The sequence below is a fragment of the Kitasatospora sp. NPDC091207 genome, assembly GCF_044768625.1.
GTDB lineage: Bacteria > Actinomycetota > Actinomycetes > Streptomycetales > Streptomycetaceae > Kitasatospora.
The window spans coordinates 22,561-250,400 of record NZ_JBIVVS010000001.1; the positions used below are offsets into that span (position 1 = coordinate 22,561).

Here is a 227,840-nt window from a genome sequence, read left to right on the forward strand (position 1 = left end):
CCGGGCGCGAACGGCTCACCCGGTGCCAACGGCACGCCCGGCACGAACGGCACGCCCGGCGCGAACGGCTCACCCGGCGCCAACGGCACGCCCGGCGCGAACGGCTCACCCGGCGCCAACGGACTCCCGGGCGCGAACGGCTCACCCGGTGCCAACGGCACGCCCGGCACGAACGGCACGCCCGGCGCGAACGGCTCACCCGGCGCCAACGGCACGCCCGGCCCCGCAGGACCGGCAGGACCCGCAGGGCCGGCGGGCCCCGCAGGGCCGTCCCAGTCTCCAAGTGGCCACGGCGGTCACGGCGGCCCGGGGCACGGCGACCAGGGTCACGGTGGTCATGAGCAAGGTGATCACGGGAACGACCAGGGCCATCACGGCAACGTGCCGGGCGGCCCCGTGCAGGTCGGCAATGGTCAGGTCGGCAACGGTCAGGGCGGCCATGCCCAGGGCGGCAACGCACCGGGCGCTCCCGTACAGGGCGGTCCCGTGCAGCACCCGAATGAGTCGGGACCGGCACTCGCCGCCACCGGCTCGGGCGGATCGATCGGCCTCCTGGTCGGCTCGACGGCCGCCCTCACCCTGGGCGGTGCACTCGTCGTCCTGGTGAGGCGAAGCGGACGAGCCGCGGCCCGCCGACGGCACTGACCCCGACAAAACCCGGCAGGCCCCGCGGATCTCGCGGCGACGGCGGACGACCCGGCCGGCGCCGATCGTGACCACCCGGGACGTCCGACGACATCAAAAGAGCACCGGCCCGCGACTCCCCCCACGGGACGCGGGCCGGTGCAGTCGGTGGAGGGTCGGTCCGCGATCGGCAGGTAGACCCAGTTGCCCTGCTCCGCGAACTCCTCCGACTTGGCCTGCAGGCCGGCCGGCGCCTCGGCATCGTGACCGGAGGCCACGGCGGAGGAGCCCCCGCCGTGCGCCGCTCGAATCTGCTGGGAGATCTTCGGAGCCTCGGGGAGAAGGCGCAGGCGTTCGGCTGGCTGGTGGTCCATCGCTACACGGACAACGACAAGAGCGCGAGCAAGGAGAACGTCGTCCGCGACGACTTCGAGCAGTTGGTGGTGGACCTCTCCGCCGGACACACCCCCGAGGGCTACCCCATCCACGGCGTGATGGCGGACAACGACGACCGGCTGTACCGACGCCCCGGTGGCTGGGAGCGCTACCTGCGAGCGTTCACCGCTCACGAGCGACGGGTGTACTGGGACTCCAACGGCGTGCAGGACCTCTACGCCGAGGGTTTCGAGATCAAGGGACTCGTCGGTGTCGCGATGTCCCTCGCGGAGACGCGGAAGAAGCAGCGGCGTTCACGCAACAGCCACCGTTACCGATCTCCGCAGCGAACCGCGCTGGATGTGGTACCTCACCCCGCACAAGCTGCACGGAGAGACCGGGCACGCCCTCTACCTGCTCGCCACGGTCAAGGGAAGACCGGTGTCCGACCTTGTGTCCAGACTCCGCCGGGCCGTTGACTCCCAGACCTCCAACCGGGCCCGCTCGAAGGCGATCGACACCGTGCAACTGGCCACAGTGCTCTACCGCCAAGGGGCTCGGGACGAAGCCGAGCACTACGCCCGCACCGCAACCGACTTTCCACCGTGGTCCGCTCCGCACGACTGGATGCCGCACTGGCCGAGATGAGGAGAGCCCAAGCATGACCATCGAAGACGTGATCAAGGAGCCGCCGCCCGTGGCGTCACCGGCCTGCCGGAGCCGTCTCGCCTGACGCACGTCCGGGTGTGGCCGGGCGCGTCCAATGGGTCGGCGAGGTCGGCGAGCCACCCCACAACGAGATGGTGGGCGAAGGCATGTTCGACACGAAGGACGAGGCTCAGGAGGCCGCGTTGAAGGCCGTCGCCGATGGCCGGTCCCTCCTTCTCGCACTGCTGCCGGCCGACCTGGCAGCGACGGCCGAGGAGTGGGCGGAGCCGACTGTCAGCGCCTGGGACGCCTGAGGACACCCGAGCGCACCGGCCCGCGACTCCCCCCTTTGGGACGCGGGACGGTGCGCAGTCAATGGGGCTCAGTCCACCAGCGGCAGGTAGACCTTGTTGCCCTGGGCCGCGAACTCCTCGGACTTGGCCTGCATGCCGGCCAGCGCCTCGGCGTCGAACTCGGTGGCGACGGCGCTGGAGCCGTCACCGTGCTCGTCGCGGATCTTCTGCGAGATCTTCATCGAGCAGAACTTCGGGCCGCACATCGAGCAGAAGTGGGCCGTCTTGGCGGGCTCGGCGGGGAGCGTCTCGTCGTGGAACTCGCGGGCCGTCTCCGGGTCGAGGGCCAGGTTGAACTGGTCCTCCCAGCGGAACTCGAAGCGGGCGTCGGAGAGCGCGTCGTCCCAGGCCTGGGCACCGGGGTGGCCCTTGGCGAGGTCGGCGGCATGGGCGGCGATCTTGTAGGTGATGACGCCGGTCTTGACGTCGTCCCGGTTGGGCAGGCCCAGGTGCTCCTTGGGGGTGACGTAGCAGAGCATCGCCGTCCCCCACCAGGCGATCATCGCGGCGCCGATGCCCGAGGTGATGTGGTCGTAGCCGGGGGCGACGTCCGTGGTGAGCGGGCCGAGGGTGTAGAACGGCGCCTCGTCGCAGATCTCCTTCTGGAGATCCATGTTCTCCCGGATCTTGTTCATCGGGACGTGGCCCGGGCCCTCGATCATCACCTGGACGTCGCGTTCGCGCGCGATCCGGCCGAGCTCGCCCAGCGTCTGCAGCTCGGCGAACTGCGCCTCGTCGTTGGCGTCCGCGATCGAGCCGGGGCGCAGGCCGTCACCGAGCGAGAAGGTGACGTCGTAGCTCGCGAGGATCTCGCAGAGCTCCTCGAAGTTGGTGTAGAGGAAGTTCTCCTGATGGTGCGCCAGGCACCAGGCGGCCATGATCGAGCCGCCGCGCGAGACGATGCCGGTCTTGCGGCGGGCCGTCAGCGGCACGTACCGCAGCAGCACGCCGGCGTGCACGGTCATGTAGTCGACGCCCTGCTCGCACTGCTCGACGATCGTGTCGCGGTAGACGTCCCAGCTGAGTTCCTCGGCCCGGCCGTCGACCTTCTCCAGCGCCTGGTAGAGCGGCACCGTGCCGATCGGCACCGGGGAGTTGCGCAGGATCCACTCGCGGGTGGTGTGGATGTTGCGGCCGGTGGAGAGGTCCATGACGGTGTCGGCGCCCCAACGGGTGGCCCAGGTCATCTTCTCCACCTCCTCCTCGATCGAGGACGTGACGGCGGAGTTGCCGATGTTGGCGTTGATCTTCACCAGGAAGTTGGTGCCGATGATCGACGGCTCCACCTCGGGGTGGTTCACGTTGACCGGGATGACGGCGCGCCCGCGCGCCACCTCGGCGCGGACGTACTCCGGGGCCAGGCCCTCGCGCAGGGCCACGAACTCCATCTCCGGGGTCACCACGCCGCGCCTGGCGTAGGCGAGCTGGGTGACGGAGGCGCCGGACCGGCCGCGCAGCGGGCGGCGCGGCCGGCCGGGGAAGACGGCGTCGAGGTTGCGCAGGTTCCCGCCGCGCGGCGAGGTGTGCTTGATCCCGTCGTCCTCCGGGCGGGCCTCCCGGCCGTCGTACTCCTCGACGTCGCCGCGCTGGCGGATCCAGGAATCGCGCAACGGCGGCAGGCCGCGGCGCACGTCGGCCTCGTACGCGGGGTCGGTGTACTGGCCCGAGGTGTCGTAGAGCGGGACGGTCCGGCCGTTGGTGAGGACGACCTCGCGGTACGGGACGCGCAGGTCGGGGCGGGACCCTTCGCGGTAGGCCTTGCGCCAGGCCGGGGTCGGGTAGCCGGTACCCGTGCTCCCGGTGCCCGTGCTCCCGGCGTCCTGGTTCCGGGCAGACTGCGGCTGTGCATCGAACGTGGTCATCAGACCCTCTACTCCCTACGCCGGCATTACCCGGTCAGGTTCCTGCGGTCGACGCAGCGGTCGGCACGTCCAGCGACGTTCCGGTCAGCGCCCTCTCAGCCCGGTGCTCCGAGCTCCCGTGTCCGCAGGCGGTGTTGCCTGCGCATGACGTCCAACACCGTAGCGAGCGGATCGCCGCTGGTCCAGAGGGGGTCCGTCCCCCGGCACCCGACTCCGGCCCGAACGTTTGATCGTCGACGATACGATCTCCGCGCACGCGTTCGCGCACACGACCGGCACGTCGCCGGAACACCTGCGCCACCATCGGGGGGATCACCATGAGGACTTCGCGCCTCCTTGCCGCCTGTGCGGCCGTTACCGCGAGTCTCGGCCTGGGCCTGGGTGCGGCGTCCGCCGCCCCGCTCGCCGATCCGACCGCGACGCCCGCCGCCGCCGCCTCGAACCCGTCCGGAAGTGCCGCGCCGAGCACCGGACCGACCGGCGACCCCACCGACCCGGCACCGAACACGGCGCCCACCGCCGGCCCGACCACCGGCCCGACCGCGGCACCGACCGCCACGGGCACCACCACGCCGACCACCGCACCGACGGACACGCCGACCGCCACACCGTCGGCCACCCCGACCGGCACGCCGACCCCGACCGGCAGCCCGACGGAGCAGCCCTGCACCTTCGCCCACCGGCCCGTCGCCACCATCCCGGTCAGCTGGAACGACAGCGGCTACCCCGAGCTTTCGCTGGTGAAGGGCGGCCCGGCCGTCGAGTCCACCGTGACCGTCCGCAACACCACGGGCTACGACCTGCCCGAGTTCAGCTCCACGTTCACGGTGATCGGACACGGTGTCCGGAACCTCACCGCGGAGACGAGGTTCCCCGGCGGCGCCTGGAGCACCGGGACACCCGTCGAGGGCAGTGACAGCTGGCTCCAGGTGCCGCTCCAGACCTTCCGGCTCGCCAAGGACGAGTCGCTGACCTTCCGGCTCCGCCTGGCCGCCGGCCGGGACGCGGTCGCGGAGAAGGTGGGCTTCTCCCTGAACGCCCAGTCCTCCTTCACGTACGAGCAGCCCGGCCGGGACTACTGCCGGACCGTCGCGAACGCCTCCGGCGGCATCACCGTCACCGAGGCGACCGGCACGGGCACCACGCCGTCGACGCCCGACCCGACGACCACCCCGACCAGCCCGACCGTCCCCGCCACCGGCACCCCCAGCCCCTCGGCGAGCCCGGCGGCCGGTGGTGGCGGCACCGCCGCCACCGGCGGCCAGGGCACCCAACTGGCCCACACCGGAGCCGGTTCGACCACCCCGCTGGCCGCCGGCGCGGTCGGCGCGGTGGCCGTGGGCCTCGCCACCGTCCTCGTGGTGCGGCGCCGTCGCGAGCACGCCGGGTCCTGAGCCCAGGGCGTTCCCGGTGCCTGTCCGCCTGTCGACCGGCGGACGGGCACCGGCCTTTCGGCGCACCGGTCTTCCGGCCCACCGGGGTGGCACACTGGCCGACATGGTGGGACTGGCGGGGCGGGTCAGCGGGGCGGTCGGCGCGGGGCTGGTCGGCGAGGTGATGGTGCACGTTCCGGAACGCCGGGGCACGGAGGCGTTCCTCGCCTACCTCGCCGTGCCGGGCGACCGACTGCCGGTCGGGACACCGGTGGTGGTGATCGAGTACCAGCCTCCGCGCACGGTCTACGTGGCACCGGTCCTCCCGTGACAGGCTTGTGACGGGCCGTCACGTCCTTTCCCTTCTCTTCGGGTTGTACCGGGCGGACAATCCGAATCGGCGCATCTCATGTGCCGAGAGGGGGAGTTGAACCATGGTGTACGTCATCATCGGGGCAGCCGCCGCGGTGCTGCTGGTGGGAATCACGCTCTTCAAACTCATGTGGCGGGTGGCCGAGCCCAACGAGGCGCTGATCATCTCGGGCTCCCGGCACCGGACCGAGGGGGTCGGGGACGGCCTGGGCTTCCGGATCGTCACCGGTCGGGGGACTTTCGTCACGCCGGGCCTGCAAGGTGTCCGCCGGCTCTCGCTGGACCTCAACGAGGCCGAGCTGAACGTCGAGTGCGTCACCACCCAGGGCATCCCGGTCCGGGTCAAGGGCGTGGTGATCTTCAAGGTCGGCGACGACGACGTCTCGATCGCCAATGCCGCCCGACGCTTCCTGGACCAGCAGAAACTGATCAGCCAGCGGGTCCACAACGTCTTCGCCGGCCACCTGCGCTCGATCGTCGGCGGGCTCACCGTCGAGGACATGATCCGCGACCGCGAGCGGCTCACCGGGGAGACCAGGGCCGCCTCCGGGCTGGAGATGGAGAAGCTCGGGCTGATCATCGACACCCTGCAGATCCAGGAGATCATCGACCCGACCGGCTACATCAAGAACCTCGCCATCCCGCACGCCGCGGCCGTCCAGCGGGACGCCCGGATCGCCCAGGCCCAGGCCGACCGGATGGCCACCGAGGCGGAGCAGGAGGCCGCCGCCCGCAAGGCCGAGGCGACCCGCAACAGCGCCATCCAGCAGTCCGCGTACCAGGCCGAACGCGACACCGCCAACGCCCGGGCCGAGCAGGCCGGACCGCTCGCCGAGGCCGCCTCCCGGCAGGAGGTGGTCGTCCAGGAGACGAAGGTCGCCGAGCTGGAGGCGCGCCGCAAGGAACAGCAGCTGCAGATCGAGGTCCGCAAGCCCGCCGACGCCAAGGCGTACGAGACCCGCACCCGGGCCGACGCCGACCGCGACGCCCGGATCTCCGCCGCGCAGGCCAACGCCCAGGAGACTCAGCTGAAGGCCGCCGCCGAGGCCGGACAGGTCAGGGTCGCGGCCGAGGCGGCGGCGGACGCCACCAGGCTGCGCGCGCTGGCCGAGGCCGAGGCGACCAGGGCCACCGGACAGGCCGAGGCCGCGGCCGCCGAGGCCCGCGGGCTGGCGGAGGCGGAGGCGGCCAAGGCGATCGGGCTCGCCAAGGCCGCGGGCATCCAGGCCCGGGCCGCCGCCCTCGCGGAGAACCAGGACGCGGTAGTGGCCCAGGAGTTGGCGGAGAAGTGGCCGGACATCGTGCTGGCAGCCGCGCAGTCCTTCGGCAATGTCGAGCACATGGTGCTGCTCAACGGCGCCGAGGGGGTGGGCGAGCTGTTCGCCAAGGCGCTCACGATGGGCGGGACCGGCCTCGGTCTGGCCCGCCAGCTGCTCACCACCCTGCACGGGCCGGAGCAGTCGGGCCCGGCCGCGGACGCGGCGACGGCGGTGCCGGGCCCGACGGCGGTGCCGGGCCCGACGGCCGCCGTGGTGCCCGTCCAGCAGATCCCGGTCGAGGGGTGAGACCCTCCCCCGGCACGATTGGGTAGCCGCCCGCGCCCACCTGAGTACCCGTACTCAGGTGGGCGCGGTCCCGCCCGCCGGAGCATGGGGGCATGCACCCAGCAGCCACCGCCCGGATCGGCATCACCGCCGTCGGATCCCACCTCCCCGCCCGCCGGCTGACCTCCCGGCAGCTCCAGGACGAGGTCACCGCCGGCGGCCGGCTCCGGCTTCCGGAGCGGATGTTCGAGAAGGCGACCGGCATCGTCACCCGGCACTTCGCGGCCGAGGGCGAGTACGCCTCCACACTGGCCGTCGGAGCCGCCCGGCACGCCCTGGACGCCCGCGGTCTGGACCCGCGCGACATCGACCTGCTGCTGTACGCCTCCGCCACCCGGGACGTCTGCGAACCCGCGACCGCCCACCTCGTCCAGGCCGAACTCGGCTCCCGGGCCCACGCCCTGGACGTCAGCAACGCCTGCAACAGCTTCCTCAACGGGATCGACCTGGCCCGCGCGATGATCCTGGCCGGCCGGGCCCGGCGCGCCCTGGTGGTCACCGGCGAGACGCCGAGCCGGGCGATGCGCCGCGCACCGGACGGCCCGGCCGACTTCCGGGACGGCTTCGCCGGGTACACCTTCGGCGACGCCGGCGCGGCCGTGGTCGTCGAGGCGGTCGAGCGCGGCGGCATCCTCGACATCGAGACCGAGACCGCCTCCGAGCACTGGGCGGCCGGTGGCATCCCCGGCGGCGGCTCGCGCCACCCGCGCGGCGACGACTACAGCTACTTCCGGGGCGGCGGCAAGGAGTTGCGCGGTGTCTTCGAGGAGATCGGCGGCTCCATCCTGACCAGGGTGGCGGCCCGCACCGGCCTCGGCTGGGACGACTACGCCCGGGTGCTGGTGCACCAGGTGACCGTCCCCTACCTGGAGCGCTTCGTCGAGCTCACCGGGGTACCCGCCGAGAAGCTGGTGCTCACCGTGCCGGAGCTGGGAAATGTCGCCAGCGCCACACTGGGCATCCAACTCGACCGAATAAAGCCGGAACTGATCCCTGGCGACAAGGTGCTGCTGATCGGCCTCGGCGGCGGCGTGAGCCTGATGACCATGGTGTGGGAGGCCTAGTGAACACCGGGACGGACCTGTGGGTGGTCGTCCCGGCCTACCAGGAGGAGGCGCGGATCGAGGACACCCTGACCGCCCTGGCCGCCCAGCGGGACCGCGCGTTCACCCTGCTGGTCGCCGACAACGGCTCCACCGACGCCACCGTGGCGAAGGTCCGGGCCTTCGCCGCCCGGGCGCCGTTCCCGGTCGAGGTGCTGGTCGAACCGGAGAAGGGCGTCGGCTCGGCGATCGACACCGGCTTCCGGTACGCCATCGCGCACGGCGCCACCCTGCTCGCCCGCACCGACGCCGACTGCCTGCCGGAGCCCGGCTGGACGGCGGCCGCCCGGGCCGGGATGCGGGCCTGCGGCGGGCTGGTCTGCGGCCGGGTCACCGCCCGGCGGGACGAGCACGGACCGGCCGGGCGCGCGGTGTTCCTGGTCCTGGTCGCGCTCGGCGCGTTCTTCGGCCGGATCCGGCCCGCGCACCGCCGCCGGCACGGCTACCGCACGCCGTACCGGATGCACGCCGGCAACAACATGGCGATCACCGCCGAGCTGTACCGGGCCGTCGGCGGGATGCCGCGCCGGCCGTCGCCCACCGACCGGATGTTCATCAACCGGGTGCGCCGCCACACCACCGCGATCGTCCACCGCCGCGACATGGTGGTGCAGAACTCCACCCGGCGGATCCGCGCCTACGGCGTGCTCGGCACCGCCCGCTGGTACCTGGAACGCGGCGCGGGCCGGCGCTCGGTGGACGTCCGCTGAACCGGCGCGGGCCGACCCGGCCCACCGGGCTGCCCCGCCCCACCGACCGCAGCCCCACCGACCGACACCCCACCGACCGAAGCCCCGTTGAGGAGGGCCCCGTGCTCGACCGGCTCGCCCACAGCCTGCGCACCGTCCACCCCGACCGGCCCGCCGTCCTGGGCCGGGGCCGCACCGGCGCCACCCGGGTCCGGATCCGCCGCGGCGAACTCGCCGAGCTCGCCGACCGCTACGCCGCCGCCCTGCACGCCCGCGGCCTCGGCGGCGGGGCCACCCTCGGCGTCGCCGTCCGCCCCGGCCCCCGGGCCCTCGCCGTCCTGCTCGCCGCCCACCGGCTCGGCCTGCGCACCGCCGTCCTCGACCCGACCGCCGGGCCGGACGTCCTGGCCGCCCGGCTCGCCCTGGCCCGGCCGGACCTGGTGCTCGCCGACGCCGCCGCCCAGGCGGTGGCCGGCTGGGCCGGACCGCTGGCCCGCCGGGCCGACCTCGCCCTGCCCCGGCTGGCCGCGCTCGGCCCGGTCGCCACCCTCGGCCGCCGGCTGCCCGGCTGCGCGCCCCGGCTCGCGGCCGCCCGCACCCCCGCGCCCGCGCCGCGCACCGCCGGCCCGGACACCGATGCCGTGATCGTCTTCACCTCCGGCACCACCGCCCGCCCGCGCGCCGTCGTGCACACCCGTGACGGCCTGGCGGCCGGTCTGCGCACCGTCACGGAGCTGGTCGACCCCCAGCCGGGCAGCGTGGTGCTCGGCGGCACCTTCTTCGTCCTGGTACCCGCCCTCGCGGCCGGCGCCGCCGTGGCCCTCCCGGCCCGGAGCCCGCGGGCGCTGGCCGGCCAACTCGCCCGGCTGGCCCCGGCCCAGACCTACCTCACCCCGCCGGCGCTGCGCGCCGCCCTCGGCGCCGGCGCCCGCTTCCACGGCCGGGTCTGGACCGGCTCTGCGCCCGCCGACGCGGCCCTGCTGCGGCGGGTCAAGCAGGCCGGCGCCGACCAGGCCTGGGGCGTCTACGCGCTCACCGAGCTGTTCCCGGCCGCCGCCGTCGAGGAGGCCGAGAAGAGCGCCCACACCGGGCCCGGCGACCTGGTCGGCGCCCCGCTGCCCGGGGTGCGCACCGGCCTCACCCCGGAGGGCGAACTGCTGCTGGCCGGACCGGGCGCCCGGCACCGCTACCTCGGCGACGAACCCGACCCCTGGGTCCGCACCGGCGACCGGGCCACCCTCGGCCCGGACGGCCGGATCGTGCTCGCGGGACGGCTCAAGGACATGGTGCTGCGCCGCGCCGAGAACATCTACCCCGGCCTGTACGAACCCGCGCTGCACCTGCCGGACGTCGAACTCGCCGTCCTGGTCGGTGTTCCGGCCCCCGACGCACCGGGCGACGAGCGGCTGGTCGCCCTCGTCCAGCCGCGTCCCGGCGCCGACCCGCGGCGGCTGCGCGCCGCCCTGCGCGGCCCGCTCGACCGGATGGGAGGTGCCCGGCCGGACGCCGTGCTGTTCGGTGCCGTCCCGCTGGCCGGGCGCTCCCGCAAGCCCGACCGGGCGGCAGCCGCCGCGCACTGCGCCCGGGAGCTGGCCGGATGACCGCCGACCGCGACGCCGCGCCCGCCGTCAACGCACCCGCCGGACACGCACCCGCCGCCGACCGGGCCGCGCGCCGTCGCGACCGCCGGGTCTACCTGCGCAGCCACCCCGTCCTGTTCGCGCTGCTCTGCGCCACCCGCCGCCGCCCGGTCGTCCGGCTCGGCCGCACCGTCCTGGTGCACGACACCGCGGCCTACCGCGAGGCACTCACCCGTGTCCCGCTCGACCGCACCGCTCCCGGCACCACCGGCGGCGCCGCGGCCCGACTCACCGACGGCGGACTGCTGTTCGACCAGGACGGCGCCGAACACCGGGCGGCCCGCCGGGCGGTGGCGGCCGACCTGAACGCCGGCGCGCTCGACCGGATCCGCCCGCGCTGGCAGGCCGTACTCGCCGAACGCGTCCCGGCCCTGGCCGCCGGCTCACTCGAACTGGTCGCACTGGCACAGGAGTTGGCCGGCGTGACAGCCGCCGCGCTGACCGGCTCCGCCGCCTGCCCGCACACCCTGGCGCGGGCCTGCGCCGCCACCGCCGCGGCCGCCGCCCGGGACCACCTGCCCGGCCCGCGCCGGCCGGACGGACGGGCCGCCGCCGACCGGGCCGCCGCCCTCACCGCGCTGCTCCCGGACCCGCTCGACGCCATGCTCACCGTCGCCGCCGTCACCACCACCGTCGCGGCCCTGCCCCGGGCCGCCGCCTGGTGCGCCGACGCCGGCCTCTGGCCCGACGTCGACCCCGCCACCGCGCCCGGGCTCGCCGCCGAACTCCTCCGGCTGACCGCCCCCTCGCCCCTGCTCCCCCGGGTCGCCGCCGCCGACGCCACCCTGGCCGGCCGCCCGGTCCGGGCCGGCGACCGTCTGGTCCTGGTCGCCCGGCACGCCGCCCGGGCCCACCGGACCGGACCCGCCCCCGGCCCGGCCGCCACCCAGGCCGTCTTCGGCGCCGGCCCGCACGCCTGCCCGGGTGCCGGACTCGCCCGCGCCCTGCTCACCGACCTGCTGCTCACCCTGGCCCCCTACCGCCCGGTGGTCACCCGGGCCCGGGTCGACCGCCGGTCCGCCCTCCCCGGCTACAAGGAACTCACCCTCCGGCGCGCGGAGCCGCGCGCCGCCCGCCCGGGAACGCCCAACACCGGCCCGAGGAGTCCCGAGGAGTCCCGATGCGGATAGCCGTCACCGGCGCCGGCGGCTTCTGCGGCTCGCACGTCGCCCTCGCCGCCGCCGCGCTGGGCCTCGACGTGCGCTGCTACGGCCGCTCCCCGGGCCCGGTCGGTCGGCACGTCCACTGGGACGCCACCACCGGCGACCCCGACCTGACCGGCGTCGACCTGGTGGTGCACTGCGCCGCCGCCGTCGCCGACCTCCCCCCGGGCTCGGCCGGCGAGGCCCAGCAGTACGCCGTCAACGTCACCGGCACCGAACGGCTGCTGCGCGCCGCCGCCGGCCGCCCGGTGGTCTGGGTGAGCAGTGCCAGCGTCTACGACCCCCGGATCGACCGCGCCGGCGTCACGGAGCAGCACCCCACCGAGGGCGGCCACCTCAACGCCTACGGGCGCACCAAGGCGGCCGGTGAACGGCTCGCGCTGGCCGCGGGCGCCGTCGTGCTGCGCCCACGCGCCGTCTACGGGCCGGGCGATCCGCACCTCGCCCCGCAGGTGCTGGCGCGGGTCCGGCACGGGGTGCTGCTGCTCCCGGGCGGTGACGTCCGGATCAGCCTGACCGCCGTGCGGAACCTCGCCGACGCGTGCCTGGCCGCCCTGGGCCTGACCGGCCGCGCCTGGGCGCCCGGCGCGTACAACATCGCCGACGACCGGCCCTACCGGCGCGACGACGCGGTCCGCCGGGTGCTCGCCGCCCACGGGGTGCGGGCCCGGATCCGGCACGTGCCGGTGCCGCTCGCCCGGCTGGCCGCCCGCACCGGCCGCGTCCCCGGGCTGACCCCGTACGCGGTCGACCAGCTCGCCACCGGGATCACCCTCGACCTCACCCGGTCCCGGACCCAGCACTGGCGGCCGAGCTGGGACCTCGCCACGGTCCTGCCCCTCGACCGTGCCTCCAAGAGCTGAGCCGTCCGCCACGGCCGGCCCGTCCACCACCGACGACGCGTCCGCCTCCGCCGGCCCGTCCACCGACGACTGACGCCCGCACCCCCGAGGGGGTACGGGCGTCCGGGGCCGGCCGGCGGCTCAGCTCTTGGCGGCCTTCTTCACCAGGATCACCACGGCCGCGGCGATCCCGACCACCACCAGCAGCTTGAAGACCAGGCTCAGCAGCGCACCCACCACGCCGAAGACGAAGCCGATGATGTTCCAGGCCAGGATCAGCACCAGCACCGGAACGACGATGTTGCGCACCCACGAGGGCAGCGACTTCCAGAACTCAGCCATGTCCGTTCCTTCTCTCCCCTCGGGCCGGCTGCCGTCCGGTGCCGCATCCCGCTTGCTTTCGATACTTCGATCGTACGGCGACGCACGGGCCGGAACGAGAGCCAACGGCCCGGAGAGAACCCGGAGATCACCCCGACCCCGACCCCCGGGAAGACCCTGGGGGAGAGGCGCCCGAACACCCCGGGCCCGGGGCCGCGAGCACGGGCGCGGGCCCGGGATCCCGGGCCCGCCGGCAGGGCGCCGCCGCCCGGGGAATCACCGGGCCGGCGTCAGACCGGCCAGCGCTCGCCGCGCCAGGCGGCGTCCCAGAACATCCACTCGTACCGCGAGGTGGTGGTGAAGTGCTCCACCACCCGACGGCGTTCGGCCGGGGAGATCTCCTCGCCGAGCCGGTCGGTCAGGGCGAGGACGCGACGCACCACGGACTGGAACGCCTCGTCACCGTAGGTGGCGATCCACTTGGCGTACAGCGGGTCGGGCGAGCCCTCGGCGAGCAGCCGGTCGCCGACCCGGGCGTAGATCCAGTAGCAGGGCAGCACCGCGCCGACCGCCTCCGCGAAGGAGCCGCCGTACACGGTCGCCAGCAGGTAGCTGGTGTAGGCCCGGGTGGTGGGCAGGACCGGCTCGGCGGCGGCCTGTTCGGCGCCGGCGCCGAAGGCCGTCATGAACTCCGCGTGCATGCCCTGCTCGGCCGCCAACGCGCCGACCGCGTCGTCCGCGAAGGCCCGCACATCCTCCTCGGCGGGCGCCTTGGCGGCGCAGACGGCGAGTGCGCGGGCGTAGTCGCGCAGGTAGTGCGAGTCCTGGACGACGAAGTGGCGGAACGCCTCGCGCGGCAGGGTGCCGTCGGTGAGGCCGCCGATGAAGGGGTGGTCGAGGATCTCGGCGTAGACCGGCTCGATCGCCGCCCAGAGTTCTTCCGTCAGGCTCAGGCTCATGTCCCGACCCTAACCGGACCGCCCCGGGCCCCGGCCGGCGGTCCCGCGGCGGGCGCTCCCGCGGCCGGCCGCTCAGTCCTCCGGCGGGGAGAACACCACCAGGACCCGCAACTCCTCGGTGATGTGGTGGAACCGGTGCGGCACCCCGGCCGGGACGTAGACCACGGTGCCGCGGGCCACCGTGGTGGTCTCGCCCCCGACGGTCAACTCGGCCCGGCCGCTGACCACCTGGTAGATCTCGTCCTGGGCGTGCGCGGTCTGCGGGTCGGTGTCGCCGGGGGAGAGCGCGTAGAGGCCGGCGGACATCCGCGGCTCGCGCAGGAAGCGCAGATAGGCGCCGTCGTTGGCGGCACGTTCGGCGTCCAGTTCGTCCAGCCGGAACAGCTTCACCGGGCTCCCTCACTCGTCCTGGTCCGGGCACCGGGCGGGGCCCACCGGCATTCAACACCAACATGCCGCCGGGAGCTTCCGCCACCCCGTCCGGCCTGCGACGCTGGCCCCATGAAGGGTTTCGTCATCAAGACACTTATCAACGCGGCCGCCATCTGGGTGGCCGCCTGGATCGTCACCGGCATCACGCTGACGGGCAACGACTGGCAGCACAAGACGCTGACGGTGATCGCCGTGGCGCTGGTCTTCGGGGTGGTGAACTGGCTGATCAAGCCGGTGGTCCAGCTGTTCTCGCTGCCGCTGTTCATCCTCACCCTGGGCCTGATCACCTTCGTCATCAACGCCCTGATGCTCTGGCTGACCTCCTGGGCCTCGGACAAGCTGAACCTGGACTTCGCCGTCGACGGCTTCTGGTCGGCGCTGTTCGGCGCGCTGATCATCAGCCTGGTCTCCTGGGGGCTCAACCTGGCCCTCGGCGACGACGACTGAGCGGGTCCGACCCGCACGGCGGCCCGCGGCGCACCACGCCGACGGCCGCCCCGCCATCGGCGCGCACCACGCGCGCGAGGGGCCCGCACCCGGTTCCGCCCCGGGAGCGGGCCCCTTCTGCCGTGCCGGACCGGCGACCGGTCACCTCTCACAGCCGCCGAGGATGTCGGCGAGCTGGGCGTCGATCTCCCCGCCGGTGAGCTCCTGGCCCATCGGCACCAGCCGGTCGGTCCGCGCCAGGAAGGCGATCAGCGGCGGCGCGGAGGCGCGCAGCAGGGCGTCCCCGTCGGGGGAGTGCAGCACGACGCAGACCTCCGAGAGCTCCTCGCCGACCGGGTGGATGTGCACATCACCCTCGCCCGCCGGCCGGCTGATCCCGTCGAGCAGCAGCTCCCGGGCGAAGACCCAGGTGACCGGGGCGTCGCCGGGCAGGTGGAAGGTGAAGCGGACCGCGTACGGATCGGCGGGGTCGTACTCCAGGTCGACCACGATGCGGAAGGAGAGCTCGGTGGAGACCACGAGGTTCATCACCAGGTGGCCCTGGACTGTGCTGTGCTGCATGGCGCCAGTACCTCTCGTTCTGCCCGGCCGTGCGTGCTGTGGGTCCGCAGGTGGCCCGGACAATGCAGTTCGCTGACATGGGAGGGAGTTCGACTGTGTCGGCCGTGCGACCGATTGAGGCGGTTTTGTGCAACCAATCCCTGTTCGATCCTCATCGTCCATGTTTGGGGACGTAGTGGACAAGGTGTGCTTTTTCAAATGGTGAACGAGGGGGAATGGGCTTGTGCCCCTGGGGCACAAGGAGGGTCAGCGGACGAACGAGGCCGTCATCGCGCCGACGCTGCGCCGCAGTTGTGCGGCGGCGGCGACCAACCGGCCGGCCTGCTCGACCGGGAGGGAGATGGCCATCGTCGCGACCACCGAGCCGACGGTGATGGGGACGGCGGCGCAGACGGTGCCGAGCGCGTACTCCTGCTGCTCCAGCACCGGCACGGTCGGGCGCAGCGCGGCGAGCCGCCGCAGCACCGTCGACTCGTCGGAGAGCGTGGAGGGGGTGAGCCCGACCGGAGGGTGGCGGGCGAGGTGGTCGCGCCGTGCCTCGTCGGGCAGTTGGGCCAGCAGGCACTGGCCGATGGCGTGCGCGTGGGCGGTGGCGCGGAAGTCGGCCCACGGCTCGACGGCCGGCTGGCCGGCCCCGGCGGCGGTGTCCACCACCGTCACCTCGCCGTCCTGGTAGCGCGCGAAGTAGACCGCGGCGCCGAGTTCGTCTCTCAACTGTTCCATCCGGACCCGTAGGTCGTGCCGCTCGGACTGCCGGTCGTCGGCCCGGCCTATGCCGTCCACCGACTCCCCGTAGAAGAACCTGCCGTCGGCCCGCCGCAGATAGCCCTCGTGGGTCAGGGTGCGCAGCAGGTGGTAGGTGGTGCCGAGCGGCAGGCCCGCGGCGCGGGCGAGTTGCTTGGCGGTCGCGCCCTGCAGAAACCCTCCGACGGCCTCCAGCAGCCGCAGCGCCCGTTGGACGGAGGCGATCAGGGTAGGCTGCCGGTCCTTGCGCGTCGGTGTCGTGCGCTCCGCGATCTGATCCATGACCACACCCAGCCCCCAGCCCGAGTCGTTGCACAGGAGGGCATGCGGAGCGAAGTACTCCGATTTGCCCGATAGTCGCTCATTGCAGCACAGGCCCGGCGCCGCTGCAATCACTCTCTTACGATTCGATCGATAAATTCCTTCGAATTGAAGGCAAAAGAAGACTTACGTTCGATCATTTCAATCTCATTTCACGCCTCCTCTTTACTATCCAAGATCTATCCGCAGTGTGAGCGCTCCCCGAACGGACGCACCCGAGCGGGCACGAGTTTCGGCCCCGCCGGGCTGCGGGAGACTCCCGCACAACGCTCCAGCCCCGGAGGTGGCCATGCGCACCCCGCCCCGACCCGTCGTCAAACGGACCGCACGGGCGATCCTGCTGGAGCTGGACCAGGCCGATCCGCACGGACCGGCCTCCATCGTGCTGATCAAACGCACCCGGCCCGGCTCCCCGCACCCGTACTGGATCACCCCCGGCGGCGGGGTCGAGAGCGGCGACCGCACGGTGACGGACGCCCTGCACCGCGAGGTGGACGAGGAACTCGGCGGCAAGGTGGTGGACGTCGTCCCCGCCTTCGTCGACACCATCAGCCACACCCACCACGACGACGGCACCCTGCTCCACCCGCACGGGGTCAAGGTGCAGCACTTCTTCGTCTGCCGGCTCGCCTCGATGGACCTCGCCCGGCGGCACGGGCCCGAGGTGGACCGGCCCAACGGCGAGTACGAGGTGGTCCGGGTGCCCTTCACCCGGGAGGGCGTCACCGCGGTCAACGTCGTCCCGCCCAGCCTGCGGGCCTATCTGGCGGCCAACATCGAGGGCGTTCGCGCGCTGCTCGCGCCCGACCTGGGCTGACCCGGGCTGACCCGGGCTGACCGGGGCTGTGCCGGGCTCCCGGCGCAGCCCGCCGGCCGGCCAGTCCGCCGCCAGTCCGCCGGTCAGCCCGCCGCCAGGTCGCCGACCAGGTCGTGCCGGATCCGCTCCGGCGCCACCCCGGCCCGCAGCAGGACGCCGACCCCGCGCCGCACCATCGCGGCCGGCCCGCCGAGGTACGCCTCCCGGCCGGCCCACGACCCGAACCGGCCGACCACCTCCGGCAGTTCGCCGGTGAGCAGACCCCCGGTGAGCAGACCGCCGCCCACCACCGGGCCGCCGGAGTGCGGCCCCGGCCCGGACAGCACCGGGTGCACCGAGAGCCAGCGGTGCCGCTCGGCGAGCCCGCGCAGCGCCTCCAGTTCGTACAGCTCGGCGGCCCGCCGGGCACCGTAGAAGACCTCCACCGAGCGGCCCGCCGCGCCGTGGTCGGCCACCTCCTCCACCAGCGCCTTGATCGGCGCGATCCCGGTGCCGCCGCCGAGACAGAGCAGATCCGTACCGGCCGTGTGGTCGACGGTCATGGTGCCCGCCGCCGGGCCCAGCCGCAGCACGTCCCCCGGCACGGCCCGGTGCACCAGCGCGTTGCTCACCCAGCCCGCCTGGACGGCCTTGACGTGGAGGGTCAGCAGGCCGTCCGGCCGGGGCGCGGAGGCGAACGAGAAGTACCGCCAGACCCGCGGCCACCAGGGCGTCTCCAGACTGGTGTACTGCCCGGCCCGGAACGGATAGGCCTGGTCGGGGCGGAGCGTGAGCACCGCGACGTCCGGGGTGCGCAGCTCGTGCCCGACCACCTCGGCCTGCCACCAGGGCGGCGAGGTGCGGGCGTCCTCCTCGGCGGCCTCGATCATGATCGAGGAGACCAGCCGGTAGACGCGGCGCCAGGCCAGCTCGGTCTCGGCGTCCCAGCGACTGCCCGCATACCGGGCCAGCGCCGCCACCAGGCATTCCCCCACCGGGCCGTAGTGGCCGGTCAGGGTGCCGTACCGGCGGTGACCGCGACCGAGCGCGCTCAGGTAGGCGCGCAGTCCGTCCGGGTCTCCGGCGCTCCGGGCGGCCATCAGCAGCGCGCGGAAGAGCCGGTCGCGCTGGACGTCCATGGCCGCGGGGAAGAGTGCGCGGACCTCGGGGTGGTGCAGGAAGATCAGTGCGTAGAAGTGTGCGGTGGCCCGGTCGGCGACCGGCTCGACCACGGCCAGGCTGGTCCGGATCAGCTCGATGTCCCGGGCGGTGGGCGGCTGTTCGGCCTCGGCGGGCCCGGCGGACCCGGTCGCACCGACGGGCCCGGACCCGGCCGCCGGGTCGGACCACGGCGCGGACCGGAGCCCCGGTACCGGCTCGGCCGCGGGAGCCGTCCAGTTGAGGCCGGGGGCCCGGGTGAACAGCGGCTCGATCGTGGGTCCGGGCTGCCCGGTGGGCATCGACGGAGCCGGGATCACGGGCGGCACGGCGGGCGGTGCGGGGATCGCCGGCCACGGCGGCACGGCGGCGGCCGGCACGGCGGCGGCCGGCGCGAAGGGGGCCGGCGCCGGGGGCACGAGGGGGGCGGACACCGGCGGGAGGTCCGGCGGGTCCAGCGGCATCGGGGGGAGGTCCGCCGGGGTGTCCGTGCGCACCGCCCGAGCGGTGTCCGGCACCGTGTCCGGCGTGGTGTCCGGGCCGGCTTCCGGCGCGGCGTCCGGCAATCCCGGAACGGCCGCGGCTCGCGCGGAGCCGTGTCCGGTACGGACCAGGAGAGTTCTGCGGGACTTCACCGCAACGTTTCGAGTACTCAAGAGAATCGTTTCGCCTCCGGCCGGCCTGTGCCACCACCTGGCTTGTTCCTGCTGACGCCTAGGCAGCGTGGCACGCCCGAAGTACTCATCCGACAAATCGCGCGAAGCCCGGACACCCGCCCCCCGCACGCGCTACTCTCGCTCGTTCCGCGGTCGCCCTGGGTGTCCGGGCAGCCACCCAAGGCGACCACCCGGACCCTCCGGTCACAACTGCCGCAGCAGCATGCCCGGTTGCTCGACACAGTCCGCGACGAACCGCAGGAACCCGCCCGCGGTACCGCCGTCACAGACCCGATGATCGAAGGTGAAGGACAGCTGGGTCACCTCGCGCACCGCCAACTCGCCCTGGTGAACCCAGGGTTTGGCGACGATCCGGCCCACGCCGAGCATCGCCGCCTCGGGGTGGTTGAGGATCGGGGTCGAGCCGTCCACGCCGAACACGCCGTAGTTGTTCAGGGTGAACGTGCCACCCGTGAGGTCGGCCGGAGTGAGCGCCCCGGTCCGGGCCGACTCGGTCAACCGGCCCAGCTCCGAACCGACTTGCTCGGTGCTCAACCGCTGGGCGTCGCGCACGACCGGGACGACCAGACCGCGCTCACCCTGGGCGGCGAAGCCCAGGTGCACCGCGGAGTGCCGCAGGATTCCCGACCCGTCCTCCGTAACACTGGAGTTGAGCTCGGGGAAGCGGGCCAACGCCACCGTGCAGATCCGGGCGAGCAGCGCCAGCACGCTCACCTTCGGTCCGGGCGTGGCGTTCAACTGCCTGCGCAGCAGCATCAGTTCGGTGGCATCGGCATCGACCCAGCAGGTCGCCGCCGGGATCTCCCGGTGGCTGCGGGTGAGCTTCTCGGCGACCGCCCTGCGCAGACCGCGCAGCGGGACCACCTCGGCTCCGGCCGACGCGGATACCCCGCCCGACACCGGCGCCTGGGCCGGCGCGGCGCCCGTGGCCAGCGCCGCGACCGCCCGTTCGACGTCCGCACGCATGATCAGACCGTCCGGCCCGCTGCCGGTCAGCGCCGCCAGATCGATCCCGTGCTCCCGGGCCGACCGCCGGACCAGCGGCGAGATCACCGGCACCACCGCCGGAACACCCCCGGCGGCCACCGGAGCGACCGGCGCCGCCGGGGCCGCCGGGGCCGCCACCGCGGCCACCGGAGCGACCGGCGGAGCCACCGGGGCCACGGCGGCCGCGCCGCCCGGAGCCCCGACCCGGCGGCGCCGGCCGCCCCGGTCCGGCTCCGCGACCCCGTAGCCGACCAGCGGACGCTCCACCTCGGCGGCCGGGAACTCGGCCGGGAACGACACCCCCTCGGCGGGCGACACCGCGACCGTCACCAGCGCCGCGCCGACCGCCACCTCCTCGCCCGGCTCGCCGTACCGGGCGGTGACCACCCCGCCGTACGGGCAGGGCACCTCGACCACGGCCTTGGCGGTCTCCACCTCCACCACCGGCTGGTCGACGACGATCACCTCGCCGACCTCGACCATCCAGCGCACCACCTCCGCCCCGGTGAGCCCCTCACCGAGGTCGGGCAGGGTGAACTCGCGCACGACGGGCATCATCCTCAGGCCTCCCACTGCAGCCGGGCGACCGCGTCCAGGATCCGGTCCACCCCGGGCAGGTGGTGGTGCTCCAGCATCGGTGGCGGGTACGGGATGTCGAAGCCGGTGACCCGCAGCACCGGTGCGGCCAGGTGGTGGAAGCACCGCTCGGTGACCCGGGCGGCGATCTCCGCGCCGGTGCCGCCGAAGCCGGTCGCCTCGTGCACCACCACGGCCCGGCCGAGCGAGCGCACCACCCGGCAGACCGTCTCGTCGTCGAACGGCACCAGGGTGCGCAGGTCGAGCACCGCGAGGTCCCAGCCCTCGGCCTTCGCCGCCTCGGCCGCCTCCAGGCAGACCGGCAGCGAGGGCCCGTAGGTGATCAGCACCGCCGACGTCCCGGTCCGCCGCAGGACGGCCCGCCCGATCGGCTCGACCGGTACGGCCGGGTCGAACTCCGCCTTGCCCCAGTAGAGCCGCTTGGGCTCCAGGAACACCACCGGGTCGTCCGAGGCGATCGAGGCCCGCAGCAGCCCGTAGGCGTCGGCCACCGTGGCCGGGGTGACCACGTGCAGGCCGGGGGTGCTCGCGTAGTACGCCTCGGAGGCGTCGCTGTGGTGCTCGACGCCGCCGATGCCGCCGCCGTACGGGATGCGGACGGTGATCGGCAGCGGCAGCCGGCCGGCCGTGCGGTTGCGCATCTTGGCGACGTGCGAGAACAACTGCTCCAGCGCCGGGTAGGCGAAGGCGTCGAACTGCATCTCGACCACCGGGCGCAGCCCGTACATCGCCATGCCGATCGCGGTGCCGAGGATGCCGGCCTCGGCCAGCGGGGTGTCCAGGCAGCGGTCGGCACCGAACTCGGCGGTCAGGCCGTCGGTGACCCGGAAGACTCCGCCGAGCGCGCCGACGTCCTCGCCGAGCACGTGCACGGCCGGGTCCTCGCGCAGGGCGTCCCGCAGTGCGGAGTTGAGCGCCTGCGCCATACCGGCGGAACGCGGGCCGGCCGGGGACTGCCGGACGGCGGGCCGGCCGAGGGTGGCGGCGGGCGACGGATGGGCGGTGTTGCTCATGGGTGCTGCACCTCGGCCTCGGCGGCCAGCTCGGCGGACAACTGGGCGGCCTGCTCCCGGAGTTGCGGGGTGGGCTCGGCGTACACATGGGCGAACAGCGCCATCGGGTCCAGCTCGGCGTCGGCGTGGAACTCGGCCCGCATCCGGGCCGCCAGGGCCTCCGCCTCATCGGCCGACTCCTGCACCAGGGCGTCGTCCAGCAGGCCGAGCCGGCGCAGGTGGCGCTCCATCAGCAGGATCGGGTCGTGCTCGCGCCAGGCGGCCACCTCGGTGTCGTCCCGGTAGCGGGTGGCGTCGTCGGCGTTGGTGTGCGCCTCGACGCGGTAGGTGAGCGCCTCGACCAGGGTCGGGCCGCCACCGGTCCGGGCCCGCTCGACCGCCTCGGTCAGCACGCTGTGCACGGCGGGCGCGTCATTGCCGTCCACCAGCCGGCCCGGTATGCCGTAGCCGACCGCCTTGTGGGCGAGCGTCGGCGCGGCGGACTGCGCGGTGAGCGGGACGGAGATCGCGTACCCGTTGTTCTGGACCAGGAAGACCACCGGGGCGTTCAGCACGGCGGCGAAGTTCAGCGCCTCGTGGAAGTCGCCCTCACTGGTGCCGCCGTCGCCGAGCAGCGCCAGCGCGACCACCGGATCGCCGCTGAGCCGGGCGGCGTGCGCCAGTCCGACGGCGTGCGGGGCCTGGGTGGCCAGCGGGGTGCAGAGCGGCGCCGTCCGGGTGGCCACCGGGTCGTAGCCGGTGTGGGCGTTGCCGCGCAGCAGGGTCAGCGCCTCCAGCGGGTCGACGCCGCGGGAGACCACCGCGAGGGTGTCGCGGTAACTCGGGAACAACCAGTCGCGCTCGCCGAGCGCCAGCGCGGCGGCGACCTGGCAGGCCTCCTGGCCGGTGGACGCCGGGTAGACGGCCAGCCGGCCCTGCTTGGTGAGGGTGGTGGCCTGCTGGTTGTAGCGGCGGCCGACCACCAGGCGGCGGTACAGCTCGCGCAGCAGCGCGGGGTCGTACTTCTCCAGCTCGGGCGTGCCGAGCACGCGGACCGGTGAGGCGTCCGGAAGCAGCGGGGCCGGGTCGCTGCGCGGGGCGGTCGCCCCGGGCAGCCAACCGGGCACGGCCGTGTGGTGTCTGTGGTCGAGAACGGTCATCTCGGGCACCTCCAGGGGTGGCGGGGGCTCCCTACCGATTGTTCGGTCGTCTGTTCATCTTGACCAGAAGCGTGACAAGGTGGTGGACAATCGGCCCGGGTGGCGGTCGACTGGTGGCAGTACGTCCAATCCGTGGGGGTGGGGGGTCATGTCGGCTGAACAGACGTCCAGACTCGACCGTGTCGACCGGGCGATCCTGCGGCTGCTGCAGCAGGACGGTCGCGCCTCGATCCGCTCGGTGGCCGAGCGGGTGCACGTGTCCCGGGCGAATGCGTACGCCCGGATATCCAGGATGGTCGAGGACGGCGTCATTCGCGGCTTCACCGCCCGGGTCGACCACGAAAAGGCAGGTCAGGGCGCATCCGCCTACGTCACCCTGAAGATCGTGCAGAACTCCTGGCGCACCGTGCGAGAGCGCCTGCTGGAGCTGCCCGGGGTCGCGCACATCGCTCTGGTCGGTGGAGACTTCGACGTCCTGCTGCTGGTGCACACCGACGACAACCACGCCCTGCGCGAGCTGGTGCTGGGCAGCATCCAGTCCATCCCGCAGGTGCTCGGCACCCGCACCATGCTGGTCTTCGAGGAAACCGACCAGGTACCGCCGCTGTAATGTCGCCCGCTCGCCTCCGGGCTGTGTTGTCGCCCGCTCGCCTCCGGGCCGCTCTCGTCCGGTGCCGACGGTCGGCGCTCCGACGCCGCTCGTTCCTCGCGGCGTCCTCGCTTCTTCCTTTCGGCACCGGCGCGGCCCTTCGGCTCGGGGCGGATTCGGTCGGGGCCGGGGTCAGAGCCGGTGGCCGGGGTCCAGACGCCGGGGCCGGGGCTTCACGCCCGGGCAGCGCCGCTCCGGACGCGCCGTGCGAGGTCGGGGTCAGAACCGATGGCCGGGGTCAGAGCCGGTGGCTGGGGCCCAGACGCCGGGGTTGGGGTCCAGACGCCTGGGCTTGGGTCCAGACGCCACGGGCCGGGGCTCGGACGTCCTGGCCGGGGTCCGGGCGCCGGCGGCCGGGCCGGGAGTCGGGTCCGCTGCCCGGCTCGGGCGCCCGTCCCCGGCCTTGCCGCCCCGGTCCTACCGGGCCCGGAGGCCGTCGAAGGCCAGGTGGACCACCGCGTCCGCGACGCCGTCGGCCGCCTTGAGGCCCGGCCGGTACCACTCCACGATCGAGTTGATCATGCCGAAGAGCAGCCGGGTGGCCAGCCGGGGCTCGACGTCCGCCCGGAGCGAGCCGTCCGCGACGGCGGCCCGCAGCAGCTCGGCCACCTGGTGGTCGAAGTCGCGGCGGCGCTCCAGCGCCCACTGCTCGGTGACGGTGTTGCCGCGCACCCGCAGCAGCAGGGTGACGTAGGGCAGCTCGGTCAGCAGCACCTCGGCGGTGCGCCGCACCACGTGCTCCAGCCGCTCCACCGCCGGGCCCCCGACCGCCTCCGGTTCGGCGAGGATGCCGAACAGCCCGTCCAGGGCCCGCCCGACGGCCAGCCGGAGCAGCTCCTCCTTGCCCCGCACATGGTGGTAGATCGAGGACTTGGAGATCCCGGCGGCCCGGGACAGGTCCTCCATCGACGTGCCGTCGTAGCCACGCTCGTTGAAGACGTCGACGGTCACCGCGAGCAGCGACTCCACGGTGTACGCGGTACGCGTGGTGTGATCGGCCATTCTCCGAGTATCCCCGCCCCCGCTGCGCCGGATGCGCCCGGGTCCATTGGTCCGCACCACTGGCACGGCCGACCGCCTAGAATCTGCGGACCAGCGTCCACGGCCATGCAGGGTGGGGTCCAGTCTGATGAGCGCAATACCGGCAGTCGCCTCCGATGTGCCCGAGCAGCGCAACGAGGAGCCGGGAGCCACGGCGGGGGCCGGTCGGCGCGAGCGCGCCCGCGCCCTGGTCCTCCGGTTCGGGCCGGCCGTCTGGTGCTACGCGGTGCTCAAGCTGCTCGGCTTCACCGTCTTCATGAAGCTGCTCGCCTTCTCGGGCGAGTACCTGAAGAAGCACCCCCGGTTCGGCGGCGGCGCGAATCCCTGGGACGTGCCGGCCAGCTGGGACGGCTGGTGGTACCAGCAGATCGCCCAGTTCGGCTACCACCCGGCGCTGGTCCCGATCCCCGGCGGCGCCCCCGGCTTCACCATCGAGCAGAACTCGGCCGCCTTCTTCCCGCTCTACCCGGGCCTGATGCGCCTCGTCTCGGACGGCACCGGGCTCGGTCTGTACGGCGCCGGGATGCTGGTCTCGGTGCTGGCCTCGCTGTTCGCCGCCGCCGGGATCTACGCGGTGGTGGACCGGCTGGCCGGCCCGCGCGCGGGGGTGATCGCGGCCGGGCTCTGGGCGATCGCGCCGGGCTCCGGCGCCGAGTGGGCGCTCTACTCCGACTCGCTGTTCGTCGCGCTCGCCGCCTGGGCCTGCTACTGCGTGATGACCAAGCAGTGGATCGCCGCCGGCGTGATCACCCTGGTCGCCGGCCTCAACCGGCCGACCTCCGCCGCGCTGATCGGCGCCGTCGGCCTGGCCGCGCTGGTCGAGCTGTACCGGCGGGAGAGCGGCGTCGTCCGCCCGGTGGCCGCGATGCTGCTGGCCCCGCTCGGCCTGCTCGGCTACGTCGGCTGGGTGGGCTGGCGGACGGACGACTGGGGCGGCTACTTCAAGCTCCAGCACGACGCCTGGCTGCACTACTTCGACTTCGGCCAGGGCACCTTCAAGGCGATCCGCGGTGTCCTGCTGGGCCGGACGGACTACCCGTTCGCCTGGCCGGTGACCGACCTGCTGGCCACCCTGATCGTGCTGACGCTGCCGGTGCTGATCGTGCTGCTGATCCGGCTGCGGCCGCCGCTGGTGCTGACCGCCTACACGCTGGCCACCATCGTCTCGGTGCTGGGCAGCCTGGGCATCTTCGGCAACACCTCGCGCTACCTGCTCCCGGCCTTCCCGCTGCTGATCGCCCTGGCGGTGGCGATGCGCAAGCTGAGCTGGCCGGTGCTGGCGACGGTGCTCGGCACCGGCGCCGTCGCCTCCGGCTGGTACGGCGGGTACGTCATATTCGAGCTCGGCATCCCGTAGACCGGCACCCACCACAGCACCCGGCCCGACCTCGGGGGCGCGTCCACTCCGGACGCGCCCCCGCGCGTTTACCGGATCGGACCCGCACACCCTCTTGAGCCGACCGATCGTTCGGTTACTCTGTGACGTGTCCCGTCCTCCCCTCTGAGGAGCGCACACCATGTCCGCAGCGGTCACCCACCCCCTCGTCACCGAGTTGGTCGCACGCCACCAGGCCACCCTGGACGCCGCACTCGCCGCCGCCGCGTCGCGCGACTACTGGTCGCCCTACCCCGAGTTCCCGAAGGCCTACGGCGAGAGCGGCGCCGCGGACGGCAAGGCCGCCTTCGAGGCGCTGCTGAACCTGCCGTTCGCCCTCGACGGCCACCCGGCCGACGGCGACCTGATCGGCGGCGAGGCCTCCCCGTACGGCGTCGAGCTGGGCATCGGCTACCCGCACGCCGATCCGGACGCGTTGATCGCCGCGCTGCTCGCGGCCCGGCCCGGCTGGGCCGCTGCCACCCCGCTCACCCGGGCCGCCGTCTGCCTGGAGATCCTGGCCCGGATCAACGCCCGCTCGCACGAGTTCGCGCACGCGGTGATGCACACCACCGGCCAGGCCTACGGCATGGCCTTCCAGGCCGGCGGCCCGCACGCCCAGGACCGCGGCCTGGAGGCGGTCACCTACGCCTACGCCGAGCAGACCCGGCTGCCCAGCAGCGCCGGCTGGACCAAGCCGCAGGGCAAGCGCGACCCGCTGGTGATGACCAAGGACTTCACCGTCGTCCCGCGCGGCCTCGCGCTGCTGATCGGCTGCAACACCTTCCCCACCTGGAACGGCTACCCTGGTCTGTTCGCCTCGCTGGCCACCGGCAACCCGGTCCTGGTCAAGCCGCACCCGCGCGCCGTCCTGCCGCTCGCGCTGACCGTGCGGATCGCCCGCGAGGTGCTCGCCGAGACCGGCTTCGACCCCGACCTGGTCTGCCTGGCCGCCGAGCACGAGGGCGGCACCGTCGCCCAGGCGCTCGCCGTCCGCCCCGAGGTGAAGCTGATCGACTACACCGGCTCGACCGCCTTCGGCGACTGGCTGGAGGAGCACGCCCGGCAGGCCGAGGTCTACACCGAGAAGGCCGGCGTGAACACCGTGGTCGTCGACTCCACCGACGACTACAAGGGCATGCTGAACAACCTCGCCTTCTCGCTCTCGCTCTACAGCGGCCAGATGTGCACCACCCCGCAGAACCTGCTGATCCCGCGCACCGGCATCGACACCGACCAGGGCGCCAAGTCCTACGACGAGGTGGTGACCGACCTCGCCGGCGCCATCGAGGGCCTGCTCTCCGACGACGCCCGCGCCGCGGCCGTCCTCGGCGCGGTGGTCAACCCCGGGGTGCTGCAGCGCACGGTCGCCGCGGCCGGCGGCGAGTACGGCGAGCTCGCCCTCGCCCCGCGCGTGGTCACCTCGCCCGAGTTCCCCGCCGCCACCGTCCGCACCCCCGCGCTGGTCAAGCTGGACGCCGACAAGCCGGACGACCGGGCGGTCTTCCGCAGCGAGTGCTTCGGCCCGGTCTCCTTCGCCGTCGCGGTGGAGTCCACCGCCGCCGCGGTCGAGCTGCTGCGCGACACCGTCCGGACCCAGGGCGCGATGACCGCCGCCGGCTACACCACCTCGCCCGAGGTCGAGGCCGCCCTGGTCGGGGCCGCGCTCGACTCCGGCGTCTCGCTCTCGCTCAACCTCACCGGCGGCGTGTACGCCAACCAGACCGCCGCCTTCTCCGACCTGCACGGCACCGGCGCCAACCCGGCCGCCAACGCCGCCTACTGCGACGGCGCCTTCGTCGCCAACCGGTTCCGCACCGTGGAGATCCGCCGCCACAGCTGAGCCGATCCGGTTCCGGGCCCCGGCGATGCCACGCCGGGGCCCGGTTCCGTCCCACGGAGATTCCCAGCCCCGCCCGCGCCAGCGATGATGGAGACCGGAAGAACGCCCAGACCGGCGTCCAACCTCCGTCCGAACACCGGGAGCTGACACATGACCGCGAAGCAGACCGTCACCGACGTCCTGATCGTCGGGGCCGGACCGACCGGCCTGCTGCTGGCCGGGGACCTGGCCGCCGCCGGGGTCCGGGTCACCGTCCTGGAGAAGCGCGACACCGAGTCCAACCTCACCCGGGCCTTCGCGGTGCACGCCCGCAGCCTGGAGCTGCTGGACGCCCGCGGCCTGGCCGACGACCTGATCGCCACCGGCCGCCCGCTCACCTCGCTGCGGCTCTTCGACCGGCTCCGGGTCGACCTCGGCCAGCTGCCGAGCCGCTTCCCGTTCGTCCTGATCACTCCTCAGTACCACACCGAGCGGCTGCTCCAGGAGCGCGCGCTGAAGGCCGGCGCGACCATCCTGCGCGGTGCCGAGGTGGTCGGCCTGCGGCAGGACGCCGAGGGCGTCACCGTCGAGACCCTCCCCCGCGCCCGGGCCGGGGAGGCACCCGCGGACGGCGTCACCGACACCCACCGGGCGAGCTACGTGGTCGGCACCGACGGCGTCCACTCCACCGTCCGCGACCTGCTCGGCATCCCCTTCCCCGGCGAGTCGGTGGTCAACTCCGTCGTCCTGGCGGACGTCCGGCTGGACCGCGCGCCCGACGAGCTGATCACCGTCGGCGCCGCCGAGGGCGGCTTCGCCTTCCTCGCGCCGTTCGGCGACGGCTGGTTCCGGGTCATCGCCTGGGACCGCGCCGAGCAGCACCCGGACGGCACCGCGCCCTCGCTCGACCGGATCGCCGAACTGACCCGCGACGCCCTCGGCGAGGACTACGGGCTGCACGACGCCCGGTGGAGCTCCACCTTCCACAGCGACGAGCGGCAGGTGCCCACCTACCGTTCCGGCCGGGTCTTCCTGGCCGGCGACGCGGCCCACTGCCACTCCCCGGCCGGCGGCCAGGGCATGAACACCGGCCTCCAGGACGCCGCCAACCTCTCCTGGAAGCTCGCCGCCGCCGTCCGGGGCCGGGCCACCGACGCCCTGCTGGACACCTACCAGACCGAGCGCCACCCGGTCGGCAAGTCGGTGCTGCGCACCTCCGGCGCGCTGATCCGGCTCGCCCTCGCCCAGTCCGCGCCCACCCGGGCCCTGCGCGGCGCCCTCACCACCCTGGCCGACCACCTCGACGTGGTCGCCGAGCGCGGCGCCCGGACGATCTCCGGGATCGGCATCCGGTACCCCGCGCCCAAGGACGCCCACCCGCTGGCCGGCCGGCGCGTGCCCGACCTGCGGCTGACCGGTCTGGAGCAGACCCGGGAGGGCGAGCCGGGCGCACCCGAGCGGCTCTACGAGGCGCTGCGCGCGGGCACGTTCGTGCTGGTCAGCAATGACCAGCAGCCCGCCGCCGAGCCGTGGGCGGGCCGGCTGCTGACCGTCGCCCCGGCCGACCCGCACGGCAAGCTGCGCGACACCGTCCTGCTGGTCCGCCCCGACGGCTACGCCGCCTGGGCCGCCGTCGACCCGGGCCGGGGCGAGCTCCGCGCCGCGCTCACCCAGTGGCTCGGCGCGCCCGACGAGGACTGAGCGCCCGGCGGGGGCGCGGGGGAACGCACCGCCCCGCGCGCCCGCCGCCGCCCGGGTCCGCGCCGCTTTCCCGGGTCGGCGCCTCCGCGCGCGACGGCGCTAGGCGCGCGCCTTCTCGTAGTGCCGCGCCGCTTTCGCGCGGTTCCCGCAGACCGCCATCGAGCACCACCGCCGCCGCCCGTTCTGCGATGTGTCGAAGAAGTGCAGAATGCAGGCCTCGTGGGCACATTTCTTGATCCGGCCCGCGTCCCGGCCGATCAGGTCGAGAAAATCGGCCACCGCCAGCCAGGCGGCCAGCCACCGCGCCGCGTCCACCTCGACGTGCTCCGCCGGACCGGCCGGACCGAGCTCGCGCCGCAGTCGCCCGTGCCGCAGCACCGCGTTCAGCGCGGCCGTCGCCGACGCGCCCACCTCGCCGTGCCCGTCCAGATCGCGGACCGCCCCGGCCAGCGCCTCGCGGGCCTGCCGCACCGCCACCAAGCCGTCCGCACCCGCACCGCAGCGGTCCGCCAGCCCGGCGGAGGAGAGCCAGATCCCGAAGCCGTCCGGCTCGTCCAGCAGGTCGTTCACCGGGGTGCCCGCCCACCGCGTGTTCAGCAGGTCGAGCGCGAGCGGCTCGCCGATCAGCGGGCGGGGGTCGCGCGGGTCCGCCGTCCGGTCCGTCATCGGATACTCCCTCGCTCTCGCCCGTGACCCGATTCTACGTCGCTCCGCCGGACCCGAATCGGCTTGCCCCGGTTCATGAATTCCGGCCGTTAACTGTATGGAGCCGTCTCCATTCCGTTGTCCACAGTTGACTGTTTTTTAGCAACGAATTGCTTGACCATAAGCCAATTCCCGGAACCCCTCTGTCATGTTCTAGCCAGCGTTTCACCCCAGAGACGCCCTGGCCCCTGCCGGCCCCCACATGCCGGCCAGAGGAGGATTCCGTGCGCCCTCGCTCCCTCGCCCTCGCCGCGGCCCTTGCCGTCCTGCCGCTCTCCGCGGTCTCGCTCGGCGTGAGCACCGCCCAGGCCGCCCCGGCCCCCAACGCCGCCGCGCCCCGCGTCGCGCTGCCGGACACGGTGACCCCTGCGGTCGCCCGCTCCGAGAAGAAGGGCGACGTCCCCGCCGACCAGCAGCTCTCGGTCGCCGTCAGCCTGAAGCTGCGCGACACCGCCGAGTTGGACCGCTTCCTCACCGCGGTCGCCACCCCCGGCACCCCCGAGTTCGGCCGGCACCTGACGCCGCAGCAGTTCACCGAGCGGTTCGGCCCGACCGCGGCCGCCGTCGACCAGGTGCGCGGCTACCTGACCGCCCAGGGCCTGACCGTCTCCGGGGTCAGCGACAACCGCCAGGTGGTCGACGCGCACGGCACCGCCGAGCAGATCGCCAAGGCCTTCGGCACCCACGAGAGCGCCTACCTGGACCCGCAGCAGCAGCGCGCGTTCTTCGCGAACGACGCGGCCGCCTCCGTCCCGGCCGACCTCGCCGCCGTGGTGCAGGGCATATCCGGCCTGAACAACCACACCGTGCGCACCACCCGCAACGTCAAGCCGTCCACCCCCGCCGCCCCCGCCGCCGCCCTGGCCGCCCCCAGCGGCTTCGGCCCGAGCCAGTACGACGGCGCGTACAACCTCAACAAGACCGGCGCCGACGGCACCGGCGTCAGCGTCGCGCTCTGGGAGTTCGACGGCTACAGCGCCACCAACCTGAAGACCTACGACACCCAGTACGGGCTCACCGGCCCGGCCGTCTCCACCGTGTCGGTGGACGGCGCGAACTACGACTCCGCCCCCGGCGAGGGCCAGGGCGAGGTCGAGCTGGACAGCGAGATCGTGCGCGGCGTCGCCCCCAAGGCGACCCAGCTGGTCTACGAGGCCCCGAACAGCGACCAGGGCGAGATCGACATGGCCGCCAAGATCGTCGCGGACAACCGGGTCTCGGTCATCTCCATCTCCTGGGGCTCCTGCGAGCCGGACACCACCGCCTCCTCCATGACGGCGGTCGACAACTCCTTCAAGCAGGCCGCCGCGCAGGGCATCTCGATCTTCTCGGCCTCCGGCGACGACGGCTCCCGCGACTGCACCCGCTCCACCAGCGGCTCCACCGTCAAGGCGGTCGACTTCCCGGCGTCCAGCCCGCACCAGACCGGCGTCGGCGGCACCAACCTCAAGGTCTCCGGCAGCGCCTACTCCTCCGAGAGCGCCTGGAGCACCGCCGGCGGCGGCGTCTCCACCGTCTTCGCCAAGCCGAGCTGGCAGACCGGCACCGGGGTGAGCGGCACCATGCGCACCGTCCCGGACGTCTCCTCCAACGCCGACCCGGCCAGCGGTTTCGCCATCTACACCGCCGGCGGCTGGCAGGTCTACGGCGGCACCAGCGCGGCCGCCCCGCTCTGGTCCGGCTACGCGGCCCAGTTCAACCAGAAGGCCAAGGCGGCCGGGCAGCCCGTCCTCGGCGAGGCGAGCCCGCGGCTGTACGCGGTCGCCAACGGCACCGGCTACGGCGGCGCGTTCCACGACGTGACCACCGGCAAGAACCAGGACTTCTCCACCAAGGCCGGCTACGACCAGGTCACCGGCTGGGGCAGCCCGATCGCCGACGCCCTGAACACCGCGCTGCTCGGCGGCACCACCCCGCCCACCGGCGGCTGCACCCCGGCCCAGCTGATCGGCAACGGCGGCTTCGAGACCGGCACCGCCGCGCCGTGGACGGCGTCCAGCGGCGTCGTCGACAACGGCTCCGGCGAGGCCGCGCACGCCGGCTCCTGGAAGGCCTGGCTGGACGGCTACGGCAGCGCCCACTCCGACACCCTGGCGCAGACCGTCGCGATCCCGGCCGGCTGCAAGGCGACGCTCTCCTTCTGGGTGCACGTCGACACCGCCGAGTCCGGCACCACCGCGTACGACAAGCTGACCGTCCAGGCCGGCTCGACCACGCTGGCCACCCTGTCCAACGCCGACGCGGCCACCGGCTACGTCCAGAAGTCCTTCGACCTCTCGGCCTTCGCCGGCCAGACGGTCACGGTGAAGTTCACCGGCACCGAGGACTCCTCGCTCAAGACCAGCTTCGTGATCGACGACGCCGCGCTCAGCGTCTCCTGATCCCGCGCCGACGTCCCACCGCGACGGCCCGCGGTGACCCACGCCGTCGGGGCGGTCCGCACCGGACCGCCCCGACGGCGTGTTTCCGTTCTGTTTCAAGATCGATAACCCTGTGGTCGACTGCCCGTGACCACTGTCATACGCACGACTGATGACGTAGCCTCTCGACCGTGCATAGGGTTCCCCACAGCTCGGTGACACCGTTCGCGGCGCGCCTCGGCGCCGGACCGGCCGCGCCGAACCCGCTTGCTGGGGAAGGTAACCGCATGGGCTCACAACACCCCCAGGACGCCCGGCTCCGGCTGGTCGGACCGCGCCCCGGCGCGCCCGCACCCGCCTCCGTGCCCCCCACGACCACCACCGCCGCCACCGCCACCGCCTCGGGCACCGCCCGGCCCGCCCCGGCCGGGGGCTTCGCCGACACCCTGCACCTGGCGATCGAGGCCAGCGGCCTGAGCCTCGACCGGATCCGCGCCGCCCTGGCCCAACGCGGCGTCAGGGTCAGCGTCACGACGCTCAGTTACTGGCGGCGCGGCCGCAGCCAGCCCGAGCGGGCCAGCTCGCTGCGCGCCGTCCACCTGCTGGAGGAACTGCTCGGCCTGCCGCACTCCACCCTCTCCGCGCTGCTCGGCCCGCCGCGCCCGCGGGGCCGCTGGGCCGCCGCCGCCAACACCGCGCACCTGCGGCTGGAGGACGTCTGGCCGGGGGAGCAGGAGATCGCCGAGGTCTTCGCCGAGCTGGACGCCCCGCCGGTCGGCGAGCTGGAACGGCTGAGCATCCACGACTCCTACTACGTCGACGCCGAGCGCCGCGGCAACCTGCTGCGGATGCGTCAGGTGGTCCGCGCCACGGTCGGCGGCGTCGGCCGCTGCCTCGTCGTGCACAAGGCCGACGAGGAGGCCACCGGCTGCCCCGAGATCACCTCGGTCCGGCACGGCCGGCTCGGCCGGGTCCGCCGCAGGCCGAAGGCCGGCCTGGTGGTCGGCGAGCTGATGCTGGACCGCCCGCTCGGACTCGGGGACAGCACGGTCTTCGAGTACGAGGTGGAGATCCCGCCCGGCGGCCCGACCATGGAGTACAGCCGCCGCTTCGCCATCCCGGTGCGCGAGTACGTGCTCCAGGTGCACTTCGACCCGGCGGCCGTGCCGGTCCACTGCGAGCGCTACGACCGCGCCCCGGGCGAGGACGTCGACCGCCGGCGCGAGCAGCTGTGGATCGGCGCCTCCGCCAGCGCCCACGTGCTCGCCCCCGACCAGCAGCCGGGCCACGTCGGCATCCGCTGGGAGTGGGAGTAGCGGGTCGGGAGCACCGGCCGGCGCGGGCAGCGGCTCAGGCCGCCCGCGCCGCCGAGGTCCGCACCAGGGCGACCATCCCCGGGATCGGGAACAGCAGCAGGAACAGGTTCGGCAGCCACCAGCCCGGGGAGAAGTCCCCCCGCAGCGTCCAGAACGCCACCGCCTGGAGCCCCGCCGTGCTGGTCAGCGCGAGCGAGACCAGCATCAGCGGCTGCGCCCCCGCCGCCCCGCACCGACCGAGCCGCAGCGCCGAGAGGCCGGTGACGCTGGCCAGCACGTCCAGCAGGACGAACGAGTAGTTCCAGTCGCTGAGCACCGGGTTCTGGTAGTCCTTGTAGGCGTACTCGGCCGGGATCAGCGCGAGCAGCGTGGCCGCCCAGTAGGCCAGGAAGCCGACGTCGGTGACCACCATGGACGCCTTGGTGAAGCGCAGCACCCTGCTGGGGGCGGTGGCGGTGTCGCTCATGCTCTCTCCCGTGTCATCCGGTCACTCGTGGCTCAGCCCCCCGCCGAGGTACATCACCGCGACCCCGCCGACCACCAGCGCCGCCCCGATCAGCGAGGCCGGTTTGACCGGCTCGCCGAACACGACCGCGCCGCCGACCAGCGCCCCGACCGTGCCGAGCCCCGACCAGACGGCGTAGACCGGGCCCACGTTCAGCGACTTCAGCGCCTGGGCCAGCAGCACGAACGCGGCCACGTACCCCACCGCGACCACCACGCTGGGCGCCAGTTTGGTCAGTCCGTGCGAGGCCCGCAGGGCCAGTGTCGCCGTCACCTCGGCCGCGATGGCCGCTCCGACCAGCACGTACGCCGTCATGTCCGTCCCCCGTATCGTTTCGGATGACCTAGCTTCTGCCGCCGACGAGGTCGACCAGCAGCTTGCGCACCTCGCGGTGCAGCCCGTCGTGCGGCGGGCTGAGGTCGAGCAGTCGGGCCGACCACCAGCCGTCCACGGCCATCCGCACGAGCGTGGCCACCGCCGGGTCGAGACCGTCCTCGGTGAGCCGGCGCTGCCAGCGCTCGTAACGGGCCCGCAGCACGTCGAGCACTTCCGGGCCGCCGGCCGCGGCGAGCAGGGCCACCGGCACCTGATCCGCCCCGCTGGTGTCCCCGGCCGGTGACTCCTCGGGGATGCTCGCCTCCAACCAGGCGAGCGCGAAGGCACCGGGGGGCGCCTGCGGCCCGGGCAGTACGGCCTCGAACCGGTCCGCCAAGCGCTCGACGACGCCCTGGACGAGCGCCCGCTTGTTGGGGAAGTGGTGCAGCAGCCCACCCTTGCTGACGCCGGCCTCCAGGGCCACCGCGTCCAGCCGCACCGTGTCCAGACCACCCCGTACCAGCAGCCGCTCGACAGCGTCGAGCAGATGATCACGCACCGGTCGTACCTCTCTCCGTGTTACAGACCGTCCAGACGGTCGGCGCCCACCCTAGCAGAACCGGGGCGCTCCGCCCGAAAATCCAAGGTGCCCGAAAGGGAAGGGTGTTGACAGTTTCGAATGAGGCGTGCTTACGTTTCCTCGGCCGAAAACCGGTGAGGTCCTGGGGGATCGCCGACCGGCCACAGGATTCATGTGCACGATGATCGAAGAAGCGGCGCCGGGGCTTTTCACCGCGCCAGGGGGAACGCTGTTCGACATCCACGGGGGATCATGCGAGACATACGGATTCGACGATGTCCGCGCAGGCCGGCAGCCCAGAAGCGCTAACTGACAACTAGTCAACAACGCTTCCTTGTCGGGTGTTTGCGCCACGTCAACCACAACGTCGGCCCATCCGCCTCACCCGGTCGCAACTCCGACCAAGCCCGGGGCACGCTGCGCAACGGCGCGCACCGCCCCCGGCGGGCTTCCGCACGGCCCCGTCCGATTCGGCCGGCCCGGCCACGCCAACTGCGGCGGGTATTCCGTTCAAACCAGGGTCAAAATTCGCGTGAACCGATGCGTCGAATACGCCGATCATCGAATTCGAGGGAATCTGGTGGACATTTTCTCCAAGGTATCCGACTATCGCGCTGCCCGGGATGCCATGGCGGCGGGGATCTATCCCTACTTCCTCCCGCTCACCGGCCACGAAGGCACAACTGTCACCCTGGGTGACCGTGAGCTGGTCATGTGCGGCTCCAACAACTATCTGGGCCTGACCTCCGACCCCCGGGTCAGAAAGGCCGCCGCCGACGCGCTCGACCGGTACGGCCCGTCCTGCACCGGATCCCGGTTCCTCAACGGAAACCTGGACCTGCACGATCAGTTGGAGAGCGAACTCGCCGACTTCTACGGCAAGCCCGCGGCGGCCGTGATCTCCACCGGCTACCAGGCCAACCTCGGCACGATCAGCGCCCTGGCGGGCCGCGGCGACGTCGTCTTCGCCGACCGCGACGCCCACGCCTCCATCGTCGACGGCTGTGTGCTCAGCGGCGCCAAGCACCGCCGCTTCCGGCACAACGACGCCGGCGCGCTGGACCGCGGCCTGGCCGCCGTCCCGGCCCAGGCCGGCAAGCTGGTCGTGGTCGACGGCGTCTACTCGATGGAGGGCGACCTCTGCGCCCTGCCGGAGATCGTCGAGGTGTGCAAGCGGCACGGAGCCCGCCTGATCGTCGACGACGCGCACGGCCTCGGCGTCCTCGACCAGGGCCGGGGCACCTGCTCCCACTTCGGTCTCACCGACCAGGTCGACCTCATCACGGTCACCTTCAGCAAGTCCCTGGCCTCACTCGGCGGAGCCGTGGTCGGCGACGACGACGTCATCCACTACATCAAGCACCACGCCCGCAGCCTGATCTTCAGCGCCTCCGCGACCCCGGCCAGCATGGCCGCCGCCCTGGCCGCGCTGCGCATCCTGCGCGAGGAGCCCTGGCGGCCCGAGCGGGCCCAGCAGAACGCCGACTACCTCCGGGCCGGGCTGCTCTCCCTCGGCATCAGCCCGGGCGAGAGCAGCACCCCGGTGATCCCGCTGCGCACCCGGGGGGTCATCGACACCCTGCTGCTCTGGCGCCGGCTCATCGACAACGGCGTCTACACCAACCCGGTGGTGCCGCCGGCCGCCTCGCCCCGGCTGCGGCTCAGCCTGATGGCCACCCACACCACGGAGCACCTGAACCGGGTCCTGGACGCGCTGAGCGGCGAGACGGACATGTTCCTGCGCGAGGACCAGCCGGACGCCACCGACGGGATGGCCGAGCTCGCCGAGCTCGCCGACTCGTCCGCCGCCCGGCCGTGAGCCGGATACCGCACCCCACGCCGGACCGCGCACCGGACCCCACACCGGGCGCGTCCACCGGACCCGCCGCGCCGCTGCTCCCGGGCCCGGCGACGGTCGCCGCCCTGGCCGGCGGCGCGGCGGGCGCCGTCCTCGGCGCCGGCCTGCCCCCGGCCGGCGGCGGCGCGCCCGACTGGCCCTGGTGCGCCGCCGCCGCGGCCGGCGCCGCGCTCACCCTGGCGGCCGCCCTCCCGCACCGGCGCACCGACGCCCTCCTGCCGGGCCCGCCCCACCGGGCCCCGGCGGTCGGGCTGCTGGTGCTCGGCGCCGCCCTGCCGGCCTCGGCCACCACCGCCCATCCCGCCCTCGCGGCCGTGGTCACCGCCGTCGCGGCGCTCACCACCGCGGTGGCGCTCGGCCTGGGCCGTACCCGCGCCCCCCGGCCGCCCGTCGCCGCGGCGGCGGTGTTCGCCCTGGTCGCGGGCACCGCCGCCGGGGCGACGGCCCCCTCGGTGGCCGCGGCCGTCCTCGGCACCCTGGCCGGCCTGGCCGGCCTCCTGCTCGTCGCCTGCGCGGCACCGGCCGCGCAGCCCTCGGAATCCGACCACACCAGAAGGAGCCAGCCATGAGTCGCCTCGGACTCGCCGCGCGTGCCCTGCGCCTCACCCTGAGCCGCACCCATGCCGATACCACCCCCGACTACGACGCCGCGAGTTCCAGCTACGACAGCTACTTCAGCCCGGTGATGGGCGTGCACTCGCTCGCCGCGCTCGGCGAGGTGACGATCAAGCCGGGCGACGACGTCCTCGAACTCGCCTGCGGCACCGGGCACCTGACCCACGAGATCGTCCGCCGTCTGGAGGGCCGCGGTTCGGTGCACGCGGTGGACAAGTCCCCCGGCATGCTGGCGGTGGCCCAGGCCAAGATCCTGCCCGACACCCTGCGCGCGCCGGAGCTCGACGTCTCCCTCCAGGAGGGGGACATGGAGGAGTTCCTGCGCGGCCGGCCGACCGCCTCCGCCGACCTGGTCGTGGTCGGCTGGGCGATCTGCTACAGCAAGCCGGTCAAGCTGCTGGAGCAGGTCAAGCGGGTCCTGCGGCCCGGCGGCCGGGTGGTGGTGATCGAGACCCGCGGCGACGCGCTCAAGACCCTGATCGACCAGCTGGAGAAGGTCTTCGCCGCGGATCCGTCGCTGCTCACCGGCCTGGTCCGGGTGAACCTGCCGAAGGACGCCGCCACGGTGGCCCGGTGGTTCACCAAAGCCGGTCTGACCGTCGACGTCCAGCGCGACGGCCACCAGGTGCTGCCCGCCGACACCCCGGAGGCGGCCCTGGAGTGGGTCCAGCGCTCCGGCGCGGCGGCCGGCTTCAAGGACGCCGTCGACCACCGGCGCGAGGACCACGCGCTGGAGCTGATCCGCGCCGGGCTGGCCGAACACGTCGCCCGGCACGGCACGTTGGAGCTGCGGCACACCTTCGCCGTGGTCACCGGCACCAGCCCCAGCACCCCCTCCGCCGGCACCGGCCCGGGCGGGCGCCACCGTGAGGGAGTCAGCACCGTATGACCACGACCGTCACCCCCGCGACACCGGAGACCACCCACGGCACGGTGCAGCGCCGCCTGCTGCGCCTCGCCGGGGCGCTCACCGCCCGGCCGAAGACCGTGCTCGCGGTCTGGGCCGTGGTCATCGCGATCTGCTTCCCGTTCGCCTCGCAGTTGAACGACGTCCTGACCAAACAGGGCGCGTCCAAGGTCGTCCCGGGCACCAGCAGTGCCCGGGCCGACCAGCTCGTCGAGCAGTCCTTCCCGGACCGCTCGCAGCGCGAGTCGATCGTCGCGATCGGCGCCCCGGACGTCCGGGGCGAGCAACTGCGCAAACTGCTGGCCGAGTTGGACGGCCGCATAGCCGAGAAGGAGCGCACCGGCGAAGTCCGGCAGTCCGTCTCGGCGTACACCCTGTACCGGGACTCCACCGTCGAGTACCTGCGGCAGCTGCGCACCCAGGTGGACCGCGGCCTCACCGCCGCCCAGGCCGGCACCTCCCCGGAGGCGCGCCGGCAGGCGGTGGACGCGGCCGTGGCGGCCGGCCAGGTCCCGGCCGCTCTCGCCGACCTGGCGCACCGGGCGGTGGCCGCCGACGACGCGGCACTGCCCGGTCTGGCCGCGGGCTTCGCGGCCGCCACCGACTGGCGCTCCTTCCCGGTGCCGGTGCCCGCCGACGCCGTGGACCGCCTGCTGGCCAAGGACGGCCGGGCCGCGCTGGTCACGGTGAGCTTCGCCAAACAGGCCGGGCACGACCCGGACGTGGACTGGCTGCGGTCCGCCGTCGACGGCGCGCTGCGCGGCGCCGGCGCCGGTCCGGACGTCAGCGCCCACGTGACCGGCGAACTCGCCCTGATCAAGGACACCTACAAGAAGGCCGAGGACGACAACGCGCTGATGGAGACGGTCGCCTACGCGATCATCTTCGTGGTGCTGCTGCTGTTCTTCCGCGCCGTGGTGCCCGCCGTCCTGACGGTGGCCGCGATCGGGCTGGCCATGACGGTCAGCCAGGCCGCGCTGTTCGCGCTCGGCCACGGTGTGACGCTCACCCAGTTCACCATCACGATCATGAACTTCGTGATGCTGGGCGCGGGCGTCGACTACAGCATGCTGCTCTCCTCGCGCTACCGCCAGGAGCGGCTGGCCGGCCGCCCGCCCAAGGAGGCGGCGGTGCACGCCACCGCGCACGCGGGCGAGTCCATGCTGCTCGCGGCGATCGCCGTGGTGCTCGCCTTCGGGGCCACCCTGCTCTCCCCGGTGGACTGGATCCCGCCGCTCGGCTACGGCGGGCTGATCGGCATCCCGATCGTGCTGCTCGCCGCGCTCACCCTGACGCCCGCGCTGCTGGTGCTGCTCGGCGACCGGTTCTTCGCCCTCGGCTGGAGCCCGCTGAGCGATCTGGAGCACGAGAGCGCCCTGGGCCGGCACCTGGCCAGGGCCGCCGACCTGGCCCGCCGCCGCAAGGTGGCGATCGTGCTGGTCTTCGCCGTGATCACGGTGCCGTTCGCGGTGATCACCGCCCAGCACCGCTCGACCGCCGACCCGGTGGCGCTCAGCCCGGCCACCGACTCCAGGGCCGGCTTCGAGCTGGTCGCCAAGGAGTGGGGCGACGCGACGGTGCTGCCCACCCTGGTGGTCGCCCGGCCGGCCGCCGGCGTGGTCGACCCGGCCACCCACCGGCTCACCGACAGCGGCCGCACCGCGGTGACGGCGCTCACCGACCGGCTGGCCGCCGTCCCGGGCGTCGCCCGGGTCTCCGCGGTGACCAGGCCGTTCGGCACCGCGCTGCCGGCCGACCAGGTCGACGCGCTGACCGCGGACGTCCGACGGGACTACCTGGCCGACGACGGCGCGCTGCGGATCGTGGTCGAACTCGCCGACCCGCCCTACTCGGAGGCCGCGGTCGGCACCGTCGACCGCGTCCAGGACGTCACCGAGGACGCGAAGGACGTCGGAGCGCTCCAGGTCGGCGGCGCGACCCAGGTCGACCGGCAGTACGGCAACGCGCTCAACTCCAGCTTCTGGCAGATGATCGGGCTCGTCTCGGTCGGTGTCTTCGTGATGCTGGTGGTGGCCCTGCGCTCGCTGCTGATCCCGATCCGGCTGATCCTCACGATCATGATGAGCAACGTCTGGGCGATCGGCATCACCGTCCTGATCTTCCACTTCTGGCTCGACCGGGCGATCATCGACGACCTGCCGATCTTCCTCACCGTCCTGATGATGGGGCTCGGCATGGACTACGAGATCTTCCTGGTCACCCGGGTTCGCGACCTGGTGCGCGGCGGGGCCGACCAGGAGAGCGCCACCATCGGCGCGGTGGTCGACACCGGCCGGGTGATCAACGCGGCCGGCCTGGTGATGGCGGGGAGCCTGGGCACGATGGTGCTCTCCTCCACGGTGATGCTCCAGGAGTACGGCGCCGGTCTCGGCCTCGCCGTCCTGCTGGACGCCACCCTGATCCGGATGCTCTTCGTCCCGGCCACCCTGCTGCTGTTCCGCCGGTACAACTGGTGGCTGCCCTCGCTGCGCCGCGCCCCCGCGGCGGCGGAGGTGGCCCCGCGATGACCGCGAACCGTCCGGTGGCGGCGTCCGCGTCCCCCGAGCCCGCCGCCACCGGACGGGCTCGCACCGTGCACCGTCTGCGCGACCACCACCGCGCCGCACCGCTCGCCTCGGCCGCACTGCTGTTCGCGGTGCTGGCCTCGGTCCGGATCGCCGGGGCGTTCGCGCTCCCGCTGATGGTCCTGTCGGTGGGCCTGAGCGCCCTGGTCCTGGCCGTACTGGACCGCCCGGACCGCGCCGCCGCCGGCCTGCGCCGTTTCCGGCCCGGGCCCACCGCGGCCGGCACCGCCCTGGTGGTGCTCGCCTACGCCGACACCGTCTTCGCCACCCGGGCCGCCTTCGGCCGGGGCGAGGGCAACTGGACAGCACTGATCCCGGAGCTGTTCCGGCAGATGGCACCCGGCGCCCCGGTGGTGGCGGGCCTGGCCATGGTGCTCTGCATGGGCGTCCTGGTGCCGCTGGTCGAGGAGGTCTGCTACCGGGGCGTGCTGTACCACGCGGTGGAGCGCGTCCGGGGGCCGGTGGCGGCGATCGCCGCCACCTCGGCCGCCTGGGCCCTGGTCCACCTCGGCGACTACGGCCTCAACCCGTTCGACACCCGGGTGGTCTGCGGGGTCCTGCCGTCCGTCTTCACGATGGGCCTGGCCCTCGGCATCTGCCGCGCCTGGACGGGCTCGGCCCTGGCCAGCGCCGTCGCCCAGGGCACCGCCAACCTCCTGCTCCTCGGCTGGGTCCTCTGGGCCCTCTAGGGCCCGCCGGCCGCGGCCCCTTCACTCCGAACGCACTCCAGACCCTCCACGGTGAGGCAGGTATCCCATGCGAATCGCGGTCACCGGCCCGATCGTCATCGACAATCTGATGACCTTCCCCGGCCGTTTCACCCACCAGTTGCTGCCCGCCCAGCTCAAGCACCTGTCGCTCTCCTTCCTGGTCGACGACCTGGAGGTGCGCTACGGCGGCGTGGCCGCCAACGTCGCGTACGGGCTCGGCCGGCTCGGCCGCCGGCCGCTGCTGCTGGGCGCGGCCGGCCGGGACTTCGGCGACTACCGGGAGCGGCTGGAGGAGGCCGGGGTGGACACCTCCCTGGTCCGGGTCTCGACCGAGCTGGCCACCGCCCGCTACACCAGCACCACCGACGCCGACCGCAACCGGATCACCTCCTTCCACCCCGGGGCGCTGGCCGAGGACGTCAGCCCGGGCCCGCCGGGCTGGGCGGCGGGCGTCGGGCAGGTCTTCCTCGGCCCCGCCGGGGCGGAGGTGATGGCCGCCCGCGCCGCGGAGTGCCGGCGGCTGGGCCTGCCGTACCTGGTGGACGTGGCCGGCCGGACGGAGGAGCTCGGCGCGGCCGGCGCCGAGGCCGTGCTGACCGGGGCGGACTGCCTGATCACCAACCGCCGCGAGCGCGGCCTGCTGCTGGAGCACACCGGGTGGACCGCCGAGGAAGTGCTGCGCCGGGTCAGGAGCTGGGTCACCACCCTCGGTCCGGAGGGCGTCTGGATCGACTACCCGGACGAGCCCTCGCTCGCCGTCCCGGCCGCCCCGATCTCCCGGCTGCCGGACGGCGCGGGCGCGGGCGGCGCGTTCCGCGCGGGCTTCCTGGCGGGCCGGGCCGGGGGGCTCCCGGACGACGCCTCGGCCCGGATGGGCTGCGTGCTGGCGGCGTACGCGCTGGAGTCGGCCGGCAGCCAGGACTACCTGTTCACCGCCGAGGCCTTCGCGGACCGGCTCACCGAGACCTACCTAACCACTACAGAGGCCAGTACTGGTTGACGGGACATCAGACTAACCACTACCGTTCCTTGTATCGGTTAGGGAACGGGCGCCTCCGGACGCCCCGGCCACGGGAGTGATCAGCCATGTCCAGCACCGCCACCAGCACCCTGCAGACCGGCCACATCGGCCTGAACGTCACCGACCTCGACCGTTCGACCGCCTTCTACCGCGACGTCCTCGGCCTGGAGGTGGTGAACGAGGGCACCGACCCCGAGCGCCGCTTCGCCTTCCTCGGCCGCGACGGGCGACTGGTGATCACCCTCTGGCAGCAGAGCGCGGGCACCTTCGCCACCGCCGCGCCCGGCCTGCACCACCTCTCCTTCCAGGTCGACAGCCTCGACGAGGTCCGGGCCGCCGAGCGGCTGCTGCGCGAGCTGGGCGCCGAGTTCGCCTACGACGGCGTCGTCCCGCACAGCGAGGGCGCGGCCTCCGGCGGGATCTTCTTCACCGACCCCGACGGCATCCGGCTGGAGATCTACACCCCGAAGGGCGTGGAGGACACCGCCGCCCCCTCCGGCACCGCCCCCACCTGCGGGTTCTTCTAGGCCCCGGCCGGATCGAATCGAATCGAATCAGATCGGATCAGGTCGGATCAGGTCGGATCAGGTCGGATCGGGAGGCAACCGCCATGACGGACAGCAGTACGCCGTACCACCCGGGCGAGCGAGCGGTGCAGGCCCGGGTCGGCCGCCGGGAGCGGGCCGACCACTCCGGCCGCGCGATCGGCCGCACCATCCCGGCCGTGGCCGCCCGCTTCCTGGCCGAACGCAGGACGCTGGTGCTCGGCGCCGCCGACGCCGACGGCCGGCTCTGGGCGACCCAGCTCACCGGCGGCCCCGGCTTCCTGCGGGCCCCCGACGAGCGGACCCTCACGGTGGCCGCCGGGCCCGCCACCGAGGACCCGTTGGCCGCCGTCCTGGACGGCCCGGCCGAGGTCGGCACCATCGCGCTGGACCCGGCCGGCCGGCGCCGGATGCGGCTCAACGGCCGCTCCGTACCGGACGGCCGGGGCGGCCTGGTGATCTCCGCCGACCAGGTCTACGCCAACTGCCCGAAGTACATCCAGCGCCGCAGCCCGCTGGAGTCGGCGGCTGCCGGCACCCCGCACGTGGTGGCCGCCGGCCCGACCCTGTCCACCGCCCAGCAGCTGACCGCGGCCACCGCCGACACCTTCTTCATCGCCACCGCCGGCCCGGACGGCCGGGTGGACGCCTCGCACCGGGGCGGCAACCCCGGCTTCCTCCGGGCCGTCGGCCCGGACCGGCTGCGCTGGCCCGAGTACGCCGGCAACAGCATGTTCATGACCCTGGGCAATCTGGAGCTCGACCCGCGTGCCGGGCTGCTGCTGCCGGACTACGAGACCGGCGGGGCGCTGCTGATCACCGGCGAGGCGCGGACCGACTGGTCCGAAGGGGCGGCGGCCGGTCTGCCGGGGGCCGAGCGGGTGGTCGACCTCACCGTCACGGGCGTCCTGGAACTGGCCGACGCCACCCCGCTCACCTGGACCGCCCCCGAGTACTCCCCGGTCAATCCGCCGGCCGCGGCCTGACACCCGCCACCCGACAGCTCTCACCCGGAAGGCCGCCGACCGGCGCCGACCACCCACCGGGCCGGCCCCGGCCCTACCGCCTCCCGTTTCCCCGCGCCACGCCCGGGCCGCCGAACGGTCGTCACCCGGGCGGCGCAACCCGCCGCGCAGACCCCCCGCCCGGTTTGGGACTTTGGTCCCGATAACACGCGATAACGGCCTGGGAAAGTCACTCCTGTCGTGCCATCAGGACTGACCGGGAAAGAGGCGGAGAATGACCCCTACCGAGCAATCGACCCCGTTGCTGGAATTCGACGAGGTCGCACCGGACGAGGACTGCATATGCGGGGGCTGCCGCGCCGGCCGCCGCGCCCGGCTGCACGCCGCACCGGTGCACGAGGGCGGGCACGCCGCGGCGCGGAGCGTCCGCCGGCGGGCGGCCGTGCTGATGGCCGCGGTCGGCACCGCGCTGGGCGGCGGGGCGGCGGGGGCCGCCGGAGCCGCGGCGGCCCCCGCGCCCACCCCCGGCGGCAGCAGCACCGCCCGGCCGCCGGCCACCCCGCAGGGCGGGGTCAGCGGTCTCTACGGCGAGTCCCCCGGCGCCCGCGCCTTCGCCGGCCCGCGGGCCGCCGCGCAGCCGCTCACCCGGGCGCGGATCATCGAGCGGGCCCGGAGCTGGGTCGCCCAGAAGGTGCCGTACAGCATGAGCCGCTACTGGTCCGACGGCTACCGCCAGGACTGCTCGGGCTTCGTGTCGATGGCCTGGGGCCTGGGCAGCAGTCAGACCACCTGGACGCTGCCCGACTTCGCCGACCGGATCACCAAGGCGGACCTCCAGCCCGGCGACATCCTGGTCTACAACAACCCGGCCAACCCGCAGGCCGGCTCGCACGTCACCGTCTTCGGCGGCTGGACGGACGCCTCCCGCACCCGCTACCTGGCCTACGAGCAGACCTCCCCCCGCACCACCGAGCGGGACACCCCGTACGCCTACTGGAACAACTCCGCCTCGTACGTCCCGTACCGCGCCAAGGCCCTCTCCGGCGGCACCAGCAACGACGGCTCCGCGTCGACCGCCTTCCCCGGCGCCGACACGTTCGGCCCCGGCGCGAACAACGCGTACGTCACCAAGCTCGGGCAGATGCTGACCGGACGCGGCGGCGGCCGGTTCTACACCGAGGGCCCCGGACCGCGCTGGGGCGAGGCCGACCGCAAGGCCACCGAGGCCTTCCAGCTCGCCCAGGGCTGGCGCGGCGCCGAGGCCGACGGCATCCCGGGCAAGGACACCTGGGACTACCTGGTCTCCCACAAGGGCCGCGACATCGCCGCCGCCACCACCCCGCTCCCGCCGCCCCCGGTCACCCCCGGTACGGGCGGCGGCACCGGGGTGCCCGCCTTCCCCGGCACCGGCGCGTTCGCCCCGGGCGCGAACAACGCGTCCGTCACCGCGCTCGGGGAGCGGCTGGTCCGCAAGGGCTTCGGCCGCTTCTACGCCCAGGGCCCCGGTCCCCGCTGGACGGAGAGCGACCGGCGGGCCGTCCAGGCCTTCCAGCAGGCCCAGGGCTGGCGCGGCGCCGAGGCCGACGGCTACCCCGGGCCGGACACCTGGCGCCGGCTGTTCGGCTAGGGCGTGTCCGCGGGCCCGCCCGGCAGGGGAACACCGGGCGGGCGGCCCGACATCCAGTGGAAGAGCCCCATCGCCACGCTGGTCGCCAGGTTGAAGCTGGAGACCCCGGGCCGCATCGGCACCGCGACCAGCCGGTCGGCGCGCGCCCTCAGCTCCGCCGAGACCCCGTGCCGCTCGGTGCCGAAGGCGAGCAGCGCGTCGTCCGGCACGGCCACCGTCCGGATGTCCGCGCCCTCGGGGTCCAGCACGTACAGCGGGCCGGCGGGCAGCCCGGACAGCGCCAGCCGTTCGACGGCGGTGGCGAAGTGCAGGCCGGCGCTGCCCCGCACCACGTTCGGGTGCCAGGGGTCCAGGTCGCCGGTGGTCACCACGCCGGTGGCGCCGAAGCCGGCCGCCAGCCGGATCACCGCGCCCACGTTGCCCAGGTTGCGGGGGTTCTCCAGCAGCACGACCGGCGCGGTCCGGGGCTGCCGGCCGAGGGCCGCCAGGTTGGCGCCGGTGGTCGGGCGGCCGGCCAGCGCGATCACCCCGGTGGGGTGCAGCCTGGGCACCAGCGTGCGCAGCGCCGCCTCCGGCAGTTCCACGGCCGTCGCGGCCACCGCGGGGGCGACGTCCCCGGCCAGCTCGGCGGCGAGCGCCAGCAGCGCGGCCCGGTCGGCGGTCAGCACCCGGCGGACGTCCCCGCCGAAGCGCAGCGCGTGCTTGAGCGCGTGGAACCCGTCCAGCAGCACCGTGTCCGGTGCCGCCGCGTCCGCCCGCCAGGCGCGTACCAGCTCGTCGTTCATGCCGCTCACTCTGCCACCCCCGTCGTGCCGGTCTCCCCGGGCCGGGCGGCGGCCGCGATCACCTGGTCGAAGCCGAGCGGCGCGCCCGGCCCGTCGGTGACGCCCGCCCGCAGTCCGGCCAGGGCGAGGTCCAGCTGGCGGTGGACCAGCGTGCCGTCGGCGTCCAGGGCGGCGAGCCCGCCCGGCAGCGGCCGGGACACCCGGACGCAGAGCAGCACCAGGTCGCCCAGGCCGATGTCGGCCCGCAGCTGTCCGGCCCGCTGCGCCGCCTCGACCAGTGACCGCACGGCGGCGACGGTCCCGGCCCGGGCGGTGATCAGTTCCTCGTCCACCACGAGCCGCTCCAGCAGCACCACGATCGCCGCGCCCATCCGCAGGTCGGCGGCGGCGTGCACGAAGCGGCGCAGGGCCCGGTACGGGTCGTCCTCCTCCTGGCGGGCCTGCTCGGCGGCCTCGGCGAGCCGGGCCAGCAGGTCGGTGACCAGGGCCCGGACCAGCGCCTCGCGGTCGGGGAAGCGCCGGTAGAGGGTGCCGGGGCCGACCCCGGCCCGGCGCACCACCGCGTCCAGCGGGGCGTCCGGCCCGCGTTCGAGGAACACCTCGCAGGCCGCGTCCAGGATCCTGCGCCGGCTGCGTTCCGCGTCCGCCCTCATCACCAACCCCTTAACCGGAGAGATTCTCTCCCCCTATGCTACCGTCCAGGAACCGGAGAAAATCTCTCCGCCTAGGTCCCGCCGGCCCGCCCGCCCGGGCGGCCGCCCTGCCGAGGAGCGACGCCATGACGACCACCCGACCCCCGATCACCGTCCGCACCGACATCGACGGCACCCGCCACCCCCGGGAGACCGTCCTGGCATGGGAGCTGGACCGGGCCCGCGCCGCCCTGCGGCTGCTCAAGCTGCGCCTCGGCGACGACCGCGTCCGGGAGCTGCTCGCCCCCGACACCGCCGAAGCCGACACCGTGCTGGCCGGCCTGCTGCGCGCCTCCGGCGGCCGGTGGCGCTCCGCCGTCACCGAGCTGACCGCCGAGGGCATCGACGCCGGGCGCTTCCTCGGCTGGTGGCAGGGCCGACTGCGGGCGCCCGACCGGGCCGCCCTGCTCGCCGCCAACCCCGAGCACTACCTCGCCGACTCCACCGGCGGGCAGGTCGAGATCATCGAGACCGTCGGCGCCGGGCCGCTGCGCTTCTTCCTCCGGTTCGACGCCCCCACCGCCACCCCCGAGTACCCCGTCCGGATCGGCGGCACCGGGCGGCTCGCCGACGGCTCCGAGGTGCTGCGGGTGATGCACGAGTTCGCCGACTCCCCCGACGGCCTGCGGATCCGGCTCACCGTCGAGTTCCCCGAGGCCGCCCCGGACGAGCTGGCGGCGGGCCACCAGTGGCACTTCGCCTGCGAGTTCGCCAACTGGCTGGAGGCCGCGGCCGCCGCCTGAACGGCGGCCGGGCGCCCGCACCCGGCCGGCCTACCGTGCCGTGGACTCCCGCGCGCGCTGCGCCGGGGTGGCCGTGCCACCCCCGCGCAGCGCGCGCTCCAGGTCCTTCAGCGCCTGGAGCAGCAGCCGGCTGCTGGTCCGGACGACATCGCGCTGCACACTCGCCGGCGCCCGCTCCAGCCGCTCCTCCAACCGGGCCTGGGCCTCCCGCACCGCGTCGAACTCCACCGGGCGGTCGGTGAGCAGCGCGGCCGCCGCCAGCGCGGTGGCCAGGCGCAGCTCCTCGGCGAACTCGGCCGCACCGGGCACCGGTTCGGCGTCGGCCGTGGGCAGGTGGGCCTCCAGCAGCACGACGACCCGCCCGAGGTGCCCGACCGCGGCGCGGGCCCGGTCCAGCTGGCGGCGGCTCACCCCGGGCAGCCCGGAGGCGTGCCGGCCGGGCTCGGCGTCGGCCCGCTGCATCGCCTGGAGCAGCTCGGAGCGGGCCTCCCGGGAGTCCAGCAGCGCCGAGCGGACCTCCCGCCCGCGCGGGGCGCCCGGGTCCTCGTAGACGGCGAGCACCGCCGCCGCGTAGCGCCCGGCGGCGGCCAGCCACTCGGCCAGCCGCTCCCCGAGCCGGGCGGTCTGCCAGGTCGGGAAGAGCGCGTAGGCGAGCAGCGCGACGGAGCCCCCGAGGAAGGTCAGCCCGACCCGCTCGAAGGCGGTGGCCAACGGGTTCCCGGGCTGCAGGCCCAGCAGGAAGACGACATACGAGGAGACGCAGGCCGTCATCAGCGCGTAGCCGGTGCGCAGGGTGAGGTACGCGCCGCCGATGCAGAGCACCGCGAGCGCGGCCAGCACCCACTCCCCGGGGTGGGCCAGCTGCACCACCAGGGTGGAGACGGCGACGCCGACCATCGTCCCGGCCAGCCGGGCCACCCCCCGGCTGTAGGTCTGGGCGAAGTCGGGTCGCATCACCATGGCGGCGGTCATCGGGGCCCAGTAGCCGTGCTCGAAGCCGACCAGCCGGGCGAGCAGGTAGGCGAGCACGACGACCCCGGCGAGCCGGACGGCGTGCTGGAAGACCGCCGAGTGCGGCTGGAGCTGGCGCCGCACCGCGCGCAGGGCGACCGGCAGCATCTTGGAGAGCGGCGGTTTCAGCAGCGACCCGCCGGCGCCGACCACGGGCCTGCTGATGGTCTCCTCGTCGCCGCGCTCCAGGGCGTCGGCGGCCTTGCGCAGCAACCCGGCGAGCCGGCGGGCGGCCCGCCGGGCCGCGCCCTGCAGCTCCGGCCCGTCGGCCGGGGCGGCCAGCGTGAGGGCGGGCGCGGAGCGCGGCAGTCGCAACGGATCACCGGTCCGGACGGCGCGCGCCAGGGCGTCCATCGCCTCGGCGGCGGCGGCCAGGACGGCCCGGGCCCGGTCGCGCTCGGGCCCCTCCTCGGGGGCGCCGACCTTGGGGTCGGCGATCGCGGCCAGGGTCGGCCGGACCCGCTCGGCGATGCCGCGCAGCCCGCGCAGCTCGGGCGGCCGGCGGCGGTCCTGCCAAGGGGTCAGCGCGGCCGCGTGCCGGGCCGTCATGAACGGCTCCGGGTCGACGTGCGCGGTCGGGTCCTGGCGCAGTCGCCGGGCGTAGTCGGCGAGTTCGGCGTAGGTGTCGGCGAGCGCCTCGCGCTGGACGGTCCAACTGCCGATCGGCCAGAGGGTGATGACGGCCGCCTGGACGGCGCCGCCGAGCGCGCAGACCAGCCCGTGGCCGAACGCGGTCGCGGCGCTGACCGGCAGTTGGACCACCACCAGCATCACCGAGAGGGTGTTGGCGGCGACCACGCCGGCGGTCGGCCCGATCGCCCAGGCGAGGCCGGCCCCGAAGGACCAGACCGCGAGCAGCGCCGGGAACGCCCCGCTCACCCCGACCGCCAGGTAGCCGAGGAAGGTACTGGTGCCGAGCCCGATCCCGGCCGCGACGGCGAGCGTGGGCCGGGGGCGGAAGCTGCGCTGGAAGGTGGCCGTGCCGGCGATGAACGCGCCCATCGCGGCCGAGGTGGCCAGCCGGGCACCGCCCAGGGCCAGGGTCGGGAAGAGCACCACGGCGACGGCGACGGCCCCGCGGGCGGCGCGTTTGGGGTCGGTCAGCGCCCGGTCCAGGGTGAGTCCGGTCCGCGCGGTGTCTCGAAGTGCGGCAAACCAGGACATAGCGGTCAGCTTAGGGGAGGGGCACCCTCCGGCGGCGGAGGCGGCCGACGCTCCGCAGCCGTGCCCCCACGCCCCCGAACCGCGCGCCCGCCCAGAGCAGCGCCCCGGTCGGCAGGAAGACGGCGTCCGCCGCGACCATCGCCAGCGAGAACACCGGCAGCCCCAGCAGCACCGCGATCCCCACGTGCTCGGCCATCATCACCGCCAGCAACCCGTTCTTGAACCGCCGGTGGACCAGCGTGAACGGGAACGCCACCTGCAGGAGCACCGTCCCGTACGAGACCAGGAAGACCGGCAGCAGGGCCGAGCCGACCAGCCCGGACAATCCGGGCCAGGGCGTGAAGTAGTCCAGGTGCAGCGGATAGTAGAGAGCGGTGCCGTCCTGCCAGCGCGAGCCCTGCACCTTGTACCAGCCGGCCGTGGCGTAGATCAGCACCACCTCGGCGGCGATCACCAGCATCGCGCAGTTGTGCACCATGTTCGCCAGCGCGTCCAGCAGTGCCCGCGGCTCGCCGTCCGGCCGCAGCCGGCCGAGCACCCACCAGAGCCCGGCCACCGCCCACAGGCCCCAGAACACCGGCGCCCACCCGACGCGGGGGAAGCCGGCGGTGGTCCAGGTCAGGCTCTCCCCGGAGAAGGCGCCGAGCTGGCAGACCAGCAGCACCGCGCCCAGCACCACCCAGAGCAGCACCCCGGACCGCCCGGGGGCCGGCCGCCGGGCGTCCAGCGACCAGACCCGCGCGCAGCGGGTGAAGACCAGGTAGACCGCCATCAGATGGACGACGTTGTCGCCGCCGTCGCCGAGGAAGACGTTGCGGTTCTGCAGCGACAGCACGGTCACCAGGAACAGCACGGTGCTCGCCCTGGTCCGCCAGCCCAGCAGCACGGCGAAGGCGGCCAGCACCGCCAGGTGGTAGACCAGCTCGAACCAGAGCCGCCCGCCGAACCACGGCAGCACGGTCAGCGCCCCGTTGTCGGCCAGCAGCCGCTCGGCCAGGTCGAGCGACCACGGCGAGGTGTCGCCGTAGAGCAGCCGCCGGTTGGGCCACTCCCGCAGCAGGAAGGCCAGCCAGACCAGCCCGAAGCCGATCCGCACCGCCGCCGCCTGATAGCGCCCCAGCACCTGCCCGGTGAACGCCGCGAAGGCCCGCGAAGCCGCGGCGCCGAGCCCCGGCCCGGGCCGCTCCGGGGCCGGTTGCGCCGGCGCGTCCGGCCCCGGCTGCCGGGGGATCCCGTCGAGCAGCACCTGCCCGGCCGTCGGCGGCACGTCGGTCACGCCAGCCCCCGGAAGTCCTCGTCGTCCACCGGCCACCACGGCAGCTCCCGGACCTTCGGCGCCGGCGGCGCGGCCTCCCCGCTCCAGCCCGGCGGCGGGACGGTCGCGGCCGTCACCCGGAACTCGATCTGCAGGATCCGCTCACCGTCGACGCTCCGGCCGATCCGCTGCAGCGCGATCCGCTTCAGGTACTGCTCGGCCAGCTTGCCGCGCGGATTGGTCAGCGAGTCGTCCTGCGCGCTGTGCGAGCCCTCGTAGAAGTCCCAGGCCCGGCGGAGCAGGTTCTGGTCGGCATGGCTGGGCGCCGGGTTGCCGCGGATCGCCGCGATGTCCCGGGCGGTCAGCCCGGTCCAGTCGTGCGTCCGGGTCGCGCCGCCGTCCGCGACCGTGCGCACCCGGGCGTCCAGGCTGACGTTCTGCTGCAGCGGGTTGGGCGCGAACAGCTTCCAGTTCTGCTCGAACTCCGGGTACACCAGGCCGTCGACCTGCTCCCGGTACTCCCGGGAGGCCGAGTTGGCCGGGGCCACGTGCAGGAAGACCGCGGCGAGGAACAGCCCGGTACCCGTGACCAGCACCGCGGCGGCCAGTCCGAGCACGGCCAGCGCCGGCGTCGACCAGACCCGCCCGCCGGGCGGTGCCCCGGTGCTCCCGGTCTCGGCCATGGACTCCCCCAGGCTTCGGCCGGGCGGAGCCCCCACCCGGCCGGACGTGCGCCGCCGGTCCGTCCCGGCACGGTCGCGCGCCCATCCTGCCCTACCCGGGGGCGGACGGCGCCGGCGGCGGGGAAGGGGGAGCGGACGGCACGGGGCCTACAGGACGAAGGCGTCCCGGCCGTCGCTGCTCACCATCGGGCGGCCCGCGCTCTCCCACGCGTACATCCCGCCGTCCACGTTGACCGCGTCCCGGCCGTTCTGCACCAGGTACTGGACGACCTGCGCGGAGCGCCCGCCGACCCGGCAGAGCACGTAGAGCCGGTCGTCCGGCAGCTCGCCGAGGCGGGCGATCACCTGGCCCATCGGGATGTGCAGCGCGCCGTCCACATGACCGGCGTCCCACTCGTCCTGCTCACGGACGTCCAGCAGGGCGGCGTCGGCGGGGACGGCGGCGGCTTCGGCGGTGGGGATCTGCGCGAACATCGTCTGACTCTCCTGTGGCTCGGTCCGGTCCGCCCCATTGTCTCCCACCGGCTGCCCGCCGAGCAGCCGTTCCAGCTCCGCCTGCTGGGCCGAGGCCTTCGCCAGCAGCTGCTCGGCGAGCTCCTCCAGCAGCCCGTCCGGGTCCTGCGGGGCGAGGGCGAGCAGTTGGCCCATCGCGGTGTTCTCCAGCCTGACCTGCTCGGTGGCGGTCTCGGCGATCTTGGCGGTGAGCCACTCCAGGCGCCGGCGCAGCCAGCCGAACCGGTCCCGGGAGTCCACCGCGGGCGCCGCCTCGGGAGCGGTGGACCACTCGGCGGCGAGACCCTCCAGCGCGGCGGTGTCGCCGTACGCGTAGGCCTCGTTGACCCGGACGATGAAAGCGGCCCGGCGCCGCTGCTCGGCCGGGTCGGTGGTCAGGTCCGGGTGGGCACGGCGGACGAGCTCGCGGTAGCTCCGCTGGGCGTCCCGGCCGGGCCGCACCCGGGTCGGCGCGGCCGGCGGCGCGGCCGCGTCCTTCTCCTGGACACTGTCGAACAGCGCGTCCAGGTCGGGCAGTTCGTCCACCCGCTGACGCGCCTCGGCGGCCCGCCGCAGGTCCTCGGGGTGTCCGGTCCGGGTGGCCACCGTCTCGGCGATCAGCGCGTCCAGCTCGTCCAGCCGGGCGTACAGCGGACCGAGCAGCTGATGGTGGATCAGGGCGAAGTTGTCGATCTCGACCCGCAGCGTCTGCATGTCGACATCCATGGTGAGCCAGGCGAGTTCGGCGGCGGCGACCCGCTCCTCCAGCTCCTGCTGCTCCGGATCCGTCCAACGGGCGGGGCTCTGCGCGGTCACGTCTCGCCTCTGTCTCGATCTGCCGGCTCGTCCTGCTGCGACGCCGTCCGCCGTACCGGGAGCGGCACGCCCGCCGCACGGGGCGGCCCGGCCTGCCACCCTACCTCCGAGCGCGCTGCTCCGACCGGGTGGACGAGGAGCGCGGGCGGGCGTTCACCCCGGGACGCGCAACAAGTACTGATGAATCTCCCCGTTTCGGTATCGAGCCCCGCCCTCTCCGTGCTTCGCTGGTACGCACAGCGTGCCTCCTCCAGAGAGACGGCCACCTCCAGGCGTGGCGGCCAGGCGGGAGCAGACCGAATCCATGGTGGACGAGCCCAACTCAACACCGCGTCCGGCGGCCGTCACGGCCGGGTCCGGGGCCGTACCGGGTGACCAGCCCGCAGGGGTGGTCGCGCTGGTCCGGCTCGCCCTGGTCCTGGTCGACCGGACGGGCCGGGTCGCGCAGTGGAGCAGGGCCGCCGAGGAGCTGTTCGGGCACCGCGCCGACGTCACCCACGACCGCCCCGCCTCCGGCCTGCTGCCCGCCGTCGAACCGCGCAGCGTCCCCGGACCGGCCGCCGCCCCCGCCGTCCGCCACCGCCGCGACGCCCTGGACACCCTGGCCGAGCTGACCGCCGCCGACCGCCCGTGGGCCGGCCACATGCCCGTCGTCGACCGCGAGGAACACCTGCGCGACGTGCTCTGGTGGGCCTATCCGCTGGCCGGCCCGGGCGGCGGCCTGCTGGCCCTGGCCACCGACGCCCGCCCGCTGCGCTCCACCGGGCCGCGGCTCGCGCTCGGCGAGCGCCTGCTGCCGTTCGCCGCCACCCCCGCCGCCCGGGGCGGCTTCCACCGGCTCACCGCCGCCCTCACCGCGCCCGGCCGCCCGGTGCCCGAGCCGCTCGCCCGACTGCTCCCGGGCGGTTCCGGCGACCGCCGGAGCCGGCTGCTGGACGCGCTCGGCCGGGCCGGCCTGCCCGCCCTGCGACTGGACGCCACCACCGTGCTGCCGGTGCTGCCGGCCGATCCGCAGGCCGGCACCGCGCACGCGGCCGCGGGCATCGGCCGCCGCTACCCGACCGCCCAGCAGCGCGCCACCCGGCTCGGCCCGCCCCCGCAGCCCGAACAGTCCGCCCCGGGCCGGCGGCCGGCGGGCCCGCTGCCCGTCCAGCGCGAGGCCGACCGGCCCGCCGCACCGGCCGCCCGGCCCACCGGCGCCGTGAGCGGCACGTCGGCGGCCGCCCCGACCGTCCCGGCTCCGCCCAGAGGAGGCGCCACCATCGAGCAGACCGCCGTCGAGTCGTCCGCCCACGGCCTGCAGGGCCGGCCCGGCGACCAGGTCCCACCCGTCGCCGTGCCCGCCCCGGCCGACGTCCTTCTCGGCACCGGCGGCCCCCCGCCGACCGGCCGGCTCACCCCGTTCCTGACCAACGGCCAGGCCGGGGAGCAGCTGGCCCTGCTCAACGAGGTCGGCGGCAAGGTCGGCACCACCCTGGACCTCGGTTTCACCGCGCGCGAGCTCTGCCAGGTACTCGTCCCCCGGGTCGCCGACTTCGCCTGCGTCGACCTGGTGGACGGCCTGATCTCCGACTCCGAGCTGCCCGAGGCCCGGCCGGACGACGACACCATGCTGCGCCGGGTCGCCCTGGTCAACAACGACTCGGCCGGCCAGTGGGACCACGTCCTCGCCGAGGGCTCCCTGGTCGCGATGCCCCGCCACACCCCGCCCGGGATGGCCCTCCAGCTCAACCAGCCGGTCCTGGTCCCGGTGGTCAGCGAGGACGTCGCGGTCGACTACGCCGCCGCGCTCGGTGGCGTCCGGCTCGCCTCGGTGGTCTCCGGCCGCTCGATGCTCGTGGTGCCGCTCTCCGCCCGGGGCACCGTGCTCGGCATCCTCAAGCTGCTCCGGCTGTCCGACCGCGCCCCCTTCGACGAGGGGGACGCCGCCACCCTCAAGGAGCTGGCCGCCCGGGCCGCGCTCTCGCTGGACAACGCCCGGCTGCACCGCGCCGAGTCCAAGGTCGCCACCACCCTCCAACGCTCGATGATCCCGACCCGCCCGCCGCAGATCCCCGGTGTCCAGATCGCCCACCGCTACCTGCCGGGCGACCCCAAGGCCGAGGTCGGCGGGGACTGGTTCGACGCGATCCAGCTGCCCGGCAGCCGGGTCGCCCTGGTGGTCGGCGACGTGATGGGCCACGGCATCCACTCGGCCGCCGCGATGGGCCGCTTCCGCACCGCGATGCAGACCCTCGCCGCCCTCGACCTGCCGCCCGGCCAGTTGCTGCGCCACCTGGACAACCTGGCCCAGAAGCTCGGCGACGACCATCTGGCCACCTGCCTGTACGCGGTCTACGACCCGATCAACCGGACCTGCGAGCTGGCCAGTGCCGGCCACGTCCCCCCGGTGCTGGTGCACCCCGACGGCACCGGCGAGCTGCTGGAGATCCCGGCCGGGGCCCCGATCGGCGTCGGCGGGGTGCCCTTCGTCGCCAAGACCATCGACGTCTCGGACGGCTCGATGCTGGTGCTCTGCACCGACGGACTGGTCGAGGTCAGGGGCGGCGACATAGGAACGGGGCTGGCCGCGCTCTGCGGCAATCTGATCGACCCGCAACGCAGCCCCGAGGAGGCCTGCGACGTCGTCCTGGACCGGCTGCACTCGGACGACCGCAAGGACGACGTCGCCCTGCTGGTGGCCCGCTTCGACGGCGTCGCGCCGACCGAGGTGGCCACCTGGGACCTCACCGTGGACCACCGCGAGGTCCGCCGGGCCCGCGCGCTGGTCCGCGAGCAGCTGACCAACTGGCACCTGGAGGCGCTCTGCGACACCACCGAGCTGCTGGTCAGCGAGCTGGTGACGAACGCCGTCCGGGTCGCCCGGGACCGCGTCCAGCTGCAGCTGATCCGGGTGGACAAGCTGCTGGTCGAGGTCAGTGACGACAACCACAACCTGCCGTCGCTGGAGCCCGCCGAACAGCTCGGCGAGACCGGCCGCGGCCTGACGCTGGTCACCAAGCTCGCCGAGCACTGGGGCACCGCCCGCAAGGCGGTCGGCAAGGTGGTCTGGTTCGAGCTGCCCCTCTGATAGGCGCCCGCTCGCCTCCGGGCCGCTCTCGTCCGGTGCCGACGGTCGGCGCTCCGACGCCGCTCGTTCCTCGCGGCGTCCTCGCTTGCCCTCCTTGCCCGCCATCGGGCAGGAGGGGCCCACCCTTTCGGCACCGGCGCGGCCCTTCGGCTCGGGGCGGATTCGGTCGGGGCCGGGGTCCAGACGCCGGGGCCGGGGCTTCATGCCCGCGCGCGCCGAACACGGGCGTGCGGGGCCAGGGTCAGAGCCGATGGCCGGGGTCCAGACGTCACGGGCCGGGGCTTCATGCCTGCGGGCGCCGAGCACGGGCGCGCCGTACGGGGCCGAGGTCAGAGCCGGTGGCCGGGGTTCAGACGCCGGGCTGGGGCTGGACGGACAGGGTCCGGTGCCGGGGCGGGGCTTCATGCCCCGGCCCGGCACCGGGCCTTCGGGTCCGGGGTTACGGCAGGGCCGCGCCCGCCGAGCGGCGGCGGCGGGCCTCCGTGGCCACCTCGATCGAGGCGGCCGTGGCCACCGAGGCCGCCGCGCCGACCCCGGCCAGCACCCGGGGCCAGAAGTCCCCGAACACCTCCACCGAGACGGCGATCAGCAGCGCGGTGAGCACCGCGACGACGTGCTCCAGGCCCGCCAGGTTCGGCAGCACGACCGCCTCGCCGACCATCAGCGCGACCACCAGGCCGGCCGTGAACCAGGCCCGGCAGCGGAACGCGATGCAGATCGCCAGCGCCACCACCGCCGCCGACGGGCCGGTGTCACGGACGTAGGCCACCCACTTCGGGAAGCCGAACACGTGGTCCGGGCCGACCGCCACGCCGAACCGGGCGAACAGCGTCCCGGCCAGGGTGCAGGCGTAGGCCACCACCAGGGTCAGCCGCCGACCGAGCACGATCTCGGCGATCCCGAAGACCACGAAGACCTGGGCCAGCGCCCCCCAGACCGGCAGGTCCAGTGCCGGCACGTACAACGACAGCGGTGTGCGCAGCAGCGAGACGTCCAGCGGCAGCGCCGCCTTCACCACCCCGATGTGGGTGACGAACCGCTCCCCGCCCGGCAGATGCTGCACAACGCTGAACAGCAGGATCAGGGCGGTCGCCGCCGTGGCCAGCGGAACGGCGGCGAACTTCTTCGCCACCAGCCGCTCCCGGACCGTCCCGAACAACGTCCCCCACTCGGCGACAGCGGCCGCACCGGCAATAGCCAGCGGCCCCTTTCGCACGCCCCCCGCGTGGGTCCTGTGAATCACAACCGTCTCTCCAAATCCCCGAAGCCGCGAACGCCTTCTCGACCACTCCAACATTAGAAGCCGGTTAAAGAATCCACATCGGCATAAAAGTTGAGCTGCCTCATCCTCTGGGGGGAGAGAAAACCCCGAAGACCCCCCATCCGGACGTCCGGCCCCCTCCGCCCCCCGGCGGAGGGGTTACCCCTTCCCGTCCCGCGCTGCCGTCGGCACCGGGGGCCCCGCGTCGGCGGCTCCCGCGTGTCGGCGACGGAACAGGGCGGGCAGACTCGGCGCGGTGATGAAGCCCTCGGCCCGCGCGCTGGCGATGCCGATGCGCGGAATCTCGCTGCTCTTCTCGAACAGCAGATAGCGCGGTTCCCAGATGGGCCGGTACTTGGCGTTGGCCCGGTACAGCGATTCGATCTGCCACCAGCGCGAGAAGAAGCCCAGCACCGAGCGCCAGAGCCGGAGCACCGGCCCCGCGCCGAGGCGCGACCCGCGCTCGAAAACGGAACGGAACATCGCGAAGTTCAGCGACACCCGGGCCAGCTGGACCTCCTGCGCGCGCTGCAGCAGTTCGATCACCATGAACTCCATCAGGCCGTTCTCGGTGTCTCTGGCCCGACGCATCAGATCCAGCGAGAGTCCGTCCACGCCCCAGGGCACGAAGCTCAGCAGCGCCTTCAGCTCACCGTCTCCGTCGTGGCACTCCAGCATCACGCAGCGCCCGTCGCCCGGGTCGCCGAGGCGGCCGAGCGCCATCGAGAAGCCGCGCTCGGTCGCGCCGTCGCGCCACTGGTCGGCCTTGGCGACCAGCTGGGCCATCTCGCACTCGGGAATGTCCTGGTGGCGCCGGATCCGCACCGTGTACCCGGCCCGCTTGACCCGGTTGTACGCCTGGCGGACCACCCGCATCGCCCGGCCGTCCAGCGAGAACTCGTCCAGCTCGACGATCGCCTCGTCACCCAGTTCCAGCGCGTCCAGCCCGTGCCGGGCGTAGATCACCCCGGCCTCCTCGGAGGCGCCCATCACGGCCGGCGCCCAGGCGTGCTCGCGGGCCTCGGACAGCCAGGCCTCGATCGCGCCCGGCCAGGCCTCCGGGTCCCCGATCGGGTCGCCCGAGGCCAGCGAGACCCCGCCGACCACCCGGTAGGTCACCGCCGCCTTGCCGCTGGGGGAGAAGACCACCGCCTTGTCCCGGCGCAGCGCGAAGTAGCCGAGCGAGTCCCGCTCGCCCTGCTTGTCCAGCAGGCCCCGCAGCCGCTCCTCGTCCTCCGGGGTCAGCAGTTCCTTGTCCCGGGGGCTGCGGAACGCCACGTAGAGGACCAGCAGGAAGAGCACCGCGCCCATCGCGTTGATCACGGCGTTGACCCAGGTCGGCGCCGAGACCACCGAGCGCAGGTGCTCGGAGGGCGTGATGGTGATCATCCGGCCGACCGAGTAGCGGAAGAGGTCCCAGAAGTCGGAGCCCTGCGCGGTGTTGTTCGCCCAGACCAGCAGCGCGCCGACCACACCGCCGAAGGCCAGGCCCCCGACGAAGGTGGCCGCCGCCGTCTTCGGGTTGGAGCTGTCGCCCTTGGAGGTGAACTCCTTCCGCCCGACCAGCAGCGCCAGGACGAACAGGCAGGTCAGCACGGTGGAGATGTAGTTGAGCGGGTGCCGGTTGAACCGCTCGTCGGGCACCGCCATGGCGGCCAGGTAGAGCAGCGCGAACAGCCCGGCCAACGCGATGTTGAAGATCCACGCGGCCCGCTTGCGCCGTCGCATCGCGATCGCCAGGAACACCGACAGCACCGCGGTGCTCAGACCGGCCGTCATCAGGTACGGGGTGAAGTACTCGCCCTCGTTGTGCTCGGTCACCTGGTCCCGGAACGGCACCAGCAGCACCGTCACCAGGTTCAGCAGCGCGATCAGGCGCAGGTACCAGACGGTCGCCGCGGCGGCCCTCGGGCGCCAGCGCTCCAGCAGGCCGGCGGACCGGGGCCCGGCGGACGCGGCGGACGGCTCCGACTTCACAGTGGACGACACAGCTCAATTCCAAACGATCAGATGGTGAGGCGCATCCGCACACGGGCCGGTGCCGGGCATCCGTGCGCCCGACGGACTGACCAGCGACCCTGGCCATGACCGGAAACCGGTGAAGGGGCAGCCAACTCCATGGTTCCCCACCCAGAGTGAGAATTACGTGAACCCGGTAGCCGATTCCCACCCCCGCCGAACGGCGGGGGTGTCCGGAAGGCCGGCGTTCGGCACCCCACCCCCAGTGGCCCTAGTCTCGAAACGCTCGACGACACCGCATCGAGCGGACCGGCCGCCCGAACCGAGGAGGGACCATCACCACCACCCGCGTGCTGATCGTGGACGACGAGATCCTGGTCCGTTCCGGCCTCGGCCTCATCGTCGGCTCCGCCCCCGACCTGGAGGTGGTCGGCGACTGCTCCGGCGGCCAGGCCGAGGCGTACGTCCAGCGCCTGCGTCCGCACGTGGTGCTGCTCGACATCCGGATGCCCGACCTCGACGGCATCTCGGTGCTGCGCCGGCTGCGCGCCCTGCCCGACCCGCCGTCGGTGGCGATGCTCACCACCTTCGACACCGACGAGTACATCGGCACCGCGCTGCGCGCCGGCGCGTCCGGCTTCCTGCTCAAGGACACCGCCCCGGAGCAGCTGGTGCACGCCGTCCGGGTGCTCGCGGCCGGCGGCAGCATCCTCTCCCCGACCGTCACCCGCACCGTGATCGGCGGCTACGTGGACGGCGGCGGCCCGGACGCCGAGGCCGCCTCGCTGGCCCGTACCCTCACGAGCCGCGAGCTCGACGTCCTGGCCCTGCTCGGCGAGGGCCTGTCCAACGCCGAGATCGCCGACCGGCTCTTCCTGGGCACCGGCACGGTGAAGGACCACATCAGCGCGATCCTCGGCAAGCTCGGCGTCGCCAACCGGGTGCAGGCCGCCGTGGTGGCCCACCGGGCCGGCCTGGTGCGGCCGAAACCCGGCACCGGGGCATGACCACCGTCGGCCTGCCCCCCGCCAGACGCCTGCCGGCCCGGCTCACCGCCCCCTGGCTGATGCTGCTGCTGCCGGCCCTCTACTCGCTGATGGACGCCGCGCTGGTGGCCCGGGGCGCGCCCTGGTGGCAGGTCCTGCTCTCGCTGCTGGCGGCCGTCGTCCTGCCCTGGCGCCGGCGCTTCCCGGTCACCGTGCTGCTGCTCACCATGCCGGGCAGCTATCTCGCCGACATCTGGCTGGCCCCGATCACCGCCGTCTACACGGTGGCCGCCGAACGGCCCGCCCCCCGGGTGGTGGTCCCCTGCGCGACCCTCTTCGCCCTGGTCGAGTTCTTCCACTGGCCGCTCTCCGAGCAGTCCTTCGAACCGAGCCGGGAGACCGCGCTCTACGCGATCCAGTCGGTGATGCTGGCCGCCGGCCCGGCCGCCACCGGACTGCTCTCCCGCACCCGCCGGGAGCTGGCGGCCCGGCTGGACGAGCTGACCCGGGGCCAGGCCCGGGAGAGCCGGTTGCTCGCCGAGCGGGTGCTGATCAGCGAGCGCGGCCGGCTCGCCCGCGAGATGCACGACGTGGTCTCGCACCAGGTCAGCCTGATCAGCATCCAGGCCGGCGCGCTGCAGGTCAGCACCGCCGACCCGGCCGCCGCGGCCACCGCCCGGACGATCCGGGAGCTCTCCGTGCGCACCCTGGAGGAGCTGCGGCAGATGGTCGGCGTGCTGCGCGCCGCCGGCTCGCGCCCGGACGTCCCGCTCGCCCCGCAGCCCCGGCTGGCGGACCTCCCCCGGCTGATCGAGGAGAGCGGCCTGGCCGCCGAGACCGAGCTGGCGCCGGGGGACCGGCCCTGGCCCGAGGCGGTCGAACGGGCCGCCTACCGGACGGTCCAGGAGGCGCTCACCAACATCACCAAGTACGCCCCGCAGGCCACCGTGCACGTCCGGCTGCGCGCGGTCGGCCGCCGGCTCCGGGTCGAGGTCCGCAACGACGCCCCACCGGTCCGGCCCGCCGAGACCCTGCCGGGTGGCGGGCACGGCCTGGTCGGCCTGCGGGAGCGGGCCCAGCTGCTCGGCGGCACCCTGGTCGCCGGCACCACCCCCGACGGCGGCTTCGCGGTGCGGGCCGACCTCCCCGCCAACCGGGAGTGACCGCGTGCCACCGCTCCCGCGACCCGGCGCCGCCCCCTCCGGAACACGAGAAAGCCCCGCAGATCCGAAGATCTGCGGGGCTTCACTGTGCGCGAGGGGGGAGTTGAACCCCCACGCCCTTTCGGGCACTGGAACCTGAATCCAGCGCGTCTGCCTATTCCGCCACCCGCGCATGGGTGTTTGTCGTGGTTGCCAGCCGACCAGCCGATCCGCTCGGTACCATGTGGCCTTCGCGGTTCTTCGGTCCGGCTCCCTTGCGGGCGCCCCTTCCGACATGGAAAACAGTAGCACGACCTCCGGGCCGCCTCCGAATCCGTTTCCCGGGCGGCCGAACGCATCCGAACGGATGCCCGGACGAACAGGCGAGCGAGGGATGCGGGGCAGTCCGGACGGGTAGCCCTGGCATGCTGCGGCCCGCATGCGTCACCCTGTGTGTCCGAGCCCACCCCCGGGCACCACGCGGTCCGGGAACCGTATGGATGGCCCCGGCGTGGATACGATCAGTACGGAAGTACCGCAAGTAGGCGCGACCGGCTCCCCGGGATCCGGTCGGCAGGCAGGCGAACGAACCCTGGAAGGGGGTGCCCCGTGGGAGTGCTGAAGAAGTTCGAGCAGCGACTCGAGGGTCTCGTCAACGGCACCTTCGCCAAGGTGTTCAAATCCGAGGTCCAGCCCGTGGAGATCGCCGGCGCGCTGCAGCGCGAGTGCGACAACAACGCGAGCATCTGGAACCGCGACCGCACCGTCGTGCCCAACGACTTCATCGTCGAGCTGAGCCCGCACGACTTCGAGCGGCTGAGCCCCTACTCCGGTCAGCTGGGCACCGAGCTGGCCGGCATGGTCCGCGAGTACGCCGAGGCCCAGCGGTACTCCTTCATGGGCCCGCTCCAGGTGAACCTGGAGAAGGCCGACGATCTGGACACCGGCCTCTACCGGGTGCGCAGCCGCACCCTGGCCGCCGAGGAGCCGTCGGCGCAGGCCGCGCCGCAGCAGGCCCCGCCGCAGCCCACCCAGGGCGGCGGCTACGGCCGGCCGCCGGCCCCGCCGGCCCCCGGCGCACCGTGGCAGCAGCAGGGCGCCGCCCCCTACAGCGCGCCCCCGCCGCCGGCCGCGCCCCCCGCCATGCCCTCCGGACCGCCGGCGGCCGCGGGCGGCAACGTCCGCCCGTTCCCCGGCGCCGGCCACGGCACCGCGGTACGCCGCTGGATCGAGGTCAACGGCTCCCGTCACCAGATCACCGGGAACGCCTGCGTGCTCGGCCGCTCCACCGAGGCCGACGTGCGGATCGACGACCCGGGGGTCTCCCGCAAGCACGCCGAGATCCGGCCCGGCACCCCCTCGATGGTGCTCGACCTCGGATCCACCAACGGCATCGTGGTGGACGGACAGCACACCCAGCGCGCTACGCTCCGCGACGGCTCACGAATCGTCGTGGGTTCCACCACCATCGTCTACCGACAGGTCGAAGGGTAGTGTCCGATTTGTTCGCGCGCTTCGCTCACTCACGGGCGGGCCGGCCATGTCAGAACTGACCCTGACGGTCATGCGGCTGGGCTTCCTCGCCGTGCTGTGGCTGTTCGTCATCGTCGCGGTCCAGGTGATCCGCAGTGACCTGTTCGGGACCAGGGTGAACCCCCGTTCCTCCCGTCGGGGCGGTGCCGCCACCGCGGCCGCCGCCACCACGGCCCCGGTGTCCGCCCCCGGGCGGGCCCCGCAGGGCCAGCCCGCCCCCGCCCCCCAGACCCAGGGCGGCGGCCGGCGCCGCGGCGCCCCGACCCAGCTGGTCGTGGTGCAGGGTTCGCTGGCCGGTACGACCGTCGCGCTGCAGGGCCAGACCATCACGCTGGGCCGCGCGCACGACTCCACCATCGTGCTGGACGACGACTACGCGTCCTCCCGGCATGCCAGGATCTATCCGGATCAGACTGGGCAGTGGACGGTCGAGGATCTAGGCTCCACCAACGGCACCTATCTGGACCGGCAGCGCCTGACGGCGCCGACCCCGCTCCAGCCGGGCATGCCGATCCGTATCGGCAGGACCGTCATCGAACTGCGGAAGTAGTAGCGCATGAGGGACAGCATCCCGTCCATGACCCAGAGGGGGGCTCAGGTCGCATGACCCTGGTGCTGCGCTTCGCCGCCGGCTCCCACAAGGGGCTGATCCGGGAGGGTAACGAGGACTCCGGCTACGCCGGGCCGCGGCTGCTGGCCGTGGCCGACGGCATGGGCGGCGCCGCGGCCGGCGAGGTCGCGTCCTCCGAGGTGCTCGGCTCCATCGTCCGGCTGGACGAGGACGTGCCCGGCGCCGACCTGCTGACCCTGCTCGGTGACGCCGTCCAGGGCGCCAACGACCGCCTCCGGCAGATGGTCGAGGAGGACCCGCAGCTGGAGGGCATGGGCTGCACCCTCACCGCGATGCTCTGGACGGGCCAGCGGATGGGCCTGGTGCACGTCGGCGACTCCCGCGCCTATCTGCTGCGGGACGGCTCGCTGGTGCAGATCACCCAGGACCACACCTGGGTGCAGCGCCTGGTCGACGAGGGCCGGATCACGCCCGAGGAGGCCGAGACCCACCCGCAGCGCTCGCTGCTGATGCGGGCGCTGGACGGCCGCGGCCAGGTCGAGCCCGACCTGTCGATCCGCGAGGTCCGGGCGGGCGACCGCTACCTGATCTGCTCCGACGGCCTCTCCGGCCCGGTCAGCCACCAGACCCTCCAGGACACCCTCGGGAGCTTCTACTCCCCCGAGCAGACCGTGCAGGAGCTGATCCAACTCGCGCTGCGCGGCGGCGGTCCGGACAACATCACCTGCATCGTGGCGGACGTCCTCGACGTCGGCGCCACGGACACCCTGAGCGGTCAGTTCAACGACGTCCCGATGGTGGTCGGCGCGGTCGCCGAGACCCCGCCCTCCTCGACCCTCGCCGACCAGTCGATCCGGGACACCCCGGCCGGCCGGGCGGCGGGCCTCGGACGCCCGCCGCAGGGCGCCTTCGGCCCGGCGGAGGGCTACGACGGCGGCTACGGCGCCGCCCCGGCGGGCTTCGGCCCCGCCGAGGGCTACGACGGCGGCTACGGCGCCGGCGAACCCCCGGTGTACGGCACCGAGGAGTTCGACGAGGAGGACCGGCCGAAGCGCAAGGGCAAGGGGCTCAAGCTCTCGCTGGCCGCGCTGGTCGCCCTGGGCGTGCTCGGCGGCGTCGGCTTCTTCGGCTACCAGTGGACCCAGGACCAGTACTACGTCGGCGTGGACGGCGACCACGTCGCGGTCTACCAGGGCCTCAACCAGAGCCTCGCCGGGCTGAACCTGTCCTCGGTGCACACCTCGTACAAGGACATCGAGCTCAAGTACCTGCCGCAGGACCAGCGCACGCACGTCACCAACACCATCTCGGCCAGCAGCCTCGGCGACGCCGACGACACGGTGAAGAAGCTGGGCGAGCAGGCGACGTTCTGCCACAAGGTGGCCGACGCCAGGACGGCCGCCGCCAACCCGGCGCTGCCGGGCACCGCGCCGAGCGGCCAGCCGGGCACCACGCCCGCGGTGGCGCCCGCCGGGTTCCTGGCGGCCACCGCGCCGGCGGCGTCGCCCACCGGCCGGGCCCCGGCCGCCGCCACGCCCAGCGCGACCTCGACCCCCACGCCGACCCCGACCACGGCCGCCCCGAGCCAGAGCGCCGCCGCCCCGGCCACCGGGCCGCAGGGCGACCTGCCCGGCCTGACGGACGAGGAGCGGCAGAAGGCCGACTCCTGCCCGAAGCCGTGACGGCCGCGACCCGACATAGGCCCGCCCCGCGCGGGCCTGCCGGCCGTCAGGGAGCGGTCACCACGTGAGCACCTTCGACCTGAGCAACGGCGCCGACCGCCGGTCCGGCGGCGTACCGGCCGACCGGGCCTCCTCCCGGCGCCGGGGCAACACCACCATCTCCGCGCCGGGCACGCCCAACCGCCGCAACACCGAGCTGGCCATGCTGGCCTTCGCGGTGCTGCTGCCGGTCCTCGCGTACGCCAACGTGGGCCTCGCGATGGACGACTCGCTACCGGCCGGCATGCTCGGCTACGGCCTCGGCATGGGGGCGCTGGCGCTGGTCGCGCACCTGCTGATGCGCCGCTTCGCGCCCTACGCCGACCCGCTGATGCTGCCGATCGCCACCCTGCTCAACGGGCTCGGCGTGGTGATGATCTGGCGGCTCGACAAGGCCGGGAAGCTCCTGCACAACAACTACCCCGCGGCCGCCAACCAGCTGATGTGGTCGGGCCTCGGGGTCGGGTTCTTCATCTTTGTGATGATCTTCCTGAAGGACCACCGGGTCCTCCAGCGCTACACCTACATCTCGATGGCGGCGGCCCTGGTGCTGCTCGCGGCGCCGGCCTTCTTCCCGGCCCGCAAGGAGGACTTCGGCGCCAAGATCTGGATCCGGATGGGCGCCTTCTCGATCCAGCCCGGTGAGTTCGCCAAGATCATCCTGACCGTCTTCTTCGCCGGCTACCTGATGGTCAAGCGCGACGCCCTGGCCCTGGCCAGCCGCCGCTTCATGGGCCTCTACCTGCCGCGCGGCCGCGACCTCGGGCCGATCATCGTGATCTGGCTGCTCAGCCTGCTGATCCTGATCTTCGAGAACGACCTCGGCTCGTCCTTCCTGTACTTCGGCCTCTTCGTGGTGATGCTGTACGTCGCCACCGAGCGCACCAGCTGGATCGTCTTCGGCCTGCTGATGTCCGTCGGCGGCGCCGTCGCGGTGGCCTCCACTGCCAGCCACGTGAAGACCCGGATCGACGCCTGGCTCGACCCGATGGCCGCCTTCGCTCCCAAACCACCGCAGGGGTCGACGGAACAGATCGGCCAGTCGCTGATGGCGCTGGGCTCCGGCGGGGTGACCGGCTCGGGCCTCGGCCAGGGCCGCTCCTGGCTGATCGACTTCGCCGCCAAGAGCGACTTCATCCTCGGCTCGTTCGGCGAGGAGCTCGGCCTCACCGGCCTCATGGCGATCTTCATGCTCTACGCCCTGCTGGTCCAGCGCGGTCTGCGCACCGCCGTCGCGGCCCGCGACCCGTTCGGCAAGCTGTTCGCCGTCGGCCTCTCCTCCGCCATGGCGCTCCAGGTCTTCGTGGTCGCCGGCGGTGTCACCGGCCTGATCCCGCTGACCGGTATGACCATGCCGTTCCTCGCCCAGGGCGGCTCCTCGGTGGTCGCCAACTGGGCCCTGGTCGCGATCCTGCTGAAGATCAGCGACAGCGCCCGCCGCCCCGGGGTGGAACCGGCCCCGGCCTCCGAGCTCCAGGGGGGAGCAGCCTCGTGAACAAGCCGATCCGCCGGGTCTCGATCTTCTGCCTGGTCCTGATCCTGGCCCTGATGGTGCGCACCAACTGGGTGCAGGGCGTCCAGGCCGACGCCTGGGCCACCAACAAGAACAACAAGCGGCAGGTGTACGACCGCTACGCCCACCCGCGCGGCAACATCATCGTCGGCGGCCAGCCGGTCACCCAGTCCGACTTCGTCAACGGCCTGCGCTACAAGTACAAGCGCTCCTGGGTCGACGGCCCGATGTACGCGCCGGTGACCGGGTACTCCTCGCAGTCCTTCGGCGCCAGCCAGCTGGAGCAGCTGGAGGACGGCATCCTCGCCGGCACCGACGACCGGCTGTTCTTCCGCAACACCCTGGACATGCTGACCGGGGAGCCGAAGAAGGGCGGCGACGTCGTCACGACGATCAACGCCAAGGCCCAGAAGGCGGCGTTCGACGGCCTCGGCGGCAAGAAGGGCGCGGTGGTCGCGCTCGACCCGCGCACCGGCGCGATCCTGGCGCTGGTCTCCACCCCGTCCTACGACCCCGGCGTGTTCGCGGGCAGCGAGTCCGCCGACACCAAGGCCTGGGTGGACCTCAACGCGGACCCGAACAAGCCGATGCTCAACCGCGCGCTGCGCGAGACGTACCCGCCCGGCTCGACGTTCAAGCTGGTCACCGCGACGGCGGCGTTCGAGAACGGCCTGTACCAGAACATCGACGACGCCACCGACACCCCGAACCCGTACGTCCTGCCGGGCACCAGGACCGAGCTCAAGAACGAGAGCGAGTTCGAGAAGTGTGAGAACGCCACGCTGAAGTCCGGCATGGACCAGTCCTGCAACACGGTCTACGGCAAGATCGGCGCCGACCTGGGCAAGGACAAGATGCGGGCGCAGGCCGAGAAGTTCGGCTTCAACAGCACGATCGACACGCCGGTCCGCTCCGAGAAGAGCGTCTTCCCCAGCAACTCCACCCCGGACGGCACCGCGCTGGACTCGATCGGCCAGCACGACACCCGGGCCACCCCGCTGCAGATGGCCATGGTCTCGGCCGCGATCGCCAACAACGGCTCGCTGATGCAGCCGTACCTGGTCGACCAGGAGCGCTCGGCCTCGCTGACCACCGTCTCCAAGCACACCGAGAAGCAGTTCTCCCAGCCGATGAGCCCGGCCACCGCGCAGAAGATGCAGGACCTGATGGTCTCGGTGGTCGAGAACGGCACCGGCAAGAACGCCCGGATCCCGGGCCTGACGGTCGGCGGCAAGACCGGCACCGCGCAGCACGGCGAGGACAACGCCGGGCTGCCGTTCGCCTGGTTCACCTCCTACGCCAAGACCGCCGACGGCCAGTCGGTCGCGGTGGCGGTCGTGGTCGAGGACGGCTCCAACAACCGTGACGGCATCAGCGGCGGCCGGCTCGCCGCGCCCGTCGCCAAGGCGGTGATGCAGGCCGCCCTCGGCAAGTAGCGGGCGGCCGCCACGGCTGCGCGGAATCCCAGGATCGGCCCCGCCGTCCGGATACCGGTCTGGTATCGGCCGACGGCCGACTCCGGTCCGGCGCGGTGCGACCGGTAGCGTATCCGCAGCAGCGGGTGTGCCCGTTGCCGCCCGCGAGACGTCGAACGGTCCTGATCGCAGAACCATCCGGGGCCGGTCCGGCGTCACTCAGAGCGTGCGGGGACACCTACGTCACAACCTCACCGGCGGGTGAGGGAGAGGGTCGGAACTATGGAAGAGCCTCGTCGCCTAGGCGGCAGGTACGAGCTCGGCGGCGTCCTCGGGCGCGGCGGCATGGCCGAGGTGTACCTCGCCCATGACTCCAGGCTCGGCCGTTCCGTCGCCGTGAAGACGCTCCGGGCCGACATGGCCCGCGATCCGTCCTTCCAGGCCCGCTTCCGCCGTGAGGCGCAGTCCGCGGCATCACTGAACCACCCCGCGATCGTCGCCGTGTACGACACCGGCGAGGACTACATCGACGGCATCTCCATCCCGTACATCGTGATGGAGTACGTCGAGGGGTCCACCCTGCGGGAGCTGCTGCACTCCGGCCGCCGGCTGCTGCCGGAACGGGCGCTGGAGATGACCATCGGCATCCTCCAGGCCCTGGAGTACTCGCACCGGGCCGGCATCGTGCACCGCGACATCAAGCCCGCCAACGTGATGCTGACCCGGCAGGGCAACGTCAAGGTCATGGACTTCGGCATCGCCCGGGCGATGGGCGACGCCGGGATGACCATGACGCAGACCTCCGCCGTCATCGGGACCGCCCAGTACCTCTCCCCCGAGCAGGCCAAGGGTGAGCAGGTCGACGCCCGCTCGGACCTCTACTCCACCGGCTGCCTGCTGTACGAGTTGCTGACCGTGCGCCCGCCGTTCGTCGGCGACTCCCCGGTGGCGGTGGCCTACCAGCACGTCCGGGAGGAGGCGCAGCCGCCGTCCGCCTTCGACCCCGAGGTGCGCCCCGAGATCGACGCGATCGTGCTGAAGGCGCTCGCCAAGGACCGCGACTACCGGTACCAGAGCGCCGACGAGATGCGCGACGACATCGAGCGCTTCCTCGACGGCCTGCCGGTGGCCGCCGCCCAGCAGGCCGCCGCGTACGGCATGGGCGGTGCGGCCGGGTACGGCTACGACCAGAACGGCTACCCGCAGCACGACCCGTACGGCCAGACCAACATGCTGCCGCAGCACCCCGGCGGCGGGCCGACCACCATGCTGCCGCAGGCCGGCGGACAGCCCGGGTACGGCCAGCAGCCCGGCTACCAGGACGACGGCTACGGCCAGACCTACTCCGGTGCCCCGGGCGGCGGTGGCAACGACGACGGCTACGGCCGCGGCGGGGGCCGGCGCGGCGAGGAGCCGCCGAAGAAGAGCAACACCTCCTGGATCGTGCTGGCGATCGCCGCCGTGCTGGTCCTGGTCGGCACCTTCTTCGTCGCCCAGGCGATGTTCGGCGACAAGAAGGGCGACGACAAGAAGGAAGCCGTCAAGGTCGTCGCCCCGAGCCTGGTCGGCAAGAGCCTGGCGGACGCCAAGACGCTGGCCGCGCAGACCGGCCCGAAGCTGGTGGTGACCGAGGGCGAGAAGGTGGCCTGCCCGGACGCCGCCATCAAGAAGGACCAGGTCTGCGCCCAGACCCCGGCGGCCGGCGGCCAGATCGCGGAGACCGCCACGATCACGGTGCAGCTCTCCTCCGGTCCCGCCAAGGCCAGCGTGCCGAACGTCGTCGGCAAGACCAAGGACCAGGCGGTCAAGGCGCTCAACGACGCCGGCTTCACCAACATCCCCGCCCCCGAGTACAAGGACGACGACACGGTTCCGCAGGAGCAGGTCACCGCCCAGGACCCGGCGGGAGGCGCCCCGGGTGACCCGACCGCGCCGGTGAAGCTGACGATCTCCCAGGGCAAGACCAAGGTCCAGGTCCCCGGTGTGGTCGGCCAGCAGAAGGAGGCCGCGCAGGCGGCCCTGGAGAGCGCCGGCTTCCAGGTCGACGCCTCGAAGACGACCGCGACCAACGACCCCACCAAGGTCAACACCGTCGCCTCGCAGTCGCTCCAGCCGAACAGCAAGGCCCCGGCCAACTCGAAGATCACCCTGACGATCTTCAAGGCCCCCGACAAGATCCAGGTCCCGCCGCTGCAGAACCTCACGCTGAAGGAGGCCGACAAGCAGCTGAAGGCCCTCGGCCTGAGCTACAGCGTCACCCTGGGCCCGCAGGACCCGAACGCCCTGGTGCTGTCCTCGATGCCGGGCGCCGGCACCCAGGTCGACCCGAACACCTCGATCAGCCTGGTCACCCGGCCGGCCGATGCCAAAGGGGACTCCAACCCCCCCAGCTCACCGGCCACCAGCCCCACCAAAGGGGGGAACAACCCCTAGCCCCTGGTTCCCCTGGTTCTAGGTGAACCCGAGGGGCCCGCCACAGCCGGTACGCACGGCTGCGGCGGGCCCCTCCGCCGTTCTCCGCCCCCGGGTACCGGCCCTCCCGCCGAGCCGAGCCCGTCCGGGCCGTCCAGGCCGCTCTCCGGGCCCGCTCGGGGCGTACCGGGCCGGTCGTACCCCACCCGGGGCCGCCGGGCCGCTCGGGCCGCCCTTCCGGGCCCCGGCCGGTCAGCCCCGGCGCAGCTCGGGCGGCGGCGTACGCCGGGCGTCCATGTCGTCCACCCGCACCAGGCTGCCCCAGACCGCCATCCGGTAGCGCGAGGTGTAGACCGGCGTACAGGTCGTCAGGGTGATGTACCGTCCAGGCCCCTGGTAGCCCGAGCCCTTGGGGACGGGGGCGACGATGCCGGTGTCGAACTTGGAGGTCTCCGGCAGGGTGCTGTCGACCTTGTAGACGTACCACTTGTCCTTGGTCTCGACCACGATCGCGGCGCCCTTGTGGACGGCGTCGAGGTCGTGGAACTTCGCCCCGTGGCCGTCCCGGTGGGCGGCCAGCGCGAAGTTGCCGCTCGCGTCCCAGGGCATCGCGGCGCGGTACGGCTGCTCGTACACCCCGGCGACGCCCTCGGCCAGGGTGTCGGCGTCGGTGCCCATCCGGATCAGCACCTGGTAGTCCCTGCCCATCGCGGGCACGTGCAGGAAGCCGACCGCGTCGCCCGCCGCGAAGGCCGGGCCGGGTGACGCGGTGGGATCGGGAGCGCCGGGGGTGCCGGGGGTGCCGGGGGTGCCGGGGGTGCCGGGGGCGGCCGGGGGAGCGCTCGCCGTCGGCCCCGCCGCCCAGGCGCTGCGCAGCCGGTCGGAGGCCCGCGAGGCGGCCGCGTCGGCCTCCACGTTGGTCCACCAGAGCGAGTAGGCGACGAACAGGCCGAGCACCAGGCCCAGGGTGATCAGCAGTTCGCCGAAGACGCCGAGCGCGGCCAGCGCCCGGCTCCGGCCCCGCCGCCGGGCGGGCTCGGGCGGCGGGAACGCCTCCGCCGCCGTCTCCTCCTGGATCACCTGTACTCCCCCTCGCTCGCTGGACAACCGGTGCGGCGGCCGTCCGCCGCGGTCGCTAGCCGACCGTGAGGCCGGGCGGCTTGCCCTGGCTCCGTGGCCGTTCCTCGATCATCTTGCCAAAGATGATCAGCCGCGCCTTGGAGCTGAACTCCGGGGTGCAGGTGGTCAGGGTGATGTAGCGGCCCGCCTGGCTGTAGCCGGAGCCGTTGGGCACCGGCTTGATCACGCTCACATTGGACGGCGGAGTCTCCGGGATGCCGCCGGTGATCTCGTAGACGTAGTACGCGGCGGAGGTCTCCACCACGATCTTGTCGCCCTTGCCGAGCTTGTTGATGTGCCGGAACGGCTCGCCGTGCGTGTTGCGGTGCGCGGCCAGCGCGAAGTTGCCCGCCTTGTCGGCCGGCATCCCGGTACCGGTGTAGTGGCCGACCAGACCGTTGTCGAGCACCGCCGACTTGGACGTGCCCTCGGCGATCGGGAACTTCAGGCCCAGCTTGGGCAGGTGGATGATCGCGAAGCCCTTGCCCGGTTCGAAGGTCTCCGGCTTGGCCGGGTCCGGCGCGGGCTGACCGGGCGCGCCGGGTGCCGGCTGGGCCGCGTCGAACTGCTGCTCCAGCTGGTTGCGGGCACCGTCGGCGGCCGCGTCGGCCTGCACGTTGGTCCACCAGAGCTGGTAGGAGACGAAGAGCAGCATCACCAGGCCGAGCGTGATGCACAGCTCGCCGACGAGGCGCGCGACCACCACGGCCGGCGACTCCTTGGGCCGGCCCCGGCCCGCGGCGGCGCCACCGGCCGCCCGGCGGCGCCCGCCGCCCGAGCGCACGGACATCCGGCCCCGCGCGGCACGCCGGCGCTCGGCTCGGCCGCCGACCGGCGGCGCGGCCTCGCCCTCGGCGAGGGCCGGGAGCCGCAACTGGAGCGTCTGGTCGGCCAGCCAGGGGTACTCGGGCTGGTCCGGGTGCGCCGGGCCCCCCGGAGCGGGCTGCCCGGCCTGCTCGTAGACGCCCCAGCCGTCCTCGGCCCCGCCCTGCTCCGGAACGCCCGGCCCCGCCGACTGCGCCCCGTAGGGGTCGTACTGCTGGTACTGGCTGTCCGGCGGGTACGGGCCCCGGCCGCCGTACTGCGGGCCCGGCTGCCGGTGCCGGCCGCCCCGGCCGTACTCGTCGGCCCCCTGCGGATCCGCCCCCGACTGGTAACGCCCCTCCGGACGCACGGCGGTCATGCCGGTCAGCCCCGGCCGATCACCGGGGCGAGCCCGGCCGAACGGCCGACGGCCTGCGGATCGCCGCACTCCGCGAGCCAGTTGGCGAGCATCCGGTGCCCGCCCTCGGTGAGGACCGACTCCGGGTGGAACTGCACGCCCTCGACCGGCAGTCCGCGGTGGCGCAGGCCCATGATCACACCGCTCCCGGTCCGGGCGGTCACCACCAGCTCGTCCGGCACGGTGGCCGGCTCGACCGCCAGCGAGTGGTACCGGGTCGCGGTGAGCGGCGAGGGCAGGCCCTCGAACACCCCGCCGTCCTCGTGCTCCACCAGCGAGGTCTTGCCGTGCAGCAGCTCGGGCGCCCGGCCGACCACCGCGCCGTACGCGACCGCGATCGACTGCAGGCCGAGGCAGACGCCGAAGACCGGCAGCCCGATCCGCGCGCAGTGGTGGACCATGTCGACGCAGACCCCGGCCTCCTCGGGCGCGCCCGGTCCGGGGGAGAGCAGCACCCCGTCGAAGCCCTCGTCGCCCGTGCGACGCACCGCGTGCTCGACCGTCACCTCGTCGTTGCGCACCACCTCGCAGGTGGCGCCGAGCTGGTAGAGGTACTGGACCAGGTTGAAGACGAAGCTGTCGTAGTTGTCGACGACCAGGATGCGGGGCGAGGTCAGCTGGGTGGTCATTCGCGCGCTATCTCCGTGGGCTGCGGGGACTGGGGGAGGAACAGGACCCGCCGGGTCAGCCGGCGGCGCCGCCGTCGCCGTCCACTGTGACGTCGCCGAAGGGGAGCAGCGGTTCCGCCCACGGGAAGACGTACGTGAACAGGAGGTAGACCACCCCCAGGACGAGGAGCAGCGAGATGAGGGCCCGGACCAGGGGGTGCCCCGGAAGGTGTCGCCAGATCCAGCCGTACATGGTGCTCCCTCGACGCAACAGACTGGGGTCAAGAGTAGACCCGTGATCCGGGCGCGTGAGGCGGGCTTCCCCGCCGACGCCCACCCGTTGCGCCCGGCCGGTCCGCCCGGCGGTCGCGCCGGCGGTCACCGGCCGCCGGTCACTGGCCCCCGGCCGAGCGCAGGTCGACCGTGCCGGAGTAGCCGGGCAGGGCGAGTTCGCCGCTCTCCTGGACCTTCCAGCCCAGCCCGTACGCCTGCACGTACTGCAGGTAGTTGCGGATCGTCGGGTCCGCGTCCACGGCCGCCCGCAGCGCGTCGGTACGTCCCACCGCCTTGACCACGTACGGCGGTGAGTACACCCGGCCCTGGAGCAGCAGGGTGTTGCCCACGCAGCGGACGGCGCTGGTGGAGATCAGCCGCTGGTCCATCACCTGGACGCCCTCGGCGCCGCCCCGCCAGAGCGCGTTGACCACCGCCTGGATGTCCTGCTGGTGGATGACCAGGTCGTTGACGCCGGGCTCGGGCACCCCGGGGATGCGCGCGGTGGCATTCGGCGGGGCGTCGTTGAGGGTGACGGTCAGTCCGGGCCCCTGCAGCGGCTCCAGGGCGGCGGCCTGCTGGAGGGCGGTCAGCCGGGCGGCGTCGGCGGGGCTGCGGCCCTGCCCGTCGGTGAGCGCCTGGGAGCGCGCCTGGAGGTCGGCGAGCTGCGCCTGGGACTGCTGGTTCTGCGAGCTGCGCTGGCGTATCACGTCGCCGAGGCTCAGCAGCGAGTTGTCGGTCCGCAGATCGGTCCCGCGGGCGGTCTGCGCGCTGATGTAGAAGAGCAGACCGGCGAGCGCGAAGACGGCGCAGGTCAGGGCACGGCCGACAATTCGGGTGCCGGCGGCACGGGAGCGGGCAGGCCGAGGAGGAATCGACAAATTAGGCACCGTACCCTTATCTCCTTCAGACCCGCCGAGCCACTACGCTAACGGACGCCGGTGGCATGTGCGGGATCGGTTCCCCTAACGTTCTCCCACAGCCGCCACCACCAGCCGCCCCACCCGCTGAACCCCTGCGCGGTCTCACAGCGCATCGACAGGAGAGCTCCTCGTGCCGAAGTCTCGACTCCGCAAGAAGTCCGATTACACCCCGCCGACGACGGCCACGGTGAAGATCAGCTCGGGCCGAAGCTGGGTAGCCCCACTGATGCTGGCACTGTTCCTGGTCGGTCTGGTCTGGATCGTCACCTATTACGTGACGAGCGGCAGCTGGCCGGTGGAGAGCTGGGCCAACTGGAACATCCTGGTGGGCTTCGGCTTCATCGCGGCAGGATTCGGCGTCTCCACGCAGTGGAAGTGACGCCGGGGCTGCTGCCCTGAGCGTTCTCCCCGCCGCCCCGGGACTCGTTCCGCGGGGCGGCGCTGTGGTGTGTCCGGATACCGCTCGACGGTTATCCCTCTTATCGCGCTTATCCACATGGTTATCCACACTGGGGAAAAGTCTCCCCGGCCTGTGGATAACTCGCGTCGGGCGCCCCGTCCGCACTCCCGCACGCCCTCCCCCGAATGCCGAATCCGCACAGCAGGACACGCGTAGAACAACAGTCCACAGAGCTGCGGTCGCACAGGCTGTGCACAACCCCCCACCCGCTGTGGACAAACGTCCGGGAGGGTCACCCGCCGTAGCGGGCCGTTCCGATCAGGACCATCGACACGATCAGGCCGGCCACCCCCGCCACCGTCAGCGCCTGGACGGCCGCCCGGCGTTCCCGCGGCGCGTACATCAGCCCGATCGCGGTCAGCGTGCCGGCGACCAGCCCGCCGATGTGCGCCCGCCAGTCGATGCCGGCCACCGAGAAGGTGACGATCAGGTTGAAGACCAGCAGCGCGATCACCGGTCCCAGTGGGGCCTTGGTCTGCTTGTACATCACCACGGTCGCGCCGAGCAGCCCGAAGACGGCGCCGGAGGCCCCCAGCGAGTTCATGAAGCCGCCGGCCACCAGGAAGGCGAAGGCGCTGCCCGCCAGGCCCGACAGCAGGTAGACCGCCAGGAAGCGGAGCCGGCCGAGCGCCGCCTCCAACGAGGGGCCGATCACCCAGAGCATCACCATGTTGGTGGCGATGTGCCACGGCGCGACGTGCAGGAAGGTCGCGGTCAACAGCCGGTACCACTGGTCCGGGCCGGCCGCGACGCCGTACGGGAAGCCGGTGATCTGCGGGCCGACGCTGAACAGCGAGAGGTCCTCGGACAGCCACGGCGTGAGCACGTAGGCGGCCAGCAGGAACACCGCGAGGTTGATCCCGATCAGGACCTTGGTGACCAGCGCGCCGTCCGCGCTCAGCTGCCCGCCGAACCGCGTGGTCGCCTGCCGCACCTGCCGGCTGTCCCCGGCGACGCACTCCGGACAGTGGAAGCCCACCGAGGCGTTCACCATGCACCGGGGGCAGATCGGCCGGTCGCACCGGGAGCAGCCGATGCCGGTCTCCTGGTCCGGGTGCCGGTAGCAGCGACGCGGTCCGGACCCCCCGTCCGGCCGCGGCTCCTTGTCCGTGGGCGGCCTGGACTCGTCCGGGAGCATCAGCGGTAACCCCTTCTCCTACGTCGGCTGCGCGGCCCCGCCGGCACCCGCCGTACGGGTGGCACCGGGATCGCCAGCGTACTGCGGCGGGTCGGCGCCGAGCGATCTCCACCGGCCGGATCCGGTCCCCGCGCACCGGGCCGGGCGGACCGTCCCGTCCCCGGGACCGCGCCCCGCGTACGGCCCACTCCGGAATGCTGTCGGACAAATCAGGATGCATGATCAGCATTCAGGTGGATATGTGCATAAAGGACGCCACCAGGAGGAGAGACTCGTGACCCGTTTGGACTCAGCTCGTGAGACGGCCGGCAAGACCCGGGACACTCTCGCGCCCTACGCCGCCACCGCCAAGGAGACCGCGGCGCACCTCGCGGACGGCGCGAAGCAGCGGCTGGGCCCCGCTGTGGACGCCATCGGGCCGAAGGCCTCCCAGGCGGCCCAGAACGCCCGCGTCCAGTACGTCAAGCACATCGCCCCGCAGCTCGAACACGCCTTCGCCAGCCTGCCCCCCGAAGCCCAGAAGAGCACCCTCAAGGCCCTGCACCGGGCCCAGGAGGCCGCCCTGGCGGCCCGGCTCTCCACCATCCGCGCCGCCGACCAGGCCCGGTCCACCGTGGTCCCCAGGGTCACCCACGTGGTCGAGGAGGCCCGCGCCGGCGTCACCCCCGTCGCCCAGGAGGCCCAGGCCCGCGGCGCCGCCGCGCTGACCGCGCTGCAGGGTCACGTCACCTCGGCCGAGATCAGCGCGCTCGCCGCGCGGAACATCAAGAAGGAGCGGCGCAACGGCTGGGCCACCGGCCTCGCCGTGGCGGGCGCCGTCGCGATCGGCAGCGGCATCCTGGTCTGGCAGTGGTGGCGCCACCAGAGCAACCCCGAGTGGCTGGTCGAGCCGCCGAACGGGGAGCGCGACCCGGCCGACCCCGACCCCGCCATCGCCTCGCCCCAGGGCCCCGGCGGCTCCCACGCCACGGGCGACGGACCGGCGGGCGGCAGCACCGCGCCGGGCACCACCACGAGCCCGCTGAACGGCTCCACGGCCGGGACCGACGCCCCGGCGCAGTCCGGCGGCACCGCCCCCGAGCCGGGCCCGCGGCCGGCCGGCGGGCCGGCCCACGAGGACGACCACCCCAAACCGCACGACCCGCGCAAGCCGCACTGACCGGCCGCACCCGCGCGGAACGCCGATCGGCCGCTGACCCGGGTTCAGGTCAGCGGCCGATCGGCTGTTCGTCCGTGTTGTTGCGCTGTGGAGCTTAGGAGACTCGAACTCCTGACATCTGCCTTGCAAAGGCAGCGCTCTACCAACTGAGCTAAAGCCCCTCGACGGCACCGCGTGTACCGCCGGGCACTAGCGTACCGGGTCCCGGCGCGAATCCCACGCCCTGTCCCGACACTCGTGCCCGGCCGGTGCCCGAAGGCCGGCCGACCCGGTCACCCGACCGGGCCGGCCGGCCCGGGAGGCGCCGTGCGGCGCCTCCGAAGATCGTCGATCGTCAGATCGTCCGGGGCCTCAGCGACCGGCCGGGACCGGGTCGGTGGCCTCGGTCCACAGGTCCTGCTCGGCGCGGTCCGCCTGGACCTGACGGTAGACAAAGAAGCCGCCGAGGGCGACCAGGGCGACCAGGAGAAGCTTCTTCACCGCGGGACCTCGTCCTTCTTGCGTATCGGACTCAACAGCCGTGCCCCGACCGGATTGGCCGGGCCGACGAGTCCATGAGTTGTTACGAGCACGAACGGGCTGCCGGGTGCCAGACTGCCCTTGCGGCCGATGATACACACCGGTGTCCCAATCGTGACCAGCCACCGCTGCCGCCAACCAAGGCGTCCGGCGGCAGGATTGACGCCGTACCTTCTGTCGTACGGTCGGGCCGCTCCGGACCGGCCCGGGGACCGCCCCCGGCACGCCCCGGCGCGGTCACCCGCGGGGCGGCGGGACCACCACGGCGGTACCGGAGGCCAGGTCCACCCTGGTCCGCGGCGGGGCGCCCTCGCCCTCCTCGTCCCGCAGCATCAGGGTGCTGCGCCGCTCGTCCAGCTCGTTCTGCTTGCCCGCCGCGAACTGCGCGTGCAGCTGCTCGAAGCCGGTCGCCGAGACCTGCCCCTCACGACCCGTCCCCCGCCAGGGGATCCAGCGCGACCTGCGCGCCCGCAGCGCCAGCTGGTCGACGAAGGCCAGCGCGACCAGCGCGCAGACCAATCCAGGGATGCTCATTGCCCAGAACAGCGCCATACCACCACCATCTCTCCACTGGCCCTCCCCGGACAACCCCCGGAACGGGCCCGTGGTTCCCCGACGGCCGCGGGAACGCCGAAGGGCCCGGAGCGAGATCGCTCCGGGCCCTTCGCGGTGGTGGGCCTAACAGGACTTGAACCTGTGGCCTCTTCCTTATCAGGGAAGCGCTCTAACCGTCTGAGCTATAGGCCCTTGCCGCACTGAAAGATTAGCGGACCGACCGCCGATCTCCCAAATCCTGATCGGCGGGGGCCGCGGCGGCAGTCCGCTGGTGGGAGGCGGTGGGGCGGCGGAGCAGCCACTCCTCCCGGGTCGCCGGAAGGTGGGCGGCGCCCCCGGGGCCGGTCCGGACCGCGAGCACCTGGTTGATCCCGATCCGGTTCTCCTCGAAGGCGAGCGCGGAGGCCGCCATGTACAGCCGCCAGACCCGGGCCCGGCCGCGGCCGACCAGCCGGACCGCCTCCGTCCAGTGCGCCTCCAGGTTGGCCACCCACTCGCGCAGCGTCAGCGCGTAGTGCTCGCGCAGCGACTCGACGTCACGGACCTCGAAACCGGCCTCCTCCAGCCGGGCCACGGTGGAGCCGACCGGGGAGAGCTCGCCGTCCGGGAAGACGTAGCGGTCGATGAACGGGCTGAGCCGGTACTGCTCCCCCGGGTGGTCGGGGCGGCGGGCGATCTGGTGGTTGAGCAGCCGGCCGCCGGGCTCCAGCAGGCCGTACAGCGCTTCGGCGTAGACCCGGTACTGCTCGGAGCCGACGTGCTCGGCCATGCCGACGCTGGAGATCGCGTCGAACGGGCCGTCCGGGATCTCCCGGTAGTCCTGCAGACGGATCTCGACCCGGTCGGCCAGGCCGGCCTCCTCGATCCGCCGGCGGGCGAGCGCGACCTGCTCCGCCGAGATGGAGACGCCGACCGCCGTCACGCCGTAGTGCCGCGCCGCGTGCAGCACCAGCGAGCCCCAGCCGCAGCCGACGTCCAGCAGGCGCATCCCGGGGCGCAGGCCGAGCTTGCGGCAGATCAGGTCGAGCTTGGCCTCCTGGGCCGCCTCCAGGCTCTTCGCGGCGGGCTCCCAGTAGGCGCACGAGTACACCATCGACGAGCCCAGCACGAGCCCGTAGAAGTCGTTGCCGACGTCGTAGTGGTGGCTGATGGCCGCGCGGTCCCGGCTGCGGCTGTGCAGCCGCCCGCGGACCCTCCCGGCCTCCTCCGGCGGCGGGGTGGGCTGCGGCCCGAGCGCGCCGGCCCGCAGCAGGGCCCCCAGCGCCCGGCGGCCCCGGGGGCCGACCACCTCGGCCGGGCCCAGCGCCAGCCCGCGGACCTCGGGGCGCTCGGCGAGGTCCGCGACCACCGTCAGCACCTCGTAGAGGTCGGTGCCGGGGGCGAGCTCCAAGTCCCCCGAGACGTAGGCGCGGGCCAGCCCGAGCTCCCCCGGCTGCCAGAGCAGCCGGCGCAGCGCCCGCCGGTTGCGCAGCACCACCGTGGGCGCCCCCGGCGGCCCGGCGGCGCTGCCGTCCCACAACTGCACCCGCAGCGGTACCGGGACCCCCAGCAGCCCTTCCAGGGCCTCGACAAGTTGCCTTGCGAGCTGAGCCATCGCGCGCCTCCGTCCAGCCGAACCTGCACACCCGTACCTGCCCGGCCGGTCGGACCGGGGGCGGCCAGCGGCGATCGGAAACTCGGCACGAGCGCGTCCAGCTAATCCCACCGCGACGGACGCCCGACCGGGCGGCACGCCGCGGGGACCGGCTGTCACCCGAAACGCCGACGGGCCCCGGAGGCTGCAACAGCGTCCGGGGCCCGCACATTCCGTCTGCGGACGAAGATATGACCGGAAGTCAGACTCCGGCCGGCGCGACCGGGATCAGTCCTCCTCGGCCAGGGTCAGCTCGATGCCGCCGGTGAAGCCGGCCGCCGCGTTGTAGATGAACGCCGAGAGCGTGGAGAGCGCGGTCAGCAGCACCACGTCCACCACCGCGATCAGCGAGGTGAAGGTCATCACCTTGCCGAACCCGATGTAGTCCATCAGGTTGATGCCGCTGTTGGCGGCCTCGCCGGCGGTGACCTCCTTGAGGGTCTTGCCCAGCGAGTCGAAGACCCCGAGCGAGTCCAGCGTCATCCACAGCACCGCCGCCGCGACGATGATGATGATCCCGACCGCCAGCGACAGCAGGAAGCTGACCTTCATCACCGACCACGGGTCGGCCTTGGTGATGCGCAGCCGGGCCTTGCGGGTCCGGCCGAGGCCGGAACCCCCGGCGGCCGGCGCGGGGCCGGGCCGGCGCGGGACCCCGCCCGGGACGGGCGTGCCGCCGGGCGGGGTGTTGCCGCCCGTCCGGGTGCCCCGGGGCGGCGTCGGCTGCCCCTTGGTGTACGTCGTCGGCTGCGAGAACCCGTTCGCGCCCGACGCCGGGGCACCCGGCGGCGGGGGAGTCGGCTGGCCCCCGTAGGTCCCTCCGCCGCCCTGGCCCGCCGCACCGACCGGTGGCATCAGCGAGGTGGACGCGGAGGGGTGCTCGGCCGGCGGCTGCGGCACCCCGTAGCCCCCGCCGCCCTGTGCTGCGCCCGGACGGCCGCCGGTGGCTCCTCCCGCAGCACCCGTGGCTCCACTCACTGGTCCTCCCGCACTTCCCACCAGGGCGGCGGCGCCGCCCTGCGTCGTCACTCGTCATCCAGCACCCGGCGGGATTGCCCGGAACCGGTCGGCGGTCGGTGCCGCCGCGCCCGTGAACGGACGCGACGGCACCGACCCGCGCGGTACGGATCAGGCCTGGGCTTCCTCGCCGCCCGCCGTCTCCGTACCCTCGGCCGCCTCGGTGGACTCGGCGTCGGCCGCCTCGTCCTCCAGCAAATCGTCCTCGGCCTCCGCGTTGCGGGCCATGCCCACCACCGCGTCGCGCTTTCCGAGGTTGATCAGTTGGACGCCCATGGTGTCACGTCCGGTTTCACGAACCTCGGAAACCCTCGTGCGGATCACCCCACCCGAGAGGGTGATCGCCATGATCTCGTCGGTGTCGTCCACCACCAGGGCGCCGACCAGCGAACCCCGGCCCTCGACGATCTTCGCCGCCTTGGTGCCGAAACCGCCGCGCCCCTGGATACGGTACTCGTCCACCCCGGTGCGCTTGGCGTAGCCGCCGTCGGTGGCGGTGAAGACGTACGTCCCCGGCCGGACCACGTTCATCGACAGCAGTTCGTCGTCCTCGCGGAACGACATGCCCTTGACGCCGGAGGTGGCGCGGCCGGTGGGCCGCAGCGCGTCGTCGGTCGCGGTGAACCGGATCGACTGGGCCTTGCGGGAGACCAGCAGCAGGTCGTCCTCGGCCGAGACCAGCTCGGCGCCGATCAGCTCGTCGTCCCGGCCCTCCTCGTCCTGTCGCAGGTTGATCGCGATCAGGCCGCCGGAGCGCGGGGAGTCGTAGTCCTTGAGCGCGGACTTCTTGACCAGGCCGGCCCGGGTGGCGAGGACCAGGTACGGCTTGTCCTCGTAGGTGCGCACCGCCATCACCTGGGTGATGTGCTCCTCCGGCTGGAAGGCCAGCAGGTTGGCCACGTGCTGGCCGCGGGCGTCCCGGCCGGCGTCCGGGAGCTCGTAGCCCTTGGCCCGGTAGACCCGGCCCTTGTTGGTGAAGAACAGGATCCAGTTGTGGGTCGTCGTCACGAAGAAGTGGTCGACGATGTCGTCCTGCTTCAGCTGGGCACCGCGCACGCCCTTGCCGCCGCGCTTCTGCGAGCGGTACAGGTCGGAGCGGGTCCGCTTGACGTAGCCGCCACGGGTGATCGTGACGACGATGTCCTCCTCGGCGATGAGGTCCTCGATGGAGAGGTCGCCGTCGGAGGGGATGAGGGTGGACCGCCGCTCGTCGCCGTACTTCTCGACGATCGCGGTGAGCTCCTCGGAGATGATCTCCCGCTGCCGGCCCGGCGAGGCCAGGATGACGTTGTACTCGTCGATCTTGCGCTGCAGCTCGTCGTGCTCGTCCATGATCCGCTGGCGCTCCAGGGCGGCCAGCCGGCGCAGCTGCATCTCCAGGATCGCGTTGGCCTGGAGCTCGTCGATGGAGAGCAGCTCCATCAGCCCGCTGCGGGCGGCGTCGGCGCTGGCCGAGGCCCGGATCAGCGCGATGACCTCGTCGATCACGTCCAGCGCGCGGAGCAGGGCGCGCAGGATGTGCGCGCGCTCCTCGGCCTTGCGCAGCCGGAAGGTGGTCCGGCGGACGATGACCTCGACCTGGTGGTTGACCCAGTGCCGGATGAAGGCGTCCAGCGAGAGCGTGCGCGGCACACCGTCGACCAGGGCCAGCATGTTGGCGCCGAAGTTGGTCTGCAGGTCGGTGTGCTTGTAGAGGTTGTTCAGCACGACCTTGGCCACGGCGTCGCGCTTGAGCACGATCACCAGGCGCTGGCCGGTGCGCGAGGAGGACTCGTCGCGGACGTCGGCGATGCCGGCGACCTTGCCGTCCTTGACCAGGTCGGCGATCTTCAGCGCGAGGTTGTCCGGGTTGACCTGGTACGGCAGCTCGGTGATCACCAGGCACTGGCGGCCCTGGATCTCCTCGACCTCGACCACCGCGCGCATGGTGATCGAGCCGCGCCCGGTGCGGTACGCGTCCTCGATCCCGCGGCGGCCGACGATCAGCGCGCCGGTCGGGAAGTCCGGGGCCTTGATCCGCTCGATCAGGGCCTCCAGCAGCTCCTCGTTGGAGGCGTCCGGGTGCTCCAGCGCCCAGAGCGCGCCGGAGGCGACCTCGCGGAGGTTGTGCGGCGGGATGTTGGTGGCCATGCCGACCGCGATGCCGGTCGCACCGTTGACCAGCAGGTTGGGGATGCGCGCGGGCAGGACGGTGGGCTCCTGCGAGCGGCCGTCGTAGTTGGCGGCGAAGTCGACGGTGTCCTCGTCGATGTCGCGCATCATCTCCATGGCCAGCGGCATCAGCTTGCACTCGGTGTAGCGCATGGCCGCGGCCGGGTCGTTGCCCGGCGAGCCGAAGTTGCCGTTGCCGTCCACCAGCGGCATCCGCAGCGACCACGGCTGGGCCAGGCGGACCACGGTGTCGTAGATCGAGGTGTCACCGTGCGGGTGGTAGTTGCCCATGACGTCGCCGACGACGCGGGCGCACTTGTAGTAGCCCTTCTCGGGCCGGTACCCGCCGTCGTACATCGCGTAGAGCACGCGGCGGTGCACCGGCTTGAGGCCGTCGCGGACCTCGGGCAGCGCGCGGCTGACGATCACGCTCATCGCGTAGTCGAGGTACGAACGCTGCATCTCGGTCTCGAGCTCGATCGGCTCGACCCGGGACACGAACGTGTCGGTGGCGGTACTGGCGTCCGGCTGCTCGCCGTCGGGACGGTTGTCGTCGACCACTGGTGGTCAGTTTCCTTTCACGCGTGACTGGACTGTGCTGGCAGGGGTGGGCCCCGTCACACGTCCAGGAAGCGGACGTCCTTGGCGTTGCGCTGGATGAAGGAGCGGCGGGCCTCGACGTCCTCGCCCATCAGGACGGAGAAGAGGTCGTCGGCGCGGGCCGCGTCCTCCAGGGTGATCTGCTGCAGCAGGCGGTGGGCCTGGTCCATGGTGGTCACCCGCAGTTCCTCGGCGTTCATCTCCCCGAGGCCCTTGAAGCGCTGGATCGCGTCGTCCTTGGGCAGCCGGCGCCCGGCCGCGACGCCCGCCGCGATGGTGGCGTCGCGCTCGCGGTCGGAGTAGACGTAGTCGAAGTCGTCCTTGCCCCACTTGATCTTGTACAGCGGCGGCATCGCCAGGTAGACGTAACCGGACTCGACCAGCGGCCGCATGAAGCGGAACAGCAGGGTGAGCAGCAGGGTGCGGATGTGCTGCCCGTCGACGTCGGCGTCCGCCATCAGGACGATCTTGTGATAGCGGAGCTTGGACTCGTCGTAGTCCTCCTGGATGCCGCAGCCGAAGGCCGAGATCAGCGCCTGGACCTCGGTGTTCTGCAGCACCTTGTCGATCCGGGCCTTCTCGACGTTCAGGATCTTGCCGCGGATCGGGAGGATCGCCTGGATGCGCGGGTCCCGGCCCTGCTTGGCGGAGCCGCCGGCGGAGTCACCCTCGACGATGAAGATCTCGCACTCGGAGGGGTCCTTGGACTGGCAGTCGCTCAGCTTGCCGGGCAGCGAGGCGGACTCCAGCAGGCCCTTGCGGCGCGTCAGGTCCCGGGCCTTCCGGGCGGCCACGCGCGCGGTGGCGGCCTGGATGGACTTGCGGATGATGTCCGAGGCCTCGTTCGGGTTGCGGTCCAGCCAGTCGTTCAGCTGCTCGTGGACGACCCGCTGGACGAAGGTCTTCGCCTCGGTGTTGCCCAGCTTGTCCTTGGTCTGGCCCTCGAACTGCGGCTCACCGAGCTTGACCGAGATGATCGCGGTCAGACCCTCGCGGATGTCCTCGCCGGAGAGGTTGTCGTCCTTCTCCCGGAGCAGCTTCTTGTCCCGCGCGTACCGGTTGACCAGGCCGGTCAGCGCGGCGCGGAAACCCTCCTCGTGGGTGCCGCCGCCATGCGTGTGGATGGTGTTGGCGAAGGAGTAGACACCCTCGGTGTACGAGGAGTTCCACTGCATCGCGACCTCCACCGAGATCGTCTTCTCCTTGTCCTCGGACTCGAAGTCGATCACCGAGGGGTGGATCACCTCACCCTTGCGGGAGTTGAGGTGCGCGACGAAGTCGGCGATGCCGCCGTCGTACCGGTACGTGACGGAGAGCGGATTGCCCTCCTCGTCGGCGTGCTCCGGGCGCTCGTCGGTCAGCGAGATGGTCAGGCCCTTGTTCAGGAACGCCATCTCCTGGAAGCGCCGGGAGAGCGTCTCGAAGGAGTAGACCGTGGTCTCGAAGATGTCCGGGTCGGCCCAGAACGTGACGGTGGTACCGGTGTGGTCGGTGGCCTCGCCCTTGACCAGCGCGGCGGTCGGCGCGCCCATCTTGTATTCCTGGGTCCAGCGGTGGCCGTCCCGGTGGATCTCCACCGCGAGGCGGGTGGAGAGGGCGTTCACCACGGAGACACCGACGCCGTGCAGACCGCCGGAGACGGCGTAGCCGCCGCCGCCGAACTTGCCGCCCGCGTGCAGCACGGTGAGCACGACCTCGACGGCCGGCTTCTCCTGCCCGGGGACGATGTCCACCGGGATGCCTCGGCCGTTGTCGACGACGCGGACCGCGCCGTCGGCGAGGAGCGTGACGTCGATGGTGTCGGCGTACCCGGCCATCGCCTCGTCGACGGAGTTGTCCACGACCTCCTGCACCAGGTGATGCAGGCCACGCTCACCGGTCGAGCCGATGTACATGCCGGGGCGCTTGCGGACGGCGTCGAGGCCTTCCAGCACCTGGATGTTGCTTCCGGTGTAGGTGCTCTCGGCCGCCTGCTCGGTCTGGTCTGGGGTCTGGCTGGGGTTGCCGGAATCGGCCACGAAGCGCCCTCTCTGGCACAGCACGGGCCGCATCCCCGCCCCGTGTGGGCGGGCGTGCGACCACGGCGTTTCGACTCGGTTGCCACTAGCAACAGTGTTTGGCTCTCAGTCTACCGGTAGGACTGACAGAGATGGGCTTTTGGCAGCCCCTGAGGGCAGATACGCCGCCCTGAATCCCCTCTGCACATGTCCCGATACTCGCCCCGGGGGCCCAGAGCGCCTGGAAGGGCCGTCAGGGGTTCCGGAAGATTCCGGTCCGCTCGATCCCGGGCGGCCGCGGTCACCCCCAGGTGTCGCCCGGCCCCTTGCTGCCCGGCGCGCGTAGCCGGCCGTAGCCGCGGACCGGCGCGGCCGGACCCAGCACCTTGATCGTCTTGACCGTTCCGCGCCCCAGCTCGTGGTTCAGACGGGCCACCAACTGCCTTGCGAGCCAGCGCAGTTGGGTCGCCCAGGCGGTCGAGTCGCACTGTACGGTGAGCACCGCGGCCGCCTCGTCGTAGGAGGTGGGCTCACAGTGCGCCGCGATGTCCGGCCCGACGATCTGCGCCCAACGGCCCATCACCCCGCCGACCGCCGCCGAGGACTCCCAGCCGCGCTCGGTCAGCAGCCGGTTCAACGCCGCCCCCAGCGGCACCGGGTCGCGGCCGTCCGAGCGGGCCCCGCTGCGCAGGCCGTGCCGCTTCGCCTCGCGCTTCTCCCGGACCTGGTCGCCCCGCTGGCGGGCCTGGGCGCGGGCCGCCCGCAGGGCCGAGCGCGCCAGGTCGGCGCCGGTCGGCGCCGCGTCGTCCGGCGGGGCGGCGGCGGGCTGGGCGGCGCCGGGCCGGGCTCCGCGCGGAAGGGCGCCCGGCTGAGGGGACGTCCCGGTCGGATCGCTCATGGCGATCTCCTTTCCCCAGCCTGTGGACAACGGTCGCGGCTGCGCGCCGGTGAGCCGTCCAGCGTACGGGAGCGGGCCGGACCGGCGGCACGCCGGGCACGCCGGACGGGTCGCACGGCAGGTCGGTGGGTGGAGCGGAGCGGGGAGGCGGCGGGATACGGCGGGGTGTCGCGGATCAGCGGATCAGCGGGGCGGCAGGAGGGCAGGACGGCGGGGTCAGGCGTCGACCCGGCGCACCGCGCCGTCGGCCACCGCGTACCGGGCCCCGGCCAGCGCCTTCGGCACGTCCTCCGCGACCGCCGCGGTGACCAGCACCTGCTCGCCCCCGGCGACCAGCTCGGCCAGCCGGTCCCGGCGGGTGGCGTCCAGCTCGGCGAAGACGTCGTCGAGGATCAGCACCGGTTCGCCGCCGTCGGCGCGCAGCAGTTCGTACGAGGCCAGCCGCAGCGCCAGCGCGTACGACCAGGACTCCCCGTGACTGGCGTAGCCCTTGGCCGGCAGCGGTCCGAGTCTGAGCCCCAGCTCGTCGCGGTGCGGCCCGACCAGCGTCAGGCCGCGCTCGACCTCCTGCTTGCGGGCGGCCCGCAGGGCCTCCAGCAGCTGCTCCTCGGCCTGCTCGCGGCTGGTCGGCAGCTCGCCCTCGAAGGAGCTGCGGTACTCCAGCACGGTCTCGCCGCCGCCGGGGGCGAGCTGCCCGTAGGCGGCGGTCACCAGCGGCTGCAGGGAAGCCGTCAGCTGGATCCGGAAGGCCGTCAACTCGGCTCCGGCGCGCGCCAGATGGCCGTCCCAGACTTCCAGGGTGGAGAGGTCGGCACCCTTGCCGCCGCCGGCCCGGCGGGCCATCGCGGCGGTCTTCAGCAGGGCGTTGCGCTGCTTGAGCACCCGCTCGTAGTCCTGCCGCACACCGGCCAGCCGGGGGGCGCGGGCGGTCAACAGCTCGTCCAGGAAGCGCCGGCGCTCGCCCGGGTCGCCCTTGACCAGACTGAGGTCCTCGGGGGCGAACAGCACCGTGCGCAGCAGGCCCAGGACGTCCCTCGGCCGGACGTTGTCGGAGCGGTTGATCCGGGCGCGGTTGGCCTTGCCCGGGGTGATCTCCAGTTCGACCAGCGTGGTGCGGGCCCCGGCCACCACCGAGGTGCGGATCACCGCCCGCTCGGCGCCGAGCCGGATCAGCGGGGCATCGGTGGCCACCCGGTGGCTGCCCAGCGTGGCGACGTAGCCGACGGCCTCGACCAGGTTGGTCTTGCCCTGGCCGTTGGGCCCGACGAACGCCGTCACGCCCGGGTCGAGCGGTACCTCGACCTGGGCGTAGGAACGGAAGTCGGCGAGCGACAGATGCGCGACGTGCATGGCTGTGGACTGCGCTCGCCTTCTGTGACGGTGGCCTTCCCGGGGCTGCCCCGGGAAGGCCGGTCGTTCCCGGGGGTTACTTCGACTCGACCGCGTGGCCGCCGAACTGGTTGCGCAGCGCCGCGATCATCTTCATCTGCGGCGAGTCGTCCTGGCGGGAGGCGAACCGGGCGAAGAGGGAGGCGGTGATCGCCGGCAGCGGCACGGCGTGGTCGATGGCGGCCTCGACGGTCCAGCGGCCCTCACCGGAGTCGGCGGCCCAGCCCTTGAGCTTGGCCAGGTGCTCGTCGTCGTCCAGGGCGCGGACGGCGAGGTCCAGCAGCCAGGAACGGATGACCGTGCCCTCCTGCCAGCTGCGGAAGACCTCGCGCACGTCGGTGACCTCCGGGGCCGCCTCCAGCAGCTCCCAGCCCTCGGCGAAGGCCTGCATCATCGCGTACTCGATGCCGTTGTGGACCATCTTGGCGAAGTGGCCGGCGCCGACGGCGCCCGCGTGCACCGCGCCGAAGTCGCCCTCGGGCTTGAGCGCGTCGAAGATCGGCTGGGCCTTGGCGACGTGCTCGGCGACGCCGCCGTACATCAGCGCATAGCCGTTCTCCAGGCCCCAGACCCCGCCCGAGACACCGCAGTCCACGAAGCCGATGCCCTTGGCGGCCAGCGACTCGGCGTGCTTGATGTCGTCCGTCCAGCGGGAGTTCCCGCCGTCCACCACCACGTCGCCCGGGGAGAGCAGCTCGGCGAGCTCGTCCACGGTCGCCTGGGTGGCGGCCCCGGCCGGGACCATGACCCAGACCACGCGCGGGCCCTGGAGCTTGGTGACGAGCTCCTGGAGGCTCTCGACGTCGGAGATGTCCGGGTTGCGGTCGTAGCCGATGACGGTGTGGCCGGCGCGGCGGATCCGCTCGCGCATGTTGCCGCCCATCTTGCCGAGACCGATGAGGCCGAGCTCCATGACCAAGTCCTTACCTGTGGTGACGTGCCTGCCTGCGGCGCCGTTGCCGCGCTGCCTTGAGCCTACGCGCTGAAGCGCGAGGGCCTCCCCGTGGTCGGGCCGACCGGGGGAGGCCTTCCACAGGCTGTGCGCACAGCCTGTGGGTAACGCGCGCGACATCGGCGGGGCGGCCGGAGCCGCCCCGGGCACCGGTCAGCCGGAGAGGCGGACCGGCATGATCAGGTACTGGTAGGCCTCGTCGGCCTCGGTGTCCACCGAGGCCTTGCCGCTGAGCAGCGCCGGCTTGGTCGGCGTGGTGAAGCTCAGCTGGGCGTAGGCGGAGTCGATGGCCTTGAGGCCCTCCTCCAGGTAGCCCGGGTTGAAGGCGATCGAGATGTCGTCGCCCTCCAGGTCCGCGTCGATCCGCTCGGTGGCCTGGGCGTCGTCGCCCGAACCGGCCTCCAGCGTCAGCACGCCCTGCTCGAAGTTGAGCCGCACCGGGGTGTTGCGCTCCGCGACCAGCGAGACGCGCTTGAGCGCCTCCAGGAAGGGCTGGGTCTGGATCGCGGCGACGGCGCTGAACTCCGTCGGGAAGAGGCTGCGGAACTTGGGGAACTCGCCCTCCAGCAGCCGGGTGGTGGTCCGGCGGCCGGCGCCCTCGAAGCCGATCAGGCCCTCGCCGGCGCCGCCCGAGGAGAGCGCGATCGAGACGGTGTCGCCGCTGCCCAGGGACTTGGCGATGTCCTGCAGGGTCTTCGCGGGCACCAGGGCGACCGCGGAGATGTCCGGCTGCTCGGGCTTCCAGAGCAGCTCACGGACGGCGAAGCGGTAGCGGTCGGTGGCGGCCAGGGTGATCCGGTCGCCCTCGATCTCGACCCGCACACCGGTGAGCACCGGCAGGGTGTCGTCCCGGCCGGCGGCCACCGCGGCCTGGCTGACCGCCGAGGCGAACACGTCACCGGAGACGGTGCCGGTGGCGGTCGGCATCTGGGGCAGCGCCGGGTACTCGTCCACCGGCAGGGTGGGGAGGGTGAACCGGGAGCTACCGCAGACCACGCTGACCCGCTGGCCGTCGGTGGAGATCTCCACCGGCCTGTTGGGAAGGTTGCGCGAGATGTCGTTGAGCAGCCGGCCGGACACCAGCACGGTGCCGGCCTCCTCGATGTCGGCCTCCAGCTCGACCCGGGCCGAGACCTCGTAGTCGAAGCCGGACAGCGCCAGGCTGCCCTCCTGTGCCGTCAGCAGCAGGCCGGCCAGCACCGGCACCGGCGGCCGTGCCGGGAGGCTGCGGGCAGCCCAGGCCACCGCCTCCGCGAGGACGTCACGCTCCACCCGGAACTTCACCGGTAACCGCCTCCTGGATCGAGCGCTCCCGCTCGCAAAGTCTGGTTCTACTGATCTTGGTCGTCGGTGCGGCCGACCGCCGAGCTCTGCCACTCCGCGCCCAGTCGCCAGAGGACAGTCTGACGTACTCCACCGACAGACGGGGCAGACGGGCGGAAGCAAGCCGAACAGATGTCGGGGAGCGGTTGTCCACAGATTTCGGCCCCACCTGCTTTCAAGCGGTTCGATGGGTCTATAGGTGTAGTGGTAGTAGTAGGGCCTGTGGAAACCGTGGATAACCCTGTTTGCGCAGGTCAGGCCCGGTTTTTTGTCCACAGGAGGTGTGGACGGCGGCTGTGGACGAACGGGGCCCGCTGTGGACAGCGGAGCGTTACCCACAGGGCACATTGGGTATCCACAGGTTATCCCCAGCGCTGTCCCCAGATCCGGGCCCGGTTATCCACGGGCGCCGGTCAACATTTCGTGACGCCTTTCACACCAGGGCATGAACGCGGGCCCACGGTTGTCGAACTGTGGACGCCACTGTGGACAACCTGGGGATAACCACCGCTTCCCTGGGGACAACCGGTGGACAACCCGAATGGCCCCCTGATGGCCCGCCAGTTGTCCACACCCTGTGGATAACTGTTGTGCACAAGTCCACAGGCACCTGACCTGCGCGGAAGAGCGTAGCGGCGCGCGGCCTGTGGAGGAATTCTGGATAACTCGCAGGCTCCGGGCCTGTGGACGGTGGAGAACCGGCCCCGCCTGTGGACAACGGCCCTGCGCGCCCGGGGTGTTCGAACCATCGGTCGGATGTTCGGCGCGGGCGGCGGGCGGGCTGAGCGTCCGTCGGGGCATTCCTGCCCAGCCGACCGGCGGTACACACCTGTGGATATGCCGAAAGGGCGTCAGGATCGCTCCTGACGCCCTCGCAGGGGGTGTGTGGCGGCCCTCGGGCCGGCCGGCTAGCTCTTGATGCGGTTGGTCAGTTCGGTGACCTGGTTGTAGATCGAGCGCCGCTCGGCCATCAGCGACCGGATCTTGCGGTCGGCGTGCATCACCGTGGTGTGGTCGCGCCCGCCGAACTGTGCGCCGATCTTCGGCAGCGAGAGGTCGGTCAGCTCCCGGCAGAGGTACATGGCGATCTGGCGCGCCGTCACCAGCACCCGGCTGCGGGAGGAGCCGCAGAGGTCGTCCACACCCAGCCCGAAGTAGGCCGCGGTCTGCTGCATGATGACCTGCGCGGTGATCTCGGGGCCGGCGTCCTCGTCCCCGCCGGGGATCAGGTCCTTGAGGACGATGCCGGCCAACTCCAGGTCCACCGGCGCCCGGTTGAGGTTCGCGAAGGCGGTGACCCGGATCAGGGCGCCCTCCAACTCCCGGATGTTGCGGGTGATCCGGGACGCGATGAACTCCAACACGTCGGCCGGAGCGTTCAGTTGCTCCTGGATCGCCTTCTTGCGCAGGATCGCGATCCTGGTCTCCAGCTCCGGCGGGGTGACATCGGTGATCAGCCCCCACTCGAAGCGGTTGCGCAGCCGGTCCTCCAGCGTGATCAGCTGCTTGGGCGGCCGGTCGGACGAGAGGACGATCTGCTTGTTCGCGTTGTGCAGGGTGTTGAAGGTGTGGAAGAACTCCTCCTGCGTGGACTCCTTGCTCGCCAGGAACTGCACATCGTCCACGAGCAGGATGTCCATGTCCCGGTACCGCTTGCGGAACGCGTCCGCCTTGCCGTCCCGGATCGAGTTGATGAACTCGTTGGTGAACTCCTCCGAGGACACGTAGCGCACCCGGGTCCCCGGGAAGAGGCTGCGCGAGTAGTGCCCGATGGCGTGCAGCAGGTGGGTCTTGCCCAGCCCGGACTCGCCGTAGATGAAGAGCGGGTTGTACGCCTTGGCCGGCGCCTCGGCGACGGCCACCGCCGCCGCGTGCGCGAAACGGTTGCTCGCGCCGATGACGAAGGTGTCGAAGAGGTACTTGGGGTTCAGCCGGGCCGCGGGCTCGTCCTTGCGGGAGCCGCCGGCCGGGGGAGCGCCGGGCGGGGCCGGCACGCCGGGGACGGCCTGGCGGTCGGTGGCGCGCTCGGGGCCGGGCTTCTCCGCGGGTCGGCCGGGGGCCGGGCGGCCGCCGGGGCCGCGCCGGCCGGCCGCGGTCCGCGGGTGCTCGCCGGGACCGGGGCCGTAGGCGCCGCCGAAGAGGTCGCCCTGGGTGGTCGCCGAGGGGCCGGGCAGCTGCCGGGGAGCCGGGCGCTGGGCGGGCGGCTCCTGCTCGGGGTAGCCGGCGCCGTGGCCGTGGTCGGGGTAGCCCTGGTGGCTCTCCCAGGACGGGTTCTGCGGCGGCGCGCCGTAGCCGCCCGGCCGGCCCGTGCCGTACGGCGGGGCCGGGTGCTCCTGGTAGCCGCCGCCCTCGTACTGGTCGTGCTCGTACTCGGACTCGTAGGGGCGCTCGTAGCCCTGGTGCCCGTAGTCGCCGGCCTCGCCGCGCTGGTACGGCTCGGCGGCCGGCGAATCGTCCTGGGCCGGCCCGAGGGCGGTGGGGACGGCGTTGGCGTCGACCATCACCGCGATCCGCACCGGGCGGCTGAGTTCGCGACTGAGGGCCTCGGTCAGCTGGGGCAGCAACCGCCCCTCCAGCACCTGCTTGGCCCGCTCGTTGGGGGTCGCCAGCAGGGCGGTGTCGTGCATCATCCACATCGGCTGGGTGCGCTGCACCCACTGCTTGTCCATCTCCCCGACGTCCGGGTCGCTGACCAGCCGCTCGACGACCCTCGCCCAGACCGGGACGAGGTCGCTGTTGACATCAGCCACTGGTGCACGCTTTCTCGGTTCCCCGCGGCTCCAGCAGGGGTGGTGGATCAAGAGACTGTGGATCTGTGTCCGTTGACGAAGAACAAAACCAGACAAGTCCTGCAACGGTAGTCAGCGAACAGAGCCGGATCAAGTCGTTGTCCACAGGCTGTGGGCGACGGAGGCCCCCGACCCGGTCCGGACCGTCCGGCGCGGACGGCTGGTTTGACCCTCGTGCCCCGTCCCGCGTACCGTAACCAGGTCGAGTTGTCGATGGCCGCTGCCGCATGTCCGCGGGTCCACCCGCTCCATAAGGCGCGCAGCACGGGCGCCGTGGATTGCCCTGAACCCCAGCCGAACTGGGAGGACGGGTCGGATTTCCGTATCAGGGGAGATCACGCGGACGCACGGTGACGGCCAAGCGACCACCCGTCATCCTACGATTCACCTCAGGAGCCCCCGAGTGAGCAAGCGCACCTTCCAGCCGAACAACCGTCGCCGCGCGAAGACCCACGGCTTCCGGCTGCGTATGCGTACCCGCGCCGGCCGTGCCATCCTGGCCGCCCGCCGTGGCAAGGGCCGCAGCGCCATCTCCGCCTGATCCGCGCCAGAGTCTGTTGTGCTGCCCTCCGAGAATCGGCTGCGGCGGCGCCAGGACTTCGCGACCGCGGTGAAACGCGGTCGCCGGGCCGGCCGGCCCCTACTGGTCGTCCATCTCAGCAGAGACGGCGACCCGGTGGGGCAGGCCGACCGGACCAGCGACTCCCGCCCGCACGTCGCCGAGGGGACTCCTTCGGCGCGTGCGGGTTTCGTCGTGAGCAAGGCCGTCGGTCCGGCGGTCGTCCGTAACCTGGTCAAGCGCCGTCTGCGCCATCTTGTCCGTGATCGTCTGTCCAGGCTGCCCGCCGGTAGCCTGATAGTGGTGCGTGCGCTGCCCCAGGCCGCGTCCGCCTCGTCCCAGGACCTCGAACGCGACCTGGACGCGGCGCTCAAGCGGCTGCTGAAGGCGGAGCCCGCCGCCACGGCGCCGACGGGAGCAGGTCGATGAAGTACCTGCTGATGGGTCTGATCAGGGTCTACCAGTGGACCATCAGCCCACTGCTCGGTCCGGTCTGCCGCTATTACCCCTCCTGCTCGCACTACGGCTTCGAGGCCGTCAAGGTGCACGGGGCGGTCAAGGGCGGCGGCCTGACCGTGTGGCGCATCCTGCGCTGCAATCCGTGGACGCCCGGCGGGGTCGATCATGTTCCGCCGCGTAAGCACCCGGTGTGGCACCGCCGGCTGCGCGACCTGCTGAGCCGCGGGTCCGCCGCCGAACCGCCGGTGACCACGCCCCCCGCCGGTCCGGACCCAGAGGGCCCGGCGACCATTGGTCCCGTGGGGCCGATCCCAATGTCCAAGGAGCCTGACCGGTGACCTTCTCCTTCCTGAACCCCCTGTACACAGCGGTGTCCTGGATCATCGTCCAGTTCCACTCGCTGTACAGCCACGTCTTCGATCCGAACGGTGGTTGGGCCTGGGGTCTGGCCATCGCCTCGATGGTGGTCGTCATCCGGATCTGCCTGATCCCGCTCTTCGTGAAGCAGATCAAGGCGACCCGGGCCATGCAGGCGATCCAGCCGAAGATGAAGGCCATCCAGGAGCGCTACAAGAACGACAAGCAGCGCCAGTCCGAAGAGATGATGAAGCTGTACAAGGATGCGGGTACCAACCCGTTCTCCAGCTGCCTTCCCATCCTCGTCCAGGCGCCGTTCTTCACCGCCCTCTACGGCGTGCTCGCCAAGGTGGCCGACGGCAAGCCGATCGGCGTCATCGACGGCACCCTGCTCGACAGCGCCCAGCAGGCGCACATCTTCGGCGCCCCGCTGTCGGCGACCTTCGTCGGCAGCAGTGATGTCAGCGTCAAGATCGTCGTCGCCATCATGATCATCCTGATGTCGCTGTCGCAGTTCATCACGCAGCGCCAGCTGATGACCAAGAACGTGGACCTCACGGTCAAGACGCCGTTCATGCAGCAGCAGAAGATGCTGATGTACGTCTTCCCGATCATGTTCGCCGTGATGGGCATCAACTTCCCCGTCGGTGTGCTGGTCTACTGGCTGACCACCAACATCTGGTCGATGGGCCAGCAGCTGATCGTCATCCGGAACAACCCGACGCCCGGCAGCAAGGCGTGGGACGAGCGCCAGGTCCGTCTGAAGAAGGCCGGCCGCATCAACCCGGACGGCTCGGAGATCAAGGGCGCCCTGTGGGGCATCCTGCCCCCGAAGAAGACGGCCACGTCCGCCGCCGCCGTCGTCGAGGACGCGGTGCAGGTGCGTCGCCAGCAGCCGCGTAAGCAGACCAAGTCGCAGCGCCAGCACACCGGCGGTGCCCCGGCGGCCAGCCTGACCAAGGACGCCCCGGCCCCGGCCGAGGAGCCCGAGGCCGCCGTTCCGGCCGAGTCCGGCAGCGCCAAGCCGACCGCGACCGGGCCCGCCGGGGCCAAGTCCGGCCCGGCCCGGCAGCAGGGCACCCGGCAGCAGCCGAAGCGCGGTGGGCAGGGCGGCCAGCGGCCGAGGAAGAAGTCCTGACCCGATCGGCCCCGGACCGTCCCAGCGGCCCCCTGAACCTCGTTCCCGGCCCACCACTCGGGCCCATCCCCGAAGGAGTCCATCAGTGACGGAAGGCACCACCTCCGCCGTCGAGGTCGAGGCCGCTTCCAGCGCCGACGAGAGCCTCATCTCCCGTCTGGAGCAGGAGGGCGACATCGCGGCGGACTACCTGGAGGGTCTGCTCGACATCGCCGACCTCGACGGGGACATCGACATGGACGTCGAGGGTGACCGCGCCCTGGTGTCCATCGTCGGCGACGGCGACGACCGTTCGCTCCAGCGCCTGGTCGGCCAGGACGGTGAGGTGCTGGAGGCCCTGCAGGAGCTGACCCGGTTGGCTGTCCACCGGGAGACCGGCGAGCGCAGCCGCCTCATGCTGGACATTGCGGGCTTCCGCGCCCGCAAGCGCACCGAGCTGGCCGAGCTCGGGGCCCAGGCCGCGGAGCAGGCCAAGAGCTCGGGGGAGCAGGTCAAGCTGCGGGCGATGACGCCCTTCGAGCGCAAGGTCGTGCACGACGCCGTCGCCGCGGCCGGTCTGCGCAGCGAGTCGGAGGGCGAGGAGCCCCAGCGGTGCGTGGTCGTGCTGCCGGCCTGAGCCCGGGGAAGTCGATGACCGGCCGTTTCGGCGACCGGTGACCTTCAGAGGACTCGACCCCGTCCGCCTCGTGCGGGCGGGGTCGTCGTCCCTTCGCGGGACGGATGTCCGGCGAGATGTGTTTCACGTGAAACAGTGCGGAGAGCGGGTCGGTGGATCCGGGGAGCGGAGAGGTCGAGATGGACACGGAGAGCGCGGCTGCCGATGAGCCGGCGGCGGGTGCCGGTAGTTCGGCCGCTGAGGGCCCGGGCGTCGAAGGCGTGACGGCCGAGGGGCCGGCCGAAGCCCCGGCCGTCGCCCGGGAGGTCTTCGGCGACCGCTACGAGGCGGCGGTGCGCTACACCGAGCTGCTGGCCACCGCGGGCGTCCAGCGCGGGCTGATCGGCCCCCGTGAGGTGCCCCGGCTCTGGGACCGCCATGTGCTGAACTGCGCGGTGCTCGCCGAGCTGCTGCCGCCCGGGTCGACCCTGTGCGACGTCGGCTCCGGCGCCGGGCTGCCCGGCATCCCGGTCGCGCTGGCGCGCCCGGACGTGTCGGTGACGCTGCTGGAGCCGCTGCTGCGCCGGACCACCTTCCTGGAGGAGGTGGTCCGCGAGCTGGGTCTGGAGAACGTCACGGTGCTGCGCGGCCGCGCCGAGGAGATGGTCGGCAAGCTCGCGGTGGACGTGGTGACGGCGCGGGCGGTGGCGCCGCTGGACCGGCTGGCCGGCTGGGGCATGCCGCTGCTGCGCCCGCACGGCCAGATGCTGGCGCTCAAGGGCGACAGCGCCGAGCAGGAGCTGGCCGATTCGCGGGCCGGGCTGGCCAAGCTGGGCGCGGTCGAGTGGACGGTCATCTCGGTGGGCGAGGGCACCCTGGAGACCTCGACCCGGGTGATCCAGGTCAAGGCGGGGGAGAGCCCCGGCGGAGTGAAGGCGGCGACCCGGCGGGCCAGGGCGGCCCGGGCCGGGCGCGCCGCCGGAGCCGCCGCGCGCACCGGCGAGCGCGGCCGGGGCGGACGGCGCCGCAGCCGCTGAGCGCAGTGGGGCCCGAAGCGGGCGGGTGGTCCTCGGGGACCGCCCGCCCGCTTCGTCGTTCCGGCTCCGCGTCGGCGGCGGCGACCGGGCGGCGTGGCGGTCGGCCGGGGGTGGGCCGGGGGTCGACGGGGTCCGACGGGGGGCGGCCGAAGGGTCGGCCGGGGGCGTCCGCAGGGCGGTGCGGCAGTCGGGCGGGGCGGTGGCGACCGCCTCCGTGACACCCGGGTGACGGGTGTGCGGCCGTCGGGGTGACTCCGGGCCACCGGAGTGTCGCACCGTCAGAATTCCGACATTGCGGGCATGGTGTTTCACGTGAAACGTCGCGCCCTGCTTTCCGACAGTCTCGACCTGCGGCTGCGCCGCGGGCTTGGTCTCTTCCGGGCGGCGACTGTTGCCGCTCCGGTTTCACGTGAAACACTGACCCCCATGCAGGACTCGGAGACCATCGACCAGATCGATGACACGCCCATCGCGCGTGCCGCCCAGGCCGCGGTACAGGCGATCGGCCGAGCGGGCGAGGGACTTCCCCGGCCCGCCGCCACCCGGGTGATCGTGGTCGCCAACCAGAAGGGCGGGGTGGGCAAGACCACCAGCACCGTCAACATGGCCGCCTCGCTCGCCATGCACGGACTGCGCGTGCTGGTGGTGGACCTCGACCCGCAGGGCAACGCCTCCACGGCGCTCGGGATCGACCACCACGCCGAGGTGCCGTCGATCTACGACGTCCTGGTGGAGGGCAAGCCGCTGGCCGACGTGGTGCAGCCGGTGGTGGACGTCGAGGGGCTCTTCTGCGTCCCCGCCACCATCGATCTGGCCGGTGCGGAGATCGAACTGGTCTCGCTGGTCGCCCGCGAGAGCCGGCTGCAGCGCGCCATCGCCGCCTACGAGCAGCCGCTGGACTACATCCTGATCGACTGCCCGCCCTCGCTCGGCCTGTTGACCGTCAACGCCCTGGTCGCCGGGGCGGAGGTGCTGATCCCGATCCAGTGCGAGTACTACGCGTTGGAGGGCCTCGGCCAGCTGCTGCGCAACGTCGAGCTGGTCCGTGCGCACCTCAATCCCACGCTGCACGTCTCCACCATCCTGCTCACCATGTACGACGCCCGGACCAGGCTGGCCGCCCAGGTGGCGGAGGAGGTCCGGACGCACTTCCAGCAGGAGGTGCTGCAGACCGCGATCCCCCGCTCGGTCCGGATCTCGGAGGCGCCCAGCTACGGTCAGACGGTGCTCACCTACGACCCGGGCTCGACGGGTGCGCTCTCCTACCTGGAGGCCGCCCGGGAGCTGGCGATGCGGGCGCCGGGCATCGGCGGCCCGGTGGTCGGTCAGCAGCGCGCCGGTCAGCAGCAGGGCAGCGAGCCGGGGCAGAACGCCCCGACGGCACAGCACGGTACGACGGAGGGCAATCGGTGAGTGGTCGCAGGGGTCTGGGACGAGGACTCGGGGCGCTGATCCCGGCTGCCACGCCGGCGGCCGGCGGGGCAGCGGTACAGTCCGTGGCGGCCCCGTCCGCGCCGGCCTCGGTGGTGTCCACCGGAACGGTGTCGCCGGTCGCGGTGCCGGTGCTGCCGACCGGTCGCGGCACGGTTGCGGCGAAGGCCGCCGCCGAGAGCCTGCGCGAGCTGGCGGTGCGGGATCCGGCCGGACCGGCCCTCGCCCAGGTGGACGGGGCCCGCTTCGCTGAGCTGCCGCTGGACTCGATCACGCCGAACCCGCGTCAGCCGCGTGAGGTCTTCGACGAGGACAAGCTGGCCGAGCTGGTCGCCTCGATCAAGGAGGTGGGCCTGCTCCAGCCGGTCGTGGTGCGCCAGGTGGGGCCCGAGCGCTACGAGCTCATCATGGGCGAGCGGCGCTGGCGGGCCTCCCGGGAGGCGGGGCTGGAGCAGATCCCGGCGATCATCCGGGCCACCGAGGACGACAAGCTGCTGCTCGACGCCCTGCTGGAGAACCTGCACCGGGCCGAGCTCAACGCGCTGGAGGAGGCGGCCGCCTACGACCAGTTGCTGCGGGACTTCTCCTGCACCCATGACGAGCTGGCGGACCGGATCGGCCGCTCGCGTTCGCACGTCTCCAACACCCTGCGGCTGCTGAAGCTCTCGCCGGGCGTCCAGCGCAGGGTGGCGGCCGGCACGGTGACGGCCGGCCACGCGCGGGCCCTGCTCGGAGTGGCGGATGCCGAGCAGCAGGAGGAGCTGGCCCGGCGGATCATCGCGGAGGGGCTCACGGTGCGCAACATCGAGGAGCTCGTCACGCTGCTGAGCGGCGAGGAGTCGAGGCCCAAGCGTGCGACCGGGCCGAAGGCGGGCAAGCTGCTCTCGCCGGCCTTCAACGATCTGGCCAGCCGGTTGTCGGACCGCTTCGACACCCGGGTCAAGGTCGAGGTCTCGCAGCGCGGCGGCAAGTTGGGCAAGGGCAAGGTCGTCCTGGAGTTCGGCTCGGTGGAGGACCTCAACCGGATCCTGGACAGTCTGGCGCCGGGCGAGGACGGGCTGCGGCTGTCGCAGGGCTGAGCCGGGGCCGAGGACGGATCTCGACGGGTGCATGTTCCACGTGAGCGGGTGTTTCACGTGAAACATGCACCCATCGGCGTTCGGGGGGAATGCTCGACTGTGGAGTGGACGAGGGAGGTGCGGGGCATGGGACGCCGGATCGTTCCGCTGACGCTGGACAACCTCGACGACCTGCCGACGACCTGCCGCTCCTGTGTGTTCTGGGAGCTGGACCCGGTCACCGGCCGGGCGGCGGTCGAGTCCGGGAAGCCGGAGCTGGAGAAGGAGGGGTGGATCTCCGCCGTGCTGCTGGAGTGGGGCTCCTGCGGCCGGATCGTCTACGTGGACGACAACCCCGCCGGCTTCGTGCTCTACGCCCCGCCGGCGTACGTGCCGCGGTCGCAGTCGTTCCCGACCAGTCCGGTCTCGCCGGACGCCGTCCAGCTGATGGTCAGCCGGGTGCTCCCGGGCTACCAGCGGCAGGGGATCGGCCGGGTGCTGGTGCAGACCGTGGCCAAGGACCTGGTGGGGCGCGGAGTGCGGGCGATCGAGGCGTTCGGCGCGGTCGGCCGGCAGCCGACGAGCTGTGTCCTCCCGGCGGATCACCTGCTGGCGGTCGGCTTCAAGACGGTCCGGCCGCACCACCGCTATCCGCGGCTGCGGCTGGAGGCCCGGACCACGCTCTCCTGGCGCGGCGACGTGGAGGGCGCGCTGGAGCGGCTGCTGGGCGGAGCCCGGAAGGAACCGGCGCTGCGGCCGTTCTGAGCCGGCCGGCCCGGTCCGGAACGGCCGCGACGGGCAGCCACCAACGACGACGGCGGCGCTCCCCGGTGGGGGAGCGCCGCCGTCGGCGGATCGGGCCGGGGCCTAGATGAAGTCGGCCAGCTCGCGCAGCAGCGCGGCCTTCGGACGGGCACCGGTGATCGACTTCACCGGCTCGCCGCCCTTGTAGACGATCAGCGTCGGGATCGAGATGACGTTGTACTGGGCAGCGGTCTGCTGGTTGGCATCGACGTCGAGCTTGGCGATGGTCAGCTTGTCGGAGTGCTCGGCCGCGATCTCGTCCAGGATCGGGGCGACCTGGCGGCACGGGCCGCACCAGGTGGCCCAGAAGTCGACCAGGACGGGCTTGTCGCTGTCCAGGACGTCAGCCTTGAACGTCGCATCGGTGACGGTGGTGGTGGCGCCGGCCACGGGAACTCCTAGGGGTGGAACGGAGGGGGTGCTACCAGGAGAACAGCGGGCGGGCCCGTTCTGTTTCTGCCCGGCCGGGGCGGGTGTGTTCCACGTGGAACACCCCCGCCGAGGATCGGTGGGTGTGGCGGGTCAGACCGCCACGGTGGCGGCCTGGGTCTCCAGGTCGGCCAGCGAGGCCAGGTAGCGCTCGGCGTCCAGCGCGGCGGAGCAGCCGGTGCCGGAGGCGGTGATGGCCTGGCGGTAGGTGTGGTCGACGACGTCGCCGGCGCCGAAGACGCCCGGGATGTTGGTCCGGGTCGAGGGGGCCTCGACCTTCAGGTAGCCCTCGGCGTCCAGCTCCAGCTGGCCCTTGAAGAGCTCGGTGCGCGGGTCGTGGCCGATGGCGATGAACAGACCGGTGACGGGCAGCTCGCGGGTCTCGCCGGTGGTGGTGTCCCGCAGGGTGACGCCGCTCAGCTTCGGGTCGCCGTGGATCGCCTCGACGGCGCTGTCCCACTCGAAGCGGATCTTCTCGTCGGCGAACGCGCGCTCCTGCATCGCCTTGGAGGCGCGCAGGGAGTCCCGGCGGTGGATGATCGTGACGCTGCGGGCGAAGCGCGAGAGGAAGGTGGCCTCCTCCAGGGCGGTGTCACCGCCGCCGACGACCGCGATGTCCTGGTCGCGGAAGAAGAAGCCGTCGCAGGTGGCGCACCACGAGACGCCGCGCCCGGAGAGCTTGTCCTCGTTCGGGAGGTTCAGCTTGCGGTGCTGCGAGCCGGTGGTGACGATCACCGTGCGTGCCCGGTGGACGTTGCCCTCGGAGTCGGTCACGGTCTTGATGTCGCCGGTGAGGTCGACGGCGACGATGTCGTCCGGAATCAGCTCGGCGCCGAACCGCTCGGCCTGCGCCCGCATGTTGTCCATCAGCTCGGGGCCCATGATGCCGTCGCGGAAGCCGGGGAAGTTCTCGACCTCGGTGGTGTTCATCAGCGCGCCACCGGCGGTGACGGCGCCCTCGAAGACGAGCGGCTTGAGGGCGGCACGGGCGGTGTAGAGCGCGGCCGTGTAGCCGGCCGGGCCGGAACCGATGATGATCACGTTACGGACATCGCTCACTGCATCTCCTGGTTCGCATCGCGACCCGCGCTAGGGCGGGGAGGGCGGTCCTGCTCCGCCGCCCGGGACAACGACTGACCAGTCTCTCGCATTCCCAGGCCGATCGGCACCAGGCGCTCGCAGTGTGGGAGCGCCTGGCCGCACCCGGCGTGGATCGCACGGGAACGGCACGGGCGCGGCGGGCCCCTCGGTGCCACGGGTCCGTACCGCTCGGACCGGATCCCGCCGGATCGGTTTCCACCGGACCGGGCACCGGTGTCGCAGGCTGCGGCGGGTCGGGTGGCGGCGGGTCGGGCTGCGGCGGGTCGCCGGTCAGTGGGCCGGGACGGTGCGGTGGAGCAGGACCGGTCCGCAGTCCGGCGCGCGCAGGTAGACGTCGAGCCGCTCGGGTCGGTCCGGCACCCCGTACACCAGCAGCTCGGCCGGGGCGCCGGCGTAGCTGCCGTGGCCGGTGGCCAGCAGCGGGCCGGTGGCGGGCGCCGGGCAGGCCGGGGTACCGCCGCCGCCGGTGAGCCCCTGCTCGCCGGCGGCGGGTGGCGCGGCGGACGGTGAGAAGGGCTTGGCGGGGCCGTCGGTGGTCGCGCCGGTGCGGGCGAGCAGCTGCTGGACCTGAGCGGCGAGCAGCTCGTCCTGATAGACGGTGCCGCCGGTCGAGAGCTTCGGCTCGGCAGGCCCGGTGGCGCTGCCCGAGGCGGCTCCGGTGGCGACCGCGGCACCGGCCCGTACGGCGGAGGCGTCCGCCCCCCGTGGCTCGGCGGGCCGCAGCAGCAGCGCGCCGCCGAGGCCGACCGCGAGCAGCGCGGTCGCGGCGCCGAGCAGGAGGCCGGCCCGCCGGCGGCGCGGGCGGGGGCGGCCCGGCCCGGCCGGGGAGGTGGCCGTGGTGCGTCGTGCGGGCGGTGCGACGGGGGCTGTGGCGGGGTGTGCCGCGGTGGCCGGGCCCTGGGTCCGGCCGGGAGGTGCGGCGGCCGTGTGGGGGGCGTCCGGGGCCTCGGCGGCGGACCTGACGCGGGTGGCCGCGTCGGCCGTGCCGGCCGCGTCGGTTTCGGCCGCGGCGGCCGCCAGGGCCGCGTCCAGCCGTGCGGCGACGTCGGCGGGCATGGCCGGGGCCGGTACCTCGCCGAGCAGCGTGCCGAGCTCGGCGAGCGCCTCGGCGGTGTCACGGCAGTCGGCGCAGCCGTCCAGGTGCCGCCGCAGCGCCCGGGCGGCGTCGGGCTCGACCAGTTCTTCGGCGAGGTCGGCCAGCTCGTCGACCGAGGGGTGCGCTTCGAGGGGGCCGGGGGAGGAGAGGGGGGCCGTCATCGCGTGCTCGCGTCTCCTTCCAGAATCGGTCGGCCGGTGTCCGGGCCTGTCCCTGTGACGGTCCTGGGCCCGGGTGGGTTCCCCGGGGGTGCCACGCGGCCGGTCCGAGCGTTCGGCGCCCGCCCCGCCCCGTCCGGTGCCGCCGGCCCGGGTGGTCCTGTTTCACGTGAAACATCGGCGGCGCCGCCCTCGCGCAGATGCCGGACCAGGGGCAGCAGGCGGGCCCGGCCGCGGGCGCAGCGGCTCTTCACCGTCCCGACCGGCACGCCCAGCAGCTCGGCCGCCTCGGCCACGGGGTAGCCCTGCATGTCGACCAGGACCAGCGCCGCCCGCTGCTCGGGCGCCAGCTCGTCGAGCGCCGCCGCCAGTTCCCGGTGCAGCTCGGCGCGGACCACCGGGGAGTCCGCCGGTTCGGCGGTGCCGACCAGCGCGTCGAGGCGCCGCGGGTCGTCGTCGAGCGGCTTGGTGCGGCGGGAGGCGGTGCGCCGGGCGCGGTCCAGGCAGGCGTTGACGACGATCCGGTGCAGCCAGGTGGTGACCGCCGAGCGGCCCTGGAAGGTGTGGGCGGCCCGGAAGGCGGAGACCAGGGCGTCCTGGAGGGCGTCGGCGGCCTCCTCGCGGTCGCCGAGGGTGCGCAGGGCGACCGCCCAGAGCCGGTCGCGGTGGCGGTCGACCAGCAGGCCGAAGGCGTCCCGGTCGCCGGCGACGTGCCGGGCGAGCAGCGCCGCGTCGTCGTCCGGCCGGTCCGTGCCGTCCGCCACTGCCACCCCTTGCCCGTTCGTCCCGGCCCGTCCAGCCCCGACCCTTACAGCCCCGACCCGTCCAGCCCCGCCCCGTCCGGCCCCGCCCCGTCCGGCCCCGCCCCGCGACGGGGCCGCCCGAGCCTCCGGTCAGCCGGAGACCTTGACCTCGGCGACGTAGCCGCGGAACGTTCCGTCCGTATCCTTCGGCAGGCTGGTCATCCAGAGCAAGAGGTACCGCGTGGTGACCGGGCTCTCCAGGGCGTAGTCGAGCGTGGTGCCGCTCTGCTTGGTGCCGGCCACGGTGAAGTCGCCCGGCTGTGCCTTGGCCGGGTCGCCGGCGGCCTGCGGGCCCGGGATCCGCAGCTCCGCGGTGGTGGAGCCGACGAACTGCACGTTCACCGAGCTGACGGCCTGCGCCGAGCCGAGGTCGAGCAGCAGGCCGATGCCCTCCCTGAGGGCGGGCTTGGGGCCGAGCTGGTCGTTGTACCAGGAGGTGATCCAGGTCGTGGCCGGGTCTCCGTCGATGGCCTTGCCGACCGTGTACTTGCCCCCGGCGGAATCGCCCGCCGGGCTGTACGCCTGGGCGTTCTTGACCGGGATCGGCACCGGGGTGCGGGCGGCGGCGTACGCGGTCGGCGACGTCGCGGAGGGCGAGGGCCCGGCGGCGGACACCGAGGTCCCCGGGTGGCGCAGGGTGTCCACCAGCTGCCAGGAGGCGACGCCGATCGCGCCGAGGGCGACCGTCCAGGCGGTCACCTTGATCACCCGGCGCAGCCGTCGGCGGGTGCGCCGGACCGGGGCCGGGCGGGCCGCGGCGGGCATCGGCCCGGCGCCCGGGGCGGCCACCACCCGGGTCGGGTTGGGCGCGGTGGGCAGCGCGTGGGTGGTGTGCCGGGGCGGTGGGGCGAAGACCGGCAGCTCCGGCTCGGGCTGGCGGATGCGCGGCATCAGCGCGATCGCCTTGGCCAGCTGCTCGGGGGTGGAGATCGGCTCGGCGTGGTGCGGCGGCTGGTCGAACAGGGCGCGCGCGGCCAGCTCGGACAGGCCCTTGTGGACGCCGGCCCGGACCTGGTCCGGCGGGACGTCGCAGAGGTTCTTCGGCAGGCCCTTGAGGTCGTAGCGGTCCTCCGGGAACGGCCAGCGGTGCGTGAGCGCGGCGAACAGCAGGGCGCCGATGGCGCGGGTGTCGGTGCGCTCGGCGTCCTCGTCGGCGCCCTCGGCGGGCAGGCCGCGCAGGGCGGCGTCGACGGCGATGCCGTTGATCCGGTACTGCCCGCTGTCGGTGCGCAGCACGCAGCGCGGGGTGAGCCGCAGATGGGCCTGGCCGCGCCGGTGGGCGGCGGCGACCGCGTCGGTGACCTGGCGGACCATCTGGTACGCCTCGTGCGGCTCCATCGGGCCGGTGGCCAGCAGCTTGGCGAGGTCGGAGGCGTGCGGCAGCCACTCCCGCACCACGTAGACCAGCTCGCCCTCCTGGACGGCGTCCAGGACCTGGACGAACCGCGGGTCGCCGAGCAGCGCGGCGGACTTGGCGGCGGCCAGCACGGCCCGGGCCCGCTGGTGGCCGGAGGCCATCAGGTGGACGCCGACGGCCCGGCGCAGCTTCTCGTCGACCGCCCGCCAGCTGCTGAAGGTCTCGGTGTGGGAGATGCACTCCTCCAGCCGGTACCGGTGGCCGATCTTGTCGCCGCTGTGTCGCAGCGGGGCGGGCAGGGTGCGCGGCAGGGTGGCGGTGTCGCGGGGGTCGTGGGTGGGCTGCGGGTCCTGCGGGGGCCGTCCGGAGGGGCGGGCCGCGGGGCCGGGGTCCGGCTTGCGCTTGGCGGCGCCGGCGGCGAGCTCGGCGCGGATCTCGTCGGCGGACAGCGGCGCGGTGATCTCCGAGGTCTCCTCGCCGCCGGCGGGAGCGGCCTTCGACGGGCCCGGGTCGGCGTCGTCCGGGTCGGCGTCGTCCGTGTCGACGGCGCCGGTGTCGGCTGCGCCGGTGTCGTCGGCGGCGTCCTCACCGGACGTGGTGGACGGGGCCGTCTCGCCGGCGAGCTCGTCGATCGCCGCGGCCAGTGCGGCCTCGTCCGCCGCCCCGTCAGCTGCTGACGTGTCGACGACCGCCTTGGTGCCATCAGCCACCGTGGTCCTGCCTCCCCTTGTGTCGCCCCGGCCTGAGAGAGTCGCTGGAGCGCTCGGGCCGAGGCCCGGTGCTCCAGGACAATTGTGCCCACTCTTCTTCACCGGGTACGACCGCTGAAAGGCCTTCGCGGTTGCGTGCCGGTGGAGAGATGTGGTGCAGATCCGACACTGGGCCGCCGGCTCGGGCCCGGGCGATCCCGGACGCCGACGGCGGCCCAGCACCCGCCCCGTCGGGGCGGAGAATCCCGGCCGCCCGGTTGACGTCCGGTCAGGGCGTCGACCGGAGGGACCGGTTGGCAGAGCGGGTCAGCGGCCCAGTCGGCCGCGGACCATGCCCAGCATGGCGTTCAGCTCCTCGATCCGCAGCTTCTTCGCGATCAGCACGAAGACGGCGAGCTGGAGGCCGCCGGCCACGACGATGGTGAGCACGCTGCCCAGCCAGCCACCGAGCACCTGCTGGACCGCCAGGCTGACGCCCACACCGACCAGCGCGGCCGGGACCGAGGCGGTGATCAGGCGAGTGTAGGTCTTGCCGATCCGCTTGGTGTCCAGGCCGCCGATCTTCTTCTTCAGCTTGGGCACCGCCACCGTCACTCCGACGGCGTAGGCGAGACCGTACCCGAACGCCATGCCGGTCACGACCCACTCGGAGGGCAGGAGGGCCCAGCAGGCCAGCGAGAACGCGGCCTGGCAGGCCGCCACCCAGACGGTGTTGGAGAACGGCGTCCGGGTGTCCTCGTAGGCGTAGAACCCGCGCAGCATCACGTACTGCGCCGAGTACGGGAGCAGGCCCAGCGCGAAGGCGGAGAGCATCAGCCCGACGTTGGTGGCGCTGTCCAGGTCGCTCTCGTTGCCGCCCACCGCGTAGATCGCGCGGCCGATCGCCGGGCCGAGCGAGAGGAACAGGAACGCGGCCGGGACGACCGCCACCGCGGTGCTGCGCAGCCCGTACGAGAGGTCGTCGCGCACCGCGCCGGCGTCCTCGTCGGCGGCGGCCCGGGAGAGCCTGGGGAGCACCGCGCTCATGATCGAGACGACGATCACGGCCTGCGGCAGCTGCCAGATCAGCAGGGCGTTGGAGAACGCGACGAGTCCGACACCGGTGTGGTTGCCGGCCTCGGCGGCCTTGCCGGCGGAGGTGGCGAGCTGGGTGATGACCAGGTAGCCGGCCTGGTTGGCCAGGACGAAGAAGAAGGTCCACTTGGCGAGGCGGGCGGCCTTGCCCAGGCCGTGGCCGCGCCAGTCGAACCGCGGCCGGTAGTGGAAGCCGGCCGCCCGCAGGTACGGGATCATCGCCAGCGCCTGGACGGCGAGGCCGACCAGGGTGCCGATGCCGAGCAGCCGGACGCCCTCGGGGGAGATCGTCTCCGGGGTGACCTGGGTGGTGCCGGCCTTGCCGAACACCCAGAGGTACGCGGAGAAGGTGAAGATCACCACGATGTTGTTGAGGACCGGCGTCCACATCATCGCGCCGAACCGGCCGCGGGCGTTGAGGATCTGGCCCATCACCACATGGATGCCCATGAAGAAGATGGTCGGCAGGCAGTAGCGGGTCAGCGCGACGATGACCTCGGCGTTGGCGGGGTCCCGCATCAGCGGGTGCGCGATCAGCTGGACCAGCAGCGGCGCCGCGAGCACGGCCACGAAGGTCACGCCCGCCAGGCCCACCATCACCAGGGTGAGCAGCCGGTTGGCGTAGGCGGTGCCGCCGTCGGCGTCGTTCTTCATGCTGCGGACCAGCTGCGGCACGAAGACGGCGTTCAGCGCGCCGCCGCCGATCAGGATGTAGAGCAGGGTGGGCAGGGTGTTCGCCGCGTTGTAGGAGTCACCCATCACGGCGAAGCCGATCGCGGCGGCGATCACCATGGTGCGCAGGAAGCCGGTGCCGCGGGAGACCAGCGTGCCGGCCGCCATGATCGCGCTGGAGTTCAGCAGGCTGGAGACCTTGCCGCCGCCGGCCGCGGGTGCCGGTGCGGCGGGGGCGTTCGGCTCGGCGGCCAGTTCCTCCAGCGGCTCCACCGCGGGCGGGATCTGGACCGCAGCCACCTGCATGGTGGCCTCCTCCTCGGAGAGCGGCGGGTCGAACTCGATCGGCGGCACGAACGGGTGCTGCCCGTCCGGGCCGTTCCGGTAGCCCTGCGGACCGGGGTGGCCGGGGTTCCCGTGGTACGCGCCGGCCGGGGGGAACGGCGCGGCCGGGGGGAACGGCGCGGGGCCGACGGGCGGCGGGGCCGTCGCCGACCGGGCCGCCGGCTGTTGGACCGGGGGCTGCTGGGCGGGCGGCTGCTGCTGGGCCGGCGGGCGGGCCGCGGCCTCGGCGGACCGGCCGCCGAACAGGTCGTCCACGCCCACGTACTCGGTGCTCTCGGAGTCCCACGCCGAGTGTGCCGGGCCGGGCTGCCACTGCTGCTGGGGCAGCTGCTCCTGGCCGGCCCACTGGCCGCCGACCGGGGCCGGCTGCTCCCAGCCGGGCCCACCCTCCTGCCAGGCGGCCGGCTGCTGCCCCGCGCCCTGGTGGGCCGGGGCCTGCTGTGCCTGCGCCGGGGTGTCCCAGCCGGGCTGCACCGGCGGAACGGGCGGGGTGAACGTCGCCGGGGGGACCGGCATCGGGTAGCCGCCGCTCTGCGGCGGCAGCTGCGGCGGCACGTCGTACGCGGCGACCGGCTCCTGCGGCGCGGCCGGCCGGGCGGCCCGCAGGCCGTACGGGTCCTGACCGTCCTGGTGACCCTGGTACGCGTCGGCCGCGTACGGGTCCTGGGCGTAGGTGTCGGCCACGTACCAGTCGCCGGACGGCGACTCGGCGCCCGGCCGGCTCTCACCGCGGCCCGGCGGCCGCTCCTCGCTGCGCCCGGTCATGTCACCTCTTCGCTGTTGTGGGGGAGGCCGTCCCGGAGACGGGCGGGTATCGGCGGTATCAAGGACCAACCTTCTCATCACTGGTGGCCCGATCCCGGCCATCTGTGCTGCTGCCGCGCGGTGTCTGCGCGGCTCCGCCACGTTCCGGCCCCCGCGGGCCGTCCTCGTCCACCGTCCCGGGTGTCGTCCGGTCCGCCGCCCCGTCGGGCCGGGCGGGCCCGTCGGCGGCCGCCGGAGCGTCGTCGAGGGGCTCGTCGTCGAGGGGTTCGCCGTCGAGGGGTTCGTCACCGCGCGGCCCGTCGCCGTCGCCCTCGTCGTCCTGTGCCCGGCGCTTGCGCTGCCGGAAGAAGCGCAGCGCGGCCAGCAGGAGCAGCACCAGACCGCCGCCGAAGACGTAGAGCACGCCGTTGGTCACCGAGGTGACCTCCACCGTGAAGACCTGCGGCTCCCCGTACTTCTGCGGGTTCGGCCCGGTGGTCCAGAGCTGGGCGGTCATGCTCACCGGCCCGTTGTTCTGCGCCTCGGCCTGGAACCGCAGGGTGACGCTCTGCGAAGCGGGCAGCACCAGCTCCTCGGCGGGCCGGATCTTCAGCCGGTTGGCCTGGCTCGGGGACAGCACCAGCTTGAGGTTGGTGACCGGCTGGGTCAGGTCGTTGCGGACGCTGACCTGGAGCACCCCGGTGTCACCGGCGAAGGTGATCACGTTCTTCTTCGGTACGTACACCGCCTTGGTCAGCTCGGCGAGATAGCCCGCCACGCCGTCCCGGTAGACGGAACCCTCCGGTGCCTGGGCCCGCCACTCGGTCGACATCGAGCGGACCATCGCGGCGCTGAACGGGCCGCGCACCCGCTGCGGCAGGGTGAGCACCCGCATCAGGATGTCCAGATCGCTCTGGATCTTGACGGTGTCGGTCAGCGCCGAGGACGGCAGCTCGGAGGCCCGTGCCTGCGACGGGTAGTCGGTGGCCGCCGGGACGCCGGCGTTGGCCTTCGGATCGGCCGGACCCTGGGCGAGCACGTCCAGCTTGACCGGCTCCACCCACTTGCCGGCCTGCGCCGCCTGCACGGCCGTGGCGAGCGCCTTGGCGGTGTTGGCGGTCAGGTCGCGCGGCGGCATCACCAGCAGTCCGCGCGGGTTCTGCGGCTCCTGCCGGGAGATCACGAAGGTCTCGGCGAGGAACTGCTGGATCGCCAGGGTCTGCTCCTGCGGCGTGCCCAGGTCCTTCTCGAACAGGGCGGAGACGGCCTCGTCGGCCACCACCGCGTTCTGCCCGTTGCCGATCGGCCGGACGGCGGTCGGGGTGTACTTCAGCGCGTCCGGCTCCGGCAGGCTCGCGCCGTTCGCCAGGACCAGGGAGCTGCCGGTGCGCTGGGCCATGGCCGCGATCTGCTGGTCCAGGTAGCCCTGGTACGGCCAGGCCACGTCCGAGCGGGTGTCCACCGCCAGCCGGCCCTCGACGGTCAGCCGGCCCGCGGTGGCCGCCTTGCCGAGCGCGGCGTCCACCCCCGGGAGCTCGGCCGCGTTGTGGGCGATCGAGGCGATGTCCGGGTCGGCGTACGGCAGTGCCACCACCTGGCTGCCGGGCTTCGCCACGGCGGTCCGGAGCTTCTCCAGCCAGGCCGTGGCGGCCGCCGAGCCGGTGCCCAGGACGGTGTTGTCCTCCTTCGCGGCCTTCTTCTCGCTGCCGGGCTTCTGCACCCGGTACTGCTTGGTCATGGCGAACGCGGTGTCCAGCAGGTCCGGGTCGACCACCCAGGTCAGACCGGGCAGCGACGACCCGGTCTCCACCAGCTCGTAGAGCCGGCCGCCCGGCGCGAACTCCGCCGCCAGGCTGTCGTCGCGCAGGACCGGGATGGTCTGCTCGTTGTCGGAGAAGGTCTGCGCGGCCAGCACCGGGGCGTGGACCAGCGGCCAGAGGGTGGTGACCTTGGAGGGCTGCGCACCGGTCGCGCCCGGGTCGTAGGGCAGGAAGGTCCGGGCGATGCCCAGCGGGCGGTCGCGCTGGTTGTCGGCGGTCGAGCCCCAGGCGTCCACGGCCAGCTCGTACACGCCCTCGGTGGACAGCTGGAGGTCGCTCACGGCGACGCTCAGCGTGTACGGCTGGCTCTGGCCCGGGCCCAGCTCGTTCAGGGCGTACTGCGGGCTGTCCAGGTCGACGCCGTCGCGGCCGGTCGGGGTGGTCCGGGTGGTGACGTCGGTCAGCTCGCTGCGGGTGGTCAGCGGCTTGCCCTGCCAGGGCTTGCGCACCGCGGCGTGGGCCGACTTCAGGACCGACTTGCCGGCGTTGGTGACGTGTCCGGTGATCGTCACGGTGCCGTTGGGGACGGCCACCGGCTTGTTCACCGTCTCGATGGTCATCACCACCGGGTACTCGGCCGAGACCGCCGTCTCGGCCGCCGGGCGGGGGCCCCCGGCGGGCAGCGCACCGGCCGGAACGGCCGGCAGCAGTGCCAGCGCGGCGCCGAACGCGACCGCCAGCCGCCGGACGGTACGCACCGCCCGGCGTCCCGGGCCGCGCCCGCGGGCGGCACTTCCGGTGCGTTCGGCGGCCCGCCCAGGGTGTCCGTCCGCCTCCAGGCCCGAGTGCCGTGCCGGCTCGCCCACGCGCTTCGCCCTCGCCGTTCTCGATTGCTCGCTGCTCGATGCTGTGCTGCTGCGGATGTCCCGCCGGCCGGAACGACCGGCCGTGGATCAGTGGTGAGGAACGCGTCCGCCCGATGGTCCGGCCGGCCGTGCCGCGCGCGGCACCGCAGCTCCTCGCCGGTGCCCGAGACTCGCTCCACCCGGCATGGTAACGATGCGGCGGGGGGTGCAGTGTTGCGGGCCTTGGGGTGAGCACCGGAAAACGCGCGGGCGGCGGGGCCGCCGGGCCACGTACCCTTGTGTGCCGTGTCCACTGCCAATGAGCCCACCGCCCACGAGTCCGGCGCCCATCATTCCAGCATCGCCACCCAGGCCGTCCCAGGCCTGAGCGAGGCGCAGACCCTGGGGCTGCAGGAACTGCTCCGGGTGTCCCCGGTCGCCGACGAGATCGCCCGCCGTTTCCAGGCCGCCGGCCACCGGCTCGCGCTGGTCGGCGGCTCGGTCCGGGACGCGCTGCTGGGCCGCCTCGGCAACGACCTGGACTTCACCACCGACGCCCGCCCGCACGAGGTCCTGAAGCTGGTCAAGGGCTGGGCCGACGCCGTCTGGGACGTCGGCATCGCCTTCGGCACGGTGGGCGCGCGCAAGGACACCCCGCGGGGCTCCTTCCTGATCGAGATCACCACCTACCGTTCCGAGGCGTACGACCGCACCTCGCGCAAGCCCGAGGTCACCTACGGCGACACCATCGAGCAGGACCTCGTCCGCCGTGACTTCACCGTCAACGCGATGGCCGTCGACCTGCCCGGCCGGGGCTTCGTCGACCCGCACCGCGGCCTGGACGACCTGGAGGCCCGGGTGCTGCGCACCCCCGCCACCCCGGAGGAATCCTTCTCGGACGACCCGCTGCGGATGATGCGGGCCGCCCGCTTCGCCGCCCAGCTGGACTTCGAGCCCGCCCCCGAGGTCGTCGCCGCGATGACCGCGATGGCCGACCGGATCACCATCGTCTCCGCCGAGCGGGTCCAGGCCGAGCTCAACAAGCTGCTGGTGGCCGCCCACCCGGTCAAGGGCCTGCGGCTGCTCGTCGACACCGGCCTGGCCGACCACGTGCTGCCCGAGCTGCCGGCCCTGAAGCTGGAGCGGGACGAGCACCACCGGCACAAGGACGTCTACGAGCACTCCCTGACCGTCCTGGAACAGGCCGTCGACCTGGAGCAGGACGGCCCCGACCTGGTGCTGCGCCTCGCCGCGCTGCTGCACGACATCGGCAAGCCGCGGACCCGGCGCTTCGAGTCCGACGGCCGGGTCTCCTTCCACCACCACGAGGTGGTCGGCGCCAAGATGACCCGCAAGCGGATGCGCGACCTCAAGTACTCGAAGGAGCTCACCGAGGACGTCTCGCGCCTGGTCGAGCTGCACCTGCGCTTCCACGGCTACGGCGGCGGCGAGTGGACCGACTCGGCGGTGCGCCGCTACGTCACCGACGCCGGGCCGCTGCTGGAGCGCCTGCACAAGCTCACCCGCTCCGACTGCACCACCCGCAACCGGAAGAAGGCGGCCGCGCTCTCCCGCACCTACGACGGGCTGGAGGAGCGGATCACCGAGCTGAGGGCGCGGGAGGAACTGGACGCCGTCCGCCCCGCGCTGGACGGCAACCGGATCATGGAGCTGCTGGACCTCAAGCCGGGTCCGCAGGTCGGCAAGGCGTACAAGCACATGCTGGAACTGCGCCTGGAACACGGCCCGATGGAGGACGACGAGGCGGTCGCCGCCCTCCGCGCCTGGTGGGCCGACCAGCAGGGCTGAGCGCGAACGCGTTCACCTGCCCGCACGGCGGGAGGGGTGGCCCCGGGTACTCCGGAGCCACCCCTCCCGCCGTGCGGGCCGGGGGCGGCCGTCAGCTGTTGATCCCCTGGAGGCAGAGGACGTAGCTCAGGGCGGCGGAGGAGGCCTCCCGGGTGTAGCTGCTGTCCGAGTTGGGCACGTTGTCGCAGGCCTTGTCGTCGCTGGTGGCGAGGATCTTGCGGAGCACCTTGTACTGCGCCCGCGAGTCCGTGCAGGACAGCATCGTGATCCGCGGGTTGGGGTCGTGGGTGGCGCCCGTCCCGTTCTCGTTGCGCAGGCAGTCGCCGGCCTTGGCGCGGTCGATGTCACTGGGCACCGAGGAGGCCCCGGCCGGTGTGGACGGCTTCACCGCGCCCGGGGTGGTGATCTCCGGGATGGGCGGCATCGAGAACGACGGCATCGGGGGAATCGGGGGCATGGTCACCGCCGTCGGGGTGGGCAGTACCAGCGGGTGGTACGGCGTGGGGCTGCGGTGGTCGGCGCCGAGCAGGGCGCCCGTGGTGACCAGGATGACGAACGACGTGATCGAGAAGATCGGCAGCAGCAGCATCAGCATGTGCGGCCGCTTGGTCAGCGGGACGCCCGGGTCGAGCTGCGGGCCGTGGGTGCCGGGGACCGGCGGCGGCAGGTCCTTGATCTTGTTGTGGGCGGCGAGGTTCCGCAGCAGCGTGATCGGCGTGATGATCGAGGACAGGTAGCCCCACCAGCCCTGGACCAGGGTGCGGGCCGACATGTCGCGGACCACCGCGGTGCCGCAGGTGCGGCAGAACGGTCCCGGCTGCTTCAGGAACCGCATGATGATGATGATGCCCTGGTGCCCGCGGACCGTCGTCTCCACGGCCGGGAAGCCGCCGCAGAACCGGCAGACCGGACCGCCCTGCGGCGCCTGCTGGGCGTACCCGGGCTGCTGCGGGTAGCCGTAGCCGGGTGGTGCGGGCTGGGCGGGCACGCCGTAGCCCGGCGGGGGCGGCGGCGGTGCGGCCGGGTAGCCGTAGCCGGGCGGGGCCGGTGCGGGCGGCTGGGCACCGTACGGATTTCCGGTGGCGTAGGGGTTGGCGTCGGCCGGCGGCGGAGCGCCGTACGGCATCTGGGGAGGTGGAACGGACACAGGGGTCCCCCGGGGAAGGTCGGTCGGTGAAAAGGGGTCAGGACTTCTTGACCGGTGGCACACCGGTGGTCAGCGGGCCGAGGCAGAGCACGTAGCGCTTCTTGTTCCAGCGCCGTCCGCTCTTGCCCGACACCGTGCTGGTCGTCCCGACGGTCTGCTTGCAGCGGGTGGTGTCGGTGGTGTCGCCGAACGTGGCCAGCACCTTGTAATTCGCCTTGGCATCAGTGCACTTGACGATGTCGACGTCCCGCGAGCCGCTGGCCTTGACGCAGTCGCCGACCTTGGCGCTGCTGACGCTCGGCCCGCTGACGAAGTAGCCGATGATCAGCGCGATGCCACCGACGGCGGCGACGACGATCTTCAGCTTGGCCTTGGCCCCGGTCTTCCGCGCCGGCCCGGCGGGCATCGGCTGCTGACCGTACGGAGGCTGCTGTCCGTAGGGCGGTTGCTGTCCGTACGGAGGCTGCTGACCGTACGGAGGCTGCTGTCCGTAGGGCGGCTGCTGGCCGTACCCGGGTGCGGCCGGGGCCGGCTGCGGCGGGGCCGGGTAGCCGTAGGCCGGCGGCTGTCCGTAGCCCGCGGGCGGCGGCTGGGGCGGGCCGTACTGCGGAGCCGGGGGAGCACCGTACGGCGGGCCGCCCTGCGGCGGTACGCCCGGTCCGGGTGCCTGCGGGTAGCCGTACGGGGGCGGCGACCCGTACGGACTGGGTGGTGTGCTCATCAGGTTCTCCCCCGAGACGCGGTGCTGTCGCTCCGACAGATCTGACGTACCTTAGCGACTCACCCGGACGGGGCAGGTTTCGAGGGGGCGCGCGGTCTCAGGACGCCTGGTCACCGGGGAGCGGACCGGTCCGCCGGGCCGCCCGCAGATAGAGCACGGCGGCGAGCGCGTACACCAGGGAGACTCCGGCGACCACTCCGACCGAGCGTCCGGAGAGCGGCAGCACCAGCGCCGTCACCAGGGCGGCGGCCACGAAGGCGACGTTGAACAGCACGTCGTAGACGGCGAAGACGCGGCCCCGGTACTCGTCCTCGACCGACTCCTGGACGACGGTGTCGGCGCAGATCTTGGTGCCCTGGGTGACCACCCCGAGCAGCAGCGCCGCGATCAGGCACGGCACCAGGGAGAAGCTCAGGCCGAGCGCGGGCACGAAGACCACCGGAGCCGCCAGGCAGAGCGTCATCCAGCCGGCCAGCCCGAGCCGGCGGGTGCACCACGGACTGATCACCGCCGCGAGGAAGAACCCGGCGGCGGAGAGGCCGACCGCCTGGCCCAGGGTCACCAGCCCGGCGGCGCTGTCCGCCGGATCGTTGAAGGTGTAGCGCGCGAGCATCACCACGACGACGATCAGGACGCCGTAGCAGAACCGGGCCGCGGTGACGGCGGCGAGCGCGTGCACCGCGGGCCGGCAGTCCCGGACCAGGTGGGTGACGGCCGCGCCCAGGTCGCGGGCGGCCAGCCCCAGTGCCCGGCCCAGCGGGGGGCGGTCGGCGTGGTGCTCGGGCCCCAGCAGGTCCCGGTCCATCCGGCGGGCGGCCAGCGCGGCCGAGAGGTAGAGCAGCGCGGCGACGGTGACCAGCGCGGCGTCGGCCTTCGGGCCGGGGGCCATCAGCTGGTGCAGCAGGAAGCCCAGGCCTCCGCCGGAGGCCGCGGCGACCGTGCCCAGGGTGGGGGAGAGCGCGTTGGCGGTGACGAGCTGGTCCTGCCGCACCACCCGGGGCAGCGCGGCGGACAGTCCGGCCAGGATGAACCGGTTGAGCGCGGTGACCAGCAGCGCGGAGGCGAAGAACAGGGTGGTCGGCGCCTCGGCCAGCAGCAGGGCGCCGGTGACCAGACCGAGCCCGAAACGGGCCAGGTTGCCGAAGAACAGCACCTGGCGGCGGCGCCAGCGGTCCAGCAGCACGCCGGCGAAGGGGCCGATCACGGAGAACGGCAGCAGCATCACGGCCAGCACCGAGGCGATGTCGGCGGGGGAGGACTGCTTCTCCGGGGAGAAGACCACGTAGGCGGCGAGCGAGACCTGGAACACGCCGTCGGAGAGCTGGGAGAGCACCCGGGCGGTCAGCAGCCGGCGGAAGTCGCGGCCGTGGAGCAGTCCGAGGAGCGTGGCGCGGTGCTCGGACTGGTCGGTGCTGCCGTTCTCCGTGATCGCCACCCGCCCAGACTGCCATGGAACCGGCCTGTGTTTCACGTGAAACATTCGCCGGGAAATGGTGAACGGGCCCACGGCGGACCGTGGACCCGTTCAGCGCCCGGGGAGCACTCGGCTCCCGGTGTTCCGGACCCGGCGCCCGGTACTCAGCGCGAGGCGCTCAGTGCCCGGCTCCCGGAACCCGGCGCGTGACGATCGGGATCGTCACCGGGCTCAGCGCTCGACCTCGCCGCGGATGAACTTCTCGACGTTCTCGCGGGCCTCGTCGTCGAAGTACTGGACCGGCGGGGACTTCATGAAGTACGAGGACGCCGAGAGGATCGGGCCACCGATGCCGCGGTCCTTGGCGATCTTCGCGGCGCGCACGGCGTCGATGATGACACCGGCGGAGTTCGGGGAGTCCCAGACCTCGAGCTTGTACTCGAGGTTCAGCGGGACGTCGCCGAACGCGCGACCCTCAAGGCGGACGTAGGCCCACTTGCGGTCGTCGAGCCACGCCACGTAGTCGGACGGGCCGATGTGGACGTTCTTGGCGCCCAGCTCGCGGTCACGGATCTGCGAGGTGACGGCCTGCGTCTTCGAGATCTTCTTGGACTCCAGGCGCTCGCGCTCGAGCATGTTCTTGAAGTCCATGTTGCCGCCGACGTTCAGCTGCATGGTGCGCTCGAGGATGACACCGCGGTCCTCGAACAGCTTGGCCATCACGCGGTGCGTGATGGTGGCGCCGACCTGGGACTTGATGTCGTCACCGACGATCGGCACGCCGGCCTCGGTGAACTTGTCCGCCCACTCCTTGGTGCCCGCGATGAACACCGGCAGGGCGTTCACGAAGGCGACCTTGGCGTCGATGGCGCACTGGGCGTAGAACTTGGCCGCGTCCTCGGAACCGACGGGCAGGTAGCAGACGAGAACGTCGACCTGCTGGTCCTTGAGGATCTGGACGATGTCGACCGGGGTCTCGTCGGACTCCTCGATGGTCTCCCGGTAGTACTTACCCAGACCGTCGAAGGTGTGACCGCGCTGGACGGTGACACCGGTCGGCGGCACGTCGCAGATCTTGATGGTGTTGTTCTCGCTGCTGCCGATGGCGTCGGCCAGGTCGAAGCCGACCTTCTTGGCGTCGACGTCGAAGGCGGCGACGAACTCCACGTCACGGACGTGGTACTCACCGAACTGGACGTGCATCAGGCCGGGGACCTTGCCGGCCGGGTCGGCGTCCTTGTAGTACTCGACACCCTGCACCAGCGACGCGGCGCAGTTGCCCACGCCCACGATGGCTACGCGAACCGAACCCATTCCGGTTGCTCCCTGTGATCTCATGAGGGCCGCCGGTGCTCGGCGGCTCTCGTCCTGCTTCTTCGATGAATGCTTGACGGGCGCGAGGCGCCCACTCCTGCCGCGTGCCGAGGGCGGACGCGGTGTCAGCGCTCCTGGTCGGAGCGCCCCGGGCGGTCGTACGGTGGCCCGGGCGGATCCGGGGATCCGGCCTCCTGGCCACGGCCGTCCGAAGTCTTGTCGGTTGCCGCGGTGGTCGGTCCGTCCGCGAGCGGTCCGGTCCGGCCGCTGCGGTTGGCCCGCTCGGTCTCGATCAGCTCGTTGAGCCACCGGACCTCGCGCTCGACCGACTCCAGGCCGTGCCGTTGCAGCTCGACGGTGTAGTCGTCGAACCGCTCGCGGGCCCGGGCGAGCGAGTTGCGCATCCGTTCGAGGCGCTCCTCCAGCCGGCTGCGGCGTCCTTCCAGGACGCGCATCCGCACGGCCCGGTCGGTCTGGCCGAAGAACGCGAAGTGGACACCGAAGTGTTCGTCCTCCCACGCGTCCGGGCCGGAGTCGGCGAGCAGTTCCTCGAAGCGCTCCTTGCCCTCGGGGGAGAGCCGGTAGACGATCTTGGACCGCTTGCCGTTGAGCGCGGTGGCCGGGACGTACTCGTCGTCCGGGTTGTCCTCGACGAGGAAACCCTGGGCCACCAGGCTCTTCAGACACGGATAGAGCGTTCCGTAGGAGAACGCGCGCAATGTTCCGAGCAGGACGTTGAGCCGCTTGCGCAGCTCGTACCCGTGCATCGGGGCGTCGTGGAGCAGGCCGAGAACGGCGAACTCCAGCACTCCTGAGCGCCTGCCCAATGCCGTCGTCCTCCGTCCTTCCGGTTGCTTCCCGGTCCGCCGTCTCCGGCGCTATGTCGCTCCGATGTATCGGCTCGATATATCGAGAACAGTAAACCTGGGTCCCCGGTCGAGCAAGGGGGGCACGCGTGAATGTGATCACAAGGCGACGCGCAGGTGTGCTTGGCAACGGGCATGTAATGATCTGCTGCCGTTTTGCGGGCATTGGTGACTGATGCCCGATTAGTTGTATTTCTCGGCTGCGTACGCTGTCGCGTGTGCACGAGGACCACCTCCGGGGTTAGGGCGGTTGCGGGCATCGGACGTGAACCCTGCCTTCAGGCTCGACCGCCTGGCGAGGAGTAGCTGGAACATGAGCGAACGACGGCGGAGGTCTGCCGACGGTGGCGGGCAGCCCCCGGGTGACAACGGCGGCCAGGGCGGAGCCGGACGGGACGAGCACAGCTCGGACCGGCCCGCCCGCAAGCGCCCCGCAGGCCTGCGGGAGACCGCGCAGCAGCCCCGGATGGGCCGCGCCGAGATGCGCAAGGCGGCCCAGAAGGGCGGCAAGCGCGGCGGTGCGGCGGCCGAGGAGGTCGCCGGCGGCCGCGGCGGCAAGCCCGGCAAGAAGCGCTTCATCGACTACCCGCGCTTCGGCAAGCAGGGTGTCCGCCGCTGGCTGCCGTCCTGGAAGCAGTGGCTCACCGGCTTCCTGGTGTTCTTCGCGACCTGCGTGGGCGGGGTCTGGTACGCGTACGCGACCACCAAGGTCCCGGAGATCCACGACCTGGTGAACGAGCAGAACAACATCTACTACTGGGCCGACGGCTCGGAGATGACCCGCAAGGGCGAGACCAACCGTCAGATCGTCCCGCTCGCCGACATCAGCCCCAACGTGCAGAACGCCGTCATCGCCGCGGAGAACTCGACCTTCCGCACCGACAGCGGCATCGACCCCGTGGGCATGATGCGCGCCGTCTACAACATGGCGACCGGCGGCGAGACCCAGGGCGCCTCGACGATCACCCAGCAGTACGTCAAGAACGCCTACCTGAGCCAGGACCAGACGCTCGGCCGCAAGGTGCGCGAGTTCTTCATCACCCTGAAGGTCAATCAGGAGATGGAGAAGAACGACATCCTGCGGGACTACCTGAACATCAGCTGGTTCGGCCGCGGGGCCACCGGCATCCAGGCGGCCGCGCAGGCGTACTACGGCGTCGACGCCAAGGACCTCGACATCTGCCAGAGCGCCATGCTGGCCGGTCTGCTCAAGGGCGCCGCGCTGTACGACCCCACCAACCCGGCCAACCAGGAACGCGCCGAGGGCCGCTGGAAGTGGATCCTGCAGCGGATGGTCGACACCAAGAACGCCACGGCGGAGGAGCGGGCCAAGTGCACCACGTTCCCCGCGCCGATCCCGCGCAAGCCGCCGGCCAACATGAACGGTGAGATCAGCTACCTGGTCGACACGGCCAACAAGTTCGTCATGTCCAAGGACCCGACGATCAGCCAGCAGTCGATCGACAAGGGCGGCTACAAGATCTACACGACCTTCGAGAAGGAGAAGGTCGACGCCCTCAAGAAGGCCGTGGACGACGTCAAGGGCGAGACGCTCAACGTGCAGAAGCGCCCGGACAAGGACAACTGGGTCCAGTTCGGGGCGGCCAGCGTCCGCCCCGGCGACGGCGCGATCGTCGCCCTGTACGGCGGCGACGGCGTGGAGAACCAGCACTTCGACAACAACGCGGACGCCAAGGGCGTCCAGGTCGGCTCGACCTTCAAGCCGTTCGTGCTGGCCGCCGCGATGCAGGTCGGCGTGCAGACCGCGACCGACGACAAGGGCAAGCCGAAGCGGATCAACGCCGACAGCCGCTACCAGTCCGACGACCTGTCCGAGATCCGCAAGCCGGACGGCTCGCTGGTGATCGGCGACGACGGCAAGCCCTACCGGCAGAAGAACGAGGACGCCGGCAAGCGCGGCTTCGTCTCGCTGCGGATGGCCATGCAGAACTCGTACAACGTGCCGTTCGTCCAGCTCAACCAGGACGTCGGCGGGCAGAACGTGGCCAACATCGCCGAGGCGATGGGCGTGCGCAAGGAGAGCTTCGCGGACCCGAAGACCCCGACCTTCGCCCTCGGCACCTCCACGGTCAGCCCGATCCGGATGGCCGACGCGTACGCGACACTGGCGGCCAGCGGCAAGCAGGCCGAGCCGTACTCGGTGACCAAGGTCGAGGTGAAGGGCGTGGCGCGGCCCGGCTTCAACAAGCCCGAGCTCAAGCAGGCCCTGGAGCCCGCCGTCGCCGACAACGTCACCGACGTCCTGGTGAACGTGGCGAAGAACGGTACCGGCTCGAAGAGCAACGCGCTGGGCCGCCCGGTGGCCGGCAAGACCGGTACCACCGACCAGAACAAGTCGGCCTGGTGGGTCGGCTACACCCCGCAGCTGGCCACCAGCGTCGCGATGTGGCGGGAGGACCCGGCCAAGCACGAGCGGCTGTCGCTCAACGGCACCGGCGGCAAGGACTCGGTGCACGGTGGTGACACCCCGACCGACATCTTCACCCGGTACATGAAGGCCGCCCTGGCCAACGAGAAGAAGATGGACTTCCCGGCGCCGCAGCCGGTCGGCAGCCAGGTGGATTCCTCCGGCGCCCCGAGCACGGCCAGCCCCTCGACCTCGCCCTCGGCGACCGAGACCATGGCCACCACCGCGCCGGACCCGGGCGCGCAGCAGCCGACGCAGCCGCCCGCCACCCAGGGCCCGGCCTGTGTCCCCGGCGTGGACTGCCCGGGCACGGTGCCGACGCAGGCGCCGACCAGGACCCAGCCGCCGACCAACGGCGGTGGCGGTGGTGGTGGCGGCGGTACCGGTGGCGGCGGTGGCGGAGCCTCGCCCACCTGCCTGATCCCGGGGCTCTGCGGCACTCCGCAGCCGTCGTCGACGACGTCCGCCTCGACGGGCCCCTCGCCCAGCAGCAGCAGGCCGACCCGGCCGACCACCTCGGCCAGCCCTTCGGGCGGCGGCCAGCAGGGCATGGTGCCCTGACGCCCGGCCCGCCCGACGGCGCCGGACCGTGCTGAACGGCGGTGGCGGCCCTCTTCGGAGGGCCGCCACCGCCGTTTCGTCGTCGCGGTCCGCCCCACCGGCTTCGCCGGCCCCGTCACTTTCGTCATTTCGCCATTCTCGTCATTTGGGCATGAAACGCCGGATCCGGCCGGGGCCGCTCAGGGGGCCTCCTCGTCCTGTCGCGAGAGGTGCGGCAGGATGTCCGGCATGACGTCGAGCGCTCGTGACGAATCCGTCGGCCAGACCGGGCCCATCGAGGCCTCCGGGCCAGCTCCGGCGGCGCCCGCCACGGCCGCCGCCACGGCCGAGCCGCCCACCAACACCGTGGTGGTCCCGGCGGACGAGGACCCGGTCGCCGCAGCCGGCAGCGAGGTGATCGGCGGCCCGCCCGGCCGGCGCGCGCTGCTGGGCGTCTCCTGGTGGATCCCGGCGCGCTTCCTGGCGCTGGTGGTGATCGTGGTCTCGGTGCTGGGCATGGCGCAGAAGCTGCCCTGCTACGACGCCGCCTGGTTCCAGCCGGGTTCGCCGCAGTACATCCACGCCTGTTACAGCGACATCCCGCACCTCTTCTCCGGGCGCGGCTTCGCGGCCGGGCTGCACCCCTACGTGGACCGCATCCCGGGCACCTCGGGTGATCTGCAGTACCTCGAATACCCGGTGCTGACCGGCCTGTTCATGCAGATCGCGGCCTGGCTGACGCCCGGTGGCGGCTCGAACCAGCAGCAGGAGCAGTGGTTCTGGGCGATCAACGCGGGCCTGCTGATGGCCTGTGCGGTGGTCGCCGTGGTCGCGCTCTCCCGCACCCACCGGCGCCGCCCCTGGGACGCGCTGATGTTCGCGCTCGCCCCCTGCCTGCTGCTGAACGCCACCGTCAACTGGGATCTGCTGGCGGTCGCGCTGGCCGCCGTCGGGATGGCCTGGTGGGCCGGCTCGCGACCGGTCTGGGCCGGTGTCTTCATCGGTCTGGCCACCGCGGCCAAGCTCTATCCGCTGCTGCTGATCGGCCCGCTGCTGCTGCTCTGCTGGCGGGCCGGGCGCTGGCGCGAGTTCCGGCTGATGCTGGGCGGCGCCGTCGGTGCCTGGCTGCTGGTCAATCTGCCGATCATGATCGCCAACTGGCAGGGCTGGTCGACCTTCTACGTCTTCAGCAAGCACCGCACCGAGGACTACGGCTCGTTCTGGCTGATCCTGATGCAGAGCCGCGGCGTCGGGCTGGAGAACCTGGACACCTTCATCGCGGTGCTGATGGTGCTCGCCTGCCTGGGGATCGCCTGGCTGGCCCTCTCGGCGCCCCGCCGGCCGCGCTTCGCCCAGCTGGCCTTCCTGGTGGTGGCCGCCTTCATCCTGTTCAACAAGGTGTACTCGCCGCAGTACGCGCTCTGGCTGCTGCCGCTCGCGGTGCTGGCCCGGCCGCGCTGGCGGGACTTCCTGATCTGGCAGGCCTGCGAGGTGCTCTACACCCTGGGCATCTGGTCCCACCTGGGCTTCGTCACCGGGCCCAAGCAGCACGGGATCGGCGAGTCCTGGTACCACTTCGCCATCGTGCTGCACCTGCTCGGCACGCTCTACCTGTGCGGCATGGTGATCCGCGACATCCTGCTGCCCGACCGCGACCCGGTGCGCTGGGACGGCACCGACGACCCGTCCGGCGGGGTGCTCGACCGGGCCCCGGACGTCTTCGTGGTCGGCACCGCCCGGCAGCTGGGCGAGGAGGCGAGCTACGCCGGCTTCGCGCCGGCCGGCTCCGAGCAGTGGTTCGACGAGGAGCCGTACACCCAGGAGACGATCGGCACCAAGCCGTAGCGGGGCGGCGGCGGGCCCGTCCGGACGGGCCCGCGGCACGCCCTAGCGGTCCACCACGCGGTCGAAGTGCGTGGTGGTGTGCCGGACCTGCAGGACGAGTTCGTCACCGATCACCGGCGGCTTGGTCTCGTTGTCCAGGAGGAGCAGCGAGACCTGCATGTGCGGCGGCTCGGCGAACCAGAGCTGCTTGCCGGCCCAGTTGAACGGCGACTTGGTCTTGTTGACCGTCGCCAGACCGGCCCGGGCGATGCCCTTGGCCCGCGAGGACATGCCCTGGACGTACTTGGGCGCCTCCAGGCCGATGCCGTGCGCGGTGCCGCCGGCGACCACCAGCAGGTGGCCGTCGGACGGCGCCGGGTGCTGGCGGTAGCCGTAGCGGTCACCCTTCGCGACCGGGGTGACGTCCAGCACCGTGGCCCGGACCTCCAGCGCGCCGTGGTCGCCGAGCCAGAGCCGGGTGCCGATCCGGGCCCGGAAGACGGTGTCCGGGTAGCGCTGGGCCAGCTTCTCCATGCCCGCCGCGCCGAGGTGGCTGACGAACACGGTGTGCACCGGGATCCCGGCCGCCCGGGCGCTGTCCACCCAGTGGACGACCTCGTCCACCGGGTCGGAGCCGTCCGGCCGGTCCATCGGCAGGTGCAGCGCCAGGCCCTCGAAGGAGACACCGTCCAGCTCGGCGGCGACCGCCGGCAGGTCGGCCGCGCCCACCCCGTGCCGGCGCATGGTGGTCATGCACTCCACCACCACCCGGGCGCCGTGCAGCGCGCGCAGCCCGTCCAGGCTCGCCACCGTCCGGATCACCCGGGCGTGCGGCAGCGGCAGGACCTCCTCGCCGACCCGGTACGGGGTGAGCACCAGCAGCTCGCCGCCGTACCAGTCGGCCGCGTCGGCCGCCTCGTAGGCGGTGCCGACCGCCAGGACGCCGGTGCCGAGCAGGGTCGCCTCCTCGGCGAGCCGGTGGTTGCCCAGGCCGTAGCCGTTGCCCTTCGCCACCGGTACCAGGCCGGGGAACTCGGCCAGGACGGAGCGCTGGTGGGTGCGCCAGCGTTCGGTGTCGAGGTAGAGCGACAGCGTCATCGGGTCATCTCCCAGGGGGTGTTGGGCACGGCGGACAAGCGGCTCAGCGGCGCGACATGTAGAGGTCGAGCGCCTTGTGCAGCAGCTTGTTGAGCGGGAAGTCCCACTCGCCGAGGTACTCGGCGGCCTGGCCGCCGGTGCCGACCTTGAACTGGATCAGGCCGAACAGGTGGTCGTTCTCGTCCAGGGTGTCGCTGATGCCGCGCAGGTCGTACACCCCGCCGCCGAGCGCGTAGGAGTCGCGCATCATCCGCCACTGGATCGCGTTGGACGGCTTGACCTCGCGCTTGTGGTTGGCCGAGGCGCCGTAGGAGTACCAGACGTGCTCGCCGACCACCAGCATCGTGGTCGCGGCCAGCGGCTCGCCCTCGTGGTAGGCGATGTAGAGCCGCATGCGGTTCGGGTCCTCCGAGGTGAGGGCCTTCCACATGCGCTGGAAGTACGCCAGCGGGCGCGGGGTGAAGCGGTCGCGCTCGGCGGTCACCAGGTACAGCTGGTGGAAGATCGGCAGCTCGTCGTAGCCGCCCTGGATCACCTCGACGCCGCTCTTCTCGGCCTTCTTGATGTTGCGGCGCCAGAGCTGGTTGAAGCCCTTCTGGATGTCGTCCAGCGAGCGGTTGGCCAGCGGCACCTGGAAGACGTAGCGCGGCTGGACGTCGCCGAAGCCGGCGCCGCCGTCGTCGCCCTGCAGCCAGCCGGCCTTGCGGAGCCGGTCGGCCACCTCGAAGGCGCGCGGCTCGTACCAGTCGGCCTCGATGTCACGCAGCCGCTTGGCCTGCTTGCCGGCGATGGCCTCCTTGATGGTCGGCGCGTTCCAGCGGCGGATCACCACCGGCGGCCCCATCTTCACCGAGAACGCGCCCTGCGACTTGAGGTGCGCCAGCATCGGGGAGAGCCAGCGGTCGAGGTCGCGGTCGAACCAGTCGATCACCGGGCCCTCGGGCAGGTACGCCAGGTACCGCTTGACCTTCGGCAGCTGCCGGTAGAGGACCAGGCCGGCGCCGACGATCTGGTTGGACTCGTCGATCCAGCCGATCGACTCGGTGCGCCACTCCGCCTTCACGTCGCCCCAGGACGGCACCTGCATGTGGCTGGCAGAGGCGCGGCTCCTGATGAAGGCGAGATGCTCCTCGCGGGTGATCGTCCTCAGGCGCAGGCTCATGCTCGGTGCTCCTCGTCGGTCGGGCTGCGGTGGGCCCCAGGTTCTCGGACTGACCCTATCGTCCGGGGCCCCGGCGCCTGCGGCTGCGGGCGTGGCGGCGCCCCCGTCGCGTACCTGCCCCACTGAGTAGGTACGCGACGGGGGCGCCGAGGGTTCCGGACGGGACGGATCGGACAGATGGGGCGGCTAGCCCCAGAGGCCGCCGTGGGCCACGCCGAGGTAGAAGCCGAACGCGGACGCGGTGAGGCTGATCACCAGGACGAAGCGTTCGGCCGTGGTGACGGAGACGAACTGTCCCCAGAGGCCGGTGGCGATGCCGAAGAGCCCGCTCCAGGAGCTCAGCAGGTGCAGGTCGTGGAAGAACGAGGTCGTGAAGGCCAGCACACCCAGCAGTGCGGTGATGCCGACCAGGGTGTTCTCGCGGGGGTGCCGGTGGCCGTCGGTGTTCAGGGTGAGGGCGGGGAACCGGTGGATGGTCTGGGCCATGAGTCCCACCTCCTGGCGGGGGAGACGAACGAGCAGGAAACCCGTTCCGTCCAGATTGCGGTGATTGGGGCGCGGATCACAACCCCTATGCATTTTGTTCGGCCGTCCGGGTGCGAGTACGCTGTGCAGTCTGCACTGGTGTAGTTGTGCCCCCTTGCGCCCTCTTACGGGTGGACGGGGCTCGAATGTCGGACCCGGCCACTACGGTGAGCCGGTGTCGTCACTCCTCCAGTGCGACGCTGCACAACCCTCCTGCCACGGAGAGACCGTGGCCGCTGAGTCCAAAGGAGGTGGGTTACACATGCGTCACTACGAGCTGATGGTCATCCTCGACCCCTCGGTTGAGGAGCGCGCTGTCGCCCCCCTGATCGAGAACTTCCTCACTGTCGTCCGCAACGGCGGCGGCAAGGTGGAGAAGGTCGACACCTGGGGCCGTCGCCGTCTGGCTTACGAGATCAACAAGCAGTCCGAGGGCATCTACTCGGTCATCGACCTCAAGGCCACGCCTGAGATCGTCAAGGAGCTCGACCGCCAGCTTGGCCTGAGCGAGTCGGTTCTGCGGACCAAGGTCCTGCGCCCGGACACCCACTGAGCCACCTCTGAGGCCTTCGGGCCTCGGGTAGCTCGCGTCCGCTGTTTCACGTGAAACAGCGGTGAACGGAACTCTTCCGGAGAGGTCACCACCACCATGGCAGGCGAGACCGTCATCACCCTCGTCGGCAATCTCGTCGACGACCCCGAGCTGCGCTTCACCCCGTCGGGTGCGGCGGTCGCGAAGTTCCGCATCGCGTCCACTCCCCGCACCTTCGACCGCCAGACGAACGAGTGGAAGGACGGCGAGAGCCTCTTCCTCACGTGCAACGTCTGGCGGCAGCCGGCGGAGAACGTCGCCGAGTCGCTGCAGCGCGGCATGCGCGTCATCGTGCAGGGCCGACTGCGCCAGCGGTCTTACGAGACCAAGGAAGGCGAGAAGCGGACGGTCTTCGAGGTCGAGGTCGACGAGGTGGGCCCGAGCCTGCGTTCGGCGACCGCGAAGGTCACCCGGGCCAACCGGTCCGGCGCTCCCGGCGCTCCCGGCGGTGGCGGCGGCTTCGGCGGCGGCGGCCAGCAGGGCAGCGGCGGCCAGGGCGGCAACTGGGGCGGCGGTGGCGGCCAGCAGGGCGGCAACTGGGGTGGAAACTCCGGTGGCCAGTCCGGCCCCTCCGACGACCCGTGGGCGTCCAGCGCTCCCTCTGGTGGAAACCAGAGCGGCGGCAGCTGGGGCGCTCCGTCCGGTGGCGGCTTCTCCGAAGAGCCCCCGTTCTAAGAGCTGACAGATTTCGTGCGGCCCGGTGGTTGGCGTCGTGAGACGCCTGCCGGGCCGTGAACCCCAAATGGAGCACACAATGGCGAAGCCGCCTGCTCGCAAGCCGAAGAAGAAGGTTTGCGTCTTCTGCAAGGACAAGGTCAACTACGTTGACTACAAGGACACGAACCTGCTGCGGAAGTTCATCTCCGACCGCGGCAAGATCCGTGCCCGCCGGGTGACCGGCAACTGCACCCAGCACCAGCGTGACGTCGCCACGGCCGTGAAGAACAGCCGTGAGATGGCGCTGCTGCCCTACACCAGCACCGCGCGCTAAGAGAGGGTGACCAAGTAATGAAGATCATCCTCACGCACGAGGTGCCGGGTCTCGGCTCCGCCGGCGAGGTCGTCGAGGTCAAGGACGGCTACGCCCGCAACTTCCTGGTTCCGCGTGGCTTCGCCATTCGCTGGACCAAGGGTGGCCAGAAGGACGTCGACGCCATCCGTCGCGCCCGCAAGATCCACGAGATCCAGACCCTTGAGGCCGCCACCGAGGTCAAGGGCAAGCTCGAAGGCGTCCAGGTCAAGCTGGCCGTTCGCTCGGGCGAGGCCGGCCGTCTGTTCGGTTCGGTGACCCAGGCCGACGTCGTCGAGGCCATCAAGGCCGCCGGCGGTCCGGTCGTGGACAAGCGCGCTGTCGCGATCGCCTCGCCGATCAAGACCGTGGGCACCCACAAGGTCTCGGTCAAGCTGCACGCCGATGTCCAGGCCAACCTCGACGTCGCCGTCGTCGCTGCCTGAGCTCCGTAGCAGTGGCCGAGGGCCGGTCTCCCCTTCCGGGGAGGCCGGCCCTCGGTCGTTCCCGGGCCGCTGCCGCCGCACGGCCCCGCCGGGCTCAGGCCCGGACCGCGCCGGTGACCAGCCACTTGCCGCTCCGGGCCCGCCGGGCCAGGAACGCCGCGCGGACCAGCATGAACAGGTTCATCGCCCACCAGAGCCCGGCCAGTCCGGTGCCGCTGGCCGGCACCGCGAGGGCCGCCGGGGCGAAGACCGCCAGCGTGGCGAGCATCGCCCAGGCCAGGTAGGGGCCGTCACCGGCGCCCATCAGCACCCCGTCCAGCACGAAGACCAGGCCGGCCACCGGCTGGCTGAGCGCGAGCAGCAGCAGGACGGTGTTCAGCTGGCCCTGCACCACCGGGTCGGGGGTGAACAACGGGACGTACAGCGGTCGGGCGACCACCACCAGCAGGCCGAGCAGCACACCGGAGCCGACGCCCCACTCGATCATCCGCCGGGTGGCCGCCTTCGCCCCGGTGGCGTCGTCGGCGCCCAGGTGGCGGCCGATGATCGCCTGCCCGGCGATGGCGATGGCGTCCAGCGCGAAGGCGATGAAGAGGAACACCGTCATGGCGATCTGGTGGGCCGCGATCGCGTCGTCGCCGAGTCCGGCGGCGACCGCGGTGGCGATCATCAGGATCGCGCGCAGGCTCAGCGTGCGGACCATCAGCGGCCCGCCGGCCCTGGCGCAGGCCCGGATGCCCGCCGCGTCCGGCCGGAGCGAGGCACGCTCCCGGCGGGCCCCGCGCACCACCACGAACAGGTAGGCGGCGGCCATCCCGGTCTGCGCCAGGACGGTGCCCCAGGCCGAGCCGGCCACCCCGAGCCCGGCGCCGTACACCAGGGCGGCGTTCAGGGCGAGGTTGGCGGCGAACCCCGCGACCGCCACCACCAGCGGCGTGCGGGTGTCCTGGAGCCCGCGCAGCACCCCGGTGGCGGCCATCACCATCAGCATCGCGGGGATGCCGAGCGCGCTGATCCGCAGATACGTCACGGCGTAGGGCGCGGCGGTGGCCGAGGCACCCAGCAGATCGGCCACCCAGGGCGCCAGCAGCAGGGTCAGGGCGACCACCCCGAGCGACAGCGCGAGCGCCAGCCAGATGCCGTCGATGCCCTGCTGGACGGCGGCCCGGCGGTCCCCGGCGCCGATCCGGCGGGCGACCGCGGCGGTGGTGGCGTAGGCGAGGAAGACGAACACCCCGGTGGCGGTGGTGAGCGCGGCCGAGGCGACGCCCACACCGGCCAGCTGGGAGGTGCCGAGGTGGCCCACGATGGCCGAGTCGGCCAGCAGGAACAGCGGCTCGGCGACCAGGGCGCCGAAGGCCGGGACGGCGAGGGCGAGGATCTCCCGGTCGTACCGGCGGCGGTCGAGGGTGGGGGCGGTCATGGGGACAAGGCTACTCATCCACAGGTAATGACCGCTAGGGGGTTGGGACCGTTACTCGAAATCTTGAGCGGCGCCCGCGCGGCGGTGTGTGTCCATGGCCACCCGGCTGTGTGTGAAGAATTTCTCATGCACAGCCCCGGGAAGAGGTAATCCCAGGTCAGTAAGTTGACGGTGGATCGATGATCTGGTTATCCACAGGGCTTTCCACAGGGGCGTCCACAGGTTTGCGGTACTTCTCCACAGCCTCCGGCCGGTCGTCCACACCCCCTGTGGATAACCGCCTTGGCTGAAGGGCTCCCGGCGCCTTAGCGTGGGCTCTCCGCCCGACACTCCCACCCGCCCCGGCGTCCGATTTGTCGGTGCGGTGGCGTAGAAAGAGGGGCGCGGCTCCGCTCCACCCAGCCACCGGCAAGGCCCGCTCCAACTCGCACCACTCGCTGATCGGGGAACACGCGTGACCGGCCCCCAGTACGACGACCACGACACCCCGCCGCCGGAGGAGGACTGGCAGACCGCGGACGATCCGTTCCCCGTCGGCGCCTTCGCCGACGCGCCCTTCCCGGACGGCCCCGGCGACCGGCTGCCGGTCGCGCGCGGGCGCGGTCAGGGCTCGGGGTCCGGCTCGGGCGGCTTCCAGAAGGGCGGCAAGGGTTCGGGCGGGTTCCAGCGCGACGGCGGCAAGCGGCGCCAGGACGACGAGGACGAGCGCTCCGCCGCCGACGGCTTCGAGCGGGTGCCCCCGCAGGACCTCGCCGCCGAGCAGTCCGTCCTCGGCGGCATGCTGCTCTCCAAGGACGCCATCGCCGACGTGGTCGAGGTGCTCAAGCCGGCCGACTACTACCGGCCCGCCCACGAGCTGATCCACGGCGCGATCCTCGACCTCTACGCCCGCGGCGAGCCGGCCGACCCGATCACGGTGGCCGGCGAGCTGACCAAGCGCGGCGAACTCGTCCGGGTCGGCGGCCCCGGCTATCTGCACACCCTGGTCAACTCCGTCCCGACCGCGGCCAACGCCGAGTACTACGCCCAGATCGTCCACGAGCGCGCGGTGCTGCGCCGCCTGGTCGAGGCCGGCACCCGGATCGCGGGCATGGGCTACGCCGCCGAGGGCGACGTCGACGAGATCGTCAACGCGGCCCAGGCGGAGATCTACGCCGTCACCGAGCAGCGGACCAACGAGGACTACGCGCCGCTCTCCGACATCATGGAGGGCGCCCTCGACGAGATCGAGGCGATCGGCTCCCGCAACGGCCAGATGTCCGGCGTCCCCACCGGCTTCGCCGACTTCGACCAGCTCACCAACGGTCTGCACCCCGGCCAGATGATCGTCATCGCCGCCCGCCCGGCGATGGGAAAGTCGACGCTCGCACTGGATTTCGCGCGCGCCTGTTCGATCCAGAACAAGCTGCCGAGCGTGATCTTCTCGCTCGAAATGGGGCGTAACGAGATCGCCATGCGTCTGCTCTCGGCCGAGGCCCGGGTGGCGCTGCACCACATGCGCTCCGGCAACATGACGGACGACGACTGGACGCGGGTCGCCCGCCGGATGCCGGACGTCAGCGAGGCCCCGCTGTTCATCGACGACTCGCCGAACCTGTCGATGATGGAGATCCGCGCCAAGTGCCGTCGGCTCAAGCAGCGCAACGACATCAAGCTGGTCGTCATCGACTACCTCCAGCTGATGCAGTCCGGTGGCTCCCGCCGGGCGGAGAACCGCCAGCAGGAGGTCTCCGACATGTCGCGAAACCTGAAGCTGCTGGCCAAGGAGCTGGAGGTGCCGGTGATCGCGCTCTCCCAGCTGAACCGTGGTCCCGAACAGCGCACCGACAAGCGGCCGATGGTCTCCGACCTGCGTGAATCCGGCTCGATCGAGCAGGACGCCGACATGGTCATCCTGCTCCACCGCGAGGACGCCTACGAGAAGGAGTCCCCGCGCGCCGGCGAGGCCGACCTGATCGTCGCCAAGCACCGTAACGGCCCGACGGCCACCATCACGGTGGCCTTCCAGGGCCACTACTCGCGCTTCGTCGACATGACGCGGGACTGACCGCGCCGTCCGCGGGGTCCCGCGGTCCGTGGCGGAATCCGGTGGATCTCAGCGGGGCGGTGGCGGGTACGCCACCCCGCCGAGATCTGTGGGGGGAGCGCGGTGAAGTGCGCTCGTTCGCGTAAGAGTCGCGTGCCGGGCGCTCAGCGTCTCGTCTCGTACCTGGTCAGGATCACGCCGCAGGGAAGCGTCCGCGTCTCCACCAGGTTCAGGTTCACCCAGCTGTCCAGCGCGGTGAAGAACGGCGTGCCGCCGCCCACCAGGACCGGCGCGGTGGCCAGCACGTACTCGTCGATCAGCCCGGCCCGCATGGCCGCCCCGGCGAGCGTCGCGCCGCCGATCTCCATCGGGCCGCCGTCCTCGGCCTTGAGTCGGGTGATCTCGGCGACCGCGTCGCCGGTGACCAGGCGGGTGTTCCAGTCGGTCGTGTCGATCGTCGAGGAGAACACCACCTTCGACATGTCCCGCCAGCGGCGCGCGAACCCGATCTCCGCCGGGGTGGCGCCGGGCCGCTGGTCGCCGGTCGGCCAGTAGGAGCTCATCGTCCGCCACAGCTTGCGCCCGTACAGCGACAGGTCGGTCGCCCGCAACTGGTCGGACCAGAACTGGAACAGCTCGTCGCTCGGCACGCTCCAGCCGATGTCGTCGCCGGGCGCGGCGATGTAGCCGTCCAGGGTCAGGTTCATGCCGTAGATCAGTTTCCGCATGGCGCCAGTCTTCCGCGAGCCGGCCGCCGGCGCGGCGCGGGAAACTCATCGGTGCGCGATCTGAACTCGCATGGAGTCATGGAGTCCTCGTGCTCGGTGGCTCAGCCGCGGCCGCATCCGTTCCGCCGAGGAGACGGCACCGGTCCGGGACCGATCCCGGGCGACACCGCGGTGCGACGACCGGGAACCAGCGGGTCACAGAAGACCGGCAGGGCATCGGCGGCGGGACCAGGCACCGTCCCGACCGTTCGAAGGGCCCGTACCCGCGCACGGCGGGCCCTTCGCGCGGGCTCCGGGGCGCCGGGGTCAGAGTGTGACGGTGGCGCGGAAGACGGTGGCACCGGTGCCGTCGACCGTGGTGACGGTGCCGGTCGCGGGGAGGAACGCCGACTCGCCGCGGGCGAGGTCCAGGGTGCTGCCGTCGGCGGCGGTGAGCCGGGCGGCGCCGGCCGTGCAGAGCAGGATCTGCGGGGCCCGGCCGTCGAGTCCGGTCCGGCGGCCGTCCAGGGTGAGGCGGGAGAGCCGGAACTCGTCGATGGGGACGGCGTAGAGCTCCTCGCCGGGGGTGTCGGCGACGGCCGTGGGCAGCAGCAACTCCGGTGCGCCGGAGGTGAATCGCACCACCTTGAGCAGCTCCGGCACGTCGATGTGCTTGGGCGTGAGCCCGGCCCGCAGGACGTTGTCGGAGTTGGCCTGCAACTCGACGCAGACGCCGTGCAGATAGGCGTGCGGGACGCCCGCGCCGAGGTAGAGCGCCTGGCCGGGCCGGAGCCGGATGGCGTTCAGCAGCAGGCCGGCGAGCAGACCGCGGTCGCCGGGGAACTCGCGGGTGATCCGGCCGTACAGCGCGTACGGGCCGTCCGGGTCGCCGGCCGCGGCCTTGTCCACCGCCTCGGCGGTGTCCCGGACGGTCGCGGCGGCGGTGGCGTCGTCCATGGTGAGCACGGCGGCCAGGGTGGTGCGCAGCGCCCCGGCCTCGTCCTCGGCGCCCAGCAGCGCGATCAGCGGGTCGAGCGCGGGTACCTTCAGGCCGGCCAGCAGGGCGGCTGCCCCGGCCGGTGTGCGGAACCCGCAGAGGCCGTCGAACTCGTCGAGCGCGCAGATGAGTTCGGGCTTGTGGTTGGCATCGCGGTAGCTGCGGTGCGGGGCGTCGGACGGGATGCCCAGGGCGTTCTCGGCGGCGTACCCGGCGCGGGCCTGGTCCAGGCTGGGGTGGGCCTGGATGGAGAGCGGGATGCCGGCGGCCAGGACCTTGAACAGGAACGGCAGGGTGGGGCCGAACCGGGCCACGGTGGCGGCGCCCAGCTCGCCCTCGGGGTCGGCGGCGATGAGCTCGTCCAGCGGGCGGGGCCCCTCGCCCCGGTCGGCGCGGGAGGGCGCGCCGGGGTGGGCGCCCATCCACAGCTCGGCCTGCGGTTCCCCGGTCGGTTCCTGCCCGAGCAGCTCGGGGAGTGCGGTGAGCGACCCCCAGGCGTACGGGCGGACTGTGTTGACGAGCCTGTCCATGCGCGCGGTCCTGCTCCTTCGCTGCAGTGGCTGGTGTGCCGGATCGCCGGGAGACGGCCCGGCGAGCGGGTGGTCCGGGCAAAGGCTGGGCGTCGACCCTAGCCGACCGGTGCCGTCGGGAGGGAAACGGCCGTGGTCGGCGGGGAGTGCCGGAGGCGTACCGGCTGTTCGAGGACGCGGTAGTAGACTGCCGGGACGCAGTAGTTTCCACAGTGGTTTCCAGGTCGGCGGGACGCCGACGGGGACTGCGTCTCAGAGTGCGGGCAACGGTGACTGGCACTTCCCGCCACCGGCCGAGAGGTTTGTACGTGACCGTGAACCAGCAGAGTTTTGCTGATCTCGGCAGGGTGCTGGTGATCATTCCGACGTTCAACGAGGCGGAGAACGTCGAGCGGATCGTCGGACGGGTCCGTGCCGCCGTGCCCGAGGCCCACGTCCTGGTCGCCGATGACAACAGCCCCGACGGCACCGGTGAGCTGGCCGACAAGGTGGCCGCCGAGGACCCGAACGTGCAGGTCATGCACCGCCGGGGCAAGGAGGGGCTGGGCGCCGCCTACCTGGCGGGCTTCCGCTGGGGCATCGACAACGGCTACGACGTCCTGGTCGAGATGGACGCGGACGGCTCGCACCAGCCCGAGGAGCTGAACCGGCTGCTGAGCGCGCTGCGCGGCGCCGACCTGGTGCTCGGTTCGCGCTGGGTGCCGGGCGGCCGGGTGGTGAACTGGCCGAAGTCGCGCCTGCTGCTCTCGCGCGGCGGTTCGACGTACTCGCGGCTGATGCTGGACGTGCCGATCCGGGACGTCACCGGCGGCTACCGGGCCTTCCGCAAGGAGACGCTGCTCGGTCTGGGCATGGACGAGGTCGCCTCGGCCGGCTACTGCTTCCAGGTCGACCTGGCCTGGCGCACGGTGAAGGCCGGTTTCAAGGTGGCCGAGGTGCCGATCACCTTCGTGGAGCGCGAGCTGGGGGCCTCCAAGATGAGCCGGCACATCGTGCTGGAGGCGCTCTGGCGCGTCACCTCCTGGGGTGTCGCCGACCGGTTCGCCAAGCTGACCGGCCGCAAGGACTGACCGACGGCGAGGGCCGACCGACGGCCGAACGACCTGACAACGCCCGGGCCCGCCTGTTCTCCGACAGGCGGGCCCGGGCGTTCCGCGTGTTCCGGGGGCGGCGGATCAGCAGGAGCCGGGCGGCCGGAGTGCGCTGTCCGGCAGGTACTGGTCGGCCCAGACGGCGAGTTCGGTGAGGGCCGGGCGCAGGGCCGCGCCCGCCTCGGTGAGGCGGTAGCTGACGCGCAGCGGCGGGCCCTCGTCGACCTGGCGCAGGACGAGTCCGGCGTCGGCCAGCTCGGTGAGGCGGTCGGAGAGCATGCGCTCGCTGATGCCGGGGACGGCGCGGCGCAGTTCGGAGAAGTAGCCGGGCCCGTTGTTGGTGAGCACGGCCACGATCAGGCCGGTCCAGCGCTTGCCGAGCAGGGTGAAGACCCGGGTCAGCGCGATCTCGCTGCCGGTGCAGACGGCCGTCGCCTCCCCGCACTCCACGGGTGCGGCGTGGACCTGGGCGGTCACCTCGTGCTGGGCCATGGGTACAGCGTACCGGTCCGTCCACTAGTGACTGCAGAAAAGTAAGCTGCTACGTTACTTGCAGCTGCGGCGGAAAGAGCAGCTACTTACTTGTTGGAGGTTCGCCATGCCCACTCTGCTGCACATCGACTCGTCCGCGTTCACCGACGGCTCCGTCTCCCGCGAGGTCTCGGCCGCCTACCGGGCCGCCTGGCAGGCCCAGCACCCGGACGGCGTGGTGATCCACCGCGACCTCGCCGCCCAGCAGCTGCCGCACCTGGACGCCCACGGCATCTCCGCCGCCTTCACCCCGGCCGAGGGGCGCGACCCCGAGCAGGCGGCCGCCTTCGCCCTGCGCGAGGAGCTGATGGCGGAGCTGGAGCAGGCCGACGCGATCGTGATCGGCACCCCGATGTACAACTTCACGATCCCGTCCAGCCTCAAGGCCTGGCTGGACCAGGTGATCCTGATGGGCCGCACGGCGGGCGACCGCCCCTCGGCGGCGGGCACGCCGGTGACGGTGGTCGCGGCACGCGGCGGCTCGTACGCGCCCGGCGCCCCGCGCGAGCCCTTCGAGTTCGTCACCACCTACCTGGAGAAGGTGCTGACCGGGATGCTCGGGCTGGAGGTCGATTTCATCGTCCCCGAGTTCACCCTGGCGGCGACCGTGCCCGCGATGGCGGACTTCGTGCAGCAGGCCGCCGACTCCAAGGCCCGGGCACTGGAGGACGCCGCGCGCCGGGCGAAGGCACCGGCCGCCTGACAGCGGCTCCGGCCGGCTCCGGGCGTGATCGGGAAGGCGTGCCCCGCCGGGCGCGCCTTCCGCGCAATCGACGGGCGGTACTCCCATGCTGTAGGGCGCAGGGAGTCCGAGCGCCGACCGGAGGGAGCAGCCAGTGACGTCGTCCTCGCCCGAGGGGAGCGCCGGCGCGGAGCACGCGGGCGCCGCGGCCGGCGACTCCGCCGGGGCCGAGCAGGCCGCGGGGACCACCGGGTCCGAGGCGGCCGGTGTCCGGCCGCTGGAGACCGCCGTCTTCACCGGTCCCGAGTCGGCCTTCTTCGCCACCTCCACGCTGATCCTCGGTGAGCGCACCGCGATCCTGGTCGACGCCCAGCTGACCCGCAGCGCCGGCCGTGAGCTGGCCGAGTGGGTGGCCGGCAAGAACCGCCGGCTGCTGGCCATCGTGGTCACCCACCAGCACCCCGACCACTACTTCGGTGCCGAGGAGGTGCTGAAGCTCTTCCCGGAGGCGCGGCTGCTGGCCGCGCCGCCGGTGGTGGACGGCATCCTGCGCACCGCCGCCGCCAAGGTCGCCCAGTGGAAGCCGGTGTACGGCGACGACATCCCCGACCACCCGCTGGTGCCCGCGCCGCTGCTGCCCCAGCCGTTGATGGTCGACCGCCAGGTGATCCCGGTGCTGCTGTTCGGCCAGGGGGACTGCGAGGGCTCCACGGTGGTCCACGTGCCCAGCATCCGCACCGTGATCGCCGGTGACTTCGTCTACAACGGCACCCACGTGTGGACGGCCGACACCACCCCGGAACAGCGCGCCGACTGGGTGCGCAACCTCGGCCGGATCGCCGAGCTCGGCGCGGAGCGGGTGATCGCCGGCCACCGGGCGCCCGAGCAGGACGACGACGCGGCCCGGGTGCTCGCCTTCACCGGCGAGTACCTGCGGGACTTCGACCGGTTGCTGGCCGAGGGCCCGGCCGACGCGGAGGAGCTGGTCGCGGCGGTGGGCGAGCGGTACGGGGAGCTGACCCTGCCGGCCATCCTGGAGTTGAGCGCCGCCGCCAACCTGGCCCGCCGGGTCCCGGAGGACGACGGGGTGGTGGTCCGCCGGGTCCCGGAGGAGGACGACGGGATCGTCGACGCCGAGATCGTCGACGAGGTCCCCGAGGACTGACCCGGCCCGGGCGGATACTGGCGGCATGACGCCGTACGACGTGATCGTGCCCGCCGGGGGGGCCGCCCGCCGGCTCGGCGGCACGGACAAGCCCGCGCTGACCGTCGGCGGGCGGGCGCTGCTCGACCGGGTGCTCGCCGCCGCCGCCGGGGCCCGCACCATCGTGGTGGTCGGCCCGGCCCGGCCCACCGTCCGGACCGGGGTCCGCTGGACCCGTGAGCGGCCGCCCGGCGGCGGGCCGGTGGCGGCCGTCGCGGCGGGACTGGCCGAGGTGACGGCCGAGGTGGTGCTGCTGCTCGCCGCCGACCTGCCGTTCCTGGACGAGCGGACCGTCGGCCGGCTGGTCGCGGCTCTCGCCGGGGCGGAGCCGGAGACCGGGGCCGTCGTCCTGGTCGACGCCGCCGGACGGGACCAGCCGCTCGCCGCCGCCTACCGCACCGCCGCGCTGCGCGCCGCGCTGGCCGGCGCCGGGGAGCCGGCCGGGCTGCCGCTGCGCCGGCTGACCGGCGGCCTGCGCACCCTCCGGCTGGCCGACACCGACGACGTCACCTACGACTGCGACACCTGGGAGGAGCTGGAGCGGGCCCGCGAGCGCGACCGCCGGTAGCGGCCGCGGCCGGCGGGCGAGGGCCCCGCTCACGGGCCCGGTGGCCCGTCGTGCGGGAAACGACGCGCGTCGCTCACCGGGGAAACATCCCGGGGAAACCGCCGATCAGGCAGCATGGGGCCCATGGAGCGCACGCTGGATGACTGGATGGCCGAGGTCCGGGCCGAGCTGGGGATCGACCTGGACGTCGACGTCCCCGGACTGCTCGACCTCGCCCGGGTGGTCGCGCACGGGGTGGCCCGGCCGGCCGCGCCGCTGACCGCCTTCCTGATCGGCTACGCGGCCGCGCAGCACGGTGGTGGCCCGGAGGCCGTCGCCGAGGCGTCCCGGCGCACCGCCGAACTCGCCGCGCGCTGGACGGCGGCGGCCGGGCCGGAGCACCCGTGAGTACGGTGGAGGAGGCCGCCGTGCCCGGCCGGCGTTCCGCCGGCCGGTCCCTGGCCTGGCCACAGGCCAGGGCCGCCGCCCGCCGGGCCGGCCTGCACCCGCTCCCGCCGCAGCGGCTGGACCTGGCCGACGCGCTGGGCCGCACCCTCGCCGAGCCGCTCACCGCGCTCACCGACCTGCCCGCCTTCGACACCTCGGCGATGGACGGCTGGGCCGTCGCCGGGCCGGGCCCCTGGCGGGTCGCCGGACGGGTGCTGGCCGGGCAGCCGAGCGTGCCGCCGCTGGCCGACGGCGCGGCCGCCGAGATCGCCACCGGTGCCCGGCTCCCGTCCGGGGCCACCGCGGTGCTCCGTCGCGAGCACGGTGAGCGGCTCGGAGCCCTGCTGCACGACCGCGGCCCGGGCTCGCTGACCACCGGCCAGGACGTCCGCCCGCGCGGGCAGGAGTGCCGCCGGGGCGAGGCGCTGCTGGCCGCCGGCACCCCGGTCGGACCGGCCGTGCTCGGCCTGGCGGCGGCCTGCGGCTACGACCTGCTGGCGGTCCGCCGCCGCCCGGTCGTCGAACTCCTCGTGCTCGGCGACGAACTCCTCGGCTTCGGGATCCCGGGGTCCGGCCTGGTCCGGGACGCGCTCGGCCCGCTGCTGCCGCCCTGGCTGCGGGCGGCCGGGGCCGAGGTGGGCGAGCCGCGGGCCGTCCGCGACGACTTCGGACTGCTCCGGGACGCCGTCCGGCACTCCACCGCCGATGTGGTGGTCACCACCGGCGGGACGGCCGCCGGGCCGGTCGACTTCCTGCACCGGGCCCTGGCCGAGGCCGGCGGCCGGCTGCTGGTGGACGGCGTCGCCGTCCGGCCCGGCCACCCGATGCTGCTCGCCGAACTCCCGGGCGGCCGGCACCTGGTGGGCCTGCCGGGCAACCCGCTGGCCGCGGTGGCCGGCGCCGTCACCCTCGCCCTGCCGCTGCTGCACGCCCGGGGCGGCCGGTCCGCCGGCGAGCCGGAACTCGCGCTCGCCGGCGTCGACCTGGCCGGTCACCCGGCCGACACCCGGTTGCTGCCGGTGCGGCGCACCGCGCACGGAGTGGTCCCGCTGGCCTTCGACGGGCCGGCGATGCTGCGCGGCCTGGCCCGCGCCGAGGCGCTCGCCGTGGTGGTGCCCGGTGGCGCGGCGGCCGGTGACACCGTCGAACTCCTGGAGGTCCCGTGAGCGCGCGTCGCCGCGAATCGCCGCTGCGCCCGGTGACCCCCGGCACCGAGCCGTGGGCGGACGCCGGGATCGTGCTGCCCGCCCGGCGGTCCGCGCCCGCCGTCCGGCAGGTCGGCTCACGGCTGCTGGTGGCGCTCGCCGTGCTGGTGGCCACCACCGTGATCGTCTGGCTGGACCGGGCCGGCTACAACGACAACGCCGGCGGCGGGGTGAGCTTCCTGGACGCGGCGTACTACGCCACCGTGACGCTCTCCACCACCGGGTACGGCGACATCACCCCGTTCAGTGACAGTGCCCGGCTCACCAATATCTTCGTGATCACTCCGCTGCGCGTGGTCTTCCTGATCATCCTGGTCGGCACGACGTTGGAAGTGCTCACCGAACGCACCCGCCAGCAGTGGCGGTTGAACCGCTGGAGGTCCACCGTGCGCGAGCACACCGTCGTGATCGGCTACGGCACCAAGGGGCGCAGCGCCGTCGACACCCTGCTCGGCCAGGGGGTGCGCAAGGAGGACATCGTGGTGGTCGACCCGCAGCGCAAGGTGATCGACCAGGCCGCCCAGCACGGGTTGGTGGGGGTGGTCGGCGACGCGACCCGGACCGACACCCTGCTGCGTGCCGGACTGCCCGCGGCCGCGCGGGTGGTGGTGGCGCCCGAGCGCGACGACACCGCCGTCCTGATCACGCTGACCGCGCGTCAGCTCACCAAGGCGGCCACCGTGGTCGCGGCCGTCCGGGAGGACGAGAACGCGCCGCTGCTGCGGCAGAGCGGCGCCGATGTGGTGGTGACCAGCTCCAGTTCGGCGGGCCGGCTGCTCGGCATGTCGATGCTCAGCCCGCACGCCGGCGCGGTGATGGAGGACCTGCTCACCTACGGCAACGGCCTGGACGTGATCGAGCGCCCGGTCACCCGGGCCGAGGCCGGGCGCGGCCCGCGCGCGTGCGAGGACCTCGTGGTCGCGGTGGTCCGGGGCCGCCGGGTGATCAACTACACCGAGCCGGAGGCCCAGGTGCTCCAGCTCACCGACCGGGTGATCGTCATCAAGTGACCGGGCGGTGGCTACAGTTCGTCCCATGACTGAGCAACCGCAGCCCCCGTTCGGCACGTTCGAGACGGTCGCCCCGGCCCTGGAGGTCGTCGGGCTCCTCGCCCGGCCGGTGGCCGAGGCCCTCGGGAGCTGGGACGACCGGGAGGCCGCCCGGTCCGTGCTCTACGTGGACACCGACCCGGAGAAGGCGGACACCGCGGTGTTCTGCGAGACCTACGGGGTGCCGTTGGAGGCGTCGGCGAACTGCGTGGTGGTCGCCGCCAAGCGCGGCGGGGAGACCACGCAGGCCGCCTGTGTGGTGCTCGCCCACACCCGGCTGGACGTCAACCAGGCCGTCCGCCGGCGCCTGGAGGCGCGCAAGGCCTCGTTCGCGCCGATGGACGCGGCGGTCGAGCGGACGGGGATGGAGTACGGCGGCATCACCCCGGTCGGCCTGCCCGCCGGCTGGCCGCTGCTGATCGACGAGGCGGTGGCCCGGACGCCGTACGTGCTGGTGGGCAGCGGGCGGCGGCGGGGCAAGCTGATCCTGCCGGGCCGGGCGCTGGCGGCCCTGCCGGGCGCCGAGGTGCTGGCCGGGCTGGCGGGCTGAACCGGGCGTTCCCGCCACGTTCGACCGGGCGTCCCGGCCGGGCGTTCCCGCCGGGCCGGGCCGGTGTTCGCGCCGGGCCGGGCCGGTGCTCCCGCCGGTCGCGCGGGGCACCCCCGCGAGCCCGCCGGGACGCAGTAGCTTCGGGTCATGCATGCGATGACGATTCCTGAACCCGGCGGGCCCGAGGCGCTGGTGTGGGCCGAGGTGCCGGAGCCGGTGCCCGGTGACGGCGAGGTCCTGGTCGAGGTGGCGGCGACCGCGGTGAACCGGGCCGACCTGCTCCAGCGGCAGGGTTTCTACGACCCGCCGCCCGGCAGCTCGCCCTATCCCGGCCTGGAGTGCGCGGGGCGGATCGTCGCCCTCGGGCCCGGGGTGGCCGGCTGGGGGGTCGGCGACGAGGTCTGCGCGCTGCTGTCCGGCGGCGGCTACGCGCAGCGGGTCGCGGTGCCGGCCGGTCAGCTGCTGCCGGTGCCGAAGGGGCTCGGCCCGGAGGAGGCCGCCGCGCTGCCGGAGGTCGCCGCGACGGTGTGGTCCAACGTCTTCCTGGTCGCGCACCTGCGGCCGGGGGAGACGGTGCTGCTGCACGGCGGGGCCAGCGGCATCGGGACGATGGCGATCCAGCTGGCCAAGGCGGTCGGCGCCCGGGTGGCGGTGACGGCGGGCAGCGCCGAGAAGCTGGCCCGGTGCGCCGAGCTCGGCGCCGACATCACGATCAACTATCGCGAGCAGGACTTCGTCGAGGTGCTCAGGGACGCCACCGGCGGCGCCGGGGCGGACGTGATCCTGGACCTGATGGGCGCCGCGTACCTGCAGCGGAACGTGGACGCGCTGGCGGTCAACGGCCGGCTGGTGATCATCGGGCTGCAGGGCGGGGTGCAGGGCGAGATCAACCTCAACACGCTGCTGCGCAAGCGCGGCGCGGTGATCGCCACCAATCTGCGCGGGCGGCCGCTGGCGGAGAAGGCCGCGATCGTGGCGGCGGTGCGCGAGCACGTCTGGCCGCTGGTCGAGTCGGGCCTGGTCCGGCCGGTGATCGACCGGGTGCTGCCGCTGACCGAGGCGGCGGCCGGGCACCGGGCGCTGGAGAACGGCGAGCAGGTCGGCAAGGTGGTGCTGCGGGCCTGAGGCCGTCCCGGGGGCGGCGGGGACGGCAGGGGGAGGCGGTGGCCGGGCGGGGCGGTTGGTGCACAGTCGTTCGGAATGCCCGGAATGCCCGATTGTGTGACGCTGGTCCGGAGCTGTCCCGCCGCCGACCCCGCCTGTGCGGGGTCGGCCGTCGGAAGGACCTCGACCGTGGCCGCACCTTCGAACGCGTTCCTCGGGCCGCTGCCCACCGCGCCGTCCCAGGGCCGTACCCGGGGTCGTACCCGGGGCCGGGCCGGTACCGGCGGCCGCCGGCTGCGGCCGCTGCTGACGATCGCGGCGCTCGCTCTCGCCCTGCCGCTGGCCGTGGTGGCGCCGGCGACGGCGGCCGCGCCGGTGCGGCCGGCCGGCCCGCAGGAGGCCGTGGCCGGGCCGGAGGCCCCCGCCGCCCCCGCTGCCCCCGCCGCCCCCGCTGCCCCCGCCGCCGCGCCGTCGGTGCCGGCGGATCCGCCCGGGTTCTCCGCGCCGCCCGCGCCGCCCGCGCCGGCCGATCCTGTGGAGTCGGCCGGGCCCGGTCCGGCGGCCGGGGACGGACCGGTGCCCGAGGGGCCCGGCCGGTCCGGTTCGCCGTCCGCGGGGGCCGGCCCGGTCTCCGCCGAGACCTCGCCCCCGGCCCCCGCCGCACCCTCGCCGGAGCCGGAGCCGATGGTGGCGCCGACGGTGGCGCCGAGCACCCCGCTGCCCCCGAGCACCCCGCCGGCACCGAGCCCGCAGCCGGTGGCCCCGAGCAGCCCGCCCGTCCCGGCCACCGGGCCGGTGGCCCCGCCCGCCGTGCCCTCGACGGCCGACGCGCCGCCGCAGCACCAGGCCGGGCGCCCCCGCCCCGGACCGGCGGCCGTCGGCCCCTGGGCCGATCGGGCCGGGGCCGGCCACCGGCACCGGCCGGCCTCGGCCCCCGAGCGCGCCGAGCAGGCCCCCGAGCGCGGGCCGGCGCAGGGGCCGGAGCAGCCGGTCGGGGCCGAGCAGGCCGCCCCGGACGCCGGCCCCGGCACCGCGGACACCGCGGCGCCGGCCGAGGACGCGGTGCCGGACGGCGCCACGGTGGCGGCCGGGGCGAGCACCCAGCAGGCCGTCGGGGCCGTCCCGGCCGTGCTGCCGGCCCGCTGGCGCGACGCCTCCACGCTCCAGCTCCCGCTGGGCGCCGGCCTCGGCCTGATCGGCTGCGGGCTGGGCCTGATCGGGCTGCGTCTGCGCAAGGGCTGAGCCGGTGCCCGCGCGGTCCGGCGCGAACTGAGTACGCGTACGGATGCCGGGCCCCCGCGCCGGGGCGTAGCGTCGTGCCCGGAAACGGGCGCGGCGGCAGCGGTGGCGGCGCGGTGGCGGCGCGGTGGCGGTGTGGTGCCGATGTGGTGGCGGCCGCGCGGTGGTGGTGGGGTGCTCGGGGGTTTCCACCCGACCAACCCCAGTGAGGGAGAATGGTGTTCATGACGAATCCGATGAACGAGCGCTCGCCGCAGGAGCTCTACCAGGCCATGGGCGGGCAGTCGCAGGACGGCCAGAAGGTGCTGATCGTCGGACCGGACGGGCTGCCCGTGGGCCAAGGGTTCGCCGGCTCGACGCGGGACGACGGCGAAGGGCCGCGCGAGCTTCCGGTGACCGAGATGGTGGAGCAGCCGGCCAAGGTCATGCGGATCGGCAGCATGATCAAGCAGCTGCTGGAGGAGGTCAGGGCGGCCCCCCTCGACGAGGCCAGCCGGGTCCGCCTGAAGGACATCCACGCCAGCTCCATCAAGGAGCTGGAGCTCGGCCTGGCCCCCGAGCTGGTCGCGGAGCTGGAGCGGCTCTCGCTCCCCTTCACCGAGGACACCATCCCGACCGAGGCGGAGCTGCGGATCGCGCAGGCGCAGCTGGTGGGGTGGCTGGAGGGGCTGTTCCACGGCATCCAGACCGCGCTGTTCGCCCAGCAGATGGCGGCTCGGGCGCAGTTGGAGCAGATGCGCCGGGCGCTGCCGCCCGGTCTGCACGGCGCCGAGCAGGAGGACGACGAGCCCGGCGAGGGCCGCGGCATCCGCTCCGGGCCGTACCTGTAGGCCCACCACCGGCCGGCCCCGCGGGGTGCCGCGGCGGCCGCCGGTATCGGACGTACCGCCACGATCCGGTACCGAACGTACGACCGGCCCACGACCGTCCGGTCGTGGGCCGCGGGTCGGACACAGAGTCGGCCCTGCGCCGATCACTGTCGCCGCGAGCCGATAGCCTGTCCCCCTGTCGCGGGCCGGGCGAGCGCCGCGACAGGGGTCGGGCGGGCCACGAAACCGGGCCCGACCACGCACGGACGACATCGAACGTCACGGCTGCGGCGCCACGACCGCGCCGAGGGGGAGCAGAGGACCATGAGCGAGCACGGCAACGCGGCGGTCGAGGGCCACTCCCTGGGCAACGGCAGGTACGTGCTGCAGCGGGTGCTGGGCGAGGGCGGGATGGCCTCCGTCCACCTGGCCTACGACAACGTGCTCCACCGGCCGGTCGCGCTGAAGAGCATGCACGCCGAACTCGGGCGGGACGAGTCCTTCAAGGAGCGGTTCCGCCGGGAGGCGCAGGCCGTGGCCCGGCTGGAGCACGCCAACATCGTCACGGTCTACGACAGCGGCGAGGACGTCGCGGCCGACGGCTCCACCACCCCGTACATCGTGATGCAGCTGGTCGACGGCAAGGGCCTGCGCGACGCGATCAACGACGCGGTCGCGCAGTACGGCGCGATGCCCACCGAGGAGGCCCTGCGGGTCACCGTCGGTGTGCTGAACGCGCTGGAGGCCTCGCACGACCAGGGTCTGGTCCACCGTGACATCAAGCCCGGCAACGTGATGTTCGACCGCAAGGGCAACATCAAGGTGATGGACTTCGGCATCGCCCGCGCGCTGGAGTCCGGGGTCACCTCGATGACCCAGACCGGCATGGTGGTCGGCACCCCGCAGTACCTCTCGCCCGAGCAGGCGCTCGGCAAGCCGGTGGACGCCCGCTCCGACCTCTACTCGGTCGGCGTGATGCTCTTCGAGATGCTGACCGGCCGGCTGGTCTTCGACGGCGACTCGGCCTTCTCGATCGCCTACAAGCACGTCCAGGAGGAGCCCTCGGCGCCGTCCGCCGTCAACCGGGCGGTCAGCCCGGCGGTGGACGCCTTCGTCGCCCAGGCGCTGCGCAAGGACCCGGCGCACCGCTTCCCGAGCGCGGCGGCGATGCGCGACGAGGCGGAGCGGCTGATCGCGGCGGAGAAGGGCGGCGGCAACGTCAACCAGCTGGCCGCGAGCTCGCCGCTGGTGATCACCGACGGTCCGCGCTCGGTGCACGCCGCGCCGCCCGTCCCGCAGGCGCCGCAGACCCCGCAGCCGTTCCAGCAGCAGTACCGGACGCCGCCGCCGGCCTTCCAGACCCCGCCGCCGCAGCACCCGCAGCACCCGCAGACCCCGCAGCCCTTCCCGCAGCAGTACCAGACGCCGCCGCCGGCCTTCCAGGCCCCGCAGCACTTCCCGCCGCAGGCGCACACCCCGCCGCCGCAGCCGATGCCGGCGCCGTTCCAGCCGGCCCCCGCGTCGAACAGCGGCGGCTGCTCCACCGCACTGGTGATCGTCGGCATCATCATCGGCGTGATCGTCCTCGCGATCATCATCATCGCCATCGTGGTGACCAAGGCGGAGAAGGACAGCGGCACCAAGAGTTCCCGGTCCGCCGAGCGGCCCGCGACCGTCCTGCACCTGGACGACCTGCCCGACCGGAATGGCCTGCTCTGACGCGGTGCGCCCGGATCGGGCGTGCTACAGGGGTAGTCCGAAGGCGGTAGCGTTCGGGAACACGAAGCGACAGGGCACCGCGATCCGAGCGAAGGCCCGGGGCGAGGAGCGATGGCACAGACGCAGCATCCGGACGACGACGAGGGTGCCCGGCGGATGCCCGCGCCCGGCAGCGACAGCGCCGCGACCTCCGCGCTCCCGCCGTTCGGCGGCGGCCCGCACACCCCCGGCCGGGGTACCGCGGCCCCGCTCGGCACGGTCGGCGACGGCCGCTACCGGCTGACCCACCGGCTCGGCCGCGGTGGCATGGCCGAGGTGCTCGCCGCCCAGGACGTCCGCCTCGGCCGGACCGTCGCCGTCAAGCTGCTCCGCCCCGAGCTCGCCCAGGACGACATCGCCCGGCTGCGCTTCACCCGCGAGGCACACGCCGTCGCGGCGCTGAACCACCACTCGATCGTCGCGGTCTACGACACCGGCGAGGAGTACGTCGGCGACGAGTCGACGCCCTACATCGTGATGGAGCTGGTCGAGGGCCGGACCGTCCGCGAGCTGCTGGTGGACGAGGAGGCGCCGCCGGTCGACCAGGCGCTGATCATCATCGCCGGGGTGCTGGAGGCGCTCGCCTACAGCCACCGGCACGGCATCGTGCACCGGGACATCAAGCCCGCCAACGTCATCATCACGACCACCGGCGCGGTCAAGGTGATGGACTTCGGCATCGCCCGCGCGCTGACCGGCACCGCCAGCACCATGACCCAGACCGGCATGGTCATGGGCACCCCGCAGTACCTCTCGCCCGAGCAGGCCCTCGGCAAGCCGGTCGACCACCGCTCCGACCTGTACGCGGCCGGCTGCATGCTCTACGAGCTGCTCACGCTGCGCCCCCCGTTCACCGGGGACACCCCGCTCTCGGTGGTCTACCAGCACGTGCAGGACATGCCGGTGCCGCCGTCCCAGGCCAACGGGCGGGTGCCGGCGGCGCTGGACCAGCTGGTGCTGCGCTCGCTCGCCAAGAACCCGGACGACCGCTTCCAGGACGCCGACGAGTTCCGCGCCCACCTCCAGCACGCGCTGCGCGAGATGCACGGCGGGGCCTGGGCGGGGGGCGCCGCGGCGGCCGGGCTGGCGGCGGCCGGCCAGGGCCACAGCGGGGCCACCCCGATGGTCGGAGCGGACGGCGAGACGGCCGTCACCGCGCCGTTCGGCCTGGGCGGCCCGAGCGATTCGACGACGGTGCTGCCGTACCAGGTGCCCGGCGGTCCGCACACGCCCTCCGCGCCCTACCCGGGGGCCGGCGGACCGTACGGCGGTGGACCGTACGGCGGTGGCCAGGACGGTCCGGGCGGCGGTGACGGTGGTGACGGCGACGACGACGACGGCCGGCGGCGCGGGCCCTGGCGCTGGGTGGCCGGCGTCGCGGCGGTGCTCGTCGCGGCCAGTGTCGGCATCGCGCTCGCGCTCAGCGGCAACGGCGGTGGCGGCGGCACCAACAACCACGACGGGACGCCGGCCCCGTCCGTCTCGGCGGTCAGCACGCCCGACCCGGGCACTCCCACCACCGGCGGGGTCAGCCCGACCACGCAGCCGACCACGCAGAGCCGGCGGCCGCAGCAGCCGACCGACACCAATAACAACAACAACAACAATCAGAGCCCGGCACCGAACACGATGCCCACCAGCAAGCACCCGTCGAGCACGCCGCCGAGCCCCAGCATGTCCAAGTCGGCGACGACCACGCCGAGTTCCACCGGCTCGCCGACCGGCGGGAGCACCCCGACGCCGACCGGCGGGGCCACCCCGACGCCGACCGGCGGCGGGGCGACCGGGACGCAGCCGCCGCCGGTCACCAAGCCGCCGACGCAGCCGACCGGCGGTGCGACCACGCCGGCCGGCACCGGCGGCTGACCGCCGGGGTCAGTTGGCGAAGGCGTCCAGGACCTGTTCGTACTCCTGGCACCACCACGCCAACTGGCCCGCCGAGGCGGGGTAGAGCGGGTCGGCGCGGTGGTCGGCCCGCTGGTAGCGCCACTGGAGCATCCAGAAGTCGTTGAGCCGCTCCCACCAGACCCGGTGGGCGGCCGTGGCCAGGTGCTCCGCGGTGGCGGCCCCGGTGGCCCGGTAGGCCTGTGAGTAGTGCCGGACCCGGACGAGGTCGAGGGTGCCCGTGGTCCGGTCGTTGAAGAGCAGGGTGGCGGCCCGGACGGCCTCCTCGGCACGCGGCTGCGGGCCGAGCTTGTCCCAGTCCAGGACGGCCGCGATCCGGCCGCCCTCGTGCAGCAGGTTGAGGCCGTGGAAGTCGCCGTGCGTCCAGCCGGTGGGCGGCGCGGCCTGGGGGGCCGGCCGGCGGTGGGCGTACTCGGTGAGCAGGTCGAGCCGTTCGGTGAGGCGTCGCTCGACCAGCGCGTCCAGTTCGCCGTAGGGCCGCTGTTCGCGGGCGCTCAGCCGCAGGTCGCGGGCGAGCCGGGCACTGTCCGAGGGGTCGGCGCTGCGGTAGCCGGCAGGTTGTGCGACGGGGGCGCAGACGTCGTCGAGGGCGCCGTGCAGCCGGCCGAGCAGCGCGCCGAGCGCGTCGCACTGCGGCAGGGAGAGGTCGCCGCCGTGCCGGTGCCGGCCATCGACCCAGGGGAAGAGCGCGAACAGCCGGCCGCCGAACGCGGCCACCGTGCCGGACCGTTCGGCACAGGCCAGCGGAGGGGCGACGGGCAGTCCGAGGGTGTCCAGCGCGGCCATCGCGCGGTGGTGTTCGGCGATCGACCCGCGGTGCGCGGTGGCGGCGTCGACGTAGCACTTCAGGAAGTACGTCCCGGCCTCGGTGGTGACCCGGTAGCCCCGGTTCAGCAGGCCCTCGGCGACCGGTTCGGCGGTGAGCAGCCGCCCCACCCGGTAGCGGCGCAGGACCTCGGCGAGGGCGAGGTGGGGGACGGGCGGGCTGAGCGTCCCTATGGGGGGCGCGGTGAGGTCGGGACGGGCCGGGGCACAGGCGAGGGTCTGGCTGAAAGTCACAGGCTGAGGTTAGGGCCCCCTGGCGGGGGCCCTTGACAAACCGTCAGATGTGTGATGGGCCAGGCTGTCAGTGCTGCTGGTCCGCCTGGTGCCGGGCGACGAAGGCGGCGGCCTGGGTGCGTCGCTCCATGCCCATCTTCGCGAGCAGACTGGAGACGTAGTTCTTGACCGTTTTCTCGGCCAGGTGCAGCTCGTTGCCGATCTGACGGTTGGTCATCCCCTCGCCGATCAGATCGAGGATGCGCCGCTCCTGCTTGGTGAGCTGGGCCAGCCGTTCGTCCTCCTTCTCGCCGCCGTCGCGCAGCCGGGCCAGCACCCGGCTGGTGGCCACCGGGTCGAGCAGCGACTTGCCGGCGGCGACGTCCCGGACGGCGGTGATCAGGTCGGTGCCGCGGATCGCCTTCAGGACGTAGCCGGAGGCGCCCGCCATGATCGAGTCGAACAGGGCCTCGTCGTCCGAGAACGAGGTCAGCATCAAACACTTGATCTCCGGCAGCCGGGAGCGGATCTCCCGGCAGACCTCGACCCCGTTGCCGTCCGGCAGCCGGACGTCGAGTACCGCGACGTCGGGGTGCACGGCCGGGATCCGGGTGATGGCCTCGGCGGCGGTGCCGGCCTCGCCGACCACGTCGATGTCGTCCTCGACGGAGAGGAGGTCGTGGACGCCCCGTCGGACCACCTCGTGATCGTCCAGAAGGAATACCCTGATATGTCCGTTATCAGTCACGCACAAAGCCTCCCATATCACCGTAGGAAAGACCTATTACCCGCACCGCCGCAGGATCGCGATCCGGCCAGAGCGCCGGAAAGCGATGCCGGTAACCCCCTTACGAACGGGGCTCCGCCCGGATAACGTGCGCAGGTGTCCTGAAGGCGACCGAATTGAGAGCTGCGCCACACCCGCAGTTGTAGGCCCTGAACAAGTAGGACGTCCTAGCGCAAGCGCGCCAAGGGCTGCCGCTGGGTAACGTTCTCGTGAGGGACGCCGTCGGAACAGGAACACCACCTGCCTTGCAGCCGGTGCGCACACCCACGCGCGCCCCGTGAGGCGGTGACCGGACCGGTCACCGGCGACCCCGGGCGGCCGGACAGACCGAGGAGTGAACGTGACCGTCAAAAGCACGGCGAGGGCTCGCAAGAAGGCGGCCCCCGGCGTCCCTGACACCCTCCGCGCCACGGGTACGGACGCCCAGCCGGAGCTCGTACAGCTGCTCACCCCGGAAGGAGAGCGGGTCGAGCACCCGGACTACCCGCTCACCACCACCCCGGAGGAGCTGCGCGCCCTCTACCGCGACCTGGTGCTGGTGCGCCGGTTCGACGCCGAGGCCACCGCGCTGCAGCGCCAGGGCGAGCTGGGCCTGTGGGCCTCGCTGCTCGGCCAGGAGGCCGCCCAGGTCGGCTCCGGGCGGGCCATGCGCACCGGCGACTACGCCTTCCCCACCTACCGCGAGCACGGCGTGGCCTGGTGCCGCGACGTCGACCCGCTGAACCTGCTCGGCATGTTCCGCGGCGTGAACCACGGCGGCTGGGACCCGAACGAGAAGAACTTCCACCTGTACACCATCGTGATCGGCGCGCAGACCCTGCACGCCACCGGTTACGCGATGGGCATCACCAAGGACGGCGCGGACGACGCGGTGATCGCCTACTTCGGCGACGGCGCCTCCAGCCAGGGCGACGTCAACGAGGCCTTCACCTTCGCCTCGGTCTACAACGCCCCGGTGGTCTTCTTCTGCCAGAACAACCAGTGGGCGATCTCCGAGCCCACCACCACGCAGACCAAGATCCCGCTGTACCGCCGCGCCTCCGGCTTCGGCTTCCCCGGCGTCCGGGTCGACGGCAACGACGTGCTGGCCTGCCTGGCCGTGACGCGCTGGGCGCTCGACCACGCCCGCAGCGGCAACGGCCCGGTGCTGATCGAGGCCTTCACCTACCGGATGGGCGCGCACACCACCTCCGACGACCCGACCCGCTACCGGCCGTCCGAGGAGACCGAGGCCTGGAAGGCCAAGGACCCGATCACCCGGCTCAGGGCGCTCCTGGACAAGGAGGGCCTGGCCGACGAGGAGTTCTTCGCCTCGATCGAGACCGAGAGCGAGCAGCTCGGGCTGCGGGTGCGCGAGGGCGTGCGCACCATGCCGGACCCGGACCCGACCCTGATCTTCGACCACGTCTACGCCGAGCCGCACACGCTGGTCGATGAGGAACGGGCCGAGTACGTCGAGTACGCGGCCTCCTTCGAGGCGGGGGAGAACCTCTGATGGCCGCTCAGCTCAGCATCGCGAAGGCGCTCAACGAGGCGCTGCGCAAGTCGCTGGAGAACGATCCGAAGACGCTCCTGATGGGCGAGGACATCGGCAAGCTCGGTGGCGTCTTCCGGATCACCGACGGTCTGCAGAAGGACTTCGGGGACAGCCGGGTGATCGACTCCCCGCTCGCCGAGTCCGGCATCGTCGGCACCGCGATCGGCCTCGCGCTGCGCGGCTACCGCCCGGTGGTGGAGATCCAGTTCGACGGCTTCGTCTACCCGGCCTTCGACCAGATCGTCTCCCAGCTGGCCAAGATGCACGCCCGCGCGCTCGGGCACGTGAAGATGCCGGTCACCATCCGCATCCCGTACGCGGGCGGCATCGGCGCGGTCGAGCACCACAGCGAGTCGCACGAGGCGTACTTCGCGCACACCGCCGGCCTGCGGGTGGTCTCGCCGTCCAACGCGCACGACGCGCACTGGATGCTGCGCCAGGCCATCGAGTCGGACGACCCGGTGATCTTCCTGGAGCCCAAGCGCCGCTACTGGGACAAGGGCGAGGTCGGCGACGCCGCCGACCTGGGCCTGTACGACGCCCGGATCGTGCGCCCCGGCGCGGACGCGACGCTGATCGCGTACGGGCCGATGGTCAAGGTCTGCCAGGAGGCCGCCGCGGCCGCCGAGGAGGACGGCCGCCGGCTGGAGGTCGTCGACCTGCGCTCGCTGTCCCCGGTGGACTTCGCCACCCTGGAGGAGTCGGTCAAGCGGACCGGCCGCGGCATCGTGGTGCACGAGGCGCCGGTCTTCCTGGGCATGGGCGCCGAGCTGGCCGCCCGGCTGACCGAGCGGTGCTTCTACCACCTGGAGGCGCCGATCCTGCGGGTCGGCGGCTACCACGCGCCGTACCCGCCGTCCCGGGTCGAGGAAGCCTTCCTGCCGGACCTGGACCGCGTGCTCGACGCCGTCGACCGCGCGCTCGCGTACTGAACCGGGGAGCGAAGATGACCACCGAAGTTCGCTCGCTCCGCGAGTTCAAGATGCCCGATGTGGGCGAGGGCCTCACCGAGGCCGAGATCCTCAGCTGGTACGTCAAGCCCGGTGACACCGTGACGGACGGCCAGGTCGTCTGCGAGGTGGAGACCGCCAAGGCCGCCGTGGAGCTGCCGATCCCGTTCAACGGGGTCGTCGAGCAGCTGTTCTTCCCGGCGGGCGCGACGGTCGACGTCGGCACCGTGATCATCTCGGTCGCGGTGGCGGGGGAGGCGGGCGCCGCCCCGGCCGCTCCGGCGGCCCCGGTGGCCGCTCCCGCCGAGGCCGAGCCGGCCCGGCGCGAGGTGCTGGTCGGCTACGGCCCGCGGACCGGCGGCACCCAGCGCCGGGCTCGTCGGACCACCACGACCACGGTGGTGGCCCCGGCTCCGGCCGTTCCGGCCCCCGCCCCGGTCCCGGCCCCCGCGCCGGCCGCCGTCGCCGCCCCGGTGGTGCCGGAACAGCCCGTCGGTGACCGGCCGTTGGCCAAGCCGCCGGTGCGCAAGCTCGCCAAGGACCTCGGGGTCGACCTGCGGGCCGTCACGCCGACCGGCCCGGACGGCGTGGTCACCCGCGAGGACGTGCACGCGTACGCCTCGGCGGCGGCCGCCGCCGCGGTGGCTCCGGTGGCTCCGGAAGCTTCGGCGGCCGAGCCGGTGGAGGCGCCCGTCGCCGCTCCGGTGGCCGTGCCGGGCGTCACCGCGGGCGACGTCCGGGTGCCGATCAAGGGCGTCCGCAAGGCGACCGCGCAGGCGATGGTGGCCTCGGCCTTCACCGCCCCGCACGTCACCGAGTTCGTCCAGGTCGACGTCACCCGGACGATGAAGTTCGTCCGCAGGCTCAAGGAGAGCGGCGAGCTGGGCCGGGACATCCGGGTCAGCCCGCTGCTGCTGGTCGCCAAGGCGCTGCTGACCGCGATCAAGCGGCACCCCGAGATCAACGCCCAGTGGGACGAGGCGGCCCAGGAGATCGTCATCCGGGGCCAGGTGAACCTCGGCATCGCCGCGGCCACCCCGCGCGGCCTGATCGTCCCCAACATCAAGGACGCGGGCGGCAAGACGCTGTCGGGCCTGGCGGCCTCGCTCGGCGAGCTGATCGACACCGCCCGCCTGGGCAAGACCTCGCCGAGCGACATGCAGGGCGGCACCGTCACCATCACCAACGTCGGCGTCTTCGGCGTCGACACCGGCACCCCGATCCTCAACCCGGGCGAGGCCGCGATCCTCGCCTTCGGCGCGGTCCGGGACCTGCCGTGGGTGCACAAGGGCAAGGTGGTGCCGCGCCAGGTCACCACGCTGGCCCTCTCCTTCGACCACCGCCTGGTGGACGGGGAGCTCGGCTCCAAGGTGCTGGCCGACGTCGCCGCGCTGCTGGAGCGCCCCAAGCGTCTGATCACCTGGGGCTGACCGGCCGGGACCGGTGAGAGGGGCCCTGTTCCGCACGACGGTGCGGAACAGGGCCCCTTCGTCGTCCGGGCGCCGGGCTCAGCGCTGGGTACGCAGCCGGCGCACCGCGATCAGGACGCCCGCGCCGAGGGCGACGAAGGCGGCGGAGGAGACGGCGAGGAAGCCGTCGCGGCCGCCGGCACCGGTCTGGGCCAGCTCGGGGGTGCCGGCCGGTGCGGTGGTGGCGGGGGTGGTGGCCGGCGCGGCGGCCGGGGCCGGCGCGGTGACGGGCCGGGCCGGGGCGGCCCCGGCGGTGGGGGTGGCGGAGGCCGGCTTGGCGGCCGCGGGGGCGGCGGCGGTCGGCTTGGCGGAGGGCTTCGCGGTGGCGGTCGGCTTGGCGGCCGGCTTCGCCGGGGCGGCGGTGCGCACCACCGTGTAGGAGTGGTGGCCCCCGCTCTCCGCGGGGTAGCCGTCGGCCTTCCCGCCGACGAAGACCGTGAAGTCCTTCAGGTCCGCGGCGGCCTTGGCGGAGACGGAGACGCGGAACATGAAGTTCGCGGCCCGGCCGTCGTTGAGCTGCTTGACCTTGAGCGAGCTGGCGTCCGCGACGATCCCCGGGTCGCAGCTGTGCCGGAGCGGGAGCTTCTTCCAGCCGTGCTCGGTGGCCCCCTCGACGGTGAAGTCCTCCAGGCGGGTGGCGCCATGCTCGTTGAAGATCACGATGCCGGCGGCGACGTTCTCGTACGGGGCACCGGTGAAGTTGGTGACCCCGACGCCGATCTCGGCCTTCGCCCCGCCGGCGGTGATGCTCTGGTGGTCCGGCGTCATGTGGAACCCGGCGGTGAGGGCGCCCTGGTGCGCGGCGGCGGGGGTGACCGGCTTGGCCTGGGGGGCGGCCTGCTGCGGCGCGCCGTCACCGCAGGCCCAGGAGGCCTCGGCGGTCATCAGCTGGACGGAGCCGGCGAGCACGACGGTGGCGGCGACGACGGCGAGCCGGCGGCGGCCGGAGGTCGAGGTGGCATTCTTCGCAAAAGTGGTGATAACGGACGTACGCATGACGTGATTCCCCCAGGGCATGGTGCTGACGGTGTGTGAAGGTGACCGGCTCCGCGTCTTCGCGCGGTGCGCCCCCCGGCTTCGCCGGTCTCGCTCTCCGTGCCTTCATCCGTATAGACGCGCATCGGCGCCGGTGGTTGCAGGTGGGTTTCGAGAATCTTCTGAGATCTTTCGAACGGCCCGCCGGCGGCGTTCGCTCCGCGATACTGCCGCCATGGCAGAGGAGCTGATAACCCGCCCGGCGGACCGTCGGAACGACCCCGGGGGGCCCCGCTCGCTGCGGCGGGACGTCTCCGTCCCCGCCCTCCTGGCCGGGCTGGTGTGCATCACGGTCTCGTTCTCCGGCCCGCTGGTGGTGGTGCTCGCGGCGGCCTCGGCCGGGCGGCTGGACGCGGCGCACACCGCGTCCTGGATCTGGGCGGTGGCCATCGGGAGCGGGCTTCCCGGCCTGCTGCTCAGCTGGTGGACCAGGACGCCGGTGATCACCGCCTGGTCCACCCCGGGCGCCGCGCTGCTGGTGACCAGCCTCGGCGCGTACCCCTACCGGGAGGCGGTCGGGGCCTTCCTGGTGAGCGGGGTGCTGGTGACGCTGTTCGGGGTCACCGGGCTGTTCGGGCGGCTGATCGCCGCGATCCCGGCCGGGATCGTCAACGCGATGCTGGCGGGCATCCTGTTCTCCTTCGGCGCCGGCATCTTCGGCGCCGTCCACGGCGCGCCGGCCCTGGTGCTGGGCAGCTTCGGGGCCTTCCTGCTGGCCAAGCGGCTGGCGCCGCAGTACGCGGTGCCGGTCGCGCTGGTGGCCGGCGGGGTGTTGGCGGCCGTCACCGTCGGGCTGCCGCTGCGTCTGGGGTCGGGCGGCCCGACCGTTCCGGTGTTCACCGTGCCGGCCTTCTCCGGGCCGGCCATGGTGGGTCTGGCGCTGCCGCTCACCATCGTGGCACTGGCCTCGCAGAACGCCCCCGGGCTGGGAGTGATGCGGGCCTTCGGCTACCGGCCCGACGACCGGCTGCTGATCGGGGCCACCGGCGGGGTCTCCGTCCTGCTGGCGCCGTTCGGTTCGCCGGGGGTCAACCTGGCCGCGATCACCGCCGCCATCTGCGCCGGGCCGGAGAGCCACCCCGACCCGCGGCGCCGCTACGTCGCCGGGATGTCGGTGGGTCTGCTCTACGTGCTGGTGGGCAGTTTCGGCGGCCTGCTGGTGAGCCTGTTCACCGGTCTGCCGAAGGAACTGATCGCGGTGGTCGCCGGGGTCGCCCTGCTGGCCTCGCTCCAGGGCAGCCTGGCCGCGGCGGTGGCCGACGAGCACGGCCGGGACGCGGCGGTGGTGACCTTCCTGGCCTCCGCCTCCGGGATGAGCCTGCTCGGGATCGGCTCGGCGTTCTGGGGGCTGCTGCTCGGCCTCGGTACCCACCTGGTGCTGCGGGCCCGGCCGAAGCGGCTCCGCTGAGGTCACGCCTGGACGGGATCATCCACCTGATCGGACTGATAGGTATGACCGGGGTGATCCGGGTCGTTCGGCCAGGTCGGTGACTTTTTCGCCGGACGGTGGGGGTGACACGCCGGGCCGGGTACGTCTTCGCGTCCACCACCCGGGCGACGCCGGGTGACCGGATCCCCGAGGACGCACCCGTATGCCGCCTGGCAACCCTGGCCGTCTCGTCCGGAGTCTGGCCGCGCTCGTGCTGGTGTCCACCGCCGTACTACCGGCCGCCCTGGAGCTGGCCGGCCCGTCCCCGTTCGGTGTGATCGGGCCCGGTGCCCCCGCAGACCGGGCGGTGCCCCCGCACGTCGTCCGGCCCGCCGACCTGCGCGCGGCGGGCACCGCCCCGACCGTCGACATAAGGCGGACCGGTGATCCGGCCAACCGGATCACCCTGGTGCTGCTCGGCGACGGCTACCGCGCCGACGAGCAGCAGGTCTTCCGCGAGCAGGCCGACCGGGCCTGGCGCGCCCTGATGGAGATCGAGCCGTTCCGCAGCTACCAGGGGTTCTTCAACATAAGGCGGGTCGAAGTGGTCTCGCCCGACTCGGGGATCGCCGAGACCGAGAGCCGGGGCCGCAACCCGGGCACCCCGCTCGGCATGCACTTCTGGTGCGAGGGCACCGCCCGGCTGCTCTGCGCCGACGAGGCCGCCACCGCGCGCTACGCCGGCCAGGGCGACGGCCCGCAGTACCTGATCGCGCTGGCCAACTCCAGCGAGTACGGGGGCGCCGGCGGTACCGGGGTGACCACCCTGGCCGGCGGCAGCCCGGACGCCGGGCGGATCATCCAGCACGAGATAGGGCACACCGTGGGCGACCTCGGCGACGAGTACGACAGCGCGCCGGACGACGCCGACTACCCCAACCTCTCCACCGAGAACGCCGACGACATGCGCCGCAAGCAGACCAAGTGGTGGCGCTGGCTGGGCGCGGAGTCCCCGGACGGGGGCGGGACGGTCGGGGCGTACCGCAGTGCCAACGGGGTCTACCGGCCCACCCAGGACTCGGTGATGCGCACCCTCGGCGGCGCCTACAACCTCCCCTCGCGGGAGGCCATCATCGAGGAGATCTACCGCCGGATCCGGCCGACCGACACGCCCGTGCCCGCCCCGGGGGAGGTGACCGGCCGCCCCCGGCTGGAGGTCCGGCCGCTGCCGCTGGCCGGTACCCGCCGGCTGCAGGTGGACTGGAAGGTGGACGGTGCCCCGGTGGAGCCGCAGGCGGCGGACCGCAGCTGGCTCGACACCGCCGCGCTGAACCTGCTCCCGGGGCAGAGCGCCACCGTGACGGCCACCGTCCGGGACACCACCGACTGGGTCCGCGACGAGGCCTTCCGCGACCGGTACATGACCAGGTCGGTCTCCTGGACGGTCACCGGTTGAGGTGGTTCGTGTCCGATCCCCCGTCACCCCGGGCTGAGGGTCGAATGATGGGATGACTAATCTGGGGACACTATGTCCGTGGAGCCCACCTGTTCAGCCCGCCCCCTGTCCGTCCCCGCTCCCCGGTCCACCGCCGGGCCGACGCCCCCGGCAGCCCCCTCGGTGGTGGGGGCCGCCGTGCTCCCGCCACCGCCCGGCGGCCGCGCCGCCTGGCTGGCCTGGTCCGTCGGCGCCAGCGTCTACGTCCTCGCGGTGATCCACCGGACCAGCCTGGGCGTGGCCGGGCTGGACGCCGCCGACCGCTTCGCCATCGGCGCCTCCGCGCTCTCCACCTTCTCGATCCTCCAGGTGCTGGTCTACGCGGCGATGCAGATCCCGGTGGGCCTGCTGGTCGACCGCTTCGGCCCGCGCCGGGTGCTGCTGCTCGGCGTCCTGCTGCTCAGCGCCGGGCAGCTCGCCTTCGCGTTCTCCTCCTCCTTCGCCCCCGCCCTGGCCTCCCGGGCGGTGCTGGGCTGCGGTGACGCGATGACTTTCATCAGCGTGCTGCGGATCGCCGCGCGGTGGTTCCCGGCCGCGAAGAACCCGTTCGTCGCCCAGCTGACCGGCCTCGCCGGGATGGGCGGCAACCTGGTCACCACCGTCGTCCTCGCCGACGCCCTGCACCGCGAGGGCTGGACCCCGACCTTCACCGCGATCGCCCTGCTCGGCGTCGCGGTGTTCGCCCTGGTGGCGCTCTTCCTGCGGGAGGCGCCCGCGCCCGCGCCCGTGCCCGCGCCCGCGCCCGCGCTCGTGCCCCCCGGCCCCCGACCGGCGGCGGCCCGGCCCGGCGTCGGGCGGCAGGTCCGGCAGGCGTGGTCCGAGCCCGGCACCAGGCTCGGACTCTGGGTGCACTTCACCACCCAGTTCCCCGGCAACGCCTTCGGCCTGCTCTGGGGCCTGCCCTACCTGGTGGAGGCCCAGGGCATGTCACGCACCGGGGCGGGCGGGCTGCTCACCCTGCTGGTGCTCGCCAACATGTCCTTCGGCTTGCTGTTCGGCCGGGTGCTGTCGCGCACCGCCCGGGCCCGGATGCCGATCGTGCTCACCGTCGTCGGCGCCACCGCACTCGGCTGGGCGCTCGTGCTGGCCTGGCCCGGCGGTCACCCGCCGGCCTGGCTGCTGGTCGGCATCATCCTGGTGATGGGCAGCAACGGCCCGGCCTCACTGGTCGGCCTGGACTACGCCCGCGCGCGCAACCCCGTGGAACGGCTGGGCACCGCCTCCGGGATCGTCAACATGGGCGGCTTCATCGGCACGATGATCACCCTGTTCGGCATCGGCGTCATCCTGGACGTCCTCACCCCGGCCGGCACCGACACCTACTCCGCCGGGGCCTTCCGCTGGGCCTTCTGCTGGCTCTACGTGCCGCTGGCGGCGGGCACCCTGATGATCCTGCGGCTGCGGCGCAAGGTCGCCGAGCGGGAACGGGACGCGACGGCCTGACGGCCTGGCCGGTCAGGCCGTGACGGCGAAGTTGGCCAGCACCCGCGAGGCCAGCTCCCGATCGCCCTCGACGCCGACCGGGCCCGGCCGGCCCCGGCCGCAGGCGAGCCGGACGTACGTCTCCCAGTCCAGCGTGAGCTGGACGTCGGGCGCGAGGCTGATCGACTCGTCCACCGTGCCGCGGCCGGTGGCGTCGACCCGGACGGTGCGCAGGAACTCGACCGGGCCGGTGACGTCCACCACCAGGGTCGTCCCGGCCGGGGCGCCGGCCCGGTGGGCGACCGCCTTGGGCAGGCCCTCCAGCAGCACGTCCCGGGTGAGCAGCGCGGCCGGCGAGGCCAGGTTGCCCGGCTCGTCGAGGGCCCGGCGGAGGTCCTGCTCGTGCACCCAGACGTCGAACGCCCGGTGGCGCAGCAGCTCGTGGTACGGCACGTCGCGGCTGAGCGGTCCGGCCGGGAAGCGGATCCCCTCGGAGGGGGTCTGCTTGGCGTTGCGCAGCGCGCGCGAGCGCCGGATGATCGTGTACTCCAGCTCGCCGGTCATCTCCAGCGCGGTGTGGCAGCGGCGCTTGTCGACCGGCAGCTCGATGTAGCGGGCGAACTCGGTGGTGACGTGGCGCAGGTCGCGGGGGAGCGAGTGGATCGGGCGGGGGTCGCCGAGCAGCTCGGACTCGACGGCGATGACGTGTGAGACGACGTCCCGGACGGACCAGCCGGGGCACTCGGTGGCCCGGTTCCAGGAGCCCTCCGGAAGAGGGGCCACCAGCTCCGATATCGATTCGATGGACTGGGTCCACGCCTCGGTGTAAGCCTGCACGGTCTGGTTGTCCGTCACGGGAATCTCCGGCCCTCCGTCAGCTGCCTTGCCACGCGCGCCCTCGTTCGGGGCCGGACGGAAAGTCCGGCTTCCGGGCACACACGCTAACCGCACGTTACGCTGCCGGGTGAGAACTGGGCAGCGCTTTCGAGTGACGATCGTAGGACTCTTGCCGTGGACGGTGGTACTGTGCGCGCTTCATTGATCCAACTCGCGGTCTCCGACGCCGAGCCGCCCGCCGAGCGGCGGGCCCGGGCGGCGGCCCTGGTCCGGGCCCAGCAGGGCGCCGACCTGGTCGTCCTGCCGGAGCTGTGGGCGCTGGGCGGTTTCGCGTACGACCTCTGGTCGGACGGCGCCGAGTCGCTGGACGGGCCCACCTCCGACGCGATGGCCGCCGCCGCGAAGGCGGCCGGGGTCTGGCTGCACGCCGGGTCGGTCGTCGAGCGCGACCCGGACGGGCCGATCTACAACACCTCGCTGCTGTTCGCCCCGGACGGCGAGCTGGTGCACACCTACCGCAAGATCCACCGCTTCGGCTTCGACAGCGGTGAGGCGGTGGTGATGGGCGCCGGGCAGGAGATCGTCACCGCCGCCACCGACTTCGGCACACTCGGTCTGGCGACCTGCTACGACCTGCGGTTCCCCGAGCTGTTCCGGGCGCTGCTGGACGCCGGCGCGCAGCTGCTGGTGGTCCCGGCCGCCTGGCCGGCCCGGCGGCGCGAGCACTGGACGCTGCTGAGCCGGGCCCGCGCGGTCGAGGAGCAGGCCTACGTGCTGGCCTGCAACACCGCCGGGACGCACGGCGGGGTCGAGCAGGCCGGCCACAGCATCGTGGTGGACCCGTGGGGCCGGGTGCTGGCCGAGGCGGGTGCGGGGGAGGAGGTGCTGACCGTGGAGTTCGACCCGGCGGAGGTGGCCCGGGCCCGTGCCGAGTTCCCGGTGCACCGGGACCGGCTGCTGGGCATCCCGGCACCGGTGCAGCGGTGACACCCGGGGGCGGCTGAGCGTGGCTTTCCGGGGCATACGGGAGGGCTTGTACAGGACGGCGGCATTTTTGAGAAGATGAGCCTTCGTCGTGTTACCAGCCGTTCTTCAGCCGGCCTGTCCCGAGGCAGACCGTCGAGCCTGCCCGAGGAGGTCGCGCGCATGTCCGGCACCGGCGCAGGCGACACCAGTCCCGTGATCCGGCGCAACAGCCTGCGCGAGCAGATCGCCGGCGCGCTGCGCGAGGAGATGATGGCCGGCCGGCTGGCAGCCGGCCGCAACTTCACCGTCAAGGAGATCGCCGAGCTGTACGGCGTCTCCGCGACCCCGGCCCGCGAGGCGCTGGTGGACCTGGGGGCGCAGGGGCTGCTCCGGGCCGAGCACCACCGGGGGTTCACCGTCCCCGAGTTCGGCTGGGCCGACTTCCTGGAGATCTTCGAGTCCCGGGTGCTGCTCACCGACAGCTGCTTCCGCCAGCTCGCGGTGCGCGCCGCCGCGCCGGACGTCAGCCGGCTGCCCTCGCTGCGCCGCCGGGCGGACGCGGCGGTCCGGGCGGTCCGGGCGGGGAACCTGGACGTGATGGTGGGCTGCGACCGCCGGTTCTGGCAGGAGGTCGCCGGGCTGCTCGGGAACCGCCGGATCGGCGACTACCTGGACTGGCTCCGGGTGCAGTCCTGGATGTTCGCCGCGCCCTACCTGCGGGCGATGCCGACGCTGGGCGGGGTCTGCTGGGACCGCCACGTCGAGCTGGTCGACGCGATCGAGGGGCAGGACATCGCGGGCGCGCACCGGATCGTCTGCGAGTACAACCTGTTCACGGTGCGGGTGCTGGCCGGGCTGGCCGGGGAGCCGGTGGAGCCGGTGGGCGTGCTGCCGCTGCTGACCGCCGGGCTCGACCCGGTGCCCGCGCCCGCGTCGTCCGGTCCGTCCGGGCCAGCCCCGGCGGCCGGTCCGTCGGTACCGGCCGGCGAGCCGGCGTCCCCGGGCCCGGAGGCGGCGGACGGGGCCCGCGGGGAGGCGTCCGGCGCCGCCCCGGCCCGCCTGCCGGAGCCCGGCCGCGGCCGGGAGCGCGAGCTGGGCCGGGAGCTCGGCCGCGAACTGGGCCTCGGCCTCGGCCTGGTGCCGCAGCCCCGCACGGCGGCGTACGGGCGCTTCGGCCGCCGGTACGCCGACCCGTCGGCCGGTCAACTGCCCGAGGGGCGGCCCGGCCCGCACCGCGCGCCGGGCCGGTAGGGTGGGCGGTCGTCGTCCCGGGCGGTCCCTGTACCGAGCGTCCGGACACCGACCCGTCCATCCGTCGCCCGCCCACGCGGGCGACTCCGCCGCCCGGAGAGGAAGAGCCGGCCATGGCCTGCGACCTCTGGCTCGTCCCGCTCGTGGACGTGCTGAGCCACAGCCCTGACAATCCCTTCCGGGACGATCTCGCGCTCTACAACGCCGTGTTGACCGCGCACGGGCTGCCCGAGGTGCCGGTCTACCAGTACGTCCCGGGGATAAGCGGGGCGGTCGAGCCGATAGCAGCCTTCGACTACGACTCGCTGCACTTCCTGCGCCGCGCCTACCTGCTGGGCCTGACCGGCCTGGACATCACGCCGGTGGACGCCCTCGGCGGCGACTACGAGCAGCTGCTGGAGATGTTCGAGAGCAGCGCGGAACACTCGCACCTGGTCTGGCACTTCGACCACGCCGGGGCGTACGTGCCGATCGAGTTCGCGGTGCCGCTGGTGGACGACGCGCTGCTCGCCTCGGGCGGCCCGCTGGGCTCCAGTCACGGGCTGCTGCGCGAACTCCAGGCCGTCGCACCGGCGCTGGACATCGACCCGGTCAACCCGCCGGACCCGACCCGGCCGCTCGGCCCGACCGGTCTGGAGCAGCCGTTCGGCCCGCCGCTGGACGACCTGCACCCCTTCGCCCGGGAGCGGCACGCCTGGGCGGGCCTGTACGCGGCGGCCACCCGCAGCCTCACCCAGGGATCGATGATCGTCTTCGCCTGAGCCTCCGAGCGGCCCGGTTCCCGAGCGCTCCGAGACCCCGAGCGTTCCGGGACCCCGAGGGTTCCGATCCTCCGAGCGCTCCGCGTCCCCGGGTCCGGGCGCGTCCGCCCGGACCCGGCTAGCGCAGCGGGCCCTCCGGCGGGCGCTGGCGCGGCATGGTGGGCCGGGTGCCCGGCGGCGGCAGGATCCGCACCTGGGCGCCGATGCCCGACTCGCTCCGGCCGCCCCAACTGCCCGAGGCCTGGGTGGGCAGCTGGGTCATGCCCGCCCGGAACTCCAGCATCCACTCCGAGGTCTCGGTGCGGACCATGTCCGAGATGTCCTCGCAGAACCGCCGCAGCACCCCGAGACAGCGCTCGGCCGCCTCGCCCGCGGTGCCCTCGGTGGGGCCCAGCACCTCCCGCACGCACTCCGAGGCCCAGTCGAACTGGAAGGCCTCCAGGCGCCGTTGCAGCGCCTGCGCGGTGGAGACGTCCCGCATCCACCCGGAGGTCAGCCCGAACGCCCGGTCCGAGCCGTAGCAGGCCGCGGCGAGTGCCAGACCGACGTAGCCCCAGCCGGTCGCGTTCGCCACGGTGCCGGTGAGGTCCACCAGCGGGGCGGTGACGCCGCCGACCGCGAAGCCGGCGGTGCCGAACCTCAGCAGCCGCGCCCAGCGGCGTTTCCAGACCCGGTCCCGGCGGTACCAGTCGATCGCCTCCACCGCCCGCTCCTCGGACCAGCGGTAGAGCTCCTCCAGCCGCTCGGCGGGCTCGCCCCAGTCCCCGAGGGGGAACTGGCGGGCGCTCAGATCGGCCCGGTGGCGGGTGGAGGCCCGGGGTACGACGGCGGCGGCGGGCTGGTCCTCCTCGCCGATCTCCTTGCCCCAGGCACTCTCCTCGGGCTGCATTTCCGGCTGGCTCACCTGTGGGGCTCCCTGTGGCGGGCGGACTGCTGGGTCTGACCGTCGCGTCCTCCTGACACGTCCTCGACCTGACGGGCCGTGAAACGCCGGACGACGCATCGGAACACGCGGTGTCCCCCGGCGGTGTGGGTGCCCGGGGACGCCGTTCCGGCCGGTGGCCGGTGGTTGTCCATCAGCCCTTTCTTACCGCCAAATGGCTGACCATGGGGGCGCTTCACCAATGATCGTTACCGGATTCGACCGCCGGATGCCGAGGTGGGCGGGTTGCGGCGGTCGGCGAGATTTCACCCGTCCGAGCGAGGCCCCGGTGACCCGCTGTCCTGACCCGGACACCCGGGGCGCACCTTCCGGGCCGCGGCTCGGAGGATCCTCCGGCACCGGAGGCGTACGGACGGCTTCGGCCGGAGGTTCCGACGGGACCGGAGGGCGACGCGAACCGGCCACCGACTACCCTTGCCAACCGTGAAGGTCCTCGTCATCGGCGGCGGCGCCCGCGAACACGCCCTGTGCCGCTCTCTGTCCCAAGATTCCGCCGTGACCGAGCTGTACTGCGCCCCGGGCAACGCCGGGATCGCGCAGGTGGCGACGGTCCACCCCGTCGACCAGCTGGACGGTGCGCAGGTCGCTGCGCTCGCCCGGCGGCTCGACGCCGACCTGGTCGTGGTCGGCCCGGAGGCCCCGCTGGTCGCGGGCGTCTCCGACGCCGTGCGCGCGGCCGGCATCCCGGTCTTCGGCCCGTCCGGGAAGGCCGCCCAGCTGGAGGGCTCCAAGGCGTTCGCCAAGGACGTCATGGCCGCCGCCGGGGTGCCCACCGCCCGCTCCTACGTCTGCGCCACCCCCGCCGAGGCCGCGGAGGCGCTGGACGCCTTCGGCGCGCCGTACGTGGTCAAGGACGACGGCCTGGCGGCCGGCAAGGGCGTCGTGGTCACCTCCGACCGCGAGGCCGCGCTGGCCCACGCCGCCTCCTGCGAGCGCGTGGTCATCGAGGAGTACCTCGACGGCCCCGAGGTCTCGCTGTTCGCGATCACCGACGGCACCACCGTCCTCCCGCTCCAGCCCGCGCAGGACTTCAAGCGCGCGCTGGACGGCGACGAGGGCCCGAACACCGGCGGCATGGGCGCCTACTCGCCGCTGCCGTGGGCCCCCGAGGGCCTGGTCGAGGAGGTCCTGGAGACCGTCCTGCAGCCCACCGTGGACGAGCTGCGCCGCCGGGGCACCGAGTTCTCCGGCCTGCTCTACGCGGGCCTGGCGCTGACCTCGCGCGGCACCCGGGTGATCGAGTTCAACGCCCGCTTCGGCGACCCGGAGACCCAGGTCGTGCTGGCCCGGCTGCGCACCCCGCTGGCGGCCGTCCTGCACGCCAGTGCCACCGGCGCGCTGGACCAGCTGGAGCCGCTGCGCTGGGACGACGGCGCCGCCGTCACCGTGGTGATCGCCTCCGAGGGCTACCCGGCGGCGCCGCGCACCGGCGACGTGATCGAGGGTCTGGCGGACGCCGAGGCCGCCGACGGCACCGCGTTCGTGCTGCACGCGGGGACCAGGGCGGACGAGGACGGCCGGGTGCTCAGCGCCGGCGGCCGGGTGCTGTCCGTGACCGCCACCGGCACCGACCTCGCCGAGGCGCGCGGCCGGGCGTACGCGGCGGTGGACCGGATCAGCCTCAAGGGTGGTCAGCACCGCACCGACATCGCGCTCAAGGCCGCGCGGTAGCAGGCGGTTTCGCCGCGCTCCGGGGCGCTGCGTCCGAGGGGAAACAACCCCCATGGACGCAGCGCCCCGCGGCGTTTCGGGGGTGCGGGCCCGGGAGTGCTTCCGGTGGTCACCGCACCGTTCGGCGGCCGGAATCCAGCCCATCGAGTGATAGCGACCGCATCCGGCTGACGCAACCGGCTGCCCGGCCTTATGGTGCGCTGGTCCGCAGCACCGTGGGCCGTGCCGCTCGCGGCCGCGCCGGGTAGCGGCGGTCGTGCGGGGGGATGCTGGACGGCGTCCGGCCGGACCGGCACGCCCGGGCCGCTTCGCACGGCGCCCGGCACGGTCGTCCGGAATTCGGGCACCGTCACCGGGACGAGTGGAAACCGGGGCGATCCGGAACACCCACCCGGACAAGGGCGTCAAGAATGTCAGAAGCGCCACGCAGCATGTACTACCGGGATCGGACGCCGCCGATTCCCGGTCGGAACTGATCGTTTCGAGTCGGCTCAGGGCCCCGTCGCCGGGCGCCCGAGGGCTCCGAAGGGGGTGCCGCACCGTATGGCCGCTGTCGACACCGCGCGCGCTCACGCCCACGCGGTCCTGCGGGTCCGGGGCATCGCCCTGGCCGCCGCAGCACTGCCCGCCGCTGCCGCGGCGGTCCTGCTCGCGGGCCGGTTCACCGGCCGGATCGGCGCTCCCGGCGCCCCCGACGCCGCCGGCTGGGACGCCGTCCGCTGGGCGGTCTGCGCGGTGGCCGCCGTCACCCTGCTGGTCGCGGGCCTGGCCGCCCGGGCCCACCGCCGGGCCGTCCCGCCGCAGACCCCGGTCGTCCCGCTCGACCGGGCCCAGGCCCCCGAGCTGTACCGGCTGATCGACGAGCTGGCCGACCGGCTGGAGGTCCCCGCGCCCTCCGCGATCGCCCTCACCCCGGACTGCGACAGCTGGCTGGAGGACGTCCCGCCGGCCCGCCCGGCCGGTCCGCGCCGTTCGCCCGGTCGGGCCCAGGAGCCCGCCGCGCCGATGCTGGTGATCGGTTCGCCGTTCCTCTGGTGGATGCGGTCCGGCGAGCTGCGCGCCCTGCTCGCCCCGGTGGTGGCCGGCACCGCGGCCGCCGCCGACCCGGACATCGCCGCGGCCCGCCGCTTCCTGCGCGGCCTGGACGCCAGCCTGGACGACGCCCCGGTACCCGGTGTGGTCGGCGCCCCCGCGCCGCCCGCGCCGCGCGGGCGCCGCGGCCCGGCCGCGCTGACCGACCGGATCACCCGCCGGCTGCTCGGTGCCTGCCGGGCGCACTCGGCCGAGCTGGAGCGGGCCGTCGCGGGCTGGGCCTCCGAACAGGCCCGCGCGGTCGACTACGGCCTGCGGATCGCCGCCCAGGAGCAGGTCGGCCTGGCCTACGCCGGCTGGGACCGGCTGCTCACCCGGGTCGCGCTGCCCGCCTGGCGGCTCGGCCGGCACCCCGCCCACCTCAACGCCGGGGTGGTGGCCGCGCTCACCGAGCTGTCCCGGCGCGACCGGCTGGCCGACGGGTACAGCAGCCGGCTCGGCGACCGCCCCGCCTGCGACCTGCTGGAGGAGCCCGGCACGGTGGACGAGGCGGTCTCCCTGCTCGCCGCCGAGCTGTTCTTCGGCCGGCCCGCCTCCGGGGCCTGGCGCGAGGTGGACTGGGCCGACTACCCGGCCGAGGTGGTGGACGCCGGCTGGCGGGCCCGTGCCACCGCGCTGCAGTCCGCGCTGGACCGGCTCGCCCCGCAGGCCCGCCCCGGCGCCCCGACGGTGACCAGGCTGCTGGGCCGGCTCGCCGAGGGCGGCGGCGAGCAGCTGGCCGCCGCGCTCACCACCCGGCCGGCCGGGACCACGGCCCCCGCCCCGCTGCTCGAACCCGTCCGTACCGGTCGGGACCTCCTGGTCGACCACGTCACCGCGATGGTCTGCTGCGCCGCCGTCGACACCGCCGGGGCCACCCCCGGTCTGGACTGGCTGGACGGCCCGGTGCTGCTGATCGGCGGGGTGCGCCGCACCGATCTGGCCGAGCCGGTCGCCCAGGCCGTCGAACAGGGCCAGGACGGCCCGCTGCGGGCCTGGCTGGACGCCGCCGACGTCCGGCTGGAGAAACCGGTCCGGCTCTGAACCCGGAGGGCGCTCGGCACCGGTGCTCGCGCCCCCGGGTCGGCCGCCCGCGGCAGGTCTTCCCAGGCCGGAGCCCCTCTCGGGGACAGCCCGGAAGATTCTCAGGCACTAGTTGCTACCGTAGGGTGACGCAGCGCCAGCACTCTGTGGTGTATTAGACCGCACGCACATCCGGGAGGCACATGCCAACCGGCGGAGGGTGCATCTGTGGGAGGGGCGCGTGGGGACGGAACTCAACCGCCGCTGGGAGTCCGGAACGCACGCGTACAGCGTCTCCGACCCCTTCGGCCAGGGCCCGCTGCCCTGGTTGCGCAGCCCGGACCAGTACCTGGCGGGAGCCGGGGGCGCCGTCCCCTGGTATGTCTCGGTGGACGCGCCGGGCCAGCAGCCGCTGGCCGGCGGCACCAGACCCAAGCCCCCGGTCGGCACCCCGCAGGGGGCCAACGACGTGGTGCAGCAGATCAAGGGCTTCGCCTCGGCCGGGGTGGTCCGCCCCGGCGGCTCGGTGGACTTCCGGGTCACCGTGAACCCGCCCCGCGAGTTCACCGTCGACGTCTTCCGGATCGGCCACTACGGCGGCGACGGCGCCCACCACATGACGTCCAGCCCGCTGATCGCGGGGCTGTCCCAGCCGGCTCCGCTGGTGGTCGGGCGGACGGTCTCCTGCCACCACTGGTGGCACTCCTGGCGGCTGCAGATCCCCACCCACTGGCGGCCCGGCGCCTACGTCGCCGTGCTGACCACCGGCGACATGCTGCACCGCAGCCACATCCCCTTCACGGTCCGGGACTTCGAGGACCAGGCGCGCGCCGCCGAGCTGCTGCTGGTGATCCCGGACGTGACCTGGCAGGCCTACAACCTCTTCCCCGAGGACGGCCGCAGCGGCGCCAGCCTCTACCACGCCTGGGACGGCCGGGGCCGGCTGGTCGGCGAGCCGGAGGCGGCCGTCACCGTCTCCTTCGACCGCCCGCACGCCACCGCCGGACTGCCGCTGCACGTCGGGCACGCCTACGACTTCATCCGCTGGGCCGAGCGCTACGGCTACGACCTCTCCTACGCCACCGCCACCGACCTGCACGCCGGTCTGGTCGACCCGGCCCGGCACCGGGCGCTGATCTTCCCCGGGCACGACGAGTACTGGTCCGAGCCGATGCGCCGCACGGTCGAGCGGGCCCGCGACGGCGGTACCTCGCTGGTCTTCCTGTCCGCCAACACCATGTACTGGCGGGTCGAGCTGAGCCCCGCGCCGTCCGGCGAGCCCAACCGGCTGCTCAACTGCCGCAAACGGCAGAAGGTCGAGCCCGGCAGCCCGGCCACCGGGGTGAGCGGCGCGGCCAGCGCGCTCTGGCGGGACGCCGGCGAGCCGGAGCAGCACCTGCTCGGCGTGCAGTACTCCGGCCGGGTCGCCTCGCCCGTCCCGCTGGTCGCCCGGCACACCGCGCACTGGCTCTGGGACGGCACCGGCGTCCAGGAGGGCGACGAGCTGCCCGGCCTGGTCGCCGGCGAGGCCGACCGCTACTACCCCAAGGTGGCGCTGCCCCAGCACACCGAGCGGGTGCTGCTCGCGCACTCCCCGTACCGCGACCTCGCCGGCCGCACCCGCTACCAGGAGACCTCGCTGTACCGGGCGCCGAGCGGCGCGTACGTGTTCGCCGCCGGCACGTTCGCCTGGTCGCCCGCGCTGGACCGGCCCGGCCTCACCGACGAGCGGATCCAGCGGGCCACCGCCAATCTGCTGGACCGCCTCTGCAAGAACGGCTGAGGCCGCCCGCGCGGGGTCCGGGAAGGCGGTCATGACAGACTCGGCTCCACTGACCTCCCCTTTCGCGCCCCACGCCCGCGAACGACCCCTGAGGACTGAGACGACCTTGAGCGGATTTGTCACCAAGCCCGAGCCGGTCCAGGTGCCCGGCCTGGTCCACCTGCACACCGGCAAGGTGCGCGACCTCTACCGCGCCGAGTCGGGCGACCTCGTGATGGTCGCCAGCGACCGCATGTCGGCGCACGACTGGGTGCTGCCCAACGAGATCCCCGACAAGGGCCGGGTCCTCACCCAGCTCTCGCTGTGGTGGTTCGAGCGGATCGCCGACATCGTGCCCAACCACGTGATCTCCACCGAGATCCCGGCCGGCGCCCCCGCCGACTGGAAGGGCCGCACGCTGATCTGCCGCAGCCTGGAGATGGTCCCGGTCGAGTGCGTGGCCCGCGGCTACCTCGCCGGTTCCGGCCTGACCGAGTACGAGGCCGACCGCACGGTCTGCGGCATCGCGCTGCCCGAGGGCCTGGTGAACAGCTCCGAGCTGCCCGCCCCGATCTACACCCCCGCGCTCAAGGCCGAGGTGGGCGAGCACGACGAGAACGTCTCCTACGAGGAGACCGCCCGCCGGACCGGGGCGGAGCTCGCCTCCCAGCTGCGCCGCACCACCCTCGACGTCTACGCCCGGGCCCGGGACATCGCCCGCGCGCGCGGCATCATCCTGGCCGACACCAAGTTCGAGTTCGGCCTGGCCGACGGCGAGCTGCTGATCGGCGACGAGGTGCTCACCCCGGACTCCTCGCGCTTCTGGCCCGCCGACGAGTGGCAGCCCGGCCGCTCGCAGCCGTCCTTCGACAAGCAGCTCATCCGCGACTGGCTGGTCTCGCCGGCCTCCGGCTGGGACCGGGCCAGCGAGCTGCCGCCGCCGGAGCTGCCGGCCGAGATCGTCGAGCAGACCAGGGCCAGGTACATCGAGGTGTACGAGCGGCTGACCGGTACCTCCTGGGTCTGAGCCGTCGGACGTCCGCGGGCGCGGCCGGACCGGGACCGGGCAGGTCTCAGATCCAGCCGTGCTCGCGGGCGATCCGCACCGCCGCGTGGCGGTTCTCGGCGCCCAGCTTGCCGGCGGCCGAGGAGAGGTAGTTGCGGACCGTGCCCTGCGACAGCGCGGCCCGCTCGGCGATCTCGGCGATCGAGGTGCCGTCGGCGGCCAGCTCCAGCACGTCCGTCTCGCGCGGGGTCAGCGGTGTCTCTCCCGCGCTGATCGCGTCCGCGGCCAGCTCCGGGTCCACGTACCGGCCGCCCGCGCGCACCGTGCGGATGATCCCGGCGAGGTCCGCCGCGGAGACGGTCTTCGGCAGGAAGCCGCGCACACCGACCTCCAGCGCGCGCTTCAGGTAGCCCGGGCGGCCGTGCCCGGTGACGATCATCGACCGGCAGTCCGGCAGCAGCCGGCGCAGCTCGGTGGCCACCTCGATGCCGTCCAGCCCGGGCATCTGCAGGTCCAGCACCGCGATGTCCGGGCGGTGCGCCTGCGCCATCGCCACCGCCTCCGGCCCGGAGGCGGCCTGGGCGACCACGGTGATGTCCTCCTCCAGGGAGAGCAGGGCGGCCATCGCCCCCCGGATCAGGTGCTCGTCGTCCGCGAGCAGGACGCGCACGGGGGCGGGGTCGGTCATCGGGGGCCTTCTTCCGGACGGGAGCGGTGGTCGGTCGGGGCCGGGGCCCGCCGGGTGGCGGCTCCCCGGCCCGGCGGGCGGCGGGGTCAGAGCGGGACGCTGGCGGACATCCGGAACCGGCCCGGCCCGATGTCCGGGACGGTCAGCTCGCCGTCGTGGGCGGCGAGGCGCTCGCGCAGTCCGCGCAGGCCCGTCCCGCCGCCCTGGGACGGGAGCGGCACGGCCGGCACCCCGTCGTTCTCCAGCTCCAGCACCGCCCGGCCGTCCTCGCGCCGCAGCCGGATCGAGCAGTGGCCGGCCTCGCTGTGGCGCAGCACGTTGGTGGTGGCCTCACGGATCACCCAGCCGAGTACCGACTGCACCGGCGGCGGGAGTTCGTCGGCGTCCTCGCCCAGGTCGATCTCGCAGGCCACGTCGGCGGCGCGCAGGACGGCGCGGGCGCCGATCGCCTCGGCGTGCAGGTCCGCCGTGCGGTAGCCGCGGACGACGTCCCGGACCTCGCGCTGGGACTCCTGGGCGATCCGCTGCACCTCGGTCATCTGGTCGGCGGCCTCCGGCCGGCCCCGGCGGGCCAGTTGGACGGCGAGTTCGCTCTTCAGCGCGATGGTGGTCAGGTTGCGGCCCATCACGTCGTGCAGGTCCCGGGAGAACCGCAGCCGCTCCTCGGCGACGGCCAGCCGGGCCTGGGCCTCCCGGGCGGTGTCCAGCTCCCAGACGACCGACTGCAGCCAGGCGAAGCTGCGGCAGCTGAAGCCGACGAAGGCGAGCCCGATCAGGTTGCCGACCAGCAGACCGGCCGTGACCGGGGTGCCGAGCCCGGCCAGCAGGGCCGCGGGGGCGACCAGGAGCTGGGTCGACACCCCGGCGAGGCAGGCCCAGCGCACCGGCAGGCCCACGCCCGCCGGGCAGAAGGCGGTGGCCAGCAGGGCGGAGACGACCACGGCGGTGAACGGCGGTGCGTCCGGGCTCCCCGGCCCGCCGTCGGCCGGGCCGAGCAGCAGGACGGCCCAGCAGCCGGCCACCGTCACGACGGCCACGGCGACGAGCCGGCGCAGGTGGTCGGTGGGCCGCTTCAGGTAGTGGTCGAGCGAGGTGCGCAGGGCCCGGAGGGTCAGCAGGGTGACGGCCAGGCCGACGACCAGGCAGACCCGGGCGCTGCCGTCGGTGTCCGGCCGGCCGGTCGAGGCGGTGGTGGCCAGCATGATCAGCGCGAGCATCATCAGCGGGATGAGGTAGAGCGACCAGCGGAGGTAGAGCTCGGTGCGCTGGGGTTTGCTGTACCCCTTCCAGCGCCGCCTCGGCGTCAGGACGGCCATCTCTCCCGCTCCCCCTTCGATCATGATCGTGCTGCGTTCTTCCTATCAGGTGGCGGCGCCGTCCGGTGGGGGAGCGGGGGTCCGGGGCCGGTTCAGCGGCGGGGTTCCCAGCGGAAGTAGTGCACGGCCCCCCAGGCGGCCAGGGCGAGCCAGACCGTTCCGGTGACCAGGTGCGGAGCGGCGGTGGCCCAGGTGCCGGCGAAGCCGGTGGCGGCGGCGGAGCCGTCGGTGCCGAACCAGCCGAGGCGGATCAGCTGGAAGGCCGGGGTGGTGGGCAGCAGCCGGCAGACGTCGGCCATCCCGTCGGGCATGACCTCCAGCGGGACGAACAGCCCGGAGCCGAACTGGGAGAGCAGCAGGACGGGCATGGTGGTGATGCCGGCGCTCTCGACCGTCTTGGTGAAGGCGCTGGAGACGGCCGCCAGCGCCATCAGGGTGCCGATCGCCAGCACCAGCCCGGCGGCCATCAGCAGCGGGTTCACCGGCGCGCGCAGGTCCAGGGCGACGGCGCCGCCGACCGCGACCACCAGGCACATCAGCAGGGCCAGGCCGACCGAGGGCACCGCGGTGCCGGCCAGGATCTCGATGTCCCGGGCCTCCCCGGTGCGCAGTCGCTTCAGCACCAGCTCGCCGCGGCGGGCCACGTAGGCGGCGGTCAGGTTGTAGTAGACGACGAAGGCCAGCACCATCCCGACCGCCCCGTTGACCAGCAGGGAGTCGACGTCGAGGCCGGGGTTGGTCTCGGCCTGCTGGTCGAGCACGCTCTTCAGCCCGCCGATCAGCAGCAGCGGCAGCAGCAGGGCGGTGAACAGCGCGGTCCGGTTGCGCAGCAGCAGGGTGCCCTCGGCCCGGCCGAGGGCGAGCAGCCGGCGGCCGGTGGTGCTCCGCGGGCCGCCGGAGCTCTGCGGGCCGGTGGCGGTGCGGGCGGTGGCGGTGGTCATCGGGAGAGTCCGATCAGGCGGCGGCGGGCGGAGGGAGCGGTGGGGGCGTCGGCCGGGGGCTGGTGCGCGGCCTCGGAGGCGATCGCGAGGAAGGCCTCCTCCAGCGAGGCGCTGCGGGCGTCGAGCGCGCCGAGCGCGATGCCGTGCCGGGCGGCCCAGCCGAGCAGGTCGGTGAGGGTGGCCTGGAGCTGCCCGGTCTGCACGGTGATCCGCCGGCCGTCCGCGACCAGGGTGGCCCCGGCCAGCGGCGGGAGGGAGGCCCCGGTGAACTCGGGGAGTTCGAAGCTGATCCGGGAGGGGCGGCCGGCGATGACCTCGGCCACGGTCCCGGCGGTGACGATCCGGCCGCGGTGCATGATGGCCAGGCGGTCGGCCAGCTCCTCGGCCTCCTCCAGGTAGTGCGTGGTGAGCAGCACCGTGGTGCCCTGGGCGCGCAGCTCGCGGACCAGCCGCCAGACGGCGGCGCGGGCCTCGGGGTCCAGGCCGGTGCTGGGCTCGTCCAGGAAGAGCACCTCGGGCCGCCCGAGCAGGGCCATCGCGAGGTCGAGCCGGCGGCGCTCGCCGCCGGAGAGCTGCTTGACCCGGACGCCCCGGCGGTCGGCGAGGCCGACCAGCTCCAGCGCCTCCTCCAGCGGGCGGGCGCCGGTGGTCATGCCGGCCCAGCTGCGGCCGGTCTCGGCGACGGTGAGGTCCCCGGGGAAGCCGCCCTCCTGGAGCATGATGCCGATCCGCGGGCGGAGGGCGGCGCGCTCACGGTACGGGTCGTGGCCGAGGACCCGGACCGTCCCGGTGGTGGGGGCGGCGAGGCCCTCGATCAGCTCCATGGTGGAGGTCTTGCCGGCCCCGTTGGTGCCGAGCAGCGCGAACAGCTCGCCGCGGCCGACGGCCAGGTCGACGCCGCGCACCGCGTGATGGCCGGTGCTGCCGGAACCGTAGTGGCGGTGGAGGTCGGTGACCTCGATCACATGATCGCTCGCGGTGTGCGGCCGGCTCGTTTCCATGGCTCAAGCCTTCCGCCGCCCGGGCGCCGCGGGCAGTGCGCGCTCTCATGAGAACGCGACGCGGATCCACGGGTCGGCGATGACAAATGTCATCGGCGGGAGCCGGACGGGAAAGCGCCGGGCAAGCCGCGGGCAAGCCCGGGACAAGCCGGGCGAGATCCGGTCGGAGGTCCGGAGAGGGATCCGCGGAGGCGCTCGCGGGGGAATGCCGAAGGGCCCCCTCGACCGAGGGGGCCCTTCGTACTGGAGCGGACGACGAGATTCGAACTCGCGACCCTCACCTTGGCAAGGTGATGCTCTACCAACTGAGCCACGTCCGCAGGATGGAACTATTGAGTTGTGCTGTGCTCGCACACTGCGAGCGGACGACGAGATTCGAACTCGCGACCCTCACCTTGGCAAGGTGATGCTCTACCAACTGAGCCACGTCCGCACGGTGCCTGGTGGGGCACCGGCCGCCTCTCCGGATCTCTCCGTTGCGGCGACGAGGATTACTCTACCCCATCGGTCGGGGTGGTCGCCCCACCCTTTCGGGGCAGGTGGGACGACCGGGTCCGGCGGGGTCAGTTCGCCTCGGCGAACGCCTCGTAGACGTGCTTGGGGATGCGGCCCCGGGCGGGCAGCTCCATGCCGCGCGACTGGGCCCAGGCGCGCACGGCGGCCGGGTCCGGGGTGAGCGCGGTGCGGCGGAAGGACTTACCGGTACGGCTCTGGCGACGGCCGGCCGCGACGAACGGGGCGAGGGCCTCCCGCAGCTTTTCCGCGTTGTCCAGGGACAGGTCGATCTCGTACGACTTCCCGTCGACGCCGAAGTGGACGGTTTCTGCGGCGGCGCCGCCGTCCAGGTCGTCGGAGAGCGTGACAACTACACGCTGAGCCATGGGTGTCAATCCTCTCGGGCAATTCGGCCGAAGGGCGCGGGGTGCGCTCCCGTGGCCTGATGTGCACTACTCGCTCAAGCGCATACGGGCAGGCCCGATGGCGTGCCGGATACGCAGCACTTGCCGCGGCAGGTGGCCCTATTCTGCACCCGAAGCGGGTCGAAATCGAAGAGTCCGGCTTTCTTTTCCGTATATTCACGTGTCTTCGGCGGAGTGCCGGATACCCGGTGCACTCGGCTGGCCGATCTGTCCGGAGTGCCGGTATTCGGGTGCTCTTCGGCCGTTCTCGCGCGGGCCGCCGAATCCGCTGAAATGGGGTGACCGCCGGGGAGTCCGGTGAGTCGGAGCCCTTGCGGCGTAAGGGTCGTGAGTCTACGCGCGTCACCCTCCCCGGCCAGCAAAGTCGCCCGAAACCCCCGGTAGTCTGGAGTTCCCCCGCCTCACGAAGACACCACCGGGAGTGCCAGTGGCACGCGTCGTAGTCGACGTCATGCTCAAGCCGGAGATCCTCGACCCCCAGGGACAGGCGGTGCAGCGCGCACTGCCCCGTCTCGGATTCACCGGGATCGCCGACGTCCGCCAGGGCAAGCGCTTCGAGCTGGAGCTGGAGGGCCCGGTCGACGACGCCGCGCTCGCCCGTATCCGCGAAGCCGCCGAGACCTTTCTCGCCAACACCGTGATCGAGGACTTCACCGTCCGCGTCGAGGAGACCGAGACATCGGTCCCCTCCTCCGTCGTCGGAGACGCCAAGTGACCACCCGAGTCGGCGTCGTCACTTTCCCCGGTTCCCTCGACGACCGCGACGCCCAGCGCGCGGTCCGCCTGGCCGGCGCCGAGCCGGTCGCGCTCTGGCACCGTGACAAGGATCTCCACCAGGTCGACGCCGTCGTCCTGCCCGGCGGATTCAGTTACGGCGACTATCTGCGCTGCGGCGCCATCTCCCGCTTCTCGCCCGTGATGGACACCATCATCGAGCAGGCGAAGCTGGGAATGCCGGTTCTCGGTATCTGCAACGGCTTCCAGGTGCTGTGCGAATCGCACCTGCTGCCCGGCGCGCTCACCCGCAACGACTCGCTGCACTTCGTCTGCCGCGACCAGAAGCTGCGGATCGAGAACGCCGGCACCGCGTGGACCCGGGATTACACGGCCGGCCAGGAAATCGTCGTCCCGCTGAAGAACGGCGAGGGCCGCTTCGTCGCCGACGAGCACGTCCTGGACGCGCTGGAGGCGGAGGGCCGGGTGGTCGCCCGTTACCTGGACGTCAACCCGAACGGTTCGTACCGCGACATCGCCGGCATCACCAACGCCGCCGGCAATGTCGTCGGCCTGATGCCGCACCCGGAGCACGCCGTGGAGCCGCTCACCGGCCCGACCACCGAGGGCCTCGGCTTCTTCACTTCCGTCCTGAAGCAGCTGGTGAACGCCTGATGACCCTCGACACCGTCAAGAACGCCGAGCAGACCCCGGACGCCGCCCAGCCGTGGGCCGAGCTCGGCCTCAAGGAGGACGAGTACACCCGCATCCGGGAGATCCTCGAACGCCGCCCGACCGGCGCCGAGCTCGCGATGTACTCGGTCATGTGGTCGGAGCACTGCTCCTACAAGAGCTCCAAGGTGCACCTGAAGCAGTTCGGCGAGAAGGTGCCGGAGAACGACGCGATGCTCGTCGGCATCGGCGAGAACGCCGGTGTGGTCGACGTCGGCCAGGGCTACGCGGTCACCTTCAAGGTCGAGTCGCACAACCACCCGTCGTACATCGAGCCCTACCAGGGCGCGGCCACCGGCATCGGCGGCATCGTGCGCGACATCCTCGCGATGGGCGCCCGCCCGGTCGCCGTGATGGACCCGCTGCGGTTCGGTGCGGCCGACCACCCGGACACCCGGCGCGTGCTGCCCGGGATCGTCGCGGGCATCGGCGGCTACGGCAACTGCCTGGGCCTGCCGAACATCGGCGGCGAGGTCGTCTTCGACTCCTGCTACCAGGGCAACCCGCTGGTCAACGCGCTCTGCGTGGGCGTGATGAAGCACGAGGACATCCACCTCGCGCAGGCCTCCGGCGCCGGCAACAAGGTCATCCTCTACGGGGCCCGCACCGGCGGCGACGGCATCGGCGGTGTCTCGGTGCTCGCCTCCGAGACCTTCGACGCCACCGGCCCGGCCAAGCGCCCGGCCGTCCAGGTCGGCGACCCGTTCCAGGAGAAGCTCCTCATCGAGTGCACCCTGGAGATCTTCTCCGAGAAGCTCGTCAAGGGCATCCAGGACCTCGGCGGCGCCGGCCTCTCCTGCGCCACCTCCGAGCTGGCCTCGGCCGGTTCCGGCGGTATGCGGATCGAGCTCGACACCGTGCCGCTGCGCGACAACACGCTCTCGCCCGAGGAAATCCTCATGAGCGAGTCGCAGGAGCGCATGTGCGCCATCGTCGAGCCCGGCAAGGTCGCCCGCTTCCTGGAGATCTGCGAGAAGTGGGACGTCATCGCCACCGTCATCGGTGAGGTGACGGAGGGCGAGCGGCTGGAGATCTTCTGGCACGGCGAGCTGGTGGTCGACGTGCCGCCGCGCACCGTCGCCCACGAGGGCCCGACCTACCAGCGCCCGTACGCCCGCCCGAGCTGGCAGGACGCGCTGCAGGCCGACGCCCCGAGCGCCGAGCGGCTCGCCCGCCCGACCACCGGCGAGGGCCTGAAGGCCGACCTGCTCAAGGTCGCCGGCAGCCCGAACCAGGCCTCCAAGGCGTGGATCACCGACCAGTACGACCGCTACGTGCTCGGCAACACCGTCCTCTCGGTGCCCGAGGACTCCGGCATGATCCGGATCGACGAGGAGACCAACCTCGGCGTCTCGGTCGCCACCGACGGCAACGGCCGCTACACCAAGCTGGACCCGTACACCGGTGCCCAGCTGGCCCTCGCCGAGGCGTACCGCAACGTCGCGGCCGGCGGTGCCAAGCCGCTCGCGATCTCCGACTGCCTCAACTTCGGCTCCCCCGAGGACCCGGACGTGATGTGGCAGTTCGCCGAGGCCACCCGGGGTCTCGCCGACGCCTGCCTGGCGCTCGGCACCCCGGTCACCGGCGGCAACGTCTCGCTCTACAACCAGACCGGCGAGACCGCCATCCACCCGACCCCCGTGGTCGCGGTGCTCGGCGTCATCGACGACGTCACCCGGCGCACCCCGATCGGCTTCGCCGAGGAGGGCCAGCTGGTCTACCTGCTCGGTGACACCGAGGACGAGCTGGGCGGTTCGGCCTGGACGCAGGTGGTCCACGACCACCTCGGCGGCCTGCCGCCCAAGGTCGACCTGGACCGCGAGAAGCTGCTCGGTGAGATCCTGATCGCCGCCTCGCGCGACGGCATGATCGACGCCGCGCACGACCTCTCCGACGGCGGCCTGGGCCAGGCGCTGGTGGAGAGCTGCCTCAAGGGTGGCCACGGCGCCCGGATCATCGTGCCCGAGGGCCAGGACCCGTTCGTGTTCCTGTTCTCCGAGTCGGCCGGCCGCGCGGTCGTCGCGGTGCCGCGCAGCGAGGAGCTCCGGTTCAACGACATGTGCACCGCGCGTGGCCTGCCGGCCACCCGGATCGGTGTGGTCGACGGTGATGTCCTGGACGTCCAGGGCCAGTTCACCGTCTCGCTGGCCGAGCTGACGGACGCCCACACCGGCGTCATCGAGGCTCTGCTCGCCTGACACGGCGGGCCCGGTCGTCCTTGGGGCGAGCGGGCCGACGACCGAAGGGCGGTCGACCCCCCGGGGCCGGCCGCCCTTCGGCGTACGCTGCGGGGCATGCCTCCCAAGTCCCGTACGTACCAGCCCCAGAAGGTGCGCGCCGCGCTCGCCGCGCAGACCGGGGCGCTGCGCACCGCCGTCCGCGACCTCTGCGCCGACCCGGCGGCCGAGCTGCTGCTCGCCCGGCCGACCCGGGTGGGGAGGTGGTCGGTGCGCGAGCTGCTGGCCCATCTGGCGGTCCAGCTCGACTGGGTGCCCGCCCACCTCGACGACCCGCTGGAGGGGCGGCCGCCGCTGGACCTGCTGGGCTGGGTGTCCCGGGTCGCCGAGGTCGCCCCGCTGCTGGACGCCGGGGCGCGCGAGCACGCGGCCGCGGAGTTCGGGGGCTCCCCGGCGGCCGTGGCGACGGCCTTCGACCGGGCCGCCGACGCCCTGCTGGCCGCCCTGGACCGGCCCGAAGTCGCCGACCCGCAGCGGCGGTTCGAGATCCGGCTGGGCTCGATGCTGCTCTCCGACCTGCTGGTGACCCGGCTGGTGGAGACGGTCGTGCACGCCGACGACCTGGCCGACGCGCTCGGCCCGGCCGGCTTCCCGCACGACCGCCAGGCGCTCGCCGCCGTCACCCGGCTGCTGGCCGACGCCTTCGCCGACCGCACCCCCGGCGGGGCCGTCGAGCTGCGGATCCCGCCGTACGCCGTGGTCCAGGCCGTCGAGGGCCCCCGGCACACCCGGGGCACCCCGCCGAACGTGGTCGAGACCGACCCGCTGACCTGGATCCGGCTCGCCAGCGGCCGGACGGGCTGGGCCGCCGCGGTGGACGCCGCCGCGCTGTCGGCCAGCGGCGAGCGCAGTGACCTCGCGGCCTATCTGCCGGTCCTCGGACAGGCCCGGCCGGACGGGGCCTAGGGGTGGAGCTGGGCGGCGAGCTGCTCGGTGGCCTTCCGGAGCGCCTCACCGGTCAGGGCGGGCTCCAGCGTGGCGTTCACGGTGTCCTGGGAGAGGGTCAGGGCGATGTCGCCCTTGCCCTTGGCCGCCACCCGGGCCACGCCCACCGACGCGGCGCCCGGGGTGACCTTGGTCCGGCCGGCCGTCGGCTGCTCGTCGGCGAACTGCTTCAGCTGGTCCACGCCGAGATTGCCGGCGCGTTGGATGGACGGCAGCATCATGTTGACCACGGGCCCGTTCTCCGGGACGGCCAGCAGGTCGATCCGGACCGGGGTGGCGCCGACCGTGTAGGTGCAGGTCACCCAGGCGCTCGGGGGCGTGGCCGGGATCGAGGCCATTCCGGGCGGGGCGGAGACACCGGAGGGCCACGGCTCGGGCGGCTTGCCGTTGCCGAGGTCGGTGCCGACCGCCGGCTCGTCCTTGGCCCCGGGGGTCACCGGCCGGTCGATCCCGGCCGACTTCAGGGCCGCCGGGAGGTCCAGACCGAACGGGCACGGGTCGGTCCCGGCCAGCCCCTGGGCGGTCGACCGGACGTGGTCGTAGGAGAGGCTGCCGGTGCCGGTCACGCCGCCGGAGGAGGAGCAGGCGGCCGTGCCGAGCAGGAGCCCCGCCGTGCCGGCCACGACGAGGGTGCGGCGGAGTCCGGTCGCGGTGCGGTCTGCTGTCATGCGATCAGCCTAGAACGGCCGTGTGCCGGGCGGTCGGTGAACAGGTATCGGATCCGTCCCGGTCCGGCCGGACGCCCGGTCAGGCGCCCCGGTCAGGGCACCGACGGGCCGCCGAGGTAGCCGCCGTCCGCCGCGTACGGCCAGGCGTTGGGCACGCAGCCCTTGAGGCCGTAGATCTGCTGCATCATCGCGGGCGCGGGCCTGCCCCTGCCCGGGCAGGTCTCGTGCCCGTGGCCGATCCGGTGGCCCACCTCGTGGTTGACGATCAGCGCCCGGTACTCGTCGATCGGCCCGCTGAACTGTGGTGAACCGGTGTTCCAGCGCTTGACGTTGACCAGCACCTGGTTGCCGACGTTGCAGTTCACCTCGCCGCGGGTGTTCAGGCCGGCGGCCCCGCAGATCCGGTCCACGGCGTCCGGCGAGGCGATCTTCACGGTGAAGTCGTACGCGCCGCCGGCCACCAGCTGGAAGCCGTTGCGGCGGTCGTTGGTCCAGCCGCGCGGGTCGGCGAGGATGCTCTGCACCTGCGCGGCGGCCGCGGCCGGGTCGATGCCGATACCGTCCTCGACCTCCACCCGGTAGCGGCGGACGGTGCCCTTGCCGACCGGTGCGGCCGCGCCCTGGGCGACGGTGAAGGTGCCCGCGCCGCCGGCCGGGCCGGGGTCCGGGGCACCGGGCGCGGTGCTGCTGGGCGTCGCGGTGGGTGCCGGCGTAGGCGTCGGGGTCGGTGTAGGCGTAGGCGTCGGGGTCGGCGCCCCGGTGGCCGGGGCGGCGGGCGGCGCGGCGGGCGGGGACGGGGTGCGCACGTCGGGTGGGGGGATCCGGCCCTGCGCGGTCTGCCCGGCGGCAGGCCGGGGCTCGGGGCGGTCGAGCATGACGAGCGTGACCCCGAGGACGGCCACCGCCACCGTCAGTGCGGCGATCATCCCGGGGCGGCGCCGCCGACCGGCTCTCCGGCGGCGGGAGTCGCGCTGGTCGGGTCTGGCTGCGGGCACGGTGAGGCTTCCTGTCGGACCGGTGGGGTCGCGGAGCCGTCGAACGTACGTGCGCCCCCCTCGCCCGAACACCCTGACACGGAGACCCGGTGGATGTCCACATACCGCGTATGCACCACGGAAGGAGGCCGCCCCGTCCCGCCGGAAGGGGCGGGACGGGGCGGCCGGTGCGGGCGGGTCGGCCCGGTGGTGGCTACGGAGGGTCGCGGGGTGGTCAGCCCAGCGTGGCGGCGGCGGTCGGCGAGCTGTCCCGGAGGAACTGGGCGCAGCGCTCGGCCTCCTCCTTCTCGTCGATGGCCGCGGCGGCCCGGCCGAGCCCGTGCAGTGCCCGCAGGAAGCCGCGGTTCGGCTCGTGCTCCCACGGCACCGGGCCGTGGCCCTTCCAGCCCGCCCGGCGCAGCGAGTCCAGCCCGCGGTGGTAACCGGTGCGGGCGTACGCGTAGGACTCGACGGTGCGGCCGGCGGCGAAGGCGTCGTCGGCGAGCTGGGCCCAGGCCAGCGAGGAGGTCGGGTACTTCGCCGCGACCTCGGCCGGGGAGGCGCCGCCGGCCAGCAGCTCCAGCGGAGCGGGCTCGGCGGGCAGGTGCGTCGGGGGCGGACCCCCGAGGAGGTTCTGGTGAATACTCATGGCCCCCAGTGAACCACTGGGGGCCATGGGCGGGGGACCGGCGGCGGTGAGCGGCGCGGCTCCCGGGTGGTGCCTACTTCAGGCGGTTGCCGGCCGAGCGCAGCTGCTGGGCGGCCTCCAGCACGCGGGCGGCCATGCCGGCCTCGGCCAGCTTGCCCCAGGTGCGCGGGTCGTAGGTGTTCTTCTTGCCGACCTCGCCGTCGACCTTCAGCACACCGTCGTAGTTGCGGAACATGTGGTCCACGACCGGGCGGGTGAAGGCGTACTGGGTGTCGGTGTCCAGGTTCATCTTCACGACGCCGTTCTCCAGCGCGGTGGCGATCTCCTCGGCGGTGGAGCCCGAGCCGCCGTGGAAGACGAAGTCGAACGGGTCCTTCTTGCCGTACTGGGCGCCGATCGAGTCCTGCAGCTCGCGCAGCAGCTCCGGCTTCAGGACGACGTTGCCCGGCTTGTAGACGCCGTGCACGTTGCCGAAGGAGGCGGCCAGCAGGTAGCGGCCCTTCTCGCCCAGGCCCAGCGCCTCGGCGGTGCGCACCGCGTCGTTGACGGTGGTGTACAGCTCGTCGTTGATCTCGTGCGTGACACCGTCCTCCTCGCCGCCGGTCGGGGTGATCTCGACCTCAAGGATGATCTTGGCGGCGACGGCCTGGGCCAGCAGCTCCTCGGCGATGGACAGGTTGTCCTTCAGGGTCTCGGCGGAGCCGTCCCACATGTGCGACTGGAACAGCGGGTTGAGGCCCTTGGCCACGCGCTCGGCGGAGACCGCCAGCAGCGGGCGGACGTAGCCGTCCAGCTTGTCCTTGGGGCAGTGGTCGGTGTGCAGCGCGACGGTGATGTCGTACTTGGCGGCGACCACGTGGGCGAACTCGGCGAGCGCGACGGCGCCGGTCACCATGTCCTTGTTGTGCTGCCCGCCCAGGAACTCCGCACCACCGGTCGAGATCTGGATGATGCCGTCGCTCTCGGCCTCGGCGAAGCCGCGCAGCGCGGCGTGCAGGGTCTGGGACGAGGTGACGTTGATGGCCGGGTAGGCGAACTTGCCCGCCTTGGCCCGGTCGAGCATCTCGTTGTAGACCTCGGGAGTTGCGATGGGCATGCGAATCCGCTCCTGTCGGGTTGCGGCGTACGGACGGTGCTGTCCGACGCTGTGTACGCCTCTGTGACGACTCCGGGGTACCGGGGCCAACGCGCGGCTCTGCGGGGCGGCCACCTGTACCAAGGTTCGACGCGGCCACCGCGGTACGACAATGAGGGTGTTGCGACCGCGGTCCGGACGCCGGAGCCATCTTCCCATCCCGGGCCCTGGCACCACCATGTGGCCCGCCTGTCGGGACGGCCGACCAGATGCGACGAAGGGATGACGGACGTCTCGCCCCCCGGGCGGAGGTCCGCGTCAATACGGGCCCGCTATCCTGCGCCCGTGGACTACAACCAGCTGGCCGTCAACTTGCTCGACGCCAAATCACTGATCTCGTCCCTCGGCGCCATCGGGCTGATCGCGATCATCTTCGCCGAGACCGGCCTGCTGGTCGGGTTCTTCTTCCCGGGCGACTCACTGCTGATCATCGCCGGAGTCGCCTCCTCGAACGCCGCCTCGTCGGTGCTCGGGGAGGGGACGAAGCTGCCGATCGCGGCCCTGCTGATCGGTGCGCCGCTGGCCGCCGTCGCGGGCGCCCAGCTCGGGCACCTGATCGGGGTGAAGGTCGGGCCGAAGATGTTCGACAAGCCCGAGTCGAAGATCTTCCGGCGCGAGTACGTGCTGAAGGCGGAGGAGTACTTCAACAAGTTCGGGCCGGGCAAGGCCGTGGTGCTGGCCCGCTTCATGCCGATCGTGCGGACCTTCCTGAACCCGGTCGCGGGCACCCTGGAGATGCCGGCCCGGACGTTCTTCCTCTGGAACGTGATCGGCGGTGTGCTGTGGACCGAGTCGATGCTGCTGATCGGCTACTTCTTCGGTGACGCGCTCGCCCCGGTGATCGACAAGTACCTGATCCCGGCGGTGCTGCTGATCGTGCTGCTGTCGATCTCGCCGATCCTGGTCGAGGTGGTGCGCGAGCGCCGGAAGAAGAAGGCCGGCGGTGCCGAGGCCACCGAGGCCGAGACCGCGCAGGCGGGTGCCGGGCGCCACCGCCGCGGCTGAGCGCCCTCACGACGAACGGCCGGGGCCGGGTCCTGTTTCACGTGAAACAGGACCCGGCCCCGGCCGTTCCGCCGTGCTACCGGCCCGAGCGGGTCAGAGGCCCAGGTCGTCCAGGTCGTACGCGGTCACGTAGGGCAGGCCCTGCGCCTCGACCGCGGCGGCGCCACCGCGCTCCACGATCACCGCGACGCCGACCACCTCGGCGCCCGCCTCGCGCAGCGCCTCGACGGCGGTCAGCACCGAGCCACCGGTGGTGGAGGTGTCCTCGACGGCCAGCACCCGGCGGCCCTTGACCTCCGGGCCCTCGATCCGGCGCTGCAGACCGTGTGCCTTGCCCGCCTTGCGGACGACGAACGCGTCCAGCTCGCGGCCGCGCGCGGCGGCGGCGTGCAGCATCGCGGCGGCCACCGGGTCGGCGCCGAGGGTCAGACCGCCGACGGCGTCGTACTCCAGGTGGGCGGTCGCGTCCAGCATCACCCGGCCGACCAGCGGGGCGGCCTGGCCGTCCAGCGTGATCCGGCGGAGGTCGACGTAGTAGTCGGCCTCCTTGCCGGAGGAAAGGGTGACCTTGCCGTGCACGACGGCCTTGTCCTTGATCTGTGCCAGCAGGGCGTCGCGGTCGTTGCTCATGAGCGTTCAGTCTAGGGCCTGTCGTCCCAGTGGCGTCGTCCGCCCGGAGGGCGGTCCCGCCGGCGCCCGGGTCTGTGCACCGCAGGGCGGAGGAGGGAGTCCAGGCGGTGGGGGCGCCTCCCGGCCGAAGGCTGGGGGCCATCGGCGACCGACGACAACGCGGCGCGGTGCGTGCCCGGGCACCGACGGGAAGAACGGGACTTGGACGACGGGCCCTCCGGGGTGGTGGTCCTCCTAGCGTCGGCGCAGGGCCCTGACCAGCACCACGGCGCCGCCGATCAGTGCCACACCGCCGCCGATCATCCACGGCACCGCGCTGCGGCCGCCCGGACCCGGCACCACGATGCCGCCCGCCTCGCCGCCCCAGCGGGACGCCGCCCGGGCCCGCGCGCTGCGGGCCGGCAGGGCGGGGGCGTAGGGGCCGCGCGGCGGGGCGTGGTCGACCTCCTCGGCGGAGCGGCCGACGATGCTGCGGCGGACCGGGCCGCTGAGGACCGGCTCCTGCTCGTAGCCGAAGGGCAGGTCGGCGGGGAGTTCCGTGCCGGTCCCGTCCCCGTCCCCGGCCCCGGCGGCGGGACCGTCCACGTCGGCGGCGGCCTCCTCGGGGTCCTCCTCGTCGCGGTCACCGCCGGTGGGGAGGCCGAAGCGCTCGGCGTCGGCGTCGGAGAAGGCGATCAGGTCGGAGAGGTCGTCGTCGAGGTCGTCGCCGGGGTTGTCCTGGTGGTCGTCCAGGAAGAGCACGGTGGCGGTGGGCTCCTCGGCGGTCTCCTCGGTGTCCTCGGCGGTGTCCGCGTCGGCCTCCGGGGGCGTCTCCGTCTCCGCGTCCGCGTCCGCCGCGCTGTCCTCGGCGGTGTCGGTGTCGGCCTCCGGGGCCGTGTCCGTCTCCGCGTCCTCGGCGGTGTCGGCCTCCGGAGCCGCGGTGGTGTCCGTGACGGCCTCCGCCTCGGCGTCCGCATCGACGTCCACGTCAGCGTCCACGTCAGCGTCCGCATCGACGTCCACGTCCACGTCCACGGCCGTGTCCGGGGAGGCGAGGGCGGCGGCGAACCGGTCGAGCAGCCGGCGGCCGGCGGCGGCCAGGGTCTCCCCGTCGAACTCGGTGAGCCGGCCGGTGGCGCTCAGATCGCCGATGAAGCGGACCAGCGCGGTACCGCCCCCGCCGCCCTCGGCGGTGCTGACCCGCAGCGTCGCGGTGGCCTCACCGCTGCCGCGCACCTCCTGGCCCTCGGCGAACACGGTGAGGACGCCCTCGCGCCCCTCGATCAGCGACAGCACGCCCTTGTAGGTGATGGTGGAGGTGCCGATCCGCAGCTTCAGCCGCCCGCCGATCTCGTCGGCCGGCCCGCTGCCGGCGGCGGTCGGCTCGGGGCTCAGCCCGGGCACGCACCGGGCCAGCAGAGCCGGATCCTGCAGGGCCTGCCGGACCAGCTCGGCCGGCATCGGGACGACAACCTCATGCTCCATGTCACGGAGCCTACCGACCGAACCCCCGGTGGTCCCCGTGGTGGCCCCTACCTGCCGTCCGGACGTCCCCGACCGGCCGCACCCGGGCCCGCCGCCGACCGCTTGTGGCCCGGGCCCGCCCGCTTCTGTCCACTCCGGGCCGGGGCCGGCGCCCCTCGGCCCTCAGCGCCGCCCGTCAGCGCCGCCCGTCAGCGCGGCCCCAGCAGGGTCAGCGCGGCGGGTGGGCGGGCCGGGCGGAGGGCGGTGAGGCGGGCGGAGGCGGCCCGCAGGGCGTCCGCGGTGAGCGCGCGGGGCGGCGGGGCGTCCGGGGCGAGGGTGAGCGGGGGCTGGGCGGCCGCGGCGAGCAGGAAGGCCTGGCTGTCCGGCGGGCCGGGCCGGCAGCTCGCGGCCGGGCCGCCCTGGACGGCGTACGGGACGGTCCGCAGCCCGGCCGCCCGCAGGCCGGACTCGACCTGCCAGAGGCCGTCGGGCTCGTCGCCCGCCCGGACGGCGAGCCGTCCGCCGGGCGCGAGCAGTCGGGTGGTGAGGCCGTAGAACTCCTGCGAGTGGAACGTCACCGTTCCGCTGTCGGCGGGGCTGGGCAGGTCGGCGAGCACCACGTCGAAGGCGTCCTTGCCGGGCCGTACGCCGCGCAGCCACTCCAGCGGGTCCGCCGTCGCGGTCCGGACCCGGGGGTCGTCCAGGGAGCGGCCGGAGAGCGCGGCCAGGCCCGGGTCGGTCCGGGCCAGCCGGCTGAGGGCCGGGTCGGCGTCGACGACCAGGACCGAGCGGACCCCGCTGTGCCGCAGCACCTCCCGCAGGGCGAGTCCGTCGCCGCCGCCCAGCAGCAGGACCCGGCCGTCCGGTCCGGCGGCCATCGCGGGGTGGACCAGGGCCTCGTTGCCCCGGTACTCGTCCGGCCCGCAGATCGCGAGCCGCCCGTCCAGGTAGAGCCGGAGCGGTCCCTCGGCGGGGCCGGTGAGCACGATCTCCTGGTACCGGCTCTGGGCGGCGAAGCGGACCTGTCCGCCGTACATGGCCTGCCGGGCGGCGCGCTCGACCGCGCCGGACCAGGCGGCGGCCGCGGCGAGCAGGGCCAGGACGAGGACGCAGCCGCCCCAGAGCAGCAGCCGGGTGCGTGGCGCGGGCTCCTCGCGGAACAGCCAGAGCACCACGGCGGCCCCGGCGACGGCGTTCACGGCGCCGGTGACCAGGGCGCCGGTGCCCGGCCCGAAGAGGGGCAGGATCAGGAACGGGAAGGCGAGGCCGCCGATCAGCGCGCCCACGTAGTCGGCGGCGAAGAGGTCGGCCGCGGCCCGCCCGGCGTCCTCCCGGCGGATCCGTTGGACGAGCGTCATGAGCAGCGGGATCTCGGCGCCGATCAGGACGCCGATCAGGCAGGTCAGACCGATCATCGCGGCCTGGTACCGGCCGATCCAGGCCCAGCAGGAGTACAGCGCGAGGACGGAGAGCCCGCCGGTGAGCGCGAGCGCGCATTCGACCAGGGCGAAGGCGGTGGCCGGGCGCCGGGTGAACCGTTTGGCGAGCAGCGAGCCCAGGCCCATCGCGAACACCATGACGGAGAGCACGACGGAGGTTTGGGTGACCGAGTCCCCGAGCAGGTAGCTGCCGAGTGCGACGAGTTCGAGCTCGTAGACGAGTCCGCAGGCCGCGCAGACGAACGCGGCCAGCAGCACGGTGAGCCGGGCGAGCGCCGGGTACGCGCGCAGCCGGGCTCTGCGGCGGGCGGGCAGAGGGGTCAGGCTCCGCCCGGGCCGGGGTGGGCTGCCGTCGTCGAGGTCGAGTCCCGGCTGTGCGGGTGGACCGGCCGGATGGTTGATCACGAACAAACGCTAGGCGACGTTCGGTACGGATGGCTGCGTCCATTCGACGGACAGTGCGATACGACAGGTTGACGAATCGTTCCTGCGTGCGAATGAAAGCCGATGTGCGGAGCTATGGCGGCACCGGGACCGGCGGCCGCGATCATCGGGTCAGCACCAGCGAGGACCGTGTACAGACCAATTGGCCCTCCTGCGGATAGGCGTGCCAGGTGCGCCAGAGCAGCCGGTCCGCACCACCCTGGGTGACCAGTGCGGTGAAGGCGCTCGGGTCGCCGGGGAAGACGCCGGCCAGGCCGCGTGGATGCCCCTCGACCAGGGCCAGCAACTCCTGGGCACGGGCGGCGAAATCGTGCGGTGGCAGCGCCTCGATCCGGGCCGCGAACTCGTACTCCCAGCCGTCGACCTGTTTGGCCACCCGGGCGGGCAGCGGGGTCCGGCGGCCGGGCAGGCAGGCGACGGTCTCCAGGCAGCTGCCCGGCCCGGCGGCGATCACCACCTGGTGCGAGGCGCCCAGCAGGCGCAACTGGAGGGTGCCGGGCGGACCGGGGCGCCCGGCACTGGCGAGTCTCAGGTCGCGGACTGCGAGAGCGGGCAGCGGTTCGCCGCCCAGGCACCAGGCCAGGTCACCGGCGCGGGTGTCCGTGTAGGAGGTCTGCAGTGTGGTGAGCATGCTCGGCTCCGCGTTTCAGCTCCGTGCGCGCCCGCCGTGCAGCAGCGAGTAGGCCCAGGCAAAGGCGAGGCTGTTCGTGGCTGTGCGGTCCAGGGCGCGGCCGACCGTGGAAGGAAGGATTCCGGCTGGAGAGTCAGCAGCAGAGAAGCATGAATACGCCGGGTCCGTCGGTGATTTACCCAACTTTGTCAAGCATTCACCGTTTCGAGCACCCCGGCTTCCCTGCTCTGATCGAGCCGGTGTGCGACTCTGCACAGCGCGCGCCCCTCGCCCCGGTGTGTGCGCCGTGCACGCTGGTCGCGCGCTGCTCGCGAGGCTTGCGCGCCCCGCCCCTCCCCGCGCCGGGCGCGCGGGGCGCGGAACGGGGAGGGCAGGGCCGGCAGGGCCGCGCGGAATTCCTCCCGGGGGGTAAAGGGCCGCCCCGGTAGGCGAATTGACTATTCGTCAGGACGTGCGAAGCGTTCCACCCGACGGTCAGAGTCGACCGAGTCGGATGACCGCCTCCTCCAGGACCTCGATCTGCTTGCAGAAGGTGAAGCGGACGAGCGGCCGGCCGGCGTCGGTGTCGTCGTAGAACACGGCGTTGGGGATCGCCACCACGCCGCACCGCTCGGGCAGGGAGCGGCAGAACTCGATGCCGTCCTTCTCACCCAGCGGGGTGATGTCGGTGGTGATGAAGTAGGTGCCCTCCGGTCGGAACACCCGGAAGCCCGCCGCGCTCAGCCCGTCGGCGAGCAGGTCCCGCTTGCGCAGCAGATCGGCGCGGAACCCGTCGAAGTAGTCGTCGGGCAGCCGCAGCGCGTCGGCGACGGCGTACTGGAAAGGGCCGGCGCTGACGTAGGTCAGGTACTGCTTCGCGGTGCGGACCGCGGCGACCAGGGGCGCGGAGGCGGTGACCCAGCCGACCTTCCAGCCGGTGAAGGAGAAGGTCTTGCCGGCCGAGGAGATCGAGACGGTGCGTTCGCGCATGCCGGGGAGGGCGGCGATCGGGTGGTGGGCGCCGCTGAACACCAGGTGCTCGTAGACCTCGTCGGTGACCACCAGCAGGTCGCGCTCGACCGCCAGGTCGGCGATCGCGGCCAGTTCCCCGGGGGAGAGCACCAGGCCGGTGGGGTTGTGCGGGGAGTTGAGCAGCAGCAGGCGGGTGCGCGGGGTGACCAGTGAGCGCAGCCGCTCCAGGTCGGGGCGGAAGTCCGGGGCACGCAGGGTGAGCGGCACCCGGACGGCGCCGGCCATGGCGATGCAGGCGGCGTAGGAGTCGTAGAAGGGTTCGAGGGCGATCACCTCGTCACCCGGTTCGAGCAGGGCCAGCAGGGCGGCGGCGATCGCCTCGGTGGCGCCGGCGGTGACGAGCACCTCGGTGTCCGGGTCGTAGGCGAGGCCGCGGAAGCGCTGCTGGTGCTCGGCGATCGCGGTGCGCAGCTCCGGGATGCCGGGGCCGGGCGGGTACTGGTTGCCCCGGCCCGCCAGTACGGCGTCGGCGGCGGCGCGGGCCACCGAGGCGGGCCCGTCGGTGTCCGGGAACCCCTGGCCGAGGTTGATGGAGCCGGTGGCGGTGGCGAGGGCGGACATCTCGGCGAAGATCGTCGTGCCCATCCCGGCCAGCCGTCGGTTCAGCAGCGGCCTGGTGTCCATGTGCTCCAACTCCCTGGCTCAAGATCGGCGGCCCCGGTTTCCGCGAGGTCCGGATCGAAGCCTATTGCCCTCGCTCGCGGTCTGTGCGGAGGGATGGTTCTTCGTACCCTTCGGCCGGTGTACCCACCGATGCCTCCACCACGCCGGGTCGGTCGGCGGCATCCTGCGGGGACGCGGTCCGCAATGCGGTGCCGGGCGCGCCGAGAACAACGCGCGGAACCGTCCTCCCTCGCGGAGTGCGGGCCAAGGAGCCCGCGCCGAGTTCGAGGCCCATGACGCCAGGACCGGCCGACTGATGCGTTGCCGGACGGCCGGGTGACTCGGAACGCGTTGTCGAGCCGCCGCCATTTCACGGTATGACGTATCGTGAGATTCTTGAGGTGAGTGGTGTGCAGGGATGCCAACCATCCTCCGGCCAGGGAGTGTTGCGGCAGCCGCACACCGGAAGGGCGTGGTCCGGATCAGGCGCACGGCCCGCTGGTTCGTGGTGAAGCCGAGCGGGCGGCAAGGGGAGGGCCGCCGCTCCTCGCCTCACCATCGCGCCGAGTTCAGTGGCACTCCTTCGCGGCTGCGTTCCGTGTGGGAACCGATGGCCTGCTGGAGGTCGCGGGCAACACGACAGGGGGCATCGTGTTGGTCCGGAATGCCTGCGCCAAGCATGACGTGGAAGCCAGTTCGGCGGAGGCCGCCGACTGTCGGCGGCACCTGGGCGTCAGGCTCGGGAAGGTCGCGACATCGTCGCCGGCTCACGGGGATGACGGCCGACGGCCTCCAACCTCCTTACGTCCCAACGACATCCGACGGTTCATGCTCTCTCCGGGGGCATCATCGAGGAGAAGGCACCGTTGACAACGACCGGCACGATCGATCAGACCGTTGAACAGCCGCCACCGTCCACCAGGTCCCGTACCGCGCGGCGCCGGCGGGTGTTGTTGGGGGTGGCGCTGGGCGCTGGGCTGGTGGCGGTGGGCGGGGTGGGGGCGGCGACGCTGGTGAAGTCCCCGGCCGAGCGGGCCGCGCAGACGGCGCCGCCGCCGAACAGCCTGCTGACCGCGCCGGTGGTCAGTCAGGTGTTGACCCCCTCGATAGCCGCCCGCGCCGTGGTGTACCCGCCGGCGCAGTACAACGTCGTCCCGGCCGCCGCTTCGACTGAGGTGACCGGGCTGTTCGTCTCCCAGCTGGGCGTGAAGCAAGGGGACACCGTCGCGGCCGGAAAGCTGCTCGCCGAGGTGTCCGGGCAGCCGCTGTTCGCCCTCCCCGGACCGGTGCCCGCGTACCGCGACCTCAAGCCCGGCAGCACCGGCCCCGATGTGGCCGAACTCCAGTCCGCACTGGCCGGGTTGGGGCACGGGAGCGGCGACGACGACAAGGGCGCGTACGGGCCCGGCACCGCCGCCGCGGTGTCGGACTTCTACCGCGGGCTCGGCTACCCGGTGCCGACCACCGGCGCCACCACCCAGCAGGCCGTGGACGCCGCGCAGAAGGCGGTCGACGCGGCCCGGCAGACGGTGGACAACCTCACCGCGCAGAAGAAGGCGGGCCCGACCGCACCGCCCCCAACCCCGCCGCCCACCCCACAGCCCCAGCAACCCCCCGCCGGCGACCTCGACCAGCAACTCGTCAACGCCAGGAAGCAGTTGGCCGCCGACCAGGCCGCCCTCGGCAAGGCCAGGGCCGTCAACGGCCCGATGGTCCCGGCCGCCCACGTGCTGTTCCTGCCCGCCCTCCCGGCCACCGTCACGGCTGTCAACGGCGCGGTCGGCTCGCCGGTCTCCGGCACCCTGCTGTCGCTCACCAGCGGCGGCCTGGCCGTCACCGGACAGCTGACTCCGGCCCAGGCCGCGGGTGTGAAGCCGGGCATGGCCGTCGAACTGCTCGCCGAGGACACCGACACCACCGTCCCCGGCACGGTCGCCGAGGTCGGCGCCGCGACCACCGTCGCCCCGGCCGGCAAGGTGATCACTCTCGGCGGCTCGGCGGCACCCGGCGGGGGTTCCGGCGCCACGCAGCCCGGCGCAGCCGGCCCGGCCGCCGGGGCACCCAACAACCAGCCCGGGGGCCAGAGTTACGTCCCGGTGACGATAACCCCGGACACCTCGCTGCCCGCCGCGATGAACGGCAAGAACGTCCGGCTGACGGTCCTCAAGGCCAAGGCGGGCGCCCCCGTCACCGCCGTCCCGGTCGCCGCGATATCCACCGACGCGGCGGGTCGCACCTCCGTCACCACCGTGGACGCCGCCGGGAACCGCACCACCGTCCCGGTCACCACCGGCGTCACCGCCGACGGCCTGGTAGCCGCCACCCCGGCCGAGGGCGCCCGACTGCGGCCCGGCGACCAGGTGGTGGTCGGCACATGATCCCCGCGCCGCCCGTCATCACCCTGCACGGCGTCGGCCGCACCCACCCCGGCCACCCGCCCGTCGTCGCCCTGCACCCCACCGACCTGACCGTCCACCGCGGCCAGTACCTCGCCGTCACCGGCCCGTCCGGCTCCGGAAAGTCCACGCTGCTGCACCTGCTCGGCCTGCTCGACACCCCCACCACCGGCCGCTACGAGCTGGACGGCATCGACACCGGCGGCCTGCGCGACCGGGACCGCTCGACCCTGCGCGGGCACCGGATCGGCTTCGTCTTCCAGTCCTTCCACCTGCTGGCGCACCGCACCGCCGAGGAGAACGTCCTCCTCGCCCAGGTCTACAACCGCACCCCGCGCCGCGCCCGCCGTGCCGCCGCCCTGGAGGCGCTGCGCCTGGTCGGCCTCGGCCACCGCACCGGGGCGCTGCCCGGCACGATGTCCGGCGGCGAGCGCCAGCGGGTGGCGATCGCCCGCGCCCTGGTGAACCGGCCGAGCCTGCTGCTGTGCGACGAACCGACCGGGAACCTGGACTCGGCCAACGCCGAGGCCGTCCTGGCACGGTTCGACACCCTGCACGCCCAGGGCTTCACCCTGGTGGTGATCACCCACGACCCGTCCGTGGCCGCCCGCGCCCAGCGCCAGGTGACCATCCGCGACGGCGTGCTCCGCGAGGCGGGAGCTCCGGCCCGGTGATCCGCATCCGACGACGCGGAGGGGCCGTGCTCCCCGAGCCGCCCTCCCGGCTCAGCGTCCGTGACCTGCTCTCCGAGGCACTCTCCGGCATCCTCCAGCGCCCCGGCCGCTCGGCGCTGACCATGCTCGGCACCGTGCTGGGCATCGGCGCCTTCGTCGCCGTCCTCGGCCTGACCGCGACCGCCACCGGCCAGATCGGCGAACAGTTCAGCCTCACCAAGGCCACCACCGTCACGGTGACCGACCTCCCGCGCACCGACGGCGTCGCCCCCGGCACCAACCCGCCGAGCGACTTCCCCGCCGACGCGGACCACCGGATCGCCGCGATCGACGGCGTACGGGCCGGCGGCGTCTGGTGGCCGCTCCCCGGCACCCCGACGTTGTCCCGCCGCCCGGACGGCTCCGACGAGGGCACCGGATTGTCCGTCCTGGCGGCCACCCCGGGCGCGGTCGCCGCGATGGAACCGACCCTGACCGCCGGGGTCACCCTGGACGAGTTCACCCAACGAACCGCCCAGCCCGTGGTGCTGCTCAGCGAGGCCGCCGCCAAGCGCCTCGGGGTGAGCCGCCTGGACGCCCAGCCCGCCGTCTTCATCGACCGCGTCCCGTACACCGTCGTCGGCATCTACGCGGACGTCCGGCGCCAGCCGGGCGCCCTGCTCGGTCTGATCATCCCGGCCGCCACGGCGCTCGAACGCTATGGCGACCCGCCCCCGCTGCCGGACCGCGGCGCCCAGGGCCTGGTGGCCACCCGGATCGGTGCGGCACCCGTGGTGGCGGCCCAACTCCCGTTCGCCCTGCGACCGGACGCCCCGAACGCGTTCACCGTCGTCCCGCCGCCGGACCCGCACAGCCTTCAGGACAGGGTGACCTCCGACCTGACCGGGCTGTTCCTGGCCCTGGCCGGGATCTGCCTGCTGGTCGGCGCGGTCGGCATCGCCAACACCACCCTGGTCGCCGTCCTGGAGCGGACCCAGGAGATCGGCCTGCGCCGCTCACTGGGCGCCCGCACCGGCCACATCGCGGCCCAGTTCCTGACCGAGTCGACAGCCCTCGGCACCCTCGGCGGCCTGATCGGCACCGGCCTCGGCGTGCTGACGGTGCTCGGCGTGGCCGCCGCCCGCGAGTGGACCGCCGTCCTGCAACCGGCCGCCACCCTGCCCGCCCCGCTGATCGGTACGGTCGTCGGCCTCCTCGCCGGTCTCTACCCGGCCCTGCGCGCGGCCCGGACGGACCCGCTGAAGGCCCTCAGAAGCACCTAGCGTCCTGCCCGCGATCAGCTTGACATCCGCAACCTGTTCCCCCGGGTGGCGGGCTTCTCCGGAGCACCGCCCGGGGGACTCGTGGACGAGCAACGCCCCGGCACTCCACGGAAGATCGGCGCCGAGCAGATCGAAGGCCTCGTCGCCGCCGATCGTCCGCGGAGCGGCCCCCCGGGACCCCGTCCACTGGTCGAGGACATCCACGGCAGCCGGAGACCGAGGTTTCGAAGTCCCTGCGGGAGGCGTCCGGCGGGCCCTCGGCCGCCGGCCTCGCCCGGCCTCCGGTGCCGAGCCGTCACCGGATTCGTTGGCCGCCGGCATCGCCTGCCGGTAGTCCGCGCGGTCCGGCTGGGCGCGCGGTCGTTCACCGGTGCGGCCTCCCCGCGCCTCCCCGCCCCCGGCCTCGACCGGTTCGCGGCGCGTGTGCCGACGAATCCGCCGACGGGGAGGAGGGCCAGGGCGAACAACAGGAGCGGACTGCGGCGGTGGCGGCCGGCCACCACCGTCATGCCTGGCCCAGCAGCATCTTGGCGGCGGCGATCCGCTGCTGGGAAGTCTCCTTCACGGCTTGGAGGGCCTGCTCGTTCCTGCCGATGTACAGCTGCTGATAGGCCGTCAGCACGGCGTTCCAGGTGCCCAGCAGCTTCACCTGCCCCTTGCAGTTCATGTCGGCGGCCGCTGTGTCCCGTTCCTCCTGCGACACCTGTTCCGGCCAGGCCGCCGAACTCGCCTGCACCGGATTCGCGTAGGTGTAACCCAGCTCGGCCATACAGCTCTGCCAGTTCGCGAGCGAGGAGCGGACCCGGCTGTCGACGGCGGCGTGGTCGTACGCCTTGCCACGGAGGGTGCCCACCAGGTCCGAGGCGGTGTCCTTGATGCCCTCCGCTTGGAGCCGCCGGTCGAACTCGCCCGTGCAGCCCCGGTCCGCCCTGCGGTCGGCGGCACCGGCCTTGGTCCCGATCTCCCCGTCCAGGGCCTTCCGGTATTCGGGGCTCTGCCCGGGCGGATTCCCCGTACCGGTGGTGCCGTTGCCGCCTGGCCTGGGCGGCCGGTGGTACCCGGTCTGCTGCGCGGCGGAGACGGAGAGCAGGCCCAGGAGCGAGGCGTCGATGGGAGTCGGCGGGGGACGTGTCGGCGTCGGCCCGGGGTCGTAGTCGAACCCCTTGGCGGCCATGCAGGTCCGGGTGGCCTGGCCCATGGCCCGGAAGATCAGCGCGGACTCCTCGGCCCCGACCGAGTAGCCGTCCAGTGGAAGGGCTACCGGGGAGCCGTCGCCCGGGTCCACCCCGATCTGCGGGACCGCCGGTTCACCCACGATGTCGGGATCGCCGCCCGTCTTCCCGTCCTTGCCGCAGCCGACCGTGAGAACCGCTAAAGCCACGACGGCGATGACCAATCGGGCCCTGTTCGTCCACATACCACACGCCACCTTCGTGTCCGACGTCGCCTGTTGACGCAAGCTTCGCACTGCCGCGCCCCCGCCGAAGGGGTGGGGCCGCGACCACTGGGAAAGGTCCGATCGGTGGCGCCGGCGGTGACGAGCACCTCGGTGTCCGGGGCGTGGGCGAGGCCGCGGAAGCGCCGCTGGTGCTCGGCGATCGTGGTGCGCGGCTCGGGGATGCCGGGGCCGGGCGGGTACTGGTTGCCCCGGCCCGCCAGTACGGCGTCGGCGGCGGCCTCGTCCCCGTTGCGGCTCCTCGTGCCTCGTCGTCCGCCCCGTCCTCGGGGCGGTGGGCGGCCGGGGACGAGAACGGCCCGCCGCCGGGGGTGCCGGTGGCGGGCCGTGCCGCGGAGCGGAGCCGGGGCGGGAGGATCAGGCCTCGTTGGTGCCCTCGGGGGCCTCGCCCTCGCCCTCCTCGCCCTCGATCTCCTTCTGCAGGCCGAGGCGCTCGACGATCCACTGCTCGAACCCGACGGCGGCCTGGGTCCAGTTGGCGGTGGTGGTGACGAAGTAGTCCAGGTTCACGCCGGTGCCGACGATCATCTGGGCCTCGCCGATCAGGCGGACGACGCCGTCCTCGTGCGTGTGGGTGTAGACCTTGGGCCAGAGGGTGTCGCGGTTCCACTCGTCGATGAGGTCGAGGATCTCGGCCTTGTCCTCCAGCGGGTACGCGCGGTCGTAGAACGCGCGGACCGCGAAGAGCTCCTTCTGCTCGCCGCGGAACATGTAGTAGACGCGGAAGCCCTCCCAGGGGGCGGTCAGGTCGCCCTCCTCGTCCACGACGTGCTTGAGCTGCATCTGGTCCAGCAGCTGGGTCACCAGAGCCTGGTCCGGGACGACGATCGGCGGCGGGCCCGCCGGCTGACCGCCCTGGCCGCCGGGCTGTCCGCCCTGCGGCAGACCGAACGACGGGATGGACGACGGGTCGATGCTCATGGGGGTCCTCTTCCTCAGTGCACGTGGTGGCCGGCAATGAGAGGCCGCCCTTTCCACCTCCCATCCTGCCTCATTCGGGCCCTCCCTCACAGGGGAGCCCGGGCGGCGGGGAGGGCATCGGTGGATCTTGTCGGAGCCGGGTCCGGGCACCCCGGGAGGGAGCGCCGCCGGGGGTGGGCGCGGCACCGGGCCGCCCCCGCGGGGAACGGGGGCGGCCCGGGCCGGGAGGCTCCGCGGGCGCTACTTCTCCAGCGGGCCGCGGGCACGGACGGTGAGGCGGTCGCCCTCCTCGGCCCGTTCCACCAGCACGGTGTCGCCGTCGTGCACCTGGCCGGAGAGGATGGCCCGGGCCAGCTGGTCGCCGATCGCGGACTGCACCAGGCGGCGCAGCGGCCGGGCCCCGTACGCCGGGTCGTAGCCGGTGAGCGCCAGCCACTCCCGGGCGGCCGCGTCGACCTCCAGGGTGAGTCGGCGCTCGCCCAGCCGGGCGGCCAGCCGGGCCACCTGGAGGTCGACGATCCGGCTCAGCTCGGCGGTGCCCAGCGGGTCGAAGACCACGATGTCGTCGAGGCGGTTGAGGAACTCCGGCTTGAACGCGGCCCGCACCGACTCCAGCACCAGCTGCTTCTTCCGGTCCTCCGGGGTCGCCGGGTCCACCAAGAACTGGCTACCCAGGTTGGAGGTCAGGATCAGGATCGCGTTGCGGAAGTCGACCGTGCGCCCCTGGCCGTCGGTGAGCCGGCCGTCGTCGAGCACCTGGAGCAGCACGTCGAAGACCTCGGGGTGGGCCTTCTCCACCTCGTCCAGCAGCACCACGCTGTAGGGGCGGCGGCGGACCGCCTCGGTGAGCTGGCCGCCCTCCTCGTAGCCGATGTACCCGGGCGGGGCACCGACCAGCCGGGAGACGGAGTGCTTCTCGCCGTACTCGCTCATGTCGATCCGGACCATCGCCCGCTCGTCGTCGAACAGGAAGTCGGCCAGGGCCTTGGCGAGTTCGGTCTTGCCGACGCCGGTGGGGCCGAGGAACAGGAAGGAGCCGGTCGGGCGGTCCGGGTCGGCCACGCCGGAGCGGGTGCGCCGCACCGCGTCCGAGACGGCCTGGACGGCTTCGGTCTGGCCGATCAGGCGCTGCCCCAACTCGTCCTCCACACGCAGGAGTTTGGCGCTCTCGCCCTCCAGCAGCCGGCCGGCCGGGATGCCCGTCCAGGAGGCGACCACGTCGGCCACGTCGTCCGGGCCGACCTCCTCCTTGACCATGGAGGCGGAGGCGTCCTCACCGGCGGCGCCCTCCTGTGCCTCGGTCAGCTCGTGCTCGGCGGCCGGGATCTCGGCGTACATCAGCTTGGACGCGCGCTCGAAGTCACCGTCCCGCTGGGCGCGTTCGAGTGCGCCCTGCAGGTCGTCCAGCCGCTCCTTGAGCTCGCCGACCCGGTTGAGGCTCTTCTTCTCCTGCTCCCACCGGGCCGTGAGCACGCTCAACTGCTCGTTCTTGTCGGCGAGATCGCGCCGCAGCCGGGTCAGCCGGTCGACCGAGGCCGGGTCGGACTCCTTCTCCAGGGCCAGCTCCTCCATGCGCAACCGGTCCACGGCGCGCTGGAGTTCGTCGATCTCGACGGGGGAGGAGTCAATCTCCATCCGCAGCCGGGAGGCCGCCTCGTCGACCAGGTCGATCGCCTTGTCGGGCAGGAAGCGCGAGGTGATGTAGCGGTTGGACAGGGTGGCGGCGGCGACCAGGGCGGCGTCCGAGATCTGCACCTTGTGGTGCGCCTCGTACCGGCCCTTGAGGCCGCGCAGGATGGCGATCGAGTCCTCCACGCTGGGTTCGCCGACCAGCACCTGCTGGAAGCGGCGTTCCAGCGCCGGGTCCTTCTCGATCCGCTCGCGGTACTCGTCCAGGGTGGTGGCGCCGACCATCCGCAGCTCGCCGCGGGCCAGCATCGGCTTGAGCATGTTGCCGGCGTCCATCGCGGAGTCGCCGCCGGCGCCCGCGCCGACCATGGTGTGCAGTTCGTCGATGAAGGTGACGACCTGGCCGTCGCTCTGCTTGATGTCGTTCAGGACGGCCTTCAGCCGCTCCTCGAACTCGCCGCGGTACTTGGCGCCGGCGACCATCGCGCTGAGGTCCAGCGCGACCAGCCGCTTGCCGCGCAGCGACTCCGGCACGTCGCCGGCGACGATGCGCTGGGCCAGGCCCTCGACGACGGCGGTCTTGCCGACGCCGGGCTCGCCGATCAGCACGGGGTTGTTCTTGGTGCGCCGGGAGAGCACCTGGACGACCCGGCGGATCTCCTGGTCCCGCCCGATGACGGGGTCGAGCTTGCCGTCCCGGGCGGCCTGGGTGAGGTCGGTGCCGTACTTCTCCAGCGCCTTGTAGGTGCCCTCCGGGTCGGGGGAGGTGACCCGGCCGCTGCCGCGGACGTCCTTGAAGGCGGCGAGCAGGCCCTTCGCGGTGGCCCCGTGCCGGGTGAGCAGATCGGCGACGGCGCCGCCCTCGGCGGCCAGCCCGACCATCAGGTGCTCGGTGGAGACGTACTGGTCGTCCAGGTCCTCGGCGCGCCGGCCGGCCTCGGTGAGCACGGCCAGCGTGTCCCGGGCCAGCTGGGGCGCGGCGACGGTGGAGCCCATCGCGCTGGGCAGCCCGGCCGCCTGCCGGCGGGCCTCGCTGTCGATCCGGGCGGTGTCCGCGCCGACCGCCTTCAGCAGCGGCCCGGCGATGCCCTCGGGCTGCTCCAGCAGGGCGATCAGGATGTGCACCGGCTTGACGTCCGGATTCCCCGCGGCGCCGGCCTGCCGGATCGCGGCAGACAGGGCGTCCTGCGTCTTGGTGGTGAACTTGCTGGCGTCCACTGCTGGGGTGTCCTCCTCGCTGATGGCGAACTGGGGTGGTGCGTTCTCACGGCGACCGTCGGCCGCCATCTCTGATGACTACAGCATGCACTAAGTTGAGTCTATTCCGCTCAACTTTCGAATGAACGCTTGGGGTGCCCGGGGGCGGTGTAGCGGTCGAGGCGCGGCGCGGGCTGCCAGCCGGTGCGGGCGGACGGACCGGACCGGCGGGTCAGCACCAGCAGCTCCCGGGCCGGCCCGCCCGGCCGGTGCCCGGCCGGCCAGACCGCGCGCAGCGGACGCCGCAGGTCCAGCCCCTCGGCCAGCGGCACGGCCACCAGCCGCCGGGTCGCCAGCTCCTCCGTCACCGCCAGCTCGCTCAGGCAGACCGGTCCGGCCCCGGTCATCGCCGCCGCCTTCAGCGCGGTCGACGAGGCCAGCTCCAGCCGCGGCTTCGCCGCACCGCCGTAGGGTGCCAGCGCCATCTCCAGGACCTCCCGGGTGCCCGACCCGGGCTCGCGCAGCACCAGCGGGGTGGCGGCCAGCTCGGCGCCGGTCACCGGGGCCCGGCGGCGGGCCCAGGCGTGGCCCGGCGCCACCACGACCACCAGCCGGTCGGCGGCCACCACCGCGCCGGCCAGCCCCGGTGGGGTGGACGGGCCCTCGACGAAGCCGAGGTCGGCCTCGCCGGCCAGCACGTGGCCGGCGACGTCCGACGAGTTGGCGGTCCGCAGCGTCACCGCGGTGCCCGGGCTGGTCTCGTGCAGCGCCAGCAGCCAGCCGGGCATCAGGTACTCGGCGACGGTCAGGCTGGCGACCACCACCAGCCGGGCGTCCCGCCGCTCGCGCAGCGCGTCGATCCCGGCGTCCAGGGCCTGCGCCGCCTCCACCACGTGCCGCGCCCACTCGACCACCAGCAGCCCGGCCTTGGTCGGCCGGGAGCCGCGGGGGGAGCGCTCCAGCAGCGGTACGCCGATCTGCCGCTCCATGCCCTTGATCCGGGCGCTGGCGGTCGGCTGGCTCACGCCGAGTTCGGCCGCCGCCCGCCCGACACTGCCCAGGCGGGCCACCGTGAGCAGCAGTTCCAGTGCTCCTAGTTCGGGGACGTGCGGAGAGAGAGCCATAGGTTCAGGCTATGCCGTCATAGGCCGTTGGGCGCTACCGGCCGCCGACGGTGGACGGCACGGTGGTGTCATGGCCATCCTCACCGGCGTACGACCGCTCAGCCGCACCGCCCGCTTCGACCTCGCCCAGCTCGGCCCCAACTGGTACGCGGTGGTGATGGGCACCGCGATCGTCGGCAACGGCGCGGCCGTGCTGCCCGTCCGGCTGCCGGGGCTGATCGGGTTCGGCGAGCTGATGTGGGCGCTCGGGGCGGTCGCGCTGCTGGTGCTCGGCACCGCCCGGGTGGTCCACCTCACCCGGCACCGCGCCGCCGCCCGGGCCCACCTGCTGGACCACCCGGCCACCGCGGTCTTCTACGGCTGCCCGCCGATCGCCATGCTCGCGGTCGGCCTCGGCACGCTCACCCTCGGCTCGCGGGTGATCGGCACCGGCCCGGCCGTCGCGGTGGACGCGGTGCTCTGGAGCGTCGGGACGCTGTACGCGCTGGCGGTCGCGGCCGGCATCCCGTACCTGATGATCACCCGGCACACCGTCACCCCGCTGGAGGCCAACCCGACCTGGCTGCTGCCGGTGGTCGCGCCGCTGGTCGCCTCCGCCACCGGCCCCGCGCTCGTCCCGCACCTGCCGGCCGGCGTGGCACAGCAGAGCCTGCTGTACGGCTGCTGCGCGCTGTTCGGGGTCGGGCTGCTGGCCATCCTGGCGCTGCTGCCGGTGGTGCTCACCGGGCTGGTGCACAGCAAGCTGCCCGCCCTGGCGCTCACCCCGTCGCTCTTCCTGGTGCTCGGCCCGCTCGGCCAGTCCACCACGGCCGTCCACCAACTCGCCGACGCCGCCCGCCCGGTGGCTCCGCGGCTGGCCCCGGTCGGGCTCGCCCTCGCGGAGCTCTACGGGGTCGCGGTGCTCGGCGTCGCGATGCTCTGGCTGGTCATCGCCACCGCCGCCAACCTGCGCGCCCGCCGCGCCGGGATGTCCTTCGGGATGACCTGGTGGGCGTACACCTTCCCGGTCGGCACCTGTGTCACCGGCGCCTCGGCGCTCGCCCGGCACACCGGCTTCGCGGGGTTCACCGGTCTCGCGGCCGGGCTCTTCGTGCTGCTCGCCGCCGCCTGGGCGGTCGCGGCCGGCGGCACCGCCGCCGGGCTGGCCGGCGGGCGGCTGCTGGCCCGTTAGGTCCGGTCCGGCCGGGCAGGGCCTAGCAGAGCCGTCACGTTCGGGTCAAGACCGGTCACGGTGGGTGGCGGCGAGATCATGGGGGTGTGAGTGAAGGAATCATGGAGAATCCGTGAAGGATGCCCGATCGGGCAGTCCGCTCCCGGGGCACCCTGCTCCGCCACCGACTGAACGGACGGTCGCCGCGCGCCCGGCCACCGCGCTGACCTCGGCTTTTCCGGCACTCCCGGCGATCCGCCCGGACGCCGCCGCCGCGCCCCGGTGCAGGTTCCTGCAATTGCGAAAACATGCACTCGGGCGGCACTTGTTCACCGGCCGTCACGCTGTGATGGTGGAGACACGCCAAGGCCCTCGGGGCAACCGTAGCCCGCTGGTGGTGACTTGCTCTTCAATACTGGATGCGAGAGGTACGTCCGTACCTGCATATCGGGGGGAAGAGCGCCGGCCGGGACGCCATGTGTGGTGATGGTCCCCGGGACCGGAGCCGGCGAGGCGTTGCTGCTCCGCCTCGCCGGAAGCACCGTGGAATTGGCGTGCTGCCGGCGGACCCCCGGAAGCCCGGTGTGCGACGGCACCCGGGCCCGGGGGATCCGCCGGCCCGCAGTACCGTGAGCGCGTGCGGCGTCGGTACCGGAACCACGATCGACCCCGGTGGGGCACACGCGGCACAGGAAGATCCGAGACCCATCCGGCAGGGAGTGTTCGAGGTGACGGCGGACTCGACGGCCGCCCCGGGCACCACCGCGCCGGGCGGTGAACCCGACGAGGCGGCCCGGCAGCTCTACCTGGCCGTGCTCGCCGCCGGCGGCCGGGTGCCCGCCGCCGACGTCCCGGAGGCCGACCGGGCCGCGCTGCGCCGCCTGGTCGACATCGGCCTGCTGATGCCCAACCCGATGGACGCCTGCTACACCGCCGTCAGCCCGCGGTCGGTCAGCGACCGGCTCGGCGCCGAACTGCGCAGCGAGGCCACCCGGCTGCTGGTCCGCGCCGAGAACCTCCCCGGAGCCCTGGACGGCCTCACCCGCGCGTACGACGCGATGCCCCGCCCGCCCCAGCGCTCCGGCGGCACCGTCTACATCGAGGGCCACGTGCACATCCGCCAGCGGATCTCCCAGCTGGTCGCCGACTGCCGGACCGAGGTCCTCACCGCCCAGCCCGGCCACCGCCCGGCCGACGCCCTGAAGATCGCGCTCCTCCAGGACGTCCGGCTGCTGCAGCGCGGCTGCTCGCTGCGCACCGTCTACCAGCCGGTCGCGGTCTCCGATCCGGCCGCGCTCGCCTACGCGGACGAGGTCACCCGGCACGGCTCGCGGATCCGGATCCTGGACGAGGCGTTCCAGCGCCTGTTCGTCTTCGACCGCTCGGTCGCGGTGATCTCCGCCAACGAGGACAACAGCACCGCCGCCTTCATCTCCGACCCGGCCGCGATCGCCTTCCTGGTCGGCACCTTCGAACGCGACTGGGCCCGCGCCGACGCCGTCGACTGGTCCGGCACCGTCGCCAGGGGCGCCGCCGGGGACGCTCCCGACCGGGTCGGCCGGCTGCTCGCCAAGGGCCTCACCCAGCGCACCGTCGCCACCCGGCTGGGCCTGAGCGAGCGGACCGTCGCCGCGCACATCTCCCGGCTGCGCGAACGCCACGGCGCGCAGACGCTCTTCCAGCTCGGCTGGCTGATGCGGGGCGGCCGCGATGACTGAGACCCGGGTCCCGCTCCCGGACGCCGACGCCCGGGAGCTGTACCGGCGCGTCCTGCACGAGGGCGGGCGGCTGCGGATCGACGAGGTGCGCGCGCAGGACGCCCCGGCGATCCGCCAGCTGACCGACGTCGGGCTGCTCACGCTGCGGCACGCGGACGGCGTGTACCGCGCGGTGAACCCGCGTGCGGTCGGTGAGCGGATCGGCGCCGGCCTCCGGGAGGAGGGCGCGCGCCTGCTGGCCCGGGCGGCCCTCGTCCCGGAGCTCCTCGACGACCTGACCCAGGCCTACGACGCCGCGCCCGGCCGGTACGACCGCGCCGGCGGCGTCCGGCGGATCACCGGGATGGAGCACATCCGCCACCTGATCTCGCAGCTCGCCGACGAGCACCGCCGCGAGGCCTGGGCGGCCCAGCCCGGCGGAGCCCGGCCGCCCGCCCATATGAAGGACTCCCTGGAGCACACCCGCCGCTACCTCGAACGCGGTGGCAGCATGCGCACCATCTACGAGGCGAGCGCCCGCCTCGACGCCCCGACCGTCGAGTACGCGGCGATGTCGGCCGGTCTCGGCAGTCCGATCCGCACCATGGTCGTGCCGTTCAAACGCGTGCTGATCTTCGACCGCAGGGTGGCGGTCATCCCGGCGGCCCCGGACAACACCAGCGCGGCGCTGGTGGAGGACTCCGCGATGGTCGCCTTCCTGGTGGACGTGTTCGAGCAGCAGTGGCGGCAGGCGGAGGGGGTGAACTGGTCGGCGCTGGCCGCCGGCGCGGCGGAGCCGGCGGTGCACGACCGGATCGGCCGCCTGCTGGCGCAGGGGTTGACCCAACGGGCGATCGCGAGCCGGCTGGGTCTGAGCGAGCGGACGGTCGCCGGTCACATCTCGCGGTTGCGGGAGCTGTACGACGCGGAGACGCTCTTCCAGCTCGGCTGGCAGATGCGGGGAGCCCGGACGGGGGAGTCCGATGGGTGAGCCGCGGTCAGCCGGTCGCCGCGCCGGTGGGCCAGTAGCCGGTCGGGCCGACCACCGGGGGCTGCTGCCGGGGGACGCTGAACTGGTCGCCGGGCGCGGTCCAGAAGCCCTCGCGCAGCGAGAGCGCCATGCCGGCCCAGTCGAGGGCGGTCTCCACGGTGTGGTGGAGGGCCTCCTGCGACCAGGTGTCGTCGAAGACCAGCGGCAGCACCGGGGCGACCTGCTCGATGGTGGCGATCAGCGGGTTGTGCGTGATCGCCTCGTCCACCAGCAGGACGATCGGCTTGCGCAGGGCCGACGCCCAGCCCAGCTCCAGGCTCACGCCGGCCGAGAGCGGCGCGCCGACGTAGGCGAAGACCAGGTCGGCGGACTGCAGCGCGCGGAAGTCCGACGGCACCCGGGGCTCGGGGGCCCGGCCGGCGACGGTCCAGGCGTCACTGTGGTGGGCGCTGTACACGGCGGCGCCGCTGCGCAGGAGAGTGGTGCGAAGTGTCGTCAGCCGCGTCCGGCTGGCCAGGGTCACCACGCTGTCCGCCGGGCCGGTCAGCCGCATCAGCGGCGCGGCCAGGAACACGCGTGCACGCCGGCCCTCGGGGGCCTGGCTGTCGTGGTGACGCAGGTAGGGCTCGGTCATGTCGACTCCGGGGGAAGGCCGACCGGATTGGGGGACGGTGCCGGCAGGCGTTGAGAGTAGTTGCTGCTTCAGGTGGATCCAGTGCCCTGTGGTGATGAAGAATTGACCGTACAGCAACAGGTTTTTGACCTGGTGCTGGACCATCGGGGGCGAACTGATCGTCTATCAGCGGTCGCGGCCGCGTCCAGGTTTCTGCCCTGTCATCTGGCTGCCTGGCAGGGAGATGACGCCGCCGGAGGACAACGGGGAGGTGACACCACAACTCGATGTGCGGCATCATGTGGACTCCAGTGCTATTAGTTCAGCTTGAGCAACTTTCGGAAAGGAGTGGGCTGGTGTCCCGTATGTCCAAGCTTGTGCGCAAGGTCGTGCTTCCGATTGCCGTCGCGGCTGGAGCTTTGATCGGTGTCTGCGTCATGTCAAGCAGCGCGCAGTCACAGGTGGACGCAGGTGCCGATGATTCCCGCACCCAGGCTGCGGTTTACCTCGTCGCCAATGACATGAACTGGGGCTGACCGCTCCCCGTCATTGCCGATGTTCAGTGCCGAAAGGCTCCAGGCGCGGGCGCCCGCCGTCCTCGGGGTCGCTCACTCGGGTCTGTGCCGCGCGGCCCGGCCGAGCATGTAGCCCAGCTGGAACAGGGAGTCGACGTTGTAGTCCTCCCGCATCTCGGCTATATGTCTCGCCAGCGTGCGCTCGCTGATACCGAGTCTGCGGGCGATGACCCGATGGTTCGTACCGGAAAGAAGCAGGTCGATGATCGTCTGGCGCAGCCGGGAGACCACCTGCTGCGGGACGGTGGTGTCGCCGTCGAACTCCAGCGCCCGCCCCCAGTTGCGCTCGAATACCTCTTCCACGAGATATTTGATGACCGCCGGGTCGTGGATGAAAGCGGCGAGATCGTCATCGCCCACCGGAATTACCGCGAGACGCCGGTCGACAATGATGAGGCGGGCGTACGGTTCGTCCAGAGTGCGAAACTGATAACCCTCCTTCGCCAGTCGTGACACGTATTCACGGGTGGGTTGGTGGTACCGGGTGCTGGCGTTGTAGATCGTGCGCATCGAAGCGCCCTGCTGCAGGCTCTTGAGGTCCCGTTCCATTCCCGCGGCGAGCAGCTCCGGGGGGCGCGGGCCGCCCGGCTGCATGGCGAGTCCCTCGGTCATACCGGTGGCCATGCATTGTTGGAGGCGCTGATTGATGAGCGCCTTGCCCTGGACGTATTCGATGGGGCCGCCGGCCTGATCGGGGCTGTGGAAGGCGTCGGCCAATTCACTGAGGTCGGCCGGCAGGGCGACCGCCCGGGCCAGCAGATCGAGGGCCTGGCGCTGGTAGGCCGAGCTCAGGCTGAAGGAGAGCTGGGCCGGGTCGACCGCGATGAGCGAGCCGGGTTCGTCGCTGTCGGGAATGAGCAGACCGAGGTCCATGAGCTCGCGGAGCGCGGCGCTCTCGGCGGGGCCGGCGTCGGTCCCCAGCCGGCCATTGCCGTGGACGGTCCTGAGATAGAGCGTTCGGGCATCCGCAGACAGTATTCGCGATCCGCCAGCTGCGGGACCGGGCTGCTCTCGCCCACTCATCTTCGGCTCCCTGTCGTCGACCGGACAAGTGGTCAACGTTCTAAAGTCGGTTGTACCAGGCATCCTAGGTTGCGATCACGGCCAGTAGGACTGCCACCGACAGCACTGCCTGCCAGGGGCACGCTCCGGTCCAGCACTCTCTCACAGACAAGCGAGCCGCCGGCACCCCCCGATCAGGAGGGAGCCGGCGGCGGGTGCCGTGGTGGCGGGGTTACCGCTTGGGACGCCAGACGACCAGCGCGCTGGACTGGGTCGGCGGCTGGTACGGGACGAGATCCCGCCGGTAGGAGGCGTGGACGGCGGCCTCGCGCTGCTGGAGCGCGGAGGCGGCGCCCTCGAGCGAGTCGACCAGTTCGGCGATCCGGGACTGGAGCGCGGTGACCTGGTTCTCCAGTTCGATGATCCGCTTGATCCCGGCCAGGTTGATGCCCTCGTCCTGGGAGAGCCGCTGGACCTCGCGCAGCTGCTGGATGTCGCGGCTGGAGTACCGCCGGCCGCGGCCGGCGGTGCGGTCGGGACAGACCAGGCCGAGGCGGTCGTACTGGCGCAGCGTCTGCGGGTGCAGACCGGAGAGCTCGGCGGCGACCGAGATCACGTAGACCGGGGTGTCCTCGGTAAGGACGTAGTGCGGCGGCGCCGCCGGACGGCGGGCGCGCGGGGCGCCGCCGGGCAGGCCTTCGCCGATTCCGGGGCCGATCGGGCCGCTGTCGGGGGTCATCTGGTCGTCACGCTCCCTTCGCCGCCTTGAACAGGGCGGCTCGTGGGTCGTCGGAGGCGGTGGCCTCGCGGTACTGCTCCAGGGCCGTCAGCGCGTCGCCGGTGACGTGCTGGGGCACCGCGACCTCCACGGTGACCAGGAGGTCGCCCCGGGTGCCGTCCTTGCGGGTGGCGCCCTTGCCGCGGGCCCGCAGGGTGAGGCCGTTGGCGCTGCCCGGGGGCAGCTTGAGCTTCACCGAGGGGCCGTTGAGCGTCGGTACCTCGATGGTGCCGCCCAGAGCGGCTTCGGGGAAGCTCACCGGCACGGTCACGGTCAGATTGTCGGCCTTGCGCCCGAAGACGGGGTGCGCGTCGACGTGCACGGTGACGTAGAGGTCGCCGGACTGGCCGCCGCGCTCGCCCTGGGCGCCCTTGCCCTTGAGCCGGATGCGCTGGGCGTCCTGGACGCCGGCCGGGATCCGGACCTGCATGGTGCGGGCCGAGCTGGCCCGGCCGCTGCCGTGGCAGTCGGCGCACGGGTCGTCGACGATCATGCCGCGGCCGCGGCAGTCGCGGCACGGCTCGGAGAGGGCGAAGGCGCCCTGGCCGCGGCTGACGGTGCCGGCGCCCACGCAGGTCGGACAGACCCGCGGGGTGGTACCGGCCTTGGCGCCGGTGCCGCTGCAGGTCCGGCAGGCGGCCTGGCTGGTCATCCGCAGCGGGACGGTCGCGCCGTCCACCGCCTCCTCGAAGGAGAGCGTCACCTCGGTCTCGACGTCGGCGCCGCGCCGCGGCTGCGGCTGCCGGCCGCCCCGGTTGAAGAGGCCGCCGAAGACGTCGCCGATCCCGCCGCCGCCCTGGCCGCCGCCCTGGCTGCCGGTGAAGAGGTCGCCGAAGTCGAAGCTGTAGTTGCCGCCGCCGGGACCGCCGGAGCGGTAGCCGCCGTTGGCGAAGAGGGTGCGCGCCTCGTCGTACTCCTTGCGGCGCTTGTCGTCCGACAGGACGTCATAGGCCTCGGAGATGTCCTTGAAGCGGTCCTCGGCCTTGGTGTCGCCCTTGTTCGCGTCGGGGTGGAACTCGCGCGCCAGCTTGCGGTACGTCTTCTTGATCTCGGTGGCGGAGGCGTCGCTGGGCACGCCGAGGACCTTGTAGTAGTCCTTCTCCACGTAGTCCTTGCCGCTCATGCGCCCGCCTCGCTTCGTCCGGCAGCCGCTTCGCGCAACGCGCGCCCTCGGTGGTCGATTCGCTCGTTACGCCCGCTCATGGCTGCCGCCACCTCCCGGAGTCAACAGGTAGGGATCCGGCGCGGGCGGGCCGGCCCGCCGCGGATCCACCGGACACCCCGCCACGGGGAACCGGGTCAACGGATACGGCGCTGCGGAGCCGGCCGCCGTACTGGCCGGCGTACGACTCCGCAGCGCACGGGGTGTCAGCTCTCCGAGCCACCGTCGGCCTTGTCCGACTCCGCGGACTTCGCCGACTCGGCGTCCGGCGCGGAGGTGGTCTGGGTGCCCGGCTGGGGCTCCGCGACCGCCACCATCGCCGGGCGGATGATCCGCTCGCCGATCCGGTAGCCGGGCTGGAGGATCTGCACGCAGGTGTCCTCGGTGACGTCCGAGGAGTAGCTGTGCATCAGCGCCTCGTGCATGGTCGGGTCGAAGGGCTCGCCCTCCTTGCCGAACTGCTGCAGGCCCAGCTTGGCCACGACCGTCTCCAGCGACTCGGCGACGGACTTGAAGCCGCCCGTCACCTCGCCGTGCTCGCGGGCCCGGCCGATGTCGTCCAGCACCGGGATCAGGGACTCCAGGATGTTGGAGACCGCGATCTCGCGGACCGTCAGACGGTCCCGCTCGACCCGCTTGCGGTAGTTCTGGTACTCGGCCTGAAGACGCTGGAGGTCGGCGGTCCGCTCGGCGAGCTCGCGCTTGGCGGCGGTCGCGTCACCGGTCTCGGCACCGGCCGAGGCGGCCTCCTCGGCGGCCTCGATCACGGCCTCCTCGGCGGCGGAGTCGTCGCCGGGCTCAGCACCCTGCGGCTTCTCCGTCATGCCGCACCGCCCTTGGGCTTCTCGTCGTCCACGATCTCGGCGTCGACCACGTCGTCGTCCTTGGCGCCGGCGGCGTCACCGGCCGGGGCGGCACCGGCGGCGTCGGCGTTGGCGTAGAGCGCCTGGCCGAGCTTCTGGGCGGTGGTGGAGACCTTCTCGGAGGCCTCGCGGATGGCCGCGATGTCCTCGCCCTTCAGGGCCTCCTTGAGCTCGCCGATGGCGGCCTCGACCTCGGTCTTGACGTCGGCCGGGAGCTTGTCCGCGTTGTCCGCGATGAACTTCTCGGTCGAGTAGACGAGCTGCTCGGCCTGGTTGCGGGTCTCGACCGACTCGCGGCGCTTGTGGTCCTCCTCCGCGTACTGCTCGGCCTCGCGCATCATGCGCTCGATGTCGTCCTTCGGCAGCGCGGAGCCGCCGGTGACGGTCATCTTCTGCTCCTTGCCGGTGCCGAGGTCCTTCGCGCCGACGTGCATGATGCCGTTGGCGTCGATGTCGAAGGTGACCTCGATCTGGGGCAGGCCGCGGGGGGCCGGCGGGAGACCGGTCAGCTCGAACATGCCGAGCTTCTTGTTGTACGCGGCGATCTCGCGCTCGCCCTGGTAGACCTGGATCTGCACCGACGGCTGGTTGTCCTCGGCCGTGGTGAAGATCTCGGAGCGCTTGGTCGGGATCGTGGTGTTGCGCTCGATCAGCTTGGTCATGATGCCGCCCTTGGTCTCGATGCCGAGGGACAGCGGGGTGACGTCGAGCAGCAGGACGTCCTTGACCTCGCCCTTGAGGACACCGGCCTGGAGCGCGGCGCCGATGGCGACGACCTCGTCCGGGTTGACGCCCTTGTTGGCGTCCTGCCCGCCGGTCATCTCCTTGACGAGCTCGGCGACGGCCGGCATCCGGGTGGAGCCACCGACCAGGACGACGTGGTCGATCTCGGAGAGCGAGATGCCGGCGTCCTTGATCACGTTGTGGAACGGGGTCTTGCAGCGCTCCAGCAGGTCGGCGGTCAGCTGCTGGAACTGGGCCCGGGTGAGCTTCTCGTCCAGGTGCAGCGGGCCCTCGGCGGAGGCCGTGATGTAGGGCAGGTTGATCGAGGTCTCGGAGGACGAGGACAGCTCGATCTTGGCCTTCTCGGCCGCCTCGCGCAGACGCTGGAGGGCCATCTTGTCCTTGGACAGGTCGACACCGTGGCCGGCCTGGAAGACCTTCACCAGGTGGTCGACGACCTTCTGGTCCCAGTCGTCACCGCCGAGGTGGTTGTCACCGTTGGTGGCCTTCACCTCGACGACGCCGTCGCCGATCTCCAGCAGGGACACGTCGAAGGTGCCGCCGCCGAGGTCGAAGACCAGAATGGTCTGGTCGTCCTTGTCCAGGCCGTAGGCCAGGGCGGCCGCGGTGGGCTCGTTGACGATGCGCAGGACGTTGAGGCCCGCGATCTCACCGGCCTCCTTGGTGGCCTGGCGCTCCGAGTCGGAGAAGTACGCCGGGACGGTGATGACGGCGTCGGTGACCGTCTCGCCCAGGTAGGCCTCGGCGTCCCGCTTCAGCTTCTGCAGCACGAAGGCGCTGATCTGCTGGGGGTTGAAGTCCTTGCCGTCCAGGTTGATCTTCCACCCGGTGCCCATGTGGCGCTTGACCGAGCGGATGGTCCGGTCGACGTTGGTGACCGCCTGGCGCTTGGCCACCTCGCCGACGAGCACCTCGCCGTTCTTGGCGAAGGCCACGACGGACGGCGTGGTCCGCGCACCCTCGGCGTTCGTGATGACGGTGGGTTCGCCACCCTCAAGGACGCTGACGACCGAGTTCGTCGTACCGAGGTCGATGCCGACCGCGCGTGCCATCGTTGGTACCTCCACGAAAGAGTTGAGCTTTACAGGCTCAAGGATGCACGACTCGGCGGAGAGCGTCAACAGCTATGAGTCGTTGGCGCTCAACTTTGCTGAGCCGCAAACTCCGGGCGACCCGCCCGGAAGGCGTGGCGCGTAGGGACTCGCGTGACTGCCGCCATACCTTGGGCATCTTCTGGAGGAGTGCCGGCGGGCGGTAATGTCCGGGCCGTCGGCCCGCGAAGTTACCGACGAGTACACTCACCGGGTCAGAGACTGCTCACCAGGGAAGCCGCAGGAGACGGAGAGCCGATGCAGCTAGCAGCGATCGTCATCTCGCTGGTCACGTTCGTGATCGGCACCGCGCTCGCCGCCCGTGCGGCGATGTACATCTTCAGGGTGGTGCGGACCGGCCAGTCGGACCCCACCAGGTTCGGCGTGCCCGCCCAGCGGGCGAAGACCGTGGCGGTCGAGTTCGTCGGCCACACCCGGATGAACCGCTGGGGCGTCGTCGGCATCGCGCACTGGTTCGTCGCGGTGGGCTTCTTCACCCTCGGCCTGACCCTGCTGACCGCCTTCTTCCAGCTGTTCGACGCCGAGTTCGTGCTGCCGGTGCTCGGCGGCTGGCTGCCGTACGAGCTCTTCACCGAGCTGGTCGGCACGCTCACCACCCTGGGCATCGCGACCCTGATCGTGATCCGGCTGCTCAGCCTGCCGTCGCGGTCCGGCCGCAAGTCCCGGTTCGCCGGCTCGATCGCCTGGCAGGCCTTCTACGTCGAGTACACGATCCTCGGCATCGGCCTCTGCATCATGATCCTGCGCGGCCTGGAGGGCGCGCTGGAGAACGTCGGCTCGTACGAGGCGAAGTACCTGATCTCCTACCCGCTCGTGCTGGCCTTCAAGGGCCTGTCGCACGGCACGCTGGAGAACCTGATCTACCTCTTCGCGATGCTGAAGATCTGCATCTCCTTCGCCTGGGCGATCACCATCGGCGTCAACCCGTCGATGGGCGTGGCCTGGCACCGCTTCCTCGCCTTCTTCAACATCTACTTCAAGCGCGAGGAGGACGGCGGCACCGCGCTCGGCGCCCTGCGGCCGATGACCAGCGGCGGCGCCCCGATCGACTTCGAGGACCCGGCGGACGACGCCGTGTTCGGCGTCTCCCAGGTCGAGCACTTCTCCTGGAAGGGCATCCTCGACTTCTCCACCTGCACCGAGTGCGGCCGGTGCCAGTCCCAGTGCCCCGCCTGGAACACCGGCAAGCCGCTCTCGCCCAAGCTGCTGATCATGAGCCTGCGCGAGCACGCCTTCGGCAAGGCGCCGTACCTGCTCGCGGGCGGCGGCAAGGACATGGAGGGCGAGGAGCGGGCCACCGCCGAGCAGCTGGCCGGCGTGCCCGCCGGGGCGCTCGCCGAGGCCGAGCGCCCGCTGATCGGCACCGCCGAGGAGGGCGGGGTCATCGACCCCGACGTGCTCTGGTCCTGCACCACCTGCGGCGCCTGCGTCGAGCAGTGCCCGGTGGACATCGAGCACATCGACCACATCGTCGACATGCGCCGCTACCAGGTGATGATCGAGAGCTCCTTCCCGACCGAGGCCGGGACGATGCTCAAGAACCTGGAGAACAAGGGCAACCCGTGGGGCATGGCCACCAAGGCGCGCCTGGACTGGGTCAAGGAGCTCAAGAAGGAGACCGGCATCGAGGTGCCGGTGATCGGCGAGGACATCGACCCCGCCGAGGTCGAGTACCTCTACTGGGTCGGCTGCGCCGGCGCCCTGGAGGACCGCGCCAAGAAGACCACCAAGGCCTTCGCGGAGCTGCTGCACACCGCCGGCGTGCGGTTCGCGATCCTCGGCAAGGAGGAGTCCTGCACCGGTGACTCCGCCCGTCGCCTGGGCAACGAGTTCCTCTTCCAGATGCTCGGCGCGCAGAACGTCGAGACCCTGAACGCGGCGCTGGAGGACGCTCCGAAGAAGCGGATCGTCGCCACCTGCCCGCACTGCTTCAACACCATCGCCAACGAGTACCCGCAGCTGGGCGGCCACTTCGAGGTCATCCACCACACCCAGCTGCTGCAGCACCTGATCGACGAGGGCAAGCTCGTCCCGGTGAACCCGGTCGAGGGCCTGATCACCTACCACGACCCCTGCTACCTGGGCCGGCACAACAAGGTCTACAGCCCGCCGCGCGAGATCATGGACAAGGTCCCGGGTCTGCGCCAGCAGGAGATGCACCGGCACAAGGAGCGCGGCTTCTGCTGCGGCGCCGGCGGTGCGCGGATGTGGATGGAGGAGCGCATCGGCAAGCGGATCAACACCGAGCGCGTGGACGAGGCGCTGTCGCTCAACCCGGACATCGTCTCCACCGCCTGCCCGTTCTGCCTGGTGATGCTCTCCGACTCGGTCAACGGGAAGAAGAACGAGGGCGCGGCCAAGGAGCACCTCAAGGTGGTCGACGTGGCCCAGCTGCTGCTCGACTCGGTGAAGGCGGCGCCGCCGGCCGAGACGGTGGAGACCGTCGACGCCTGACCGGTGGCGCCGGCCCGGCTGTTCGGCTGTTCGACAGTTCTGCTACAACTGCCCGGCCCGGTGGGTGCGACGAGCGCCCGCCGGGCCGGGCTTTTCGCCCGGCTCCCACCGGGTCCCACCCGGCTTTCCACCCGACTTCGCACCGCGTTCCCCGGGCCGCCGCGCACCGGGCGGGGCACCAACCGGCGGACCGCCCGGCAGCGCCCGCGTGGGAAGGAAATACAGTAGGCGCCGGACCGGCCCCGTGCCGGTCGACCCGTTCCGGCCGTCCGGGCGGGTGTCCAGACCACTGACGGAGGTACCGGCCCGCCGGGCCGGGCCGCGGAGACCACAAGGGGAACAGCGCAGACCATGACCGAGGCGATCATGCTGGTCGGTGGTAAGGGCACGCGACTGCGTCCGCTGACCACCCACACCCCCAAGCCCATGCTGCCCGTGGCGGGCGTCCCGTTCATCGCGCACCAGCTGGCCCGCGCGGCCGCGGCCGGGGTGACCCGCGTGGTGCTCGCCACCTCCTACCTGGCCGAGGTCTTCGAGGACCACTTCCAGGACGGGACCCCGTACGGCATCGAGCTGGTCTACCTGACCGAGCGGGAGCCGCTCGGCACCGGCGGCGCCATCCGCAACGCCGCCTCCGGGCTGACCTGCGGCCCCGACGAGCCGGTCCTGGTCTTCAACGGGGACATCCTCTCCGGCGTCGACATCGCCGCCCTGCGCGACGGCCACGTGGCCGCCGGGGCCGACGTCACGCTGCACCTCACCCGGGTCGAGGACCCGCGTGCCTTCGGGCTCGTCCCGACCGACGGCGACGGGCGGGTGCTGGAGTTCCTGGAGAAGCCGGAGACGCCCGAGCAGATCGTCACCGACCAGATCAACGCCGGCTGCTACGTCTTCACCCGCTCGGTCATCGACCGCATCCCGGCCGGCCGGGAGGTCTCCGTCGAGCGCGAGACCTTCCCCGAGCTGCTGGCCACCGGCGCGCTGCTGCGCGGCGTGGTGGACACCTCGTACTGGCTGGACCTCGGCACGCCGGCGGCCTTCGTCCGCGGCTCGGCCGACCTCGTGCTCGGCAAGGTCGACTCCCCGGCCGTCCCCGGCCCCACCGGCGACGCCCTGCTGCTGCCCGGTGCGACCGTCCACCCCGGCGCGGTGCTGAGCGGCGGCACCGTGGTCTCCGAGGGCGCGGTGGTCGAGGCCGGCGCGATCGTCGAGGGCAGCGTGATCCTGCCCGGCGCGTCGATCGGCCCGGACACCCTGGTCAAGGACTCGATCGTGGGTGCCTACGCGACCGTCGGCGACCGCACGGCGCTGGACGGCGCGGTGATCGGCGACGGCGCGATCGTCGAGTCGGACAACGAGCTGCCGACCGGCATCCGGGTCGCCTGCGGGACGCTGCTGCCGGTCGGCGCGGTCCGCACCTCGGCCGGTCCGGGCGGCTGCCCGGCCGGTGCCTCGGCGGCCGCGGCGGTGCACGCGCCGGCCGTGAGCGCGCAGCGGTAGCTCCGGCGCCGCGGCGCCCGGGGCCCCGGCCTCCCCCGTCCGCGCTCCGGCGCCGGGCGGGGGAGCACCGTCGTCACAGGCTCGCTGCAAACCGGCCCCGGCTCGGTGCCCGACCGACGCGGAGCGGGCCGGGCGGGTACCTTCGAACCGTGGCTGGTAATCGATACGACAGCGGTCAGGGCGCCGACCCCCGCGGCGGGTGGTCGGCTCCTCCCCCCTCGGCGGGGGCGCCCGGGGGGTACGGGCAGGAGGACGGTCCGGAGTACTTCACGGCTCCGCACCGGGGGACGGCGCCGCGCCCGGGAGAGCCCGGCGGTGCGCCCGCGGGCGGTCAGGGCGGCGGGCCGGGCGGGGGGCACGGTGGGGGTCAGGGCGGCGGGCCCGGTGGGTACGACCCGTACGCCGCCGACCAGCCCGGTCACACCCGGGCCTTCCCGACCGGCACGGACCCGTACGCGGGCGAGCCGTACCCGCAGCAGGGGTACCCGGCGCAGTACGGGCAGCAGCCGTACCCGCAGCAGGGGTACCCGCAGGGCGGCTACGACCAGGGGTACCAGCAGGGCTACGAGCAGGGACACGACCAGGGCTACGGCTACGGCCAGGAGCCGGGCTACGGCCAGGACGACAACGTCGCGGTCTACCGGGCCGGCGGCCAGGCCGCCCCGCACACCGCGGGCCCGCGTCCACGCTGGCGCGAACTGCTGATCGGGATCTTCCGCAGCCCGACCGCGACCTTCGACCGCACCCGCGACCACCAGGTCTGGCTGCCCGCGCTCACCGTCTCGCTGCTGTACGGCGCGCTGGCCGTGCTCGGCATCGGCCTGACCCACGACGACGTGGTCAACTCGACCTTCACCAGCGCGCTGACCGCCATGGTCGTCGCCGCGATCGGCTTCACCCTGGCCGGTGCCACCCTCGGCGCCGTGACGTTCGCGCTGGCCCGCCAGTTCGGCGGGGACGGCCCGTGGAAGTCCACCGTCGGCCTGGCGGTGCTGATCGGCTGGACGACGGACGCGCCCCGGCTGCTGCTGGCGCTCGTGCTGCCGTCCGACAACATGGTCGTCCAGGTCGTCGGCTGGGCCACCTGGCTGCTCTGCGCGGTGCTGCTGACCACGATGGTGCGCCGGCTGCACGACCTGCCGTGGGGCAAGGCGGCCGGCGCCGCCGTGCTGCAGCTCCTGGCGCTGCTGGTGCTGATCAAGCTGCCCACCCTGGGCTGAGGAACCGAGGGCCGCCCGTCGCGGGCCCGGGGGAGAATGGTCGACGGGCCCCGCCATCGGGGCCCGTTCCGCTTCCACCACCCTCACCCGCACGGAGCCCGGCATGAGCCTCCCCACCACCCACGTCAGCTTTCCGGCCGGGGCGGTGACCGGCGAGTCCCCGGTGCTCGCGGTGCACCCGCTGGACGGCGGCCGCTCCGCGGTCGTCACCGCGGCGACGCCGTTCCACCCGCTCGACCACACCTGGCCCGACCAGCCGGCCGACCTCGGCACCCTCACCGTGGACGGCACCGAACTGGCCGTCGTCGACTGCTTGACCGGCGCGGTGGGCCCGGACGGCGGCGCGCCGCTGGTCGGTGCCGACATCCCGGTCCGACGCGGTGACGAGGAGTGGTCCTGGCTGGTCCTGCACGTGGTCGAGGGCGACCCGGGCGACCTCGCCGGCAAGACCGCGGCCCTCGCCGTCGACCCCGGCCGGCGTGCCGCGCTCTGCGCTTCGCACAGCGGCTGCCACCTGCTCGCCCTCGCCCTGAACGCCGCCCTCGCACCGCGCTGGCGCAAGGACCCGGGCCGCTCCGACGCCTTCGGCAACCCGGACTTCGACAGCCTCGCGATGGCTTCCTCGGTGATGGACACCGAGGCGAGCACCGACACCTACCGGCTCGGCAAGTCGCTCCGCAAGAAGGGGTTCACCGCCGAGGCGACCGAGGACTTCCCGGCCCTCGCCGACGCCCTGCCCGCCCTCACCGACGAGGTCAACCGGCAGTTGGCCGCCTGGGTGGCCGCCGACGCCCCGGTCCGCATCGACGTGCCCGGCCCCGAGCTCACCGCCCGCCGCCAGTGGCACTGCGAGCTGCCCGAGGGCTCCGCGCAGATCTTCTGCGGCGGCACCCACCTGCACCACCTCGGCGAGCTGGCCGGGCTCCGCACCGAGCTGCGGCTCTCCGAGGACGGCAGCGAGCTGGTCGCCGTCACCCGCCCCGAGCGGGCCTGAACGCCGCGGGCGGCCACCCCTTCGTCCAGGGGTGGCCGCCCGTCGTGCGTGCCGCGTGCTGCCTCCGCTCCGCTCAGACCTTCGTGCGGTGGAAGTTCAGGAACGAGCGGGACGGCGTCGGGCCGCGCTGGCCCTGGTAGCGCGAGCCGTACCGCGCGGAGCCGTAGGGGTGCTCGGAGGGCGAGGAGAGCCGGAACAGGCAGAGCTGTCCGATCTTCATCCCCGGGTACAGCTTGATCGGCAGCGTCGCGACGTTCGACAGCTCCAGCGTGACGTGCCCGCTGAAGCCGGGGTCGATGAAGCCGGCCGTGGAGTGCGTCAGCAGGCCGAGCCGGCCCAGGCTGGACTTGCCCTCCAGCCGCGAGGCCACGTCGTCCGGCAGCGTGATGACCTCGTAGGTCGACGCCAGCACGAACTCGCCGGGGTGCAGGATGAACGCCTCGTCGCCCTCCGGCTCGACCAGCCGGGTCAGGTCCGGCTGCTCCTCGGAGGGGTCGATGTGCGGGTACCGGTGGTTCTCGAACACCCGGAAGAAGCGGTCCAGCCGCACATCGATACTGGAGGGCTGGATCATCGAGGGGTCGAACGGGTCGATCATGACCCGGCCCTTGTCGATCTCGGCCCGAATGTCCTTGTCAGAGAGCAGCACGCTTCGAGGTTACGTGCACGACAGGGCCCCGGACGAATCGCCCGGGGCCCGTTCCGTCCTGGTGTCCGCCGTCAGGCCAGGAACTCCGCGGCCTCCAGCCGCATCGCCCGGGCCAGTTGCGGCGCGGACAGCTCCCGTACGTCGGCCAGCACCGAACTGCGCAGCCGTCCGCACTGCGGACAGCGGATCAGCCGCCCGGGCCCCAGCCGGCCCGGCCCGAGGTTCTGCATCGGGAACGTGGTGGTGCTGAACAAGTGCCCCTCGGCACAACGAACGACGGCGCGCTGCTCCATCGGTCCCCTTCCCATCCTTACCCGGTACTCACCCGTACTCATCGCACCCCGAACGGCGGAGCGCTCGGGGCAGCGTCACATTAGGGGATGTTCCGGACATTCCGCAGGATGCCTCGCCGCCCCGGAACCCACCCGCCGGAGCACTCTCACGCGGCCCACACAGTACGCCTCCGCCCCCGCCCCGGGCGGCTCCGCCACGGCCCCGGGTCACCTGTGCAACGGGCGTCACGCATGGGGTACAGTGAGGGCAGATCGAGCGGTCTGTGACGGCTCGTCAGGCGGGCGTAGTTTAATGGTAGAACATGAGCTTCCCAAGCTTATAGCGCGAGTTCGATTCTCGTCGCCCGCTCCGTACCGAAAGCCCCAGGTCAGCGACCTGGGGCTTTCGTGTTGTCCGGTTCAGGTGCGGGTCGGGATGCGGCCGAGGGTGCGGATCGGGCGGGCGGTCAGGAGGGCGAGGGCGGTGAGGAGGGCGACCGCGACGCCGACCAGGAGCACGCGGTCGGTGCCGAAGGCCCCGACGGCCGGGCCGGCCAGCGCGCTGCCGATCGGGTACATGCCGACGGATCCCGCGACCTCGTAGGCGTGGACGCGGTTGAGCACCTCGCCCGGCACCTGGGTCTGCACGCTGGTGGCCCACATGACGCCCCAGACGCCGATCCCGGCGCCGACCGCGACCTGGGCGGCGGCGAGCAGCCAGACCGGCCAGCCGAGCACGATGCCGAGCGGGTAGAGCGGGTAGGTCAGCATCGCCACGGCCCCGGCGGCGAGCGGGCGTTCGGGCTTGTAGCGGATCGCCAGCAGGCCGCCGGCCACGGTGCCGGCGCCCAGTGCGGCGTTGAGCAGGCCGAAGGCGGTCGCGCCGTGCTCGACCACGATGACGCCGGCGGCCACCGAGAGCTGTGGTCCCCAGGAGAGCACCGCGAAGAACATCCAGATCGCGATCACGCCCCAGAGCCAGCTCCGGGCGCGGAACTCCTGCCAGCCGATCGCCAGGTCGCGCCAGAGGCTCCCGCCGGCCGGCGGGGTGGGGACCGGTCCGAGCCGGAGCGCGAACAGGCAGACCGCGCTGGTGCCGTAGGCGACGGCGGAGATCACCATCACCCAGCCGGTGGCTCCGAAGCCGACCAGGACGCCGGCCAGCGCCGGGCCGCCCAGCCCGGTGAGCGCCTCGGAGGTGCGCAGCACCCCGTTGGCGCCCTGGACGTCCCGGGCCACCAGCGGGACGGTCGAGGCGGAGCCCGGCTGGAACAGCGCGTTGGCGGTTCCGGCCACCACCAGTAGCGCGTAGAGCTGCCAGAGGTGGTCGATGCCGTGCGTGAACAGGACGGCGAGCAGCAGGTGGGCGGTGAGGTTGGCCAGGTCGGCGATGATCATCATTCGGCGGGCGGTGAACCGGTCGGCGAGCACCCCGCCGAACAGCACCAGTCCGGCGAACGGGGCCACCAGGAAGGCCATCGCGTAGCCCGCGGTGTCCAGGCCGTACCCGCCGCTGAGCAGGCCGGCCGAGACCGCGACCGGCAGCATGGCCCAGCTGAGCAGGCCGGCGCTGCGGGCGGTGAAGTAGCGGCGGAAGTTGCGGGACCAGATCGCCGGTTCCCCGGTCGACGGTTCTCCGGTCGGCGGCGCTCCGGCGGGCCGGTCCTGGAGTCGCGAGGGTGTCGCGGCCGCGGTGGGGTCGGTCAGGCACTGTTCCATGACTGTTCGGGCCTTCGGTCGTTGATCGTGGTCTTCATCGGTCGGGGTGTCGGTGGCGGTCGTCCCGGGCGGTGTCGTGTCCGGCGGTGTCGTGTCCGGTGGTGTTGTCCGAGGCGGTGTGGTCCCAGGCGGTGTCGTGCCGGGTGGCGAGTTCCGCGCGCAGGGCGGCGTTCTCCCGCTCCAGCCGGGCGACGCGGTCGTGGACCGGGGCCAGGGCGTCGGAGAGTTCGCGTCGGCTGAAGCGGGGGGTGATGTGGTGGGGGCAGTTCCAGGCGGTGGCCTTGACCCGGATGGTGACGAGTTGCTCGACCGTGCCGTCGGTGCGCGGCGAGCCCAGCCGCCGGGCCAGCGCCGGGTCCGCGCCGGCCGGTACGGCGGTGGCGTGGCCGAACAGCTTGAGGCGGGTCTGGCGGGCGTGGTCGAGGAAGAAGAGCGCGACCCGGTCGTCGGCGCGCAGGTTGCCGGTGGTGATGTACTGCCGGTTGCCCCGGACGTCCAGGTAGCCGAGGGTGTGCTCGTCCAGGACGTGGACGAACCCCGCCGGGCCGCCCCGGAACTGGACGTACGGCCAGCCGGTCTCGCCCACGCTGGCGAACAGGAAGCCGTCGAGGCCGCGGATGAAGTCGGCCTCGGCGCCGGTGAGCGGCTCGGCCTCCTCGCCCGGCCCCCGCAGGCGGCGGTCGGCCGCCGTGGCGCTGCCCATCTCCTGCTGGACCCGGCGCACCGCCGGGGTGTAGGCGAGGTGGTCGTACCGGCTCACGCGGCGGCGCTCCTCGGGGTCGGTGCCACGAGGCGGCGAAGGTGACGGCGGATCAGGCGGTGTCCCGGGGGCGGGGTCGGGGACGCCGCCGTGCGAGCGGTGGGGAAGGGAGTGGTGAGCTGCGGCAACGTGTCACCTCATGAATCGGCACGGGGAACGGCCTTGCGGTGCGACCACCGTACGGAGCCGGCCTGGTCGGGCCCCTCCAGTCGGACCAGAGGACCGGAGCCGCCCCGGGAGGCCGGTGCCGGCCGAACTCACCAGTGCTGACCTGCTGTTCTCCCGGCCGGCCGACGATCGGCCCGGGCGGACCGGCAGAACCGCGGAGACTGCCGGACCGTCGTCCTGCCGCCGCGCCGGTGGTCGGACCGGGCTGGTGGTCGGACCGGGTTGGTGGTCGGCGCGGGCCGGCGTTCAGGGTGAGGTGGCGCGGTCCGTCGCCCGGGAGAGCCGTTGCCGGGCGGTGCGCGCCTCCTCCTCGCCGACCAACTCGCGGGCGTAGCGGCGCAGCAGGCCGTGCAGCCCGAACCGGCCGGCCGCCCGTTCCCGTACCAGGTGGGCGTCCGCCAGGCTCGCCAGCAGCCCGGCTGTTTCGGCGGAGGTCGAGTCCGCCAGCGTCGCGGCACCGTCCACGCTGAGGTCCGGGCCGGGCATCAGGCTCAGGAGCCGGAACATCCGCCGGGCCTCGGCCGGGAGCGCGCGGTAGGAGAGGTCGTAGGCGGCCCGTACGGTGGAGCGGCCGTCCCCCTCGACACGAAGCCGGCCGAGCAGGTCGTCGCCGGCCAACTCGGCGTAGTGGTCGGCGATGCCGGTGTCGCGGGCCGCCCCGCCGTCGCCGGCCGGCCCGGTGCAGTGGTCGGCGATGCCGGTGTCGCGGGCCACCAGGTTGGCACCGGCGATCCGGATGGCCAGGGGCAGACCGCCGCACAGCCGCACGAGCCCGCGGGCCGCGTCCGGCTCGGCCGCCACCCGGCAGTCGCCGACGATGCTGCCCAGCAGCCGGCCGGCCTCGTCCGGGTCGAGCGGGTCCAGGCTGAGCCGGCGGGCGCCGTTGTCGGCGACCAGACCGGCGAGCCGGCTGCGGCTGGTGATCACCACCGCGCAGTCCCGGGCGCCGGGGATGAGCGGCCTGACCTGCTCGGCGTCGCGCGCGTTGTCCAGCACGATCAGCGTGTGCCGGTCGGCGAGCAGCGTGCGGTACAGCGCCGCGGCCTCGTCCACGTCCGCGGGCAGCTGGTCGGGCGGTGTGCCCAGGGCCCGGAGGAACTGCGCGAGGACGTCGGCCGGGCGCAGCGCCGGAAGCCGGGAGCGGCCGCGCAGGTCCACGAACAGCTGCCCGTCCCTGAAGTGTTCGCGCCGCGCGTGCGCCCAGTGCGTGGCGAGGGCGGTCTTGCCGATCCCGGGCGGGCCGACCACCACGACCAGGGGCGGGCGCCGCGCGGGGTCGGGTGCGACGAGGGTGTCCAGCACCCGCAGCTGTCGGTGCCGCCCGACGTGGGTGCCGGTCCCGGCGGGCAGTTGGGCCGGGGGCGGGCCGGCCGGCGCGGGCCGGTCGGGGGGTGCCGTGCGGCCGGCCGGCGCGGGGTGCTCGGCGGGCGCGGGGTGTTCGGCCGGCCCCGCGCGGTCGTGCTGCCGTGCGAGGGGCAGTTGCCGGCGCAGGACCCGCAGGTGGGCGTCGCGGACCTCGGCGCCGGGGGTGACGCCCAGTTCCCCGTCCAGCCGGTCGCGCAGGCGGGTGAACACCTGGAGCGCGGCGGCCTGTTCCCCGCTGCCGGCGAGGGTGAGGATCAGCCGGGCGTGCAGACCCTCGTGCAGCGGTTCGGTGTTCACCAGGTCCCACAGCACCGGCACGGCCTCCCCGGGGCGGCGCAGCAGCAGCGCGGTGTCGGCGTGCAGCAGCGCCGCCCTGACCCGTCGCTCGTTGGCCGCCACCGCGGCCGGGTGCTGACGCAGTGCCGGATCGGCGTCCGCGAGCACCGGGCCCCGCCACCAGCGCAGGGCCTGGGTCAGCGACTCGTACGCGGCTGCCCGGTCCGGCGTGCGGTGCGCGCGTTCCGCCCGGTCCAGCAGCTCGTCGAAGTGGCCGAGGTCGAGCCGGCTCCGGGGCGCTGCCAGCAGGTAGCCGGTGGGCGTCCGGACCACGGTCGGCGCCGGGCCGTTGCCCGGGCTGTTCCCCGGGCCGCCCGGGTCCAGCAGCCGGCGGGCCTGGCTGACGTAGGTGTGGACCAGGCTCTGGTGGGAGCCGGGCGGCCCGGCCGGCCAGAGGACGTCGGTGATCTCCTGCGGGGTGGCGGGTCCGGGGTGCTTGAGCGCCAGCAGCCCGAGCAGGCGGCGCAGCATCGGGCCGGTGACGGGGAGCGGGGCCCGGCCGCGTTGGAGGGCGAGCGGGCCGAGGATCAGCAGACGCGGCCGGCCGGCGCCGCGCGGTGGCCCGGTGCGGGTGGCGGCCAGCAGGTCCGCCCGCTCGCCGTCGGTCAGGCCCAGCGCCCCGGCCAGGTGCCGGAGGGTGCGCGACTGGGGCCGGCGGACCCGGCCGTGCTCGATGTCGCGCAGCGCCCTGGTACTGATCCCGGCCCGTGACGCGGCCGCCTCCTGGCTCAGCCCGGCGCGTCGGCGCAACGACCGCAGCCTTGGGCCGAACGGGTCCGGCTCGCCTGCCGGGCATCCCCGGGCCGGCCCGGTGGCCGACGTCCGCTCCGCCATGGCATCCCCCTCGTCCGACGACCGCGACCTGCCGGCCATGACCGGCGGCGGCACCGCGGGTGGTGCGCGGGCCGGCCCGGCGCAGGCCCGACCGGCGATCAGTTTGGACCAGACCAATGCGTCGGGCAAGGGAAGCCCCGTCCAGCCGGGCCGCGCTCCGCGGGGCGGGGGGCCGCGCACCCCGCCGGTACCGGGGGTGCGGATTCGCGGCCCCGATTCGGGTGAACCGACAGGTTCGTCCTTGATCGTCCTGCGCGTAGCATGCCGGGGTGGAGGGGGCACCGGGCAAGGACATCGCGTCGAGGCTGTCGCACGCGCTGGTCGTCGCGGTCGCCGCCGCCGTGGCCTCGGTGCACGTCCTCAAGGGGCTGGCAAGGGTACCGGCCGAGCCGGGGGCCGGTCTCGCCGTGGCGGCGGCCTGCCTCACGCTGGTGGTGGCGCAGCTCCGCCACACCTCGCCGGCGGTGCGGCGGATCGCCCCGACGGCGCCGCCGGTGGCCTGGACGGCCGCCGAACTGGCCGTCGGCTGGCTGGCCGTGGTCCCGCTGGGTGCCTCGATCGGCCTGCTCTGCCTCCCCGCCGCCTCGCTGCTGCTCGAACGCCGCCGCGTGTCGCTGGCGCTGTTCGTCGGCTGCGCGGCCCTGGTCGAGCTGGCCCGGTCGGGCAGTGCGCGCGACACCGCCGACCTGACGCTCATCGTCGCGATCGGCGGCATCATGCTGTACGCCGTCACCACGCTCGCGCTGTTCGCGACGCGCGCCCACGCCGCCCGGCTCACGCTGGCGGCCTCCGCCGTGACCGCCGAGCGGCTGCGCCTCGCGTCCAGCCTGCAGGCCGAACTCGCCGCGGGGCTGCGGGAGGTGCACGGCCTGGCGCGCCGGGACGACCCGGCGGTCCTGGACCCGCTGATCGCCGCCGCGCGCCGGACCTTGGCGGCGACCCGCGCCACCGCGGCCGAGCTGCGCAGCCTGTCGCTGGCACCCGAGGCGGCCAGCGCCCGGGCCCTGCTCACGTCCGCGGGGATCACCGCCGACCTCCGGGTGCGGCACTCGGAGCCGCTCGGCCCGGCCGGGACGGTGCTGGCGGCGGTGCTGCGCGAAGCGGTCACCGCGGTGGTGCGGGTCGGCGACGCGCGGCGGTGCGAGATCGTCACCGGCGAGCGGGCCGGGCAGGTGGTGCTGCGCGTGGTCAGCGACGGCGTGCCGACGGCCGCGCTCGGGGCGGACCTCCTGGACGGCCTCGCCGACCGGGTCCGCGCCGTCGGAGGGCGGCTGACGGCCGGTCTGGAGCCGGACGGCCGGTTCGCCGTCGAGGCGGCGGTCGGGGCCACCCCCGCGCCGACGGCCTCCGCCGATCCGCCCGAACTGCGGACGGCGCTCGGCCTGTACTTCCTCGTCCTGGGCACCTTCTGGGTCAAGGCCGTGCTGCTGGTGCCGGTGGCGCTGCTCTGGCTCGGCGTCCCGTGCCTGCTGGCCTTCTGCGCGCTCCAGATCCGCTTCGCGACCCAGGACTCGCCGCGCCACGCCCGGCTCGTGCTGCTCGCCTCGGCGGCCTTCGCCCTCGCCCCGCTGCCCTGGTTCGGGCGGAACTGGATCGGCACCGTCGGCATCCTCGCCGGCTCGGTGCTGATCGCCCTGCCGCTGCGGGCCGGTGCGGCGCTCGCCGCGGCGGCGGTGGTGGCCGGCGGCGTGATCACCGGCGGCGGCCCGGCACCCGCGCTGCTCGCCGCCGTCGACGCCCTGGTCACCTGCGTCGTCGTCTACGGGGTGCTGCGCCTGGTCCGCCTGGTGCGGGAACTCCAACGGGCGGGGGCGGGGCTGGCCCGGGCCGCGGTCGTGACCGAGCGGCTGCGCGCCGCCCGCGACCTGCACGACCTGCTCGGCCACGGACTGACCGCGATCCTGCTCAAGGCGGAACTCGCCCGGCGCCTGGCGGACCAGGACGCCGGCCGCGCCCGGGCCGAGCTGCGGGACATCGTGCGGCTGGCCGAGCGCGGGGAGAGCGAGCTGCGGACGGTGGTCAGCGACAGTCCCCGGCTGTCGTTCGCCGCCGAACTGGCCTCGGCGACAGCGGTGTTGGAGGCAGCCGCGATCAAGGTGGAGGTCGACGACGGACCGGTGCCGGCGGCGGCGGGAGCCGTGCTGAGCGTGGTGCTCCGCGAGGCCGTCACCAACATCCTGCGGCACAGTTCCGCCCGCCACGCGCGCATCGCCACGTCGGCGGACGGGGCGTCGGTGCGGCTGGAGGTCGAGAACGACGGGGTGGCGGACGGTGTCAGCGCACCCGGCTCCGGGGTCGGCGGCCTGACCGTCCGGCTCACCGCCATCGGCGGCACCCTGGTGGCCGGTCCGGACGACGGCTGGTACCTGTTGCGCGCCGAGGTGCCCGCGGGCTGAGGCCGGCCCCCGGCCCGCCCAGGTGCCCCGTCGCCCCGCTGCCTTGCGCCCCCCGCCTGCGGCCCGCAGCCCGCCACAGGGCGGAGCCGTGTCCTACAGCCAGCCCGCCTCGCGCGCGATCCGCAC

At 73.3% G+C, this 227,840-nt stretch carries 190 protein-coding genes, 6 tRNA genes, 4 pseudogenes and 1 riboswitch (1 of these 201 running past the window's edge); of the genes and pseudogenes, 99 read left to right on the forward strand and 101 right to left on the reverse strand.

Annotation, left to right across the window (positions count from 1 at the left end; all coding sequences use genetic code 11):
* Positions 1 to 215: pseudogene (locus tag ACIQTO_RS00125) on the reverse strand (hypothetical protein); the annotation flags it as partial.
* Between the two features lie 705 nt (positions 216 to 920).
* Here ACIQTO_RS00125 and ACIQTO_RS00130 point away from each other — a divergent pair.
* Both ACIQTO_RS00130 and ACIQTO_RS00135 read left to right on the forward strand, forming a co-directional pair.
* Entirely contained in the window at positions 921 to 1,478 is a 558-nt protein-coding gene (locus ACIQTO_RS00130; RefSeq protein WP_402380746.1) for a hypothetical protein, read from the forward strand.
* 336 nt (positions 1,479 to 1,814) lie between these two features.
* Positions 1,815 to 1,961 carry a hypothetical protein gene (locus ACIQTO_RS00135; RefSeq protein WP_402380749.1) on the forward strand — a complete coding sequence of 49 codons (147 nt, stop codon included), beginning with the start codon at positions 1,815 to 1,817 and terminating at the stop codon, positions 1,959 to 1,961.
* Positions 1,962 to 2,029: 68 nt separating this feature from the next.
* On the opposite strand, the gene thiC is transcribed toward ACIQTO_RS00135, so the two are convergent.
* A complete protein-coding gene (gene thiC / locus ACIQTO_RS00140; RefSeq protein ID WP_402380752.1) occupies positions 2,030 to 3,862 on the reverse strand; it encodes a phosphomethylpyrimidine synthase ThiC in 1,833 nt (610 codons plus the stop codon).
* Positions 3,858 to 3,992, reverse strand: a riboswitch (TPP riboswitch). (Overlaps the previous gene by 5 nt.)
* Positions 3,993 to 4,179: 187 nt before the next feature.
* Here thiC and ACIQTO_RS00145 point away from each other — a divergent pair.
* The 8 genes from ACIQTO_RS00145 to ACIQTO_RS00180 all read left to right on the forward strand — a co-directional run bounded on the left by ACIQTO_RS00145 (position 4,180) and on the right by ACIQTO_RS00180 (position 12,669).
* A complete protein-coding gene (locus ACIQTO_RS00145) occupies positions 4,180 to 5,256 on the forward strand; it encodes an LPXTG cell wall anchor domain-containing protein (protein ID WP_402380755.1) in 1,077 nt (358 codons plus the stop codon).
* Positions 5,257 to 5,359: 103 nt separating this feature from the next.
* Positions 5,360 to 5,566 (forward strand): hypothetical protein, encoded by a 207-nt coding sequence (locus ACIQTO_RS00150; protein ID WP_380581021.1) that lies wholly within the window; start codon positions 5,360 to 5,362, stop codon positions 5,564 to 5,566.
* Between the two features lie 103 nt (positions 5,567 to 5,669).
* Positions 5,670 to 7,172, forward strand: a complete 1,503-nt coding sequence (locus ACIQTO_RS00155) for an SPFH domain-containing protein (protein WP_402380759.1) — start codon at positions 5,670 to 5,672, stop codon at positions 7,170 to 7,172.
* Positions 7,173 to 7,264: 92 nt separating this feature from the next.
* A complete protein-coding gene (locus tag ACIQTO_RS00160) occupies positions 7,265 to 8,275 on the forward strand; it encodes a 3-oxoacyl-ACP synthase III family protein (RefSeq protein WP_402380762.1) in 1,011 nt (336 codons plus the stop codon).
* Complete coding sequence (locus tag ACIQTO_RS00165) at positions 8,275 to 9,024, forward strand: glycosyltransferase (protein ID WP_402380765.1); 750 nt, start codon at positions 8,275 to 8,277, stop codon at positions 9,022 to 9,024. The genes ACIQTO_RS00160 and ACIQTO_RS00165 overlap by 1 nt, the downstream gene beginning before the upstream one ends.
* Before the next feature lie 101 nt (positions 9,025 to 9,125).
* Positions 9,126 to 10,604 (forward strand): class I adenylate-forming enzyme family protein, encoded by a 1,479-nt coding sequence (locus tag ACIQTO_RS00170; RefSeq protein ID WP_402380768.1) that lies wholly within the window; start codon positions 9,126 to 9,128, stop codon positions 10,602 to 10,604.
* The gene (locus ACIQTO_RS00175; protein WP_402380770.1) at positions 10,601 to 11,773 is read left to right on the forward strand and encodes a cytochrome P450; all 1,173 of its coding nucleotides are present in this window, start codon (positions 10,601 to 10,603) and stop codon (positions 11,771 to 11,773) included. Before ACIQTO_RS00170 ends, ACIQTO_RS00175 begins: the two co-directional genes overlap by 4 nt.
* A complete protein-coding gene (locus ACIQTO_RS00180) occupies positions 11,764 to 12,669 on the forward strand; it encodes an NAD-dependent epimerase/dehydratase family protein (protein ID WP_402380772.1) in 906 nt (301 codons plus the stop codon). The genes ACIQTO_RS00175 and ACIQTO_RS00180 overlap by 10 nt, the downstream gene beginning before the upstream one ends.
* 120 nt (positions 12,670 to 12,789) lie before the next feature.
* Here ACIQTO_RS00180 and ACIQTO_RS00185 read toward each other — a convergent pair whose 3' ends face one another.
* The 3 genes from ACIQTO_RS00185 to ACIQTO_RS00195 form a co-directional block, all read right to left on the reverse strand.
* Positions 12,790 to 12,990 carry a DUF5326 family protein gene (locus ACIQTO_RS00185; RefSeq protein WP_380581017.1) on the reverse strand — a complete coding sequence of 67 codons (201 nt, stop codon included), beginning with the start codon at positions 12,988 to 12,990 and terminating at the stop codon, positions 12,790 to 12,792.
* 269 nt (positions 12,991 to 13,259) lie between these two features.
* A complete protein-coding gene (gene tenA / locus ACIQTO_RS00190; RefSeq protein ID WP_402380775.1) occupies positions 13,260 to 13,928 on the reverse strand; it encodes a thiaminase II in 669 nt (222 codons plus the stop codon).
* A 72-nt stretch (positions 13,929 to 14,000) separates the two neighbouring features.
* Entirely contained in the window at positions 14,001 to 14,318 is a 318-nt protein-coding gene (locus tag ACIQTO_RS00195) for a cupin domain-containing protein (RefSeq protein WP_402380778.1), read from the reverse strand.
* 111 nt (positions 14,319 to 14,429) lie between these two features.
* Here ACIQTO_RS00195 and ACIQTO_RS00200 point away from each other — a divergent pair, with 111 nt between their 5' ends.
* On the forward strand, positions 14,430 to 14,807 hold the full coding sequence (locus ACIQTO_RS00200) for a phage holin family protein (protein WP_402380780.1): 378 nt from the start codon (positions 14,430 to 14,432) through the stop codon (positions 14,805 to 14,807).
* Positions 14,808 to 14,948: 141 nt separating this feature from the next.
* Here the strand turns inward: ACIQTO_RS00200 and ACIQTO_RS00205 are convergent, their stop codons facing one another.
* Both ACIQTO_RS00205 and ACIQTO_RS00210 read right to left on the reverse strand, forming a co-directional pair.
* On the reverse strand, positions 14,949 to 15,368 hold the full coding sequence (locus tag ACIQTO_RS00205; RefSeq protein WP_402380783.1) for an SsgA family sporulation/cell division regulator: 420 nt from the start codon (positions 15,366 to 15,368) through the stop codon (positions 14,949 to 14,951).
* 246 nt (positions 15,369 to 15,614) lie between these two features.
* The gene (locus ACIQTO_RS00210) at positions 15,615 to 16,394 is read right to left on the reverse strand and encodes an IclR family transcriptional regulator (protein ID WP_402380785.1); all 780 of its coding nucleotides are present in this window, start codon (positions 16,392 to 16,394) and stop codon (positions 15,615 to 15,617) included.
* 328 nt (positions 16,395 to 16,722) lie between these two features.
* On the opposite strand from ACIQTO_RS00210, the gene ACIQTO_RS00215 reads away from it, so the two are divergent.
* Positions 16,723 to 17,250, forward strand: coding sequence for an NUDIX domain-containing protein (locus ACIQTO_RS00215; RefSeq protein ID WP_402380788.1), 528 nt, complete (start codon positions 16,723 to 16,725; stop codon positions 17,248 to 17,250).
* An 83-nt stretch (positions 17,251 to 17,333) separates the two neighbouring features.
* Here ACIQTO_RS00215 and ACIQTO_RS00220 read toward each other — a convergent pair whose 3' ends face one another.
* The 4 genes from ACIQTO_RS00220 to pdhA (ACIQTO_RS00235) all read right to left on the reverse strand — a co-directional run bounded on the left by ACIQTO_RS00220 (position 17,334) and on the right by pdhA (ACIQTO_RS00235) (position 22,800).
* A complete protein-coding gene (locus ACIQTO_RS00220; protein WP_402380790.1) occupies positions 17,334 to 18,905 on the reverse strand; it encodes a globin domain-containing protein in 1,572 nt (523 codons plus the stop codon).
* A gap of 342 nt (positions 18,906 to 19,247) precedes the next feature.
* Positions 19,248 to 20,606, reverse strand: coding sequence for a dihydrolipoamide acetyltransferase family protein (locus ACIQTO_RS00225; protein WP_402382663.1), 1,359 nt, complete (start codon positions 20,604 to 20,606; stop codon positions 19,248 to 19,250).
* A gap of 5 nt (positions 20,607 to 20,611) precedes the next feature.
* Positions 20,612 to 21,574: an alpha-ketoacid dehydrogenase subunit beta gene (locus ACIQTO_RS00230; RefSeq protein WP_402382666.1), complete on the reverse strand. Its 963-nt coding sequence runs from the start codon at positions 21,572 to 21,574 to the stop codon at positions 20,612 to 20,614.
* Positions 21,575 to 21,657: 83 nt separating this feature from the next.
* On the reverse strand, positions 21,658 to 22,800 hold the full coding sequence (gene pdhA / locus ACIQTO_RS00235; RefSeq protein ID WP_402380793.1) for a pyruvate dehydrogenase (acetyl-transferring) E1 component subunit alpha: 1,143 nt from the start codon (positions 22,798 to 22,800) through the stop codon (positions 21,658 to 21,660).
* A 148-nt stretch (positions 22,801 to 22,948) separates the two neighbouring features.
* On the opposite strand from pdhA (ACIQTO_RS00235), the gene ACIQTO_RS00240 reads away from it, so the two are divergent.
* On the forward strand, positions 22,949 to 23,410 hold the full coding sequence (locus ACIQTO_RS00240) for an Lrp/AsnC family transcriptional regulator (protein WP_402380796.1): 462 nt from the start codon (positions 22,949 to 22,951) through the stop codon (positions 23,408 to 23,410).
* 456 nt (positions 23,411 to 23,866) lie between these two features.
* Here the strand turns inward: ACIQTO_RS00240 and ACIQTO_RS00245 are convergent, their stop codons facing one another.
* The gene (locus ACIQTO_RS00245) at positions 23,867 to 24,451 is read right to left on the reverse strand and encodes a TetR/AcrR family transcriptional regulator (RefSeq protein WP_402380799.1); all 585 of its coding nucleotides are present in this window, start codon (positions 24,449 to 24,451) and stop codon (positions 23,867 to 23,869) included.
* 127 nt (positions 24,452 to 24,578) lie between these two features.
* On the opposite strand from ACIQTO_RS00245, the gene ACIQTO_RS00250 reads away from it, so the two are divergent.
* The 3 genes from ACIQTO_RS00250 to ACIQTO_RS00260 all read left to right on the forward strand — a co-directional run bounded on the left by ACIQTO_RS00250 (position 24,579) and on the right by ACIQTO_RS00260 (position 29,388).
* Positions 24,579 to 25,847: a glycosyltransferase family 39 protein gene (locus ACIQTO_RS00250; RefSeq protein ID WP_402380801.1), complete on the forward strand. Its 1,269-nt coding sequence runs from the start codon at positions 24,579 to 24,581 to the stop codon at positions 25,845 to 25,847.
* A gap of 160 nt (positions 25,848 to 26,007) precedes the next feature.
* Positions 26,008 to 27,708, forward strand: coding sequence for a phenylacetic acid degradation protein PaaN (paaN, locus tag ACIQTO_RS00255; protein ID WP_402380804.1), 1,701 nt, complete (start codon positions 26,008 to 26,010; stop codon positions 27,706 to 27,708).
* A gap of 150 nt (positions 27,709 to 27,858) precedes the next feature.
* Positions 27,859 to 29,388, forward strand: coding sequence for an FAD-dependent monooxygenase (locus ACIQTO_RS00260; protein WP_402380807.1), 1,530 nt, complete (start codon positions 27,859 to 27,861; stop codon positions 29,386 to 29,388).
* A 99-nt stretch (positions 29,389 to 29,487) separates the two neighbouring features.
* Here ACIQTO_RS00260 and ACIQTO_RS00265 read toward each other — a convergent pair whose 3' ends face one another.
* Entirely contained in the window at positions 29,488 to 30,054 is a 567-nt protein-coding gene (locus ACIQTO_RS00265; RefSeq protein ID WP_402380809.1) for a CGNR zinc finger domain-containing protein, read from the reverse strand.
* A 263-nt stretch (positions 30,055 to 30,317) separates the two neighbouring features.
* On the opposite strand from ACIQTO_RS00265, the gene ACIQTO_RS00270 reads away from it, so the two are divergent.
* Positions 30,318 to 32,474: a protease pro-enzyme activation domain-containing protein gene (locus ACIQTO_RS00270; protein ID WP_402380812.1), complete on the forward strand. Its 2,157-nt coding sequence runs from the start codon at positions 30,318 to 30,320 to the stop codon at positions 32,472 to 32,474.
* Between the two features lie 266 nt (positions 32,475 to 32,740).
* Complete coding sequence (locus tag ACIQTO_RS00275; RefSeq protein ID WP_402380815.1) at positions 32,741 to 33,769, forward strand: hypothetical protein; 1,029 nt, start codon at positions 32,741 to 32,743, stop codon at positions 33,767 to 33,769.
* 34 nt (positions 33,770 to 33,803) lie between these two features.
* Here the strand turns inward: ACIQTO_RS00275 and ACIQTO_RS00280 are convergent, their stop codons facing one another.
* The 3 genes from ACIQTO_RS00280 to ACIQTO_RS00290 are packed head-to-tail and all read right to left on the reverse strand — an operon-like array spanning position 33,804 to position 35,148.
* Positions 33,804 to 34,235 (reverse strand): DUF5360 family protein, encoded by a 432-nt coding sequence (locus tag ACIQTO_RS00280; protein WP_402380818.1) that lies wholly within the window; start codon positions 34,233 to 34,235, stop codon positions 33,804 to 33,806.
* A 21-nt stretch (positions 34,236 to 34,256) separates the two neighbouring features.
* Positions 34,257 to 34,604 (reverse strand): DMT family transporter, encoded by a 348-nt coding sequence (locus tag ACIQTO_RS00285; protein WP_402382669.1) that lies wholly within the window; start codon positions 34,602 to 34,604, stop codon positions 34,257 to 34,259.
* A 13-nt stretch (positions 34,605 to 34,617) separates the two neighbouring features.
* Positions 34,618 to 35,148 (reverse strand): TetR/AcrR family transcriptional regulator, encoded by a 531-nt coding sequence (locus ACIQTO_RS00290; protein ID WP_402380821.1) that lies wholly within the window; start codon positions 35,146 to 35,148, stop codon positions 34,618 to 34,620.
* Positions 35,149 to 35,797: 649 nt separating this feature from the next.
* Here ACIQTO_RS00290 and ACIQTO_RS00295 point away from each other — a divergent pair.
* The 9 genes from ACIQTO_RS00295 to ACIQTO_RS00335 all read left to right on the forward strand — a co-directional run bounded on the left by ACIQTO_RS00295 (position 35,798) and on the right by ACIQTO_RS00335 (position 46,002).
* On the forward strand, positions 35,798 to 36,988 hold the full coding sequence (locus tag ACIQTO_RS00295; RefSeq protein ID WP_402380824.1) for an aminotransferase class I/II-fold pyridoxal phosphate-dependent enzyme: 1,191 nt from the start codon (positions 35,798 to 35,800) through the stop codon (positions 36,986 to 36,988).
* Positions 36,985 to 37,596: a hypothetical protein gene (locus tag ACIQTO_RS00300; RefSeq protein WP_402380827.1), complete on the forward strand. Its 612-nt coding sequence runs from the start codon at positions 36,985 to 36,987 to the stop codon at positions 37,594 to 37,596. The genes ACIQTO_RS00295 and ACIQTO_RS00300 overlap by 4 nt, the downstream gene beginning before the upstream one ends.
* Positions 37,593 to 38,531: a class I SAM-dependent methyltransferase gene (locus ACIQTO_RS00305; RefSeq protein WP_402380829.1), complete on the forward strand. Its 939-nt coding sequence runs from the start codon at positions 37,593 to 37,595 to the stop codon at positions 38,529 to 38,531. Before ACIQTO_RS00300 ends, ACIQTO_RS00305 begins: the two co-directional genes overlap by 4 nt.
* Complete coding sequence (locus ACIQTO_RS00310) at positions 38,528 to 41,077, forward strand: MMPL family transporter (protein ID WP_402380832.1); 2,550 nt, start codon at positions 38,528 to 38,530, stop codon at positions 41,075 to 41,077. Before ACIQTO_RS00305 ends, ACIQTO_RS00310 begins: the two co-directional genes overlap by 4 nt.
* Positions 41,074 to 41,823: a lysostaphin resistance A-like protein gene (locus ACIQTO_RS00315; protein WP_402380835.1), complete on the forward strand. Its 750-nt coding sequence runs from the start codon at positions 41,074 to 41,076 to the stop codon at positions 41,821 to 41,823. Before ACIQTO_RS00310 ends, ACIQTO_RS00315 begins: the two co-directional genes overlap by 4 nt.
* A gap of 67 nt (positions 41,824 to 41,890) precedes the next feature.
* On the forward strand, positions 41,891 to 42,844 hold the full coding sequence (locus ACIQTO_RS00320; protein WP_402380838.1) for a PfkB family carbohydrate kinase: 954 nt from the start codon (positions 41,891 to 41,893) through the stop codon (positions 42,842 to 42,844).
* 86 nt (positions 42,845 to 42,930) lie between these two features.
* On the forward strand, positions 42,931 to 43,392 hold the full coding sequence (locus ACIQTO_RS00325) for a VOC family protein (RefSeq protein ID WP_402380841.1): 462 nt from the start codon (positions 42,931 to 42,933) through the stop codon (positions 43,390 to 43,392).
* Between the two features lie 83 nt (positions 43,393 to 43,475).
* Positions 43,476 to 44,396, forward strand: a complete 921-nt coding sequence (locus ACIQTO_RS00330) for a pyridoxamine 5'-phosphate oxidase family protein (RefSeq protein WP_402380844.1) — start codon at positions 43,476 to 43,478, stop codon at positions 44,394 to 44,396.
* 253 nt (positions 44,397 to 44,649) lie between these two features.
* Complete coding sequence (locus ACIQTO_RS00335; RefSeq protein WP_402380847.1) at positions 44,650 to 46,002, forward strand: peptidoglycan-binding protein; 1,353 nt, start codon at positions 44,650 to 44,652, stop codon at positions 46,000 to 46,002.
* On the opposite strand, the gene ACIQTO_RS00340 is transcribed toward ACIQTO_RS00335, so the two are convergent.
* On the reverse strand, positions 45,999 to 46,787 hold the full coding sequence (locus ACIQTO_RS00340) for a TrmH family RNA methyltransferase (protein ID WP_402380850.1): 789 nt from the start codon (positions 46,785 to 46,787) through the stop codon (positions 45,999 to 46,001). The two genes, ACIQTO_RS00335 and ACIQTO_RS00340, sit on opposite strands and share 4 nt — an antisense overlap.
* 5 nt (positions 46,788 to 46,792) lie before the next feature.
* Positions 46,793 to 47,440 carry a TetR family transcriptional regulator gene (locus tag ACIQTO_RS00345; RefSeq protein ID WP_402380852.1) on the reverse strand — a complete coding sequence of 216 codons (648 nt, stop codon included), beginning with the start codon at positions 47,438 to 47,440 and terminating at the stop codon, positions 46,793 to 46,795.
* Between the two features lie 125 nt (positions 47,441 to 47,565).
* Here ACIQTO_RS00345 and ACIQTO_RS00350 point away from each other — a divergent pair, with 125 nt between their 5' ends.
* Entirely contained in the window at positions 47,566 to 48,222 is a 657-nt protein-coding gene (locus tag ACIQTO_RS00350; RefSeq protein WP_402380854.1) for a hypothetical protein, read from the forward strand.
* A gap of 30 nt (positions 48,223 to 48,252) precedes the next feature.
* Here ACIQTO_RS00350 and ACIQTO_RS00355 read toward each other — a convergent pair whose 3' ends face one another.
* From ACIQTO_RS00355 to ACIQTO_RS00370, 4 genes are all read right to left on the reverse strand, one after another.
* Positions 48,253 to 50,397, reverse strand: coding sequence for an FUSC family protein (locus ACIQTO_RS00355; protein ID WP_402380856.1), 2,145 nt, complete (start codon positions 50,395 to 50,397; stop codon positions 48,253 to 48,255).
* A 10-nt stretch (positions 50,398 to 50,407) separates the two neighbouring features.
* Entirely contained in the window at positions 50,408 to 51,673 is a 1,266-nt protein-coding gene (locus ACIQTO_RS00360; RefSeq protein WP_402380859.1) for an HTTM domain-containing protein, read from the reverse strand.
* Positions 51,670 to 52,335, reverse strand: a complete 666-nt coding sequence (locus ACIQTO_RS00365) for a DUF5819 family protein (RefSeq protein WP_402380861.1) — start codon at positions 52,333 to 52,335, stop codon at positions 51,670 to 51,672. Before ACIQTO_RS00365 ends, ACIQTO_RS00360 begins: the two co-directional genes overlap by 4 nt.
* A gap of 147 nt (positions 52,336 to 52,482) precedes the next feature.
* Complete coding sequence (locus tag ACIQTO_RS00370) at positions 52,483 to 53,643, reverse strand: rhodanese-like domain-containing protein (protein WP_402380864.1); 1,161 nt, start codon at positions 53,641 to 53,643, stop codon at positions 52,483 to 52,485.
* Positions 53,644 to 53,947: 304 nt separating this feature from the next.
* Here ACIQTO_RS00370 and ACIQTO_RS00375 point away from each other — a divergent pair, with 304 nt between their 5' ends.
* Positions 53,948 to 56,713: a SpoIIE family protein phosphatase gene (locus ACIQTO_RS00375; protein ID WP_402380867.1), complete on the forward strand. Its 2,766-nt coding sequence runs from the start codon at positions 53,948 to 53,950 to the stop codon at positions 56,711 to 56,713.
* Between the two features lie 439 nt (positions 56,714 to 57,152).
* Here ACIQTO_RS00375 and ACIQTO_RS00380 read toward each other — a convergent pair whose 3' ends face one another.
* On the reverse strand, positions 57,153 to 57,845 hold the full coding sequence (locus ACIQTO_RS00380) for a hypothetical protein (RefSeq protein WP_402380870.1): 693 nt from the start codon (positions 57,843 to 57,845) through the stop codon (positions 57,153 to 57,155).
* Positions 57,846 to 58,133: 288 nt separating this feature from the next.
* On the reverse strand, positions 58,134 to 59,963 hold the full coding sequence (locus ACIQTO_RS00385; RefSeq protein WP_402380873.1) for a phosphatidylglycerol lysyltransferase domain-containing protein: 1,830 nt from the start codon (positions 59,961 to 59,963) through the stop codon (positions 58,134 to 58,136).
* A 326-nt stretch (positions 59,964 to 60,289) separates the two neighbouring features.
* On the opposite strand from ACIQTO_RS00385, the gene ACIQTO_RS00390 reads away from it, so the two are divergent.
* Both ACIQTO_RS00390 and ACIQTO_RS00395 read left to right on the forward strand, forming a co-directional pair.
* Positions 60,290 to 60,940: a response regulator gene (locus ACIQTO_RS00390; protein WP_402382672.1), complete on the forward strand. Its 651-nt coding sequence runs from the start codon at positions 60,290 to 60,292 to the stop codon at positions 60,938 to 60,940.
* The gene (locus ACIQTO_RS00395; protein ID WP_402380876.1) at positions 60,937 to 62,082 is read left to right on the forward strand and encodes a sensor histidine kinase; all 1,146 of its coding nucleotides are present in this window, start codon (positions 60,937 to 60,939) and stop codon (positions 62,080 to 62,082) included. Before ACIQTO_RS00390 ends, ACIQTO_RS00395 begins: the two co-directional genes overlap by 4 nt.
* 88 nt (positions 62,083 to 62,170) lie before the next feature.
* Here the strand turns inward: ACIQTO_RS00395 and ACIQTO_RS00400 are convergent.
* Positions 62,171 to 62,254 (reverse strand) — tRNA-Leu (locus ACIQTO_RS00400).
* Between the two features lie 416 nt (positions 62,255 to 62,670).
* Here ACIQTO_RS00400 and ACIQTO_RS00405 point away from each other — a divergent pair.
* The 6 genes from ACIQTO_RS00405 to pknB all read left to right on the forward strand — a co-directional run bounded on the left by ACIQTO_RS00405 (position 62,671) and on the right by pknB (position 71,247).
* On the forward strand, positions 62,671 to 63,555 hold the full coding sequence (locus tag ACIQTO_RS00405; protein WP_402380879.1) for an FhaA domain-containing protein: 885 nt from the start codon (positions 62,671 to 62,673) through the stop codon (positions 63,553 to 63,555).
* A 46-nt stretch (positions 63,556 to 63,601) separates the two neighbouring features.
* On the forward strand, positions 63,602 to 64,144 hold the full coding sequence (locus ACIQTO_RS00410; RefSeq protein ID WP_402380882.1) for an FHA domain-containing protein: 543 nt from the start codon (positions 63,602 to 63,604) through the stop codon (positions 64,142 to 64,144).
* Positions 64,145 to 64,197: 53 nt separating this feature from the next.
* Positions 64,198 to 65,847 carry a PP2C family protein-serine/threonine phosphatase gene (locus tag ACIQTO_RS00415; protein WP_402380885.1) on the forward strand — a complete coding sequence of 550 codons (1,650 nt, stop codon included), beginning with the start codon at positions 64,198 to 64,200 and terminating at the stop codon, positions 65,845 to 65,847.
* Between the two features lie 157 nt (positions 65,848 to 66,004).
* Positions 66,005 to 67,381, forward strand: a complete 1,377-nt coding sequence (locus tag ACIQTO_RS00420; protein WP_402382674.1) for an FtsW/RodA/SpoVE family cell cycle protein — start codon at positions 66,005 to 66,007, stop codon at positions 67,379 to 67,381.
* Positions 67,378 to 68,835: a peptidoglycan D,D-transpeptidase FtsI family protein gene (locus tag ACIQTO_RS00425; protein WP_402380887.1), complete on the forward strand. Its 1,458-nt coding sequence runs from the start codon at positions 67,378 to 67,380 to the stop codon at positions 68,833 to 68,835. The genes ACIQTO_RS00420 and ACIQTO_RS00425 overlap by 4 nt, the downstream gene beginning before the upstream one ends.
* Positions 68,836 to 69,096: 261 nt before the next feature.
* Positions 69,097 to 71,247: a Stk1 family PASTA domain-containing Ser/Thr kinase gene (pknB, locus tag ACIQTO_RS00430; protein ID WP_402380890.1), complete on the forward strand. Its 2,151-nt coding sequence runs from the start codon at positions 69,097 to 69,099 to the stop codon at positions 71,245 to 71,247.
* Between the two features lie 231 nt (positions 71,248 to 71,478).
* Here pknB and ACIQTO_RS00435 read toward each other — a convergent pair whose 3' ends face one another.
* From ACIQTO_RS00435 to ACIQTO_RS00455, 5 genes are all read right to left on the reverse strand, one after another.
* Positions 71,479 to 72,306, reverse strand: coding sequence for a class E sortase (locus ACIQTO_RS00435; RefSeq protein WP_402380893.1), 828 nt, complete (start codon positions 72,304 to 72,306; stop codon positions 71,479 to 71,481).
* 55 nt (positions 72,307 to 72,361) lie between these two features.
* Positions 72,362 to 73,528, reverse strand: coding sequence for a class E sortase (locus ACIQTO_RS00440; protein WP_402380896.1), 1,167 nt, complete (start codon positions 73,526 to 73,528; stop codon positions 72,362 to 72,364).
* Positions 73,529 to 73,533: 5 nt separating this feature from the next.
* The gene (locus ACIQTO_RS00445) at positions 73,534 to 74,196 is read right to left on the reverse strand and encodes an aminodeoxychorismate/anthranilate synthase component II (protein ID WP_402380899.1); all 663 of its coding nucleotides are present in this window, start codon (positions 74,194 to 74,196) and stop codon (positions 73,534 to 73,536) included.
* Between the two features lie 55 nt (positions 74,197 to 74,251).
* Positions 74,252 to 74,428 carry a hypothetical protein gene (locus ACIQTO_RS00450; RefSeq protein ID WP_329488814.1) on the reverse strand — a complete coding sequence of 59 codons (177 nt, stop codon included), beginning with the start codon at positions 74,426 to 74,428 and terminating at the stop codon, positions 74,252 to 74,254.
* Between the two features lie 139 nt (positions 74,429 to 74,567).
* Complete coding sequence (locus ACIQTO_RS00455) at positions 74,568 to 75,329, reverse strand: DUF881 domain-containing protein (RefSeq protein WP_402380902.1); 762 nt, start codon at positions 75,327 to 75,329, stop codon at positions 74,568 to 74,570.
* A 172-nt stretch (positions 75,330 to 75,501) separates the two neighbouring features.
* On the opposite strand from ACIQTO_RS00455, the gene crgA reads away from it, so the two are divergent.
* Positions 75,502 to 75,750, forward strand: coding sequence for a cell division protein CrgA (gene crgA, locus ACIQTO_RS00460; RefSeq protein WP_360632516.1), 249 nt, complete (start codon positions 75,502 to 75,504; stop codon positions 75,748 to 75,750).
* Positions 75,751 to 76,063: 313 nt separating this feature from the next.
* Here crgA and ACIQTO_RS00465 read toward each other — a convergent pair whose 3' ends face one another.
* Positions 76,064 to 76,969: a rhomboid family intramembrane serine protease gene (locus ACIQTO_RS00465; protein WP_402380904.1), complete on the reverse strand. Its 906-nt coding sequence runs from the start codon at positions 76,967 to 76,969 to the stop codon at positions 76,064 to 76,066.
* 274 nt (positions 76,970 to 77,243) lie between these two features.
* On the opposite strand from ACIQTO_RS00465, the gene ACIQTO_RS00470 reads away from it, so the two are divergent.
* Positions 77,244 to 78,128 carry a DUF5324 family protein gene (locus tag ACIQTO_RS00470; protein ID WP_402380907.1) on the forward strand — a complete coding sequence of 295 codons (885 nt, stop codon included), beginning with the start codon at positions 77,244 to 77,246 and terminating at the stop codon, positions 78,126 to 78,128.
* A gap of 88 nt (positions 78,129 to 78,216) precedes the next feature.
* Here the strand turns inward: ACIQTO_RS00470 and ACIQTO_RS00475 are convergent.
* The 13 genes from ACIQTO_RS00475 to dnaA all read right to left on the reverse strand — a co-directional run bounded on the left by ACIQTO_RS00475 (position 78,217) and on the right by dnaA (position 93,912).
* Positions 78,217 to 78,289: transfer RNA gene (locus ACIQTO_RS00475), tRNA-Ala, on the reverse strand.
* A 190-nt stretch (positions 78,290 to 78,479) separates the two neighbouring features.
* Entirely contained in the window at positions 78,480 to 78,608 is a 129-nt protein-coding gene (locus tag ACIQTO_RS00480) for a DLW-39 family protein (protein ID WP_014137031.1), read from the reverse strand.
* 276 nt (positions 78,609 to 78,884) lie between these two features.
* The gene (locus ACIQTO_RS00485; protein WP_402380910.1) at positions 78,885 to 79,181 is read right to left on the reverse strand and encodes a DUF6191 domain-containing protein; all 297 of its coding nucleotides are present in this window, start codon (positions 79,179 to 79,181) and stop codon (positions 78,885 to 78,887) included.
* Positions 79,182 to 79,317: 136 nt separating this feature from the next.
* Positions 79,318 to 79,394 (reverse strand) — tRNA-Ile (locus ACIQTO_RS00490).
* A 16-nt stretch (positions 79,395 to 79,410) separates the two neighbouring features.
* Entirely contained in the window at positions 79,411 to 80,796 is a 1,386-nt protein-coding gene (locus ACIQTO_RS00495) for a class I SAM-dependent methyltransferase (protein ID WP_402380913.1), read from the reverse strand.
* 267 nt (positions 80,797 to 81,063) lie between these two features.
* Positions 81,064 to 81,813, reverse strand: a complete 750-nt coding sequence (locus tag ACIQTO_RS00500) for a DUF3566 domain-containing protein (protein WP_402380915.1) — start codon at positions 81,811 to 81,813, stop codon at positions 81,064 to 81,066.
* Positions 81,814 to 81,963: 150 nt separating this feature from the next.
* Positions 81,964 to 84,564, reverse strand: a complete 2,601-nt coding sequence (gene gyrA / locus ACIQTO_RS00505; protein ID WP_402380918.1) for a DNA gyrase subunit A — start codon at positions 84,562 to 84,564, stop codon at positions 81,964 to 81,966.
* 56 nt (positions 84,565 to 84,620) lie between these two features.
* Positions 84,621 to 86,645, reverse strand: a complete 2,025-nt coding sequence (gene gyrB / locus ACIQTO_RS00510; RefSeq protein WP_402380921.1) for a DNA topoisomerase (ATP-hydrolyzing) subunit B — start codon at positions 86,643 to 86,645, stop codon at positions 84,621 to 84,623.
* A 256-nt stretch (positions 86,646 to 86,901) separates the two neighbouring features.
* On the reverse strand, positions 86,902 to 87,498 hold the full coding sequence (locus ACIQTO_RS00515; protein WP_402380924.1) for a DUF721 domain-containing protein: 597 nt from the start codon (positions 87,496 to 87,498) through the stop codon (positions 86,902 to 86,904).
* A gap of 216 nt (positions 87,499 to 87,714) precedes the next feature.
* Entirely contained in the window at positions 87,715 to 88,848 is a 1,134-nt protein-coding gene (gene recF, locus ACIQTO_RS00520) for a DNA replication/repair protein RecF (RefSeq protein ID WP_402380926.1), read from the reverse strand.
* A 76-nt stretch (positions 88,849 to 88,924) separates the two neighbouring features.
* Entirely contained in the window at positions 88,925 to 89,800 is an 876-nt protein-coding gene (gene gnd / locus ACIQTO_RS00525; protein ID WP_402380929.1) for a phosphogluconate dehydrogenase (NAD(+)-dependent, decarboxylating), read from the reverse strand.
* Positions 89,801 to 89,992: 192 nt separating this feature from the next.
* Positions 89,993 to 91,123 (reverse strand): DNA polymerase III subunit beta, encoded by a 1,131-nt coding sequence (dnaN, locus tag ACIQTO_RS00530; RefSeq protein ID WP_380575563.1) that lies wholly within the window; start codon positions 91,121 to 91,123, stop codon positions 89,993 to 89,995.
* A 947-nt stretch (positions 91,124 to 92,070) separates the two neighbouring features.
* Positions 92,071 to 93,912 carry a chromosomal replication initiator protein DnaA gene (gene dnaA / locus ACIQTO_RS00535; RefSeq protein WP_402380932.1) on the reverse strand — a complete coding sequence of 614 codons (1,842 nt, stop codon included), beginning with the start codon at positions 93,910 to 93,912 and terminating at the stop codon, positions 92,071 to 92,073.
* Positions 93,913 to 94,354: 442 nt separating this feature from the next.
* Between dnaA and rpmH the strand changes: the two genes are divergently transcribed.
* The 9 genes from rpmH (at position 94,355) to ACIQTO_RS00580 (ending at position 101,350) form a co-directional block, all read left to right on the forward strand.
* A complete protein-coding gene (gene rpmH, locus ACIQTO_RS00540; protein ID WP_148643823.1) occupies positions 94,355 to 94,492 on the forward strand; it encodes a 50S ribosomal protein L34 in 138 nt (45 codons plus the stop codon).
* Positions 94,493 to 94,510: 18 nt separating this feature from the next.
* Positions 94,511 to 94,939: a ribonuclease P protein component gene (rnpA, locus tag ACIQTO_RS00545; protein WP_402380935.1), complete on the forward strand. Its 429-nt coding sequence runs from the start codon at positions 94,511 to 94,513 to the stop codon at positions 94,937 to 94,939.
* Positions 94,936 to 95,307 (forward strand): membrane protein insertion efficiency factor YidD, encoded by a 372-nt coding sequence (gene yidD, locus ACIQTO_RS00550; RefSeq protein ID WP_402380938.1) that lies wholly within the window; start codon positions 94,936 to 94,938, stop codon positions 95,305 to 95,307. The genes rnpA and yidD overlap by 4 nt, the downstream gene beginning before the upstream one ends.
* Positions 95,304 to 96,464: a membrane protein insertase YidC gene (yidC, locus tag ACIQTO_RS00555; RefSeq protein ID WP_402380940.1), complete on the forward strand. Its 1,161-nt coding sequence runs from the start codon at positions 95,304 to 95,306 to the stop codon at positions 96,462 to 96,464. The genes yidD and yidC overlap by 4 nt, the downstream gene beginning before the upstream one ends.
* Positions 96,465 to 96,549: 85 nt before the next feature.
* Positions 96,550 to 97,080 carry a protein jag gene (locus tag ACIQTO_RS00560; protein WP_402380943.1) on the forward strand — a complete coding sequence of 177 codons (531 nt, stop codon included), beginning with the start codon at positions 96,550 to 96,552 and terminating at the stop codon, positions 97,078 to 97,080.
* A gap of 179 nt (positions 97,081 to 97,259) precedes the next feature.
* Entirely contained in the window at positions 97,260 to 98,096 is an 837-nt protein-coding gene (gene rsmG / locus ACIQTO_RS00565; RefSeq protein ID WP_402380946.1) for a 16S rRNA (guanine(527)-N(7))-methyltransferase RsmG, read from the forward strand.
* A 426-nt stretch (positions 98,097 to 98,522) separates the two neighbouring features.
* On the forward strand, positions 98,523 to 99,509 hold the full coding sequence (locus ACIQTO_RS00570) for a ParA family protein (RefSeq protein WP_402380949.1): 987 nt from the start codon (positions 98,523 to 98,525) through the stop codon (positions 99,507 to 99,509).
* A complete protein-coding gene (locus ACIQTO_RS00575) occupies positions 99,506 to 100,606 on the forward strand; it encodes a ParB/RepB/Spo0J family partition protein (RefSeq protein ID WP_402380952.1) in 1,101 nt (366 codons plus the stop codon). The genes ACIQTO_RS00570 and ACIQTO_RS00575 overlap by 4 nt, the downstream gene beginning before the upstream one ends.
* Positions 100,607 to 100,732: 126 nt before the next feature.
* Positions 100,733 to 101,350, forward strand: coding sequence for a GNAT family N-acetyltransferase (locus ACIQTO_RS00580; RefSeq protein WP_402380955.1), 618 nt, complete (start codon positions 100,733 to 100,735; stop codon positions 101,348 to 101,350).
* A 102-nt stretch (positions 101,351 to 101,452) separates the two neighbouring features.
* Here ACIQTO_RS00580 and trxA read toward each other — a convergent pair whose 3' ends face one another.
* The 7 genes from trxA to ACIQTO_RS00615 form a co-directional block, all read right to left on the reverse strand.
* Complete coding sequence (trxA, locus tag ACIQTO_RS00585) at positions 101,453 to 101,779, reverse strand: thioredoxin (protein ID WP_380575549.1); 327 nt, start codon at positions 101,777 to 101,779, stop codon at positions 101,453 to 101,455.
* Between the two features lie 132 nt (positions 101,780 to 101,911).
* Complete coding sequence (gene trxB / locus ACIQTO_RS00590; protein WP_402380958.1) at positions 101,912 to 102,877, reverse strand: thioredoxin-disulfide reductase; 966 nt, start codon at positions 102,875 to 102,877, stop codon at positions 101,912 to 101,914.
* Between the two features lie 312 nt (positions 102,878 to 103,189).
* A complete protein-coding gene (locus tag ACIQTO_RS00595) occupies positions 103,190 to 104,176 on the reverse strand; it encodes a hypothetical protein (protein WP_402380961.1) in 987 nt (328 codons plus the stop codon).
* Positions 104,173 to 104,943, reverse strand: a complete 771-nt coding sequence (gene sigM, locus ACIQTO_RS00600; protein ID WP_402380964.1) for an RNA polymerase sigma factor SigM — start codon at positions 104,941 to 104,943, stop codon at positions 104,173 to 104,175. The genes ACIQTO_RS00595 and sigM overlap by 4 nt, the downstream gene beginning before the upstream one ends.
* 123 nt (positions 104,944 to 105,066) lie before the next feature.
* Positions 105,067 to 107,043, reverse strand: a complete 1,977-nt coding sequence (locus tag ACIQTO_RS00605; RefSeq protein ID WP_402380967.1) for a protein kinase family protein — start codon at positions 107,041 to 107,043, stop codon at positions 105,067 to 105,069.
* A gap of 306 nt (positions 107,044 to 107,349) precedes the next feature.
* Positions 107,350 to 109,899, reverse strand: coding sequence for a murein biosynthesis integral membrane protein MurJ (gene murJ, locus ACIQTO_RS00610; protein ID WP_402380968.1), 2,550 nt, complete (start codon positions 109,897 to 109,899; stop codon positions 107,350 to 107,352).
* A gap of 58 nt (positions 109,900 to 109,957) precedes the next feature.
* A complete protein-coding gene (locus ACIQTO_RS00615) occupies positions 109,958 to 112,396 on the reverse strand; it encodes a DUF6049 family protein (protein WP_402380970.1) in 2,439 nt (812 codons plus the stop codon).
* A gap of 447 nt (positions 112,397 to 112,843) precedes the next feature.
* Here ACIQTO_RS00615 and ACIQTO_RS00620 point away from each other — a divergent pair, with 447 nt between their 5' ends.
* Positions 112,844 to 114,292 carry a CCA tRNA nucleotidyltransferase gene (locus tag ACIQTO_RS00620; RefSeq protein ID WP_402382677.1) on the forward strand — a complete coding sequence of 483 codons (1,449 nt, stop codon included), beginning with the start codon at positions 112,844 to 112,846 and terminating at the stop codon, positions 114,290 to 114,292.
* A gap of 91 nt (positions 114,293 to 114,383) precedes the next feature.
* Here the strand turns inward: ACIQTO_RS00620 and ACIQTO_RS00625 are convergent, their stop codons facing one another.
* The 5 genes from ACIQTO_RS00625 to ACIQTO_RS00645 all read right to left on the reverse strand — a co-directional run bounded on the left by ACIQTO_RS00625 (position 114,384) and on the right by ACIQTO_RS00645 (position 119,715).
* Positions 114,384 to 115,418 carry a hypothetical protein gene (locus ACIQTO_RS00625; RefSeq protein ID WP_402380973.1) on the reverse strand — a complete coding sequence of 345 codons (1,035 nt, stop codon included), beginning with the start codon at positions 115,416 to 115,418 and terminating at the stop codon, positions 114,384 to 114,386.
* Between the two features lie 58 nt (positions 115,419 to 115,476).
* Entirely contained in the window at positions 115,477 to 116,160 is a 684-nt protein-coding gene (locus tag ACIQTO_RS00630) for a hypothetical protein (protein ID WP_402380976.1), read from the reverse strand.
* A gap of 97 nt (positions 116,161 to 116,257) precedes the next feature.
* The gene (locus tag ACIQTO_RS00635; protein WP_402380978.1) at positions 116,258 to 117,595 is read right to left on the reverse strand and encodes an MFS transporter; all 1,338 of its coding nucleotides are present in this window, start codon (positions 117,593 to 117,595) and stop codon (positions 116,258 to 116,260) included.
* A 210-nt stretch (positions 117,596 to 117,805) separates the two neighbouring features.
* On the reverse strand, positions 117,806 to 118,888 hold the full coding sequence (locus ACIQTO_RS00640; protein WP_402380981.1) for an inositol-3-phosphate synthase: 1,083 nt from the start codon (positions 118,886 to 118,888) through the stop codon (positions 117,806 to 117,808).
* Between the two features lie 125 nt (positions 118,889 to 119,013).
* Positions 119,014 to 119,715 (reverse strand): helix-turn-helix transcriptional regulator, encoded by a 702-nt coding sequence (locus ACIQTO_RS00645; RefSeq protein ID WP_402380983.1) that lies wholly within the window; start codon positions 119,713 to 119,715, stop codon positions 119,014 to 119,016.
* A gap of 352 nt (positions 119,716 to 120,067) precedes the next feature.
* Between ACIQTO_RS00645 and ACIQTO_RS00650 the strand changes: the two genes are divergently transcribed.
* Together ACIQTO_RS00650 and ACIQTO_RS00655 are read left to right on the forward strand one after the other, a co-directional pair.
* Complete coding sequence (locus ACIQTO_RS00650; protein ID WP_402380986.1) at positions 120,068 to 122,743, forward strand: transglycosylase domain-containing protein; 2,676 nt, start codon at positions 120,068 to 120,070, stop codon at positions 122,741 to 122,743.
* 228 nt (positions 122,744 to 122,971) lie between these two features.
* Positions 122,972 to 124,567 (forward strand): glycosyltransferase family 87 protein, encoded by a 1,596-nt coding sequence (locus tag ACIQTO_RS00655; protein ID WP_402380989.1) that lies wholly within the window; start codon positions 122,972 to 122,974, stop codon positions 124,565 to 124,567.
* 42 nt (positions 124,568 to 124,609) lie between these two features.
* Here ACIQTO_RS00655 and ACIQTO_RS00660 read toward each other — a convergent pair whose 3' ends face one another.
* The 3 genes from ACIQTO_RS00660 to ACIQTO_RS00670 all read right to left on the reverse strand — a co-directional run bounded on the left by ACIQTO_RS00660 (position 124,610) and on the right by ACIQTO_RS00670 (position 127,292).
* Positions 124,610 to 125,644: an alanine racemase gene (locus ACIQTO_RS00660; RefSeq protein WP_402380992.1), complete on the reverse strand. Its 1,035-nt coding sequence runs from the start codon at positions 125,642 to 125,644 to the stop codon at positions 124,610 to 124,612.
* 43 nt (positions 125,645 to 125,687) lie between these two features.
* On the reverse strand, positions 125,688 to 126,806 hold the full coding sequence (locus ACIQTO_RS00665) for a lipid II:glycine glycyltransferase FemX (protein ID WP_402380995.1): 1,119 nt from the start codon (positions 126,804 to 126,806) through the stop codon (positions 125,688 to 125,690).
* A gap of 186 nt (positions 126,807 to 126,992) precedes the next feature.
* Complete coding sequence (locus tag ACIQTO_RS00670) at positions 126,993 to 127,292, reverse strand: hypothetical protein (RefSeq protein WP_402380997.1); 300 nt, start codon at positions 127,290 to 127,292, stop codon at positions 126,993 to 126,995.
* Between the two features lie 301 nt (positions 127,293 to 127,593).
* Here ACIQTO_RS00670 and rpsF point away from each other — a divergent pair, with 301 nt between their 5' ends.
* From rpsF to rplI, 4 genes are all read left to right on the forward strand, one after another.
* Positions 127,594 to 127,884, forward strand: coding sequence for a 30S ribosomal protein S6 (gene rpsF / locus ACIQTO_RS00675; RefSeq protein WP_380581307.1), 291 nt, complete (start codon positions 127,594 to 127,596; stop codon positions 127,882 to 127,884).
* A gap of 96 nt (positions 127,885 to 127,980) precedes the next feature.
* Entirely contained in the window at positions 127,981 to 128,598 is a 618-nt protein-coding gene (locus tag ACIQTO_RS00680) for a single-stranded DNA-binding protein (RefSeq protein WP_402381000.1), read from the forward strand.
* A gap of 79 nt (positions 128,599 to 128,677) precedes the next feature.
* Complete coding sequence (gene rpsR / locus ACIQTO_RS00685; protein ID WP_030304537.1) at positions 128,678 to 128,914, forward strand: 30S ribosomal protein S18; 237 nt, start codon at positions 128,678 to 128,680, stop codon at positions 128,912 to 128,914.
* Positions 128,915 to 128,931: 17 nt separating this feature from the next.
* Entirely contained in the window at positions 128,932 to 129,378 is a 447-nt protein-coding gene (rplI, locus tag ACIQTO_RS00690; RefSeq protein WP_380581303.1) for a 50S ribosomal protein L9, read from the forward strand.
* A gap of 94 nt (positions 129,379 to 129,472) precedes the next feature.
* Here the strand turns inward: rplI and ACIQTO_RS00695 are convergent, their stop codons facing one another.
* Positions 129,473 to 130,801, reverse strand: a complete 1,329-nt coding sequence (locus ACIQTO_RS00695; protein ID WP_402381003.1) for an MATE family efflux transporter — start codon at positions 130,799 to 130,801, stop codon at positions 129,473 to 129,475.
* Between the two features lie 580 nt (positions 130,802 to 131,381).
* Between ACIQTO_RS00695 and dnaB the strand changes: the two genes are divergently transcribed.
* On the forward strand, positions 131,382 to 132,848 hold the full coding sequence (gene dnaB, locus ACIQTO_RS00700; protein ID WP_402382680.1) for a replicative DNA helicase: 1,467 nt from the start codon (positions 131,382 to 131,384) through the stop codon (positions 132,846 to 132,848).
* A gap of 143 nt (positions 132,849 to 132,991) precedes the next feature.
* Here the strand turns inward: dnaB and ACIQTO_RS00705 are convergent, their stop codons facing one another.
* Positions 132,992 to 133,555 carry a dihydrofolate reductase family protein gene (locus ACIQTO_RS00705; RefSeq protein ID WP_402381006.1) on the reverse strand — a complete coding sequence of 188 codons (564 nt, stop codon included), beginning with the start codon at positions 133,553 to 133,555 and terminating at the stop codon, positions 132,992 to 132,994.
* 306 nt (positions 133,556 to 133,861) lie between these two features.
* Positions 133,862 to 135,061: a mannose-6-phosphate isomerase, class I gene (gene manA, locus ACIQTO_RS00710; RefSeq protein WP_402381009.1), complete on the reverse strand. Its 1,200-nt coding sequence runs from the start codon at positions 135,059 to 135,061 to the stop codon at positions 133,862 to 133,864.
* A 308-nt stretch (positions 135,062 to 135,369) separates the two neighbouring features.
* Between manA and ACIQTO_RS00715 the strand changes: the two genes are divergently transcribed.
* Complete coding sequence (locus ACIQTO_RS00715) at positions 135,370 to 136,131, forward strand: polyprenol monophosphomannose synthase (protein ID WP_402381011.1); 762 nt, start codon at positions 135,370 to 135,372, stop codon at positions 136,129 to 136,131.
* A gap of 105 nt (positions 136,132 to 136,236) precedes the next feature.
* On the opposite strand, the gene ACIQTO_RS00720 is transcribed toward ACIQTO_RS00715, so the two are convergent.
* The gene (locus ACIQTO_RS00720) at positions 136,237 to 136,644 is read right to left on the reverse strand and encodes a winged helix-turn-helix transcriptional regulator (protein WP_402381014.1); all 408 of its coding nucleotides are present in this window, start codon (positions 136,642 to 136,644) and stop codon (positions 136,237 to 136,239) included.
* Positions 136,645 to 136,750: 106 nt separating this feature from the next.
* Between ACIQTO_RS00720 and ACIQTO_RS00725 the strand changes: the two genes are divergently transcribed.
* From ACIQTO_RS00725 to ACIQTO_RS00775, 11 genes and pseudogenes are all read left to right on the forward strand, one after another.
* Positions 136,751 to 137,386: an FMN-dependent NADH-azoreductase gene (locus tag ACIQTO_RS00725; protein ID WP_402381016.1), complete on the forward strand. Its 636-nt coding sequence runs from the start codon at positions 136,751 to 136,753 to the stop codon at positions 137,384 to 137,386.
* Positions 137,387 to 137,519: 133 nt separating this feature from the next.
* Positions 137,520 to 138,530 carry an MBL fold metallo-hydrolase gene (locus ACIQTO_RS00730; protein WP_402381018.1) on the forward strand — a complete coding sequence of 337 codons (1,011 nt, stop codon included), beginning with the start codon at positions 137,520 to 137,522 and terminating at the stop codon, positions 138,528 to 138,530.
* A 25-nt stretch (positions 138,531 to 138,555) separates the two neighbouring features.
* Positions 138,556 to 139,524, forward strand: a pseudogene (locus ACIQTO_RS00735) (NTP transferase domain-containing protein).
* Complete coding sequence (locus tag ACIQTO_RS00740) at positions 139,521 to 140,729, forward strand: molybdopterin molybdotransferase MoeA (protein WP_402381020.1); 1,209 nt, start codon at positions 139,521 to 139,523, stop codon at positions 140,727 to 140,729. Before ACIQTO_RS00735 ends, ACIQTO_RS00740 begins: the two are co-directional and overlap by 4 nt.
* A gap of 23 nt (positions 140,730 to 140,752) precedes the next feature.
* Positions 140,753 to 141,778, forward strand: coding sequence for a potassium channel family protein (locus ACIQTO_RS00745; RefSeq protein ID WP_402382683.1), 1,026 nt, complete (start codon positions 140,753 to 140,755; stop codon positions 141,776 to 141,778).
* Between the two features lie 25 nt (positions 141,779 to 141,803).
* Positions 141,804 to 142,367 (forward strand): YbaK/EbsC family protein, encoded by a 564-nt coding sequence (locus ACIQTO_RS00750; RefSeq protein WP_402381023.1) that lies wholly within the window; start codon positions 141,804 to 141,806, stop codon positions 142,365 to 142,367.
* A gap of 147 nt (positions 142,368 to 142,514) precedes the next feature.
* Positions 142,515 to 143,492 (forward strand): NAD(P)H-quinone oxidoreductase, encoded by a 978-nt coding sequence (locus ACIQTO_RS00755; RefSeq protein WP_402381026.1) that lies wholly within the window; start codon positions 142,515 to 142,517, stop codon positions 143,490 to 143,492.
* A 168-nt stretch (positions 143,493 to 143,660) separates the two neighbouring features.
* Complete coding sequence (locus tag ACIQTO_RS00760; protein WP_402381027.1) at positions 143,661 to 144,713, forward strand: hypothetical protein; 1,053 nt, start codon at positions 143,661 to 143,663, stop codon at positions 144,711 to 144,713.
* A gap of 221 nt (positions 144,714 to 144,934) precedes the next feature.
* Positions 144,935 to 145,540 carry a bacterial proteasome activator family protein gene (locus ACIQTO_RS00765; RefSeq protein WP_402381030.1) on the forward strand — a complete coding sequence of 202 codons (606 nt, stop codon included), beginning with the start codon at positions 144,935 to 144,937 and terminating at the stop codon, positions 145,538 to 145,540.
* A 303-nt stretch (positions 145,541 to 145,843) separates the two neighbouring features.
* Positions 145,844 to 147,238 (forward strand): protein kinase, encoded by a 1,395-nt coding sequence (locus ACIQTO_RS00770; RefSeq protein WP_402381032.1) that lies wholly within the window; start codon positions 145,844 to 145,846, stop codon positions 147,236 to 147,238.
* 111 nt (positions 147,239 to 147,349) lie between these two features.
* Entirely contained in the window at positions 147,350 to 149,143 is a 1,794-nt protein-coding gene (locus ACIQTO_RS00775; protein ID WP_402381035.1) for a protein kinase, read from the forward strand.
* Between the two features lie 9 nt (positions 149,144 to 149,152).
* Here ACIQTO_RS00775 and ACIQTO_RS00780 read toward each other — a convergent pair whose 3' ends face one another.
* Both ACIQTO_RS00780 and ACIQTO_RS00785 read right to left on the reverse strand, forming a co-directional pair.
* A complete protein-coding gene (locus ACIQTO_RS00780; RefSeq protein WP_402381038.1) occupies positions 149,153 to 150,241 on the reverse strand; it encodes a phosphotransferase in 1,089 nt (362 codons plus the stop codon).
* Between the two features lie 67 nt (positions 150,242 to 150,308).
* On the reverse strand, positions 150,309 to 150,968 hold the full coding sequence (locus ACIQTO_RS00785; RefSeq protein WP_380572652.1) for a response regulator: 660 nt from the start codon (positions 150,966 to 150,968) through the stop codon (positions 150,309 to 150,311).
* 379 nt (positions 150,969 to 151,347) lie between these two features.
* Between ACIQTO_RS00785 and pdhA (ACIQTO_RS00790) the strand changes: the two genes are divergently transcribed.
* The 3 genes from pdhA (ACIQTO_RS00790) to ACIQTO_RS00800 are packed head-to-tail and all read left to right on the forward strand — an operon-like array spanning position 151,348 to position 154,924.
* Positions 151,348 to 152,502, forward strand: a complete 1,155-nt coding sequence (pdhA, locus tag ACIQTO_RS00790; RefSeq protein WP_402381041.1) for a pyruvate dehydrogenase (acetyl-transferring) E1 component subunit alpha — start codon at positions 151,348 to 151,350, stop codon at positions 152,500 to 152,502.
* The gene (locus tag ACIQTO_RS00795) at positions 152,502 to 153,476 is read left to right on the forward strand and encodes an alpha-ketoacid dehydrogenase subunit beta (protein ID WP_402381044.1); all 975 of its coding nucleotides are present in this window, start codon (positions 152,502 to 152,504) and stop codon (positions 153,474 to 153,476) included. The genes pdhA (ACIQTO_RS00790) and ACIQTO_RS00795 overlap by 1 nt, the downstream gene beginning before the upstream one ends.
* Before the next feature lie 14 nt (positions 153,477 to 153,490).
* Positions 153,491 to 154,924 (forward strand): dihydrolipoamide acetyltransferase family protein, encoded by a 1,434-nt coding sequence (locus ACIQTO_RS00800; protein ID WP_402381047.1) that lies wholly within the window; start codon positions 153,491 to 153,493, stop codon positions 154,922 to 154,924.
* Positions 154,925 to 155,002: 78 nt separating this feature from the next.
* Here the strand turns inward: ACIQTO_RS00800 and ACIQTO_RS00805 are convergent, their stop codons facing one another.
* Positions 155,003 to 155,959: a hypothetical protein gene (locus ACIQTO_RS00805; protein ID WP_402381049.1), complete on the reverse strand. Its 957-nt coding sequence runs from the start codon at positions 155,957 to 155,959 to the stop codon at positions 155,003 to 155,005.
* 214 nt (positions 155,960 to 156,173) lie between these two features.
* Here ACIQTO_RS00805 and ACIQTO_RS00810 point away from each other — a divergent pair, with 214 nt between their 5' ends.
* The 3 genes from ACIQTO_RS00810 (at position 156,174) to ACIQTO_RS00820 (ending at position 160,305) form a co-directional block, all read left to right on the forward strand.
* Entirely contained in the window at positions 156,174 to 157,406 is a 1,233-nt protein-coding gene (locus ACIQTO_RS00810; RefSeq protein ID WP_402381052.1) for a benzoate/H(+) symporter BenE family transporter, read from the forward strand.
* A 184-nt stretch (positions 157,407 to 157,590) separates the two neighbouring features.
* Entirely contained in the window at positions 157,591 to 158,823 is a 1,233-nt protein-coding gene (locus ACIQTO_RS00815) for a M64 family metallopeptidase (protein WP_402381055.1), read from the forward strand.
* A gap of 72 nt (positions 158,824 to 158,895) precedes the next feature.
* Positions 158,896 to 160,305, forward strand: coding sequence for a nitrate/nitrite transporter (locus ACIQTO_RS00820; RefSeq protein WP_402381058.1), 1,410 nt, complete (start codon positions 158,896 to 158,898; stop codon positions 160,303 to 160,305).
* A gap of 12 nt (positions 160,306 to 160,317) precedes the next feature.
* Here the strand turns inward: ACIQTO_RS00820 and ACIQTO_RS00825 are convergent, their stop codons facing one another.
* Complete coding sequence (locus ACIQTO_RS00825; protein ID WP_402381060.1) at positions 160,318 to 161,139, reverse strand: maleylpyruvate isomerase family mycothiol-dependent enzyme; 822 nt, start codon at positions 161,137 to 161,139, stop codon at positions 160,318 to 160,320.
* Positions 161,140 to 161,310: 171 nt separating this feature from the next.
* On the opposite strand from ACIQTO_RS00825, the gene ACIQTO_RS00830 reads away from it, so the two are divergent.
* From ACIQTO_RS00830 to ACIQTO_RS00840, 3 genes are all read left to right on the forward strand, one after another.
* The gene (locus ACIQTO_RS00830; protein ID WP_402381062.1) at positions 161,311 to 162,108 is read left to right on the forward strand and encodes a carbon-nitrogen family hydrolase; all 798 of its coding nucleotides are present in this window, start codon (positions 161,311 to 161,313) and stop codon (positions 162,106 to 162,108) included.
* A gap of 159 nt (positions 162,109 to 162,267) precedes the next feature.
* A complete protein-coding gene (locus ACIQTO_RS00835) occupies positions 162,268 to 163,338 on the forward strand; it encodes a GntR family transcriptional regulator (protein WP_402381065.1) in 1,071 nt (356 codons plus the stop codon).
* A 113-nt stretch (positions 163,339 to 163,451) separates the two neighbouring features.
* Complete coding sequence (locus tag ACIQTO_RS00840) at positions 163,452 to 164,099, forward strand: hypothetical protein (RefSeq protein ID WP_402381068.1); 648 nt, start codon at positions 163,452 to 163,454, stop codon at positions 164,097 to 164,099.
* Positions 164,100 to 164,217: 118 nt separating this feature from the next.
* On the opposite strand, the gene ACIQTO_RS00845 is transcribed toward ACIQTO_RS00840, so the two are convergent.
* Entirely contained in the window at positions 164,218 to 165,003 is a 786-nt protein-coding gene (locus tag ACIQTO_RS00845) for an SLATT domain-containing protein (RefSeq protein WP_402381071.1), read from the reverse strand.
* A 462-nt stretch (positions 165,004 to 165,465) separates the two neighbouring features.
* On the opposite strand from ACIQTO_RS00845, the gene purD reads away from it, so the two are divergent.
* The 4 genes from purD to ACIQTO_RS00865 all read left to right on the forward strand — a co-directional run bounded on the left by purD (position 165,466) and on the right by ACIQTO_RS00865 (position 171,596).
* Positions 165,466 to 166,713, forward strand: coding sequence for a phosphoribosylamine--glycine ligase (gene purD / locus ACIQTO_RS00850; protein ID WP_402381072.1), 1,248 nt, complete (start codon positions 165,466 to 165,468; stop codon positions 166,711 to 166,713).
* A gap of 543 nt (positions 166,714 to 167,256) precedes the next feature.
* On the forward strand, positions 167,257 to 168,828 hold the full coding sequence (locus tag ACIQTO_RS00855) for a hypothetical protein (protein WP_402381074.1): 1,572 nt from the start codon (positions 167,257 to 167,259) through the stop codon (positions 168,826 to 168,828).
* 220 nt (positions 168,829 to 169,048) lie between these two features.
* The gene (locus ACIQTO_RS00860; RefSeq protein ID WP_402381076.1) at positions 169,049 to 170,590 is read left to right on the forward strand and encodes a N,N-dimethylformamidase beta subunit family domain-containing protein; all 1,542 of its coding nucleotides are present in this window, start codon (positions 169,049 to 169,051) and stop codon (positions 170,588 to 170,590) included.
* 106 nt (positions 170,591 to 170,696) lie between these two features.
* Positions 170,697 to 171,596, forward strand: coding sequence for a phosphoribosylaminoimidazolesuccinocarboxamide synthase (locus tag ACIQTO_RS00865; RefSeq protein WP_402381079.1), 900 nt, complete (start codon positions 170,697 to 170,699; stop codon positions 171,594 to 171,596).
* Between the two features lie 46 nt (positions 171,597 to 171,642).
* Here ACIQTO_RS00865 and ACIQTO_RS00870 read toward each other — a convergent pair whose 3' ends face one another.
* The 7 genes from ACIQTO_RS00870 to ACIQTO_RS00900 form a co-directional block, all read right to left on the reverse strand.
* On the reverse strand, positions 171,643 to 172,263 hold the full coding sequence (locus ACIQTO_RS00870; protein WP_402381081.1) for a response regulator: 621 nt from the start codon (positions 172,261 to 172,263) through the stop codon (positions 171,643 to 171,645).
* Positions 172,264 to 172,349: 86 nt separating this feature from the next.
* Positions 172,350 to 173,579 (reverse strand): sensor histidine kinase, encoded by a 1,230-nt coding sequence (locus ACIQTO_RS00875; protein WP_402381083.1) that lies wholly within the window; start codon positions 173,577 to 173,579, stop codon positions 172,350 to 172,352.
* 92 nt (positions 173,580 to 173,671) lie between these two features.
* Positions 173,672 to 174,520 carry an ABC transporter permease gene (locus ACIQTO_RS00880; protein WP_402381085.1) on the reverse strand — a complete coding sequence of 283 codons (849 nt, stop codon included), beginning with the start codon at positions 174,518 to 174,520 and terminating at the stop codon, positions 173,672 to 173,674.
* Complete coding sequence (locus ACIQTO_RS00885) at positions 174,517 to 175,521, reverse strand: ABC transporter ATP-binding protein (RefSeq protein ID WP_402381088.1); 1,005 nt, start codon at positions 175,519 to 175,521, stop codon at positions 174,517 to 174,519. Before ACIQTO_RS00885 ends, ACIQTO_RS00880 begins: the two co-directional genes overlap by 4 nt.
* 244 nt (positions 175,522 to 175,765) lie before the next feature.
* Positions 175,766 to 175,841, reverse strand: a tRNA-Gly gene (locus ACIQTO_RS00890).
* A gap of 40 nt (positions 175,842 to 175,881) precedes the next feature.
* Positions 175,882 to 175,954: transfer RNA gene (locus tag ACIQTO_RS00895), tRNA-Gly, on the reverse strand.
* Between the two features lie 130 nt (positions 175,955 to 176,084).
* Positions 176,085 to 176,402: an Lsr2 family protein gene (locus ACIQTO_RS00900; protein WP_238860361.1), complete on the reverse strand. Its 318-nt coding sequence runs from the start codon at positions 176,400 to 176,402 to the stop codon at positions 176,085 to 176,087.
* Positions 176,403 to 176,868: 466 nt separating this feature from the next.
* Here ACIQTO_RS00900 and purS point away from each other — a divergent pair, with 466 nt between their 5' ends.
* From purS to ACIQTO_RS00920, 4 genes are all read left to right on the forward strand, one after another.
* Entirely contained in the window at positions 176,869 to 177,156 is a 288-nt protein-coding gene (purS, locus tag ACIQTO_RS00905; RefSeq protein WP_402381091.1) for a phosphoribosylformylglycinamidine synthase subunit PurS, read from the forward strand.
* Complete coding sequence (gene purQ, locus ACIQTO_RS00910; RefSeq protein WP_402381093.1) at positions 177,153 to 177,830, forward strand: phosphoribosylformylglycinamidine synthase subunit PurQ; 678 nt, start codon at positions 177,153 to 177,155, stop codon at positions 177,828 to 177,830. Before purS ends, purQ begins: the two co-directional genes overlap by 4 nt.
* Entirely contained in the window at positions 177,830 to 180,085 is a 2,256-nt protein-coding gene (gene purL / locus ACIQTO_RS00915) for a phosphoribosylformylglycinamidine synthase subunit PurL (protein WP_402381095.1), read from the forward strand. Before purQ ends, purL begins: the two co-directional genes overlap by 1 nt.
* 96 nt (positions 180,086 to 180,181) lie before the next feature.
* Positions 180,182 to 181,030 (forward strand): sterol carrier family protein, encoded by an 849-nt coding sequence (locus ACIQTO_RS00920; RefSeq protein WP_402381097.1) that lies wholly within the window; start codon positions 180,182 to 180,184, stop codon positions 181,028 to 181,030.
* On the opposite strand, the gene ACIQTO_RS00925 is transcribed toward ACIQTO_RS00920, so the two are convergent.
* The 4 genes from ACIQTO_RS00925 to fbaA all read right to left on the reverse strand — a co-directional run bounded on the left by ACIQTO_RS00925 (position 181,027) and on the right by fbaA (position 184,456).
* The gene (locus ACIQTO_RS00925; protein WP_402381100.1) at positions 181,027 to 181,737 is read right to left on the reverse strand and encodes a hypothetical protein; all 711 of its coding nucleotides are present in this window, start codon (positions 181,735 to 181,737) and stop codon (positions 181,027 to 181,029) included. The two genes, ACIQTO_RS00920 and ACIQTO_RS00925, sit on opposite strands and share 4 nt — an antisense overlap.
* Before the next feature lie 92 nt (positions 181,738 to 181,829).
* Positions 181,830 to 182,732, reverse strand: a complete 903-nt coding sequence (locus ACIQTO_RS00930) for a DUF3152 domain-containing protein (protein ID WP_402381103.1) — start codon at positions 182,730 to 182,732, stop codon at positions 181,830 to 181,832.
* A gap of 214 nt (positions 182,733 to 182,946) precedes the next feature.
* Positions 182,947 to 183,360: a DUF3151 domain-containing protein gene (locus ACIQTO_RS00935; protein WP_352288463.1), complete on the reverse strand. Its 414-nt coding sequence runs from the start codon at positions 183,358 to 183,360 to the stop codon at positions 182,947 to 182,949.
* A gap of 73 nt (positions 183,361 to 183,433) precedes the next feature.
* Positions 183,434 to 184,456 carry a class II fructose-bisphosphate aldolase gene (gene fbaA / locus ACIQTO_RS00940; protein WP_402381106.1) on the reverse strand — a complete coding sequence of 341 codons (1,023 nt, stop codon included), beginning with the start codon at positions 184,454 to 184,456 and terminating at the stop codon, positions 183,434 to 183,436.
* A 324-nt stretch (positions 184,457 to 184,780) separates the two neighbouring features.
* Here fbaA and ACIQTO_RS00945 point away from each other — a divergent pair, with 324 nt between their 5' ends.
* Positions 184,781 to 185,500 carry a DedA family protein gene (locus tag ACIQTO_RS00945; RefSeq protein ID WP_402381109.1) on the forward strand — a complete coding sequence of 240 codons (720 nt, stop codon included), beginning with the start codon at positions 184,781 to 184,783 and terminating at the stop codon, positions 185,498 to 185,500.
* A 93-nt stretch (positions 185,501 to 185,593) separates the two neighbouring features.
* Here ACIQTO_RS00945 and pyrE read toward each other — a convergent pair whose 3' ends face one another.
* The 5 genes from pyrE to ACIQTO_RS00970 form a co-directional block, all read right to left on the reverse strand.
* Entirely contained in the window at positions 185,594 to 186,130 is a 537-nt protein-coding gene (gene pyrE / locus ACIQTO_RS00950; RefSeq protein WP_402381112.1) for an orotate phosphoribosyltransferase, read from the reverse strand.
* 234 nt (positions 186,131 to 186,364) lie between these two features.
* Positions 186,365 to 187,594: a hypothetical protein gene (locus ACIQTO_RS00955; protein WP_402381114.1), complete on the reverse strand. Its 1,230-nt coding sequence runs from the start codon at positions 187,592 to 187,594 to the stop codon at positions 186,365 to 186,367.
* 188 nt (positions 187,595 to 187,782) lie between these two features.
* A complete protein-coding gene (locus tag ACIQTO_RS00960; protein WP_402382686.1) occupies positions 187,783 to 189,414 on the reverse strand; it encodes a polyamine aminopropyltransferase in 1,632 nt (543 codons plus the stop codon).
* 145 nt (positions 189,415 to 189,559) lie between these two features.
* A complete protein-coding gene (locus tag ACIQTO_RS00965; protein ID WP_402381116.1) occupies positions 189,560 to 190,087 on the reverse strand; it encodes a DUF2617 family protein in 528 nt (175 codons plus the stop codon).
* Between the two features lie 474 nt (positions 190,088 to 190,561).
* Positions 190,562 to 191,722 (reverse strand): pyridoxal phosphate-dependent aminotransferase, encoded by a 1,161-nt coding sequence (locus ACIQTO_RS00970; RefSeq protein ID WP_402381119.1) that lies wholly within the window; start codon positions 191,720 to 191,722, stop codon positions 190,562 to 190,564.
* A gap of 938 nt (positions 191,723 to 192,660) precedes the next feature.
* Between ACIQTO_RS00970 and ACIQTO_RS00975 the strand changes: the two genes are divergently transcribed.
* Genes ACIQTO_RS00975 through ACIQTO_RS00985 form a run of 3 tightly spaced genes read left to right on the forward strand, consistent with a single transcriptional unit; the run spans position 192,661 to position 196,033 of the window.
* Entirely contained in the window at positions 192,661 to 194,079 is a 1,419-nt protein-coding gene (locus ACIQTO_RS00975) for a peptidoglycan-binding protein (RefSeq protein WP_402381121.1), read from the forward strand.
* Complete coding sequence (locus ACIQTO_RS00980) at positions 194,076 to 194,771, forward strand: ABC transporter ATP-binding protein (protein WP_402381124.1); 696 nt, start codon at positions 194,076 to 194,078, stop codon at positions 194,769 to 194,771. Before ACIQTO_RS00975 ends, ACIQTO_RS00980 begins: the two co-directional genes overlap by 4 nt.
* A complete protein-coding gene (locus ACIQTO_RS00985; RefSeq protein WP_402381127.1) occupies positions 194,768 to 196,033 on the forward strand; it encodes an ABC transporter permease in 1,266 nt (421 codons plus the stop codon). The genes ACIQTO_RS00980 and ACIQTO_RS00985 overlap by 4 nt, the downstream gene beginning before the upstream one ends.
* Before the next feature lie 505 nt (positions 196,034 to 196,538).
* Here ACIQTO_RS00985 and ACIQTO_RS00990 read toward each other — a convergent pair.
* The 5 genes and pseudogenes from ACIQTO_RS00990 to ACIQTO_RS01010 form a co-directional block, all read right to left on the reverse strand.
* A complete protein-coding gene (locus ACIQTO_RS00990) occupies positions 196,539 to 197,414 on the reverse strand; it encodes a hypothetical protein (protein WP_402381130.1) in 876 nt (291 codons plus the stop codon).
* Positions 197,415 to 197,551: 137 nt separating this feature from the next.
* Positions 197,552 to 197,713: pseudogene (locus ACIQTO_RS00995) on the reverse strand (aminotransferase); the annotation flags it as partial.
* A gap of 133 nt (positions 197,714 to 197,846) precedes the next feature.
* Positions 197,847 to 198,410, reverse strand: a complete 564-nt coding sequence (locus ACIQTO_RS01000) for a YbjN domain-containing protein (RefSeq protein ID WP_402381133.1) — start codon at positions 198,408 to 198,410, stop codon at positions 197,847 to 197,849.
* 240 nt (positions 198,411 to 198,650) lie between these two features.
* On the reverse strand, positions 198,651 to 201,257 hold the full coding sequence (gene clpB, locus ACIQTO_RS01005) for an ATP-dependent chaperone ClpB (RefSeq protein WP_402381136.1): 2,607 nt from the start codon (positions 201,255 to 201,257) through the stop codon (positions 198,651 to 198,653).
* A 110-nt stretch (positions 201,258 to 201,367) separates the two neighbouring features.
* Positions 201,368 to 202,360, reverse strand: a complete 993-nt coding sequence (locus tag ACIQTO_RS01010; RefSeq protein ID WP_402381138.1) for a LysR family transcriptional regulator — start codon at positions 202,358 to 202,360, stop codon at positions 201,368 to 201,370.
* A 70-nt stretch (positions 202,361 to 202,430) separates the two neighbouring features.
* Here ACIQTO_RS01010 and ACIQTO_RS01015 point away from each other — a divergent pair, with 70 nt between their 5' ends.
* The 3 genes from ACIQTO_RS01015 (at position 202,431) to ACIQTO_RS01025 (ending at position 206,198) form a co-directional block, all read left to right on the forward strand.
* Entirely contained in the window at positions 202,431 to 203,531 is a 1,101-nt protein-coding gene (locus tag ACIQTO_RS01015) for a TDT family transporter (RefSeq protein WP_402381141.1), read from the forward strand.
* A 707-nt stretch (positions 203,532 to 204,238) separates the two neighbouring features.
* A complete protein-coding gene (locus ACIQTO_RS01020) occupies positions 204,239 to 205,228 on the forward strand; it encodes a LuxR C-terminal-related transcriptional regulator (protein WP_402381144.1) in 990 nt (329 codons plus the stop codon).
* Entirely contained in the window at positions 205,221 to 206,198 is a 978-nt protein-coding gene (locus ACIQTO_RS01025; protein WP_402381147.1) for a LuxR C-terminal-related transcriptional regulator, read from the forward strand. Before ACIQTO_RS01020 ends, ACIQTO_RS01025 begins: the two co-directional genes overlap by 8 nt.
* A 7-nt stretch (positions 206,199 to 206,205) precedes the next feature.
* On the opposite strand, the gene ACIQTO_RS01030 is transcribed toward ACIQTO_RS01025, so the two are convergent.
* Positions 206,206 to 206,832 carry a hypothetical protein gene (locus tag ACIQTO_RS01030; RefSeq protein WP_360635537.1) on the reverse strand — a complete coding sequence of 209 codons (627 nt, stop codon included), beginning with the start codon at positions 206,830 to 206,832 and terminating at the stop codon, positions 206,206 to 206,208.
* Positions 206,833 to 207,176: 344 nt separating this feature from the next.
* On the opposite strand from ACIQTO_RS01030, the gene ACIQTO_RS01035 reads away from it, so the two are divergent.
* Complete coding sequence (locus ACIQTO_RS01035; protein WP_402381149.1) at positions 207,177 to 207,347, forward strand: hypothetical protein; 171 nt, start codon at positions 207,177 to 207,179, stop codon at positions 207,345 to 207,347.
* Positions 207,348 to 207,419: 72 nt separating this feature from the next.
* Here ACIQTO_RS01035 and ACIQTO_RS01040 read toward each other — a convergent pair whose 3' ends face one another.
* The 5 genes from ACIQTO_RS01040 to dnaK form a co-directional block, all read right to left on the reverse strand.
* A complete protein-coding gene (locus tag ACIQTO_RS01040; RefSeq protein ID WP_402381152.1) occupies positions 207,420 to 208,409 on the reverse strand; it encodes a hypothetical protein in 990 nt (329 codons plus the stop codon).
* A 211-nt stretch (positions 208,410 to 208,620) separates the two neighbouring features.
* Complete coding sequence (locus ACIQTO_RS01045) at positions 208,621 to 209,127, reverse strand: heat shock protein transcriptional repressor HspR (RefSeq protein WP_402381155.1); 507 nt, start codon at positions 209,125 to 209,127, stop codon at positions 208,621 to 208,623.
* Positions 209,128 to 209,134: 7 nt separating this feature from the next.
* Entirely contained in the window at positions 209,135 to 210,289 is a 1,155-nt protein-coding gene (gene dnaJ / locus ACIQTO_RS01050) for a molecular chaperone DnaJ (protein ID WP_402381157.1), read from the reverse strand.
* 245 nt (positions 210,290 to 210,534) lie between these two features.
* The gene (gene grpE / locus ACIQTO_RS01055) at positions 210,535 to 211,152 is read right to left on the reverse strand and encodes a nucleotide exchange factor GrpE (protein WP_402381160.1); all 618 of its coding nucleotides are present in this window, start codon (positions 211,150 to 211,152) and stop codon (positions 210,535 to 210,537) included.
* Positions 211,149 to 212,987, reverse strand: a complete 1,839-nt coding sequence (dnaK, locus tag ACIQTO_RS01060) for a molecular chaperone DnaK (protein ID WP_380572578.1) — start codon at positions 212,985 to 212,987, stop codon at positions 211,149 to 211,151. Before dnaK ends, grpE begins: the two co-directional genes overlap by 4 nt.
* A 297-nt stretch (positions 212,988 to 213,284) precedes the next feature.
* On the opposite strand from dnaK, the gene ACIQTO_RS01065 reads away from it, so the two are divergent.
* The 4 genes and pseudogenes from ACIQTO_RS01065 (at position 213,285) to ACIQTO_RS01080 (ending at position 219,215) form a co-directional block, all read left to right on the forward strand.
* Positions 213,285 to 215,501 (forward strand): (Fe-S)-binding protein, encoded by a 2,217-nt coding sequence (locus ACIQTO_RS01065; protein WP_402381162.1) that lies wholly within the window; start codon positions 213,285 to 213,287, stop codon positions 215,499 to 215,501.
* Between the two features lie 351 nt (positions 215,502 to 215,852).
* Positions 215,853 to 216,926, forward strand: a pseudogene (locus tag ACIQTO_RS01070) (sugar phosphate nucleotidyltransferase); the annotation flags it as partial.
* 224 nt (positions 216,927 to 217,150) lie between these two features.
* Positions 217,151 to 218,221, forward strand: a complete 1,071-nt coding sequence (locus tag ACIQTO_RS01075) for a YIP1 family protein (protein ID WP_402381163.1) — start codon at positions 217,151 to 217,153, stop codon at positions 218,219 to 218,221.
* 103 nt (positions 218,222 to 218,324) lie between these two features.
* The gene (locus ACIQTO_RS01080) at positions 218,325 to 219,215 is read left to right on the forward strand and encodes a metal-dependent hydrolase (RefSeq protein WP_402381166.1); all 891 of its coding nucleotides are present in this window, start codon (positions 218,325 to 218,327) and stop codon (positions 219,213 to 219,215) included.
* A gap of 73 nt (positions 219,216 to 219,288) precedes the next feature.
* Here ACIQTO_RS01080 and dcd read toward each other — a convergent pair whose 3' ends face one another.
* Both dcd and ACIQTO_RS01090 read right to left on the reverse strand, forming a co-directional pair.
* Positions 219,289 to 219,864 carry a dCTP deaminase gene (gene dcd / locus ACIQTO_RS01085; RefSeq protein ID WP_402381169.1) on the reverse strand — a complete coding sequence of 192 codons (576 nt, stop codon included), beginning with the start codon at positions 219,862 to 219,864 and terminating at the stop codon, positions 219,289 to 219,291.
* Between the two features lie 71 nt (positions 219,865 to 219,935).
* Positions 219,936 to 220,157: a hypothetical protein gene (locus ACIQTO_RS01090; protein ID WP_363603827.1), complete on the reverse strand. Its 222-nt coding sequence runs from the start codon at positions 220,155 to 220,157 to the stop codon at positions 219,936 to 219,938.
* Between the two features lie 278 nt (positions 220,158 to 220,435).
* Here ACIQTO_RS01090 and ACIQTO_RS01095 point away from each other — a divergent pair.
* Positions 220,436 to 220,506: transfer RNA gene (locus ACIQTO_RS01095), tRNA-Gly, on the forward strand.
* 50 nt (positions 220,507 to 220,556) lie between these two features.
* Here ACIQTO_RS01095 and ACIQTO_RS01100 read toward each other — a convergent pair.
* The 3 genes from ACIQTO_RS01100 to ACIQTO_RS01110 form a co-directional block, all read right to left on the reverse strand.
* Entirely contained in the window at positions 220,557 to 221,855 is a 1,299-nt protein-coding gene (locus ACIQTO_RS01100) for an MFS transporter (protein WP_402381172.1), read from the reverse strand.
* 34 nt (positions 221,856 to 221,889) lie between these two features.
* Complete coding sequence (locus ACIQTO_RS01105) at positions 221,890 to 222,615, reverse strand: pyridoxamine 5'-phosphate oxidase family protein (protein WP_402381175.1); 726 nt, start codon at positions 222,613 to 222,615, stop codon at positions 221,890 to 221,892.
* A gap of 414 nt (positions 222,616 to 223,029) precedes the next feature.
* On the reverse strand, positions 223,030 to 225,357 hold the full coding sequence (locus tag ACIQTO_RS01110) for a BTAD domain-containing putative transcriptional regulator (RefSeq protein ID WP_402381177.1): 2,328 nt from the start codon (positions 225,355 to 225,357) through the stop codon (positions 223,030 to 223,032).
* Between the two features lie 230 nt (positions 225,358 to 225,587).
* Between ACIQTO_RS01110 and ACIQTO_RS01115 the strand changes: the two genes are divergently transcribed.
* On the forward strand, positions 225,588 to 227,714 hold the full coding sequence (locus ACIQTO_RS01115) for a histidine kinase (RefSeq protein ID WP_402381180.1): 2,127 nt from the start codon (positions 225,588 to 225,590) through the stop codon (positions 227,712 to 227,714).
* Between the two features lie 93 nt (positions 227,715 to 227,807).
* Here the strand turns inward: ACIQTO_RS01115 and ACIQTO_RS01120 are convergent, their stop codons facing one another.
* Positions 227,808 to 227,840, reverse strand: partial view of a DNA-binding response regulator gene (locus ACIQTO_RS01120; RefSeq protein ID WP_402381183.1) — the 3' end only. Its footprint extends 576 nt past the window's final position; only the last 33 of its 609 coding nucleotides appear in the window; its start codon lies beyond the right edge, outside the window; the stop codon is at positions 227,808 to 227,810.

Excerpts from the sequence above, each read along its gene's own strand:
- ACIQTO_RS00770 (WP_402381032.1), top strand. The coding sequence starts at position 145,844 with ATGAGCGAGCACGGCAACGCGGCGGTCGAGGGCCACTCCCTGGGCAAC.
- ACIQTO_RS00980 (WP_402381124.1), top strand. The coding sequence starts at position 194,076 with ATGATCCCCGCGCCGCCCGTCATCACCCTGCACGGCGTCGGCCGCACC.
- grpE (WP_402381160.1), bottom strand. The coding sequence starts at position 211,152 with ATGACGGAGAAGCCGCAGGGTGCTGAGCCCGGCGACGACTCCGCCGCC.
- ACIQTO_RS01045 (WP_402381155.1), bottom strand. The coding sequence starts at position 209,127 with ATGACCCCCGACAGCGGCCCGATCGGCCCCGGAATCGGCGAAGGCCTG.
- ACIQTO_RS00870 (WP_402381081.1), bottom strand. The coding sequence starts at position 172,263 with ATGACCGACCCCGCCCCCGTGCGCGTCCTGCTCGCGGACGACGAGCAC.
- rsmG (WP_402380946.1), top strand. The coding sequence starts at position 97,260 with ATGGACACGGAGAGCGCGGCTGCCGATGAGCCGGCGGCGGGTGCCGGT.
- ACIQTO_RS00230 (WP_402382666.1), bottom strand. The coding sequence starts at position 21,574 with ATGGCGCAGGCGCTCAACTCCGCACTGCGGGACGCCCTGCGCGAGGAC.
- ACIQTO_RS00205 (WP_402380783.1), bottom strand. The coding sequence starts at position 15,368 with ATGCAGCACAGCACAGTCCAGGGCCACCTGGTGATGAACCTCGTGGTC.
- ACIQTO_RS00835 (WP_402381065.1), top strand. The coding sequence starts at position 162,268 with ATGTCCGGCACCGGCGCAGGCGACACCAGTCCCGTGATCCGGCGCAAC.
- ACIQTO_RS00155 (WP_402380759.1), top strand. The coding sequence starts at position 5,670 with ATGGTGTACGTCATCATCGGGGCAGCCGCCGCGGTGCTGCTGGTGGGA.
- ACIQTO_RS00775 (WP_402381035.1), top strand. The coding sequence starts at position 147,350 with ATGGCACAGACGCAGCATCCGGACGACGACGAGGGTGCCCGGCGGATG.
- ACIQTO_RS00965 (WP_402381116.1), bottom strand. The coding sequence starts at position 190,087 with ATGCTCACCACACTGCAGACCTCCTACACGGACACCCGCGCCGGTGAC.
- ACIQTO_RS01010 (WP_402381138.1), bottom strand. The coding sequence starts at position 202,360 with ATGGCTCTCTCTCCGCACGTCCCCGAACTAGGAGCACTGGAACTGCTG.
- ACIQTO_RS00885 (WP_402381088.1), bottom strand. The coding sequence starts at position 175,521 with ATGGAAACGAGCCGGCCGCACACCGCGAGCGATCATGTGATCGAGGTC.
- purL (WP_402381095.1), top strand. The coding sequence starts at position 177,830 with ATGACCCTCGACACCGTCAAGAACGCCGAGCAGACCCCGGACGCCGCC.
- tenA (WP_402380775.1), bottom strand. The coding sequence starts at position 13,928 with ATGAGCCTGAGCCTGACGGAAGAACTCTGGGCGGCGATCGAGCCGGTC.
- rplI (WP_380581303.1), top strand. The coding sequence starts at position 128,932 with ATGAAGATCATCCTCACGCACGAGGTGCCGGGTCTCGGCTCCGCCGGC.
- murJ (WP_402380968.1), bottom strand. The coding sequence starts at position 109,899 with ATGACCGGGCGCAGCGAGGAGCGGCCGCCGGGCCGCGGTGAGAGCCGG.
- ACIQTO_RS00180 (WP_402380772.1), top strand. The coding sequence starts at position 11,764 with ATGCGGATAGCCGTCACCGGCGCCGGCGGCTTCTGCGGCTCGCACGTC.
- paaN (WP_402380804.1), top strand. The coding sequence starts at position 26,008 with ATGTCCGCAGCGGTCACCCACCCCCTCGTCACCGAGTTGGTCGCACGC.
- ACIQTO_RS00795 (WP_402381044.1), top strand. The coding sequence starts at position 152,502 with ATGGCCGCTCAGCTCAGCATCGCGAAGGCGCTCAACGAGGCGCTGCGC.
- thiC (WP_402380752.1), bottom strand. The coding sequence starts at position 3,862 with ATGACCACGTTCGATGCACAGCCGCAGTCTGCCCGGAACCAGGACGCC.
- ACIQTO_RS00335 (WP_402380847.1), top strand. The coding sequence starts at position 44,650 with ATGACCCCTACCGAGCAATCGACCCCGTTGCTGGAATTCGACGAGGTC.
- ACIQTO_RS00245 (WP_402380799.1), bottom strand. The coding sequence starts at position 24,451 with ATGGCCGATCACACCACGCGTACCGCGTACACCGTGGAGTCGCTGCTC.
- pknB (WP_402380890.1), top strand. The coding sequence starts at position 69,097 with ATGGAAGAGCCTCGTCGCCTAGGCGGCAGGTACGAGCTCGGCGGCGTC.
- ACIQTO_RS00840 (WP_402381068.1), top strand. The coding sequence starts at position 163,452 with ATGGCCTGCGACCTCTGGCTCGTCCCGCTCGTGGACGTGCTGAGCCAC.
- ACIQTO_RS01030 (WP_360635537.1), bottom strand. The coding sequence starts at position 206,832 with ATGACCGAGCCCTACCTGCGTCACCACGACAGCCAGGCCCCCGAGGGC.
- ACIQTO_RS00570 (WP_402380949.1), top strand. The coding sequence starts at position 98,523 with ATGCAGGACTCGGAGACCATCGACCAGATCGATGACACGCCCATCGCG.
- ACIQTO_RS00375 (WP_402380867.1), top strand. The coding sequence starts at position 53,948 with ATGGTGGACGAGCCCAACTCAACACCGCGTCCGGCGGCCGTCACGGCC.
- ACIQTO_RS00970 (WP_402381119.1), bottom strand. The coding sequence starts at position 191,722 with ATGGACACCAGGCCGCTGCTGAACCGACGGCTGGCCGGGATGGGCACG.
- ACIQTO_RS00935 (WP_352288463.1), bottom strand. The coding sequence starts at position 183,360 with ATGAGTATTCACCAGAACCTCCTCGGGGGTCCGCCCCCGACGCACCTG.
- ACIQTO_RS00925 (WP_402381100.1), bottom strand. The coding sequence starts at position 181,737 with ATGACAGCAGACCGCACCGCGACCGGACTCCGCCGCACCCTCGTCGTG.
- ACIQTO_RS00640 (WP_402380981.1), bottom strand. The coding sequence starts at position 118,888 with ATGGGTTCGGTTCGCGTAGCCATCGTGGGCGTGGGCAACTGCGCCGCG.
- ACIQTO_RS00440 (WP_402380896.1), bottom strand. The coding sequence starts at position 73,528 with ATGACCGCCGTGCGTCCGGAGGGGCGTTACCAGTCGGGGGCGGATCCG.
- ACIQTO_RS00725 (WP_402381016.1), top strand. The coding sequence starts at position 136,751 with ATGCCCACTCTGCTGCACATCGACTCGTCCGCGTTCACCGACGGCTCC.
- ACIQTO_RS00900 (WP_238860361.1), bottom strand. The coding sequence starts at position 176,402 with ATGGCTCAGCGTGTAGTTGTCACGCTCTCCGACGACCTGGACGGCGGC.
- ACIQTO_RS01040 (WP_402381152.1), bottom strand. The coding sequence starts at position 208,409 with ATGAGTGGGCGAGAGCAGCCCGGTCCCGCAGCTGGCGGATCGCGAATA.
- ACIQTO_RS00445 (WP_402380899.1), bottom strand. The coding sequence starts at position 74,196 with ATGACCACCCAGCTGACCTCGCCCCGCATCCTGGTCGTCGACAACTAC.
- ACIQTO_RS00325 (WP_402380841.1), top strand. The coding sequence starts at position 42,931 with ATGTCCAGCACCGCCACCAGCACCCTGCAGACCGGCCACATCGGCCTG.
- ACIQTO_RS00175 (WP_402380770.1), top strand. The coding sequence starts at position 10,601 with ATGACCGCCGACCGCGACGCCGCGCCCGCCGTCAACGCACCCGCCGGA.
- recF (WP_402380926.1), bottom strand. The coding sequence starts at position 88,848 with ATGCACGTCGCGCATCTGTCGCTCGCCGACTTCCGTTCCTACGCCCAG.
- ACIQTO_RS00320 (WP_402380838.1), top strand. The coding sequence starts at position 41,891 with ATGCGAATCGCGGTCACCGGCCCGATCGTCATCGACAATCTGATGACC.
- rpsR (WP_030304537.1), top strand. The coding sequence starts at position 128,678 with ATGGCGAAGCCGCCTGCTCGCAAGCCGAAGAAGAAGGTTTGCGTCTTC.
- ACIQTO_RS00625 (WP_402380973.1), bottom strand. The coding sequence starts at position 115,418 with ATGCCGTACGGCGCTCCGCCGCCGGCCGACGCCAACCCCTACGCCACC.
- ACIQTO_RS00465 (WP_402380904.1), bottom strand. The coding sequence starts at position 76,969 with ATGCTCCCGGACGAGTCCAGGCCGCCCACGGACAAGGAGCCGCGGCCG.
- ACIQTO_RS00365 (WP_402380861.1), bottom strand. The coding sequence starts at position 52,335 with ATGGCCGAGACCGGGAGCACCGGGGCACCGCCCGGCGGGCGGGTCTGG.
- ACIQTO_RS00280 (WP_402380818.1), bottom strand. The coding sequence starts at position 34,235 with ATGAGCGACACCGCCACCGCCCCCAGCAGGGTGCTGCGCTTCACCAAG.
- ACIQTO_RS00275 (WP_402380815.1), top strand. The coding sequence starts at position 32,741 with ATGGGCTCACAACACCCCCAGGACGCCCGGCTCCGGCTGGTCGGACCG.
- ACIQTO_RS00680 (WP_402381000.1), top strand. The coding sequence starts at position 127,981 with ATGGCAGGCGAGACCGTCATCACCCTCGTCGGCAATCTCGTCGACGAC.
- ACIQTO_RS00160 (WP_402380762.1), top strand. The coding sequence starts at position 7,265 with ATGCACCCAGCAGCCACCGCCCGGATCGGCATCACCGCCGTCGGATCC.
- ACIQTO_RS01110 (WP_402381177.1), bottom strand. The coding sequence starts at position 225,357 with ATGGCCGGCAGGTCGCGGTCGTCGGACGAGGGGGATGCCATGGCGGAG.
- ACIQTO_RS01100 (WP_402381172.1), bottom strand. The coding sequence starts at position 221,855 with ATGGAACAGTGCCTGACCGACCCCACCGCGGCCGCGACACCCTCGCGA.
- ACIQTO_RS01025 (WP_402381147.1), top strand. The coding sequence starts at position 205,221 with ATGACTGAGACCCGGGTCCCGCTCCCGGACGCCGACGCCCGGGAGCTG.
- ACIQTO_RS00695 (WP_402381003.1), bottom strand. The coding sequence starts at position 130,801 with ATGACCGCCCCCACCCTCGACCGCCGCCGGTACGACCGGGAGATCCTC.
- ACIQTO_RS00630 (WP_402380976.1), bottom strand. The coding sequence starts at position 116,160 with ATGAGCACACCACCCAGTCCGTACGGGTCGCCGCCCCCGTACGGCTAC.
- ACIQTO_RS00260 (WP_402380807.1), top strand. The coding sequence starts at position 27,859 with ATGACCGCGAAGCAGACCGTCACCGACGTCCTGATCGTCGGGGCCGGA.
- ACIQTO_RS00315 (WP_402380835.1), top strand. The coding sequence starts at position 41,074 with ATGACCGCGAACCGTCCGGTGGCGGCGTCCGCGTCCCCCGAGCCCGCC.
- ACIQTO_RS00705 (WP_402381006.1), bottom strand. The coding sequence starts at position 133,555 with ATGCGGAAACTGATCTACGGCATGAACCTGACCCTGGACGGCTACATC.
- ACIQTO_RS00650 (WP_402380986.1), top strand. The coding sequence starts at position 120,068 with ATGAGCGAACGACGGCGGAGGTCTGCCGACGGTGGCGGGCAGCCCCCG.
- ACIQTO_RS00345 (WP_402380852.1), bottom strand. The coding sequence starts at position 47,440 with ATGAGGGCGGACGCGGAACGCAGCCGGCGCAGGATCCTGGACGCGGCC.
- ACIQTO_RS00225 (WP_402382663.1), bottom strand. The coding sequence starts at position 20,606 with ATGCCCGTCGTGCGCGAGTTCACCCTGCCCGACCTCGGTGAGGGGCTC.
- ACIQTO_RS01035 (WP_402381149.1), top strand. The coding sequence starts at position 207,177 with ATGTCCAAGCTTGTGCGCAAGGTCGTGCTTCCGATTGCCGTCGCGGCT.
- ACIQTO_RS00855 (WP_402381074.1), top strand. The coding sequence starts at position 167,257 with ATGGCCGCTGTCGACACCGCGCGCGCTCACGCCCACGCGGTCCTGCGG.
- ACIQTO_RS00185 (WP_380581017.1), bottom strand. The coding sequence starts at position 12,990 with ATGGCTGAGTTCTGGAAGTCGCTGCCCTCGTGGGTGCGCAACATCGTC.
- ACIQTO_RS00670 (WP_402380997.1), bottom strand. The coding sequence starts at position 127,292 with ATGGCCCAGACCATCCACCGGTTCCCCGCCCTCACCCTGAACACCGAC.
- ACIQTO_RS00720 (WP_402381014.1), bottom strand. The coding sequence starts at position 136,644 with ATGGCCCAGCACGAGGTGACCGCCCAGGTCCACGCCGCACCCGTGGAG.
- ACIQTO_RS00820 (WP_402381058.1), top strand. The coding sequence starts at position 158,896 with ATGTCCGTGGAGCCCACCTGTTCAGCCCGCCCCCTGTCCGTCCCCGCT.
- ACIQTO_RS00250 (WP_402380801.1), top strand. The coding sequence starts at position 24,579 with ATGAGCGCAATACCGGCAGTCGCCTCCGATGTGCCCGAGCAGCGCAAC.
- ACIQTO_RS00875 (WP_402381083.1), bottom strand. The coding sequence starts at position 173,579 with ATGGCCGTCCTGACGCCGAGGCGGCGCTGGAAGGGGTACAGCAAACCC.
- manA (WP_402381009.1), bottom strand. The coding sequence starts at position 135,061 with ATGGACAGGCTCGTCAACACAGTCCGCCCGTACGCCTGGGGGTCGCTC.
- ACIQTO_RS00210 (WP_402380785.1), bottom strand. The coding sequence starts at position 16,394 with ATGGATCAGATCGCGGAGCGCACGACACCGACGCGCAAGGACCGGCAG.
- ACIQTO_RS00200 (WP_402380780.1), top strand. The coding sequence starts at position 14,430 with ATGAAGGGTTTCGTCATCAAGACACTTATCAACGCGGCCGCCATCTGG.
- ACIQTO_RS00805 (WP_402381049.1), bottom strand. The coding sequence starts at position 155,959 with ATGCGTACGTCCGTTATCACCACTTTTGCGAAGAATGCCACCTCGACC.
- ACIQTO_RS00665 (WP_402380995.1), bottom strand. The coding sequence starts at position 126,806 with ATGAGCCTGCGCCTGAGGACGATCACCCGCGAGGAGCATCTCGCCTTC.
- gnd (WP_402380929.1), bottom strand. The coding sequence starts at position 89,800 with ATGGAGCTCGGCCTCATCGGTCTCGGCAAGATGGGCGGCAACATGCGC.
- ACIQTO_RS00955 (WP_402381114.1), bottom strand. The coding sequence starts at position 187,594 with ATGGAGCATGAGGTTGTCGTCCCGATGCCGGCCGAGCTGGTCCGGCAG.
- ACIQTO_RS01090 (WP_363603827.1), bottom strand. The coding sequence starts at position 220,157 with ATGGAGCAGCGCGCCGTCGTTCGTTGTGCCGAGGGGCACTTGTTCAGC.
- rpsF (WP_380581307.1), top strand. The coding sequence starts at position 127,594 with ATGCGTCACTACGAGCTGATGGTCATCCTCGACCCCTCGGTTGAGGAG.
- ACIQTO_RS00355 (WP_402380856.1), bottom strand. The coding sequence starts at position 50,397 with ATGTCCTGGTTTGCCGCACTTCGAGACACCGCGCGGACCGGACTCACC.
- ACIQTO_RS00310 (WP_402380832.1), top strand. The coding sequence starts at position 38,528 with ATGACCACGACCGTCACCCCCGCGACACCGGAGACCACCCACGGCACG.
- ACIQTO_RS00580 (WP_402380955.1), top strand. The coding sequence starts at position 100,733 with ATGGGACGCCGGATCGTTCCGCTGACGCTGGACAACCTCGACGACCTG.
- pdhA (WP_402380793.1), bottom strand. The coding sequence starts at position 22,800 with ATGACCGTTCTCGACCACAGACACCACACGGCCGTGCCCGGTTGGCTG.
- ACIQTO_RS00295 (WP_402380824.1), top strand. The coding sequence starts at position 35,798 with ATGGCGGCGGGGATCTATCCCTACTTCCTCCCGCTCACCGGCCACGAA.
- ACIQTO_RS00815 (WP_402381055.1), top strand. The coding sequence starts at position 157,591 with ATGCCGCCTGGCAACCCTGGCCGTCTCGTCCGGAGTCTGGCCGCGCTC.
- ACIQTO_RS00810 (WP_402381052.1), top strand. The coding sequence starts at position 156,174 with ATGGCAGAGGAGCTGATAACCCGCCCGGCGGACCGTCGGAACGACCCC.
- ACIQTO_RS00330 (WP_402380844.1), top strand. The coding sequence starts at position 43,476 with ATGACGGACAGCAGTACGCCGTACCACCCGGGCGAGCGAGCGGTGCAG.
- ACIQTO_RS01080 (WP_402381166.1), top strand. The coding sequence starts at position 218,325 with ATGAGCCTCCCCACCACCCACGTCAGCTTTCCGGCCGGGGCGGTGACC.
- ACIQTO_RS00765 (WP_402381030.1), top strand. The coding sequence starts at position 144,935 with ATGACGAATCCGATGAACGAGCGCTCGCCGCAGGAGCTCTACCAGGCC.
- ACIQTO_RS00515 (WP_402380924.1), bottom strand. The coding sequence starts at position 87,498 with ATGAGCGATCCGACCGGGACGTCCCCTCAGCCGGGCGCCCTTCCGCGC.
- ACIQTO_RS00800 (WP_402381047.1), top strand. The coding sequence starts at position 153,491 with ATGACCACCGAAGTTCGCTCGCTCCGCGAGTTCAAGATGCCCGATGTG.
- ACIQTO_RS00495 (WP_402380913.1), bottom strand. The coding sequence starts at position 80,796 with ATGGCTCAGCTCGCAAGGCAACTTGTCGAGGCCCTGGAAGGGCTGCTG.
- ACIQTO_RS00755 (WP_402381026.1), top strand. The coding sequence starts at position 142,515 with ATGCATGCGATGACGATTCCTGAACCCGGCGGGCCCGAGGCGCTGGTG.
- dnaJ (WP_402381157.1), bottom strand. The coding sequence starts at position 210,289 with ATGAGCGGCAAGGACTACGTGGAGAAGGACTACTACAAGGTCCTCGGC.
- yidD (WP_402380938.1), top strand. The coding sequence starts at position 94,936 with ATGAAGTACCTGCTGATGGGTCTGATCAGGGTCTACCAGTGGACCATC.
- ACIQTO_RS01065 (WP_402381162.1), top strand. The coding sequence starts at position 213,285 with ATGCAGCTAGCAGCGATCGTCATCTCGCTGGTCACGTTCGTGATCGGC.
- ACIQTO_RS00485 (WP_402380910.1), bottom strand. The coding sequence starts at position 79,181 with ATGAGCATCCCTGGATTGGTCTGCGCGCTGGTCGCGCTGGCCTTCGTC.
- ACIQTO_RS00655 (WP_402380989.1), top strand. The coding sequence starts at position 122,972 with ATGACGTCGAGCGCTCGTGACGAATCCGTCGGCCAGACCGGGCCCATC.
- ACIQTO_RS00750 (WP_402381023.1), top strand. The coding sequence starts at position 141,804 with ATGACTGAGCAACCGCAGCCCCCGTTCGGCACGTTCGAGACGGTCGCC.
- ACIQTO_RS00135 (WP_402380749.1), top strand. The coding sequence starts at position 1,815 with ATGTTCGACACGAAGGACGAGGCTCAGGAGGCCGCGTTGAAGGCCGTC.
- dnaK (WP_380572578.1), bottom strand. The coding sequence starts at position 212,987 with ATGGCACGCGCGGTCGGCATCGACCTCGGTACGACGAACTCGGTCGTC.
- ACIQTO_RS00880 (WP_402381085.1), bottom strand. The coding sequence starts at position 174,520 with ATGACCACCGCCACCGCCCGCACCGCCACCGGCCCGCAGAGCTCCGGC.
- ACIQTO_RS00150 (WP_380581021.1), top strand. The coding sequence starts at position 5,360 with ATGGTGGGACTGGCGGGGCGGGTCAGCGGGGCGGTCGGCGCGGGGCTG.
- ACIQTO_RS01015 (WP_402381141.1), top strand. The coding sequence starts at position 202,431 with ATGGCCATCCTCACCGGCGTACGACCGCTCAGCCGCACCGCCCGCTTC.
- ACIQTO_RS00395 (WP_402380876.1), top strand. The coding sequence starts at position 60,937 with ATGACCACCGTCGGCCTGCCCCCCGCCAGACGCCTGCCGGCCCGGCTC.
- ACIQTO_RS00240 (WP_402380796.1), top strand. The coding sequence starts at position 22,949 with ATGTCGGCTGAACAGACGTCCAGACTCGACCGTGTCGACCGGGCGATC.
- ACIQTO_RS00215 (WP_402380788.1), top strand. The coding sequence starts at position 16,723 with ATGCGCACCCCGCCCCGACCCGTCGTCAAACGGACCGCACGGGCGATC.
- ACIQTO_RS00920 (WP_402381097.1), top strand. The coding sequence starts at position 180,182 with ATGCCTCCCAAGTCCCGTACGTACCAGCCCCAGAAGGTGCGCGCCGCG.
- pyrE (WP_402381112.1), bottom strand. The coding sequence starts at position 186,130 with ATGAGCAACGACCGCGACGCCCTGCTGGCACAGATCAAGGACAAGGCC.
- ACIQTO_RS00450 (WP_329488814.1), bottom strand. The coding sequence starts at position 74,428 with ATGTACGGCTGGATCTGGCGACACCTTCCGGGGCACCCCCTGGTCCGG.
- ACIQTO_RS00660 (WP_402380992.1), bottom strand. The coding sequence starts at position 125,644 with ATGACGCTGTCGCTCTACCTCGACACCGAACGCTGGCGCACCCACCAG.
- ACIQTO_RS01000 (WP_402381133.1), bottom strand. The coding sequence starts at position 198,410 with ATGAGCATCGACCCGTCGTCCATCCCGTCGTTCGGTCTGCCGCAGGGC.
- ACIQTO_RS00410 (WP_402380882.1), top strand. The coding sequence starts at position 63,602 with ATGTCAGAACTGACCCTGACGGTCATGCGGCTGGGCTTCCTCGCCGTG.
- ACIQTO_RS00145 (WP_402380755.1), top strand. The coding sequence starts at position 4,180 with ATGAGGACTTCGCGCCTCCTTGCCGCCTGTGCGGCCGTTACCGCGAGT.
- ACIQTO_RS00350 (WP_402380854.1), top strand. The coding sequence starts at position 47,566 with ATGACGACCACCCGACCCCCGATCACCGTCCGCACCGACATCGACGGC.
- ACIQTO_RS00340 (WP_402380850.1), bottom strand. The coding sequence starts at position 46,787 with ATGAACGACGAGCTGGTACGCGCCTGGCGGGCGGACGCGGCGGCACCG.
- fbaA (WP_402381106.1), bottom strand. The coding sequence starts at position 184,456 with ATGCCCATCGCAACTCCCGAGGTCTACAACGAGATGCTCGACCGGGCC.
- ACIQTO_RS00265 (WP_402380809.1), bottom strand. The coding sequence starts at position 30,054 with ATGACGGACCGGACGGCGGACCCGCGCGACCCCCGCCCGCTGATCGGC.
- ACIQTO_RS00415 (WP_402380885.1), top strand. The coding sequence starts at position 64,198 with ATGACCCTGGTGCTGCGCTTCGCCGCCGGCTCCCACAAGGGGCTGATC.
- ACIQTO_RS00305 (WP_402380829.1), top strand. The coding sequence starts at position 37,593 with ATGAGTCGCCTCGGACTCGCCGCGCGTGCCCTGCGCCTCACCCTGAGC.
- ACIQTO_RS00595 (WP_402380961.1), bottom strand. The coding sequence starts at position 104,176 with ATGACGGCCCCCCTCTCCTCCCCCGGCCCCCTCGAAGCGCACCCCTCG.